General features: G+C 47.5%; 212 protein-coding genes, 10 tRNA genes and 1 riboswitch (2 of these 223 only partly in view). Of the genes, 142 read left to right on the top strand and 80 right to left on the bottom strand.

Annotated elements, in window-relative coordinates; all coding sequences use genetic code 11:
• Positions 1-661 carry the 5' portion of an acetate/propionate family kinase gene (locus ACN084_RS02710; RefSeq protein WP_419105809.1) on the bottom strand. It extends 479 nt beyond the left edge of the window, so 661 of the gene's 1140 nt are visible here — the first part of the coding sequence; the start codon lies at positions 659-661; its stop codon lies beyond the left edge, outside the window.
• Between the two features lie 116 nt (positions 662-777).
• Positions 778-2889, bottom strand: coding sequence for a phosphate acetyltransferase (gene pta / locus ACN084_RS02705; RefSeq protein ID WP_419105808.1), 2112 nt, complete (start codon positions 2887-2889; stop codon positions 778-780).
• 216 nt (positions 2890-3105) lie between these two features.
• Here pta and ACN084_RS02700 point away from each other — a divergent pair, with 216 nt between their 5' ends.
• Together ACN084_RS02700 and ACN084_RS02695 are read left to right on the top strand one after the other, a co-directional pair.
• The gene (locus tag ACN084_RS02700) at positions 3106-3417 is read left to right on the top strand and encodes a thiamine-binding protein (RefSeq protein ID WP_419101174.1); all 312 of its coding nucleotides are present in this window, start codon (positions 3106-3108) and stop codon (positions 3415-3417) included.
• A gap of 336 nt (positions 3418-3753) precedes the next feature.
• Complete coding sequence (locus ACN084_RS02695) at positions 3754-4749, top strand: hypothetical protein (protein WP_419105807.1); 996 nt, start codon at positions 3754-3756, stop codon at positions 4747-4749.
• A 28-nt stretch (positions 4750-4777) separates the two neighbouring features.
• On the opposite strand, the gene ACN084_RS02690 is transcribed toward ACN084_RS02695, so the two are convergent.
• Positions 4778-5371 (bottom strand): GNAT family N-acetyltransferase, encoded by a 594-nt coding sequence (locus ACN084_RS02690; RefSeq protein WP_419105806.1) that lies wholly within the window; start codon positions 5369-5371, stop codon positions 4778-4780.
• Positions 5372-5436: 65 nt separating this feature from the next.
• Between ACN084_RS02690 and ACN084_RS02685 the strand changes: the two genes are divergently transcribed.
• Positions 5437-6318 (top strand): spermidine synthase, encoded by an 882-nt coding sequence (locus tag ACN084_RS02685; RefSeq protein ID WP_419105805.1) that lies wholly within the window; start codon positions 5437-5439, stop codon positions 6316-6318.
• Between the two features lie 87 nt (positions 6319-6405).
• Here the strand turns inward: ACN084_RS02685 and ACN084_RS02680 are convergent, their stop codons facing one another.
• Complete coding sequence (locus ACN084_RS02680) at positions 6406-6660, bottom strand: hypothetical protein (RefSeq protein WP_419105804.1); 255 nt, start codon at positions 6658-6660, stop codon at positions 6406-6408.
• Positions 6661-6807: 147 nt separating this feature from the next.
• Here ACN084_RS02680 and ACN084_RS02675 point away from each other — a divergent pair, with 147 nt between their 5' ends.
• Positions 6808-7995: a polysaccharide pyruvyl transferase family protein gene (locus tag ACN084_RS02675; RefSeq protein ID WP_419105803.1), complete on the top strand. Its 1188-nt coding sequence runs from the start codon at positions 6808-6810 to the stop codon at positions 7993-7995.
• 75 nt (positions 7996-8070) lie between these two features.
• Here the strand turns inward: ACN084_RS02675 and ACN084_RS02670 are convergent, their stop codons facing one another.
• Entirely contained in the window at positions 8071-9543 is a 1473-nt protein-coding gene (locus ACN084_RS02670) for an NCS2 family permease (protein ID WP_419101168.1), read from the bottom strand.
• A gap of 341 nt (positions 9544-9884) precedes the next feature.
• Here ACN084_RS02670 and ACN084_RS02665 point away from each other — a divergent pair, with 341 nt between their 5' ends.
• The 6 genes from ACN084_RS02665 (at position 9885) to ACN084_RS02640 (ending at position 16122) form a co-directional block, all read left to right on the top strand.
• Complete coding sequence (locus ACN084_RS02665) at positions 9885-10223, top strand: DUF2218 domain-containing protein (protein ID WP_419101167.1); 339 nt, start codon at positions 9885-9887, stop codon at positions 10221-10223.
• Positions 10224-10364: 141 nt separating this feature from the next.
• Positions 10365-11756, top strand: a complete 1392-nt coding sequence (uhpT, locus tag ACN084_RS02660) for a hexose-6-phosphate:phosphate antiporter (RefSeq protein ID WP_419101166.1) — start codon at positions 10365-10367, stop codon at positions 11754-11756.
• A gap of 204 nt (positions 11757-11960) precedes the next feature.
• Positions 11961-12335, top strand: a complete 375-nt coding sequence (locus tag ACN084_RS02655) for a hypothetical protein (protein WP_419105802.1) — start codon at positions 11961-11963, stop codon at positions 12333-12335.
• Between the two features lie 20 nt (positions 12336-12355).
• On the top strand, positions 12356-13918 hold the full coding sequence (locus ACN084_RS02650; RefSeq protein ID WP_419105801.1) for a hypothetical protein: 1563 nt from the start codon (positions 12356-12358) through the stop codon (positions 13916-13918).
• Positions 13918-14556, top strand: coding sequence for an ABC transporter ATP-binding protein (locus tag ACN084_RS02645; RefSeq protein WP_419105800.1), 639 nt, complete (start codon positions 13918-13920; stop codon positions 14554-14556). Before ACN084_RS02650 ends, ACN084_RS02645 begins: the two co-directional genes overlap by 1 nt.
• 165 nt (positions 14557-14721) lie before the next feature.
• On the top strand, positions 14722-16122 hold the full coding sequence (locus tag ACN084_RS02640) for an FAD-dependent oxidoreductase (protein WP_419101162.1): 1401 nt from the start codon (positions 14722-14724) through the stop codon (positions 16120-16122).
• A gap of 68 nt (positions 16123-16190) precedes the next feature.
• Here ACN084_RS02640 and ACN084_RS02635 read toward each other — a convergent pair whose 3' ends face one another.
• The gene (locus ACN084_RS02635; RefSeq protein ID WP_419105799.1) at positions 16191-17495 is read right to left on the bottom strand and encodes a D-arabinono-1,4-lactone oxidase; all 1305 of its coding nucleotides are present in this window, start codon (positions 17493-17495) and stop codon (positions 16191-16193) included.
• Positions 17496-17765: 270 nt separating this feature from the next.
• Here ACN084_RS02635 and ACN084_RS02630 point away from each other — a divergent pair, with 270 nt between their 5' ends.
• Positions 17766-18785 carry a universal stress protein gene (locus tag ACN084_RS02630; protein WP_419105798.1) on the top strand — a complete coding sequence of 340 codons (1020 nt, stop codon included), beginning with the start codon at positions 17766-17768 and terminating at the stop codon, positions 18783-18785.
• A gap of 105 nt (positions 18786-18890) precedes the next feature.
• Here the strand turns inward: ACN084_RS02630 and ACN084_RS02625 are convergent, their stop codons facing one another.
• Positions 18891-19409 (bottom strand): DM13 domain-containing protein, encoded by a 519-nt coding sequence (locus ACN084_RS02625; RefSeq protein ID WP_419105797.1) that lies wholly within the window; start codon positions 19407-19409, stop codon positions 18891-18893.
• A gap of 453 nt (positions 19410-19862) precedes the next feature.
• Here ACN084_RS02625 and ACN084_RS02620 point away from each other — a divergent pair.
• The 3 genes from ACN084_RS02620 (at position 19863) to ACN084_RS02610 (ending at position 20189) form a co-directional block, all read left to right on the top strand.
• A tRNA-Glu gene (locus tag ACN084_RS02620) sits at positions 19863-19935 on the top strand.
• A 44-nt stretch (positions 19936-19979) separates the two neighbouring features.
• A tRNA-Asp gene (locus tag ACN084_RS02615) sits at positions 19980-20053 on the top strand.
• Between the two features lie 63 nt (positions 20054-20116).
• Positions 20117-20189: transfer RNA gene (locus tag ACN084_RS02610), tRNA-Phe, on the top strand.
• Positions 20190-20350: 161 nt separating this feature from the next.
• Here ACN084_RS02610 and ACN084_RS02605 read toward each other — a convergent pair.
• The 5 genes from ACN084_RS02605 to ACN084_RS02585 all read right to left on the bottom strand — a co-directional run bounded on the left by ACN084_RS02605 (position 20351) and on the right by ACN084_RS02585 (position 25877).
• Positions 20351-21154 carry an exodeoxyribonuclease III gene (locus tag ACN084_RS02605; RefSeq protein WP_419101158.1) on the bottom strand — a complete coding sequence of 268 codons (804 nt, stop codon included), beginning with the start codon at positions 21152-21154 and terminating at the stop codon, positions 20351-20353.
• A 19-nt stretch (positions 21155-21173) separates the two neighbouring features.
• Positions 21174-22619: a glyceraldehyde-3-phosphate dehydrogenase gene (locus tag ACN084_RS02600; protein ID WP_419105796.1), complete on the bottom strand. Its 1446-nt coding sequence runs from the start codon at positions 22617-22619 to the stop codon at positions 21174-21176.
• Positions 22620-22808: 189 nt separating this feature from the next.
• Positions 22809-23747 carry an aldose 1-epimerase family protein gene (locus tag ACN084_RS02595; RefSeq protein WP_419105795.1) on the bottom strand — a complete coding sequence of 313 codons (939 nt, stop codon included), beginning with the start codon at positions 23745-23747 and terminating at the stop codon, positions 22809-22811.
• Positions 23748-23840: 93 nt separating this feature from the next.
• The gene (locus ACN084_RS02590) at positions 23841-24191 is read right to left on the bottom strand and encodes a hypothetical protein (protein ID WP_419101155.1); all 351 of its coding nucleotides are present in this window, start codon (positions 24189-24191) and stop codon (positions 23841-23843) included.
• A 9-nt stretch (positions 24192-24200) separates the two neighbouring features.
• On the bottom strand, positions 24201-25877 hold the full coding sequence (locus ACN084_RS02585; protein WP_419105794.1) for a sodium:solute symporter family protein: 1677 nt from the start codon (positions 25875-25877) through the stop codon (positions 24201-24203).
• A 270-nt stretch (positions 25878-26147) separates the two neighbouring features.
• Between ACN084_RS02585 and ACN084_RS02580 the strand changes: the two genes are divergently transcribed.
• Genes ACN084_RS02580 through galK form a run of 3 tightly spaced genes read left to right on the top strand, consistent with a single transcriptional unit; the run spans position 26148 to position 29331 of the window.
• Positions 26148-26909, top strand: a complete 762-nt coding sequence (locus ACN084_RS02580; RefSeq protein ID WP_419105793.1) for a DeoR/GlpR family DNA-binding transcription regulator — start codon at positions 26148-26150, stop codon at positions 26907-26909.
• A complete protein-coding gene (gene galT, locus ACN084_RS02575) occupies positions 26906-28048 on the top strand; it encodes a galactose-1-phosphate uridylyltransferase (protein WP_419105792.1) in 1143 nt (380 codons plus the stop codon). The genes ACN084_RS02580 and galT overlap by 4 nt, the downstream gene beginning before the upstream one ends.
• Positions 28045-29331 (top strand): galactokinase, encoded by a 1287-nt coding sequence (gene galK, locus ACN084_RS02570; RefSeq protein ID WP_419105791.1) that lies wholly within the window; start codon positions 28045-28047, stop codon positions 29329-29331. The genes galT and galK overlap by 4 nt, the downstream gene beginning before the upstream one ends.
• Before the next feature lie 151 nt (positions 29332-29482).
• Here the strand turns inward: galK and ACN084_RS02565 are convergent, their stop codons facing one another.
• Genes ACN084_RS02565 through ACN084_RS02550 form a run of 4 tightly spaced genes read right to left on the bottom strand, consistent with a single transcriptional unit; the run spans position 29483 to position 31428 of the window.
• Positions 29483-29827: a DUF427 domain-containing protein gene (locus tag ACN084_RS02565; protein ID WP_419105790.1), complete on the bottom strand. Its 345-nt coding sequence runs from the start codon at positions 29825-29827 to the stop codon at positions 29483-29485.
• A gap of 3 nt (positions 29828-29830) precedes the next feature.
• Positions 29831-30229 carry a hypothetical protein gene (locus ACN084_RS02560; protein ID WP_419105789.1) on the bottom strand — a complete coding sequence of 133 codons (399 nt, stop codon included), beginning with the start codon at positions 30227-30229 and terminating at the stop codon, positions 29831-29833.
• A 5-nt stretch (positions 30230-30234) separates the two neighbouring features.
• A complete protein-coding gene (locus ACN084_RS02555) occupies positions 30235-30936 on the bottom strand; it encodes a Crp/Fnr family transcriptional regulator (RefSeq protein ID WP_419105788.1) in 702 nt (233 codons plus the stop codon).
• Positions 30937-30981: 45 nt separating this feature from the next.
• A complete protein-coding gene (locus ACN084_RS02550) occupies positions 30982-31428 on the bottom strand; it encodes a hypothetical protein (RefSeq protein WP_419105787.1) in 447 nt (148 codons plus the stop codon).
• A 432-nt stretch (positions 31429-31860) separates the two neighbouring features.
• On the opposite strand from ACN084_RS02550, the gene ACN084_RS02545 reads away from it, so the two are divergent.
• On the top strand, positions 31861-32394 hold the full coding sequence (locus ACN084_RS02545; RefSeq protein ID WP_419101146.1) for a YbhB/YbcL family Raf kinase inhibitor-like protein: 534 nt from the start codon (positions 31861-31863) through the stop codon (positions 32392-32394).
• Entirely contained in the window at positions 32391-33212 is an 822-nt protein-coding gene (locus tag ACN084_RS02540; protein ID WP_419101145.1) for an HAD-IIB family hydrolase, read from the top strand. The genes ACN084_RS02545 and ACN084_RS02540 overlap by 4 nt, the downstream gene beginning before the upstream one ends.
• 307 nt (positions 33213-33519) lie before the next feature.
• Here ACN084_RS02540 and ACN084_RS02535 read toward each other — a convergent pair whose 3' ends face one another.
• Positions 33520-34878: a uracil-xanthine permease family protein gene (locus ACN084_RS02535; RefSeq protein WP_419105786.1), complete on the bottom strand. Its 1359-nt coding sequence runs from the start codon at positions 34876-34878 to the stop codon at positions 33520-33522.
• Between the two features lie 279 nt (positions 34879-35157).
• On the bottom strand, positions 35158-36636 hold the full coding sequence (locus ACN084_RS02530; protein ID WP_419105785.1) for a peptide MFS transporter: 1479 nt from the start codon (positions 36634-36636) through the stop codon (positions 35158-35160).
• Between the two features lie 248 nt (positions 36637-36884).
• On the opposite strand from ACN084_RS02530, the gene ACN084_RS02525 reads away from it, so the two are divergent.
• Positions 36885-37214 carry a rhodanese-like domain-containing protein gene (locus ACN084_RS02525; RefSeq protein WP_419105784.1) on the top strand — a complete coding sequence of 110 codons (330 nt, stop codon included), beginning with the start codon at positions 36885-36887 and terminating at the stop codon, positions 37212-37214.
• Positions 37215-37377: 163 nt separating this feature from the next.
• On the top strand, positions 37378-38811 hold the full coding sequence (gene pabB, locus ACN084_RS02520; RefSeq protein WP_419105783.1) for an aminodeoxychorismate synthase component I: 1434 nt from the start codon (positions 37378-37380) through the stop codon (positions 38809-38811).
• Here the strand turns inward: pabB and ACN084_RS02515 are convergent.
• Complete coding sequence (locus ACN084_RS02515) at positions 38723-39190, bottom strand: hypothetical protein (protein ID WP_419105782.1); 468 nt, start codon at positions 39188-39190, stop codon at positions 38723-38725. The two genes, pabB and ACN084_RS02515, sit on opposite strands and share 89 nt — an antisense overlap.
• 313 nt (positions 39191-39503) lie before the next feature.
• On the opposite strand from ACN084_RS02515, the gene ACN084_RS02510 reads away from it, so the two are divergent.
• The 4 genes from ACN084_RS02510 (at position 39504) to ACN084_RS02495 (ending at position 43187) form a co-directional block, all read left to right on the top strand.
• Positions 39504-40805, top strand: a complete 1302-nt coding sequence (locus tag ACN084_RS02510; protein ID WP_419105781.1) for an MATE family efflux transporter — start codon at positions 39504-39506, stop codon at positions 40803-40805.
• A gap of 567 nt (positions 40806-41372) precedes the next feature.
• Positions 41373-41645: a hypothetical protein gene (locus ACN084_RS02505; protein WP_419105780.1), complete on the top strand. Its 273-nt coding sequence runs from the start codon at positions 41373-41375 to the stop codon at positions 41643-41645.
• A gap of 19 nt (positions 41646-41664) precedes the next feature.
• A complete protein-coding gene (locus ACN084_RS02500) occupies positions 41665-42906 on the top strand; it encodes an MFS transporter (RefSeq protein ID WP_419105779.1) in 1242 nt (413 codons plus the stop codon).
• Positions 42903-43187, top strand: coding sequence for a methionine biosynthesis protein MetW (locus ACN084_RS02495; RefSeq protein ID WP_419105778.1), 285 nt, complete (start codon positions 42903-42905; stop codon positions 43185-43187). Before ACN084_RS02500 ends, ACN084_RS02495 begins: the two co-directional genes overlap by 4 nt.
• A 311-nt stretch (positions 43188-43498) precedes the next feature.
• On the opposite strand, the gene ACN084_RS02490 is transcribed toward ACN084_RS02495, so the two are convergent.
• Complete coding sequence (locus ACN084_RS02490) at positions 43499-43738, bottom strand: antitoxin (RefSeq protein ID WP_419101135.1); 240 nt, start codon at positions 43736-43738, stop codon at positions 43499-43501.
• Between the two features lie 1165 nt (positions 43739-44903).
• Here ACN084_RS02490 and ACN084_RS02485 point away from each other — a divergent pair.
• The 5 genes from ACN084_RS02485 to ACN084_RS02465 all read left to right on the top strand — a co-directional run bounded on the left by ACN084_RS02485 (position 44904) and on the right by ACN084_RS02465 (position 47468).
• Positions 44904-45131, top strand: a complete 228-nt coding sequence (locus ACN084_RS02485) for a hypothetical protein (RefSeq protein ID WP_419105777.1) — start codon at positions 44904-44906, stop codon at positions 45129-45131.
• A gap of 7 nt (positions 45132-45138) precedes the next feature.
• Entirely contained in the window at positions 45139-45378 is a 240-nt protein-coding gene (locus ACN084_RS02480) for a hypothetical protein (RefSeq protein WP_419105776.1), read from the top strand.
• A 292-nt stretch (positions 45379-45670) separates the two neighbouring features.
• Entirely contained in the window at positions 45671-45877 is a 207-nt protein-coding gene (locus tag ACN084_RS02475; RefSeq protein ID WP_419105775.1) for a hypothetical protein, read from the top strand.
• A 260-nt stretch (positions 45878-46137) separates the two neighbouring features.
• Complete coding sequence (pyrE, locus tag ACN084_RS02470) at positions 46138-46719, top strand: orotate phosphoribosyltransferase (protein ID WP_419101131.1); 582 nt, start codon at positions 46138-46140, stop codon at positions 46717-46719.
• Between the two features lie 77 nt (positions 46720-46796).
• Positions 46797-47468 carry a TrmH family RNA methyltransferase gene (locus ACN084_RS02465; RefSeq protein ID WP_419105774.1) on the top strand — a complete coding sequence of 224 codons (672 nt, stop codon included), beginning with the start codon at positions 46797-46799 and terminating at the stop codon, positions 47466-47468.
• Between the two features lie 103 nt (positions 47469-47571).
• Here ACN084_RS02465 and ACN084_RS02460 read toward each other — a convergent pair whose 3' ends face one another.
• The gene (locus ACN084_RS02460; protein WP_419105773.1) at positions 47572-49167 is read right to left on the bottom strand and encodes an SLC13 family permease; all 1596 of its coding nucleotides are present in this window, start codon (positions 49165-49167) and stop codon (positions 47572-47574) included.
• A gap of 523 nt (positions 49168-49690) precedes the next feature.
• Here ACN084_RS02460 and fbaA point away from each other — a divergent pair.
• From fbaA to ACN084_RS02445, 3 genes are all read left to right on the top strand, one after another.
• Entirely contained in the window at positions 49691-50713 is a 1023-nt protein-coding gene (fbaA, locus tag ACN084_RS02455; RefSeq protein WP_419105772.1) for a class II fructose-bisphosphate aldolase, read from the top strand.
• A gap of 187 nt (positions 50714-50900) precedes the next feature.
• Positions 50901-51119, top strand: coding sequence for a hypothetical protein (locus ACN084_RS02450; RefSeq protein ID WP_419105771.1), 219 nt, complete (start codon positions 50901-50903; stop codon positions 51117-51119).
• 210 nt (positions 51120-51329) lie between these two features.
• Positions 51330-51755, top strand: a complete 426-nt coding sequence (locus tag ACN084_RS02445) for a DUF3151 domain-containing protein (protein ID WP_419101126.1) — start codon at positions 51330-51332, stop codon at positions 51753-51755.
• A 98-nt stretch (positions 51756-51853) separates the two neighbouring features.
• On the opposite strand, the gene ald is transcribed toward ACN084_RS02445, so the two are convergent.
• Positions 51854-52939, bottom strand: a complete 1086-nt coding sequence (gene ald / locus ACN084_RS02440) for an alanine dehydrogenase (RefSeq protein ID WP_419105770.1) — start codon at positions 52937-52939, stop codon at positions 51854-51856.
• 216 nt (positions 52940-53155) lie between these two features.
• Here ald and pheA point away from each other — a divergent pair, with 216 nt between their 5' ends.
• Positions 53156-54073: a prephenate dehydratase gene (gene pheA, locus ACN084_RS02435; protein WP_419105769.1), complete on the top strand. Its 918-nt coding sequence runs from the start codon at positions 53156-53158 to the stop codon at positions 54071-54073.
• A gap of 74 nt (positions 54074-54147) precedes the next feature.
• On the opposite strand, the gene ACN084_RS02430 is transcribed toward pheA, so the two are convergent.
• A complete protein-coding gene (locus ACN084_RS02430; RefSeq protein WP_419105768.1) occupies positions 54148-55239 on the bottom strand; it encodes a diacylglycerol/lipid kinase family protein in 1092 nt (363 codons plus the stop codon).
• Positions 55240-55310: 71 nt separating this feature from the next.
• Here ACN084_RS02430 and serS point away from each other — a divergent pair, with 71 nt between their 5' ends.
• The 4 genes from serS to ACN084_RS02410 all read left to right on the top strand — a co-directional run bounded on the left by serS (position 55311) and on the right by ACN084_RS02410 (position 59433).
• Positions 55311-56615, top strand: a complete 1305-nt coding sequence (gene serS / locus ACN084_RS02425; protein WP_419105767.1) for a serine--tRNA ligase — start codon at positions 55311-55313, stop codon at positions 56613-56615.
• A gap of 213 nt (positions 56616-56828) precedes the next feature.
• On the top strand, positions 56829-57767 hold the full coding sequence (locus tag ACN084_RS02420; protein ID WP_419105766.1) for a metal ABC transporter substrate-binding protein: 939 nt from the start codon (positions 56829-56831) through the stop codon (positions 57765-57767).
• 8 nt (positions 57768-57775) lie between these two features.
• Positions 57776-58504, top strand: coding sequence for a metal ABC transporter ATP-binding protein (locus ACN084_RS02415; protein ID WP_419101120.1), 729 nt, complete (start codon positions 57776-57778; stop codon positions 58502-58504).
• A gap of 71 nt (positions 58505-58575) precedes the next feature.
• Positions 58576-59433: a metal ABC transporter permease gene (locus ACN084_RS02410; RefSeq protein WP_419105765.1), complete on the top strand. Its 858-nt coding sequence runs from the start codon at positions 58576-58578 to the stop codon at positions 59431-59433.
• Here ACN084_RS02410 and ACN084_RS02405 read toward each other — a convergent pair.
• Complete coding sequence (locus ACN084_RS02405; RefSeq protein WP_419105764.1) at positions 59384-60079, bottom strand: metal-dependent transcriptional regulator; 696 nt, start codon at positions 60077-60079, stop codon at positions 59384-59386. The two genes, ACN084_RS02410 and ACN084_RS02405, sit on opposite strands and share 50 nt — an antisense overlap.
• Before the next feature lie 129 nt (positions 60080-60208).
• On the opposite strand from ACN084_RS02405, the gene ACN084_RS02400 reads away from it, so the two are divergent.
• Positions 60209-61057: an HAD family hydrolase gene (locus ACN084_RS02400; protein WP_419101117.1), complete on the top strand. Its 849-nt coding sequence runs from the start codon at positions 60209-60211 to the stop codon at positions 61055-61057.
• Between the two features lie 10 nt (positions 61058-61067).
• Positions 61068-61427: a thiol-disulfide oxidoreductase DCC family protein gene (locus ACN084_RS02395; RefSeq protein ID WP_419105763.1), complete on the top strand. Its 360-nt coding sequence runs from the start codon at positions 61068-61070 to the stop codon at positions 61425-61427.
• Positions 61428-61432: 5 nt separating this feature from the next.
• On the opposite strand, the gene ACN084_RS02390 is transcribed toward ACN084_RS02395, so the two are convergent.
• Both ACN084_RS02390 and ACN084_RS02385 read right to left on the bottom strand, forming a co-directional pair.
• Positions 61433-62056 carry a recombinase RecJ gene (locus tag ACN084_RS02390; protein ID WP_419105762.1) on the bottom strand — a complete coding sequence of 208 codons (624 nt, stop codon included), beginning with the start codon at positions 62054-62056 and terminating at the stop codon, positions 61433-61435.
• 41 nt (positions 62057-62097) lie between these two features.
• A complete protein-coding gene (locus ACN084_RS02385; RefSeq protein WP_419105761.1) occupies positions 62098-62748 on the bottom strand; it encodes a hypothetical protein in 651 nt (216 codons plus the stop codon).
• Positions 62749-63463: 715 nt separating this feature from the next.
• On the opposite strand from ACN084_RS02385, the gene ACN084_RS02380 reads away from it, so the two are divergent.
• Positions 63464-64609, top strand: coding sequence for a CAP domain-containing protein (locus tag ACN084_RS02380; RefSeq protein WP_419105760.1), 1146 nt, complete (start codon positions 63464-63466; stop codon positions 64607-64609).
• 83 nt (positions 64610-64692) lie between these two features.
• On the opposite strand, the gene dacB is transcribed toward ACN084_RS02380, so the two are convergent.
• A complete protein-coding gene (dacB, locus tag ACN084_RS02375) occupies positions 64693-66099 on the bottom strand; it encodes a D-alanyl-D-alanine carboxypeptidase/D-alanyl-D-alanine-endopeptidase (RefSeq protein WP_419105759.1) in 1407 nt (468 codons plus the stop codon).
• A gap of 164 nt (positions 66100-66263) precedes the next feature.
• Between dacB and ACN084_RS02370 the strand changes: the two genes are divergently transcribed.
• From ACN084_RS02370 to ACN084_RS02285, 18 genes are all read left to right on the top strand, one after another.
• Entirely contained in the window at positions 66264-66740 is a 477-nt protein-coding gene (locus tag ACN084_RS02370; RefSeq protein ID WP_419101111.1) for an inorganic diphosphatase, read from the top strand.
• Positions 66741-67020: 280 nt separating this feature from the next.
• Positions 67021-68139 (top strand): zinc-dependent metalloprotease, encoded by a 1119-nt coding sequence (locus ACN084_RS02365; protein WP_419101110.1) that lies wholly within the window; start codon positions 67021-67023, stop codon positions 68137-68139.
• A gap of 3 nt (positions 68140-68142) precedes the next feature.
• A complete protein-coding gene (gene tilS / locus ACN084_RS02360) occupies positions 68143-69318 on the top strand; it encodes a tRNA lysidine(34) synthetase TilS (RefSeq protein ID WP_419105758.1) in 1176 nt (391 codons plus the stop codon).
• A gap of 130 nt (positions 69319-69448) precedes the next feature.
• Positions 69449-70000, top strand: a complete 552-nt coding sequence (gene hpt, locus ACN084_RS02355; RefSeq protein WP_419103153.1) for a hypoxanthine phosphoribosyltransferase — start codon at positions 69449-69451, stop codon at positions 69998-70000.
• Between the two features lie 218 nt (positions 70001-70218).
• Positions 70219-72351, top strand: a complete 2133-nt coding sequence (ftsH, locus tag ACN084_RS02350; protein ID WP_419105757.1) for an ATP-dependent zinc metalloprotease FtsH — start codon at positions 70219-70221, stop codon at positions 72349-72351.
• Positions 72351-72923, top strand: a complete 573-nt coding sequence (gene folE, locus ACN084_RS02345) for a GTP cyclohydrolase I FolE (protein WP_419101106.1) — start codon at positions 72351-72353, stop codon at positions 72921-72923. The genes ftsH and folE overlap by 1 nt, the downstream gene beginning before the upstream one ends.
• 162 nt (positions 72924-73085) lie before the next feature.
• Entirely contained in the window at positions 73086-73958 is an 873-nt protein-coding gene (folP, locus tag ACN084_RS02340; protein ID WP_419105756.1) for a dihydropteroate synthase, read from the top strand.
• 240 nt (positions 73959-74198) lie between these two features.
• Positions 74199-74612, top strand: a complete 414-nt coding sequence (gene folB / locus ACN084_RS02335) for a dihydroneopterin aldolase (protein ID WP_419101104.1) — start codon at positions 74199-74201, stop codon at positions 74610-74612.
• Positions 74609-75115: a 2-amino-4-hydroxy-6-hydroxymethyldihydropteridine diphosphokinase gene (gene folK / locus ACN084_RS02330; RefSeq protein ID WP_419105755.1), complete on the top strand. Its 507-nt coding sequence runs from the start codon at positions 74609-74611 to the stop codon at positions 75113-75115. The genes folB and folK overlap by 4 nt, the downstream gene beginning before the upstream one ends.
• Positions 75112-75639, top strand: coding sequence for a DUF3180 domain-containing protein (locus tag ACN084_RS02325; protein WP_419105754.1), 528 nt, complete (start codon positions 75112-75114; stop codon positions 75637-75639). Before folK ends, ACN084_RS02325 begins: the two co-directional genes overlap by 4 nt.
• Before the next feature lie 85 nt (positions 75640-75724).
• Positions 75725-76246 (top strand): PH domain-containing protein, encoded by a 522-nt coding sequence (locus ACN084_RS02320; RefSeq protein WP_419105753.1) that lies wholly within the window; start codon positions 75725-75727, stop codon positions 76244-76246.
• Between the two features lie 2 nt (positions 76247-76248).
• Positions 76249-77826: a PH domain-containing protein gene (locus tag ACN084_RS02315; RefSeq protein WP_419105752.1), complete on the top strand. Its 1578-nt coding sequence runs from the start codon at positions 76249-76251 to the stop codon at positions 77824-77826.
• Positions 77827-77876: 50 nt separating this feature from the next.
• Positions 77877-78770, top strand: a complete 894-nt coding sequence (locus tag ACN084_RS02310; protein WP_419101099.1) for a Rossmann-like and DUF2520 domain-containing protein — start codon at positions 77877-77879, stop codon at positions 78768-78770.
• A 36-nt stretch (positions 78771-78806) separates the two neighbouring features.
• Entirely contained in the window at positions 78807-79727 is a 921-nt protein-coding gene (gene panC / locus ACN084_RS02305) for a pantoate--beta-alanine ligase (protein WP_419105751.1), read from the top strand.
• 71 nt (positions 79728-79798) lie between these two features.
• Positions 79799-81286 (top strand): lysine--tRNA ligase, encoded by a 1488-nt coding sequence (lysS, locus tag ACN084_RS02300; protein ID WP_419103220.1) that lies wholly within the window; start codon positions 79799-79801, stop codon positions 81284-81286.
• A 33-nt stretch (positions 81287-81319) separates the two neighbouring features.
• Positions 81320-81598 (top strand): hypothetical protein, encoded by a 279-nt coding sequence (locus ACN084_RS02295; RefSeq protein ID WP_419101097.1) that lies wholly within the window; start codon positions 81320-81322, stop codon positions 81596-81598.
• 174 nt (positions 81599-81772) lie between these two features.
• Positions 81773-82132, top strand: coding sequence for a histone-like nucleoid-structuring protein Lsr2 (locus tag ACN084_RS02290; protein WP_419101096.1), 360 nt, complete (start codon positions 81773-81775; stop codon positions 82130-82132).
• A 457-nt stretch (positions 82133-82589) separates the two neighbouring features.
• Positions 82590-85157 (top strand): ATP-dependent Clp protease ATP-binding subunit, encoded by a 2568-nt coding sequence (locus ACN084_RS02285; protein ID WP_419105750.1) that lies wholly within the window; start codon positions 82590-82592, stop codon positions 85155-85157.
• A gap of 239 nt (positions 85158-85396) precedes the next feature.
• On the opposite strand, the gene ACN084_RS02280 is transcribed toward ACN084_RS02285, so the two are convergent.
• A complete protein-coding gene (locus ACN084_RS02280; protein ID WP_419101094.1) occupies positions 85397-86353 on the bottom strand; it encodes an A/G-specific adenine glycosylase in 957 nt (318 codons plus the stop codon).
• Positions 86354-86431: 78 nt separating this feature from the next.
• Between ACN084_RS02280 and ACN084_RS02275 the strand changes: the two genes are divergently transcribed.
• Complete coding sequence (locus ACN084_RS02275; RefSeq protein ID WP_419105749.1) at positions 86432-87301, top strand: hypothetical protein; 870 nt, start codon at positions 86432-86434, stop codon at positions 87299-87301.
• 96 nt (positions 87302-87397) lie between these two features.
• Here ACN084_RS02275 and disA read toward each other — a convergent pair whose 3' ends face one another.
• The 3 genes from disA to ACN084_RS02260 are packed head-to-tail and all read right to left on the bottom strand — an operon-like array spanning position 87398 to position 91298.
• Positions 87398-88474 (bottom strand): DNA integrity scanning diadenylate cyclase DisA, encoded by a 1077-nt coding sequence (disA, locus tag ACN084_RS02270; RefSeq protein ID WP_419101092.1) that lies wholly within the window; start codon positions 88472-88474, stop codon positions 87398-87400.
• A 37-nt stretch (positions 88475-88511) separates the two neighbouring features.
• A complete protein-coding gene (gene radA, locus ACN084_RS02265; RefSeq protein WP_419105748.1) occupies positions 88512-89924 on the bottom strand; it encodes a DNA repair protein RadA in 1413 nt (470 codons plus the stop codon).
• A gap of 48 nt (positions 89925-89972) precedes the next feature.
• The gene (locus ACN084_RS02260) at positions 89973-91298 is read right to left on the bottom strand and encodes an FUSC family protein (RefSeq protein ID WP_419105747.1); all 1326 of its coding nucleotides are present in this window, start codon (positions 91296-91298) and stop codon (positions 89973-89975) included.
• A gap of 206 nt (positions 91299-91504) precedes the next feature.
• Between ACN084_RS02260 and pstS the strand changes: the two genes are divergently transcribed.
• Genes pstS through pstB form a run of 4 tightly spaced genes read left to right on the top strand, consistent with a single transcriptional unit; the run spans position 91505 to position 95615 of the window.
• Entirely contained in the window at positions 91505-92617 is a 1113-nt protein-coding gene (gene pstS / locus ACN084_RS02255) for a phosphate ABC transporter substrate-binding protein PstS (protein ID WP_419105746.1), read from the top strand.
• A gap of 39 nt (positions 92618-92656) precedes the next feature.
• On the top strand, positions 92657-93688 hold the full coding sequence (pstC, locus tag ACN084_RS02250) for a phosphate ABC transporter permease subunit PstC (RefSeq protein ID WP_419105745.1): 1032 nt from the start codon (positions 92657-92659) through the stop codon (positions 93686-93688).
• Positions 93689-93691: 3 nt separating this feature from the next.
• The gene (pstA, locus tag ACN084_RS02245) at positions 93692-94795 is read left to right on the top strand and encodes a phosphate ABC transporter permease PstA (RefSeq protein ID WP_419105744.1); all 1104 of its coding nucleotides are present in this window, start codon (positions 93692-93694) and stop codon (positions 94793-94795) included.
• Positions 94796-94835: 40 nt separating this feature from the next.
• Complete coding sequence (pstB, locus tag ACN084_RS02240; protein WP_419103132.1) at positions 94836-95615, top strand: phosphate ABC transporter ATP-binding protein PstB; 780 nt, start codon at positions 94836-94838, stop codon at positions 95613-95615.
• 116 nt (positions 95616-95731) lie between these two features.
• Here pstB and ACN084_RS02235 read toward each other — a convergent pair whose 3' ends face one another.
• The 3 genes from ACN084_RS02235 to ACN084_RS02225 form a co-directional block, all read right to left on the bottom strand.
• Positions 95732-96745 carry an inorganic phosphate transporter gene (locus ACN084_RS02235; RefSeq protein WP_419105743.1) on the bottom strand — a complete coding sequence of 338 codons (1014 nt, stop codon included), beginning with the start codon at positions 96743-96745 and terminating at the stop codon, positions 95732-95734.
• Positions 96746-96748: 3 nt separating this feature from the next.
• Positions 96749-97369: a DUF47 family protein gene (locus ACN084_RS02230; RefSeq protein ID WP_419101084.1), complete on the bottom strand. Its 621-nt coding sequence runs from the start codon at positions 97367-97369 to the stop codon at positions 96749-96751.
• 261 nt (positions 97370-97630) lie between these two features.
• On the bottom strand, positions 97631-98350 hold the full coding sequence (locus ACN084_RS02225) for a histone acetyltransferase (RefSeq protein WP_419105742.1): 720 nt from the start codon (positions 98348-98350) through the stop codon (positions 97631-97633).
• A gap of 144 nt (positions 98351-98494) precedes the next feature.
• Between ACN084_RS02225 and ACN084_RS02220 the strand changes: the two genes are divergently transcribed.
• A tRNA-Lys gene (locus ACN084_RS02220) sits at positions 98495-98567 on the top strand.
• Positions 98568-98656: 89 nt separating this feature from the next.
• Positions 98657-99148 carry a GNAT family N-acetyltransferase gene (locus ACN084_RS02215; RefSeq protein ID WP_419105741.1) on the top strand — a complete coding sequence of 164 codons (492 nt, stop codon included), beginning with the start codon at positions 98657-98659 and terminating at the stop codon, positions 99146-99148.
• A gap of 99 nt (positions 99149-99247) precedes the next feature.
• On the opposite strand, the gene ACN084_RS02210 is transcribed toward ACN084_RS02215, so the two are convergent.
• The 6 genes from ACN084_RS02210 to ACN084_RS02185 form a co-directional block, all read right to left on the bottom strand.
• On the bottom strand, positions 99248-101320 hold the full coding sequence (locus ACN084_RS02210; protein WP_419105740.1) for a glucose PTS transporter subunit IIA: 2073 nt from the start codon (positions 101318-101320) through the stop codon (positions 99248-99250).
• A 433-nt stretch (positions 101321-101753) separates the two neighbouring features.
• The gene (locus ACN084_RS02205; protein WP_419105739.1) at positions 101754-104249 is read right to left on the bottom strand and encodes an HAD-IC family P-type ATPase; all 2496 of its coding nucleotides are present in this window, start codon (positions 104247-104249) and stop codon (positions 101754-101756) included.
• A gap of 144 nt (positions 104250-104393) precedes the next feature.
• Complete coding sequence (locus ACN084_RS02200) at positions 104394-105164, bottom strand: heme ABC transporter ATP-binding protein (protein ID WP_419105738.1); 771 nt, start codon at positions 105162-105164, stop codon at positions 104394-104396.
• Position 105165: 1 nt separating this feature from the next.
• Positions 105166-106158, bottom strand: coding sequence for a FecCD family ABC transporter permease (locus ACN084_RS02195; protein ID WP_419101078.1), 993 nt, complete (start codon positions 106156-106158; stop codon positions 105166-105168).
• A 44-nt stretch (positions 106159-106202) separates the two neighbouring features.
• A complete protein-coding gene (locus ACN084_RS02190; protein ID WP_419101077.1) occupies positions 106203-107387 on the bottom strand; it encodes a heme/hemin ABC transporter substrate-binding protein in 1185 nt (394 codons plus the stop codon).
• 104 nt (positions 107388-107491) lie between these two features.
• Complete coding sequence (locus tag ACN084_RS02185; RefSeq protein ID WP_419105737.1) at positions 107492-109729, bottom strand: HtaA domain-containing protein; 2238 nt, start codon at positions 109727-109729, stop codon at positions 107492-107494.
• Positions 109730-109926: 197 nt separating this feature from the next.
• On the opposite strand from ACN084_RS02185, the gene ACN084_RS02180 reads away from it, so the two are divergent.
• The gene (locus ACN084_RS02180) at positions 109927-110586 is read left to right on the top strand and encodes a heme oxygenase (biliverdin-producing) (protein WP_419105736.1); all 660 of its coding nucleotides are present in this window, start codon (positions 109927-109929) and stop codon (positions 110584-110586) included.
• A 71-nt stretch (positions 110587-110657) separates the two neighbouring features.
• Here ACN084_RS02180 and ACN084_RS02175 read toward each other — a convergent pair whose 3' ends face one another.
• Entirely contained in the window at positions 110658-111323 is a 666-nt protein-coding gene (locus ACN084_RS02175) for a VTT domain-containing protein (RefSeq protein ID WP_419101074.1), read from the bottom strand.
• 150 nt (positions 111324-111473) lie between these two features.
• On the opposite strand from ACN084_RS02175, the gene ACN084_RS02170 reads away from it, so the two are divergent.
• The 10 genes from ACN084_RS02170 (at position 111474) to ACN084_RS02125 (ending at position 122589) form a co-directional block, all read left to right on the top strand.
• Positions 111474-113669 (top strand): RecQ family ATP-dependent DNA helicase, encoded by a 2196-nt coding sequence (locus ACN084_RS02170; protein WP_419105735.1) that lies wholly within the window; start codon positions 111474-111476, stop codon positions 113667-113669.
• 26 nt (positions 113670-113695) lie between these two features.
• Positions 113696-114217, top strand: coding sequence for a tRNA adenosine(34) deaminase TadA (gene tadA / locus ACN084_RS02165; RefSeq protein ID WP_419105734.1), 522 nt, complete (start codon positions 113696-113698; stop codon positions 114215-114217).
• Positions 114218-114389: 172 nt separating this feature from the next.
• The gene (locus ACN084_RS02160; RefSeq protein ID WP_419105733.1) at positions 114390-115169 is read left to right on the top strand and encodes a multidrug ABC transporter ATPase; all 780 of its coding nucleotides are present in this window, start codon (positions 114390-114392) and stop codon (positions 115167-115169) included.
• Complete coding sequence (locus ACN084_RS02155; RefSeq protein ID WP_419105732.1) at positions 115170-117938, top strand: YhgE/Pip family protein; 2769 nt, start codon at positions 115170-115172, stop codon at positions 117936-117938.
• Positions 117939-117943: 5 nt separating this feature from the next.
• Positions 117944-118597, top strand: a complete 654-nt coding sequence (locus ACN084_RS02150) for a TetR/AcrR family transcriptional regulator (RefSeq protein ID WP_419101069.1) — start codon at positions 117944-117946, stop codon at positions 118595-118597.
• Between the two features lie 93 nt (positions 118598-118690).
• Positions 118691-118778, top strand: a tRNA-Ser gene (locus tag ACN084_RS02145).
• A gap of 149 nt (positions 118779-118927) precedes the next feature.
• Positions 118928-119566: a uracil phosphoribosyltransferase gene (upp, locus tag ACN084_RS02140; RefSeq protein WP_419101068.1), complete on the top strand. Its 639-nt coding sequence runs from the start codon at positions 118928-118930 to the stop codon at positions 119564-119566.
• A gap of 818 nt (positions 119567-120384) precedes the next feature.
• Positions 120385-121161 carry a winged helix-turn-helix domain-containing protein gene (locus ACN084_RS02135; protein WP_419105731.1) on the top strand — a complete coding sequence of 259 codons (777 nt, stop codon included), beginning with the start codon at positions 120385-120387 and terminating at the stop codon, positions 121159-121161.
• A gap of 87 nt (positions 121162-121248) precedes the next feature.
• A complete protein-coding gene (locus ACN084_RS02130) occupies positions 121249-122037 on the top strand; it encodes an alpha/beta fold hydrolase (protein WP_419105730.1) in 789 nt (262 codons plus the stop codon).
• 21 nt (positions 122038-122058) lie between these two features.
• Positions 122059-122589 (top strand): SixA phosphatase family protein, encoded by a 531-nt coding sequence (locus ACN084_RS02125; RefSeq protein ID WP_419101065.1) that lies wholly within the window; start codon positions 122059-122061, stop codon positions 122587-122589.
• 63 nt (positions 122590-122652) lie between these two features.
• Here ACN084_RS02125 and ACN084_RS02120 read toward each other — a convergent pair.
• Positions 122653-122744: transfer RNA gene (locus ACN084_RS02120), tRNA-Ser, on the bottom strand.
• A gap of 168 nt (positions 122745-122912) precedes the next feature.
• A tRNA-Ser gene (locus ACN084_RS02115) sits at positions 122913-123003 on the bottom strand.
• A 222-nt stretch (positions 123004-123225) separates the two neighbouring features.
• Between ACN084_RS02115 and ACN084_RS02110 the strand changes: the two genes are divergently transcribed.
• From ACN084_RS02110 to ACN084_RS02100, 3 genes are all read left to right on the top strand, one after another.
• Positions 123226-123744, top strand: coding sequence for a dehydrogenase (locus ACN084_RS02110; RefSeq protein ID WP_419105729.1), 519 nt, complete (start codon positions 123226-123228; stop codon positions 123742-123744).
• Positions 123745-123793: 49 nt separating this feature from the next.
• Positions 123794-125032, top strand: coding sequence for a chloride channel protein (locus tag ACN084_RS02105; RefSeq protein WP_419105728.1), 1239 nt, complete (start codon positions 123794-123796; stop codon positions 125030-125032).
• A gap of 110 nt (positions 125033-125142) precedes the next feature.
• The gene (locus ACN084_RS02100; protein WP_419105727.1) at positions 125143-126282 is read left to right on the top strand and encodes an acyltransferase family protein; all 1140 of its coding nucleotides are present in this window, start codon (positions 125143-125145) and stop codon (positions 126280-126282) included.
• Between the two features lie 103 nt (positions 126283-126385).
• Here the strand turns inward: ACN084_RS02100 and ACN084_RS02095 are convergent, their stop codons facing one another.
• The gene (locus ACN084_RS02095) at positions 126386-127924 is read right to left on the bottom strand and encodes an MDR family MFS transporter (protein WP_419105726.1); all 1539 of its coding nucleotides are present in this window, start codon (positions 127922-127924) and stop codon (positions 126386-126388) included.
• 244 nt (positions 127925-128168) lie between these two features.
• On the opposite strand from ACN084_RS02095, the gene ACN084_RS02090 reads away from it, so the two are divergent.
• Positions 128169-129020: an HpcH/HpaI aldolase/citrate lyase family protein gene (locus ACN084_RS02090; protein ID WP_419105725.1), complete on the top strand. Its 852-nt coding sequence runs from the start codon at positions 128169-128171 to the stop codon at positions 129018-129020.
• A gap of 11 nt (positions 129021-129031) precedes the next feature.
• Here the strand turns inward: ACN084_RS02090 and ACN084_RS02085 are convergent, their stop codons facing one another.
• Both ACN084_RS02085 and ACN084_RS02080 read right to left on the bottom strand, forming a co-directional pair.
• Complete coding sequence (locus ACN084_RS02085; protein WP_419101059.1) at positions 129032-129265, bottom strand: hypothetical protein; 234 nt, start codon at positions 129263-129265, stop codon at positions 129032-129034.
• A 236-nt stretch (positions 129266-129501) separates the two neighbouring features.
• Positions 129502-129573 (bottom strand) — tRNA-Thr (locus ACN084_RS02080).
• 161 nt (positions 129574-129734) lie between these two features.
• On the opposite strand from ACN084_RS02080, the gene ACN084_RS02075 reads away from it, so the two are divergent.
• From ACN084_RS02075 to ACN084_RS02060, 4 genes are all read left to right on the top strand, one after another.
• A complete protein-coding gene (locus ACN084_RS02075; protein ID WP_419101058.1) occupies positions 129735-130424 on the top strand; it encodes a DsbA family protein in 690 nt (229 codons plus the stop codon).
• Positions 130425-130450: 26 nt separating this feature from the next.
• Positions 130451-131278 carry a nitrilase-related carbon-nitrogen hydrolase gene (locus tag ACN084_RS02070; RefSeq protein WP_419105724.1) on the top strand — a complete coding sequence of 276 codons (828 nt, stop codon included), beginning with the start codon at positions 130451-130453 and terminating at the stop codon, positions 131276-131278.
• Positions 131279-131368: 90 nt separating this feature from the next.
• Positions 131369-132307: a cation diffusion facilitator family transporter gene (locus ACN084_RS02065; protein ID WP_419105723.1), complete on the top strand. Its 939-nt coding sequence runs from the start codon at positions 131369-131371 to the stop codon at positions 132305-132307.
• A 48-nt stretch (positions 132308-132355) separates the two neighbouring features.
• Positions 132356-133108 (top strand): spermidine synthase, encoded by a 753-nt coding sequence (locus tag ACN084_RS02060; protein ID WP_419105878.1) that lies wholly within the window; start codon positions 132356-132358, stop codon positions 133106-133108.
• On the opposite strand, the gene ACN084_RS02055 is transcribed toward ACN084_RS02060, so the two are convergent.
• Positions 133103-134026: an EamA family transporter gene (locus ACN084_RS02055; protein ID WP_419101055.1), complete on the bottom strand. Its 924-nt coding sequence runs from the start codon at positions 134024-134026 to the stop codon at positions 133103-133105. The genes ACN084_RS02060 and ACN084_RS02055 overlap by 6 nt on opposite strands.
• A 258-nt stretch (positions 134027-134284) precedes the next feature.
• Here ACN084_RS02055 and ACN084_RS02050 point away from each other — a divergent pair, with 258 nt between their 5' ends.
• Positions 134285-135085, top strand: coding sequence for a di- and tripeptidase (locus ACN084_RS02050; RefSeq protein WP_419105722.1), 801 nt, complete (start codon positions 134285-134287; stop codon positions 135083-135085).
• Positions 135086-135178: 93 nt separating this feature from the next.
• Here ACN084_RS02050 and purB read toward each other — a convergent pair whose 3' ends face one another.
• Complete coding sequence (gene purB, locus ACN084_RS02045; RefSeq protein ID WP_419101053.1) at positions 135179-136618, bottom strand: adenylosuccinate lyase; 1440 nt, start codon at positions 136616-136618, stop codon at positions 135179-135181.
• A gap of 249 nt (positions 136619-136867) precedes the next feature.
• Between purB and ACN084_RS02040 the strand changes: the two genes are divergently transcribed.
• The 6 genes from ACN084_RS02040 to ACN084_RS02015 all read left to right on the top strand — a co-directional run bounded on the left by ACN084_RS02040 (position 136868) and on the right by ACN084_RS02015 (position 144274).
• Positions 136868-137398, top strand: coding sequence for a hypothetical protein (locus ACN084_RS02040; protein WP_419105721.1), 531 nt, complete (start codon positions 136868-136870; stop codon positions 137396-137398).
• Positions 137399-137409: 11 nt separating this feature from the next.
• Complete coding sequence (locus tag ACN084_RS02035) at positions 137410-139215, top strand: hypothetical protein (RefSeq protein WP_419105720.1); 1806 nt, start codon at positions 137410-137412, stop codon at positions 139213-139215.
• An 89-nt stretch (positions 139216-139304) separates the two neighbouring features.
• Positions 139305-140465, top strand: coding sequence for a histidinol-phosphate transaminase (locus ACN084_RS02030; protein ID WP_419105719.1), 1161 nt, complete (start codon positions 139305-139307; stop codon positions 140463-140465).
• A 185-nt stretch (positions 140466-140650) separates the two neighbouring features.
• Positions 140651-141772: a thiamine pyrophosphate-dependent enzyme gene (locus tag ACN084_RS02025; protein ID WP_419101299.1), complete on the top strand. Its 1122-nt coding sequence runs from the start codon at positions 140651-140653 to the stop codon at positions 141770-141772.
• Between the two features lie 4 nt (positions 141773-141776).
• Positions 141777-142757 carry an alpha-ketoacid dehydrogenase subunit beta gene (locus ACN084_RS02020; protein WP_419101049.1) on the top strand — a complete coding sequence of 327 codons (981 nt, stop codon included), beginning with the start codon at positions 141777-141779 and terminating at the stop codon, positions 142755-142757.
• Between the two features lie 32 nt (positions 142758-142789).
• Positions 142790-144274 (top strand): dihydrolipoamide acetyltransferase family protein, encoded by a 1485-nt coding sequence (locus ACN084_RS02015; RefSeq protein ID WP_419101048.1) that lies wholly within the window; start codon positions 142790-142792, stop codon positions 144272-144274.
• A 550-nt stretch (positions 144275-144824) separates the two neighbouring features.
• Here ACN084_RS02015 and ACN084_RS02010 read toward each other — a convergent pair.
• The 5 genes from ACN084_RS02010 to ACN084_RS01990 form a co-directional block, all read right to left on the bottom strand.
• Positions 144825-145904 carry a hypothetical protein gene (locus ACN084_RS02010; protein ID WP_419105718.1) on the bottom strand — a complete coding sequence of 360 codons (1080 nt, stop codon included), beginning with the start codon at positions 145902-145904 and terminating at the stop codon, positions 144825-144827.
• Complete coding sequence (locus ACN084_RS02005; RefSeq protein WP_419105717.1) at positions 145891-147219, bottom strand: ATP-binding protein; 1329 nt, start codon at positions 147217-147219, stop codon at positions 145891-145893. The genes ACN084_RS02010 and ACN084_RS02005 overlap by 14 nt, the downstream gene beginning before the upstream one ends.
• A gap of 80 nt (positions 147220-147299) precedes the next feature.
• Positions 147300-148013, bottom strand: coding sequence for a LuxR C-terminal-related transcriptional regulator (locus ACN084_RS02000; protein ID WP_419101045.1), 714 nt, complete (start codon positions 148011-148013; stop codon positions 147300-147302).
• 205 nt (positions 148014-148218) lie between these two features.
• Positions 148219-149163 carry a hypothetical protein gene (locus tag ACN084_RS01995; protein ID WP_419105716.1) on the bottom strand — a complete coding sequence of 315 codons (945 nt, stop codon included), beginning with the start codon at positions 149161-149163 and terminating at the stop codon, positions 148219-148221.
• Positions 149164-149218: 55 nt separating this feature from the next.
• Complete coding sequence (locus tag ACN084_RS01990) at positions 149219-149362, bottom strand: hypothetical protein (RefSeq protein ID WP_419101043.1); 144 nt, start codon at positions 149360-149362, stop codon at positions 149219-149221.
• A gap of 137 nt (positions 149363-149499) precedes the next feature.
• On the opposite strand from ACN084_RS01990, the gene ACN084_RS01985 reads away from it, so the two are divergent.
• The 4 genes from ACN084_RS01985 to ACN084_RS01970 all read left to right on the top strand — a co-directional run bounded on the left by ACN084_RS01985 (position 149500) and on the right by ACN084_RS01970 (position 154201).
• Complete coding sequence (locus tag ACN084_RS01985) at positions 149500-151218, top strand: long-chain-fatty-acid--CoA ligase (protein ID WP_419101042.1); 1719 nt, start codon at positions 149500-149502, stop codon at positions 151216-151218.
• A 221-nt stretch (positions 151219-151439) separates the two neighbouring features.
• Positions 151440-152306: a MetQ/NlpA family ABC transporter substrate-binding protein gene (locus ACN084_RS01980; RefSeq protein ID WP_419105715.1), complete on the top strand. Its 867-nt coding sequence runs from the start codon at positions 151440-151442 to the stop codon at positions 152304-152306.
• 134 nt (positions 152307-152440) lie between these two features.
• Complete coding sequence (locus ACN084_RS01975) at positions 152441-153490, top strand: methionine ABC transporter ATP-binding protein (protein ID WP_419101040.1); 1050 nt, start codon at positions 152441-152443, stop codon at positions 153488-153490.
• A gap of 3 nt (positions 153491-153493) precedes the next feature.
• Positions 153494-154201 (top strand): methionine ABC transporter permease, encoded by a 708-nt coding sequence (locus ACN084_RS01970; protein WP_419101298.1) that lies wholly within the window; start codon positions 153494-153496, stop codon positions 154199-154201.
• A gap of 79 nt (positions 154202-154280) precedes the next feature.
• Here the strand turns inward: ACN084_RS01970 and ACN084_RS01965 are convergent, their stop codons facing one another.
• A complete protein-coding gene (locus ACN084_RS01965) occupies positions 154281-154997 on the bottom strand; it encodes a hypothetical protein (RefSeq protein ID WP_419101039.1) in 717 nt (238 codons plus the stop codon).
• Positions 154975-155700: an HAD family hydrolase gene (locus ACN084_RS01960; protein WP_419101038.1), complete on the bottom strand. Its 726-nt coding sequence runs from the start codon at positions 155698-155700 to the stop codon at positions 154975-154977. Before ACN084_RS01960 ends, ACN084_RS01965 begins: the two co-directional genes overlap by 23 nt.
• A gap of 111 nt (positions 155701-155811) precedes the next feature.
• On the opposite strand from ACN084_RS01960, the gene ACN084_RS01955 reads away from it, so the two are divergent.
• The 9 genes from ACN084_RS01955 to ACN084_RS01915 all read left to right on the top strand — a co-directional run bounded on the left by ACN084_RS01955 (position 155812) and on the right by ACN084_RS01915 (position 165177).
• A complete protein-coding gene (locus ACN084_RS01955; protein ID WP_419105714.1) occupies positions 155812-156402 on the top strand; it encodes a histidine phosphatase family protein in 591 nt (196 codons plus the stop codon).
• A 37-nt stretch (positions 156403-156439) separates the two neighbouring features.
• Positions 156440-157036 (top strand): histidine phosphatase family protein, encoded by a 597-nt coding sequence (locus tag ACN084_RS01950; protein ID WP_419105713.1) that lies wholly within the window; start codon positions 156440-156442, stop codon positions 157034-157036.
• Positions 157037-157058: 22 nt separating this feature from the next.
• Positions 157059-157514 carry a VanZ family protein gene (locus ACN084_RS01945; RefSeq protein WP_419101035.1) on the top strand — a complete coding sequence of 152 codons (456 nt, stop codon included), beginning with the start codon at positions 157059-157061 and terminating at the stop codon, positions 157512-157514.
• Positions 157515-157645: 131 nt separating this feature from the next.
• Complete coding sequence (locus ACN084_RS01940) at positions 157646-158437, top strand: DeoR/GlpR family DNA-binding transcription regulator (protein WP_419101034.1); 792 nt, start codon at positions 157646-157648, stop codon at positions 158435-158437.
• The gene (locus ACN084_RS01935) at positions 158434-159396 is read left to right on the top strand and encodes a 1-phosphofructokinase family hexose kinase (protein WP_419101033.1); all 963 of its coding nucleotides are present in this window, start codon (positions 158434-158436) and stop codon (positions 159394-159396) included. Before ACN084_RS01940 ends, ACN084_RS01935 begins: the two co-directional genes overlap by 4 nt.
• A gap of 216 nt (positions 159397-159612) precedes the next feature.
• Positions 159613-161313 carry a phosphoenolpyruvate--protein phosphotransferase gene (gene ptsP / locus ACN084_RS01930; RefSeq protein WP_419101032.1) on the top strand — a complete coding sequence of 567 codons (1701 nt, stop codon included), beginning with the start codon at positions 159613-159615 and terminating at the stop codon, positions 161311-161313.
• A gap of 105 nt (positions 161314-161418) precedes the next feature.
• Positions 161419-161697: an HPr family phosphocarrier protein gene (locus ACN084_RS01925; protein ID WP_419101031.1), complete on the top strand. Its 279-nt coding sequence runs from the start codon at positions 161419-161421 to the stop codon at positions 161695-161697.
• 219 nt (positions 161698-161916) lie between these two features.
• Positions 161917-163017 (top strand): lipid II:glycine glycyltransferase FemX, encoded by a 1101-nt coding sequence (locus tag ACN084_RS01920; RefSeq protein WP_419101030.1) that lies wholly within the window; start codon positions 161917-161919, stop codon positions 163015-163017.
• A gap of 105 nt (positions 163018-163122) precedes the next feature.
• Positions 163123-165177: a threonine/serine ThrE exporter family protein gene (locus ACN084_RS01915; protein ID WP_419101029.1), complete on the top strand. Its 2055-nt coding sequence runs from the start codon at positions 163123-163125 to the stop codon at positions 165175-165177.
• Positions 165178-165186: 9 nt separating this feature from the next.
• Here ACN084_RS01915 and ACN084_RS01910 read toward each other — a convergent pair whose 3' ends face one another.
• Entirely contained in the window at positions 165187-165885 is a 699-nt protein-coding gene (locus tag ACN084_RS01910; RefSeq protein WP_419101028.1) for a uracil-DNA glycosylase, read from the bottom strand.
• A gap of 122 nt (positions 165886-166007) precedes the next feature.
• On the opposite strand from ACN084_RS01910, the gene ACN084_RS01905 reads away from it, so the two are divergent.
• The 4 genes from ACN084_RS01905 (at position 166008) to ACN084_RS01890 (ending at position 169829) form a co-directional block, all read left to right on the top strand.
• Positions 166008-166274 carry a DUF3263 domain-containing protein gene (locus ACN084_RS01905; protein ID WP_419105712.1) on the top strand — a complete coding sequence of 89 codons (267 nt, stop codon included), beginning with the start codon at positions 166008-166010 and terminating at the stop codon, positions 166272-166274.
• Positions 166275-166391: 117 nt separating this feature from the next.
• Positions 166392-166940 carry a LytR C-terminal domain-containing protein gene (locus ACN084_RS01900; protein WP_419101026.1) on the top strand — a complete coding sequence of 183 codons (549 nt, stop codon included), beginning with the start codon at positions 166392-166394 and terminating at the stop codon, positions 166938-166940.
• Positions 166941-167205: 265 nt separating this feature from the next.
• Positions 167206-168828, top strand: a complete 1623-nt coding sequence (gene groL, locus ACN084_RS01895; protein ID WP_419101025.1) for a chaperonin GroEL — start codon at positions 167206-167208, stop codon at positions 168826-168828.
• Between the two features lie 191 nt (positions 168829-169019).
• Complete coding sequence (locus ACN084_RS01890; protein WP_419105711.1) at positions 169020-169829, top strand: oxidoreductase; 810 nt, start codon at positions 169020-169022, stop codon at positions 169827-169829.
• Here ACN084_RS01890 and ACN084_RS01885 read toward each other — a convergent pair.
• Positions 169778-171160: an MATE family efflux transporter gene (locus ACN084_RS01885; RefSeq protein WP_419105710.1), complete on the bottom strand. Its 1383-nt coding sequence runs from the start codon at positions 171158-171160 to the stop codon at positions 169778-169780. The genes ACN084_RS01890 and ACN084_RS01885 overlap by 52 nt on opposite strands.
• A 248-nt stretch (positions 171161-171408) precedes the next feature.
• Between ACN084_RS01885 and rlmC the strand changes: the two genes are divergently transcribed.
• Positions 171409-172584 (top strand): 23S rRNA (uracil(747)-C(5))-methyltransferase RlmC, encoded by a 1176-nt coding sequence (rlmC, locus tag ACN084_RS01880; RefSeq protein ID WP_419105709.1) that lies wholly within the window; start codon positions 171409-171411, stop codon positions 172582-172584.
• Here the strand turns inward: rlmC and ACN084_RS01875 are convergent.
• Positions 172557-173174 carry a GNAT family N-acetyltransferase gene (locus tag ACN084_RS01875; RefSeq protein ID WP_419105708.1) on the bottom strand — a complete coding sequence of 206 codons (618 nt, stop codon included), beginning with the start codon at positions 173172-173174 and terminating at the stop codon, positions 172557-172559. The genes rlmC and ACN084_RS01875 overlap by 28 nt on opposite strands.
• 148 nt (positions 173175-173322) lie before the next feature.
• On the opposite strand from ACN084_RS01875, the gene ACN084_RS01870 reads away from it, so the two are divergent.
• The 4 genes from ACN084_RS01870 (at position 173323) to ACN084_RS01855 (ending at position 176712) form a co-directional block, all read left to right on the top strand.
• Positions 173323-173919: a TetR/AcrR family transcriptional regulator gene (locus tag ACN084_RS01870; RefSeq protein WP_419105707.1), complete on the top strand. Its 597-nt coding sequence runs from the start codon at positions 173323-173325 to the stop codon at positions 173917-173919.
• Positions 173920-174144: 225 nt separating this feature from the next.
• Entirely contained in the window at positions 174145-174783 is a 639-nt protein-coding gene (locus ACN084_RS01865) for an isochorismatase family protein (protein WP_419105706.1), read from the top strand.
• Positions 174784-174788: 5 nt separating this feature from the next.
• Positions 174789-175565, top strand: a complete 777-nt coding sequence (locus tag ACN084_RS01860; protein WP_419105705.1) for an SDR family oxidoreductase — start codon at positions 174789-174791, stop codon at positions 175563-175565.
• A gap of 67 nt (positions 175566-175632) precedes the next feature.
• Positions 175633-176712, top strand: a complete 1080-nt coding sequence (locus tag ACN084_RS01855; RefSeq protein WP_419105704.1) for an isochorismate synthase — start codon at positions 175633-175635, stop codon at positions 176710-176712.
• A gap of 16 nt (positions 176713-176728) precedes the next feature.
• Here the strand turns inward: ACN084_RS01855 and ACN084_RS01850 are convergent, their stop codons facing one another.
• Positions 176729-177553 carry a 4'-phosphopantetheinyl transferase family protein gene (locus tag ACN084_RS01850; protein ID WP_419101017.1) on the bottom strand — a complete coding sequence of 275 codons (825 nt, stop codon included), beginning with the start codon at positions 177551-177553 and terminating at the stop codon, positions 176729-176731.
• 108 nt (positions 177554-177661) lie between these two features.
• Between ACN084_RS01850 and ACN084_RS01845 the strand changes: the two genes are divergently transcribed.
• Positions 177662-178591 carry an RNase H family protein gene (locus tag ACN084_RS01845; protein WP_419105703.1) on the top strand — a complete coding sequence of 310 codons (930 nt, stop codon included), beginning with the start codon at positions 177662-177664 and terminating at the stop codon, positions 178589-178591.
• Positions 178592-178684: 93 nt separating this feature from the next.
• Here the strand turns inward: ACN084_RS01845 and ACN084_RS01840 are convergent, their stop codons facing one another.
• From ACN084_RS01840 to ACN084_RS01825, 4 genes are all read right to left on the bottom strand, one after another.
• Positions 178685-178975, bottom strand: a complete 291-nt coding sequence (locus ACN084_RS01840; RefSeq protein ID WP_419101015.1) for a WXG100 family type VII secretion target — start codon at positions 178973-178975, stop codon at positions 178685-178687.
• 164 nt (positions 178976-179139) lie between these two features.
• Positions 179140-180615 carry an ATP-binding protein gene (locus tag ACN084_RS01835; RefSeq protein ID WP_419105702.1) on the bottom strand — a complete coding sequence of 492 codons (1476 nt, stop codon included), beginning with the start codon at positions 180613-180615 and terminating at the stop codon, positions 179140-179142.
• Between the two features lie 12 nt (positions 180616-180627).
• Positions 180628-181332 carry a response regulator transcription factor gene (locus tag ACN084_RS01830; protein ID WP_419105701.1) on the bottom strand — a complete coding sequence of 235 codons (705 nt, stop codon included), beginning with the start codon at positions 181330-181332 and terminating at the stop codon, positions 180628-180630.
• Between the two features lie 67 nt (positions 181333-181399).
• Positions 181400-181654 carry a hypothetical protein gene (locus ACN084_RS01825; RefSeq protein WP_419105700.1) on the bottom strand — a complete coding sequence of 85 codons (255 nt, stop codon included), beginning with the start codon at positions 181652-181654 and terminating at the stop codon, positions 181400-181402.
• Positions 181655-181715: 61 nt separating this feature from the next.
• Here ACN084_RS01825 and ACN084_RS01820 point away from each other — a divergent pair, with 61 nt between their 5' ends.
• Complete coding sequence (locus ACN084_RS01820) at positions 181716-182255, top strand: DUF3027 domain-containing protein (RefSeq protein ID WP_419105699.1); 540 nt, start codon at positions 181716-181718, stop codon at positions 182253-182255.
• Between the two features lie 161 nt (positions 182256-182416).
• Positions 182417-183700, top strand: a complete 1284-nt coding sequence (locus ACN084_RS01815; protein WP_419105877.1) for an MFS transporter — start codon at positions 182417-182419, stop codon at positions 183698-183700.
• Between the two features lie 117 nt (positions 183701-183817).
• Here ACN084_RS01815 and serC read toward each other — a convergent pair whose 3' ends face one another.
• Positions 183818-184918 (bottom strand): phosphoserine transaminase, encoded by a 1101-nt coding sequence (serC, locus tag ACN084_RS01810; protein ID WP_419105876.1) that lies wholly within the window; start codon positions 184916-184918, stop codon positions 183818-183820.
• A gap of 343 nt (positions 184919-185261) precedes the next feature.
• On the opposite strand from serC, the gene ACN084_RS01805 reads away from it, so the two are divergent.
• The 10 genes from ACN084_RS01805 (at position 185262) to ACN084_RS01760 (ending at position 196363) form a co-directional block, all read left to right on the top strand.
• On the top strand, positions 185262-185954 hold the full coding sequence (locus tag ACN084_RS01805; RefSeq protein ID WP_419105698.1) for a metal-dependent transcriptional regulator: 693 nt from the start codon (positions 185262-185264) through the stop codon (positions 185952-185954).
• Between the two features lie 570 nt (positions 185955-186524).
• Positions 186525-186682, top strand: a riboswitch (cyclic di-AMP (ydaO/yuaA leader).
• Positions 186683-186685: 3 nt separating this feature from the next.
• On the top strand, positions 186686-187399 hold the full coding sequence (locus ACN084_RS01800; protein WP_419105697.1) for a C40 family peptidase: 714 nt from the start codon (positions 186686-186688) through the stop codon (positions 187397-187399).
• A 207-nt stretch (positions 187400-187606) separates the two neighbouring features.
• A complete protein-coding gene (locus ACN084_RS01795; protein WP_419101009.1) occupies positions 187607-187831 on the top strand; it encodes a hypothetical protein in 225 nt (74 codons plus the stop codon).
• Between the two features lie 60 nt (positions 187832-187891).
• Positions 187892-187964, top strand: a tRNA-Arg gene (locus ACN084_RS01790).
• Between the two features lie 154 nt (positions 187965-188118).
• Positions 188119-190701: a DNA helicase PcrA gene (pcrA, locus tag ACN084_RS01785; RefSeq protein WP_419105696.1), complete on the top strand. Its 2583-nt coding sequence runs from the start codon at positions 188119-188121 to the stop codon at positions 190699-190701.
• Positions 190702-190814: 113 nt separating this feature from the next.
• Positions 190815-191432, top strand: coding sequence for a hypothetical protein (locus tag ACN084_RS01780; RefSeq protein ID WP_419101007.1), 618 nt, complete (start codon positions 190815-190817; stop codon positions 191430-191432).
• A 203-nt stretch (positions 191433-191635) separates the two neighbouring features.
• On the top strand, positions 191636-192820 hold the full coding sequence (gene sucC, locus ACN084_RS01775) for an ADP-forming succinate--CoA ligase subunit beta (RefSeq protein ID WP_419101006.1): 1185 nt from the start codon (positions 191636-191638) through the stop codon (positions 192818-192820).
• Between the two features lie 14 nt (positions 192821-192834).
• Entirely contained in the window at positions 192835-193752 is a 918-nt protein-coding gene (sucD, locus tag ACN084_RS01770; protein WP_419101005.1) for a succinate--CoA ligase subunit alpha, read from the top strand.
• Between the two features lie 291 nt (positions 193753-194043).
• Complete coding sequence (locus tag ACN084_RS01765) at positions 194044-195303, top strand: dicarboxylate/amino acid:cation symporter (RefSeq protein WP_419105695.1); 1260 nt, start codon at positions 194044-194046, stop codon at positions 195301-195303.
• Positions 195304-195430: 127 nt separating this feature from the next.
• Complete coding sequence (locus ACN084_RS01760) at positions 195431-196363, top strand: DUF389 domain-containing protein (RefSeq protein ID WP_419105694.1); 933 nt, start codon at positions 195431-195433, stop codon at positions 196361-196363.
• 27 nt (positions 196364-196390) lie between these two features.
• On the opposite strand, the gene ACN084_RS01755 is transcribed toward ACN084_RS01760, so the two are convergent.
• The 3 genes from ACN084_RS01755 to ACN084_RS01745 all read right to left on the bottom strand — a co-directional run bounded on the left by ACN084_RS01755 (position 196391) and on the right by ACN084_RS01745 (position 198874).
• Positions 196391-197494, bottom strand: a complete 1104-nt coding sequence (locus ACN084_RS01755) for a VIT1/CCC1 transporter family protein (protein WP_419105693.1) — start codon at positions 197492-197494, stop codon at positions 196391-196393.
• A gap of 96 nt (positions 197495-197590) precedes the next feature.
• Positions 197591-198094, bottom strand: a complete 504-nt coding sequence (locus ACN084_RS01750) for a Dps family protein (RefSeq protein WP_419101001.1) — start codon at positions 198092-198094, stop codon at positions 197591-197593.
• Positions 198095-198208: 114 nt separating this feature from the next.
• The gene (locus tag ACN084_RS01745) at positions 198209-198874 is read right to left on the bottom strand and encodes an HAD family hydrolase (protein ID WP_419105692.1); all 666 of its coding nucleotides are present in this window, start codon (positions 198872-198874) and stop codon (positions 198209-198211) included.
• An 85-nt stretch (positions 198875-198959) separates the two neighbouring features.
• Here ACN084_RS01745 and ACN084_RS01740 point away from each other — a divergent pair, with 85 nt between their 5' ends.
• From ACN084_RS01740 to ACN084_RS01725, 4 genes are all read left to right on the top strand, one after another.
• Positions 198960-199526 carry a hypothetical protein gene (locus ACN084_RS01740; protein ID WP_419105691.1) on the top strand — a complete coding sequence of 189 codons (567 nt, stop codon included), beginning with the start codon at positions 198960-198962 and terminating at the stop codon, positions 199524-199526.
• A gap of 153 nt (positions 199527-199679) precedes the next feature.
• On the top strand, positions 199680-202268 hold the full coding sequence (clpB, locus tag ACN084_RS01735; RefSeq protein WP_419105690.1) for an ATP-dependent chaperone ClpB: 2589 nt from the start codon (positions 199680-199682) through the stop codon (positions 202266-202268).
• A 177-nt stretch (positions 202269-202445) separates the two neighbouring features.
• Positions 202446-203381 carry a Sir2 family NAD-dependent protein deacetylase gene (locus ACN084_RS01730; protein WP_419105875.1) on the top strand — a complete coding sequence of 312 codons (936 nt, stop codon included), beginning with the start codon at positions 202446-202448 and terminating at the stop codon, positions 203379-203381.
• 269 nt (positions 203382-203650) lie between these two features.
• On the top strand, positions 203651-203860 hold the full coding sequence (locus ACN084_RS01725; RefSeq protein WP_419100997.1) for a DUF3073 domain-containing protein: 210 nt from the start codon (positions 203651-203653) through the stop codon (positions 203858-203860).
• A gap of 177 nt (positions 203861-204037) precedes the next feature.
• Here ACN084_RS01725 and purM read toward each other — a convergent pair whose 3' ends face one another.
• The 5 genes from purM to ACN084_RS01700 all read right to left on the bottom strand — a co-directional run bounded on the left by purM (position 204038) and on the right by ACN084_RS01700 (position 208870).
• Positions 204038-205180, bottom strand: a complete 1143-nt coding sequence (gene purM, locus ACN084_RS01720; RefSeq protein WP_419105689.1) for a phosphoribosylformylglycinamidine cyclo-ligase — start codon at positions 205178-205180, stop codon at positions 204038-204040.
• Complete coding sequence (purF, locus tag ACN084_RS01715) at positions 205170-206897, bottom strand: amidophosphoribosyltransferase (RefSeq protein WP_419105874.1); 1728 nt, start codon at positions 206895-206897, stop codon at positions 205170-205172. Before purF ends, purM begins: the two co-directional genes overlap by 11 nt.
• Positions 206898-207049: 152 nt before the next feature.
• Positions 207050-207364 carry a hypothetical protein gene (locus tag ACN084_RS01710; RefSeq protein WP_419105688.1) on the bottom strand — a complete coding sequence of 105 codons (315 nt, stop codon included), beginning with the start codon at positions 207362-207364 and terminating at the stop codon, positions 207050-207052.
• A gap of 105 nt (positions 207365-207469) precedes the next feature.
• Positions 207470-207862, bottom strand: a complete 393-nt coding sequence (locus ACN084_RS01705; RefSeq protein ID WP_419105687.1) for a sterol carrier family protein — start codon at positions 207860-207862, stop codon at positions 207470-207472.
• Between the two features lie 9 nt (positions 207863-207871).
• Positions 207872-208870 carry an asparaginase gene (locus tag ACN084_RS01700; RefSeq protein ID WP_419105686.1) on the bottom strand — a complete coding sequence of 333 codons (999 nt, stop codon included), beginning with the start codon at positions 208868-208870 and terminating at the stop codon, positions 207872-207874.
• Between the two features lie 250 nt (positions 208871-209120).
• Here ACN084_RS01700 and purD point away from each other — a divergent pair, with 250 nt between their 5' ends.
• Both purD and ACN084_RS01690 read left to right on the top strand, forming a co-directional pair.
• On the top strand, positions 209121-210404 hold the full coding sequence (gene purD / locus ACN084_RS01695; protein ID WP_419105685.1) for a phosphoribosylamine--glycine ligase: 1284 nt from the start codon (positions 209121-209123) through the stop codon (positions 210402-210404).
• A gap of 84 nt (positions 210405-210488) precedes the next feature.
• Entirely contained in the window at positions 210489-211421 is a 933-nt protein-coding gene (locus tag ACN084_RS01690; protein WP_419105684.1) for a phosphoribosylaminoimidazolesuccinocarboxamide synthase, read from the top strand.
• 91 nt (positions 211422-211512) lie between these two features.
• On the opposite strand, the gene ACN084_RS01685 is transcribed toward ACN084_RS01690, so the two are convergent.
• Positions 211513-212277 (bottom strand): FadR/GntR family transcriptional regulator, encoded by a 765-nt coding sequence (locus ACN084_RS01685; protein WP_419105683.1) that lies wholly within the window; start codon positions 212275-212277, stop codon positions 211513-211515.
• Positions 212278-212391: 114 nt separating this feature from the next.
• Complete coding sequence (locus ACN084_RS01680) at positions 212392-214077, bottom strand: L-lactate permease (protein ID WP_419100989.1); 1686 nt, start codon at positions 214075-214077, stop codon at positions 212392-212394.
• Between the two features lie 490 nt (positions 214078-214567).
• On the opposite strand from ACN084_RS01680, the gene ACN084_RS01675 reads away from it, so the two are divergent.
• The 3 genes from ACN084_RS01675 to ACN084_RS01665 are packed head-to-tail and all read left to right on the top strand — an operon-like array spanning position 214568 to position 217646.
• Positions 214568-215368, top strand: a complete 801-nt coding sequence (locus ACN084_RS01675) for a (Fe-S)-binding protein (RefSeq protein WP_419100988.1) — start codon at positions 214568-214570, stop codon at positions 215366-215368.
• A 2-nt stretch (positions 215369-215370) separates the two neighbouring features.
• Positions 215371-217005, top strand: coding sequence for a LutB/LldF family L-lactate oxidation iron-sulfur protein (locus ACN084_RS01670; RefSeq protein ID WP_419100987.1), 1635 nt, complete (start codon positions 215371-215373; stop codon positions 217003-217005).
• The gene (locus ACN084_RS01665) at positions 217005-217646 is read left to right on the top strand and encodes a LutC/YkgG family protein (RefSeq protein WP_419100986.1); all 642 of its coding nucleotides are present in this window, start codon (positions 217005-217007) and stop codon (positions 217644-217646) included. Before ACN084_RS01670 ends, ACN084_RS01665 begins: the two co-directional genes overlap by 1 nt.
• Before the next feature lie 88 nt (positions 217647-217734).
• On the opposite strand, the gene ACN084_RS01660 is transcribed toward ACN084_RS01665, so the two are convergent.
• The gene (locus ACN084_RS01660; protein WP_419105682.1) at positions 217735-219123 is read right to left on the bottom strand and encodes a cation:proton antiporter; all 1389 of its coding nucleotides are present in this window, start codon (positions 219121-219123) and stop codon (positions 217735-217737) included.
• Positions 219124-219354: 231 nt separating this feature from the next.
• Here ACN084_RS01660 and ACN084_RS01655 point away from each other — a divergent pair, with 231 nt between their 5' ends.
• On the top strand, positions 219355-221502 hold the full coding sequence (locus ACN084_RS01655) for an MMPL family transporter (RefSeq protein WP_419100984.1): 2148 nt from the start codon (positions 219355-219357) through the stop codon (positions 221500-221502).
• A 135-nt stretch (positions 221503-221637) separates the two neighbouring features.
• Here the strand turns inward: ACN084_RS01655 and ACN084_RS01650 are convergent.
• From ACN084_RS01650 to ACN084_RS01640, 3 genes are all read right to left on the bottom strand, one after another.
• Positions 221638-221711: transfer RNA gene (locus tag ACN084_RS01650), tRNA-Pro, on the bottom strand.
• 107 nt (positions 221712-221818) lie between these two features.
• On the bottom strand, positions 221819-222694 hold the full coding sequence (locus ACN084_RS01645; RefSeq protein ID WP_419105873.1) for a metallophosphoesterase: 876 nt from the start codon (positions 222692-222694) through the stop codon (positions 221819-221821).
• A gap of 130 nt (positions 222695-222824) precedes the next feature.
• Positions 222825-224963, bottom strand: a complete 2139-nt coding sequence (locus ACN084_RS01640) for a transglycosylase domain-containing protein (RefSeq protein WP_419100983.1) — start codon at positions 224961-224963, stop codon at positions 222825-222827.
• A 208-nt stretch (positions 224964-225171) separates the two neighbouring features.
• On the opposite strand from ACN084_RS01640, the gene ACN084_RS01635 reads away from it, so the two are divergent.
• The 3 genes from ACN084_RS01635 to ACN084_RS01625 all read left to right on the top strand — a co-directional run bounded on the left by ACN084_RS01635 (position 225172) and on the right by ACN084_RS01625 (position 226921).
• Entirely contained in the window at positions 225172-225375 is a 204-nt protein-coding gene (locus tag ACN084_RS01635; protein ID WP_419100982.1) for a hypothetical protein, read from the top strand.
• Between the two features lie 81 nt (positions 225376-225456).
• Complete coding sequence (locus ACN084_RS01630; RefSeq protein ID WP_419100981.1) at positions 225457-225945, top strand: RidA family protein; 489 nt, start codon at positions 225457-225459, stop codon at positions 225943-225945.
• Positions 225938-226921 (top strand): NUDIX hydrolase, encoded by a 984-nt coding sequence (locus ACN084_RS01625; RefSeq protein WP_419100980.1) that lies wholly within the window; start codon positions 225938-225940, stop codon positions 226919-226921. Before ACN084_RS01630 ends, ACN084_RS01625 begins: the two co-directional genes overlap by 8 nt.
• 111 nt (positions 226922-227032) lie before the next feature.
• Here ACN084_RS01625 and ACN084_RS01620 read toward each other — a convergent pair whose 3' ends face one another.
• A complete protein-coding gene (locus tag ACN084_RS01620) occupies positions 227033-227710 on the bottom strand; it encodes a Crp/Fnr family transcriptional regulator (RefSeq protein ID WP_419100979.1) in 678 nt (225 codons plus the stop codon).
• A 269-nt stretch (positions 227711-227979) separates the two neighbouring features.
• On the opposite strand from ACN084_RS01620, the gene ACN084_RS01615 reads away from it, so the two are divergent.
• Positions 227980-229293 carry a MarP family serine protease gene (locus ACN084_RS01615; RefSeq protein WP_419105681.1) on the top strand — a complete coding sequence of 438 codons (1314 nt, stop codon included), beginning with the start codon at positions 227980-227982 and terminating at the stop codon, positions 229291-229293.
• Between the two features lie 36 nt (positions 229294-229329).
• Here ACN084_RS01615 and aroQ read toward each other — a convergent pair whose 3' ends face one another.
• Positions 229330-229785, bottom strand: coding sequence for a type II 3-dehydroquinate dehydratase (gene aroQ, locus ACN084_RS01610; RefSeq protein WP_419100977.1), 456 nt, complete (start codon positions 229783-229785; stop codon positions 229330-229332).
• Positions 229786-229922: 137 nt separating this feature from the next.
• On the opposite strand from aroQ, the gene nth reads away from it, so the two are divergent.
• On the top strand, positions 229923-230686 hold the 5' portion of the coding sequence (nth, locus tag ACN084_RS01605) for an endonuclease III (protein ID WP_419105680.1). The gene runs 127 nt beyond the window's last position; 764 of the gene's 891 nt are visible here — the first part of the coding sequence; the start codon lies at positions 229923-229925; the stop codon falls past the right edge of the window.

Genomic DNA, 230686 nt, shown 5'->3' with positions numbered 1-230686 from the left:
TACGAGTGCCCATCACCAAGCCAGCAAGAGGGGTATAGCCCATAGAAGTATCTAGGCACTTACCGTTAGCAACAGCAGTAGTGGATGCACCGTTACCGAGGTGAGCAACAACAGCATTAAACTTTTCACGCTCAATACCAAGGAATTCTGCGGCGATACCAGTAACGTAATCGTGGCTGGTGCCGTGGAAACCGTAACGACGAACGCCATATTTTTCGTAGAACTCTTCTGGAACAGCGTAACGATACACATGTTCTGGCATGGTGGAGTGGAACGCATTATCAAAGACTGCCACCTGAGGAACACCAGGGTATGTTTCAGTCGCTGCTTTAATACCCAATACGTGTGCAGGATTGTGCAGAGGCGCTAGCGGGGATAAATCATCAATCTTTTGAAGAACTTCGTCATCGATAAGTACCGGTTCTGTGAAAACATCTCCGCCTTGAACAACACGATGTCCAATTGCTTGGATTTCACGACCGTGGAGAGGTTCCTTGAGATCTTCTGCCATGATGGCAAGAGCCTCTGTATGGCTTGGGATTTTAGTGCCAATGTTTTCGATGAGTCCCTTAGCGAGAACCTGCTCAGCTTCTGGCAAAGAGGTGTCACGTGCTTGATACTTGACGGATGATGAACCGCAGTTCACAACGAGAATAAGCAAAATATTTTCCTTTTCTATAGAGAATCTAAGGGGGTTGTGCAACAGCATATGCTGTTGCACAACCCTAACGCTTTAACGGGAAGCCTGCTATTTTGAGCAGATCCACCGTTGACCTTTTAGAGAGTTTGAGCCTGAATTGCGGTGATAGCAACGGTGTTGATGATGTCATCAACGGTGCAACCACGAGAGAGGTCGTTGACAGGTTTACGTAGCCCCTGAAGTACCGGACCAACAGCAACGGCACCAGAAGTTTGCTGTACAGCCTTGTAGGTGTTGTTACCGGTGTTCAAATCGGGGAATACGAACACTGTTGCTTGGCCAGCAACTTTAGAGTCTGGCATCTTTGAAGAAGCGATAGACATATTAGATGCTGCATCGAACTGGATGGGCCCTTCAACCTCAAAGTCAGGGTTGTTTCCCTTGACGATTTCGGTTGCCTCACGTACGACCTCAACATCTGCACCAGAACCGGATGTTCCGGTGGAGTAAGAGAGCATCGCAACTTTCGGTGTCACGCCGAACTGGCGGGCAGTCTCAGCAGATGCGGTAGCAATATCAGCAAGCTGCTCTGCGTTAGGGTTGGGGTTCACAGCACAGTCACCGAAAACCAAGACGCGGTCTTCCATGAGCATGAGGAATACGGAGGAAACAATTTTTACGCCGGGGCGAGTCTTCACAAACTCTAATGATGGGCGAATAGTGTTTGCGGTGGTGTTAACAGCACCAGAGACCATACCGTCAACAATGCCCTTGTAGACGAGCATGGTGCCGAAGTAGGAAGCATCTTGTTGCATACGTCCGCGAGCTGCTTCAACTGTCATACCTTTATGTGCGCGAAGCTGAGCATATTCTTGTGCAAAATCTTCGGTGTATTCATTATCGTTGAGGTCTATAATGCGGATGCCGTTCTTATCTTCTCCGGCGAGAGGAAGGTTAATGCCCTCAGCCTGACAAATCTCAGAGATTTTTGCGGGATTACCAATCAGAACGAGGTTGCAGAAGTCACGGCGAGCAATAATCTCAGAGGCACGGAGGATACGTACATCATGGCCTTCGGGTAAGACAATAGTGCGACGGCTTTGGCGTGCTTTTTCAATGAGGTTATGCAAGAAGCGTAGCGGAGTCATGGATGCAGGACGCTCTAACTCGAGACGTTCAAGCAACTCATCAGGGTCTACAGAGCGGGACCATTCACCGAGTGCTGCAGCAATTTTACGAGGCTGTCCGTTAGAGAGTGAGCCTTCGACGCGCGATACGGCACGTCCTGATTGGAAGGTGTCCATGGTGGTTTCAAAGACCGGGAATGGTGCATTACTCATCAGGGAGCTAATGACAGTGTCATTCTTAACCTCAGAGAATCCGCCGGTGAGGAGCATACCAGCAGGTGCTGGGAATGTGGGCGAAAGCGCTGAAGCAAGTGATGCGACAACAACATCAGTGCGGTCACCTGGGACAATGACGAAGTCTCCGTCAGTGAACTGGTCAAGGAAGTTTGCGACGGTCATTGCCGCAATTTTGACGTCGTGAATATCGCGGTTGAGGTGCTCTTCGTCGACTCCTTCAGCGGATAGTTCCAGCGCTGCTACCATTTCGGAGATGGAAGGCAGGGCAAGCTCAGGAATTTCTGGAAGAACGTAGACAGGGCGTTTTGAGGGGCCGCGTTTGACGCTCTTGAGAATTTCCTCGCGTAATTCTGGTTTGCAACGGTTGACCATAATGCCCAAAATGTCGACTTTGGCGTTGGTTAGTTCGGTGCGCGCAACATCTACGGCGTTGACGATGTCTTGTACAGAGGATTCTTGTGCACCAACTATTGCGATAACGGGTAGCCCAAGGTCGCGAGCGAACTGCACGTTGAGGTCGAATTCGACGGTGACTGCGTTGTGAGCCATGAGGTCAGTACCATCGACGATGATGACATCACATTCTGAGGCCATTTCTGCGTAGACAGATACTGCAATAGAGGACATTTCTTCGTGGTTGCCTTGAGCGAGAAGCTCACGGCAACGTTCGAGGGACACTCCTCCGCGGGCTTGTAGGCTGGTAAGCCCAAAGTTTTGCCGCATGAGGTTGAGCATTGGGTCTTGGGCTTCGGTTTGTCCATTGAAGACAGGGCGGAAGTAGCCGACTCGATCTGCACGTTTGATGAGGGAGTCTGCTAGACCTAAGCTCACCAAGGACTTGCCAGAAAGCGGGTTCATTGCTGAAAGGTAGATACCGGTTGTCATGTCTCGTTTCTACTATCTCTTGTACGTCCCGATGGTGGGGCGGATGTCACGGCACTCTTTTGTGTCGATAGTTCATTTGAATTTTATGCCTTAATAGGCGGGTGGTGGGGTAGATTAGTTCCCTCTGTGGGGTAACTCATGAGAATGTTCTATTTTTATGACGATGCTTTGACACGTGGTATTGAGTGTGTGTGTGATGTGTCGTAGGGTGAAAATATGTTATTTGCTTTTTCTGTTGCACCCACTGGTGGTGCCTATGAAGATGGTTCTGTCCATACTGCTGTTGCTCAGGCTGTGAAGATTGTGAATGAGTCTGGTTTGCCGAATGAGACGAATGCGATGTTCACCATTATTGAGGGTGAGTGGGATGAATGCATGGATGTTATTAAGCGTGCGACGGAGGCTGTTTCTGCTGTTGCTCCTCGAGTGTCTTTGGTTGTTAAAGCTGATATTCGCCCGGGGCATGATAGCGGTGAAATAACCGGTAAAGTGGAGCGTTTGAATAAGGCGTTGTCTCAGGAGAGTTAACTATTTTGGGTGGCTTTGTTGCCACGTGTGAGCGGTCTATTGTTCTTGACGAACGATAGGCCGCTTTTTTGTGGGTGTGGCATGAGGTGAAAATTTTACTAAAACGACATAAGTGCTTAAATATGCAACATATGTTGTAGATTTTTTATTTTCTATATACAGTAGGAATAGTTTCCCCAAGTTAAACCAATGTTTTTAAATGTTTTTAATTTTATTCTGTATATTTTTTCGCCTATTTGAAGTGTCTTCATAACGCACAAACCGTAGAAGAACACCCCAGGGCCTGCGCCATCTTCCCCCATATGCGCAACCCCACACTAATAGAAGCCCCCTCCTATGAAAAATATTGACTCTTACCTCTCAACACTATTTTCCGAATACCCACCAACCCCAGCGTTTAAACATGCCAAAAAACGACTCCGACTACGCATGAAAAAACGCCTAAAAACACTCATCAAACACGGTAAAACACCCAGCGAAGCACAAAACATCGTCATAGCAGAGCACAGCTCCTTAGAAGCTCTAGCCGATGAACTCAACATCGCAGAAGAAATCATCTCTTATAGAACGGGCAAAAGCTTTTACGGAATTGCTCAACCCATGTACTCCCTCGTCACCCAAGAATGCGCCCAAAAATATTCTCGGGCACTCAAAGAAAGCTCCGCCCAAAGAGCAACAGGAACCATCTTCTTTATCCTCGGATTAGCTTTCTTCCTGCTCTGCGTCTCAATCTGCGGAGAACACCATACCGTATCAATACCCCTTGCAACGTTAGGGCTTATCCTCTGTATCGTAATAGGCCGCTTCTTGCTCCATCGGGTCAAAAAATACATGAGCCCCTTTAGCATGGTCGAAGAATACGGTTTCATGGCAGACCCAACCGTCAAACAATGGGCGCATGAACAAGAACAAGAACAGAAAAAACATACGCGCACCCTCAAAATTGCCGGTGTACTACTTATCGCAACCTCACCCATCGGCGTCATCGCTCCTGCTCTCTTAACGGATAATCATCGAGTATCCGCCGCGGGGCTTGCCCTGTTACTTTGTATGGTTGCTGCGGGCGTATGGATCATCATATTCTGCTCCTGGGCAACAAGAGCCGCCGACACTATCTGCGTACTATCTCAAGATTGGGGAGATGACACAACACGCCCTACGCCCTTACTGCACCTTTTAAGGAAAGCATACTGGGGTATCGTCATCATTATTTTCTTACTCTGGGGATTTGTAGGAAAACGATGGACAGAAGCATGGATTGTTTTTCCCGTGGCAGCAATTTTGTGCTGTGCTTTGGACGATATTGTCTGCTGCGGTAAAAAGAAAAAATAACCTCGCTATTCTAAGGGCTCGAGATGCCTTAAACAGAAGTGTGATTCTCTGTTATGTCTATCCCTCGAAACATACGTCCTACGCGCATACTCTGCCCCTCGGGGTTATGCCAGGACCCCAAACAAGTCAAAGAAAACCCCTCATGGCTAAAACCATTCTTCTCATAGAAGCGTTGTGCCTTCGCGTTACCTTCGACAATGTGCAGATACGCTGGTTCACCCGATATGAGAACAGCATCCAAAAGTGCCTGACCCAGCCCGTGCCCCTGAGCCTGCTCAAGAGTATATAACTGAACTAACTCACGAGAACCAGCAGGAACCTGTGCAAAATCAAGTTCACTCTCCCACGGCAATGGACCCAAACGAGATAACCCAAAACCTACTGGATGTGAAAAATCTGCAGAAGTATCGTACGCAAGAAAAGCGCGCGACTGAGCAGAAGAAACATTGTCCAAAAATTCCTCAACTAGCTCATCACGAGAATCATACTGACGCTGCATAAAGCCGTCATCCCCATAACCAGCATAAGTTTGGGCTAAACACTTTAACTGTAAATCAACATACACATCTGCATCTTCAACAGTGGCAGGAATAAGCCTATACTGACGGTGAATGATTTCCACGAACATCGTCCTTATCTCATGGGTAGATTGCTGATAGATACCCTCAACACTGTACCCTTAAACCTGTGGCTAGACGCAGAAGAAAAACAAAGAACACCGCAACAGACCAAAGCACGCTTGTCGAAGGAAAATACCCCATCTCTACAGGGGTAGCGGAACTCATTGAAGATGACTACACTCCCGGTGGATGGGTCCTTGAAATCAACGGTATGGAATCATCACATATCGTCTTAGACGATCCCAGAGCACTGGACTTTGAATATATGCGATGGATAGCTGCCGCCGTCGAAACCTATGCAGAAAGTACCCTAGACACCGAAAAATTGCGTTTAACACACCTCGGCGGAGGGGCGTGCTCCATGGCACGCTACTTTGTGGACGTTTACCCAAAATCACGCAATACGGTGGTAGAACTTGACGCAAAACTCGCAGAATACGTGCGCCAGTGGTTCTCACTACCGCAAGCACCACAGCTTAAAATACGAGTAGGCGAAGCGCGAGCTGTGACAGAAACATTTACCGCCCAATCGCGTGACATCATCATTCGTGATGTTTTTGCCGGATACATCACCCCCGAACCGCTCACCACACTAGAATTCACGCGCATCGCCTCAGAATCCCTATCTCACAAAGGTCTATACATTATTAACTGTGGTGACTATCCAGAACTCTTAGGAGCAAAAGCAGAAGCTGCCGCTATCGCAGAAGTCTTTGAATATACCTGCATTATCGCTGACCCTGCCATGCTCAAAGGCCGCAGACGAGGCAACATCATTATTGCTGGTGCTCACTCTCCACTGCCATTAGACGGCGAATATCTTGCCACCCAACTGACCAAGAGACTCCTCGGTGGTGCCGTACCAGCACAATATAAAGATGACCGCTGGGTACGAAAATTTGCACAAGGTGCAGCCCCTCGCCACGATAAGCCGGTGACGGAAAACTAGTTTTATACGAGGAAGACAGAGGGTGCTCACCAGTTAGCTGGTGAGCACCCTCTGTCTGATATGTCGCTATAAAACTTTTAGTCAACTTTAAAAAAGCTGATGGGTGTTGTGCCCTTTTGTCCAAGGCATACGAGAATGAAATCTGAAATAGGCAAAAGTGTAAACAACTGCAGAAAAAATACCGCAGACAACAAGAATGAAAAATGTTGTTTTGAGGATAGCGGCCATACTCTGTAACTCCATGCCAGAGTGCCCAGTCACCATAATCGCCACAGCGATTGCAACCATAAAAGAAACAATCGCAAGGTTTCGGGGGAGTCTTTCTACTGTTTTCCGAGACATAAAAACCTCCTTGAGATGTAACTAAACTAACATTACACGAGGCTTTTAGTCAACCTACTTAGTATTTTCTTCTGGTGCCAACATCCACTACCATAAGAAACCTTCCGGCTATTTACCGGCACAAACAAAGACGAGTAAGGTAGTACCGTGAAAAAAATTCTGCAACAAATCCCCGGGTTCTCCACACCAAAAAACACCACCGAAGAACACCGCCACGAAAACACCGCCACCACACACCAACCAGAAGAAGCCCCCATCTACCTCATCTCCATGGCAGGCTACCCCAACTATGGCGACGAACTCATCACCCGCAGATGGCTCGAATTCTTTGCAGAACACAAACCCAACACCGAAATCTGGCTCGACGTTCGCGAACCCGGAACAGCCAGCGCCCTCTTCAAAAACATCCACCCCAAACTCCACATTGTCAACACTGTATTCCGCGCCATCTTCGAATACGAACACAACCTCAACCGCCACCCCAGCGAACTCATCAAAACACTCGGCTCACCACGCTTCGACGCAGGACTACTCCAACTACGCAGAGCCGGAACCATACACCTCCTCGGCGGCGGATTCATCAACAGTGTCTGGCCATCCAACGCCCTCATCATCGAAACCATGCAAGCAACAGCCCAAGAAACCGGAGCGCGACTCATCGCCACCGGACAAGGACTCATGCCACGCATCACCGAAAACTTCACCGGATTCTCACACATCAGCGTACGAGATACCCCCAGCTCCTACGCCCTAGGCATTACCCGCGGACTCGACGACGCCTACCTCATCAACCCCAACACCCTCACCCAAAACACCGCAGAATTCTCACCAGAGAACACGCAGCTCTACCTCTGCGTCCAAAACGACGCCGTAGAAGACGGACAACACCAACGAATGCTCAACTTCGTCCGCGCACAAGTCAAAAAACTCGACATACCCCGCGACAACATCCACTACGTCGAAGCAATCCCCGGCGCCGACTACACCGGATACGAAGCACTACAAGACATTGTTAACCCCCACGGATTCATCTCCTTCCAACAATTCTGGGACGAAGACTTCACTTTCTCACCAGAACAACTCTGGATAACCAGCCGATTCCACCACCACCTCATGGCATCTCTCGCCGGCGCCCGCGGAATCGCACTGAGCGGAAAACCCGACTATTATGACGTCAAACACCAATCCCTCCTAGAACTAGGAAGCCACTGGAAACTTTCTGGCGCAGATTCCCAAGAACTCTACAACTGGAGCGACTTCACTGCGCCCGAAGATATGACTCGACACGTCCACACTAAATATCAACAAGCTTGCACACTATATAGCGTTGGATAACTCATAAAGAACAATGGGGGCTCGATAGCGGTATGCTATCGAGCCCCCATTGTGTATGAAGAGCAGTTCTAATAACTAGTGGAGTACACCTTCAATGACGCCCATGCTGAAGTAGAGGACAAAAGCACCAGCAACTGCATACATAAGCGGGTGAATATCACGAGTGCGTCCCTGAACCAGACGAATGAAGACGTAGCAAATGAATCCGGCACCAATACCATCGGCGATGGAATAGGTGAAAGGCATCATAATAATCGTCAAAAATGCTGGAATACCAAGACCCCAGTCTGCCCAATCAATATGAACAGCTTGGCGGACCATCAAGAAACCAACAACAACCAATGCTGGGGCAACAGCTTCAAAGGGAACAATATTAACTAGTGGAGAAATAAAGATCGCAAGTAAGAACATCGCACCGGTGATGAGGTTGGCAAAACCAGTACGAGCACCGTCGCCGATACCTGTTGCTGATTCAACATAAATCTGGTGAGAGGAGCTCGAAGCACCACCACCTACAACAGAACCCAACGCATCAACGAGAAGAACCTGATTGATTCCTTCAATCTTTCCATCTTTGCTGAGAGTGCCATTCTCAGCAGCAAGACCAACAGAAGTCCCCATTGCATCAAAGAAAACTGCCAGCAAGATAGAGAATACAAGCAAAGATGCCGCAGCACCGCTGAGTGAACGGAACGCACCAAAAAGGTCAGCCGAACCGATGAGAGAAAGATCTGGCAAGCTAAACCAATGAGGTGGAACACTTGGAACCATCAAAGACCAGCCGGTGGGGGAATCAAGAGAAGAGCCGGAAGGCGCAATAGTCTCAAGGAAAATAGATAACGCTGTTGATGCAACTACCGAAATCAGAATTGCTCCACGAACATTGCGAATAAAAAGTGCAATAGTAAGGAACAATCCGAAAAGGAATACGACAGTTGGCCAGCCCATAAGATGACCGCCAACACCGAAAGAGACAGGAACAGTTGTTCCTGCTGCGTCTGGCATACGGCGTACAATACCTGCTTCAACTAATCCGATAAAAGCAATAAATATACCGATACCAACAACAATAGCCGTTTTAAGGCTTTGCGGTACCGCGTTAAAAACAGCAGTCCGGAAACCAGTAAGCACCAGCAAAAGCATGATAATACCCGCCCAAACAACAAGCCCCATAATTTGGGGCCATGTAAGGTTCGGGGTGGTTGCAATAGTAGAGGCAAGGAGTGCATTAACGCCTAATCCTGCTGCCATGGCAAAGGGCTGGCGCGCCCAAATGCCCATGACAATGGTCATGATGCCAGCAATGAGAGACGTAACAGCTGCTACCTTCTCTGGTCCGAGGACATTACCTGCAGAATCTGCTCCAGTGCCAATAATGAGGGGATTAAGTACCACGATGTAGCTCATGGCGAAGAAGGTTGCGAAACCACCTCGAATTTCTGTTCCGAAGGTAGAGCCTCGCTCGGTAATTTTGAAGAAACGGTCTAACCCATTAGTAGGGGTGGGTGCCGATGCGGATGCGTGAGCCGCGGTGTTCTCAGAAGACATTCGTTGAATCCGTAGTTACTCTCGTGTGAATGGGGATTAAAAGCCCCAAAAATGAAGAAAGCGTTAACGATGCGCAAATACGCAATGTCAACGCTGATAATTACCTGATAATAATACGTCTTGAGATGCTATATGTGTGGTAAAACCTGCCGTAATTTTCGAGAAAAACCTTAACAAAAATGCAGTAATATTTTCAAAGGGCGCTTCACCAGAGGATTACTTGGAACAAAGCTATAGAATTCACAGCAAATCCAGGGTTACTTTCGGCGTTGCCAGACTGTTAGTGTAGACGAGAAGAAAAACCGTTAGTTGATTGATGACGTACCCTGAAGGACACCCTCGTGAGTGTATATCCTACTATTGCAGAGATGGCATATTCTGTCCAAGCTGTTGTTGAGACTTCTCGTCCTGCACGATACGCAAAACAGCTGATATCGCATATGTGCCATAAAGTCCCTTGTGAAGAAATAGTTGATGGCCATCGAATCACTTTTAACCGAGAAGGTATTTTTAGTGGTTATGGTGATGTTCTCGTGACAGATATCGCTGGAGAAACGAAACTGGTTCTATGGGCGTATGCAGAAGATGAAGAGCGCTTAGAACGTGTCAAAGGTATTCTTGTACGTCATCTTGAGCGATTTGGAGAACGCGAAGGACTTACTGCTCAATTTAATAACTGAGAATATGTCGTAATGTCTTGTCAGAGATGTGAACAAAAGTTCATTTGACAAGGTGTTTTGACGAAATATCGTATTTAATAAATCCTAAATCATTGAATACCGTTCACTCGAACGATATTTGTATCATTTAGGAGGAACACTATGCTGGATTTCTTCGCAATCCGCAAAGCCCCACCGTCTGGCCTATCTACCAGCGAACAACGCAAACTCTGGCTCCGAGAATTCCTTAAAGCCTTCTTCGTTGTGTTCTTGGTGTACATGTCAATGTACCTGATTCGCAACAACTTTAAAGCCGCTCAACCGCTCCTTAAAGAAGAATATGGGCTAAGCACCCTCGAATTGGGCTATATTGGTCTAGCGTTCTCTATCACCTACGGTTTAGGGAAAACCCTTGTCGGCTATTTTGTAGATGGCAGAAATTCTAAACGTATTGTTTCTGCCCTACTCGTCTCTGCTTCCCTGATGGTTCTGGTCATGGGGTTGTTGCTGAGTGCCTTCGGTTCTGTCATCGGTATCTTTGTGGTGCTATGGGGGCTCAATGGTGTCTTCCAGTCTGCTGGTGGTCCTGCCTCATACTCGACTATTTCACGGTGGACACCGCGTGAAAAACGAGGACGTTACCTTGGTTTCTGGAATGCTTCACATAATATTGGTGGCGCTATTGCTGGTGGTCTTGCCCTATGGGGAGCTAACGTCTTTTTCAACGGTCACGTTGTTGGTATGTTTATTTTTCCTGCGCTGATTGGTCTCGCTATTGGTATCGCAGGTCTTTTCATCGGCAAAGACGACCCCGAAGAGCTTGGTTGGAACCGTTCAGAAGAAATTTTTGATGAACCTATTGAAGAAGAAAATACCCAGTCTGAGTCTTTGACTAAATGGCAGATTTTCACCACCTATGTTCTCAAAAACCCGTGGATTTGGATTCTATGTACTTCAAATATTTTCGTGTACATCGTGCGTATTGGCATTGATAACTGGGCGCCGCTCTACGTCAGTGAAGAATTGCACTTTAGCACTTCAGACGCGGTAAACACGATTTTCTTCTTTGAGATTGGTGCCCTTGTCGCAAGTATGTCGTGGGGCTATATTTCCGACTTACTCAAAGGACGTCGTGCTCTGGTCTCTGTTGGTTGCCTCTTTCTCATTTTCTTCGCCGTCGGACTCTATAAGAATGCGCATAGTGTTACAGAAGTTAACATTGCCCTCTTCTGTTTAGGTGCGCTCATCTTTGGTCCACAGTTACTGATTGGTGTTTCCTTGGTGGGCTTCGTCCCTAAACGTGCAGTGAGCGTAGCAAACGGCATGAGCGGTACTTTCGCATATCTTCTAGGGGACTCGATGGCAAAAGTTGGTCTGGCTGCCATCGCTGATCCTGAACGTTCTGGCCTTACTGTTTTTGGTCATGTGCTACACGGCTGGGACTCTGTGTTCACCGTATTCTATGCTGCATTGGCTATCGGGATTATCCTTCTGGGCATCGTTGCTTATGGTGAAGAACGCAAGATTCGTCGTTTACAAAAAGTTGAGCAATAAACAGGCTTATCTCTGATAAAAAGCGGTGTTGTTGTGATGAAATCTCATCACAACAACACCGCTTTTGCTATCCCGGGAAACCTGCCGAGGATACATTTTATCCTTGCTATTTTTTAGAATGCAGAGCGAGTTGAGCACCCTAACACTAAAAAATAAATATTATGAATACGTAATATGCCGTTGTGTCTCCATAGGAATAAGCCGATGACTAGCCGTGTTCGTGGAATAATTCTCATTGCCCTTGCCGTAATTGTAGGGTTGATCATGCTCTTAAACCCCCTCATTAATGTTCTAGAATCAGCTCAGCTCTTTTGGGCTTTCCTCACCTATACGTGGTTCGCTCTCGCCATACTTCTGAGTATCATCTATGTCTTCACAGAGACACTAAAACTCGGACCAAACATTCCCCTAGCAGTCTCCCTGCTGCTTGGCGGAGCTGTCTCTATGCTTACAACGGCTTTTGCCCGCCGGGCAGAGAACACCATCTCTATGGTGTTCTCAATTCTCTGGTTGCTTGCCTTTTGCCTCATTGGAATTATCGAGTTCAGGCAACGCTCTCGCACTAATCAGTCATTTTAAATAAGCCCAAGAACATTCCTATGAGCAACAACGCTACGCCGAGAACGCAACAACGAGACCGGTGGATTCACCACGTTATACTTCTTATCAAAACTAGCAAACTATTAGATGTACGAGCTGTTGCACCAGAATTTCGTCTCACCCGCAACGCTTACTTCCTCCTTGGCTTAGCTTGCCTGCTCATCAGCATGTTACTGGGGCTATTCCTGACGTTCTTTGTGATCGCTGCCCCCACAATATTTGCCTATATTGGCGAATCGCAGCGCCTCGTCCCATCACTACTTTCTCTCGGTGGAATTTACTGCTTGACTCATCACCTCCTAAAAATATCGGGTCGCACTGCACGCGAAATCAATGCTCCAGCTGACGCCACCATCCTTACGCACGCCGGTTTCACCCGAGGGCAACTATTCACAGCACGGCTCATTCTTCCCCTAACATTCGAAACGCTACTGATGGTCATTGCCTTGTGCTCATACTCCATCATTGCAATCTGTAACTGGGAAATACCAGCACACATCATCCTTAAACCGCTACTGACAGGGGTATTACTTAGCATCTCTGGAGGACTCTTTCGAGGCACTGCACTGTGCCTACTAGCAACAGGCAGAACGTCAATGACCACGCTACGAGTACTTCTTTGGTCTTTTCTCTTGTACGGTGCCGGAAGCATCTTTGCAGGGATTCTACTGCCTATCATGATGGGAGAAAACAGCTTCCGTGAGGCTATACAAAAATGTTTTGCTTTCCTCCTCTCCGAGCAAGGAACAATAACACTCCTCAGCCTGACCCTCATCCTTTTAGGCGTATCAGCAGCAGCGTTAATCCGTCTACGACACAAAATCTTCTGGAATAACGCACCCATAGATTCTGCCCCCACCTACACAACATGGCGCATACCATTGCCTCAAAATGCGTGGAGAAGACTCATTGCCCTGCCACTGACCATCACCCGAGATGCAACAGACGGAGAATCTGGAGAATTTCTCATCTCTGCCCGCATCACATATTTTTCAGCAGCTTTCTGCACCGGCATGCTGGTCAATAACACCGTGATAGAGCCCTTCTTACCTGCTGAAGCCGCATGGGGCATAGCCATGGGAGCACCCCTACTATCTACCGGTGTAGCACACAGAATCTGCTCGGTAAACGCGTATCGCCCACTACTTCCTCACCTAACAGCATCACTGCTCGGGGAACGCGGCGTAGCAAGCGCAATAGTCTGCTCAACCACCTTAGTATGTGCACCATTGAGCCTATTATCTTTACCACTACTCTTGCTCATATCGTCAGTCTCAGCCTCTTCACTCCTGATCGCATGGCTGACTGGAACACTCATCGCGCCGGCTCTCACTCTCTGGGCAGACTGCCTGTTCCCTGGTCGTCTACCCTCACAATCTAACGGGCGTATCCGCCAAAACCCCATCGCCTCCACCCTCATCTCTGTTATAGCCGGCATATTTGCGCTCATCGCCTATGCACTCCTTCACCAAAATACGCCCCTCTACGTTCTACCCCTCATCAGCATCTGCCTCACAACACTATTCACCCTGACCGCCCGAATCCCCAGAAAAACACTCTAATGGCTCTATTAACCACCACTCACCTACATTTTGGGTTTACACCCACCCAACCCATACTCGAAGACATCAACCTCAGCCTCGACACCCATCAGGCAATAACACTCAACGGACCCAACGGCGCCGGAAAAAGCACCCTCCTAAATCTCATAGCCGGAGCACTACAACCCACTGGCGGAGAAATCACCCTAGCAGGACACCCACCCCACAGCATAGAGGGGCGACGTACCCGCTGGCATATGAGCACACAACCAGCACTCTTTAGACTCCTCACCGTCCGCGAACAACTAGAGTTCTACTGTGCCGCCTACGGCACAGACCCTGCCGCAGCACTAGATCTTCTACAAAAACTCGTGCCAGAGGACATTACCGACCAACTATGCGCACAAATCTCAAGCGGACAAGCACAAAAAGTATGGTTCGTAGCCACCATCGCCGTACACCAAGCACCACTGTTATTGCTCGACGAACCATTCTCCACTATCGACATAGACTCCGTGCCCCTCATGATCGATATCCTCGAAACAGAACGCTTAGCAGGACGCTCAATCATTCTCATAACCCATACACACCAACACCTTCTACCCAACACCTGGCTAGAAAAAGATATACGCTCTCTGAACGCAAACCACAGCGCATAAAACCGCAACACCCCTGAAAGAAAAGTTAAGTAAACCTAAGTTTTTAGAGGTTCAGCACACAAGAGAGTCCACACAGAGGCATCTGATAGGTAAACTAATGCCCAAGTGTGTAAATCATCCAGCCAGCCCCACCACATCAGGGAACTGGCACCGAAAGGAAAAACTGTGTCTGAAGCACGCCCCCTGCGCGTTGCCGTCATCGGCTCTGGACCTGCTGGCATCTACGCGGCAGATATCCTTACCAAATCAAAAGAAGTCAAAAACGGTGAACTTGAAGTATCCATCGACATCTTCGACCGCTACCCTGCACCCTTCGGCCTCATCCGCTACGGTGTAGCACCCGACCACCCCCGTATCAAAGGAATCATCACCGCACTACATAAAGTCCTTGACCGCGGTGACATCCGCTTCTTCGGCAACGTAGAATACGGCAAAGACCTCTCCCTCGAAGACCTCCGCGAACACTACGACGCCATCATCTTCGCAACCGGCGCTATCAAAGACGCAAACCTTGACATCCCCGGTGTAGAACTCGACGGCTCCTACGGCGCGTCAGACTTCGTCTCCTGGTACGACGCACACCCCGACTACCCTCGCGAATGGCCACTTAACGCCCGCGAAATCGCAGTACTCGGCAACGGCAACGTAGCGCTAGACGTCGCCCGTGTACTTTCCAAACACGCAGATGATCTACTCGTCACTGAAATTCCTGACCACGTCTACGAAGGACTAAAATCTTCACCAGTTACCGACGTACACGTCTTCGGACGCCGTGGACCAGCACAGATTAAATTCACCCCGCTAGAACTGCGAGAACTAGCACACTCCCGTGACGTAGACATCGTCCTCTACGAAGAAGACTTCCAATTCGACGAAGCATCACAAGAAGCGATGGAAACCAACTCTCAAGTTAAAGTCATGATGAAAACCCTCAACGGCTGGCTTGAGAAACAAAAAGAAGAACCACAAACCGCATCCCGCCGACTACACCTACACTTCTTGCAATCTCCAGCAGAAATCCTTGGTGAGGACGGCAAAGTAACCGCCCTAAAGATGGAACGTAACGAACTCGACGGCAACGGTGGTATCAAAGGCACCGGAGAATTCGTTGAATACCCCATGCAAGCGGTTTACCGTGCTATCGGCTACTTCGGTTCAGAACTTCCTGAGGTTGGCTTCGACCCCGTACGCGGTGTCATCACCAACGTTGAAGGCCGCGTCGTTGATAACGAAGGGACACCTGTTCCCGGGCTATACGCAACAGGGTGGATTAAACGAGGCCCCGTCGGACTGATCGGTTCAACTAAATCAGACGCATTAGAGACCATCACCCACCTACTATCTGACCGTGAGAACCTCTACACTGCTACTGAGCCATGCGCCGAGACCTTCAGCGCATATCTCGACTCTAAAGGCATCGAATACACCACGTGGGAAGGCTGGCATAAGCTAGACGAACACGAACGCGCACTTGGTGCTGCCGCGCAGGACGCCTCCGGTGAGCCACGCGCTCGCGTAAAAGTGACCGACCGTGAAGAGATGATTCGTATTTCACGTTCACTCTAAGACTTCTAAAGTTTGGGCCTACCATGAGAATTCTCATGGTAGGCCCAAACTGTTAAGTTCTTTCAACACTAGGTAAGTAAACGGCGTAGCTGAGCGTTAAGAAATATCCCCTGAGGGTCTAGCTCTTTTCGGAGAGTGCAGAACCACTCAAAACGTGGATAGAGTCCCTGAAGTTCTTCTGCACTATTGGTGTGATAGTGTCCCCAATGCACTCGCCCGCCATACGCTTTGAAAATCGTCTCTAGTGTATTGAACGCTTGCTGTGGTGGTGTTTTCCAGTATTCACGTGCGCAGATGAAGACGGTGTCTTGTTGGTATGCCGGTGATAGTGCAATGTTATCTGCGGCTGCTGTACGAACCAGAAGTGGATAGCTGAGGTGTTCTTTGCTATCACGGTAGGCAGCACGGATGTCTTCCATAATGCTTGCAAGTTGGTGTACTTCGAAAGCGTATTCCATGGTGTGGCGGCGGACTGTGCGCTTTTGTGTGTAGACCTGTGGTGCTAAATCTGCGTAACGTCTGTTGCCTTTGCCCCAGCTTGAGATATTGTTGAGGGCTGCTTTTGTTGCGGGCTGTTTATACCCGAGATAGCTCATAAGGTGGAACGCTCCGTTATTGAGCGTGTTGTCGCCGAGGTGTCGTCGGGCTTTGCTTAATACGGCGGAAGGGTTCATGTACCCATCGGTGAGTAGAGGCAATCGGGTAAGTCGTCGAGTTCTAACTTGTGAAGAGCCTATGAACCATGTTATTTCGTAATGGTCTGCGTTTGATGAACGTTCTGCGAAATGGTGGATGATGTCTTCGTAAGCGCGTTTTCGTTCTGCTGCGTGGAGTCGAAAGAGCGGTTCGATACGGAACGTAAGCGAGAAGATGATACCGAGGGCCCCTAGCCCGAGTTGTGCTGCGGTGAAGATGTCATTGTTCTTATGCGGGGAGCATGTGAGGATGTCTCCTTGAGCTGTGATAAGTGTAAGTTCTTGCAATTGTGTGGCGAAGATGCCGTAGGTGTTACCTGTTCCGTGCATGCCTGTGGAGATTGCTTCGGCGAGCGTTTGTTCCCCCGTCCTTCCCATGTTGGTGAAGGTGAATCCGTGTTCTGCCAGAATTTTTGATGCTTGGCTAAGAGTTGTTCCGGCGAGGAATGTAGCTTGTTGTCGTTGCGGGTTGATAGCGGTGAGACCGCTAAGCTGATTGAGTGAGAGTATGCGGGTTTCAGATTCTGTAATGTTTTTGGAGTCGTATCCTGTATCGAACACGGTGATGGTTTGTTGGTGTTCGCCAGCATTTTTAATGGTTTTTTGTATTTCTTGAATATTTCGGGGCGCCATGATGCGGTGTTCCTGTTTTTGTGTGTTCCAGCGATGTTGACGCATTGTTCCTCCCAAGGTGGATAAAGTATCCCTGTCTATTCTCTCATTGATGTTGCTTCGCTTCGGGGTAGGAACGGGGAAACCTGGTTTTAAACCGTCTTTTATGGAGCGTGATGTTGTGATGGTGTTGAATGAATGTTTTCTCTTCAGGTTGGAATGCCCGAAACCCTGGCACATGTGATGGTCGGCACCTATGATTAAAGTGGGTTCTTGAAAAGCTAATGGTAAGACGCTTAGCTTCGTTCAAGGCTCTTGATGAAAAGGAGAACGATAATGACTGCCCAAGAATCGGCTCAGAAAACTTTTGGACATCAGGCGGTTGAATCCCGCGAAAAGAACCGTGACGTCACACAATTTTCGGGAGAAATTGTTGTTGGTATTGATGGTTCGGAGCAATCCTATGGCGCTTTGCGTTGGGCAGTGAACGAGGCTCGACGTCGGAACACTCCGGTGCGTTTGGTAACGGCATATTCTTTGCCTATTTTTACTGGTACTGGTTTTGAGGCTGGGTATTCGGTCGTTGATGAACAGGCGTTGCGTGAAGGGGTGGCTCAGATACTTGATGAGGCGTACTCCCGTGTTGATACGACTGGTGTTGAGCTGCGTGCCACCGTTGAGACAGGTGATGCTACCGCTATTCTTGTTGAGCTATCAAAGCGTGCTGAACTAGTTGTTGTGGGTTCTCGTTCTCACGGCAGCTTTTTAGGGCGACTTTTAGGGACGGTCTCTGTGTCTCTTCCGGCTCATTCTCATTGCCCGTTGGTTGCGGTGCCTGCTTCTTATAGCGAGAATCTTGAATCTACTAGTTTAGATGCTGACGCGAAGAAGCCTATTGTGGTTGGTTCAGATGGTTCTGCCCAGGCGCGTGTTGCTATGTTGAAAGCCGCCGAAGAGGCTCAGCGTCGTGGGGTAAAGCTGACGTTGGTAAATGCTTTGGCGCCTTATACGGGTGCTCTGAATTGGGTTCCTGCTGCTGTTGATTTTGAAGCGATGTATCGTGAGATTGCGCAATTGCAACGGAAGGCTGCGCAGTGGCTGCGTCGTTATTTCCCGCGTTTAGAGATTGAGTTTAAGTTAGTTGATGGTTCTCCTGTGCAGGTGCTTTTAGAAGCTGGTGAGGACGCTGGAATGGTGGTTGTTGGTACCCGTGGCCGCGGTGGTTTGGTGGGGATGATTCTTGGTTCTACATCTCATGGGGTTTTGCACCATGCTAAGCGTCCGGTGATGATTGTTCCTGAGATGGAAGATGAGCGTTTAGAGACTGCACCTTCGGCGGATATTAGCTGGGGGTAGAGTGAGTGCTCTACGTCAACGGTAGTTGAGTTTGACGGTACGTATATGACAGTGGCGGGTCAAGAGAGTTCTTGACCTGGCACTGTTGTATTGAGCATATAACTGTTAGTTGAGTGTCGCAGCGCCGAATGGGGAGCTGAAACGTTCGCACCAGATGACAACACTCTTAATGGTGTTGATGTCTACGTTGGAGGGAATGGGGTAGTTCTGGTTTCCATTGGTTGCTTTAAGGTCTCCGAGGTTGGTGTAGTCCTCTGCGGTGAGGGTGGTGAAGTCTCCTGTTTGGTCGGTGAGGATGACTTTGAGGTCGGGGCCATCTAGTGTTGAAAGATCTTCGAGGCGTAGTAGGTGTGTTCCATCGTTGAGGGTGATGATTGCTGCGGTTCCTGTTGTGTCGTGGTCGAGGGAGTGGAATGTTCCTTGTGCGGCTGTTTGTGGTGTTGGTGTGCTTTGAGCTGTTGGCTGTTGGGTGTTACTAGTTACTGGTTGTGTTGATTCTGGTAGTGCTTCGTCGATAGTTGAGCTGGTGAAGGCTCGCCAAGGTTGGGTGAGGGATAGGACTATTCCTAATACGACGAGTGCTGCAATGGAGAGGATAAGCAGAATATTTTTCTTGTTCTTCATGTATGTCCTTGTTCTTGTTTGATGTATATGGTGTGGTTTATCTATATAGCATGATGTGGGTGCTTTTTATTCCGAGTCGGGCGTTTTGGGTGAAAGTGTTCTGTTTCTGTGTGAACAGGAGTAATGTTGGTAACAAAGGTGAATATTGTGCGCTGGCGTTTTTGAGGTAATGGCATCGTGGATGAGGTGTTTTTAGGCGTTGGTGGCGGTTTTTTGCGGTCTCTTAAAACTTTTTTGAGAAATTTTTTTACTTGATAAGGAAAGTATATTTTCTGAAACTTCCTTGATTTTTAGCGGTTTTTATGGATTTTATTGTGCTGTTATCTCGCGTATTGGTCGGTTTTTAACAAGAAAAAATGGTTTTTTGTCCATTTTGAGTTTGCATGCGTCCCAAAACTGTCGTAAGCTTATTGAGTCTTGAACGGCGGGGTAAAAACCGCTGGTTCAGTCCAGGCCCCCATCGTCTAGCGGCCTAGGACGCCGCCCTTTCACGGCGGTAACACGGGTTCAAATCCCGTTGGGGGTACTTGTAGATTACATCTACAAAGCCTAGTTGATAATTTCAGCTATGGCCCCGTAGCGCAGTTGGTTAGCGCGCCGGCCTGTCACGCCGGAGGTCGCGGGTTCAAGTCCCGTCGGGGTCGCTCCGACCGCGTATTTCTTTATGATGAAATATCGCGGTTGTGGCATATCTACAGCATATGCCTGGCTCTGTAGCTCAGTTGGTAGAGCGTGCGACTGAAAATCGTAAGGTCACCGGATCGACGCCGGTCGGAGCCACAAAATCCACTTGTACGGGCTTCTAACGTGCAGGTGGATTTTCTATTTAACACACTTCACCAAGAAACATTCCTTATGGGTGTCATTAAAATTAAAAGAGCGCCTAACCAGAACCAAAACAGGCTCTCAGCCAAGCGCTCTCCCGCCACAAGGTTTAGAAGCTAGTCTGCAATCTCTACAACAACAGGCGTATGATCACTAGCGCCCTTCCCTTTACGCTCCTCGCGATCAATATGAGCACTTTTTACACGCTGCGCCAACGCTGGAGAATATAACTGAAAATCAATACGCATACCCTCATTCTTCGGGAAGCGTAGCTTCGTATAATCCCAATACGTGTACTCGCCCTCCGTGAACGGACGAACGACATCAGATAGTCCGCTCTTGTTCATAAAAGCAAAGAACGCGTCGCGCTCTGGCTCACTAACGTGCGTCATCTGATGCTCACGGAAATAGTCAATATCCCACACATCATGGTCGTAAGGAGCAACGTTCCAATCTCCTACCAGCGCAAACTGTGCTTGAGCATCCGCGCTCAGCCAAGAATCAACATTAGAACGTAGCTCTTTGAGCCATTCCAACTTATACGCCATATGAGGGTCTTCAAGTCCGCGCCCATTAGGAATATATAAGCTCCAAATGCGAACGCCGGCGCACGTTGCACCAATAGCACGCGCCTCCTGAACCGGAGTGTCACCAGGTTTAGCGAAACTTGGCTGACCTGCAAAGGTCCGCTCAACATCTTCTAATCCCACGCGTGAAGCAATGGCCACACCATTCCATTGACTTAACCCAAAATGAGCAACTTCATAACCCATAAAATCAAAAATTTCATAAGGGAAATTTTTCTCTTGAGCTTTTGTCTCTTGAATAGCAAGCACGTCAACGTCAGAACGGTCTAGCCATTCTTCAACGCGTTCAGCTCGTGCGCGAATAGAGTTTACGTTCCAGGTAGCAATCTTCATACCCTCTAGGGTACATGCTCTATCGTGCGGGCGGGAATGCTGGAATATGCAGACCTGCCATCTTCTCTACGACTCGGATTACCTGACAAGAATACCCAAACTCATTGTCATACCACAGATACAAAACCGTTGTATCCTCGGTGACCAGCGTGGCTAACCCGTCGACAATGCTCGCCGTGCGTGACCCCACAAAATCAGTAGAAACCACCTCGTGTGAATCGGTGTAATCAATTTGACGGCGTAATGACGAGGTTAAAGATACCTCACGTAAGAGAGCATTAAGTGACTCTTTAGAATCTGGTTGTTTTTCTAAACGCAGATTCAAAATAGCTAGTGATACATCTGGTGTTGGAACACGAATGGCACTACCTGTCAGCTTTCCCTCAAGCTGAGGAAGTGCTTTAGAAACAGCTTTTGCCGCACCTGTCTCAGTAATAACCATGTTCAACGCTGCAGAACGCCCACGCCGGTCACCACGATGGAAGTTATCAATAAGGTTTTGATCATTGGTGAAGGAATGAACCGTTTCAACGTGACCAGAGAGTACCGTAAAGTTTTCGTCCATAACTTTCAGTACTGGAGTGATGGCATTAGTTGTACACGATGCTGCTGAAAGAACGGTGTCTTCGGAAGTAATAACAGAGTCGTTAACACCGCAAACAATATTTTTAATATCTCCTTTGCCAGGGGCTGTGAGCAATATTCGAGAGGCTCCTTTGCTCTTGAGATGTTGGCTGAGCCCTTCGTGATCGCGCCAACGCCCAGTGTTATCAACGATGATAGCGTCACGAATACCGTATTCTGTGTAGTCTATGGTTGCTGGGTCGTTGGAATAGATGAAACGAATTGACGTCCCGTTAGCAATGATGGTGGAATTCTGCTCGTCTACGCGGATAGTTCCTGCGAATGCTCCGTGTACGGAGTCTCGTCGCAAGAGCGAGGCCCTTTTGTAGAGATCGTTCTCTCCATTTTTACGGACGACAACGGCACGTAAATTAAGCCCGGAACCACTTGTTCGCTCAAGTAGTATGCGGGCTAGAAGACGGCCGATGCGACCAAAACCGTAGAGAACAACGTCTTGGTTGGTTGCTGTTTGTGTTCCTGCTTTTTCAACAACGGGGGATAGTTCCTCGCGTAACCATTTTTCGAGCTCTGTTGATCCAGAACGCTCATATTGTCGGTATAGTTCTGCTAATCCGATAGAGCAGGGTGCTAATTGGAGTTGGACGAGTGTTTGTAAAATTTCTAGAGAGCGATTGGGGTCGAGCTCTTCATGGTCGATTTGCCGAGCAAATCGGTGTAATTTCAGAATCTGAATGACGGATTGGTTGACGAGGGAACGTCCATGAATACTGATAACTACACCGTATTCTCGATTGAGTTTTCCAATGAGCGGAATCATCTGTTCTGCCGCTGATTCTGCGTCGTTCCATACGGCGTGTTTTAGGGTGCTAGAGAGCGCCACGGCTTCCTTCTTCCTTGCGGGGATACGTCTTCGTATTCTCCGAGCATATGTGATTGCAAAACGTTAGATGTACGCCTCGTTGCGTCCATCTAACGTTTCACAGCTTACCTGCAGAAATAAGGTAATTCCGTATTTTACAGAGTTTTTCTTTATATACCGATTAGGGAATAGAAGGAGGGTGTGTATTTTCTATGCCTGATCAAAAGCACGAATTCCCCACCGTGAAATATGCTCTTCACCAGGAGAAAGAACCACAAGATGAGTTCCGCTATTAAACGCATTGGCAGGTGCTGTCATCGGTTCGACGGCTAAAGCGCGGCGTTCTGAACCATCGGTGTATACCTGAACCCACCGAATACTTTCATCAAAAGTGAGTTCCACACCAGAAGAACGATGAACATCAGCATAAAGACGAACATGGCCGCGCTTATCAGCGTAAGAGAGCGAACCAAAAGCATGGTCTAGCTCCATCTTGCCTAAGAGTGCACCAGCACGAAAATCTAAGGATGTTCCTTCAACAGAATGTTCTGCTACGGGTAGTAAGCGCTCATCTGTTTCAAGGTAACTTTCTGCAGGAATCTCTAGCACCCACTGATTGAGGGCTGATGTTTGGTCAACATCCCCACCGGCACTCAGATAAGGGTGAGCAGCGTACGCATAGGGTGCGGGCTCGTCTCCCACATTTTGCGCAGAAAACTCTACCTGAAGTCCTTCATCGTTGAGAGTATACGTCACGGTGTATTTCAGAAAGAAAGGGTACCCGGGGCATGGCGGAAGCTCAAGAGCGCCTGATAGCTGAGCCTGATGAGAGTTTATGACGGGCTCTTCAAAAGACCATCGTTGCCACATCACGAGCCCGTGAATAGCATTATGTCGTTCCACTTCAGATATCGGTAGTTGATGCTCGACCTCGGAAAAAGTGTATCGTCCGCCGTCGATACGGTTGGGCCACGGTGCAAGGTGTGAGCCACGTGCTCCAGCGCGTAATTCGTTGGGAGAAGTTGGAAGAATAAGCTGTTTGCCTTGGGGTGATATAAGGGATTCTAGGTTAGCTCCCACCTCGGCAATGGTGGCGCTATACCCACCAGCGTTTAACGTGTAGGTTGTCCCAGAAAATGATGTAGACATAAACTTCTCCGTAGATAGACGGTTGTGTGAGAATCTTGCAAGAAAATAGCACTGTGGCTCAATAGTTCATACTATTGAGCCACAGCATTATTTTTAGTGTTCTTCAGCTAAAGTGCTTGCTTCACCTTCAGCAATTTTTTCTCCAATAGATTCAACATTGGCGAGAATATCCTCCGCGGGGACGGGGGAGAGCCTCGCCCATAAGAAGAAAAGGATACCGCCGACGAACATGCTCAACCCAGTCCATAGGTTGATGGGGATACCGCCGGTCAGTGCCTTGTCTGCTACCGGGTCAAGAATCCCTGTAGCTGTTACAAGAACACCATAAACAACGAAGAGTGCGCCGATAATGTTACGTAGGTCAGTACGACGGGTAGAGCGAACAAGTTGCTCTTTCTCTTCGGAACTAAGCACTACAGCTGTTGGTTGGTTTTTGTTGCTCATAGTGACTCCTTAGATAATGGGAAGATAGAGCAGAACGCAGAGGACAAGAGCAATGGTTCCAAGGAGTGCTGGGGAACGGTACCATGCGGTATCGCTCGCTACAGAATCTCCGGTGAGGTCGATGGTACCAATACCGTAAACCAATCCTGTCAGCTCTTCTTCTGCCTTCGGTGTAGTAACCATCGATACAGCAACGGAAACAACCATCACGGTCACGAAGGAAATAATAGCCATGTAGAGGGTTCCTGCAGTGCCGGTTTCGAAGAGGGTTGGATCGTTCAAGTACCAAATCCATACCAGTGCAGGTGCGATGATACCGCTGACATAACCCCAAAGACCTGCTTGAGGAGTCATCTTCTTCCACAATAGGCCGAGAATAAATACGGCAAATAGTGGTGCATTGAAGAATGAGAATAGGGTCTGCATATAGGTCATGATATTACCGAACTGAGCCGCGAGGAATGCGGTGAAAACTCCGATAAGAACGCCAGCAACGGTAACCCACCGACCTGTAGAGAGGTAGTAGGAATCGCTCATCTTTGGTTTGATGTATTCCTGCCAGATGTCATAAGTAAATACGGTGTTGAAGGATGAAACGTTCGCTGCCATACCAGCCATGAAGGATGCCATCAAACCGGTGACGGCAACACCAAGAACACCAGAAGGTAGATACATCTGGATGAGCTTTGGAATGGCGTCGTTATAAGTGAGAGTGCCGTCTGCAAACTGGTTACCGATGGTTGCTGCGGCAATCATGCCTGGAATAACTACGATAAAGGGAATGAAGAGTTTGGGGAAAGCGCCGATGAGTGGGGTGCGTCGTGCTGCAGACATGTTCTTTGCAGAGAATGCGCGCTGAACTTCGGTGAAATTGGTGGTCCAGTAACCGAAGGAAAGGACGAATCCTAGTCCAAGAACAATTGCCAGCCAGTTTGCACCAATGGGGTTGGTAACATTGCCAATCTCGGTACCTTGCCATGCAGAAAGATGGAGTTTATTGATACCCTCGGTATTCATGAGTGCGGTTTTGAGTCCGCTCCAACCACCTACGCGGTGCATGCCAACAACGGTAAGTGGCACAAGCCCGGCAATGATGACGAAGAACTGCATGACTTCGTTGTAGATTGCTGAAGATAGACCACCGAGGGTGATATATACAAGCACGAAGACCGCGGAGACGATAATTGCAACCCATTGTGGCCATCCGAGCATTGCTTCAATGATGATAGCCATAGCGTAGAGATTGATGCCTGCGATGAGTACGTTGGAGATGGCGAACGCTAAAGAATTGACGAGGTGTGCTGGTCGTCCGAAGCGTCGGAGCATAAATTCGGGGACGCTTCGTACCTTTGAGCCGTAGTAGAACGGCATCATGACGAGGCCTAGGAATACCATCGCGGGGATAGCGCCGATGAAATAGTAGTGCATGGTGGACATGCCGATTTCTGCGCCGTTTGCTGCCATACCGAGAATTTCGGTGGCTCCAAGGTTTGCAGAGACGAAAGCTAGGCCTGTAATCCATGCCGGCATGGACCGTCCAGAGAGGAAGAAGTCCATGGAGGTTTTGACGCTTCGGCGGGCGATAATGCCGATGGCGAGGACGGTAACGAAGTAGATGATGAGCATTAGATAATCTACAAAATGTAGATCGAGTCTCACTCCATCAGCAGATGCTACAAGAGACATAGTGGAGCTCCTGGGTTTTGAAAACACAACAACGACCACGTTGAAATGTTTATTTTTGTTTATATGTGGTGTGAGGCAACATTGCCAATTAATGACAAGTAAACTCCTGTAATGCTTTTAATGCAAGGGTTAACCAACAATATTTCTGAAATTATCTGAATATTTTAGCTCTAGATAAAAAACTTGTGTTCAAAAATGTTTGTTTATGGTTCAATGGGAACTAATATATCCCCACATCCATCAGCCAACGGCACAACACCAGGAGACATTATGCTTGCTTCAGAACGGCACAGCCAAATTCTGCGTGAGATTGAAGCCCGCGGCACTGTTCTCACCGGCGAACTTGTAGACCTACTTAACGTCTCTGCAATGACTATCCGCCGAGACCTCAACGAACTCGCAGACCTAGGGTTACTTGTTAAAGTCCACGGTGGAGCAACTTCATTTAGAGCCAGTAGCGAACCAACCTTCGCTACAAAAATGCTCCTGCATGAGCCAGAGAAACAACGGATTGCTCAGCGCGCCCTACAATATGTACACCCAGGACAAACTATCGGGTTCTCTGCTGGAACAACGTGCACAACCATCGCCAGGAACTGCCTTAAAGTTCCAGAACTGACCGTCATTACAAACTCATTGCGCGTCCATGAGACTTTTCACCAATCCCCATCTGACGCTCAAGTAATCCTCACCGGAGGGCAACGCACCCCCTCAGACGCGCTCGTTGGACCCATCGCCGACCTCGCACTAGGAACCTTGCACATGGACGTGCTCTTCCTCGGTACCTACGCAGCAGACCTCAAACAAGGCCTTATGAGCCCCACACTGATTGAATCCGCAACGAACCGCGCTCTCATATCCTCCGCTTCACAAGTTGTGGCAGTTTTTGACCACAGTAAATGGGATATTCGAGGCTTGAGCCAATTTGCCCCTTGGGAAAAAATTAACACCGTCATTACCGGCGCAGATATCCCTCACGAGGCTCTCACTATTTTGAAAAATACTGTAAACGAGGTAGTTCTAGCATCATGACAACCACACGCACACCGTTGACACCCACCGTCGTCAAAACCTCAGCAACACTCGCTGACGGACGAGAAATTATCTTCTACGATGATTCCGCAGAATATGTTAGCGGAGAAAAAACGCGTACTATTCACGACCCGAGACCGCTAGAAGCCCGAACCTTACCACCACACGACGCCGCATCCATACGCACCGACCCTCTCACCGGATACCCCGTAGCTATTGCAGCGCATCGACAAAACCGCACCTTCCTCCCCCCAGCAGATGAAGACCCATTAGCACCTGCAGGACAAGGAAGCGTCCCCAGCGAAATTCCTGAACCAGAATACGATGTCGTCGTTTTTGAAAACCGCTTCCCTTCACTGCAAGGGCCTTACGAAGTCCTCAATGATAGTACTCTCAACTATGAGACAACTCCTGCTGGGCGCTGCGAAGTTGTCTGCTTCACCTCTAATGCTGTTGGTTCTTTTGCAACATTGAGCCAACAACGAGCACGCACCGTCTTTGAAGCGTGGAAAGACCGCACTAAAGAATTACTCGCTTTAAACTCTGTGCGTGAAGTCTTTATCTTCGAGAATAATGGTGAAGAAATTGGTGTAACGTTGCACCACCCGCACGGGCAAATCTACGGTTACTCGTACCTTACCCCGTATACCACAGCCCTTAAAAGACAGACAGACGCTTATGCGCAAAAGAACCGCAAAGACCTTCTTGCCGATGTGCTATTGAGCGAAGTCCGAGACGGGCGGCGCATCATTCGACGAACTGAAAACTTTACTGCTTACGTCCCGTTTGCGGCTAAATGGCCTGTGGAGTTCATGATTATGCCTCATAAAGCAGTCAAAAACTTTACGGGTTTCACCTCCGAAGAGCTTGATGAGCTAAGTGAACTCTACTTAGACCTACTAGGACGACTTAACCGCTACTTTGACGGTATCGAACTGCCCTATATCTCTGCATGGCATCAAGCTCCATCTGAGGGCGCAGAGCATATCTCCCGCATGTTCTTGCACGTATTCTCCCTCAAACGTGCCCCCGAGAAACTTAAATATCTTGCCGGTTCTGAATCTGCAATGGCAGCGTGGATTAACGACCGGACACCCGAAGAAATTGCTGCTCGTCTGAAAGAAGTTGAACTCCCATGAGCACTCCACAATGGATTACTAATCCCACCCAAGAAGACCAAATTCACACGGTTGTTAACGCATTCATCGCAGAATACGGCTACGAACCAGCTGGCGTATGGGCTGCACCTGGGCGCGTAAATCTGCTTGGTGAACATGTTGATTATGCCGGCGGAACTGTTATGCCCCTAGCGTTGCCACATCGCACTCTCGTTGCAGCATCACCTCGTCAAGACGGCATGCTACGAGCTGTATCAGATCAAGCTGATGGTGTTGAGCAGATAGCTCTCAAAGATATTGCCCCAGGTGCGTTGAGCGGCTGGTTTACTTATGTTGCTGGTGTTCCGTGGGGAATGAAAAAAGTTGCTGATATTGACGTTGTGGGCGCAGACCTCGCCATCACGTCAGCCGTTCCCGTGGGAGGCGGACTGTCCTCTTCTGCAGCGTTGGAATGTTCTGTCGCGCTAGCTCTGGACGAGCTCACCGCTCAAAGGCAAGAAACTGTACCGCTTCATCAAACCGATGAGGGGCGCGCAACCTTGGCACAGATATGTATCGCTGCAGAAAACGATATTGCCGGCGCTCAAACGGGCGGAATGGACCAATCCATTTCCTTACGTGCGCTTGAAGGCTCTGTGCTGACCATCGACTGCCGTGATTTTAGCACTAAACCCCTCACTGTTGATGTGGCTTCTGCCGGATTGGCGCTTCTCGTGATTGACACAAAAGCGCCACACCAACTAGCTGACGGACAATACGCTCGCCGCCGCGCCATTTGTGAGCTTGCAGCAGAGGCATTCAACGTAGACAACGTGCGTAACGCTATGCCAACGCATATGAGCTACGCAGACGCAGAAGCCGTTGTCCAACGGTGGGAAGAAAGCTTAAACGACGTCGAACTTCCTGAAGACACCACCCCAGAACAAGCCATAGCTCGCATACGTCACGTAGTTCATGAGATGGTGCGAGTCCAAGAATGTATTGATATATATTCTGCTTCTGTGACCGATGAGAGCTGGAAACGTCTAGGAGAGCTATTGAGTTGTTCTCATGCTTCACTACGTGATGATTATGAAGTGACTGTCCTTCAACTAGATGTCGCTGTCGAAGCTGCTGAGCATGCCGGTGCTTTAGGCGCTCGCATGGTAGGCGGCGGTTTTGGCGGTTCAGTGCTTGCTTTGGTCCCTCAACAGAAAATTGAGGATATCGCCGAGGCTGTGGTGAATGCTTTTGAACAGCACGGTTTTGGTGCTCCTGCTTTTGTTGAGGCGACGCCCGGTGCTGCAGCAATTCGAGTGAAATGATGAAGTAGCTAGAATCTTTCCAAACGAGGAACATGTCTATTGTTGTCTGTGATTCCTCGTTACATACTAGGGGGTGTGTTTGTGTGGCTTATGCGACTCAAGGGGAACTCTAAAGGCTAGAAAGCCTGTATCCCGTCGAGAGCCACCAAACTCATCCTCTATTTTCTCTGGAGTTGATGTCTGTCTGGGTAGACTCCTGAACGACGTCAATTCCTTGAGTGACATCAAATGCTACGCGTCCTTTAACAAACCATGCCCACGGCAATGGCAATGGATAAACCCATGCACCATGAGAGATGCGTTCACCGTTGACTATCACATGCTGATAACGAGCAATGCCTTTCCATACACACAGTGTGCGCAATCGTGCTGGCTCTAGTGCCTCAGAAATAACGTCGTGAGAGGGAAAATAAAAGTTTCCCTCTATCAACAGCGCATCTGAGGTGCGAGCAATCTCTTGACCAGATGCTACTGCGCGTACCGTATAACGGCGCATCTTTTAGTTCTGCCTTTCAATGTTCATGAGCTTCTGAGAGATAAGGGATACTAGCGCTTCAGCAGACTTATGGCATTGTTCAAGCTCTCCAGAATTAATCAAAATAAAGCCGGTTCCGTCTTGAATATATGCAATAGCAGGAGCCTGTGTATCAGGAATAATCTTTTTTAACAGGTCATCTCGTTCGTTCAAATGTACGGCGCTAAAAGGAACTGACAATGTTGCACAGGCTGTTTTCCATTCTTTTTTACCGAGCGGGTTAAGACCATGTGTAATATCGCAAAGCGCGCAAGAGCGCGTATGACGGAGCTTTCCCCACACATACGAAAGCTCCCCTTTAATTCCTCCATCTGCGGCATAAACACCAATAAGTTGTGCAGAAGAAATTGAATGATCGGTCACTATGTTTATTTCCTTAAATCATCGGTTGAAGGGTGAATAGATGCTTGCGTATATAATGCTGGCATATCCGTAAGAATGACTTTTCCACGTCCTTGCCGCACTATTCCCTGAGTAGCAAAATCTGCCAAGGTTTTACTTGTAATCTCACGGCTCACACCTACAAGATTTGCAATCTGTTCATGAGTTAGACGAACGATAGGTTTTCCTGTGATGAGGGTTTTTTCTAATGTTTTGAGAAGAACCCGTGCAATACGTGCTGGAAGTGGCCTCAACAGATTATCTGAGAGCCGTTCCTCTAGCTCTTGAACGCGTTCAGCCAAAATTTTTGAGACTTGCACCGTAAACTGTGGATCAGTCTTCATGAGCTCTTCGATATGGCTGACCTTTAAAGCGCATACCTGACATTCTTCGAGAGCTTCTGCATAGTTTTCATGCATTGACTGTCCCATGAGTGCCATCTCGCCAAAAACCATTCCGGGGGTCAAAATGGCGATGGTTAACGTTTTACCGCTATCGATAATGCGAAATACACGGATTCTTCCCTTTTTAAGGATAAAGAGCGTTTGCTGCTGGTCTTGTCGAGAGAAAATCAGTTCACCACGGCTAAAAAACTGCGCAGGAGCAAGTGATTCTAAATGACTCATTTGTTCGGGCGAACAATGAGAGAAAAGATCTGATTCGCGAATACAAGCAAAATCGCTATCCATATTTGCTCCAAGCTACTGACAGTCGGTGTGCTGAACCCGAAAATATTATGCGCGTTGGAGAACCACCATAGCAGTGAGTCCCATAACAACACCATAAACGATGTGTCCCATCAAAGAGAGCAAGGTAGCGGATGTAATGGTGAAGACTGGTGCTCCCATCATCAGTGGCATCATTAGAAGAGGTCCAACAATCCAGAACAGTACTCCGATAAGGCTACCTGCAATGAGTGCACCGGAAACGTTAGTAAGTGATTGGTCTTGACCTGAGAAGTGAATAATAGCGCCGGCAAGAGCACCAAATACACCAGAAATCATCATGTGCATTGCAAAGCCTACAAAAGCTGATTCTGAGCCAATCATGCTAGCAAGCATGGGGAGCATCCCCATCATTGCCATCATCATGCCAAAAATAACGCCTCCTGCTAACCCGCCGATAGTAGTGGCTAGAATGGTGGACTTGGTGGTGTTAGAAAACGATTGAGTGTTCATCATATGTTCTTTCTTCTGTGTACAGAATGTATGTCATACTCTATGAAGCATTGAAAAGAAGTTCTGTGAAGGTGTTTACAGAAAGGCAAATACCCTCTGAATTTTTTGAGAACGCATGGTAAAGGACGGCTGGAAAAATACACTTTTCACCTTTATTTAGTGTGTTTTAGCAGGTGAAAGCCTAAAAGTAGAAAATTTTTCTAAGGTAAATCTCATCTTTGGCTTCTATGATGATTCCTATGTTCTTGACGTGTTAGTCCAAGAACGCCCTTACCCTGATTCACTATGAGCAATACTGTTGTTTTTTATGGTTATGTCATGAATAGACAAGCTGTTGTTCTTCAACTTTCTGGCAACATGAGATAAAGGTTTATGCCAGTTCAGAATCAGGGTAATCTAAAGATATAAACTACTCTCATATAGGAGTGCACCCCCATGCTTCAACGCGAACCCTATGCACAGCTACCACAGCTACCCTCTTTCACGCTTACATCTGAGGATCTTCGTGACGGAGAAAAAGCTCCGCAGTGGCTCACATCAGCTCTTTTTGGTGTTGAGGGAGGAACTGACACTTCACCACAGCTATCGTGGGAAGGTTTCCCTGAAGAAGCAAAGTCTTTTGTGGTGACATGTTTTGACCCTGACGCACCAACTCCTTCTGGTTTTTGGCACTGGTGTGTTTCAAATATTCCTGCCCAGGTGACATCTTTAGAGCGCGGTGCTGCACAGAAGCTACCAGAGGGTGCGCTTGCACATCGTAATGACGGTGGCACTGACTCCTTTATTGGCTGTGCTCCTCCTGCCGGACATGGTGCTCACCGCTACATTTTCTGTGTTACCGCATTAGATGTTGAAAAGCTTGAGGTGGATGAGAATACTGCCCCTGCCGTCGTGGAATTTAACATTTTCTTCCACGGTATTGCTCGTGCTTTCTTAACAGTGACTTATGAGGAACATCCCTCTTCATGATGCGGTTAATTGCTAGCGATTTGGACGGCACCGTACTTGGAGAAGACTTTCGCTTTCGCCCCCGTACTATAGCTGCTTTAGAGGCAGCTATATCGGCAGGCGTTGAAGTGGTCTTTGTGACGGGCCGTCCCATTCGTTGGCTTACCCCTTTGCATGAGCAACTTGCTTATGATTCGTATGCGATTTGTTCTAATGGTGCGGTGGTGTATCACCTGGGGCGGGGTGAAATTGTTTCAACCTCTTTGACTCCTATGCGTGATATCGCCACTGCCCATCAGTGTTTAACAGAGTCTTTTCCTGAAGCAACGTTTACTCTTGAGACGCTTGAGAAGATTTATGTTCAGGGTGAGTTTGAAATAACGTCTGTCTTAGAAGGTGCTCCGATTATTTCTGGTGATTTATCAGATGCGTTTATCGAAGAAGATGCTGCAGTGAAGTATCTGATTCATCATCCACACGCGGATCCGTACGAGTTGTTAGAACGTGTACAAGCGGTGATTGGGGAATCTTTAGGAGCGACGCTGGGTGTGAAAGGTCAGGCGCTTGTTGAGATTGCTCGTGCTGATGTTCATAAAGGACATACCTTAGAACGTTTCGCGTATGAACGTGGTATTCCCGCTGCTGATGTTGTTGCTTTTGGTGATATGCCGAATGACGCGCAGATGTTGTTATGGGCAGGGGAGGGGTATGCGATGGCTTCTGGCTCTGCTGCTCTGATTGAGCAGGTAGGGCGTACCTGTCCTGCTTTTAGTGAAGATGGTGTAGCTCAAATTATCGAAGAGTTTTTGAGTGCGTACTGTGATAATTCTGAAAAATAACCCTTTTCTTTATCTTTTGTGCAGTAAATATTTCCTCGCATAATCAGCTTGACTAGGATAAATATTATTTCGATATCGAATCGTTATGAGATGTTCAGGTTTCTCTCACTTTATACCTATTCTTCCCAAAGGTGAACAGTGTTAACTATTGATTAGACGGTTCGATAGAGCCCTTGCTGAGAAGCGAAATGTGTGTGTGATAATGTTATCGACTTTCGAGTTGATGATAAAAGGAAGAAGCCAGGCTGGGGAGCCTGGCTTCTTCCTTTTATCTAAAAGATACTAACCTCGTAGCAAGCAGAACAGCCTAGAGAATTGCAGAGCGTTCTGAATCGTCGGTAGAAGAATCTGAAGACATCGGTTTTAGCGGTTCAGGGGCACTTTCACGGGAACGCGCAATAAACGCCATCGCATGGTACACCACAAGAGTTGCCGCAGTACCTAAAGCAATACCAGCGAACTGAAGATTACCAATATCCCACGTGTAGTCAGCAATGCCAATAATGAGAGCTACAGACGCCGCACTCAAATTCACTTGATTTGAGAAATCTACACGGTTTTCTACCCAAATACGCACACCAAGCATACCAATCATGCCGTAAAGCACAGTCGCTGCGCCACCAAGAACACCAGCAGGAACAGACGCTACAGCCGCACCAAAGACAGGGAATACGGAAAGCGCAATCGCAAAAAGAGCCGCAAACCAGTAAGCAGCAGTCGAATACACCTTAGTCGCTGCCATGACACCAATATTCTCTGCATAAGTGGTAGTACCAGAGCCACCGCCCATACCCGCAATTGTTGTTGCAAGACCGTCAGCCATGATGGCACGCCCCGAATAAGAATCAAGATTTTCACCAGTCATCAGAGCAACAGACTTAACATGTCCAATATTCTCAGCGACCAGAATAAGAATGACTGGAATGAACAAACCTGCTAGGTTCCAATGGAACTCAGGCGCTTGGAAATGAGGAAGGCCAATCAGCCCTTGCTCCTCCCACGTCTTATGAATAACGCTAAAGTCTACTTCTCCACGAATGACAGCAGTCAGGTAGCCAATCATAACGCCCAAGAGGATGGACAAACGTCCTGTCATCCCTCTAAAGATAACGGAAATGAGAAGTATGGAACTAAGAGTGACGAGAGCCGTAACAGGTGCTTTCATGAAGTTATCTTTTGCGCTAGGGGCAAGATTGAAACCGATGAGAGCAACAATAGCGCCCGTAACGAGCGGCGGCATTAACGCTGTGAGCCATGCGGTGCCAGCCACCTGAACGATAAGTCCCACGATAAAAAGTGAGATACCTGCCATGACAATGCCGCCAAGAGCACCAGCTGGTCCTGCCTGATTCATCGCAGCCCCGATAGGCGCAATAAAAGCAAAAGAAGATCCAAGGTAGGAAGGTACTCGTCCTGCGGTAATGATGAGGAAGAGAATTGTTCCTAATCCAGAGAAGAGAAGCGTCGTTGCCGGCGGAAAACCGGTAATCAGAGGCACAAGGAAGGTTGCACCGAACATGGCAACAACGTGTTGAGCGCCAATTCCGATGGTGCGTCCCCATGTGAGTCGTTCGTGCGGAGCAACGACGTTTCCGGGGGAAATATGTTTACCGTTACCGTGAAGTTCCCAACGGAACGGGGAACGAGGTGAGGTATTTGAGCTCATAAGAGGCTCCTGCTGATTGTGAGTATGTAAAAGAACCGCTGATTATTGTACGTCAAAATATGACAGGAAACCCCACCTGAACCCAAGAAAAGCAATAGACAGAGCACACATACAAGGTGAAAACACTCCACCAACATATGCCGAACTCAACGATTAAGAGCCATATAACGACATCTCTTAAACCACAAAACACCACGTAAACAACCGGTGGGTGCACCATGATCATGGTGCACCCACCGGCAAAATAATAATTCTTGAACGCTTATAGGTCTCAGCTCATTAGCGGATACCTTTCATACGCTGAAGAATCCAACCATTGAAGAACCAGAGGATAATGCCGATAATAATGGTGCCAACACCGAGGATGGAGAAATAGGCTACCTCAGTCTCCTCAGAATAGAACTGTGCCAACCAACCAGAAAGCACCGTTCCCATGGACACTGACGTAAAGTAGAACGCCATCATATTGCTTCGATGAGCTTCAGGGGCAAGCTTTGTCGCTAGCGAGAAACCCACCGGAGAAATGGTCAATTCAGCGATGGAGTACACAAAAAGGATAAGAACAATCCAACCAACGTTGACAGAAGGGTTACCTGCCTGTGTAAGGAAAATCAGGAACGCAATACCTACACCAATAATGCCAAGCGCAAACTTGATAGGTGTTGGAGGCTGACGATCACCGAGTTTTGTCCACATGGTGCTAAAAACAGTACCGAAAAGGATGATGAACACAGGGTTAATAGAGTTAATAGTGCTGGGAGGGAATTCAAAACCAAGAATGTTCCAGTCAAGGCGAGTATCAGAGTACACTGCCATGACGGTGAACTGCTGCTGGTAAAGTGCCCAAAATACGGCGTTACCAACCCATAGCGGCAAGAACGCAATAACTCGTGAATGCTCTGTCTCAGTGGTCTGCTGTGAGGTTAGTAGCTGGTACGCCAACGCAGAAGCGCCAAGGAGGATAAGGCCCATGACCCAGCTAGAGAGATTATCCGCAGTCACAACACCCAAGGAAAGAAGAAGCGCAATGATACTGAGCACCGCGATAGCTGCAATGCTGTAACGGCGTTTTTCGTGTCCTTGGAGAGGATCAGAAATGGTGTGAACCTCAGCGGGAAGATTCTTACGTGTCAAAGAATATTGAATGAGACCAAAAGCCATACCAATGGCAGCTAGACCAAAACCAAAGTGGAATCCAAGAGTCTTCCATGCAAAGCCAGTCAATAGAGGACCAAGGAGAGCACCAATATTAACACCGATATAGAAGATGGTGAACCCAGCATCTCGTCGCGGGTCAGTTCGTGAGTAGAGTGATCCGACGAGCACTGACGCGTTAGTTTTAAGGCCACCAGAGCCGATTGCGACAAGGACCATGCCGATGATAACTCCCGCAACACCGGGGAGTAAGGCAAGAGCTATATGCCCTGCCATAATGGCAAGTGCCGAATAGAACAATGTTCGTTCTGGCCCAAATACGCGGTCACCGAAGAACCCTCCGACGATAGCGAAGAGGTAAACCATCGACCCATAAGCGCCGATGATGCCGGTAGCTGAACTTTCTGGAAGACCGAGGCCGCCGTCTGCTACCGAATAATAGAGGTAGTAGACCATGATGCCTTGCATACCGTAGAACGAGAAACGTTCCCACATCTCCACAGAGAAGAGGTTTGCCAGCATACGGGGATGGCCAAAGAATTTTTTGCCGGTAGGGTTATGAGGATCCGATACCGGAGGGCTTCCTGCTGCTGCAGAATTCATATCAACTCACTAAATTTTTTTTGGGGTACTGATACATCTTGAAGGAGATGTTTCTTGTAAAACCTTAGTCCAAAAACTGGTTTATCTGCATATTCTTAGCATATTGCCTTGTAAAACATGCTTTATCGAAAGAAACACATCGTAAATGAGGAGAAACTTTTTAACATTCCTTCAAAAATCCTCTTGTTGGTTCGTTCATCTAATGGAAGAGTTGTATCTAACGTCCGTATTTCTAGGAGTAAAAAATCATGAATGACGAGCTATCGCAAGTAACTGTTGAACAGATTCCTGAAGGCGCTAAAATTCTTGACGTTCGAGAAGACTTCGAATGGGAAGCTGGCCATATTCAAGGCGCTCAACATATCCCACTGGGAGAAATACCTGCACGTTACGGAGAAGTACCTACCGACGTTGACGTGTATGTTATCTGTCGTTCCGGTGGACGTTCTTTGAAAGCAACTGCCTATCTTAACCAGTACGGTTTTGATGCGATTAACGTTCTTGGTGGAATGGGCGCGTGGACAGATGCTCAAAAACCTATGGTTTCTGACAATGGAGACACTCCTCAAGTTCTCTAAAATACTGTACTTTTCCACGCCTCTTATGAGGTCTTAGAGAACATCGAGAACCAGAGGTGCTCTCACTAAGTATTTTAGTGAGAGCACCTCCTGTCTGTATGGCAAAAGAATCTACCGGATAGAAGAAAATTATCAGTCCCGTACATCCGGTAGCATATATTGGGTGAATAAGCCTGTGGAACTAGAGATTTTAGCTCTGAGCTACCCCATCGAACCTGCCCAAGCCTATCCGGTTATTACTGCTGATAGCAGGTATTCTTATTGGCTTGATAGCGCTTTAGCCAGCTCTAGCATGTCTCATTATTCTTATATCGGTGTAGTTCCTGAAGACTCCCAGATATTGCACTATGTTCACGCTGGAACACCAACCCCACAGGTACACCTCTACGACGGAAACGGAATACCCAACGGCACCATTGATGGTGACATCTGGGAAGTTCTCCACCAAAAATTAGAGACAACACCCACCCCCATATCGGGCACCATGTTCTCTCCTGAAGAGCCTCTACTACTGGGCGGATACGTCGGATATTTTGGGTACGAAGCACACCTCGATTTAGACATCGGTGCTAATACCCCACATGCAAAAAATGCTCCCCGTACTACACCAGATGCTTTATGGTTTCCTGCAACGAACTACCTCATCTATGAGCATCGCACAGCAAAGAGCTGGCTAGTTGGAGATAGCACATGGATCCATCACATGGAGCGGCAGCTTCGTAACCTCACGATATACCAGCCAATTCCGGCACCTCAGTTGAACTTTCCAACGCCCTCAAAACAGGACTATTGCCAGCATGTAGAAACATGCCTAGAGCAGATACATGACGGCAACAGTTACGAAGTATGCCTCACCACCGCCACACACATACACACAGAAAAACCGTTGAGCGCAGAAGAAGCCCTAGGGATTTATCTCGCTCAAAGAGAAAAGAACCCTGCCCCTTACGCCGCTTTCTTCAACTGTGCAGGATGGTATGTGCTCAGTTCTTCCCCAGAACGCTACCTTCAGGTGAAAAACACCGGAATCGTGGAAACGAAACCTATCAAAGGCACCATTCCTCGCAGCCACGACCCCGTAGAAGACCAACAACGAGCACAATGGCTCAGGGACGACCCAAAAACACGGGCTGAGAACCTGATGATTGTTGACCTACTGCGAAATGATCTCTCAACAGTAAGCCAACCAGGTACGGTTAATGTTCCGGTGCTGATGGGAGTAGAAAGCTACTCCACGGTACATCAACTTGTGTCCACTATTCGTTCACAGTTACGTGAGGGAATCACTGCTGTTGATGCAGCAGCCGCATGTTTTCCTGGCGGTTCAATGACCGGAGCACCTAAAGCATCTACGATGAGTATCATTGACTCATTGGAAAAACGCGCTCGCGGAGTATATTCGGGTGCTTTAGGATTTTTTAGTGCAGACGGTTCTGCCGAGCTATCCATTGTGATTCGCACACTCATCATCGACGCTGAAGGCACCATATCTGTGAGTGCAGGAGGTGCTATCGTCTACGACTCTCATCCTGAAGCTGAGTATCAGGAGATGCTGACGAAGTTGAACGCTGCCGTGCCACATAGAGGGAAGCCATAATCAGCGGTAGTTGCAATGGTAGGCGACGTAGTCGTTGAGCATCTGTCTCAAATACACCTGGAATATCAATCCCTTCAAGATATTGATAAATATTGGCAGGGAAAACTGCCACAAATAGTGCTGTGGCTGCTAGACCAGAAACTTTTCGTGCTCGTGGTGCGAGTAGGAGTGCTCCTCCGATGGCGAGTTCTGCTACACCAGAAAGGTACACAATATTTTCAGCTGAGCCTGGAACTATGGGTGGAACAATACTCGCAAATTTTTCGACCGTATCTTTTTTGAAGTGCAACGCACCCATGAAACACAGACCGGCGCCAAGAACGTAGCGCGTTATTTTTTGGGATGTTTTTTCGGTTGGGTCAGAAGAAAAAATAATCATATTTTCAGTCTAGTCGGTTCTTGATGTAGTAGAGAGGTGTTAACTAGTTCCGGAAAATGTATCTATAAGATTCAAAACATCGTCACGTATAGTTGAATCATCTAATTGGGTAATAGATGATTCTCGTCGTTGGGGGAGTGAGCGTGAAAAAGAGGTGTAAGACAATCAGCTTGTATGCTGTCAGAAGCATATGTGCTCTCCAAAATATGTTCAAGAAGTCTTGTTAATCGTTGGCTAGAGACTCCTGAGGTTCGCTATATTCTTGTCTGCGTTGTACTATTCAAAGGGTCAGAAAACAATCATGGGTAGCAGCGTGAACACTGAAAAAAATAATTTGCTGAAATATGTTTGGCCTTCTCTTCTCGCATCGCTGGGAAGTATCGTTGTTGGTTTAACAGATTCAGCATTGATTTCTTATTACTCAACTAATGCTCTTGCAGGTGTTTCTTTAGGAGCATCGTTCTACGAACTTCCAGTAAATTGTATTCTTGGCGCGTTAATGGCTTATAGAATTCTCGCACCACGTGTAAACTCTGATACGATCCGCGAGACTGTAGGAATTAAACTATTTTTAAAAACCTTTGTTCCTCTTTCGTTATTTATTTCTTTGGTAGGTATAGTATCCTCGATACTACTTTCTAAGAATAGTTCTGATTCTATCTGGGCCGCCGCGATTTTATACTTTGCTGCTAGAATTCCTAGTATTATTGCAGAGACTATCTCAACACTTATCGTAATACAATTAGTTTCTTGGGGAAAAACAAAAGTTCCAATTATTGTATTCTGTATAACCGCGCCATTCAATATAATTATTGATTTTTTCCTTATCTATGGATTATTTTTTGCTCCTGAGTTAGGGGTTGTTGGAGCAGGCTTAGGAAGTACTTTTGCTTCATTCGTTCCTCTTGTATACCTTTATCTGGTTTTCAATAAAGAGAAGAATAAATTTAATGAAAACTCAGAAAATGTTGAAAGAAACTATAAGGGGTGGGGCAAAATTTCTTTACCTTCACTTGGGTCTGCTTTCGTAGACTATGGGGGTAATATAATCTTTACCGCATTGATTTCTGCTGCAGGAATTGTTGAACTTGCAGGAATGAGGTTTGCTGTTCAACTCCACATCGTTATTTTTATAATAATCTCAAGCTTCTCGAGTGGTATTTTATTTATCTTGGGGAGTAAATATAAAGAAGAAACCCAAGGCGAAGATTTTATCTTTATCAAGAAGTATATAGACAGGGTGTTTGTCAGAGTTTCTGCTTTTACTCTTGTCTTATTTATTATTTTCTGTGTATTCTTTGGACGTTTTATATCTCCAGATGAAGACGTTGTTTATGTGTTTTATAAGCTGGATATATTCCTAACCTTTATTATTCCTTTTGCTTGTGTTGCGTACTCAAATATTACATTACAACGCTTTTATGGGTTTACTATAGATGATTTTAAATCTAACTCTTTAGCAGTCTGGGCAATTCAAATTCCTATTGCATTGTTGTTATTAAATATCTTTTCTGGTATCTGGCCTTTTGCTGGACTGCTTGGGTATTGGATGTTTAGAGCAATATGGAGCAGAAAACAGGTTAGAGCGAGGTTTATAAAGGCTCAGACTAATTAGCGGTTTGATTTTTTGTATGGTAAGCATGGTCTATATGTGCAGGCTTAGTTATTTGCTGGAAATACGTGTTGGGAACAAGGTATGACTGTTAACGGTCATCAGAATAATTTGTTCTTCAAAAATCATGCTTCACTGTAGTGATACTTAACCTAACTTTTCGGCAACTGCTTACCTGTAATACGACTCCTTCAACGCATGTAAACCTAGTTACAGCCTCAAGCTGAACAAAATACCGGAAAGGTGCATCACAAAATCTGGTTGGGTTACCGTTGCGATGTTATGTCTGCAAAAGCGACAATGAGTAGTGTAAAAAAATATGGATTTTTTCTTGTTCCTGCCATGGCGTTGAGGCACGGAGCGCCGGTTACCAAATGAAGATTCTGTCAGAGGGTTGCTGCTTGTGCCATCAATGAAAAACTGAGTAATCTATGGAATAAATATTATTATTTTAAAAATTTTCTTGAGAAAATTTAAGCCTCACTTTAACAAGGTGGTTTAAATGAAATGAGCGATTACCTGTTTTGGTGACATTGTTTATCAATATCCATCAGCTGATAGGAGCCTCAGATGCTTACATGGCTAGGAATCAAAAACAACACGCAGGAACAACCAGCCCGCCAGTTCTTTGGTCGCTCAAAGAAAAAGACAGTTACCCTCACCCTTATAGGAGCGCTATGGCTCCTATGGGGCGTGCCAGTAGTTGTCAAAGCGCTATTACCAGAGGCATGGGGCAATGATCCGGTAGGGGCAGTCATGCCGGGACTCATTGGGATACTGGTAGCAGTACTCATGGTGATGGTTGTAGAGCGACTAGACTGGGACAAACAACCCCCACGATAAAGGGTAAGAGCTGCATTTTATGAGTTACATAGATGATTTCTTTAAAAGGTCTGACACTAAAATTGCCACAGGTATAGCTTGCGTAGCACTATTTCTAGGAAGTTTTGGAGATGAGGCAACGCAAGTTATGTTTGCCTTACGTTTTTCAGAGACAGGTCAAACTGCACCTGCACAAGTATCTGCATTACTTGCTGCTGGGCTTCTTGGAGGTATATCAGCTGGCTTTTTTTCACCTCGTTTGCTTGCATTTTTCGGCGCTCGGCGTGTAATCAATATTGTATTTATCGCTGAAGCAACACTTATTGCTGTTGCATCATTTATGAATACGCTGTTCTGGTGTCTCATAGTTTCCGCAGCACTTGGGTGTCTAGGCTCTATACTCTGGTCTGCGGTGATGGTTGCGCTTCCCGCATTGTTTACTGATGAGGCAGGAATCGATAGAGCAAACCGAGTGATTCAATCGGTACGTAACCTTGGATATGTTGTTGGACCACTCATTGGAAGTATCTTTTTTGCCTTATCACCCGGGCCTCAGGGGTTCTTGTATGTAGCTATTCTCATGCTTATTTCTGTAGCCTGCACTGCTATATCGTTGCCTAAACTATTGAACGTTGGTGTAGGTACGAAAAATAGTTATGGAGATAGTAAAAGCGTAGATATATTGGGGTTACTCCGGACTGAAGGAGTATCTCGTGCAATCACTCCGCTCCTCATTACAGTTTTGGTAACTAGCGCATTAAACGTTCTTCTTCTGGTAAGAATCCGTAATGAACTCGGTATAAACGCCGAGATTTACGGAGTTATCGTTGCAACGCTGAGCACTGGCCTGGTAGCAGGCCCCGTAATTTTTTCTAGCTTTGTAGGAAAGAAAATCGGCGAGGCGTCTGGTGCTTCTATAGCAGCAGCCGTAATTGGTCTCAGCATCGTAATAGTAGGTTCAACACAACTTACTTGGCAGATAGTGGTAGCAGCAGCATTCATTGGCGTTGCTAACGGTGTTCAGAATTCTCTAATGTCAGGGTTTATCATCAAAAGAGTAGATTCGACAAAGCGAGTTCTTCAGATGCCTGCCTATGTTTTACTCCTGCAAACTGCAGTATTTATAGGTTTTATTGGTTCCGCTTTTATACATGTTGATCAAGCTGGTCTTGCTTTAGTTATAGTCGGTTTTATAGCTACGTTCGTAGGATTATTTGGCGCGTTTGTAAATCGGTCTAATAAACAACAACTTTCAAAAAAAGAAAAGAGGATACTGAGATGACTGCTGGAACAAGCAGATTTGAGCATAATCAATTAGCATTAGATGCCATTGATTTGCAACCACCAATAGACAAAATTGTGAGGTCTGGAATAGCAAAACTTCGAGTAAGCCAATACTCTTTCGATGAGCCCTTGTTTGATGAATATGAAGCAACAACTGTCCGAGCGACATGGGACTTTGCCGCCGCTGAGAGCATCGTAAACGACGGAGATGAAGTACTTGACCTTGGATGTGGTGATGGGCGTCTTCTCTTGCACATTGCTGGGCAACGTTTAGGGTGATTCCAAGTGTTCAAGAGCCGTTTTCACGAAGCCAGATTTTCTCTTTGACTGCACGATAGGGAAGGCAAACAGCTCATTAATCTAGGGTGTGACATTTGGGTGGAAGTTAAAAATCCATGTAAGACTATTTAACCTGGTCAATAGCTATTTTGCCCCTATTTTTACCCCACTACAAAAAGCTTCTTTCAAGAAGCTTTTTTCATTAAGCCTCCTACTTAAACGTGCTTCTGAGAAGCTGTGGATAACTCGCCACCTCTCAGAGGTGTTTCATCTGCTTATCAAAGATCTTCATCCATAAAGAATTAGCTACGTTATAGACCTAATTCAGCGCGGACTTCATCAAGGGTATATGTGCGGGCTCTACCTTCACGTACTGCTTGAGCACAAGTCTGCAACTCATAAGCATGTTCAAGTTCTGAGATACTCTGTTCCAATGCCTCTTTGACGTAAAAAGCGACAGGGCGTTCAGTGCGCTGAGCCAATGCATTTAAACGCTTTTTGAGGGTGGTTGGTATGCGTACTGTGAGTACGCTATCTGATGTAGTAGCCATGTAATATACATGGCACATTGTATTGTGTGAGGTCAAGGAGTTTGAATCAAGAATTTTGGGGATATTTTATTTCTCATCCCTTATGTGCGACTCTAAAAAGATTTCCCCGTACACACGGGGTTTGTGTTTTATCAATTTGTGATGTGATAAGTTGACTGATTATTTTTGCCATGATTCGATTAATATTACGCTAACCACCAGAGTAGAGGTGCTCAGATGGAAACAGGAAAAGCTTAAAGAATGTGCTCAAGATGGAAATGGGGTCACTTTCACAGAAATCAACGGAATTGTTACAGGCTGTTCATCTCAATAAAGGTGCTGAATTAAAGTGCTAACAAAAAATAAAATTATCCTGCCTTTGGTATTTTTTGCTATCGGTATATCTCTACTAGTTGCTAGAAGCATGGGCTTTATAAATGACGCTGTCAGTAACTATTCGATGCTAGCTCTGCTAATTATTGCGATAAGCACTGGGATATATGCTGCAATCGTTGCGCAGTCACGCCATTCATAAGGAACCGATAGAGAATCTAGAACGGACTTAGAGCAGTTTTAGATAAAAAAGAACCGGAAGGGTTATCGCTCTTCCGGTTCATAAATTCCGTCTCGCGTCTTACCGCGAAAGGAATTCAAGCTTGTGTCTACGCGTCTAGCAGTACCCAGCAGAGCCGCAACAAAAGAAGCCCGGTTCGCCGTACACGTCACAGACACCCAGAGGGTCTTTCTCTGTTGGAAACCAAGAGCGCTCCGCTGACCAAAACCCTACGGGTAGACCTATACAAGTACGCATTTTACCAGACCAGCCCCTCTTTCTATCGTGTGTTGGTTATCGACATTGACCACGTTTTCGCGTAGTTGATGTTGGCTCTGGTGGCAACTGTTGGTGTTGGAAGCTAAGGGGTGGTTCTTGTCGCCGTGTGGTGGTTTGTAAGAGTAACTAACTGGACTTGTACTATCTAGTTGCGTCCAGCGCTCACTCTTTGCCGAACAGAGCAGGGGGGGATACCCCAAGTAACTAGAAAATACTTGTTTTGATATTTAAAAATACCTGTTTTGACGTTTACTTCTCTCAAAAAGCTCTCTACAGTGAGATACAAGTCATGCATAACATATGTTTTGCATAATAAGAGCGGGAGGGTTTCATGATTTTTAAGAAACTGCTTCTGTGCTTAACGCCTTCAGGTGTGAAGTTGACTGGAACTATGGTTGCCCAGCTCCTACAGCTGGATTTTTGCCGGTCAGCGACTATCTTCTAGCAACTCAGAATTGGTATGAAGTAGCTTGGGCGTTAGCTTGGCTAGTTGATGTCAATGTGCTTGAAGGCGGACTCGTAGGTATCGTGACATATCTGGTAGCTGCAGGTGTCTGGTGTGCAACCCCATGGGTGATTTAGGAGAAAAATGTTTGGAAATGAAAAGGTAAAAACTCTGTTACGTATGTTTCAGACGAAAGGTGTCTACGAGTATTTTGCAACACCAGAGCTACAGGCGTTCTGTGGTTATGTTGTAGCAGGTCAACGTAGACAAGCAATTGCAGAGTATGCGCGGGTATTTCCAAATGCCTCAATTGTTGAGAGATATGTGGCATTTGAGGCAGCGAAATCTTTGGGGAATGCTACTTTAACTAGTTTCCAAAAGTAGTATTCTCACCAAATATATAACCCGTTCCAATTTCACTGGTTTTGGCACGGGAACAACGAGCAACCAGTACACCCGAAAAACCCATATCGAAAACCTGCACCGAAAAGGCTCCTCGGCAAACACATCAGGGAGTAATTCAAAGTGTTCAAGAGTCGTTTTTACGAAGCCAGCTTTTCTCTTTGGCCGCACGATAGGGAATGCTTCAATAAGTGAATTGTGCGGGGTGAAAGTTGCGGCTGGTGGGAAATGTCAGCCTTTTGACTGTGTCTATACATACTGTAAGAAATACTGTGTGTCTATCATTGAAAATATGAAATGGCTTCCAGCTTACTATCTCGGTGTCGTTGCTATTGTCACCGTCATGTTGTTCGTTCCGATGGTGCTAAATCTAAGTGTGGCCACTTCTGTTGCGCTTGCTGTTCTTGGTGTTTTTATGTGCGCCGTGATGACATTTTTATTTGTCAAAGCAGCACGCAAAAATAGTCATTCTATAAGGTAAAACGAGCATGCTCGAGTACTCCCTAACTGGGGTGCACACTTAACTATTCAGGGTCAAAAAGTTCCCGCTTGTGAAAAGTAGCAGGCCCAACGCAGAACCAGTTGCTTCGCAAACAGAATAACTGTGTACTACCGAATCAAATGTTCACCGCTGGCAACCAAACTGGCCATGATGCCGAAGCGTAGATGCCTACGAGTTTTTCATCATCTTAGCGATGCTTTATCTCGTGTGAACTGAAGAAGATGACTAGACTAGAGAGCATGACTAAGCTCTCCGAAAAAATGCCCATTGAACAAGCTCGCCAACGCCTACAAGAACTTATCCGAGAACTTGCCGTTGTTCGCGGAAAAGTAACTCTCGCTTCTGGTCAGGAAGCAGACTACTATGTGGACTTGCGTCGAGTAACTTTACACCATGAGGCTTCACGTCTTGTCGGTCAGGTCATGTTAGACCTGATTGACTCTGCCGGTATTGAATTTGATGCCGCTGGTGGGCTCACCATGGGCGCTGATCCTGTCGGGCATGCCATCATGCGCGCTGCCGGCGACGAAGACCGCGCTATTGACACTTTTGTGGTTCGTAAAGCGCAGAAATCGTACGGTATGGGACGTCAGGTAGAAGGCCCTAATGTGCAAGGCCGCCGTGTTGTCGCTGTTGAAGATACCTCAACCACCGGTGGGTCTGCTTTGACCGCGGTTGAAGCTTTACGCGCTGCCGGCGCTCAGGTAGTTGCTGTAGCTGTGATTGTAGACCGTGCTACGGGCGCAAAAGAACATATTGAAGAGGTTGCAGGAGTCCCTTGCCTCTACGCATACTCAAAAACTGATTTAGGTCTCGACTAAAAAACTTTTCTGGTGGTAGCAGCTGCACCTTTTCTGGTGTCGCTGCTACCACTCTTTTCTTGGCAGATGGAGATAAGGTGAGTGAAGAATACGCTAGCTCAAAAGATGAAAAAACCTCCGCGGAGCTATCTCACACCATTGGTGTTGGCCCGTGGGAAGGAGAGCTTCCAGAAGGTGACTGGTGGGATGATCAGCTCCTACGAGAAGGCGACCGCCGTAACGTTGTTGATAAATACCGTTACTGGAAAATGGAAGCAATTATTGCTGATCTCGACACCAAACGTCACAACTTCCATGTTGCTATTGAAAACTGGCAACACGATTTGAATATTGGAACTGTTGTACGTACAGCTAATGCGTTCCTTGCGCGAGAAGTACATATTATCGGTAAACGGCGTTGGAATAGACGCGGCGCAATGGTAACTGACAGGTATCAGCATGTGCGTCACCACCCCACGATTGAAGAGTTCTTAGAGTGGGCGCGTAGTGAAGATATCGCTGTTATTGGTATCGATATTTTTCCAGATTCACAGCAGTTAGAAACTTACGATCTACCTGAAAAATGTGTTCTTGTTTTTGGGCAAGAAGGCCCCGGTCTTTCACCAGAGATTCACCATGCAGCAGAAGCTACTTTATCTATCGAACAGTTTGGTTCTACCCGTTCGATGAACGCGGCAAGTGCTGCAGCAGTGGCCATGCACGCATGGGTGCGTCGCCATGTCTTTGGGCAAAAAGTGCATTCGTCCTAGGATTTTATAACTATTAAAACGATGCTGGTGGGGCGGTTAAGAACATTCTTAACCGCCCCACCAGCAATGTATCTCTTAGTTTTGGGTCGTTATATTTCTGTTGTTAGAGAGAAAAGACCCAGGTGGCTAGAGTCATGGTGGTTGCGGTAATGAGGAAGATGCCGATGACGTTGAGCCAGAAACCGCCTTTAATCATTTGCGAGATGGAGACATAACCAGAGCCGTAGGCAATAGCGTTGGGTGGGGTAGCTACCGGAAGCATGAAAGCGCAGGTTGCTGAAAGTGCCACAGGAATAGCTAGTAGCATTGGGTTGAATCCCATTCCCATGGCGATACCACCGGCAACAGGTAAGAAAGTTGCTGCTGTTGCAGTGTTTGAGGTTAACTCTGTGAGGAAGATGACTCCTGCTGTTACTAAGAAAATCATGAGCACTAGAGGTAGCGCGTCGAGGTGACCTACTGCTTTGCCAATCCATTCGGTAAGACCGGATTTTGTGAATTGGCTAGAGAGTGCAAGGCCTCCACCAAAAAGCATGAGGACGCCCCACGGTAGTTGCATAGCGGTATCCCAGTCGATGAGTCGAACACCTTTTTTGCCGGCTTTACCAGCGGGGAGCATGAAGAGAATACATCCGACGAGGATGGCAATTCCAGCATCGGTAATAGGTGCTTGCTTGCCCCAAATGACGGGGACGAAAATCCATGCAAGTGCTGCACCAATAAAGATGATAAGCACTTGAAGCTCTCCTGAGCTCATGGGCCCAAGCTTCTTATATTCGTTATTGATGAGTTCTTTACCGCCTGGAATCTCTTTAATTTCGGGTCGGAATACTACTTGGGTGAGCATAAACCAGCAAATGAATAACATGATGACGGCTAGAGGAACGCCGACAAGCATCCATTGTCCAAAACCAATGACGATGTTGTGCGTATCAGCAAGGTAACCGGAAAGTAGGGTGTTTGGTGGGGTTCCAATGAGCGTTCCTAGCGAACCAATAGATGCAGAGTATGCGATGCCGAGCATGAGTGCCGTACCAAAATTTGATGTGACGAGTTCTGCTGTCGCATCTTTGGTGCTTGTTCCTGGGTCTTTATGCTGAATTTGAGCGATGAGGGTTAGAACTGAAACGCCGATGGGGAGCATCATGACAGCTGTTGCAGTGTTGGAAACCCACATGGAGAGGAAGCCTGTAGCTATCATGAAGCCGGCAACCATGGCTGAGGGCCGGGAGCCCATAACTCTTAGGGTGAGAAGGGCGATACGCCGGTGCAGGTTCCAGCGTTGCATGGCAAGGGCTAGGAGGAATCCTCCCATGAAGAGGAAGATGATGCTGTTGCCGTAGGAGGCTCCTACGTCGTTGATTTTTACTTCTGGGTTGAAGACCGGAAAAATCACTAATGGTAGCAGTGCTGTTGCGGGTATGGGGAGAGCTTCTGTCATCCACCAGCCACCCATGAGGACGGCCGTAGCTGCGGTGAGTCGTGCTGCGTGAGGCATATCTGCTGGCAGGATGCAATACATCAGAAGTGCTGCGAATAGACCTCCGAATAGGCCGATGAGTCGCTTGGTGCGTTCGCCTGATTCTATTTCTTCTGCTCGTGAGCCTCGTGAAAGTTGTACCTGATCGATAGTTTGTGTGGGGACTGGCTCATAGTTTTTGAGGTGATCCCCTGTGACGTGTGGGTGCGGATTACTCATAGTGGTAGTTCCTTTATTGCTGTGTGGAGGGCGCGTCGTTGAACCCTCACAAAATGTGATGCATATTCGGCGATTCTAGCCACAAGGTTGGTGGTAAAGCTATCTTAGGCGCGCCGATAGTGCAGAAAAAGACATCTTTTATTCCAAAAGATGAGAATTGTTCTAGGTGTGTTGTGTAGGGGTGTGATGTGCCATTGTGTGAGATTTAGTTAGTTTTCTTGGTGGTGGTATTTAATGGCGTGGAAAAGCGTGGGTTTTGCTGTGACATTTGAGTTTAGTAGGCTTTTCCTTCCCCTTGGAAAGGGTGTTAAAGCTGGTAATAGTTGTTTGTAAGGTGGCGAAATAGCGTGTTATTAAGTGGGTTTATGTCCGAAACATTGCGAAAAATTCCGTAGCTATTAGCCTGTAAGTTGCTAGAATAAGAAGTACGAATGTGCGCTTATGCCACATAGCTGAACAAGCGTACCGTGAACACGCAGTCATCAATACCGGTGGCTATCTAACAAAACTCCAAGGAGTCCGCATGCCTATTGCAACCCCGGAAAAATACGCAGAAATGCTCGAAAACGCAAAGACTAAAGGTTTTGCGTACCCTGCAATCAACGTTACTTCCTCTCAGACACTCAACGCTGCTATCGCAGGTTTTGCAGAAGCAGGGTCTGACGGTATTATCCAGGCATCAACCGGTGGCGCAGCTTACTGGTCTGGATCTAGCAAAAAAGACATGGTCGTTGGTGCACTCGCATTTGCCGCATACGCCAAAGTTGTCGCAGCGCAATACGATGTAAACATTGCACTACACACCGACCACTGCCCCAAAGACAAGCTAGACTCCTATGTTCTTCCCCTTCTCGAAGAATCTGAAAAAGCTGTAGCTCGTGGCGAAGACCCCATCTTCAACTCTCACATGTGGGACGGTTCTGCTATCTCACTAGAAGAGAACCTCGAAATCGCTCAGCAGATGATTGCACGTACCGCAAAGAACCACCAGGTTCTTGAGGTTGAAATTGGTGCAGTCGGCGGCGAAGAAGACGGTGTAGAAGGCGCTATCGACGACTCTCTCTACACCACTGTTGAAGACGCTATCAAAACTGTAGAAGCTATTGGACTTGGCGAAAAAGGCACCTACATGGCAGCTCTTACCTTCGGCAACGTCCATGGCGTTTACAAGCCCGGTAACGTGCACCTCCGCCCTGAACTTCTCAAAGAAATTCAGGAAGAAGTCGGCGCGAAGTACGGTAAAGAGAAGCCCTTCTACCTTGTATTCCACGGTGGTTCTGGTTCTACTGAGCAAGAAATTGCCGATGCTGTATCTTACGGTGTTGTCAAGATGAACATTGACACTGACACCCAGTACGCATATACCCGCCCTGTTGCTGGACACATGTTCTCCAACTACGATGGTGTTCTTAAAGTTGACGGCGAAGTCGGAAACAAGAAGACCTATGACCCTCGTGTATGGGGCGCTGCAGCAGAAGCTGGCATGAGCGCTCGCGTTGTTGAGGCTGCCCAGCAGCTTGGCTCTGTGGGAACATCTATCAAGTAGTTCTTGCAAGAATAACGTTTTATCGTTGTTACGGTGCGACAGGTTCACAATGTGAGCTTGTCGCACCGTATTTTTTATTGATTTTCTAAAGATTTTGTTGACTTTCTAAGAATATGAAGAGTAATATTGCTCACAAGGGTGAAATGTTTTACCCAAAATGCATCGGCAATCTTAAGGAGAATCTGCGATGTCTGTAGAAACAACAACGGTGTTTGTTCTCGTATATCTTTTAGTGGCGCTTGCTGTTGGAGCGTTGGTTGTCGCAGTGCTAATTACTCAGCTTAAAAAGAACCTTCTTGCTATCAAATGGTACAAAACTCAGAACCTTGAGCAGGTAGAGCACCCTGAAACATCAAAAAGAGATAGCGTTCTAGGCGTCAACGGTGTGACCTCTTTTGCCGAATAACGTAACTAAGTATTTTCTCTTAGAGGTAGCTAACTTTTATTAGGTGATTGAAAAGCTGCTCGTCATCAACTTGTTGTGGCGGGCAGCTTTTCTTGTGTGCCGTAAATGAACTAAGGTCAGGGTAATCCTCGGTAGGATGACTGCGTATACTCCTTGCATAATAGGTGAGGGATAAAAAATTGTAATTACACAAAAAGAGGGAAAAATATCATGTCTTTAGCCGGAAAAAATCTTCTAGACGGGCCTGCCCCCACCTATTTGCCAGAAGAAACGGAATTGCTTGCCCGCATTGAACAAGGGGAATCGCCTGAAGCGTTAGCGCAATCCTTTCCTAAATCGTCACTGGCTTGGGCGCTTCTTGCGGAAAAAACGCTGGAGGAAGGTAATCTGATTCAAGGTTATGCTTATGCTCGTGTGGGATACCACCGCGGGCTAGATTCTCTCCGTGCTAATGGCTGGCGTGGGCACGGTCCCATACCCTATACTCACTTGCCAAACCGAGGTTTTCTAAAAGCCTTATTCTTGCTCGGAGAAGCAGCTGATGCAATAGGAGAATCAGATGAATCTGCACGCATTGAAAAATTCCTCAATGATTCTGACCCTGAAGCAGCGCAACGACTAAAACAAACTTCCTAAAATATCTTTACCTGATACAAGCACAGTGCGTCATAGGGGTGGTGTTCAAGAATTTTGTTCTTGAACACCACCCCTATGACATATGAACAAGCGGGAACTTACTTCACTAAATCAGGAAATGCGTCTGCAACGGCAGGGAACATAATTTTTCCGCTATCGGTGTTGAGCCCTGCTTGCAAGGAAGAATCTTCTGCTAATGCTTGATCAACGCCCTGTGCAAGCTTGAGGATATAAGGCAAGGTGGCATCGGTCAGTGCCACCGTAGAGGTACGTGGAACAGCCCCCGGCATATTTGCGACACAATAATGACGGATGCCATCGACCTCATAGATAGGGTCTTGATAGGTGGTTGGTCGGGAAGTCTCAAAACAACCACCCTGATCAATTGCTACGTCGATGAGCAATGCACCAGTTTTCATAGAAGACAGGTGCTCTCGGCGTACTAGCTTGGGAGCTTTTGCCCCGGGGACAAGCACTGACCCAACGACAACGTCTGCCTCGGAAATCTCACGCGCAATATTGCGTGGTGTTGAGTTCAGAATACGAGCTGTAGAACCAAAAATAGTATTCAATTCGCGTACTCGAGGGCCGTATCCTTCAAGAATGGTGACTTCGGCGCCAAGTCCTACACACATCTGTGCCGCATGGGTACCAACATTGCCGCCGCCAAGGACAACGACTCGTGCTGGTGCAACACCTGGAACGCCACCAAGAAGGATGCCGGGGCCACCTTGGGAGCCGAGTAGATATTGTGCTGCTGCAGAGCCGGCAAGACGACCTGCAACCTCACTCATGGGTAGCAGTAACGGTAGGGTTCGCCCAACACGTACTGTTTCATAAGCAATAGCACGTGTCTTTGCTGTTATGAGAGCTTGTGTGAGTGGTTTGTCTGCTGCAAGGTGAAGATACGTAAATAGGGTTAAATCTTCGCGTAGATACTGGTATTCGGATTCGATGGGTTCCTTGACCTTAACAAGAAGTTCTGCGCTGTTCCATGCCTCATCTGCGCTGACAAGGCGTGCACCAGCTTCTTGGTATTCTTTGTTGCTAAAGCCTGCACCGACGCCGGCGTCGGTTTCTACAAGAACTTCATGTCCCGCTTCGACGAGAGCGTGAACACCGTCTGGGGTCATGCCAACTCGTTGTTCTTGTGGTTTTATCTCGCGGGGTACGCTAATGCGCATGAGATCCTCCATTGGACTGAAATATACAAATAGGCCTTGTGTGACCTAAATATCATTCTCTAGCGGTTGCGCAAAGATAACAATTATGTGTGATATACTTCACCTTTGGGTGGTTGTTTAATATGTAAAACACCGTCATGATGCCTAACCTAAGCATCTTTTATACACCTGTCGCTACGTCAAAACACCTCCTAAGAAACAGATACACTAGAACGCATGCGCTACACCTTCCTCGGACCATCTGGAACCTTCACCGAATCGGCACTTCTGAGCATCCCCGAAACTCATACCAGTGAACGCTTCCCCTCACCCACCGTTCCTGCCGCCTTTAGAGCACTTCTCTTAGATCAAGCAGACGCGGCTATGGTCCCTATCGAAAATTCTGTAGAAGGAGGAGTCAGTGCAACGCTTGACTCTATCGCTCGTGAAAAAAGCTTGCGAATTATCCGCGAAGTGCTCGTACCCATCGAATTCTCCCTCGTAGCACGCAAAAATATCAACCTTGACGATATTCAACGTGTATCAACACATTCCCATGCATGGGCACAAATACGACAGTGGGCAGAACAGCACATTCCACAAGCAGACTATGTTCCAGAGCAATCAACAGCGGCTGCCGCCATGGGATTACTTGAAAATCACCCGACCTATGATGCTGCCGTCTGTGCACCAGCTGTCGCTCAAAACAACCCTGAGCTAACTGTCCTTGCAGAAAACATTGGTGACAACAAACAAGCTGTTACACGGTTTATTTTGGTTGCAAAAAACCCCGTTATCCCCGAACCTACTGGTGCAGATAAAACAACGCTGGTAGTTCCATTGCCTCAAGATGAACCTGGAGCATTACTTAACCTCCTAGAACAATTCTCGACTCGTGGTATTAACCTTTCGCGTATCGAATCGCGTCCAACAGGACAGTTCTTGGGGTCATACTTTTTCTCAATTGACGCTGACGGTCACCTCTTTGAATCACGGATGCAAGATGCGCTACGTGGACTCCATAGAATCAGCCCGCAACTCACCTTTTTAGGGTCATATCCTCGTGCACTCTACGAAAAAAATACTGTAGACCCTGTGCATGCTGATAAGGCATTCTCTCAAGCTGAGCAGTGGGTAAAATCCCTACTGCAATAACTTATCCCTTAGATGACTATAAAATCACGGGGTGTATATTCCATCTTCAGAATATACACCCCACCATTTAGCTCTTATTCTGATTCTTGAGGATAAAGCGAAATCTTCACCGCGCCTGGTAAGACCTCCGCCTGTAAACGAATCGCATGAGGAAGAGTGTCCCCGTCAATCTCTACCGGCTGTTCTTCTCGAAAGAACTTAATATTTGCACTCTTGCCCACTACATGTTCAAGAACTCGTCGGCGCTTATTGAATATTTGAGGACCTAGAACAAACTGCACTCCTACAATAATCCACTCACTCAAATTGCGAGGAGCCAGAATAATAACTTCTAGCTGACCATCTTGAGCATTTGTCGTAGACGTAAGATTTACCCCGCCTTGCACCTGACCACAGTTAGCAATAAGAACTGAACGGATTTTACGTCGTATAGGAGGCCGATCATCTACTGTAATTTTGACAGACTTACGTGGTTTGAGAAGATTTTTTAAACCTGCCTGCAAATACGCAACCCACCCAAATCTAGTTTTTAACTTTTCATCAGTGTCATGCATAATTTGGGCATCAAAACCTGCCCCACCCATGATGATGTAGCGCCGTTCAGTGATGCTCTGATCTCGATGAGTCATTTTCATCTGAATCATGTCAACCCGTTCGGGAGTCCCATACAAGGCAGTATTAACTGACTCTGCAACATCTCCATAGGCTAAGTTAAGATTGCGTGCGAGAAGATTACCTGTACCCATCGGCACAATACCTAACGTGGCCTCGCTGCCGGCTAGAGCTGAAGCAACTTCACGAACTGTGCCATCACCACCAATAGCTATAACGCGCTGTGCCCCATGCTCTAAAGCCTTTTGCGCAACTTGATAGCCGGGGTCTTCAACCGTTGTTTCATAAAATAATGCCTCTGGCCATTGCGCCTGAGCCAACTGTTCCTTGATGGTCTGGCAACTTAACTCTGCCTGAGGTTTCGTTGGATTAAAAATAACCGCAACCTTCTGAGGCTCTCCCGGTGACAGCATCACATGTGATGGCTGGTATATAGGGAAAACGTCTCGCCCTCCGTGTCTGCTGAGCATATTAAACGCCCACGTAGCGACGCTACATCCTGCACCTAAAGCGAGAGTGCTATAAATGACTATTTTCCGTGTGCTGATGTTCATGATAGTTAGCGTATCAACTATGGGGTGTGTGAATTTGAGCGAACCCGCAGTAATTGCGGTAAATTTATACCGTGATTGATATTAACCTTCTTCGTGAAAACCCAGACCTATTCCGTGAATCGCAGCGTAAACGTGGCGCTGATGAGTCTTTGGTAGACCAGATTCTTGAAGCTGATGCAACCCGCCGTTCTAGCATCACTGAATTTGAGAATCTGCGTGCTGAACAGAAAACATTCGGCAAGAAGGTCGCTCAGGCTCAAGGAGAACAAAAGCAGGCATTGCTTGCTGAAGTCAAAGAACTTTCTGAACGTGTAGCTCAAGCGAAAATTGCTTCTGAAAAGGCGCAAGCTCAGCAAGAAGAACTCCTGACTCGCATGGAAAACCTTGTTATTGATGGTGTCCCCGTCGGCGGAGAAGATGACTATGTTGTTCTCAAGACCGTTGGTGAACCTCGAAACTTTGAGGCAGAAGGTTTCTCCCCTCGTGACCATCTTGAGATTGGTGAACTAGTAGACGGTATTGACATGGTGCGTGGGGCTAAAGTCTCTGGCTCTCGTTTTTACTTCCTCAAAGGCCATGTTGCTCGTTTAGAACAAGCGTTGTTGTTCATGGCGTTAGATCAAGCTGCTTCTGACGGTTTCACCATGATGACAACACCTACTCTGGTACGCCCAGAAACAATGAACGGTACCGGTTTTAACGTCAAACACGACGATGAGATTTACCGTTTAGAACGTGACGACCTGTATCTTGTCGGCACTTCTGAGGTTGCTTTAGCTGGTTACCATGCAGACGAGATTATTGACTTCTCTCAGGGTGCAAAGAAATACCTTGGTTGGTCTTCTTGCTACCGTCGCGAAGCTGGTTCTGCCGGAAAAGACACTCGTGGAATTATTCGTGTGCACCAGTTCAATAAAGCTGAAATGTTTGTGTACTGCCCCGTAGGAGAGGCTGAAGATATGCATGCTCAGCTTCTGAGCTGGGAGGAACAGATGCTTCAAAAATGCGAGTTGTCTTATCGTGTTATTGATACAGCAGCTGGAGACCTTGGATCTTCTGCTGCCCGTAAATTTGACTGCGAAGCGTGGGTTCCTACTCAAGGTACCTACCGTGAGCTGACTTCAACCTCAAACTGCACAACTTTCCAAGCTCGTCGCTTGAACATTCGTGAACGTCTTGCCGATACCGTTGATTCTTCAGGGAAGACGAAGAAGGGTGGTACTCGTGCAGTGGCTACATTGAACGGTACTTTAGCAACGACCCGTTGGCTTGTTGCCATTCTAGAAACACACCAGCAGGCTGATGGCTCTGTTCGTATCCCTGAAGCGTTGCGTCCATATATGGGCGGGTTAGAGGTTATTCCTGTGGCTCAATAATACTTTTGCTGTTTTAGCCGCTAAAAAAGAGGCGATCCTTGGGCGTTCAAGGGTTGCCTCTTTTGTCGTATTTGGAGTGTTAACGGGACACTCTAAAAAAATGTTCGTCTAGACGAACATTTAAGCTATACTCGTCAATACACGCAGACTTCTAATCCTCACCTAATGCAAGGTATAGCCTTATCAAACATCATGATGTGAAAGGTATTCATCGTGAAAAAATCACCTAAATTCCTAGCCCTGTGCACCTCAGCAGTCTTGCTCCTGAGCGCTTGCGGAGGCGCTGGCTCCCCATCAGCAAAGAGTAACGCAGAAGCATCAGCCTCAACCGGCAAACCACATGTCCTCACCACCTTCACTGTTCTTCAAGACATTGCACAAAATGTTGCTGGTGACCATCTCGACGTTCAGTCGATTACAAAGCCTGGTGCTGAAATTCACCATTATGAACCAACTCCTGGTGATATTGAAAAGGCAACTCACGCAGACCTCATTCTCGATAATGGACTCAACCTTGAGACCTGGTTCAAGAAATTTGTTCAGAACACCCATGCACCTCACGTAAAAGTTAGTGAAGGCGTTACACCAATTAGCATCACCGAAGATGCGTATGCGGGAAAACCTAATCCTCATGCTTGGATGAGCCCACTCGTAGTCAAAAAATACGTAGATAACATTGCTGACGCATTCGTTAAACTTGACCCTGCTCATGAGTCAGACTATCGAGCAAATGCTAAGGCCTATCAAGAGAAACTTCAGAAAGTTCATGATGACTTGGTATCAAGTATCTCCACTATCCCCAAAGAACAACGGGCCCTTGTGACTTGCGAAGGTGCGTTTTCCTACCTCACTAAAGATGCTGGACTTCAGGAAAAATATATCTGGGCTGTCAACTCTGATGCCCAAGCAACACCTTCACAAATTGAGTCAGTCGTTAAATTTGTTAAAGACAAAAAAGTTCCAGCAGTATTCTGCGAATCTACTGTATCTGATCATCCGATGCAACAAGTTGTCACCGAAACAGGAACACCTTTTGGTGGAACTCTTTATGTGGACTCCCTCTCTGAAAAAGGCGGACCTGTTCCGACCTATTTAGACCTCATCACCTACGATGCAAAGACCATTTCCAAAGCTCTAACTCAGGAAAAGTAAAATATATTATGAGCGCCATTAAAGTTACTGGGGTTTCTGCCCATTATGGTTCCGTCCATGCCCTTGATGACGTTAACTTTAGCGTCGAATCAGGGCGTATCTGTGGTTTGATTGGGATGAACGGATCAGGAAAATCAACCCTTTTCAAAACCATGATGGGAGTACATCGTGACTGTACAGGTACTGTTACCCTTGATGGTCACAGCCCACAACAGGCGCGTTCGACTGGAGTCGTCAGTTATGTCCCCCAAAGCGAAGAAATAGATTTCACCTTTCCGGTGTCTGTTCGTGATGTGGTTTCAATGGGGACATACTGGCGGCTCGGCACAACTCGTCGTCTCGATGCTCAAGCAAAACAGGCGGTTGCACGGGCATTAGAACGCGTAGAACTCACAGACCTTGCAGAACGCCAAATCGGCGAACTCTCTGGCGGTCAACGGAAACGAGCTTTTGTTGCGCGTGCGATGGCGCAAGGAGCGAACATTTTCTTACTTGACGAACCCTTTGCAGGGGTTGATAAACGTTCTGAAAAGATGATTGTTAGCCTCCTCAATGAGTTAGCACGAGATGGGGCAACTATTCTCGTGTCCACCCACGACTTAAGCTCTTTGAGTCAGCTCGCAACCGAAGCAATTCTATTGCGACGCACAGTACTTGCTCATGCTGACGTCGAAACAGTTCTTCGTCCCGAAAATCTTATGAAGGTTTTTGGTACGGATGTTCTATCTTCCCAGTAACTTTTCTTTTCCCCTTCAAAACCAGCCCGCATTAACCACACCAACAATGCGGACAGAAAGCGAACCTTGCCATGCTTGAATTTCTTCTTTCCCCGCTTAGCCTAGGGCTGATGCAACGAGCTTTTGCCGTAACTATTGTCGCGGCACTAGTCTGTTCAGTGCTCTCTTGTTGGTTGGTTCTTGTGGGCTGGTCTTTGATGGGGGATGCTATCTCTCACGCTGTGCTACCTGGAGTAGTCTTTGCCTATATCCTTCAGATTCCTTTTGCTATTGGTGCACTTGTCACTGCTCTAGTCGCAGTGATGCTCATCGGGGTTGTTGGCTCACACCGAAAGATTCGACAAGACTCTGCCATGGGTATCGTCTTTACAACTCTTTTTGCTTTAGGCATTGTGATGGTTTCTATAACGCCGTCACATATTGACCTCAACGAAATCATCTATGGTAACGTTCTTGGCGTCAGTACCGCTGCTCTTACTCAGGTATGTGTACTAGCTGCCCTCGTAACAGGTGTTTTGCTTTACAAACGTAAAGACCTTACCCTCTACGCTTTTGACTCCTCGTATGCTGCAGCTATTGGATTATCTACCCGTGTGCTATCAGGCATCCTGCTATTTTCACTGGCGTTAACATCTGTTGTTGCACTGCAAGTTGTTGGTGTTATTTTGGTTGTTGCAATGTTGATTATCCCCGGTTCTACCGCACGTCTTTTGACAAATAAATTCACAACAATGCTGTGCTACTCAGTGACTTTTGCATTAGTCGGGTCTATTAGCGGACTATACATTAGTTACTATGTTGATATTTCTCCTGGTGGGGCAGTGGTGCTTACTCAAGGAGTCATGTTTGCGGTAGTCTTCATTTCAGAGCGTATCTACACTAAGATTCGTACTCAATCACAAAAATCTTCTGCCCCTGTTCAGAGCTAAGTTCAATACTTTCTGACGACCCTTCATGACGAACTTGTATATCTTCTAGGTTCCTGCTGCCACGTACAAGAATAGTCTTTCCTGGGACGAGTTGGTGTTGAATAAAGAAGCTGAGAATTTTGGCATCTTTATCACTAACACGTTCTATTCTTAGGCGCTGTGGATCTTGGCAGCAATGTTCTAGAAGATAGTCTGTGAGAGTGCTCTGTTCTGGGTTATCTACTGTGCCGTCTTCGGCAGGAATTGGGTCACCATGAGGGTCACGGGTGGGATGCCCTAATAACGCATCAATACGTTCAATCATGATGTCGGAAACAGCATGTTCTAAAACCTCTGCCTCATCGTGAACCTTGTCAATAGGGTAGTTGAGAACTTGCACAAGAAAAGTCTCTAAAAGGCGGTGTCGACGAACCATCGACACCGCATATTTTTTCCCTAGTTCTGTTAGCTCAATCGGAGCATATGGGCGATACGAAATCAGATCAGCATTCGCTAACCTTCTGAGCGCATCAGAAACACTTGAAGGCCTATTGCCAGTTTTTTGTGCCAGTAATGTTGTGGTCGGTACTTGCTGAGACCACTCCGATATTCCCCAGATTTCTTTAAGATAGTTTTGGGTGCTTTCAGATAAATCAGAAAGAGACATAGGAATATACTAACAGGAGAGAATACTCGCTAATACTCCAGTATGATGGGTAGCTTATTGAGCGGGTAGAGTCTTTGAACGACCGCTATTTTTACCCTGAACCCACCACAAGAAAAGACACCTGAAACTATGATGGAAAAACTACGAGTCCACCCGCCTGTCTCAAGTCATTGGGTTCTTGAACCAGATACCCGTTACCTTATTGCCATAGATATTGACGGTACTCTAGTACATCACGACGGAACACTAAGTGAGGCTGTCAAAAAGTCTGTTCAAGATGTTATCTCAGCCGGACACGCCGTGATTATCGCGACGGGGCGTTCTCGTCAAGCGGCACTTCCCATAGCGCAACAGCTCGGCATGAGCGAAGGCTATATGGTGACTTCAAATGGTGCGGTTACCCTCAAGCTATCAGCTAATGATGGTTACCACGTTATTGATAGTGTTGCGTTTAACCCGCAGCGCGCATTGAGCTTATTGCAGGAGAAAATCCCGTACGCTCAGATGGCGTTAGAGACCGTCGCCGGTGATATTTACGCAACAGATGATTTTGAAGACGGATCTTTTGGTGCACAATCGATACCCGTCACAAAATCTGAACTCCTTGAACACCGTGAAGCTACTCGTGTTGTCGTTTTTGCTGAGGACGTTGATCCTCAAACCTTCAAAAAAGCTATTTATGCTGCAGGTCTTCATGGAGTAAACTATGCCGTCGGCTGGACCGCATGGTTAGATATCGCTGCACACGGTGTGTCAAAAGCCTCATCTCTAGAGCAACTACGGCGCACCCTCGGCATAGACCCCGCGCATACGATTGCTATTGGGGACGGACACAACGATAAAGAGATGTTACATTGGGCAGCTCGTGGAGTTGCCATGGGACAAGCACCTGAGGAAGTGATTGCTGTTGCTGATGAGGTCACTACTAGTGTCTATGACGATGGCGTAGCACGTACCTTAGCGACTCTTCTTCCTTAGGCGATACTGCATGAAACTCTATTATGACCCTGACTGTGGTATTTGCACTCAAGCAGGACGTTGGCTTGCTCAGCAAGAGGTGCGTGCTGACATTCTTCCGGCCTGGAGCGATGAGGAGTTTTCTTCGAAGGTTGACCTTCAACGTTTTTCTCGAGCTATTCCACTTGTGACAGATGACGGACATGCCGTTTATGGTGTGGTTGCGGTAGGTCTTGTTCTGAAGACGAGTCAGCACCGTTCTTTGCGAGTTTTAGGGCGTTGCTTGTTGTCTTCTATCGGGCGTTTGCCTGCTGAAAAAGTGTATGCTCTGATTGCGCAGAATCGTTGGCGGCTTCCGGGTTCTACTTGTTCTTTGCCACGACGTTCGTAAGAGTTCTAATGCTTTGGCGTCAGCCGATGGATAGAGCTGAGGAGCTCTTGAAGCACCGGTAACGCCGCTTCTTGTTCATGCCATTGCGCTCTAACTAGTGTTTTGCTGACTGCTTGCGAACTGATACCGAGGGCTTGTGCTACTGCTTTTTGCTGTCCTCGAACACCTGGGATCAGTAAGGATATAACACGGTTTTCAGCTTCTGAACGTTCTGCACAGACTCGATAGAGCAATCGTGCAATACCTGTGGCGTGCTGTGAGAGCTTTTGGTCATGACCGAGTACCACAACGCATTTTGAGGGTGCTCCGGTGGGGGCTTGTTCTACGGCAAGACGTGAATAGCTAATGGCTTCTCCAGAGCATTCTGGTATTCCCACAGCTCCTAAAGCCATCGCAAAGCGTGGGGCTCGTAGTCCTCCCACTCCGATACCAATCCAGTACCCGTTATAGAGGGCTCCGAGGAGGAATGCTCGTATGGCAAGTTCTGGGTGATTAAATGCGCCTTGTAGTTCGTCAGGGTAGGTTCTGGTGAACGGGATGAACGGCTCTAGGGTGTTGAGCTTGTCGCAGAGCTCTTCTAAGGGGAGAGATTTTGCGCCCTTGCGACGAATAAAGGTCAAAACATACACGAGTTAAGTATGCCAGTCTTCGCGCTTAAAAGAGGCGTAGCTTACTCCCAGAAAAAAGAATCGTAGTGTTTTCCTTGCAGTGTGAGCTCATCTTCAAGGGTGTTTCTGCATGTCATAGGTAGTGCTAGGCACTGGTACTGTGCATCATCACCAAGGTAGCCTGTGGCGTATTCGAAGTGCTCTCTTATGGGCGCGATGTCTTTGCATAGGTGAAGTATCTGTTGGAGTGTTTCTGGTGAGCTAAAAATCCAGAATGAGTTTTCGTCTGTGAGCTGGAAGAGGGCGATTTGGTGGTTTGGTAGTACATGTCCTTTGACGTGTATCCATCCTCCGAGAGCTCCAAGCCCGTCAGGTGGGCAGATGGGGTCATATTCCCATGACGGTGCGTTGTTGAGCCAGAGGGGTGTGGTGGGGTAGTAGAGGGTTCCCTCTGGATGTGTGGGCCAATGGGTTTGCAGAAGGAGCCCCTCTGTGATTGTCTCCCAGAAATTTTGGCTGGTCAGGGGTGTGGCGATGGAGCTTATGAGTTCTTCTGATGCGTGTTGCCCCCAGTATGTTGTCGTGGTGGGTGTTTGGGTGGAGTGTATGAGTTCTTTGATGGTTGCTAGCTGTGCTGATTTTCCAAGGATTATGGTCAGGTTTTCTTGGTGAAATAGGTATGGGGTGTGTTCTTCGAACTCTTCTGAACTCATGGTGTCTTTCGTGCTATGAGGGTGCCTGTTCGTGGACGAGCTTGTGGTCTTGTTGTACTGATTTTAGCGGTGGTGGTTTGCGTTGTGGGGGTAGTGGTAAAACCTGTGCATTCTTGAGTGGGTGCAGAGGATTATGTCGTTGTATGGCAAAAAATGTTGTGGTTTTAAAGGCGGGTAAATAGATGGTAAATGTTCCGCTAACAGCGTCTAATGGGAATAAGTTTGTCAGGTTAAAGTCAAATTTTTGCGTGAGATATTAATAAAATACATATTTTTCATTTAATTACTTTTATGTCGATTAAGAATATAGTGGTACGGATGAATATATCTAGTGTTCGAATAAATAATCGAATATATCTCATATTCTGAATTGATTTTCGAAAAGCTGTGAATAGTGGTGAACGAAACGCCAAGAAAACTCAGCTAATTATCGAACAAAACCTGTGAATTTATCTCAAATGCGCCCCTCGTTAGCCATAACAGCAAACTAAGCTGTCTGTGTATTTGTGCAAGAAAACGCACAGATAACATCAATTTGTAATTGAAATATAGAGACACTAAGCAGTGTTCGAATTCTGTGAATTATCGAAGATATGGATGCAAAAATCACAAAAAACCATAAAATATCCATAGAATTTGATAACGATTCTATAAAGTTGTGTACGCACATTGTCCGTTATTACAGCATTCCAAAAGATCGCCATCGGAGAAAGACATGTCAAATACAGAACTCAGTTCACTCAAGAGTCTTCTTCCTAACCGACGCCAGGTAGGAAAAATTGCTCTTGCGGGACTCGGAGCAACAGCGCTAGGTAGCACCGCTGCCCAAGCCGCCTATAGCGATATTCGACGAGTAAGCACCGCATACAGAAATGCAGATGCACAGCGCCTACTCAACCTCATCAACCAATACCGCGCACAATACGGTCTCCAACCCCTGCAACATTCAGCAACCGTTGCAACCGTAATGGACGGAGAAGCTCGTCGCCAATTCATTCAGGGCTACTTCTCACATGGCACCCAATTTATGTACAACCCTAAGGTTCGTGGATACAATTTCGTACGCGAAGTTATCGCACTGTCCTACAACGGGGATATCAGCCAACTTCTAGCATTCTGGAAGAGCTCACCACCGCACCGCGCCGCAATTCTTGCTCCACAAGCAAACACCTGCGGAATCGGACTATGCTACGGCAACGGACGAGGACTCCCTTGGCGAGTCCTCGGAAACGTCGGAATCTACCGCTATGAACGTGGACGTGGACCATCAGACATCCAGCCCACCATCGCTGGCGGAAGCCGTGTCGCAACACAATCCACACAGCCAACCTACGCCATCAAAGGCGGAATCGGCGCAAGCTACCGTAACGGCGGCGGCGAAGCTCGATTCGGCGTCCCCATCATGAACGAAAAAGGTGGACTCGTCGAAGGCGGTATCTACCAAAACTACAGCAAAAACGGCAACATCTCCCAATTCCTTTGGACCGCAGACACCGGCGCGTACCCAGTGCACTTTGAAGGTGATATTGGTCGGTACTGGGCACGACACGGTGAAGAAAACGTCCTAGGATACCCCCTCATGTACGAAACAGGCGGGCTCATCGGCGGCGGCGCATACCAGCGATTCAAACGAGGAAATCGCGTCACCAAAATTATGTGGCACCCACGCTACGGCGCGCACCCCATCCTCGAATACGGTGCAATCTCCGCAGAATGGAGCCGCAACGACTACGAACGCGGATACGGATACCCCATCACCGGCGAATATCGCCACGGTATTGAAGTGCACCAGCGTTTCAGCAAAGGCTACACCATCGCCTGGCATTCACGCACAGGACGTGTACGCGTCTTCAAAAGCTAAGACACAGTACAAAACTTCATCCATATAAAGCTTTGGGTGTGAACCAATATTGGTTCACACCCAAAGCTTTATATTTACCGCACCTAGCGTTGCACCAGAGCAGTAACTGCACGATCCAACGTTTCCTTAGCCCCGTCAATACGAGTAATGTCATTTGTGATAAACGAATACACCAAAATTTTACCAGAGGCAGAATACCCATAACCCGATAGAGAAATAACAGAATATAGTGTCCCCGTTTTTGCGCGCGCATACCCCTGAGCTTGTCGAGTATCAGCAGAGTTGAAACGTAACGCTAAAGTACCTGAACCACCAGCAACTGGAAAACCGTCTAAGGCCAATGTTGTGTGGGCAGACGAATCAGCAATGGCTTCAAGCACTTGAACAATCATTCTATTCGTCACCTTATTCTCACCTGAAAGGCCACAAATATCTACCGGATGAAATCCTGCAGTATCGATACCGTTCTGCTCTAACGTTTCTTGAATAGAAGCACGTGCCTGCTCAAAAGACCCTTCACGCCCTAAAGAAACTGCAAGATTGCGCCCTAAAGTCTCTGCCAACATGTTATCTGAATGTTGCATCATATACGCTGCCTGTTCAGCAACCGTTGCAGAACTAACCTGCGCAATACGTTCTGAGTTCTCGGTGGCAGGTTCCTCTTCCCCAAGAGAAAAGCTCAGGTTCTTCTGCGCACCTAACTCGTTCAGCAAAGACACAAAATAACGGTGTACTTCCTGCCCTGCTTCTGCCGGTCGAGAATGAGACGCATTCCCCTGATCGTCTGGAGAATAATGCGAATAAAACGCTATAGGACTCACCGCAGTGACCTCGCCAGCATCAATATCTCCTTGCGCCCACGCCGGATTAACTGAAGGCCCACGATAGATAGACGTATCAAGATTGACACGATAATGTGAAGGTCCCTGCGATAAGCCCTGAACTACCTCTTGTGCAAGTGTTCGTAGCCCAGCATGCCCTACAACATCATCAGGGCGCGATAAACCAGTTCCTAGAAGTGTGTCCCCGCCTGCTACGAGCGTTAAAACGTCGTTTTGACGACGAACACTTGTTTCATAACGTTCTGTCGGATCGACTCGTTCAAGAAGAGCATAATCAACAAGAATCTTCAGGTTAGATGCGGGAACTCTCTGCTGTTCAGAGCCACGCTGATAAAGAACCTCTCCAGAATCTTTATCCACGACCAGTCCCGTCACATTACCGTCAGGTAAAGAGTCTAAAATCTGGTCAAGAGTTTGCGTAAGAGTCGCTGTTTGAGAGCTTACTGAAGAATGAACAGCAGAAGGAATCTGAACAGGCTGAGGGCTAACATACGAAGACGCTGCACCATCAGCTAAAGTATGGGCTGACTGCACGTGAGGAATTGCCCACGCCCCAACACTTAGCGTTGCAACACCTAAAACGCTAGGTAATATCCATTGACGTTTCTTTGATGTCTCTGACGAAGACATAGATTCCTCACCACTCATATATTCTCCCAACACTATTCACCAGCAAAAGTCACGAACGCTAGACTATAAGAGAATAGCCGTAAAACCTCAGGTATATCTCATGTCTAGGTTAGACTGTACACCGATATGCTAAACGTACCTGCAACAGGTACGCCCCAACTCACAACATATAAGGAGACATCATGGAACTTGACGTCACCCTCGAAATCAATCGCGGTTCACGCGTAAAGTACGAAATCGATCACGAAACCGGACGTCTCCGTCTTGACCGTGTTCTTTTCACCTCAATGCAGTACCCCACCGCATACGGATACTTCGATAACACCCTTGGCGAAGACGGCGACCCCCTCGACGCAATGGTCATCCTCGACGTTGACGTTATCCCCGGCGTAGTGGTTGAAGCTCGTCCCATTGCAGTTTTCAATATGACTGATGAAGCTGGCGGAGACGCAAAAGTACTATGTGTCCCTGCCGATAAGCGCTATGACCACATCCAAGAACTTGAAGATGTCTCTGAACAGCTCAAAGCAGAGATTCAGCACTTCTTCGAACGTTATAAAGACCTCGAATCCGGAAAATGGGTTAAAGGCGAAGGCTGGGAAGGCCGTGAAGCTGCAGAAAAAATGGTTCAAGAAGCTATCGACCGCCACAACGCATAATTCGCAGGTTTAAGGTTTAACAACTTTTATCAAGACCTATAGACGTCATGGGCAAGAACATATATGTTCTTGCCCATGACGTCTATTTTTTTATAGAGGATATACGACGCATAAAACCTTCCAATACGCCTATGTTGTCAGACTCGCAACCGCCTTCCGCAGAAAGAACTAACACAAGTAAATGTCTCGATGATAAACATTTTTGAAGCACAAAACTTGTGCTCAGCGAAGAACTGCAGGATAAGAAAGATGAGAAAACTGTGGTATAGAGTAAAGAACAATGACTCAAAAAAATACTCTTTCTCACCTCGTAGCTTGGGATACAGCAGCCCAGGTTGCCGCTCAGCTCGTACCTGCTGGACCTCAAAAAACAGTTCAAGAGATGACTCGTGCCGTAGAAAGTATCCGTTATGCGGCTTTAGCGTCCGTTGAACATGTATACCGTATTACTCAACTTGAGGTAGCCCACCAACTCACAGATTCACAGGTTCTCGTCATAGACCGCCCCACATGGTCTCAAGCAAATACGCAAGCATTCTCAACAATGCTCAACACCGAACCTTCTTCACGTCTTGTGCAGAAGATGAAGAAACTAACAAAAACCCAAAAAACCTTAGTCAACTATGCAACAGCAGTTGAAGTCGGTGCCGTGCTCGCTTATCTTTCTACACGAGTACTAGGACAATACGAACCATATGCTGCCCGCGCCGGGTACGGGGCCTCCGGTGGGCGGCTCATGCTCGTAGCACCTAACATCCTTGCCTTAGAAGAAGAACTTCACCTCGACCCCGAAGATTTTAGACTATGGGTCTGCTTACACGAACAAACACACCGCGTACAGTTTGCTGCTGCACCATGGCTTGATGAGTATATCCTTCAGCTAGTACACCGCCTATCTTCAGATCTAGGGTCGAACACTGAAGAACTTTTTGGGCGCGTAATCTATACGGCCAAAAGTTCTTTAGGAGACTCTCGCTCTACTGATTCAGACCCGACCTCTTTTACGATGAACGATTCTGCCCATAAGACGCTTTCTAAAGTTACTGCCGTCATGAGTCTTCTTGAAGGTCACGCTAACGTTGTCATGGACTCTATTGACGCATCAGTAGTTCCTAGTATCAAAACTATTCGCCAACGGTTTAACCGTCGCAGCCAAACACACACCTTCTTCCACAAAATAGTGCAAAAACTCTTTGGCATGGAACGAAAACTTCAACAATATAAAGACGGACAAAAATTCGTTCAATACATTGTGGATGCTCAGGGCATGGACCGTTTCAACATGATTTGGGAACGCCCTGAGAATCTTCCTACTGAGCAAGAAATACATCACCCTCAGCAGTGGATTGATAGGGTGTTAGCGTCAACGGAGCACGTCATCCCTTGGGCAGGAGAATAACTGATGCAAAACGGACGACGAGGACGTTTGCATCCGGCAGTAGGACGCGCTCGCACCCTTCTTGAACAAAACATCAATCATTTTTTGGGACAAACACTTATTCACGCTTCAGGTAAAGCGCGTCCACAAGAGAATCCTCCACTTTTTTTGGTGGGTTGTTCTGGTGGCCCTGATTCTTTAGCGTTAGCGTCATTGAGCGCTCATTTCGTACGTCGTGGTGAGATACGTATCGGTGCAATAATTGTTGATCATCAGCTTCAAGCAGGCTCTGACGAAGTCGCTGCACAGGCTGCACAAACATGCCGTGATATGGGATTATCTCCGGTGCTTGTACGTTCTGTTACTGTTGACGCTGCCCATGAGGGACCTGAAATGGCGGCACGTATTGCACGATATGCGGCGTTTGAAGATGCCGTTAAAGAAACTGGTGCACAAGGAATTATGCTCGCACATACGTTAGACGATCAGGCAGAGACAGTGCTTCTTGGTTTAGCGCGAGGGTCGGGCACAAAATCTTTAGGCGGGATGAGTCCGGTGCGTGTTCACCATGGTGTGAATTATCTCCGTCCTCTGCTGAATTTACGTCGGTATGAAGTCGAACAAATTTGTGTTGCTGAGGGTTTAGACCCGTGGCATGACCCTACGAACCTCGACCAGAAACTTATGAGAGCGAAGGTCCGTCATAGCATTCTTCCTTTTTTGGAAGAACATCTAGGCGGTTCTGTTGCGCTCTCATTGGCTCGTACTGCTGCTATTAGCGGACCTGACGCACAGTATCTTGAAGAAGAAGCCGAAAGAGCGTTTACGAGGGTACAACTTGAACTTTCAGCGGTAGGTGGAGTTGAATCTTTAAACCTTCCTACTGAGACTAATATGCAGGGTGTCGTAGTGATTAACCGTTATGCGTTGAGTCAAGAACATCCAGCTTTACAGCATCGAGTATTATCTTTGGCGGTTCGTTCTTTGGGCGGAGAAAATCCAAGTTTTGAACGTTTACAAGCATTAGGAGAACTCTTGTGCGGTCACACTATTGCTGGCCCTATACAGTTGGCGGGTAAGGTGAGTGCTTACCGTCGCCGTCCACCTGCGAAAGTTACAGTGGAACTTCGTTCATCTGCAGAGAAAAAAGAGATTCTTTTGAAAGAAACTGGGGTTATTGTTTTACTCACCACCGTGTAAGCTCCATACTTAAAGAACGAATACCGAGAAAAACATGTTTAGGTGCCGGTTTGCTTTAGCGCAGCTATCTGCTAGACGGTACACTAATTTTCTACAGCCCCCATATTAATCACAAAGGATTAGAGGAATCGTGAAGGCAGAAGACGTACAGGACGATATCAAACACGTTCTTTTCACCAAAGAAGATATTGACGCAAAGATTAAAGAACTCGCTGCACAGATTGATAAAGATTACGCAGGTAAAGAAGTTCTGCTGGTAGGTGTTCTCAAGGGTGCAATTATGGTGGTTGCAGACCTCTCACGAGCATTGAGTACCCATTACACCATGGACTGGATGGCTGTTTCTTCTTATGGTTCTGGAACAAAGTCTTCTGGTGTTGTTCGTATTCTCAAAGACCTTGACACCGACTTGACTGGACGTGATGTTCTGATTGTCGAAGACATTATTGATTCTGGGCTTACTCTTGCGTGGCTTCAACAGAACCTCATTTCTCGTGGTGCAAACTCTGTTGAAATCTGTGCTCTTCTGCGTAAACCAACATGCGTTAAAACTGATGTTCAGTGCAAATATGTTGGTTGGGATATCGACCCTGAATTTGTGATTGGTTACGGTTTAGACTTTGCAGAACGCTACCGTAACTTGGACTGCATTGCGACTTTAGCTCCGCACGTCTATTCCTAAATACACCTAAGATTCTCCTCTTATACGGTGCGAACGAGGTAAAAATAGTACGCTCGCTCGCACCGTAAAATTTTAGCCTTGAGGGGAACGCACCTGACTGAACGGGAACTTAACAGGTTTCACCTGTACATTAATGTGCAGAATAACCTCTGCCCCTATAGTGGTTGCCTCGTGCTTCTACTAGACGGGTAGTCACCCATATTTGGAGGATTACCGCATTGGCGCAAAAAACCAATAAGAACCCAGAAGAAGATAAAGGGTTCTTCAGCAAGTTCATCTCAGGACCATGGTTCTGGGTGGTGCTCGCTTTAGCCATCTTCGCGACTTTTTCGATTACCTCGATGTTTAACGGTTCAAACCGTGTCGATACGAATGTCGGCTTAGAGTTATTGAAGAACGATAAAGCTGTGAGCGCGAAAATCTATGATGGCGATCAGCGCGTAGATTTAGAGCTTAAAGACGACTATTCCACTCCTAAGGGGCAGAATCTCGGAAAGAATGTCACATTCTATTTCGTAAATGCTCGCGCTGGTGATGTGGTTCAGGCCGTGGATAATGGAAAACTGAAGAGCTACACCGATCAGCCTGTACAGAGTAACTGGTTTACTTCGTTACTGACGTTCTTTGCACCTTTTGTTCTGATTGCTTTATTGTTCTGGTTCTTGATGTCTCGAGTCAGTTCTGGCGGCTCTCAGATTATGAACTTCTCGAAGTCTCGTGCAAAGAAATTCAATAAAGACAACCCGACCGTACGGTTCTCTGATGTTGCCGGTGTTGATGAAGCTCTCGCGGAGCTTGAAGAAGTGCGTGAGTTCCTTGCTGAACCAGAGAAATTTACTCGTCTTGGCGCAAAAATTCCTAAGGGCGTTCTCTTGTATGGCCCTCCCGGTACCGGTAAGACTCTTCTTGCGAAAGCTGTTGCTGGAGAAGCTGGAGTCCCGTTCTACTCTATTTCTGGTTCTGACTTTGTGGAGATGTTCGTGGGCGTGGGTGCTTCTCGTGTGCGAGACCTCTTCAAAGAGGCTAAGAACCATAAATCTGCCATCATTTTCGTTGACGAAATTGACGCTGTAGGCCGCCAACGCGGTGTCGGCATGGGTGGCGGTAACGATGAGCGTGAGCAGACTCTAAACCAGCTTCTTGTTGAGATGGATGGTTTTGACGGAACCTCAAATATCATTGTGATTGCTGCAACGAACCGACCTGATGTGTTAGACCCTGCTTTGTTGCGTCCGGGTCGTTTTGACCGTCAAGTTGGAGTGGATGCTCCTGATTTGAAGGGGCGTCAACGCATTCTTGAAGTGCATGCTGCAGGTAAACCTATTGATCGTCGTGTGGAACTGTCTTCTGTGGCGAAACGAACTCCTGGGTTTACCGGCGCTGACCTCGCAAATGTCATGAATGAGGCTGCGCTATTGACAGCTCGTGATGGTGGAAACGTGATTGATGAGCGTGCTATCGATGAGGCTATTGATCGTGTGATGGCTGGGCCTCAGCGTTCTTCTCGCATTATGAAAGAACATGAACGAAAAGTTACCGCTTATCATGAAGGCGGACACGCCTTGGTTGCGGCTGCTTTGCGTAATTCTTCTCCGGTAACAAAGATTACGATTCTTCCTCGTGGGCGTGCGTTGGGCTACACCATGGTGATGCCTGAGGACGATAAATATTCGACAACTCGTCATGAGCTACTTGATCAGATGGCTTACGCCATGGGCGGACGTGCAGCAGAAGAAGTGGTCTTCCATGATCCTTCTACCGGTGCTTCGAATGATATTCAAAAAGCTACTGAAACAGCTCGTAAGATGGTTACTGAGTACGGCATGAGCTCACGTATCGGCTCTGTTCGTCTTGCTTCTCGTGAGTCTGATCCGTTCCTTGGCGGTGGCGCTGGTGGAGGCAATAATTTCTCGGATGAACTTGCTTATGTGGTAGACCAAGAAGTTGCTGCTTTGCTTGAGAACGCCCATGATGAGGCCTTTGAGATTCTGACTGAGAACCGTGATGTTTTGGATCGTCTTGCCTATGCTCTTCTTGAGAAAGAAACTCTTCTTGAGAAAGAGATTGCAGAGATTTTCAAGGATGTTCGTAAACGTCCTGAGCGTTCACATTGGTACTCTAAAACAACTCGTGAACCTTCTTCTTTACCCCCAGTAAAGGCTCCTAGTGAGGTGGATGGTTCTTCAGAAGATTCGCAAGAGAATGAGCCTATTGTTCAACAGCCTGTGATTGATACGGATTCTTCTCCGGTTGAGAAACCAGCGACAGATGTTCATCCTTCTCCTGGACTGGGCGGAAATGATAGTGATGCGCGCGGTTCAGATGGGAGTCCTTGGGGTGGTGCACGCTAATGGCCGTGGATCAGCCTCGTATTGAAGCAGCTGTTCGCGAGATTCTATTAGCGATTGGGGAAGACCCTGATCGTGAGGGTCTTGTCGATACCCCTGCTCGAGTGGGGCGCGCTTATGCAGAGATGTTCTCTGGTTTGCATGATGAACCCGGCCATATTCTGGGGACGACTTTTGATATTGATCATAAAGAACTAGTGCTTGTGAAGGATATCCCGTTTTACTCTACGTGTGAGCATCATCTTGTACCGTTTTTTGGTCATGCGCATGTGGGGTATATTCCGGGGGATTCTGGGCAAGTGACGGGTCTTTCAAAGTTGGCTCGTACGGTGGACTTATTCGCTAAACGTCCGCAGGTGCAAGAGCGTATGACGACGGAGATTGTGGATGCTATTGAGCGGTATCTTCGTCCAGCTGGTGCAATTGTTGTTGTAGAAGCTGAGCATATGTGTATGGCAATGCGCGGGGTTCGTAAGCCGGGCGCTAAGACCGTAACGAGTGCTGTGCGCGGTCAATTACGTGCTGAGGCAACTCGTGCTGAGGCGATGAGCTTGATTAATAGTTCTTGCTCGTAGTTCCGGAAGTTTGTGAAGAATCTTCTGCCGATGCAAGGGTGAGGGCACCTACGAAAATATCGTAGGTGCCCTCACCCTTATGCAGTGTGTACTTGTGCGTATTCTTGTGGTGTCTGTATGTTTTAGTTGCTATCGATAAATTTTTAGAAAGTGGGCGTTGTGGTGTCTTCTGTGTTTTCTTCTTCTAGTACTCATGTGATGGGCATTCTGAATGTCACTCCTGATTCTTTTTCGGATGGTGGTGAACACTATACGTTGCAAGAAGCAGTAGACCATGCACACCGTATGGTTGAAGATGGCGCCACGATTATTGATATTGGTGGTGAATCAACTCGACCTGGTTCTACCCGTATTTCAAGTGTTGAGGAACAGCGCCGTATTTTGCCTGTCCTTGAGAAATTACGTGATATTCCTGCTTTTTTGAGTGTCGATACGCTTAACCCCGATACGGCTCGTGTTGCGGTTGAAGCTGGTGCAGACATTATTAATGATGTTTCGGGAATGAACCTTTCGGAGCAGATGATTGATACGGTTGCGTCACTGGATGTTCCTTATATTTTGACTCATGCTCGTGGTACTTCTGAGACGATGAATGATTGCGCCAGCTATGAGGATGTTGTTGATGAAGTGTTTTTTGAGCTTCGTTCTTTGCGTGATCGTCTTCTTTCTGGGGGAGTGGCGTCGAAGAATATCATTCTTGATCCTGGTTTAGGTTTCGCAAAAGTTGGTATGCAAGATTGGCAGTTATGTGCGTCGATGACACGTTTTCAAGAGCTGGGGCACCCGCTATTGATTGCTGGATCTCGTAAGCGCTTTTTAGGGCGTTTATTGGAGGCTGAAGATCGTCAACGTGCTGAATGCCTGGGTGTTGAGCCTCGGGGTCGTACTGTTGATGAGCGTGATGCGGCGACGGCAGCGCTGAGTGTTATTGCGGCGTTAAATGGTGCGTGGGGTGTGCGGGTTCATGATGTTCGCTCTAGTGCTGACGCTCTTGCGGTTGTTCAACAAGTGAGAGCTTATTCTTCGGAAATGTGATGTTTTTCTATTGATGAAGCGACATGAGGTGTTTTTGACCTAAAAACATGTGTGAGCTTAACCTCTATTCCAAGCGCATTTAGTTCGGTTTTTAACTCTAAAACCTTGCAATGGTGCGGAAGAGGGTCTTCGTTGAAATATTGATGGTATTCAATGTGGCGACAAACAACACTAAGCATGCTCAGGAACAGTGGATAATAGGAGACGGTAATACCCCATACTGCCGAACAAAGGAACATTGTGACGGAGTACCGCACTATTACAGAACAAGCTGTGCCCTCTGCGTATCGTACCGCAGACCGTATCACCCTCAATGGTGTTGGGTGCGTCGGGTATCACGGCGTTCTTGATAGTGAGCGGCAAACTGGGCAGCCATTCTTTGTTGATATTACGATGTTCACAGATTTCTCGCGAGCTGTTGCAGACGATGACGTTGCATATACAGCAAATTATGCTGAAGTTGCTGAAACTATCCGTGATGTGGTGATGGGTGAACCTGTCGATTTAATTGAGACGTTGGCAGAAAAAATTGCGCAAGAAGTGTTAGACCATTTCCCTCTTCTTGCCGTTGAAATAACCGTACATAAGCCGAAAGCTCCTATTGAGGTGACTTTCTCGGATGTCTCGGTGACAATTTTCAGGGAGAAAAAATGAGCGTAACTGCTATCTTGGCTCTTGGTTCAAACATGGGGGATAGAGAAGAGACCCTCATTAGAGGTATCGCAGATTTGTGTAGTCATCCTCAGATTTCTGTACAGAATATCTCTCCGGTTGCGGTAACTGCTGCAGTGGGCGGGCCTGAAGGGCAACCTGATTTTTTGAATCTGGTCATTCAAATTGAGACTGATTTACGTCCTTTTGAGTTGCTTGAGTACACGCAGAGCGTGGAGTCTAAACATCACCGTACACGCGAGGTTCACTGGGGGCCTCGTACCTTAGACATTGACATCATTGAATACGGCAATATGCAGATGAGTCAGACCGACTTGACGATTCCTCACCCTCGCGCCGCTGAACGCGCTTTTGTGCTTGAACCGTGGGTGCGGATGGATCCTTCTGCCGAGCTACAAGGTGTGCCGGTTGCTGAGTTAGCGAAAAAAGCTGAAGACCGTGATGGTATCCGCGAAATTCGTGAAGCACCGGTGGTTTGTGCATGACGTCTTTACGTCTGAGAGTATTACTCAGTGTTTTTCTTGGTGCTTTTATGGTTGGCGCCTTAGCTAATGCGCTGAGTGTGCGTTGGGGTGGCGCAGAGCTGATGCTTTCACCTTCGAGTCTTCTCGTTTCAGTGATAATTTGTGCCCCCTTGATGTGGTTGGGTGTTCAGGTATCACGTTTTCGTCAGCAAGACCGGCGGGTTGATGCTGGGCGAATGAACCCTCTTTTGGCAGCTCGTACTGTTGTGCTGGCTCAATCTAGCGCCTATACGGGTGTGATGATTGCTGGCTGGCATAGCGCATTGCTTTCGTACCAGTTGTATATGTTCACTCTTCGTGCCGCATGGCCTCCGCTGGTAACGTCGATTGTTGATGTTCTTGCCGGTGCGCTTTTATGTGGTGTCGGTGTTTGGGTAGAGCATCTGTGTAAAATACCACCTTCTGATTCTGACGATTATGCCCCTAAAGACGAGCACATTCTTGAGCGTGATAGTCGTGGATATGCACGTCAGGATGATATTTAATAACTATTTTGAAGGTTGAGATGCAGGTTACTTTTCGATAGTGTGTAGTTAAAGTTATGGCCACTAGAAAATGAGGTACCTTCTCATGACTCAACAGAACTCAACAATAGAAGATATTGAGCAGCGGCCGTGGATACGAGTATCACCCTCCTATGTGAAGATTGTCCTTATCAATAGGGCCATCTTCCTGCTGGTAATTATGATTGTCGCAGGCCTTGTCTGGATGTTTCGTGAAGACGAGTTCTTCTCCTCTGGCCTCAAACTTCCTATTATTCTGGGAGTCTTAGGCGTTCTCTTCCTCGGACAACTGACATACCTTCTGCTGGCGCCTCGCTACGTCAAATCTATTGGGTATCACCTTGATGAACGCCATCTTGTTATCACCCGAGGAATCTTGATGCGAAAAGTCATCTCTGTTCCTTATGGACGTTTGCAATACGTAGACGTCACCTCTGGCCTCGTGTCAGGAATCTTTAAACTCGCTTCTCTAGAGCTTCATACAGCTTCTGTTGGAACAGAGGCAAAAATCCCGGGGCTTCCTCAACCTGAAGCTGAAAAAATACGAGAGATTCTGACTCAAGACGGCGTAGAACAGATGGTGAAGTAACGATGAGCGAAACACCACAAGAACATAATTTTTCTCTTGGACACGATGATGCCAAGAACAACACACATGACGAACCTCAAAATAGCGAACAAGTACCAGATGAAGAACTTCATTGGAAACGTGCCCACCCGCTGAGTCCTCTTGCCTCAAGCTGGTTTATTCTTGCGTGGATCGTATGGATTACCGGTAAAGAACTCTTCGAATCGGGGTTTTTAGAGTCAGATACTTCTTTGCTCGAGTCTCTACGAGACTTTTTAACTTTCATTACTTCAACCCCTAAATTTTTTGTTCCGGCACTGTTATCTGTGGTGATTTATTATGGGGTAACGTATCTTGGCTGGTTCTTTACATTCTTTGCTGTTGGAGAAAAATTCTTCCACCTTAAAACGGGGGTTCTCGTTAAAAAGAACCGTAAAGCAAATATCAACAAAATTCAGTCCATCGATATTACGTCCCCATTCCTCGCTCGTCTTTTTGGCCTATCAGAAATGACAGTTGACGTAGCGGACGGAGACGGTAGTGCTCTTTCGATTAAATTCCTCAAACACCAACATGCTCAACAATTACGTTCGACTTTGCTCCAAAGAATAACGGACGTTAAGCAGTCTCAGCATGCTGCGCCCACACGAGAAGAATCAGAAGACTCACCTACCGTAGTGCTCTCGGAAGAAGAGAAACTGCAACAATTTTTACAGCAGGAGAATCTCCCAACGCCTACGGCAGTTGAGGATTCTTCAGAACAAGAGCTTTTGAGAGTTCCGCCCAAGCGTCTTGTCGCGTCATTATTGTTGGACGTGAAAGTGCTGTTCCAGCTTTTGCTTTTTCTCATTTTCATAGTGGTTACTTTGCGAGACGTGGGTGTAGGCTTCTTCTCAAGTATTACGTCCATCATCATTTTGTTTGGTTTTGCGAGCTCTCTATTTAACACTTTTGCCCGCCGCTATAATTTCCGTATTGCAGATACTCCTGAAGGTCTTAAAATTCGTTATGGATTATTCGATACCGTGACCCAGAGCGTACCCGTATCAAGAATCCAAGGGCTACAGATTAATCAGAGCGTTCTCTGGCGATCTTTGAACTGGTACAAAGTCGTAATCAACGTCGCCGGCTACGGCATCAAAGACATGATGAACGATAAAAAAATTACGGAAGAATTAGTTGTTCTTGCAACAGGTGAAGAACTCGAAAAAATCTTAGACATGGTTCTTCCCGTCCATGAAGAACGGGTAACAGGCCGATGGCTTCTCTACGCTCATGGAGCTCGAGGCACTGAGGCTGGTTTTCGTCCTCGTGTAGCAAAACTCCGGTGGCTACGTCCACTATCGTACCGCCGTGCAGGGTTTACCCTCACCGATAAATACTTCATCCTTCGTGACGGTGTCTTGTACTACAAGCTTTCCATCATCCCCTACCAGTTTATCCAATCTGTTGATGTGCGCTCTTCACCTTTAGAACGACATTACGGGGCACGCACCGTTAACATTTGGACTATTGTGGGCCCTATTTCCGCCACAAATAAGAACATTCATGCCGAAGATGCCCAAAGAATTGTGCAAACTCATCGTGACGTCTACCGATAAGTGTGCATAAGGGCAGAATCTAAGGAAACAACTAGGGTAAGCTGTTACCCGTGAGTTTTACACAACCAGCCCGCATGAAAATTGGTGTGATATCTGCCGGTAAGGTAGGTGCCGTCCTCGGCGCCGCCCTACGGGCCGCTCAACATACCATCGTCGGGGTACACGCCATCTCAGAGGCTTCTCGCGAACGTGCTGAGATGCTACTACCTGGCGTTCCTCTTCGCAGCATCCCCGATATTGTGCAAGAAGCTGAAGTCGTATTACTTGCTGTACCTGATGATGCTATTACTTCCGTTGTTGAAGGAATAGCGCATACTGTCGGTTGGAAAAACGGACAAATCGTTTTTCATACCTCCGGTATGCACGGCATTTCGGTTCTTGAACCAGCTGCCGCACAAGGTGCAATTTGTTTAGCAATTCATCCGGCCATGACCTTCACTGGGCTATCTCTGGACCTAGCGCGTTTACAAGATACTTGTTGCGCAGTAACAGGGCCGGCACCATTTCTACCTATTGCTCAGGCACTAAGCGTTGAGATGGGTGCTGAACCGGTAACTATTGCAGAAACAGACCGTGGACTGTACCACGCGGCATTGGCACATGTGGCAAACCACCTTGTGACCATTACTGGACAATCACTACAAATTCTCGAATCTATTGGGGTTCCCCAACCTGCACACTATTTACGTCCGCTCCTTCAAGCAGCGTTAGATAACGTGTTATCTTCTGGCGAAAATACGCTTACAGGACCAGTAGCTCGAGCCGATGTCCAGACGGTACACACACACGCACAAGAACTTAGCCAGTATGCACAAGAAGAGAACTCTGAAGATATCTCAATAGCGTACGTAGCGTTAGCTCAAGCCACCGCGCAGAGAGCTCACGCGCGAGGCGCATTGAGTGATGAACAGCTTGAACGCGTCCTAGACGCCTTACAACGCTAACGTTTTAGTGCACATGATGAAAGGATCTTTCACCCCGTGACGAGTAGTCCAATAATTATTCGTTCTGTTGATGAACTTCGCCAAAGCGTCAGTTCAGCACTTGAACGAGCCCAAGAACAAGCTCACCAGCAGGCAACAGAAGAACAACCCGCAGCACCCGTAACATTGGGTTATGTGGCAACCATGGGCGCATTACATGAAGGACACGCCACGCTCATCCGTCGCGCTCGCGAACAAAATGATGTTGTTGTGGTCTCAGTCTTTGTCAATCCTTTACAGTTTGGCCCTGGCGAAGACTACGAGAAATATCCACGCACCCTTGAATCAGATGTTCAGGTTGCTCAAGAAGCTGGTGCCGATATTGTTTTTGCCCCAGATAACGACCAAATGTATCCTTCTGGCACCCCTTTGATTACGGTGTCTTCAGGGAAGCTCGGAAATCTTTTTGAAGGTAAAACACGTCCTGGGCATTTTGATGGTGCTTTGACGGTTGTCAATAAGTTCTTTAACATTCTTAAATCTGGTGCTCGTCATCATGTTGTCAACGCATATTTTGGTCGTAAAGACGCACAACAGGTGTCGTTGATTCAGCGTATGGTTCAGGATTTTAACCACGATATTGTGATTAAGCCGGTGCCTATTGTGCGTGCTGATGACGGTTTAGCTCTTTCTTCTCGCAATCAATATTTGAGTGCTGAAGATCGTGAGCGTGCGCTGGTGTTATCGCGTACATTAGCGATGCTTCGAGAACAGCAGATTACTCGTGGGCTCACTGAAGATGATATTAGCGCTGCTCGCGAACGCATTGACGCTGTTGAAGGTGTGCGCTTAGATTATCTTGACGTGATTGATTCAGAAACCTTTGAGCCTCCGGCAGCTGATTCATCAAAGGTCTTGGCTCTCGTGGCAGCCTATGTGGGGCAGACTCGTCTCATTGACAACATGGAATTAAACTAATTTTTCCGCTATATATTCAAAGACGTTAGGTTTTTTACGTGACTAATCATCAGAAGGGCGTTTCTTCAGAAATGCCAGTTATTGCAGATATGTCTGAACAGATGCAGATTCGTTTGGGCAAACGTGCAGATATCCTTGCTTCAGGACGTGAAGCATACCCCGTGGGTGTGCCTGTAACGACCACTATTGAGGCTATCCGCGAAAAATACGACGGTGTGCTTAATGCTGAGGATACTACCGGCGATATTGTGGGTATCGCTGGGCGTGTCGTGTTTGTGCGTAATACCGGTAAGCTGTGCTTTGCAAGTTTACAGCAGGGTAACGGTACTCGTATTCAGGCGATGATTTCTCTTGCCGGTGTAGGCGAAGAAGCCCTTGCTGATTGGAAAGCTTTAGTTGATCTTGGCGACCACGTTTTTGTTCATGGTGAAGTGATTTCTTCTCGTCGCGGTGAACTTTCTGTGATGGCTGATTCTTGGCAGATGGCTTCTAAGGCGTTACGCCCTATGCCAACGTTGCATAAGGAACTGAACGACGAGACTCGTGTCCGTCAGCGTTACCTCGATTTGATGGTTCGTGATGAGGCTCGTGAGCTTGTAATTAAGCGTGCAAAAATTACTCAAACTATTCGTGATGTTCTAAACGGGCACGGCTATATTGAGGTTGAGACTCCTATCTTGCAGCTGATTCATGGTGGCGCTGCGGCGCGTCCGTTTGGTACACACCTGAACGCGTTTGACCAAGATATGACGTTGCGTATCGCTACCGAGCTTTTCTTAAAACGTGCGCAGGTTGGCGGTATTGAGCGCGTATATGAGATCGGGCGCGTTTTCCGTAATGAGGGTGTCGATTCTACTCACAGCCCAGAGTTCACAACGTTAGAATGCTACGAAGCGTATGCTGATCAGTTTGTGATGGCTGAGCGTATGCGTGAGATTATTTTGGCTTGTGCTGAGGCTGTAGGCATTTACCAGATTGAAACTGATAAAGGCACTATTGACTTGAGCGGTGAATGGAAGTGGGTTGCAGTCTATCCTGGTCTGTCTGAGGCTGTTGGGGTAGAGATTACTCCGGAGACTCCCGCTCAGGTACTTCGCGATATTGCTCAGAAGCACGATATTTCTGTAGACCCTCAGTGGGATGCTGAAAAACTTGTGGTGGAGCTCTTTGGTGAAATTGTTGAACCGACGTTGCTTAATCCTACTTTTGTGTATGATTATCCGCCGTCGGCTCAGCCGTTGGCTCGTCCTCACCGTGATAAGCCGGGGCTGATTGAGGCTTGGGACTTGATTATTGGTGGCATGGAACGTGGCACTGCTTTCTCGGAGCTTATTGATCCGGTAATTCAGCGTGAGCGTTTGACGGAGCAATCTCTTCTTGCTGCTGGTGGAGATGATGAAGCGATGCAGTTGGATGAAGATTTCTTGCGTGCTCTTGAGTATGGTGCTCCTCCAATGGGCGGTATTGGTCTTGGTGTGGATCGTCTGATTATGCTCTTTACGAATGTTGGTATTCGAGACACTATTCTGTTCCCGTTGATGAAGCCAGAAGCTGATTAAACTTGTGTGAAAGCGTTGCCTGCAGGAGTTCCTGTGGGCAACGTTTTGTATAAGCACGATATTCTAGAGAAAAGTTTTCATGAGGAAATGAGTTCGGTGATGGATTATCTTATTGCGATTATGCCTTCTTTAGGGGCAGGTATTGTTCTCTTTTTCATTTTGCGTTGGATTACTCGTGCTGATAGGACGGAACGAGCTACTGCACGTGGGATTGAAGAAGACGCAAAGCAATGGTATGAGAATGTGAAGAGTTCAAAGGGTACTCGTGATCCTTTTGGAGGGGGAGAGTCAAAAGATACTGAGGTTAAATAAAAATAGTGTTTTTTCACTATTTATTTTTCACCTTATTCGTATTTATTGCTATTCTTCTAAGGGATATATAGTATATAAATGTATGGATTCTGTTTCTTAGAATGAGAAGAATAATTCTTTCTTTGTTCTAAGTGGTGTCCTTTGCTACGGTTTAGATAACTCAGGAGAAACGTAATGGCTCAAAAGGTAAAGATTATTCTTGAAGATGACCTCGACGGCGGTCCCGCAGAGGAGACTGTGCGTTTTGGTCTTGATGGTGGCCAGTACGAGATTGACTTGTCTAGCGCAAATGCAGCTCGCTTGCGTGATGCTGTGCGTCCTTTCGCAGCGAAGGCACGTCGTGTGCAGGGTGCGCGAACTCCTGGCCGTCCTGCTGGTTCACGTTCGGTTTCTGCGCCTAAGCGTAATCCCGAGACTGCTGCTATTCGTAAATGGGCTAAAGACAACGGTTATGACGTTTCTGACCGCGGTCGTATCCACCAGGATATTCAGGATAAATACTACGCTCAGCAGAAGACTAAGGGCGATTTCTAAGAACCTGCTATCTTTTACCTGATTTTTAAAGATTTTGGGGCCTCCTGTTTGGGAGGCCCCAAAATCTTTAAGGTCTTTATGTATTTTCTTGAGAAAATATATAAAGTTCTTCTTTTATGTTTTTCTAGTCCACACTTTAGGGGATATATATGTATTGATATATCCTCGGTATTCCTACTGAAACTATTTTATAAGCTTTCTTAGCTTAATAGTTTTTAGAGAAACTAAATGCTTATGAATGTTACCAATAGTATTCATTTTCTTTTTTAACAAACTGATAAGCACCTAACAGATAGGTCAGAACTACCAAACTTTAACACTTCACATAGACCCTCAACGCCTCCGGCAGAGGGAACCTAACGAATCCTCATCTTTTCACCGCATGCGAACAGCCCCCAGAAAGAACAAAAATACGCGTAATGTTTTGCATAACGTAATATTTTGTGAGGAGTGTTCAATGTTTGAACGATTTACCGACCGTGCTCGGCGCGTAGTGGTTCTAGCGCAAGAAGAAGCGCGCATGCTAAACCACAACTACATCGGTACCGAACACATCCTATTGGGACTTATCCACGAAGGCGAAGGTATCGCTGCGCGTGCACTAGAATCCCTAGGAGTGAGTCTCTCGAGTGTTCGAGAGCAAGTTCAAGACATCATCGGCCCTGGTGCTCAAGCGCCATCCGGGCATATTCCTTTTACCCCGCGAGCAAAGAAAGTTCTAGAACTTTCGATGCGTGAAGCTATTCAGCTCAACCACGGATACATTGGCACCGAACACATCCTCTTGGGGCTTGTGCGCGCCGATGAAGGTGTCGCAAATCAGGTTCTTACCAAACTCGGCGTAGACGGCGCTAAAATACGTCAAACTGTTACCGACCTCATCGCAGGATACTCCGGAAACAACGAAGGCAAAGAAACTGCCGGCGTTGGTGCTGGAAACTCCAAAGAAGGTGCGCCTGCCGGTTCTGCCATCCTCGACCAATTCGGACGTAACCTCACCGCAGCTGCCCGCGAAGGCAAAATGGATCCGGTCATCGGTAGGCACCGCGAGATGGAACGCGTCATGCAGATTCTTTCACGCCGCACTAAGAATAACCCCGTACTTATCGGTGAGCCCGGTGTCGGTAAAACTGCTGTGGTTGAAGGGCTTGCTCAAGCAATCGTGCACGGAGACGTTCCCGAAACGCTCAAAGACAAGCACCTCTACTCACTCGACCTCGGCTCTCTCGTAGCTGGTTCACGCTATCGCGGAGATTTTGAAGAACGACTCAAAAAAGTTCTCAAAGAAATTCGCACCCGTGGCGACATCATCCTCTTCATCGACGAAATCCACACTCTCGTTGGTGCTGGTGCAGCAGAAGGCGCCATCGACGCAGCCTCAATCCTCAAGCCCATGCTTGCTCGCGGCGAATTGCAAACTATCGGCGCAACCACCTTGGATGAGTACCGCAAACACATCGAAAAAGATGCTGCCTTAGAACGTCGTTTCCAACCTATTCAGGTAGATGAACCTTCGCCAGCTTTGGCTATTGAAATTCTCAAAGGCGTACGCGACAAGTATGAAGCGTACCACCGCGTGACCATCTCAGATGAAGCCATCGAATCAGCGGTAAACCTTTCTGCACGGTATATCTCTGACCGTTTCCTCCCCGATAAGGCAGTAGACCTCATCGACGAAGCGGGTGCACGTCTACGTATCAAACGTATGACTGCACCACCAGAGATTAAAAACCTCGAAGAACGTATCGCACAGCTCAAAGCAGAAAAAGAAGCTGCTATCGCCGCTTCTGAATTCGAAGAAGCAGCAGAGATTCGTGACCGCGAACAACAACTCATCGAGAAAAAAGATGAGGCAGAAAAGAAATGGCGCGAAGGCGGAGACGAATTCGGTGAAGTGACTCCCGACGTGATTTCTGAAGTTCTTGCCTACGCAACGGGCGTTCCTGTCTACAAGATTACTGAAGAAGAGACCAGCCGCCTACTCACCATGGAAGATGAACTCCACAAACGAGTTGTCGGACAAAAGAACGCTATTAAAGCTCTTTCTCGTTCTATTCGTCGAACCCGTGCTGGACTCAAAGACCCCAACCGTCCCGGAGGCTCTTTCATCTTTGCTGGTCCTACCGGTGTTGGTAAAACCGAGCTTGCTAAAGCTCTAGCAGAGTTCCTCTTTGGTGATGAATCAGCACTCATTACCTTGGATATGTCAGAGTACCAAGAGAAACATACCGTTTCTCGTCTCTTCGGTGCACCTCCCGGATATGTGGGCTTTGAAGAAGGCGGACAGCTCACCGAGAAAGTACGTCGTAAGCCGTTCTCTGTTGTTCTATTTGATGAGGTTGAAAAAGCACATGCCGACCTTTTCAACTCGCTTCTACAGATTCTTGAAGACGGTCGCCTCACAGATTCGCAAGGACGTGTCGTCGACTTCAAGAACACTGTTATCATCATGACCACTAACCTTGGTTCTCGTGATATGGCACGTAAAGTGCCTGTCGGTTTCCAAAGCGTTGGAGATGTTGAAGGTGACTATGAGCGGATGCAAGCACGCGTGATGGAAAGCCTCAAAGAGCATTTCCGTCCAGAATTCTTGAACCGTGTTGATGACATCGTCGTCTTCCCGCAGCTTTCTGAGACTGAAATCTTGCAGATTGTGGACCTGTTCACTGGTCGTTTAGCTCAGCGTCTTGCGGAGCAGGACATGAGCATTGAACTGACGAACTCTGCGAAGATTCTGATGGCAACAAAGGGATACGATCCTGCAATGGGTGCACGCCCACTCCGTCGTGAGATGCAACGGAACATTGAAGATGTTCTCTCTGAAAAGATTCTCTTTGGAGAAATCAAACCGGGAGAAAAAATCACGGTCGACACGGTGGGCGAAGGAGATCTCGCAAAATTTGTGTTCTCTTCCGTCACGATGAGCGAGCTATCTGAGGACTCAGTAGACTTCTCCGCCCACGAGGCAGAAGAAGAAGCTGAAGAAATCGTTGAGCACGCTCAAAGCTCCGAAACAGAAGAGTAAAGGCATTCCTGGGAGCACCTCAGCTCTCAAGAAACCATGGATGCAGTCAATGACTAGTAAACCTCCCTCCCCTGCACAGGGGGAGGGAGGTTTGGTTTCCTGTATCTGCCTAGCCATATGTGAGAGTAGAACACTCCAAAGAAGCTGGAGCAGGCAACCGAGGTTTTAGCTGGTTTAAGATTCCTGTGTTATGTATCGCGTGAACGTGTAATGCAAGGCAGGGAAAACACCTCACTCTTTTAAAGACTTAGACCCGAGGATGTTCTTTGAGCTAACCCGTCATGAACTAGCGTAGATAGACACCGCTCTTTCTGCTCAAAAGGACTATTGAGCTGATGTAAATGCGTTAGCTCCTCAGAAATATCTGGGCGATGATTTACCGTATGAGCATCAAAGAACATTTCTGGTGGCACAGGTGTGAGTGCCTGACGCAAAACCGCCATAATAGCACCTCGTAGCTGACGGTCTGTACCGTGCCAAGTCTGCCCCTTGGGGGTGTAATCTGCTGGAGGTTTTCCTGCGCGAACCCACGCACAATGCTCCTGTACCGGACATACCTGACATTGCGGGGTACGTGCAGTGCAGATAAGAGCACCAAGCTCCATTGTTGCCGCATTCCACTGAACAGAGTCCTCTAAAGATTCTGGCATGAGTGACTGCGCTAATCGAGTTTGCGCTGCTGTAAGAGATTTACCCGGTAAGGCTTTCGCCAAAACAAGTCTGCTATGAACTCGTCGAATATTAGTGTCGATAACTGTTGCTCTGCCACCAAAGGCAAAAACACTAATAGCAGCAGCCGTATATGAGCCAACACCGGGTAGCGCCACTAACTCTTCGTAACTTTTAGGGACGACACCAGAATGCTTTTCAACAATCGTCTTTGCGGCTTCATGAAGACGAAGAGCACGCCGAGGATACCCAAGCCGTCCCCATGCCCTAAGAATAGTTGCAGAATCTTCTGCCGCAAGAGCAGCCGGTGTACTCCACCGTTCAAGCCAATATTCCCAAACCGGTAACACACGTTTGACGGGGGTTTGTTGGAGCATGAACTCACTGACCATCACCTCCCAGCCCGTGCGTGTCGGGGCACGCCACGGAAGGTCTCTTTGGTTCTTCTCGAACCACGAAATAATGTTTTGGTGGATGACGGCGAGTTCTTGTGCCGATGGTGATGAATGAAAATGCTCAGAAGCCACAAGAACACCATAAAGGATTTAACATATCCATAGCCAATAGGGGCAGAAAACTGGCACGATACACGCTATTCTAGATATATGTCTCAAAATGGTTTCGAAGATCCACACGGCGACGAGCCTACACAGCAGGTGTACATCCGACGTCGTATTTTTGCACTCTTAGCACTTCTTCTCGTGCTGATCCTTCTTATCTGGGGTTTCGTGTCTATTGTTAGAGCGCTCAGCGGCTCATCCAAGAACACAGACGCTTCTGCTTCACAAACAGCAGCATCCAGTTCTTCAGCTGCTCCTTTTAGCGACTTTACAGACCGAGCTTCAGCGTCTGCCCACGCCGACAATAAAGACGGCGACAAAGATAAAGACGAAGCAGATAATTCTGCTTCTGCGCAGGCTTCAGATAATGCTCAAGAGCAGAAAAAAGAAGAGGACGCACAAGCTAGTGCATCTGTAGAAGCCGCAGAGACTCCTGCAGCTGAACCAACTCAGGAACAGCGCACTGAAGATGCAGCTGCATCCGAGACTGCTACCGCTGAACCTACCGAAGAGCAAAGCCCTGCCGTAGTATCAGCTTGCTCCGCAGCAGATATGGCTGTTTCTTTGACTGTCGATAAGAACTCCTACGGCGCCGGACAGTTCCCCGCTATGGCAGTAACCTACACCAACACAGCTGGAACTCCTTGCACCGTTGGCGGTAACGCCGGAGCTGTTGACGTCAACATCATCTCTGGACCTGCTCAGGTATACAACTATGCACAGTGCAACGCTGCTGCCATCGACCCGACAGAAATTGCTGCCGGCGCAACCGACACTAAAGTGATTACTTGGGACCGTTCTTTGAACGTCCTCGGTTGTGGCACCAAGCGCACCATCCAACCTGGACACTACTGGGCTACTGCAAGCGTAAACGGTGTACACTCTAAGCCTGTTCGTATCATCGTTACCGGCTAGCACCTCAAACCTTAACGTTTAACGTGTTGAGCGCCGACAATGTGAAAACATTGTCGGCGCTCAACCTTTAACGCTGAAAAATAATACGCCGTATTTTTATCTGAACTGTTCAAGCAAAGATGCCTCTGCCATCCGTGAAAGAGATTCACGAATTACACGAGCACGTTGCTCACCAATACCATCAACGGCACGCAAATCATCGAGACTAGCTGACATCAGCCCCTGCAAACCATCAAATTGTTCAACAATACGAGAAGCAACTGCCCCTGGCATAGACTTAATCCCCGATAACAGACGATACCCACGCGGATACAGCGAAACATCCAAATTTTGCCCATCCAAACCGATAGCATCTGCAATCATCGAAAAATCAACAAGTTCTCTATCATCAAGAGAATATAAACGCGTAAGTGCCTGCTCAACCTGATCAGTGTCAGGGGTTCCTTCTGCCGGCAAATAATCACGAAGAATCACTCGAGCATCGGGAGTATCCGGACGAGTCAGCTCCTCCAATTGCAACGCAATGAGACGACCACTAACTCCCAGTTCCAACACATAAAACCCAACTTCAGTGCAAATACGACGCACCATCTCCATACGCTGCAAAGTAGCCGCAACATCACGAACCGTAACACTCGACTCAATCTCAAAAGAAGACAACGACTGAAGAACCTGCTCTAAACGCTTCGTATAAGACTCCAACGTCTGAATCGCTTGATTAGCTCGGCTCATCAACACCTGAGAATCTTCCACCGTGTAACGGATACCATCCACATACACCGAAATAAGAGACATGGACGCGCTCACTGAAATCACCGGAAAACCCGTCTGGACCGCAACACGTTCAGCAGTACGATGACGCGTACCAGACTCCTGCGTCGGAATACTAGGGTCAGGTAAAAGCTGAACACCAGCATGGATGAGCTGTGTCGCCTCACGATCACAAATAATAGCGCCATCCATCTTTGCAAGCTCTCGAATCCGAGTTGCAGAGAACTCTGTATGAATCGCAAAACCGCCAGAAGATATTTGAGATACCGTCTTATCATTGCCGAGCACAATGAGAGCGCCGGTTCGACCACGAAGGATTCTCTCTAACCCCTCACGCAACTCGGTGCCAGGAGCAATACGGGCAATAGTTTTAAGAAGACGTTCACTGTAGACAGACTGCACAAAACCATCTTATGCCAGTAACAACATAAACCTTAAATTAGGAGGTTTTAGAGGACTTCTCAGCAGGGAACAACAACGCTAAAGCTTCGTTCAGAGAAATAACCTCCCGAACGCTCACACCAGCAGGAACCTCACCCACGCCCGTAGGAGAAGCCGGCACAATGACATGAGTAAAACCTAGGCGCGCAACTTCAGCAATACGCTGACGAATACCAGGAACAGGACGCACCTCACCAGCAAGCCCAACCTCCCCAAAAACAGCAAGCTTACGCGGCAGAGGCTGATCTTGCGCAGCCGACGCTAAAGCCATCACCGCCGCTAAATCAGATGCTGGCTCAGCAATTTTTGCGCCACCAACGGTCGAAATATAACAATCTAAAGAACCCACATGAAACCCTGCACGCTTCTGAAGTACAGCCAAAAGCATCGCGATACGAGAATGATCAAGCCCAGACGTCGTCCTTCTGGGCTGAGCAGTAGAAGACTGATCCAACAACGCCTGAATCTCTGCCAATAGTGGGCGACGCCCCTCCATCGTTACCGTAACGCACGTACCAGATACAGGGTGCGCCGTCCTCGACACAAAAAGCCCCGACGGATCAGTAACAGGCGCAATCCCGTCCTCATGCATATCAAAACACCCGACCTCATCGGTTGGGCCAAAACGATTTTTAACAGCACGCAAAAGACGAATCTGCGAATGTTTATCACCTTCACACTGGCACACGACATCAACTAAATGCTCTAAAAGACGTGGGCCAGCTATCGTGCCCTCTTTCGTCACATGACCCACAAGAAGAGTGCACATATTCCGTGACTTTGCTGCAGCAATCAACGAAGCAGCAACCTCACGCACCTGAGTCACACCACCGGCACTTCCCTCCACCTGAGTAGAAGCAAGAGTCTGCACCGAATCAACAATCAAGAGTGCCGGATTCACCTGCTCAACATGAGCTAAAGCCACACTCAAATCCGTCTCAGCCGTCAAAAACAGCGTATCTGCCACCGCACCAATACGATCAGCGCGCAATTTCACCTGAGCCGCTGACTCCTCACCGGTAATATACAACACCCGATGCGACGAATCAGAGCCCGTACCACGCGCAAAACGAGCCGCAATATCAAGTAACAACGTGGACTTACCGACACCTGGCTCACCAGCCATCAAAATCACCGCACCAGGAACAAGACCACCACCAAGCACCCGATCAAACTCAGGATTACTCGTCGGCATATACTGAGCAACCGTAGAATCAACCGACCCAATAGGACGAGCCGGCTGAGCTACCGCAGAAGCAGGAGCAGTCTTAGCAACAGCAGCACCATGAATTTCTTCTACCGTTCCCCACTGCTGACACTGACCACAACGCCCCACCCACTTCGCAGTTGTCCAACCACACTCAGCACAACGATACGTATTCGCAGAACGAGAAGACTTACGAGCACTCATCAACGACCCTCCACACTAAAACTCAACATACAGCCTACCAACATGGCACTACTGATCCCCTCTGAGCTGAGAGCGCAACACAATATTCAACGCACGAGTATCATCAGGACACAAACCTCGTCCACTAGTAGAAGAATCTTCAGACTGTTCAAGAGCCTGCTCTAAAAGTTCACGCTGTTTCTGAGGATCTTGAGGAATCACCGGAATCTGCTGAGTGCGTGGCGCATGCTTTGTCATCGAAACTGTCAACGGCACCAAACACTGAACCGCCTCATCATGAGACTTACCCGTAGCCTCCAACAAATCAACCACAAGAGGACGAACCATCAACACCAAAGACTCTGCCTCTAATGTCTGAACACCCATTAATACCGGATCAAGCTGTTGAGCAATACGCACTAAATGACGTTCCGCCTGACTTTTAAGATCCAAACGGATATGCTCCTCACGGTGAGAAACCGCCTCACCTAACAAGGTCACCGCAACACTCAACTTAGAAAGCACCGTCGTTAAAGAAATAATGGCGCTTTCAGAAAGTTGCACATGATCCAATGTTGAAGCCATCCGTCGATTCAACACCCGCGTATTACGAATCGCCAAATCAACAGCATTCAACGTAGAAGATAACTCCAATAACTCACGTCGATGACTGCGACCTAACCACGATAACTGAGCCATACCCTTAGCCGTTACCACTTCACCATCTGCTGTTGCATACAACGGCTGTAAACTACGAGCACTGGCCAACGCCATCCACGCAGCCTTAGAATCATATGTTTCTATCGCTGCAGCAGACTCCTTGAGCACATCACTATAAGCTGCCAATAACTTTTGAGAATTCCAACGAGGTGAAACACGAGGATCCTTCGGGAAAAGAAACATCATCAAGAAAGCAAAAGCGCCACCAACAATCGCGTCAAGACTCCTCAAAAAAGGCCCCTCAACCGTGGGCGTCATCAAAACCACCAGACAGGATTGCAAACCCATCTGAATCGTAAAAATAATGCCATCATCAAGGAAACGTGCCACCAGAATAGAAATCAGAAGAATCACAGCCGCCTGCCAAATGCCACGGCCCAGAAGCAACATCAACGCATCACCAATAATGACACCCAACGTCACACCGATAGTTACTTCTAACATCCTCCGCGCATGAGTAGCACCACGTACATACCCTAAAGAAACAATCGCTGCCGTTGCCGCAAAAATTGGTTCACTATGCCCAAGCACATGCTGAGCAAAAATATAAGCGCCGATACCAGAAGCAACAATCTGAAGAGACTGAAAAAATCCCTCACGAACCCTTCTCATACCGGACATAAACCAGCCACAAAAACTCTGTACAAGACGCGACCACGCGTGTGAAACTCCCATGCTCTCTAGTGTAGGCGCTCAACATAAAGAACAAGAAAATCGCACAGAGTTAAGGAACCGTTTACGTAAGTGTTCATTATGAGAAACTTTCCACTCCTAGAGTTACACCTGTATGAGACAGCTACCGACACTTGTTCAACTGTCTACCCATACAGCTGAGATAGAGAATATCTCAGATTTTCTTCACATACGGAAAAGGACAATTCGTGAAAGCAAAAGCTCTTGCAAGCACCGGCTCCCTAGCCCTTATCGGACTACTCGCTCTTTCTGCTTGCGGATCTGATAACGCCGTCAAAACAACCACCAACGATTCCTCATCCAACGCTCAAAGCAACGTCAGTGGAACGCTCACCGGTATTGGCGCATCCTCACAACAAGCAGCAATTACCGCATGGGAAAGTGGCTTCGCTGCAGAACACAGTGGCGCAAACGTACAATACTCTCCTGACGGCTCCGGCGCAGGACGTAAAGCATTCCTTGCAGGAGCAGCAAACTTCGCCGGCTCTGACGCCCACCTGTCCAAAGAAGAATACGAAGCATCTAAAGCCGTCTGTGGTGCAGAAGGCGGCATCGACATCCCCGTATATATCTCACCCATCGCAATTGCCTTCAACGTACCGGGAATCAAAGAACTCAAACTCGACGGTGAAACCATCGCAAAAATCTTCAAAGGCGACATCACCAAATGGAACGACACCGCAATCACTTCCCAAAATGAAGGCGTAGAACTTCCTGACACCACCATCACCGTCGTTCACCGCTCTGACGACTCAGGCACCACCAAAAACTTCACCGAATACCTCGAAGCCGCCTCAAACGGAGCATGGGGTAAAGAAGCTGACGGTAACTGGCCTTCTGAATACGCCGGTGAAGCAAATAAAGGCACCTCCGGTGTCGTCTCCACCACCGTAGCAACTGAAGGCGCAATCACCTACGCCGACGCATCAGCTATCGGAACCCTCGGAACAGTATCCGTCAAAACCGGTGAGGACTACGTCAAACTCTCCCCAGAATCTGCCGCTAAAACTGTAGAAATTTCTGAACGAGTTGGCTCCATGAACGAACACGATATGTCCATCGACATCAACCGTACCCCCAACGAAAATGGGGCGTACCCCATCGTGCTCGTCTCATACCACATCGTATGCTCCACCTATAAAGACCAGAACACCGTAGACCTCGTCAAAGCCTACGAAAGCTACGTCGTATCCGAAAAAGGACAGCAAGACGCTGCTAACGCCGCATCTTCAGCACCGCTCACACCAGCACTACGCGACGAAGCACAAAAAGCCGTCGAATCCATCACCGTCGCGAAATAAATATCAGCAACGAACGCAGAACCGAGATAGAGCGCATCCATGACTACCCAAATACGGTCTACACTTCCAGGAACAACAGAAACACACTATTCTGAAACTCCAGGACACGGGACAAACCTACCCCAAGGTTCACGCCCCTCCCACAGTGCAACACCCAACCCGTTCGCACAGGCAACGCATGCAGGTAGCCCCGCCACCGACAAGATTTTCTCCGGAATATCACTCAGCGCAGGAATCCTCATTCTCGCTGTTCTTGCGTCCGTTGCGATATTTCTTATCATCCAAGCAGCACCAGTTTTCTCCGCCCCAGCAGCAGAACTCACCGAAGGTAGCTTCTGGTCTTATATCTACCCGCTAGCAGTTGGAACGCTTATCGCCTCCGCCATAGCGCTACTTCTCGCAACACCCATGGGCATCGGTATTGCCCTCTACATCTCCCACTACGCGCCAAAGAAAATTGCGAAACCGGTCAGCTACCTCATCGACCTGCTCACCGCAATCCCGTCCGTCATCTTTGGTGCATGGGGAGCAATGGTGCTCGCACCACACGTTGTACCTATCTACGACTGGCTCGGAACACACATGGGATGGATGCCCATCTTCTCTGGGGCTACCTCACAAACAGGTAAAACTATCCTCACCGCAGGAGTCGTCCTTGGCATCATGATTCTGCCCATCATCACCTCTATGTGCCGTGAACTTTTCATCCAAACCCCCAAATTGCAACAAGAAGCAGCACTAGGATTAGGGGCAACACGCTGGGAAATGATTCGTATGACGGTCCTTCCCTTTGCACGAAACGGAATTATCTCCTCCGTCATGCTGGCACTAGGACGCGCACTCGGCGAAACCATGGCCGTCACCCTCGTACTCTCTGGAGGTCCACTCACCGCCTCCATCATCTCCTCCGGAAACCAAACCTTCGCATCAGACATTGCGTTGAACTTCCCTGAAGCTTATGGCTTACGCATGTCAGAACTCATCGCAGCCGGTTTGGTGCTCTTCGTCATCACCCTCATCGTCAACATTGCAGCACGACTTATTGTCAGCCGCTACCGCAAGAAGGCATAACTCATGAGTATCGCATTATCATCATCTGATTATTTTGGAGTCCACCGAGCACCACGCTGGATGCCTCTAGCAGTAGCCACCTCATCGGTACTACTAGGAGCGGCGCTCGCTTCTGTTCTTGGATTTTCGTGGATTAGCTGGGGTATCTTCTCCGCGATAACTTTCATCATTGCTGCTCCGATAGTGACGGGAATGGTTGAAGGGCGACGCCGTGGAGTGGATTCTTTAGCACGGTTCCTAGTTCTTGGAGCTTTTATCGGTGCTCTTATCCCATTGACCTCGGTGATTTGGGTTGTCCTTTCTAAAGGTCTGCCTCACCTATCGGTTGATTTGTTGAGCACCTCGATGAAGGGTGTAACAGGTGTTCACGATAACGCTGCATTAAGCGGTGAAGGCGTCGTACTTGGAGGTATTTACCACGCGATAGTAGGAACATTAGAGATTACTCTTCTCGCAACAGTGATGTCGGTTCCTGTCGGTTTGCTCACGGCTATCTACCTTGTGGAATACGCCAAAGGTGGTGTTCTCGCAAAAGTAATTACTTTCTTCGTCGATGTGATGACAGGTATCCCGTCAATTGTGGCTGGTCTTTTTGCGGCATCATTCTTCGCGTTCGCAACAGCTAACCCCTCTGAAAGAACAGGTTTTGTTGCGGCTGTAGCCTTATCAGTTCTGATGATTCCTACCGTGGTCCGTAACGCAGAAGAGATGCTTCGTATTGTTCCTAACGAATTACGTGAAGCTGCATATGCGCTAGGCGTTCGTAAATGGCGCACCATCATGAAAGTTGTTATTCCTACCGCAATTTCTGGTATTGCCTCTGGTGTGACTCTTGCAATTGCGCGCGTCATTGGTGAGACTGCCCCAATTCTTGTTACTGCAGGGTTTGTCACCTCCATCAACTGGAATGCGTTTGGCGGTTGGATGGCAACATTGCCAACATACATCTACTACCAGTTGATGACACCAACTAGCCCAACCGCTGCTGCCGTTTCTGAAGGTCGAGCGTGGTCAGCTGCTCTTGTACTTATCGTCATTGTCATGGTGTTGAACCTAGCTGCTCGATTGGTGGCAAAGGTTTTTGCCCCGAAGACAAGCCGCTCATAATACTTTTTCTCTCCCACTCGCAATAGTTAAGGAAACTCTTTTGTCTCAGCGAATCGATGTTGAAAACCTCAACGTATACTACGGTGATTTTCTTGCTGTAGAAGATGTCAATATGACGATTGAACCGCGCTCGGTCACTGCTTTTATTGGGCCTTCTGGTTGCGGTAAGTCAACGTTCTTACGTACGTTGAACCGTATGCACGAAGTTATTGCCGGTGCTCGCGTTACCGGAAGTATTCGCCTTGACGGGCATGATCTGTATGGTAAGGGAGTTGATCCTGTAGCAGTTCGTGCGAAGATTGGTATGGTTTTCCAGCGTCCTAATCCGTTCCCGACGATGTCTATCCGCGAGAACGTTCTTGCTGGGGTGAAGCTCAATAATCGTAAGATTTCTAAGAGTGATGCGGATGAGCTAGTAGAGACTTCTTTGAAAGGCGCAAACCTGTGGAATGAGGTCAAAGATCGTCTTGATAAGCCGGGCGGTGATCTTTCTGGCGGACAGCAGCAACGTCTATGCATTGCTCGTTCTATCGCCGTCAAACCTGAAGTTATTTTGATGGACGAACCGTGTTCTGCGTTAGACCCTATCTCTACTTTGGCGGTAGAAGATTTGATTAATGAACTGAAAGAAGACTATACCGTGGTGATCGTGACCCACAATATGCACCAAGCATCACGTATTTCAGATAAGACCGCATTCTTCAATATTGCTGGAACTGGTAAGCCTGGAAAACTGATTGAGTACGGTGATACTCGAGAGATCTTTAGCCGACCGAAAGAGCAGGCAACTGAAGATTATATTCTTGGTCGTTTCGGATAAGACCGAAGTTCTGCGGGTAGAAGATGAGGGGTGTAACGCGTGTATGCGTTACACCCCTCATCGTATATGTGATGTAGTACGAGTGTGCATGAATAATTCATGCAAAGATTCTGAGGCTATTTGAGAGCTGGGGAGAGTAGCAGGAAGAATAATGAGGCGATACAGAACGCCGCTGGTACTGTTGCCACCCACGTCAAAATAACCTTGAGTGCGATAGGAAGACGTACAGAAGAGAATCTTTGATTGATGCCTGCGCCGAGCACGGAGGCGGACGCAAAATGAGATGAAGATACGGGCGTGTGTAGAAAAGCTTGAGATAAGAAGAGAGCTATTGCTGTTGTTCCCTGTGCAACTGCACCACGGAATGGGTCGATTTGAACCATTTTATGTGCAAAGGTGTGTCCGATACGCCATCCGCCCACGAGGGTTCCTGCTGCGAGGGTTAGCGCAAAGAAGAGGATGGCCACGATAACCCATAACGGGGTGAGCGATATATCTGCGCATAGACACATTAATAAGAAGAACAATAATGCTCGTTGTCCTACTTGAATCCCGTGTATGAGAGAAATAGCTGAGTTTGATATCGACATTGCGTGGCGTGAGACCTTATGCACTGCACGCGGATATGCCTTAGACGTCAGGCGAGATAGAGGAAAAACTGTTGCCCACGAGAGGAAAAATACTAGGGCCGGGAGCACCAGAAACGGAACAAGAATGAAGCTTTTAAAAGACTCTGTGAGCGGGTTAACGGTCGCAATATTTGATTCGTTTGCCGCCCAGACTGCGCCAATGAGTCCGCCAAAAAGAGCGTGGGTGGATGAGGATGGCATCCTAAGCCAAAAGGTGATGAGTCCCCATACTATTTGAGCGAAGAAGGCTGTGAGGAGGATGGCTAAACCTACATTGTTAAGCGGTACCTTCACCCATTGTGAGTGATGGCTTGTGAGGATGGCTGTACCAGCGAGGACTCCTAAGAAGTTAAGGCAGGCGCCGACAAGTAACGCTATTCTTGGTGTGAGTGCGCGGGTTCGTACGGGGACGGCGGCGGCATTGGGTGCATCATGGAATCCCGTGACGAAAAGATAGCCGGTGAGTCCTAAAAATGCGAGGATAAACAGGATGATGCTCACTATTTATGATTCCTGTACCACGATGCGACCAATTTGCGCGGAGACTGCTCTCATGGAATCAGATACAGCTTTGAGCTCTGTAATGAATTGGAAGTGCTTCATATAATGTTGGCTGTTATTTTGGTCTACAAGTTCGGCACTGTAGATTTCTGCTGTGCGTGTTGCTTGGCGTGAGATGCGTAGCATGTCAATCCAGTATTCGTCGAGTCCTTTGAGGTCTTCGAGTTTTGGGATAACAGCTGTTGTTAGGACGGCTTCTCGTTGGATGAGGTCGAGCATCGTGGTCAGATGTGAGGGGAACCTGTCGATACGGTGTAGTGAAAGCACATGTGCGGCACTGGTGAGGCGTTCTACCGCTGTCATCAGGTGGTTTGCTAGCGTGTAGAGGTCTTCTCGAGGTAGGGGAGCAGCGAAGGAGCTGCGTACGAGTGTCATGGTGGTAAAGAAGAGGTCTTGTGCTTGTGCTTCTTGTGTGAACATCTCATCGAGGATGTTGGAGGTGTCTGCTTGTTCTATGGAGCCCACGAGTTCTGAGAGCATGTCTGCTGAGTTGATAACTTTTCGTGAAAGTTCTGCTAGAGACTTGAGGGAGGAGTTCTCAGAGAGGAATAAATAGTCAAACACGGCTTTCCTTCGGGTGGTTCCCCGCAAACTTATGATGTGCGTAGTGGTGATGCAGGCAGATGAGCCGTTCTGGGGAAGTGTTTTAGGCGATGTCAGGCTGGGAGCGCCTCTCGGCGGAAGGCCGCTCGTAGCGGCTATATTTTTGGAGCCCGGGGCTACCTATTAGCAGCCTGACATCTATATCTAGTTTCTTCTCTTTTGCTAAGGATGTCAAACGTTCGATACCGATGATGCTGCATGTGTAGATAGCGTTGTTGGTGTCTATTCGAGGGTGCCTGCTCGCCATAATTGTGCTGCTTGTTCGAGATCTTGGGAGATTGTGAGGAGTTGTTGAGTTTTGGCGTGTAGTTGTTCTGCTCTTCTGCGTGCTTCTGTCTGTACTTCTGCGCTGGGGCGTAGTTGATATTGCAGTGTTGTCTGTTGTGGGGGAGTTGGGGAGTTCTTTCCCGAGACGATGGTGTGCGCGGTAGCTCGTTGTCCTGTTGCGATAACAGCGCAGAATGCGGCGAAACGTTCTAACGCTATGTCGAAATCTCCGGTGTAGGCTCCGGTGAGAATGGTGTTGGTGGTTTCTGCGACTTCTTGTTCGGTGGGTGGGTCTGCTACACCTGCGATGAGGGAGGAACGCCAGTTTTGTTCCATTCCGCGAGCATAGTAGTGCGCGATTTGTGTTGTATGTGTGTGGACGGTGTCTCTAATGAGGTAGATTCTCCAGAGTGCGCCAGGTAAAGAGAGAGCAGGCGCTTGTGACCACATTTCTGCGAGTGTTTCTAGTCCGAAGGTGTCGGTGAAGTGGACAAGTTTTTGGGTAATGTTTGGGTCGGTATTTTTTCTTCCTTGTTGTAATAGTGCATGCGCTGAATAGTGTGCTGCCTGTGCGGTTGTTTGGGGGTCTGAACCACCAGGGTAACGGTCGAATACCTCAGTGGAGAATGTGACGGGGCGGTGGTGTGTTCTGTTGGGCTGAGGGTTTTGGGGCATAGGGATATTCTAGGTTTTTTAGTGTTGAGGGTGAGAGGGTTTAAATGTGCTCCTTATCGCGTTAAAAATATTCTCTGTGGAGTTTTTACTTTTTCGATAATTGCTGTATAGTAGTACCTGCTGAGTTCGTTTGAGCTTGGTGGAGCGCCTTTAGCTCAGTTGGTAGAGCATCGGACTTTTAATCCGTGGGTCGTGGGTTCGAGCCCCACAGGGCGCACCGCAAAAACCCCGTTCTGGTATATATTCCAGAGCGGGGTTTTCGTTTATGGTCACTTATTCACAATGACAGATTCTAAGGTGGTTACGATGGCTAAAGACCAAGAACCAGACTTTACGGTCAAATCTTTTGATGAGCTAACCCTTCGCGAACTGCACGGAATCTATTGCACCAGAGCCGAAGTTTTTACCCGCGGGCAAAAAATTACTGAACCAGACCCTGACGAAACAGATATTAACTGTATACACATGTTTCATCAGGCCGATGACGGAACAATCTTGGCGTATATCCGGATGTTCGACTGTGGCAAATACGTCGATGAATCACATGAACTGATGCCTGGGGCTTGGACGATTGGAAGGGTCGCAGTGCACGAGAAAGCTCGAGGAACTGGACTTGGACGCACCATTCTAGAAACAGGTATTCGCTGGATTAAAGAAAATACTTTAGCTGATCGTATTGAACTAACAGCTCAGTCTTATCTCAAAGATACGCTCTACCGAGAGTTTGAAGAATACGGTGAAGAATTTATGGAAGCTGGTATTCCACACGTGCATAAAGTTTTACCTCTGCACCCATAAAAATATTCCTTCAATAGATAAAGGCTGGGTGTCTTACCAAAAATCTTTGGCAAGACACCCAGCCTTTTATATCAGCACTTTGAGAAAAGGAAGAATCCCTTATTTAGCGGTGATAGAGAGCAACTTGCTTGAGGTGTTTACATCGCCAGTTACGCCTGCAACGTCTTCGTACTTGACGGTGTTAGTGACAAGAACGGGGGTGACGAGGGAGTAGCCAGCTTTTTCAATGACGGAGCGGTCAAAGGTAAGAAGTTCTTGACCAGCTTCGACGCGGTCACCCTTAGCAACGAGAACGTTGAAGCCTTCGCCATTGAGGTTGACGGTGTCGATACCGACGTGAATGAGAAGTTCTACACCGTTATCGAGTTTGAGTCCGATAGCGTGGCGAGAAGCGGGGATGGCAGCAACTTTGCCTGCAGCAGGAGCAACAACAGAGTTTCCGCTAGGAACAACTGCTGCACCCTTACCGAGCTGACCAGCTGCGAAGATGGGGTCTGGAACCTCAGACAATGCGATAGCTTCGCCTTCAAGAGGGGAAGAAATCTCCACTGCTTCACCAGAAGCCCAAGGAAGGTTTTCCTGAACCGCAGAGGTAGCAGCCTGAGCCTTATCTGCAACAGCACCAGCAGCGGCACCGGCAGCGCCTGCAGCAGCACCAGCGGTAGCAGCTACTTTCTCAGCTACTTTGCCGGCAGCAGGAGTCTTGGACTCGTAGCCGAAGACAAGAACGCCAGCCATTGCGCCGAAGAACGCGATAGCAAGACCGATGACGTAGTAGCCAGCAGGCTGCATTGCAGGGATAGATAGCAAGGAGGTAAACGCGAAGGCGTAAGACTTAACACCCAAAGCGGAGATGGTTGCGCCACCGATAACAGCGGGAACCAAGATGATGGGGATCACGCGCTTGTAGCGAAGCACAACACCGTAGAGGGAAGGCTCAGAAATACCGCCGAGCAAACCGGAAGCGGCTGCACCAACAGCAGTCTGACGAAGCTCTTTATTCTGCTTAGCACGGATAGCAACACCGGTAACAAGACCGAATACTGCGAAGTTGTATGCGCCCATAGGGGACTGAATGAAGTCAGTACCAACGGTCTGAAGGTTGTTAATCATCACAGCGTTCAAAGGCCAGTGTAGACCAAGTGGAACCATGAAGAGGTAGAGACCTGCAATGAGGCCGCCAACAAGCCAAGGAGCAACTTCGTTAACTCCGCCGATGACGTCAGAAATAGCCAATGCGAACTTGATACCGAAAGGACCAACAAGGAACGCAGTAACAGGAACCAAAACCATGACAGAAATCATGGGCACGAATACCATGTGGAGCATGGTAGGAATAATGCGCTTGAGGAATCGCTCAAGTGGAGCAAGAAGTGCGGCAGCGAAGAGCGGTGGGAAGATCTGTCCGGTGTAGTTCATAACGTATAGCGGAAGGTCTAAGCCAAGGAATGGAACATTTACAACGCCATCAACTGCAATATTGTTGAAGCCCTGGAATACACCGGTCATGAGTGCTGCAGGGATAGCTGCACCAACCCACATGTTTGCGCCAAGGCGCTTAGCTGCGGTAGCGCCAATCATAATGGGCATGAACTGCAAAACAGAAAGTGATGCAGCGAGCATGAGGAACCAGAAGGGGTAAGCGAGACGCCACTCATCGAGCATCTTTGCAGCAACTTCTGGATCTGCTAGACGAGGTCCGTTAACGATGTCGATGTTTACGGTTTCGCCGGTGAGGTCAACGTACTGACCGAAGTAGCCGATCTGCTGCATGAATACGATGAGGGTTAGAATCATCGAGGTGCCAAGCAGCGCCCAAAGAACTGGGCGGAATGAATCGGAGAGAACGTCGAATACGCGGGTTAGTACGCTTGCTTTTTTCTCGCCTTCAGCGGAGGACTGGTTGGAGCCTTCTCCAATAGCACTCATGCCGGGGAGTTTGAGCATGTCGTTGTAAACAGCTTCGACTTTGTCGCCAAGAACAACTTGAGTCTGTCCGGACTGTTCGATGATGGAAAGAACACCGGGGACCTTTTCGATCATTTCGGTGTTGATTGCTGAGCGTGATTTAGGGGTCACGCGCAGACGGGTTGCACAGTGAGTGAAGTGCGAGATATTTTCTGGGCCGCCAAGACCTTCGAGGATTTTGGCACCCATCTCGGAGTTGTTCACTGGTACTCCTTCTGGATTGGTGTGTGCGGAAAGTCCTGAGAAAACATAAAAGACCCGAGCTACACCTCACCGAGTTTTCAAAGTAATACTTTGGAAAGTAGTTCTCTGCTGTGAGAGCTACTGTAATATAACCGGTGGTTCAACAAATAGTGCATCTAAAAATGATGATGTTGAACAATGTAACTCAGGTCTTGCCTGCTATCTCAGTAACAATCCTGTGATGGTATGAGTAAACGCTTGAAGAAGCGCTTTCGGCAGTAATTTTACACCCTCTGAGTGTTTTCTTGCAATACCCGCAGAAAATAACAGCTATCTACATAAAACGTAATTGACAAGTATATATTTCGTTTGAGGAATATCTCCAAGGGAAATATCTTAAAAAACTTGTCTAAAACGACCATCCTTCTTACACCAAAACTGATTTTTGGAAACGTTATGAGAGACGAGCCGCACGTTCTGCTTCAACAGCTTGAGGGTGATAACGACGCAACCAACGCTGATGGACACGTAGGTTCACTTCCACAAGAACAATGCCAAGAACACCAAGAACAACAGACCACAGATGTAGCTCTGCCGGAGGCATCATAAACTGATGATATTCATGTAAGAGAGGAACATGAATTGCTGCAACCATACCAAGATAGAGCAACCCAACCATCGCTAAACGATATGAGCGCAACGGACGTATAACGGTTGTCACGTTATAAATACCGATCATGGTCAACGTGATAAAAGTAGCCGTCTGAATCTGTTCTTCAACAACAGCGCTACCCAAAGAACGACCTAAGAAATTAACGCTAACAAGCATCGTCGTAATAATCACCGCGGTAGGAATCGCATAATGCAATGCACGATTCAAGAATCCCGAAACATATTTACGAGTATTAGGGAACATCGTAATAAAGAACGCTGGGCCACCAACAATCAACAAATCAGCTGTTGAATACTGACGTGGTAAGAAGGGGAACTTCCAACACAAAATACCCAAAGTAATACCCAATAAAATTGCAAACGCTGTCTTTGAAAGGAATAGATTCGTCACACGCTCAATATTGGCGATAATCTTTCGGCCCTCATCCAACACCGACGGTAACCGGTCAAAACGTCCATCCAAAAGAACCAAACGAGAAACAGCCTTCGTCGCTGGAGCAGCATTTCCCATGGCGATACCTAAATCAGCATGCTTGAGAGCTAACGCATCATTAATACCGTCACCAGTCATTGCAACAGTCTTACCATGCTCTTGCAATGCAAGAACCATATTCTTCTTCTGCTGAGGATTCACACGACCAAAAACAGCATGGTTCAACACGGCTTCAGTAAGTTCAGGGCCTTCATCAGGTAATAAGGACGTATCGATAGCACCAGCAGAAACATCCATACCAGCAGTCTTTGCTGCTGCCGCAACAGTCTGCGGATTATCACCAGAAAGAACTTTCAAATCAATTCCCTGTGACCGGAAATACGCCAACGTCTCAGGTGCTTCTTTACGAACTTGCTCACGGAACGTTACAAAACAAAGTGGCTTCAACATAGCAGGAATACGAGGTAACACATCACCCTTTGCGTCACGCTCCAAAGATGAAGCATGGGCAAGCACCATTGTACGCAATCCACTGGAAGCAAGCTGCTGAGCATGCTCTCGTTCTGCAGAGCCACCCTCTAAGAGAGCTTCAGGGGCACCTAATACCCATGCTCCAGTGTCAAATTCCACTGCGGAAAACCGTAATGCAGATGAAAATGCAATAACACCGCGTACGGGGCTTGACGGAACAACACGGAAACCGTCAGCTAAAGCTGCTGCCGTAGGATTAGCGTTTTCATCAGCACCAAACCACGCAAGAGCCTGTTGCCCTGCATCAGATAGAACAGAAGAAGACTCATTCTGTGATGCTTGTACAGATAACGGCAATAGCTCATTAAAACGTACGCCGCCTTCAGTGAGAGTTCCTGTCTTATCAAAGCACACCACATCAACACGAGCGAGTACCTCAACGGCAGGCTGCTCTTGAATCAGAACGTCGTCTTGAGCAAGCTTGACCGCAGCAGTCGCAAAAGAAATCGTTGTCATGAGGGCCAAGCCCTGAGGAATCATAGAAGCAATAGAAGACACCGCAACGATAATGGCGTCTTGCCAGACATTATGCTCAAAAGCATAGCGCCAGCCACCAGCAGCTACTATCTGCCCGTTAAGAACAATTGCAATAATTGGTACTAACGCATAGGTAATCCACCGAACCACACGCTCCATACCTGCACGAAGTTCAGAATTAATAACGCTAAACTTTCGAGCCTCTTGAGCCAGCTTCGATGCATGAGATGATGTACCTGCCGCATAAATACGGACACGACCAGTTCCACCCACAACAGAAGAAGCTGATAAAACCTTGTCATTAGGACGTTTAGCAACTGGATCGTTCTCTCCAGTAAGCATCGACTCATCAACGTCCAGTCCGTCAGAACTTAACACTAACGCGTCAGCAGGGACCTGATCACCGCGTTTGAGCAATACAACATCATCGACAACAAGTTGTTCCATAGGAAGCTGAACAACAGAGCCCGAACGAATGACACTCACCGGATCACGACGCAATAATGCAATCTGATCAAGTTTACGTTTGGCAGAGAACTCTTGAATAAAACCAACAACAACGTTGGCAATCGCTGCTAAAAGAAATAAGGTGTCAAGCCAACGTCCCAAAGCAATAACAACTACACCGCATAGACCCAAAACAAGGTTAAAAAGGGTAAATAAGTGAGTGCGAACAATCGTCAAAGTGCTACGAGAAGAAGACTGATCTTGATGATTCGTCATACCAGCATGAACACGCTGCTCAACCTGAACCTCATTTAGCCCATTCTTCACAAGCTCCTCAGACGAGGGCGTACTTAACGTGGAATCAGTTGATACCGAACCAGTATTTTTCACGAAATAAACCCCATTATGATGATGAATAAAATATACGACCTATACAGCCTAAGACGACTCTATATCAGAGTAACCACAGAAGCGTCAGAATACCTCATCCCTAGGAGGTATATATCCTAAGAAAAGTTGTGGAAGAACCTTTATCTAGGACTCATGCCGTTCTGGAAGAACCAGAAGCCTACCATTTGAAGGATGACGCAACACTTCAATAGGGTGACCATAAACCTCGCTGAGCCTTTGAGAGGTACACACCTGCTCAGGAGACCCTTGAGCAATAACTTTGCCACGATTTAACAGCACAATAGAATCAGCGTACGCTCCAGCAACATCTAAATCATGCAACACCACCACAACAGTAGCGCCTTGCTGAGCAAAAGCACGAGCATTTTTAAGAGTCTGCTCTTGATGCAAAATATCCAATGCTGCTGTCGGCTCATCGAGCAAAATGAGCTCCGTACTCTGAGCAAAAATACGTGCTAGATGAGCACGACCCGACTCACCACCGGAGAGCGTCATAATATCCCGTAACGCCATATGCTCAACTTCAGTAATGCGCATACACCGTTGGATAATATCTTCATCTTCTTGAGCAGCAGATGTGCCCTTCCACGGTGTGCGCCCCATCGCAACGACCTCTTCTACTGAATACGGAAAAGAAACTTCCGTTTTTTGGAGAAGAACAGCACGCTTTTGAGCAAGTTCACGAGCCGATAACGACGATAAGGAAATACCGTTAAATTCTACCTGCCCAGAACTGAGCGAAACATCGGCACAAATTGCTGAAAGAAGCGTCGATTTACCAGCCCCATTAGGCCCAATAAGAGCAACCACCTCACCGGCATGAGCCTTAAAAGAAACCTCTGAAAGGATGTCTTTCGCCCCGATAGAAACCGAAACATTATGAACACTGAGCACGCTATACACGTCCTTTTTTGATGGTTCTCCGTAACAGGAGGAAGAACGTTGGGGCACCAACAAGTGCTGTAAAAATACCAATAGGTAAATCTGCAAAAGCAACAAGAGTACGTGCTGCTAAATCTGAAGAAGCAATCAGCAACGCCCCGCCTAAAGCAGATGCTGGAAGAAGCAAAGTATTTGAAGGACCTAAAAGTAGACGTAACACATGGGGGACAATCAGCCCGACAAAAGCAATAATCCCCGCATAAGCTACCGCAACACCCGTTAGAAGGGCTGTTGCAATAACAGCAATGATACGAAGCCTTTCAACATGGACTCCTGCGTGTTGAGCAGCTCTTTCTCCTAAAGCTAATAGGTTGAGCTCAGCAGCAATATATGCACAAATGACAAGACCTATCACAATAATAGGAAAAGCTGTATAGACTGCTTTCCATGTTGCTCCGTTGAGTGAGCCCATCTGCCAAAAAACAATCTGGTCACGAGAAGCGTCATCTGCGATAAAAATCATTAAAGCAATCAGAGCATTTGCAACTGCCGTAATTGCGACACCGGCAAGAATCATCGAAAGAGCTTCAGCTTTACCGTGTGAGCGAGAAAAGATATATACCAAAGCTGTGGTGAGTAAAGCCGCGCAAAACGCAAAAACTGGAACAGTAAAAATTCCAAGGAACGTCCACCCAAAGACGATAGCTGTGCATGCTCCAACGGCTGCTCCTGCAGAAATTCCAATAACGCCTGGTTCTGCTAACGGATTACCAAAAATTGATTGCATGACAGCACCAGAAACACCGAGAGCAGCACCCACAAGCACTCCAAGAAGGATGCGGGGAAAACGAATATTCCATAGCGTGGCATCTGAGAGCTGTAAGGTGTCTAAGCCCCCAAAGAATCGTCGATAGATGGAAGAAAATACTTCAGTAACAGGTACCTGAAACTGGCCAAGAGCGGCAGAAGTTAGCACGACAACAATCAAGAGCGCCGACATTGTCATGAACGTTAGGGTAACTTTTCTTTGCTGAATCCAACTGGTGAACACTAGGAGGTTTTCGCTTCCTGTGCAGGAATATAAATTGCTTGAGCTAAGGAAAGTAATACGGCTGGAGTATTAGGCCCAAAGGAGAGAACCTGACCGTCGTTCATATCAATAATGCGATGGTTTTTACCAGCAGTTGTTTCACTGACACCAGGACGAGCTAAAAATCCTTCATATCCTCCGGTTGATTCTAATCCGCCAGTCATGGTGAGAATCAAATCGGGGTTGAGTTTAACGAGGGCTTCAGATGTTGCAGGAGTTGTTCCTTGTGCGCCTCCTTCAGAGGCCGCATCAATACCGGAAACTGAGGTAATTAGATCGTCAGCTCCAGAACCTTGACCGAGAACAAAGAAGACTCCTGCTGTACCACGTACGTATAGGAACGCCATGGATACTTTTTGTGAGTCTTCCTTGGGTGCTACACGCGCAATAGATTCTTGGACGAGAGATAGCTCAGCACTGACTCGCTTGTTGAGACGTTCTCCAGATTCAGGAACACCTAATGCGTGCGCAACGGCAGTAATTTGTTCACTGATGGTATGTAAAGAACGTTTAGGGTCAAAATGTACGACGGTCAGTCCAGCACTACGTAGCTGTTCTGTAATTTCTAGAGGGCCGTTTGTGGTGTCCATCAGAATTACGTCAGGATGTAAAGCAATAATAGCTTCGGCGTTGAGGTCATGGCCGTTCTGCGTAACAACTGGAAGTTGTGCCAACGACGGTTCTGTTGTTGAGGTAACGCGGCCGACTAGATGGTCAGCTAAGCCTAGTCCTTGCACTGTCTCGGCAAGGGTTCCGTACAGGTCAAGGGCTAGAATTCTGTCAGCTTTTTCTACGGTGACTTCTGTGCCTTGATGGTCGGTGACTGTTACAGGTAGCTGGGGTTGTTGTGGGTTTTCAAGAGGAAGCACCGCTCCAACGCTTTGTGCTGTTGCAGTACCAGTTAGTTCCTTGGGGTTTTTTGATGCGTGTTCTTCGAGGTATTTTGTTCCTTGTTCTAGCTCCGATAGATGTTCAGATTCTGCCTGAGCTGACGAGTTAGATGATGGTGATGATGAACTTTGTTGAGAGTTATTGAGTGTTCCTACTCCACAACCAGTGAGAAGGAATAGGAGAGGAAGCAAACAAAGTACGATAACAGCGCGGAATGGGTTAGAGAGGGAAGCAGAGGATATGGTTGGGCGCATGGAAACTCCAAAATTGTGGTTTTAAAAAAGCTGTTCGGGTAGACAACGGATGGGTAATCTACCCGAACAGCTTGATTGAAGCTATCGACGATAGCGTTGTGAGGTTATGCTGTGCGTCGGCGACGAGCTGTGATAAGAAGCATTGCACCGAGGGTGAGCATTCCGCCACCAGCAATGAGGAATGGAACAGTTTGGGAAGTTCCGGTGTATGCGAGTTGTTCAGCTGTGCATCCTGCTCCACGGTATGCAGTTCGGGTGACTGTTGTGGGCTGACCTGTGACGCTCTTTGTTTCGGGTGTAAGAGTTCCAGAGAAAGAGATGGGGTCAAGTGTTTCGCCGGCGTTATAGTAGCCTGCGAAGGATTTTGCTCCAGCTGCGGTGAGTACTGCTGGAGCAGAAACAACAGAAATCTTCTGCTCGTTCATTGACATCTTTGAAAGGTCAAGATCAGCAAAAGCGACGATTCCGTAGTCAACGTTTTTGCCTTCCATGGAGTTTGCGTTGACGTGTGCGTAGAGAGTTCCGCGTTTTCCGTTGATTTCTACACGAAGGTTAGAAAGCGTTGTGTTGAGAACTCCGTCATGTCCGTGGAAGTTAATGGAGCCGTTGAAGGATATGGTGCCTTTTGCTCCTTCAATATTTCCTGTTCCGTTGGACCAAGTAAATGCACCAGAATTGTAGGTAACTCCGTCAAGGTTCCATCCGCCGTGAGCAATTCCTCCGGCAACGTAATTGCGGAATGATGTGCGAAGTCCCCAGTCAAGAACACCTGCTGAGATGATGTTCTTTCCTGTACTTTCCTGAGTGGTTTTACCAGGTACTGTTTCGGTGATTTGCACTGGAACACAGGTTGCTACTGAAGCAGAAGAAGGGTTACGTGATACGTGTGTATGAGAGTTGCCCTTGGGTGTGGTGGTTTCAGGAGTAGCTGTATTCCCTTGTTGGGTTGGATGTTCAGAAGAGTCTTGAGAATGTGAACTTTGTTTTTCTTCTTCGGTATCCTGCTTAGTTGGGTGATTTTCTGCACGGTCGTAGGAGAGCGTGTTGTCTGTGGTCTCACCTAATTGAGCTTGAAGGTTTAGCGGTGCCATCTCTGTGCCAGCTTGGTAGAATCCGCCAAAGGCTTGTGCTCCTGCTGTGCTGAGTGAGATTGGCGCGTTGGTGAGTGAGACGATATTTTTCTCTATTTTTAGAGAGCTGATATCGATGTTTCCAAGGTGCACGGCAGGTGCAGATGTGGTTGATCCGTCCATTGACTTGGTGCTCATGTCTGCAACAAGGTATCCGGATCCTTCGCGTATCTGAATTTGTAGGTTGGAGATAGTGATATCGAGTTTTCCGTGGTGTCCTGTGAATCGTAGGACTCCGTCAAATGCGAATACGCCGGTTTTTTCTTGGGGGTTGAATCCAGATTTTGATTCGTTAACTTTGGTGAAGGCGAAAACATTTTGGTTGTTTTCAACGTCGGTGAGGGATATTTCTCCCTGTGCGATACCTTCGGTGATGTAGTGGATAAAGGATTCTTTAACGCCCCATGTGGCTTGAGCTGATTCGACACTTTGTAGGGAATCGTGAGTTGGTTCAGCAGGCTGAGTAGGTTCAGCAGGCTTGGTCGGTTCAGCAGGCTTGGTCGGTTCAGCAGGCTTGGTCGGTTCAGCAGGCTTGGTCGGTTCAGCAGGCTCGGTCGGCTCAGCAGGCTCTGGCGCAATCTGTGCGCTGATAGTCAGAGGGTCAAGTTCTGTACCAGCCTTATAGAAATTCGCAAAGAGTTTCGCTCCATCTTCGGTGAGCGTTGCATTAGCGTTTGTGAAGGTGAGGGTGTTGTCTTTGAAAGATGGTTGTGTCAAGACAACGTTTGCAAAGTCGACGTTTTCTAGGTCTGTGATGTTTCCAGTCATGTCTTTAGATGTTCCTGAAACTTTGATAGTTCCGGTTCCATCAGCGTTAAAGATGAGCTGGAAGTCTTTGAGTGAGATGTCAAGTACACCGTGGTGTCCAGTGTAATGAAGAGCACCTCCAAAATTTATGTGTCCAGTTTTTGCGCTTAAGGAGTATTCTCCTTGGCCCTGTTCCCACGTGATAATTTGTTGGTCGTTTAGGGAAGCTCCATCGCTTGCTTCGATGTTTCCTGCGGCAATAGGTCCGGTGACATATTTATGGAAAGATTCTTTGACACCCCACGTCATTGTGGAGTTTTCAAGAGTCTTTCGGGCTTGTATATGCTCGCTTGCTGCAGGTGGTGTTTCGACTGCTTGGGTTGCGGGGAGTGTGCTGAAACTGGAAAGGCCAATTGCTGCGGTCGCCAAGAAAGCGTAGGAGCGCTTTGTGCGTTGTGTCGGCATGATATTCCTCTGAAAGGTATGGCTATTTAGGGATGATGCTATTAGGCTACAACAATGTACGCTAATTGCATACATGTTTAGTTACCCTAACCTTATCATCTGTTGTGAAGCGCGTGCTTGCATAAAACGAATTTTAATGACATTATGTCAGTAAGTTATTTAGTGACACCGTGTCACTAAAATGTCAGGAGTACACCATGAACGCCACTGCAACAACAGAAATCCCCGCCGAAAAATTTTCAGCACGACTCAAACGCGAAAGCGAAGAACTGCACTCAACAGCAGAACACTCGGGATTCATGACAAAACTCATGAAGGGCGAACTATCTGAAAAAAGCTACCTGCGTTTACTCAACCAATATGTGTACCTGTACGAAGCCCTCGAAAAAGTTGCCCAAGGCTACCGAGAAGCCGGCAACAAAATACTTGAACCCTTCAACCAGCCAGAACTAGCGCGTACCGAGCGAATCCGGGCCGATATCAAAGCACTCGGTCAAGAAACTATCGACCCAGCTCTGCCTGCAACGACCAAGTACGCTCAGCGCATCCTTGAAAGTGCCCAAGCGCCAGAACGTTTCCTCTCGCACCACTACCTACGCTACTTAGGTGACCTCTCCGGCGGGCAGGCAGTAGCCGTGCTGATGGGACGTCACTACGGAATTAGCTCAGAAGCCTTGAGTATGTATCGCTTCGACGAGCTACCCAAGCCTAAAATCTTCAAAGATTCATACCGCACTCTCCTTGATAACGCACCTCTGAGCGAAGAAGAACGTCAAAACGTCGTTGACGAAACACTCCGTGGCTTCCAATACAACGCAGAACTTTTCAGCGAACTGATGGAACAAGAATCTCACTAATCTCGCCTCATACAGTAAAAGGTGGATATCTCCAACACCGGAGATATCCACCTTTTACTGTATGACCACTGTTATTTGAAAGAGCGACGAGCCTTACGACGTTCCCGAAGATATTCCACACCGACAGGAAGAACAGAGGCAACCACAATCACAATAACGATAGCCTCAACATTGTCTCGGATAAAAGGAATACCGCCTAAAAGTACACCAGCAAAGACAAGAGTAAAGACCCACGTAATCGCACCGGTAATATTCCACTTCGCAAAATCACGATAACGATATTTCGCAATACCTGCAGCTAACGGAACAAAAGTACGCACAATAGGAACAAAACGTGCAAGAACCAGTGCTTTGCCACCATACTTTTCAAAAAAACTTTCTGCCGCATGAAGATTCTTAGTGTTCAACACCTTCGCATCGGCGCTAAAGAATCTACGACCAAAACGATGCCCCAAATAATAACCGATTTGGTCACCAGCAACAGCAGCAATACACAAGCACAAGAGCATAACCCAAAGGTTCAAGCCCAACTGAACGTGAATAAGACCGAGAGTAAAGAGGAGAGAATCACCCGGAAGGAACGGGAACAGCACACCAGATTCAATGAATACAATCAACGTGACCACAGCCAAAGCCCATGGGCCAGCTTGCTCAAGAATCTTCTCGATATCTATACCTAATAACGCGATAGGCATCTGCACCATGTCAAGAACACCTGCCAAAAGAAGATGGCTCATAAAAAACTTTCCTATTGATAACGGTCTAATGAAAGTAAACTCCTGCCGATTCTACTAGGTAAAAGCTCCGTATAGGCTGAGAACATAAGATTACCTACATCTCTTCTCAAAGGCTTCAGCATCCATAGAAGCTTCCGTAGACTACAAGATATGTCGAATTACTCGCAGACGCATCAGCCTGAGCTACATACAGAAGCAATAAAACTTCTCAGAAAACTCACAGGAAAAAATGACGTAGCCTTCCACCCCGGACAGTACGAAGCTATCGAAGCTCTTGTGCAACATCGTCGTAGAGCCCTCGTCATCGAACGTACTGGATGGGGAAAATCTGCAGTATATTTCATCGCCTCATTACTGATGAGATCATATGGGGCAGGTCCTGCTCTCATCATTTCTCCACTACTAGCTCTGATGCGTGACCAAGTACAAGCAGCCGCTCGTGCTGGAGTCAAAGCTGCCACCATCAATTCATCAAACGTCACTGACTGGGATGAAATACAACAACAACTACGTGATAACACTCTAGACGTGCTCCTCATCGGGCCAGAACGTCTCAACAATCCAGACTTCTGCGAACGCTGGTTACCAGAAATCGTCGAATCCCTTGGGCTGCTCGTTATTGACGAAGCACATTGCATCTCTGACTGGGGGCATGACTTTCGCCCAGATTACCGACGTATTCGGAATATCATTGCAGAGCTAAAGCCCACTACTCCTATACTGGCAACAACAGCCACTGCAAACCAACGAGTGATAGAAGACATTGCAGAACAGCTTAACTACTCTCACAAGACACTAAAAAACTCTTCTCCACAAAGCTCCGATATCTTCATTCTGCGTGGTCCTCTCTCTCGTGACTCCCTCCGGCTAGGGGTTCTTCAGATGAAAGATCCGACAGAGCGCATCGCTTGGCTTGTTGAGCACCTTAAGACATTCACCGGCTCCGGAATTATCTACACTCTCACCGTGTCTGCTGCAGAAGATATTGCGCGGATTCTTAAAACTGCCGGATACGCTGTGCAACCATATAGCGGGAAGATGTCGGTTGAAGAACGTATCGAAGCAGAAGAATCACTGCGAGCTAATAAGGTTAAAGCTCTCGTTGCCACAAGTGCGTTAGGTATGGGCTTCGATAAGCCAGATATGGGTTTTGTGATTCACTGTGGCGCTCCATCGAGTCTCATTGCTTACTATCAGCAAGTCGGTCGTGCCGGACGCGGCACTCAACAAGCAGACGTCTTATTGTTACCAGGATTAGAAGACCAAGATATTTGGGAATACTTTGCAACTGCTTCTATGCCCACTGAAGAAAATTGTTCTGCCGTTCTTTCTGCCTTAGAAGTAGCTCGGCAACAGAATCAACCCATGACTATTAGTGCGTTAGAAACTATGGTTGATATTCGTCGCAGCAACCTCGAACTTCTTTTAAAGGTACTTTCTGTAGAAGGCGCCGTATATCGAGTTTCTCAACGTTGGGTGGCAACTGGAACACCATGGAAATACGATCATGAGCGATATGCAAAGGTGGCGCAAACGCGTCAGCATGAGCAAGAAGCAATGGTTTCGTACATTAACACTTCCTCATGTCGTATGGTCTACATGGCACAAGAGTTAGATGACGCTACTGCCAAGAAATGTGGGCGTTGTGATAACTGTGCAGGAACTTGGTATCCACAACAGGTTAGCTCCACTTCTCGTCATATTGCTGAACAAAGTTTTGGCGAAGTTGGTGTTCATATTGAGCCTCGTCGCATGTGGCCAAATGGACTTAAAAAACTTCTTGAACAAAGTATCTTTGCTGAAGATGACGTAGATATACCGCAGGGCTCAAAAATTCCCGATGAAGAGCGCGCCTGTGAAGGTCGAGCACTGGCACGATTGAGCGATATTGGGTGGGGTAATGTCCTACGAGAGATATTTAAAGAAAATGCTGAAGATGGTGAAATATCTACTGAATTAGGTAGAGCTTGCGTGAAAGTGCTTGCTCAATGGGACTGGCAGGATCGTCCTCAGGTTGTGATTGGGATTCCATCTGAACGTCGTCCGCGTTTAGCGTCTTCTCTTGCTCGTGGTCTTGCTCAAACAGGGCGCCTTAAAGATTTAGGAGATGTGCAGCTGGTGCACCCAACCTCGCATGAGCAAGGCAATTCTGTTTTTCGTTGTTTAGGGGTGTGGAACTCTTATGTGGTTCCTGACTCGATGAAAGATTTTTTGCAGGCGCATCATCCGAGGGTGCTTCTTGTCTCTGATTGTGTGAACTCTAGATGGAGTATGACGGTTATTGCTCGTCAGCTGCGTCGGGCTGGAGCACATAGTATTTATCCTTTTTCTTTAGCTGTTTCCTAGATAAAAATAGTATTTGAGTAGTTTATATGTGTAACACAGAATATATTCATGCGCGTGGTGTTAAACGGCAAGACCATCATAAATGGATGCAAGAGGCTTTAGTTTTAGCGGAGCACGCTTTAGAAAGCTCAGATGTGCCTATCGGCGCTCTGGTTGTTACTTCAGATGGAAGTGTTATTGGTCGTGGATACAACCAGCGTGAAAAAAACCAAGACCCTACCGCTCATGCTGAAATCATTGCTCTACGTGAAGCTGCCGAACAACGTGGACAGTGGCGTTTAGAGGACTGCACGTTAGTTGTGACGATTGAACCGTGCATTATGTGTGCTGGCGCAATTTTGTTGAGCAGAATATCAACTGTTGTTCTTGGTGCATGGGAAGAAAAAACAGGGGCGGCAGGGAGCTTATATGACGTTCTGCGTGATAGAAGATACCCACATTCTGTCGAGGTGTATTCTGGTGTTTTAGAAGAAGAATGCGCATCTCTTATGAAAACTTTTTTTGAAAAGAAACGCTCAGAAAGTCACGGTCCATCTGGTCACTTTTGAGGTTCTTCACGACTGGTGTTCATGAAAGTTACCCCTAGTGCTGAGTGCTCGGTGTGATATTTCTGCCAGTAGTTGGTTGAAAATCTCACACCAAAACACCGAAACTGACCGACGAGTTCAAGTTATGATTTTCTCACAGAGAAGAATACGTGGCTCATAGGGGGAGAAGAATATGCTCATCGTCGATAACATCTGGGCCAAAGGGCGGCATAATGCGCTCTTTGGCCGTATAAGCTTCACCCTCAACCGCGGAGAAGTCATCCTCATCCAAGCAGATAGCCAGCTCGAAAGAACCGCGCTGTCGCTAACACTCACAGGGCGAATGAAACCTTCTGGCGGAACTATTCTTTGGACAGACCCTCAAAAGCCTTCCCGAGAAGAATCCAGTATGAAAAAGCTTCGTCGTCGTTCAGAACTGATCGACTCTCCGAACATCAACGAACCAGAAAACCATATGAGAGTTCGTGATTACGTATCAGAAATGCTGAGCTACACCATGGGGCCATTTACCAGACCACGCTCTGGGAAATGGCTTAAAGAACACGGATTGGAAGACCTCGATAACCTCTGGAATGAACAAGTAACCGGAGAACAAAATATTCGCCTTATGACCACTCTTGCCGCCAATTATCAGCACGCAGACTTACTCGTTTTTGATACCCCCTCACGGCACCTCAACCACACACGCATGTGGCTACCATACCTTCTACAACTAGCTGAAAACGAAGAGCGCCCCCGTGCCGTCGTCGCTGTTGTCCCTCATATTTCCTCCACGTGGGACGGAAAACAGGCCGTGGTAGGAAGCGCACACGATGAACTCCTCAACGAAGAAAACGTGAAAACACCTGAAGAACAAGATTCACATCCAGAAACAAACTTCTCGAACGAAGAAAAAGAACACGAACTTCCCCAAGATAAACCTGATACAGCAAAGGAGAGTGAACAACAATAAATGAGCATCCTCAGAGTTACTCTCGCTGAACTCAAACGCCTCACCGCAGGAATGCTGCCAAAACTTGTTCTCATGGCGATGGCTTGTATTCCCTTGCTGTATGGCGGAATATATCTATACGCAAACTGGGACCCCTATGATTCTGTAGATGACGTTCCTGGTGCGTTAGTCATGCTCGACTCCGGTGGAACCACCCAAGACGGCGAAACCATAAACATCGGAGAAGACGTCGAAAAAACTCTCCTTGATAAAGCGAATTTTTCGTGGCATAAAGTATCAACTCGAGAACAAGCTGTTGAAGATGTCACTCGAGGAGTCTACGACTTTGCGCTAATTATTCCTCAAGATTTTTCTCAGAAACTGCAATCTGCTGGGTCTTTTGTACCCGACGAAAACGGCAAAACTCCTGATATTGACCCCCAAGTTGCGGGGATTGAAGTAGTTACTAACGATGCAAACAACTATATTCTGACAAATATCGTGGCAAAAGCTGGAACAGCTGTTCGTGACTCTGTGGCATCGGAAGTCGGCGATAAAACAGCGAATGCCTTACTCGCAAGTTTCACTACCATTCACTCAAACCTGCACGAAGCTAGCGATGGAGCCAACCAACTAGACCAAGGAACTATCACTCTCAGCGATGCTGTTGGGCAACTCAAAAATGGAACTAGCACGCTCAACAACGGAACAATACAACTGAGCGACGGAACAATACAGCTCAAAGACGGTTCTACTAAGCTTCTTACTGGACAAGAAAAACTAGCGGACGGATCTGCCAAACTTGCTCAGGGCGCACATCGACTCTCAGACGGTACGCAAGACGCTCAGAACGGGGCTTCTCGTCTAGCCGATGGCGCAAACACGCTTAACACTCACCTCGAATCAGCGGCTGAAGGTGCACAAAAACTTGCAACAGGTGCCTTAAAACTCGATGGTGGAGCCCAACAACTGGCTCAGGGCACTCAAACGCTCTCAGATGGTGCTCAACAGCTAGACCAAGGCACTATACGACTCAACGATGGTGCACAAAAATTAGCAAACGGTACTGAAGCGCTCTCTACGGGGGCGCAAAAACTTGCAGACGGTATAACAGCTATCGACGAAGGTGCCGCCCGTTTAGCTGAGGGAAACACAACCTTAGACAAAACTCTGGCAGATTCCCCACTACCTGAACTAGCTTCGGGGCTTAACGCCATGTGTCAGGCTCCTACCTCAGAAGAGCAAGTAGCTCACTATGCTCACCAGCTGACAGATGACGTGACAGCACAACTTCACCAGAACATTGAACGGCGTTTGCAAGCTCTTGTTCAAGAGGGAACTCTGACTCCAGAACAAGCACAGCAGATGCTTGAACTTTTAGGGTCAGAAGAAAATAAGGCGGTTTTGACAGACCTTAACACTGCCGTCTTACAAGGTATATCTGCTCAAATGACAGAATTTTCTTCTCTATGTGAGAATGGAACGTCAACGGTTGGCGAACATATCAACAGATTACTTTCTTCTACTCATGAGTTGTCTCAAGGCGCTCAAAAGCTTGCAGGCGCTACAACACAAGCTAAGACTGGTGCTGTTTCACTAGCTGACGGTGCAAAAAAGAGTTTCCAAGGTGCTCAACAGGTAGCTGATGGTACTCAAAAAGTTTCTGAGAATATGCACCAATTATCTTTGGGCGCTCAGAAACTTCATCATGGTGCTCAAGACCTTGTCGCAGGTACTTCTCAATTGAGTCAAGGAACTGTGACACTCGCTGATGGTACACACCAGCTTTCTGACGGTTCACAAAAATTATCTGATGGTGCTGAGCAGCTTGCTCATGGAACGCATCGCCTATCTTCGGGGGCGGGGGAGCTTGCTCAGGGTGCTGAACAGCTTGCTGACGGTGAGCAACAAGCACTTTCTGGGCAGTATTCTCTCAACGATGGAATTGACCGTGTTCATTCTGGTGCTCAGAAACTTCACAACGGGGCCTCAAAACTGGATCAGGGTGCTGGAGAGATTCATTCGGGAACTCAAAAGCTTCAAGATGGTGCCGGAGAACTCTCTGAAGGACTAGAGGAGGGAACGAACAAAGTCCCTTCACTGAATGAGGAAGAGCAACGTCGTATTGCGAACGTGATGTCTCATCCTGTCAAGCTTAAGGAGACGTCGTTAGCTTCTGGAAGCACTTACGGTGAAGGCATGGGGCCGTTCTTTATTGTGTTGGCATTATGGATTGGCGCTTTGATGCTGGTTCAGACGCTACGACCGGAGAATACGCGAGCTTTGGCGTCTTCTGCTCCGACCTTACGTATTGCTATTGGTAGCTGGGGGCCTTTTGCTGTTCTTGGCGTATTACAAACTCTTTTGTTGTTCTTGGCGGTACATTTTGGTCTTGGTTTCAAGATGGAACATCCGTGGCTTTTGTTGCTGTTCTTAACGTTTGTTTCTTGCGTTTATACCGCTGTGATTTATGGTTTTGTAGCTTTGTTATCTGCTCCTGGTAAGCTTTTAGCGCTTGTGGTGCTTATTGTACAGTTGGTAACTGCTGGCGGTATGATGCCCTATGAAACGTTACCTATGTCTATTCGTTGGTTACATTCGTTCCTTCCGATGGGGTATGCTCTCAGCGGTACACGCCGTCTGGCCTATGGAATTGATTATGGTGCGATTACAGGTGATGTACTTGTTCTCGCCGCATGGGGTGTTTTCGGTTTATTCTTAGGGTTTATTGGAACCTATAAGAATCGCACATGGAATTTGAAGAAACTTAATCCGGAGATTGCAGTTTAATGTCGGTGTCTCATACTCAAGATGAATCTGTCTCAGATTTTCAGTATCCTACCCCTGCGGTTGCTGCGGTAACGCGCCGTCCGGGGCGTACTAACCGTACGCAATTCAAGCTTTTTCAGGCTGCCTTGGAGATTATGAGCCAGAAGGGCGCTGAGGCGACGACGGTGGAAGAAGTAGCGCTTAAAGCTGGAGTTTCTAAAGGAACTGTTTATTATAATTTTGGTTCTAAAAAGACGATGATTGAGCAGCTTCTTCAATATGGTGCGCAGCTTTTGAAGACTCGGGTGCAACAGGGGTCTCAAAAGTCTGATCCGCGTGAGGCGATGAGGGCTGGTATTAAGGAAGCTTTTGAATATTTGGCTGAGCATCCTGGTTTTGCGCGTTTGTGGATTACTGAGATTTGGCGCAGTAAAGAACCTTGGTCTGAGGCGATTGTGAAGACTCGTCAGGATTTGGTGAGCGAACTAGAAAATATGGTCAAAGCGATTGGGACTCGCTACCCTGTGGACCATGCTCAAGATCCAGAGGCCGTATCTATTTCTATTTTTGGGTCTATTTTTATGCTTGCAATGGACCGTGAAATTCATGCTGCTGAGCGTACCTCTGAGGACGCTACTCGTGCTGTGATGTTGACGGTTGATTCTTATATTGCGCACTAGGACGTGTATTTTGCGTTGAGGAACTGCGTGAGACGAATTTTTCTGCTCAAAAGTTGAGAATGTTTGGTATTAACGGGTAAACTTGCCACAGTTGGTGACGTGTCCGAGCGGCCGAAGGTGCAACACTCGAAATGTTGTGTACGGTAACCCCGTACCGAGGGTTCAAATCCCTCCGTCACCGCGATGATGAGCCTCTCTATACTGCAAGTCAGTGTGGAGAGGCTCTTTTTATGCTGACCTTGTGGTGCGGTGGTGATTATCTTTTTCACAGCCTGTGTTTTTCGTCGAGACAGCGGTACAGTTTTGGGCTGAAAATGGTAGCTTGAGAGTATGCGTTTAACCATCCTTGACCATCCGTTGGTCTCACATAAAATTTCTGTTCTTCGTGATAAGAACACACCGTCTCCAATTTTCCGTCAGCTTGTTGAAGAGATTGTGACACTTTTGGCATATGAGGCGACTCGTACTATTCGTACTGAAGAGCGTGAGATTGTCACTCCTGTTACGTCTACAACTGGTAAGGTACTGACGAAGCCACGTCCGTTGGTTGTTCCTATTTTGCGTGCTGGCTTGGGAATGTTAGAGGGTATGACTCGTTTGATTCCTACTGCTGAGGTTGGTTTCTTAGGAATGGCTCGTAACGAGCAGACTCTAGATATCGTGACCTATGCTGAGCGTTTGCCTGAAGATTTGTCGGGGCGTCAGGTGTATGTTCTTGATCCGATGCTTGCAACGGGTGGAACGTTGATCGAATCTATTAAGTTCTTGCGTGCTCGTGGTGCGGAGCAGATTACTTGCTTGTGTATTATCGGCGCTCCTGAGGGTATTGCTGCTTTACGTGAGGGCATTGATGGGTTCGAGAACGTTGATTTGTTCTTGGCTGCTGAAGATGAGTGTCTCAACGATAAGGCGTATATTGTTCCTGGTCTTGGCGACGCTGGTGACCGTCTATATGGTCTTGCTCAGTAGCCAGATATTGGACCGTCTGGCGTTTCGTCATTAAAAAATTTTTGACCTTATTAAATGGGGGTATAAGAGTTCACGCTCTTATACCCCCATTTGCATACAAAATGTATAAACCGTGTTGTTTAATATTTTGCGTAGTGTTTGAGTGTAATTTTTTGTGAGATTATTTTGGGTTGCTGGGGTGGTGTTTAGAGGCTCTTTTCTACACTCTTGGGATAAATGTGGGAAAGTGTTGGCATGAAGGAGTGCTCCTCACTTTATGGATGAGTTTTGGTGTTGTTATGTTGGGGTCGCTCGGTGTTGGTGGTGGCTTAGTGTACCTATTTAGTACGTATGCTTTGTTGTGAATCTTGGAAGAATGCGATGGTGGTGGGAGCTTTTTGTGAGGTGTGTGGTCTTGTGTGGTTTAGGCTGGGTGAGTTTGGGACTGGTTATTGATCTTGGTGTTAGTAGGGACGAAAAAGGAGAAAAGTTGAGGTTAGTCTTGACAAATCGCTAGTGCTACACGGTGTTGTTGGTTGGTGTATATCAAACAAAAGTGTACGCCCCGAAAATACAGGTTGTTTGTGTATAAAAAATAATATTTGCGAATTTTTATGTATCAAAATATGAGAAAAAGCAAGCCTGTATAGACATCATTTCTTGAGATTTTTCCCTCAAACGTCCAAAAAACAGAGGAATGTTACTTGATTTATCGACGAAATCATACAACGATAAAACGGTAAAGCGATCAAGAGCCTCATACGTGAAAAAGCAGAAGATCCTGCACCAACCACCTAGATGCGCGCTCTTATCCCACCACAAGAAGACAGGTAAAAAGAATGTCCGGAGCACCTGGATACGTCCATATCTCCCAGCGGAACAGAGTATCAACTCAACGCACTGCGACCAACCTAACTCAGGGACGTCACATGCCCAAACACCCCGCAAGCCTGCGTCCTATGACAACACCTCACATTGACAACCCACCAGCAAAACTCAACCACCCCGAGAGCGAAGCACGCGGTTTTGTCATCTATGTCGGGCTCTCTGAAGAAACAGCAGCATCAAACGGAACCTCGCTCGTACGCATCGTACAAGAACTACGCGACTACACCCGAGGTATCGTGCCAGAAGCTGACTCCTACGCAGCCGTTGCGCTGGCACCATCCGGCGCAGAAGGCACAGACCTTGAAGTTGTACGCAACGCACTAGGCGACCCAACCGCCGTGCACCACCAGCCTGAGCCATTCTCCTCGACACAATACTCATCCCAAGAGCACAAACCCGCTCACTCCGTTGGTGTTCTTATTGACCTATCCCGTCGAGAAGTATTCCTAGATGGGGAAGTCCTCAACCTCACCTACAAAGAATTTGAACTCTTGAACTACCTCGTTGAAAACGGTGCACGCACCGTTGGGCGAGAAGAACTACTCGCAAGCCTCTGGCGAGATGCTGAAGAAACACCCAATGAACGAACTATCGACGTTCATATTCGCCGACTCCGTTCAAAATTGGGGCGTCTTGCTAACACGGTACGTACTGTACGAGGACAAGGCTACCGATTCTATGAGCACCCCGAAGTTGTTGTTTGGGCCGCTCCCGAATACTCTATCTAAACTAACGTATAGCATAAAAACCCCTGTAGGCGTCTAGAAAATAGGCGCCTATACGGGTTTAAAGAGAAACACGAAAAAACAAAAACTATGGCTGACACACCAACTCTTTCAATAACGTCTCTAGGAACAGGCCCAAAAACTATTGTCTTTCTGCATGGACTCATGGGACGTGGCAAAAATTTCACCGCAATTGCAAAGAACCTCGAACAAGACTTTACAATTCTGCTCATCGACCTTCCCAACCACGGAAACTCTCCATGGACAGAATCCTTCGACTATAACAACATGGCAGATAGCGTCGCACAAGCTATCTGCGCATACCACGGCGAACCCGCCCCCGTTGTTGATGTCGTTGGACATTCCATGGGAGGAAAGGTCGCAATGCTCTTAGCGTTAAGACATCCAGAACTCGTGCGAAAGCTCGTAGTCTTAGATATTGCACCCTCAGCTTCTAACGGAAACTTTACCCATCTGCTTGGCTCTCTTCTGAAACTTCCTATCGAGGAATTCTCGACGAGGGCCGAAGCCCATAGAATGCTAACACCAGCCGTGCCAGACTCTAGCGTGCGAGGATTCTTACTTCAAAACCTCATTCGCACAGAAGAAGGATTCTCTTGGCAACCCAACTTACAAATGCTCTTTGAAAACCTGCCGAAAATTATGGGATGGCAAAACCCCAACCTTTCCTTCAACCGACCGGTGCTATGGATTGCAGGAGGGCGCTCGCCATATATCACATCAAAAGATACCCCTGTTATGAGGAGCCTCTTCCCACGTGTGCAAAAAGTTGTGTTTAAAAATGCTGGACACTGGGTGCACGCAGACCAGCCGGAAGAGACCGTGTACGCCCTCAAAAAGTTTCTAGCTCAAAGCTAGAGACCGGCTAAGATGGTGCTTATGGCTGAAGAACTTTCACAAAGACCAGATGACACGCGAACGCTGATTATGATGCGTCACGCTGAAGCTGACTGGGGTATGGACGATTTCAACCGCCCCCTCACTTCTCGCGGGCACCTTCAAGCCCGAGCCGCGGGCGAATGGCTGCACCATACAGGAACTCTTCCCGAAATGATCGTTTCTTCTGCTGCATTGCGCACTCGGCAGACAACAACATGGGTATGCGAAGCTCTCGGAGAAAAAGCCCCAACTGCCTCCCTCGACGAGAGGCTCTATAACGCTCCAGCTCGTATGCTGCGTCAGTGTATTGAGAATACCCCCGATTCTGTTCGCTCAATGATGTTAGTGGCTCACTTGCCGGGCGTACAAGATGCAGCAATGGATTTAATGAGTTCAACATCTGACTACGAATCACTCATGGATATCTCTTATGGTTTTCCGCCCTCTTCGATTGCGGTCTTTGAGGTGGAGACTTCTTGGTCTGAACTATTAGATCACGATGCGCGACTAGTTTCTTTTAGAACTTTCTAAGTTTTGAGGAGAACATAAAAATCCCTGGGTGCTTTCATATGAAAGCACCCAGGGATTTTTATGTGGCGGAGACGGGGGGATTTGAACCCCCGGTCGAGTTTAACCCCGACCCTTCATTAGCAGTGAAGTCCATTCGGCCGCTCTGGCACGTCTCCAACACCGTATCGTGTTTAGCCCGTCAACATCTGACTCAACCGCAATACAGCATTCACCATACTAGCTGTTTTGTGGGGTGTGGTCAAATAATTCTGTTGTCAGAGCCAGCCGTTCTTTAACCTAAAAGAAAAACCGTGTCTCCCACTCATGAGAAACACGGTTTTACGTGGCGGATGGTAAGGGATTTGAACCCTTGAGACGGGGTTACCGCCTACTGGTTTTCAAGACCAGCTCCTTCGGCCGCTCGGACAACCATCCGTAGAAGAATCTATCAGAGAATCAAAAGGAATACAAAATCTGACGGTGACATTGTGTCAGAAAACATAAAATATTAGATGAATCGTGAAGGTGCACGAGTCAAAAACGGCCCCTCTCTAGGTGATTTTTCAATCTTCTTAACGTAGTGTTGCGTTTGACATAGTGTCAGCAAATTAATTTAGGGTAACCTAAGAAAAAGGAAGTAGATGAAAGGGGGAGAACGTGAGCCTCAAAGACTTCTTACAAGGACGCCGTAACGACGCAGAACTCGGCCAAGGAATCTGGAGACGCGCACACGACCGCTTCAACCGTGGAATCGACAGATTCCACCAAATCCTCGAAAAACTACCAGACGACGGAACCCTTGAACTCGTCGTTCCAGAAGCAAACGCCCTAGCCGATCTACTACCACGCGTACGAACAATCGCAGCCCGCGCCCAACAACTAGCGCCCAGCAACAGCACCGACATCCCCGCATCACCCAGCGGCGTCTACTCAGAACTTCATCGGTGTCTATCTCGTGCCGGAAACTCCGTCGCACTATGCGCAGAGGCCCTTGCCATGGTACGTTGCGCCGGAAGCTGCGAATTCCAATGCAACCGACAAGAAATCGTCATGCGACGTGTCGAAACAGTGCGAGAACACATTGAACGTGCAGAAGAACTCCTGCAACAAGCACACTACGAAACAACACAACGACACAACGAATACGCACAACAAAAAATTAGTGCATCCGCCTAAACACTGCCAGTACTCATCAAAGACCCCAAAACGTCTAAACTAAAACACGATGAGCAACACCACACAACACCCCACCAACCCACGGCGCAAATACATACTCCTCACCCTCGCCGCCCTCACCGTTGCTCTTAGCGCCGGAATCATCGGCGTGCTCCTGACCGAATTCCTCCACCTCATCAGCAAAACTCAACAGGTGCCCCACCTAACACCTATTATGATGGCAACCGCCGGCGCCATCAGCGGAATCTGCTGGTGGAAACTACGCCAAAAAAACCTACCTAGCACCCAAGACATCATCACCACACGCGCGCAACACTACCCCTTCACCAGAACAACCATTGACGCCTTCACACAAGTATTCCTCGTCGGCGCAGGAGCTTCCATCGGCAGAGAAGCCGCCCCTCGACAACTTGCAGCAACCATCGCCCACCGTCTCTACCACCCACAACACTTCACCCCAGAAGAACGCAACTTTCTTACCGCCGCCGCCTGCGGTGCAGCACTCGGGGCAGTCTACAACACCCCATATGCTGGAGCCGCTTACACCATCAGCATCGTTTCCCCCACCAAAAAATGGAGCAAAATTCTCGCCGCTCTAACGATCAGTTATCTTGCAGTCCTCATCCCTAGAGCCATCTACGGCGCCGCACCCTACTACCAACTACCAATATACAAACTCGAATATTCCAGCTGGATATGGGTGATTGGAGCCATCCTTATCGGCGCAATACTTGGCACAACCTTTCGTATCATTAGTCAAAATATCATCCAAAAAATACGCAAAGAACACCCCCGCCACTGGTGGAAACTACCTGCACAACTATGCTCACTCATGCTCCTCACCGCAGTCATCGCCACCTACCAGCCAAATATTCTAGGAAACGGTGTCCTCATCATTGAACAAGGACTCCACCACAAAATTACCCTCAGCAGTTTCCTCATCCTCGCCATCACCAAACCGCTACTCACACTTCTGAGCCTACGAGCTGGTGCCGCCGGCGGAACCCTCACACCCGCGTTAGCTACTGGCGCAAGCATCGGTGCCTATATCGCGCTCGCATCCGGAACACCCGAACAACTACCGGTCTTCATGCTCCTTGGTGCGACATCATTATTATCTGCTAGCGAATCATCAGCACTTTTTGGGGCACTATTTACCATAGAACTCACCCACGCGCCGATGGAGTTATGGGCGCCGCTCCTCATGTGCTCTATCGGCGCTGAATACCTCGGAAAAATACTCAACCGGCACATACAACACAACACGTGGCTCAACCCGCCACATTAGTAGCCATTAATGTGGCTACAGAGTAGAGAAGAAAAACCTCTGAGCTATGGTTTCATGGATACGGTACGACAAATAACACCGCTGACATCAACCCAAATTCAAAGGAAACAATGAACCGCTACGCCCACATCGACGCTATGAGAGCTTTTGCCGTCCTACTCGTCGTATTTTCCCATGCAGGTCTTAGCTTTGTCCCTGGCGGTTCTGGCGTTACCATTTTCTTCGTTATCTCCGGCTTCATCATCACATTCTTACTTCTGAGAGAGCGAGAACAAACCGGAGGATTTGACGTCAGCGGATTCTACATGCGACGTCTCATCAAAATCTTCCCACCTATGCTCCTAGCGTTAATTATCCCCACGCTGATTTATATGAGCCTTGGCGGAAAAATCGATATCATCGACTTCCTCGGACAAATATTCTTCTTCTTCAACTGGCGTTACCTAGACTCACAGGTAGCAGTTCTACCCGGTTCTGTTGTGACCTGGAGCCTGTCTATTGAAGAACAGTTCTACCTTGTCTTTGCACTCATCTGGCTCTTCGCCGTGAAAAGCAAACACTATAAAAAAATTGTGGCAGGCATTGCCTCAACCGCTATCATCTATTCAATCTGCTCTCGCATATATTTAAGCCTTCACCACGCCACCGGAGACCGTATCTACTTTGGTACAGGAACTCGTGTTGAAGCTATTGCGCTAGGGACGCTAGTTGCACTATGGTTCTTTACCTACCGCAATACTCCAGCAGTTCAAGGTCGCCGTGTCGTTGGTACTCGGTTCCGAAATACGCGAAGAATCCGTGACGGTAGAACTGTTCCTCTCATGGGGCGTAACACAATCGTGATTCTTGCCGTGCTTCTATATCTTGTGTCTCTGCTCATTCGCGATGAGTTCTTCCGCCAAACAATTCGCTACACCATTCAAGCTATTGCCGCAGCCATGATGATTCTATGGGGGCAAGTTGCGATTCGTGAAAAACTTGGTGAGCAGCTGATGAATATTTTACGGTGGAAAGGCCTACAGCTCTTAGGACTAGCAAGCTACAGCATCTATATCTCTCACGATGTTCTTTACCATTTTCTTGAGCCACACCTTGAAATGCTTCCTCGCCCAGCCTTAGTGCTAACACTCGTAGCAAGCGGTCTAACTCTTGGCATCCTGATGTATAGGTGCATTGAAGTTCCCGCGTTACGGTATAAAGATCGGCATTTTGCGTCCGTACATACAAAAGCTCAGCAAAAAAGCGCATAAGAAAAAGCCCGTAAACTTTAGAAAATATAGCGGACTATCCATCGAGAAAAATGGGCAGAACCTTCCCTTGCGAAGATTCTGCCCATTGAACATCTCTCAACCCCTATTTTTGTAGAGGTACCTGTCGGATGAAAAAGCTGAGAACAAAGCTCAACAATACCGCTGGTATAGAGAACAAGAAAATAGGAGGCATCGCCGTAGAAAATGCTTCAGCAATTAGCTGTTGAGCAGTCTCCGGCAAAGACGCCAAAACCTGTGGAGTAAGCGAACTGAGTTGTTGAGCGTTGAGAGAGTGCGCTGTCATCTGAGCAGAATGTTGTTGTGTAAAAGCCGTGAGATTACCAATAAATAAAGACCCTGAAACAGCAATTCCTAGAGAAGCCCCTAATTGTCGGATAAATGTTGTTGTAGAAGTTCCTGCCCCAATATCACGTGGAGGAACACTATTTTGAACAACCAGTAGAGTATTCTGCAACGTAAAACCGATACCAACACAAATCACGACCATCAACACCGATAACCATAGGTACGATGTGTGCTGGTCGATAAGGCTAAACCCAAAAAGCCCCAGAATAATCAAAGCCGGCCCAGCAACAAGATACAACTTATAGTTTCCTGTAGCAGAAATTAGACGACCTGAAATGATTGTGGCGGCAACTTGAGCAAAAGTCATAGGAAGAATCATCAGACCAGCAACAGTTGCAGAAACACCCCACACCATTTGGAAAAATGTCGGAAGGTACGCGCCCACGCTCATCATCGCAGCAGAGACACCGACTCCCATGAAAACGCAAACCCACACATTAGGGTCTTTGAGAATACCTAAAGGAATCAACGGTTCTTTAACGCGTAACTCCACCGCAATAAAGAGCGCAACACTGACTACCGCTAAGGCGATGAGAGCCATGATTTGTGGAGAACCCCAAGGATACACGGTTCCGCCCCAGCTCGACACCAGAATAAGCGATGATGAACCAATAACCATCAGAATAATACCGAGATAGTCGATACGTGGCGGCGTAGCGTGTTTTGGTGTACCAAGATGCAAAAACTTGAGGATAAAGAACAACGCAAGAGCACCTAATGGAAGATTCACGTAGAAGACCCAACGCCAGCTCAGTGCATCAGTTAGGAAACCACCTAATAAAGGACCGGCAACAGACGCAATACCAAAAGCTGCCCCAATAAGGCCCATATAGCGTCCACGGTCGCGTGGCGCTAACACATCGGCAAGAATAGCTGTTGCACCTGTAAAAATTCCACCTCCACCGATGCCTTGAACTGCTCGGAAAAGAATAAGCTGCCACATAGACCCTGCCACACCACAGAGCACTGAACCGACAAGAAAAACTACCGCCGAAAATAGAAAGAGAGTTTTTCGTCCGTAAAGGTCACCTAACTTACCGTAAATGGGTAAGGTAATGGTCGAAGAAATCATATATGCCGTGATAACCCACGAAATATGCTCTAATCCGTTTAAATCACCAACAATAGTGGGCAATGCGGTAGCAACAATGGTCTGATCTAGCGCAGCTAAAAGAACCGTTAACAACAGTCCAATAAGAATCATGCGTAGCTCACGAGAACCGGGAACAAGCCACGAAGAACTACCGTGTATATCAGGTGATGCAGGTGAAGGCACTAAAACTCCTAAATATTCAGAGGCCGAGGCTACGACCTATTCACTCTACTCCGAGGTTCTATAAAACACCTTATGATGTAAGGAATCTTAAATGTGATGTTTTAACTATTTTTAGAGGATATGACAAGGGCTATTGATTTTCGATAAAGCTGCTCTCAGACCGTCATAGTTCTAGGAGTCTTGAGGACTCTATCTATACACTGGAGATGAACAATATCATCGGCTCATTAGGAGTACAGCTCTCATGCCACATTTTCACCGCAATGAACGTGCCGCATCGTTGCCTGCCCGCCTATCTCGCAGCTGGTTACTTGTCTCAGCCGCTTCTTCTGAAGAAGATATCGCAAATGCTTTAGAGTCAGAATCAGATTCCATCCTCATCGATCTTGAAGATGGGACACCTGAAGATTTTAAAGACGAATCGCGTGAAAAAATTGTTGAACTGCTCAATGGGGAAGTCAGTACTTGGGCCAGAATCAACGGCATGAGAACAGAACACTGGAAGAAAGACGTTCAAGCACTCAGCAACGTTAAAGGACTACGCGGAGTCATGTTGGCAGAAACTGAGCACCCCGATGAAGTGACTCGAACTGCGATGATGATGCCAGCTGGTACACCGGTTATTGCATTAGTGGAATCTGCCTTAGGTATGGTGAACGTGGTAGATATTGCGCGTGCACCGGGGACGTTCCGTCTAGCCTTCGGAGTGGGTGATTTTCGTCGAGATACAGGCGTCTCGGATGACCCTATCGCCTTATCCTACGCGCGTTCTCAACTTGTGTTAGCGTCACGTGTTGGCGGCTTGCCTGGTCCTATTGACGGCCCTTCGCTAGGTAAACACGGTGGCTCTTTGATGAGTGACTGCGCTGTGACCTCAAGCCACGGTATGACCGGAAAATTACTTCTTGACCCTCAGCAAGCAGAAACTATTAATATTGCGCTTGCTCCTAGTGAAGAAGAAATTCAATGGGCACGCGAAATGTTAGCCGAATCAACAAATGGTGCAGTTCCCAAAGACGGTTCATACCTTCCACGTTTGGCGCGTGCACGTAAAGTTTCTGAACTTGCGAAAACTTACGGATTGTGGCGTAATTAGCGCCTTAACTGTTAACCTGCAGTGTGCCGGTCATCTGCATACCCGATGAGGTACGCCCAAGATAATGCTGTAACAATAGTGAGGATTACTGTGCCTACAAGAGACGAATCTATAGGAAAAAGGGAACGGTAAAAGAACCAGATACCTGCTGAGGGTAGGAGTGCGACTAAAAAGAGCAGGATAAAACCGCGCGAATAACGGAGTCCTGTTCGATGCTTATCGAATGTGAAATGCTCCCGTTGCATGAGAGAGTTTCCTCCAAAATGAGAAAATTTTAAAAGCGAGTGTACTAATACAATAACGCTTTATAGTTACTGTATCTAGAGGCACACAAAGCAAACATATATTTTCTTGGGAAAGCATTAAAAAGAGTTCAAAGAGACCTAATAACGACACCTCGACGAATAGTTCAACGAAAAAAGAAAGCCCGTTAACTGAAACAGCGCTTTTACCATGACCATGGTAAAAGCGCTGAATATTGAGCCCCCAGTCGGATTTGAACCGACGACCTTTTCTTTACGAGGGAAATGCTCTACCCCTGAGCTATGGAGGCCTAATCCACCCTAAAGTGAACGAAAAACACTGTACCAGAACACCCGTTCTTACGCCAGTTCACAGCAAATATTTTGTGTCTCATGACGGTGCGTGCTCAAGAAACACCAATACACTATGGTTTTCTAGTAATAGCACCATCATAGGAACGGAGAACCAACCATGAACACAAATACCCCTTACACCCGACGTACTCTCTTTGGCGTCAGCGCTTTCACCGCTACAACACTCCTACTCACCGCCTGCGGAACAACAGATAGCACCGCCTCATCTCACGGCAACACCAAAGCCGTAGACACCGGTGTACGAGACGACAACGGATACCACCTCAATACCGTTCTCAACGACAAACCAACCGTCACACTCTTTACCGATTACCAGTGCCCCTACTGCAAAAAAGCTGACCCCGCCTACCTCGAAGCAGCCGGAAAACTCGACGGTATCCTCAACGTCACCGTTCAAAACTTTCCACTACCTATGCACCGTTTCTCTATCTCTGCAGCACGCGCAATGATTTGTGCACAAAACCAGAAGAAATACATCCCTTTCTCCGAAAAGGTCTTCTCTGAACAAAAGATGTGGGGCGAATCTGAAAATGAAGAAGCCGCCTACCAAAAATTCGCTGACTATGCTAAAGAACTCGACCTTAACATAGACCAATTCAAAACGGACTATTCTGCCAGCAAAACAGAAGAAATCATCAAAGCATCCTTTGAACAAGGTAAAAAAATTGGAGTACGAGGAACTCCAAGCTTCGTGCTAGATGGAAAAGTCCTTGAAAATGTCAATTCCTCAACCGACGCAGCCGATATGGTCAAAGAATTTAAAAAGGCTGCTGGAATCACCGAATAACACAGAAGCTAATCAGAGAACGCACCATGAAAATAGCTTTAGCGCAGATACACTCAACACCGAACATTTTTGAAAATCTCACAACGGTTCAAGACTACGCTGAACAAGCTCAACAACAAGGTGCTCAGCTGGTGGTCTTCCCCGAAGCAACGATGTTGCCTTTTGGGGAAGACCTCCGCGCTCAAACTCGTTGCCACTACTACTATTGGGAACAAACTCTCGCTGCGCTCGCGCAAGAACTTGGTCTTCACATCATTGCTGGCGGATTCGCCCCTGAACCCTTAGACGCCCACCGAGTTTATAACCAACTCAGTTGCGCGTTTCCCCTAGATAATACGAAAAATTCGGATAATCAGCAAAGATTTCAATATTATCGCAAAATACACGTATACGATGCCCTAGGATACCGCGAATCTGAACATATCATCGCCGGTAAAGAACCAACTCTCGTTACCGTCGAAGGAGTCCGTATCGGGCTCAGTACTTGCTACGATGTACGTTTCCCCGAGCTCTACCAGCATTTGGCAGCGGCCGGCGCACAATGTATGGTCGTCTCTGCATCTTGGGCAGATGGCCCTCATAAACGCGAACAATGGCAGACGCTGACCAGCGCTCGTGCTCTTGATACCGGCTCATATGTTATTGCTGTAGACCAAGCACTATCACCGACACCGAGCTCCGGCATGCCCACCGGTATCGGCTATTCTCGTGCCATAGCACCTCATGGAGAAATTCTCTGTGAATTGGGCGAAACCTCTGCTCTAGCTGTCGTCAATATTGACCTGACGCAGGTGAACCGCACCCGAGAGAACCTCCCTCTGCTTCAACAACGCCAGCTCAAAACCAATCTCTAAAACGGTGTGATTTCAGACTTTTCCTCTCCTCACTTCGTACCCTAAGTGATAGCATATTTTCCCTAAGACTATCGGGAGAGAACTACATTTATGGGCGAACACTCACACCATTCTCATCAGGGACATCATCACTCTCATTCCTCGACAAATCCCCGTAAGCTTTTAGCCGTTGCAGCTATTGCATGGGGGCTTTGTGCCGCGCAACTTTTTGGTTCTTTTCTCACCGGTTCCTTAGCTCTTCTTTTGGATACCGTGCACGTACTAACCGATGCACTAGGTGTGACAGTTGCTCTGATTGCTTCACGGCTTGCACTACGGCCTTCCACACACCGTCGCACATGGGGCTGGAAACGTGTCGAAATTATCTCTGCAATGTTCCAAGCCTCGATTCTATTGGGGGTTGGGGCACTCGTCATTGTTGAAGCAGTACGCCGCTTTTTCTCCCCAGAACCTATCGCAAGCGCTGAAGTACTGATTTTTGGTGTTGTTGGTCTTATCGGCAACCTTATGATGATTGCTATTTTGGTCGGTGGTGATCACCAGAACTTTAATATGAGGGCTGCTTTCTTAGAAGTTGTTAATGATGCTCTGGGGTCTGTTGCTGTTATTGTGTCTGCGGTGGTGATGAGCACAACGGGGTGGTACGGTGCAGATGCTGTTGTTGCTTTGTGTATTGGGGTGCTGATTGTTCCTCGGACGTTGTTGCTTCTTCGCGATACATTTGAGGTTCTTTTGGAATCGACTCCTCGTAATCTTGACCTTCAAGAATTGCAAAAACATTTGGAATCTCAAGAACACGTCGTTGCGGTACATGATTTGCATGTTTCTCAGATTTCTTCGGATTTACCGGTGTTGACAGCGCATATTCTTTTAGAAGAAGAATGTTTTACCTCGGGTCATAGTGCTGAGATTTTGCGTCATTTACAAGCCTGTGTAGCAGAACATTTTGATGTTAGTATCGAACATTCTACTTTTCAGTTAGAACCAGAATCGTTTGGTTCTGAGCAACATTATCGAAATCTTCCTTAAGGATTCTCGGTGGCTTATCCTTCTCTTCGCCTATCAACATCGGGGCTTATGGCCCGTATTATTCCTGATGAGATGAATCAAGGGTCGTATATTCTTTGTCTTGGTGCTGCAGAGCAGTCTCATGTTAACTTGTTGTCTCCGGAGACTATTTTTTATGAGTATCTTCGTCGTATTGGCAATGTGATTGATGTGCTTGCTGATGCTGGGGAGCCATTGCGTATTGCCCATTTAGGTGCTGGTGCGTTAACTCTTGTGCGTTATGTTCAAGCAACACGTCCTGGCTCTGTCCAGGTAGCTGTCGATATTGAACGAGAACTCGTTGAATTTGTGACTGCTCATCTTCCGTTGCCGCCGGGTACGCAATGTGAGTCTGTTATTGCTGATGCTCGTGAGGTGTTAGATCAGATACCGCAACTATTAGATAGTCCAGTTGGCGCAGACGCTATAGTGCTCGATATTTTTTCAGGGTGGGACGCTCCTGAACATCTACGGCAACGAGGATTCTATGAATCAGTGCAACGTGTTTTGAGCGATGATGGTGTTCTTTTAGTGAATGTTGGTGATGATCCCGGTTTGAGTTTCTTTGCTTCTCAAGCTCAACACATGTTAGAGGTATTTGAGCATGTGTGGTGTTTATGCGAACGTTCAATGCTGACGGCGAAACAGGCTGGCAACTTGATTCTGGTGGGTAGTCGTCATGTGTTAGATGAGTCGAGTAGAGCCTTTTTAGAGGCTGCAGGGCCACATCCTGGTGCAGTTTTAGATACATGGCAGGTTGCTGATTTTGTGAAGAGCCTATGAGGTTTTTCTTTTTCTGCGAAGGGTGACGTTTGCCCCGACAACTTTTGAACGGGAGCTGACGGTGATTCCGATACTTGCTATAACGAGGAGGATAATTGCAATCCACCGGTAGAGACCCGTATGTTGCGCAAGCAGTATCCAACCGGCAAGTGCCGCAATAGCTGGTTCTAAGCTGAGGAGGATGCTGAAAGTATTTTGGGGTATTCTGCGCAGTGCCGCGAATTCGCAGGTTGCTGGAACTAGTGATGAGAATAGTGCGGTGGCTAAGGCAAAGAGTAGTAGTTTGATGTCGTTTAAGACGATGCTGGCGCCGGCTGCTCCTACGGGTAATAATGTGAGTGCCGCAATGAAGAGTCCTACGGCGAGTCCTGAACTGCCTTGGATGACCGCTCCTAAACGGGTGCTAGTGATAACGTATGCCGCCCAGAAACCGCCGGCAATTAGAGCGTAGAGAACGCCTAGCAGGTCAACATGTGAAGAGTCGTTCAGGGCGTCTACTCCGAGAATGATAAGTCCTGTGGCGGCAAGGAGCGCCCAAAGAAAGTCGATGAGTCGTCGAGAGAGGACGATGGCTAAGACGAGTGGGCCCACGAACTCGATAGCGACCGCTAATCCGAGAGGGATGCGGGCGATTGCTTGATAGAAGAACCCGTTCATGAGACCTAATGAGATGCCGAAGAGGATGGTAGCTTTCCATTGTTGGGTGTTCCATACTCTAACATTAGGCCGGATGAATGCTAAGACGATGAGTGAAGCGAAGCCTAGGCGTAAGAGGCTCACACCCCATGCGCCAATGTGAGGAAAGAGGTGGACGGCGAAGGCTGAGCCAAATTGTAGTGAGAAGCAAGAACCTAAGACGAGCCATACTCCGGCGGTGTGTGCAGAAGGTCGTATCGTACGTAGCGGTAATGTAGACAAATTTACTTTCTTTTCGGCAGATGGTAGTGGGGGAGGTCGTGGTTGCGGTTATGGGGTGTAACAGCAGAATAGTTATTTTAGCGTTAAGTTTTCGGTTCAGAAGAACCTTGTAATTACAAGAAATATGTAGGTTTATGGGGTGCGTGGTGATGTTCTGAGGAAACAAAACTTTTATGGACACTCTTGTTCAGGTGACTGCTAGCGCCGAATAGGCGTTTTTGAGCTGAAAAATAGTAGCTAAGGTGGTTTACTAAAAGCATGTTTGATTCTATGAAGAACCCTTTTGATACTGACGGTAAACCAAAACCGGCGTTGACGAAAAGCCTTGATACCATTTTGAGGATTCAGCGTCCTTTGGTGGTGTCGATGGTGATGCGAGTTCGCGAACGCCATCCTGAAGAGTCACCGGCACAAATTGCAAAACGTTTGGAGACTATTTATCTACGTGATATCACCATCGGTGGTGGTGCTGTAGGTGCTTCAGCTTTTATTCCCGGTGTGGGAACTGCAACCTCCGTTGGCTTATCAGCCCTAGCGGTAGGAGGCTATCTTGAACGTACCGCCTTATACGTACAAGCGTTAGCGGAGCTTCACGGCGTACACGTTGATAACCCTGAAGCTGCACGCGCCATGGTCATGGGCATCATGTTAGGTGATGATGGTGCTGTTCTGATGAGTACTTTGATGTCTCAGACTGGTAAGGCCGCCGGTATCTCCAATAAGTGGGGGCTGATGATGGGCAAAGATTCTCAGAAGTTCTTTAGCGTAGAACGCACTATCCGCAATATGTTTGTGAAACGGTTCTTAACACGCCAATCGGGCGCTCTTTTGGGCCGTGCTTTACCTTTTGGTATTGGTGCTGTGGTCGGCGGTGGAGCTAACTTGGCGTTAGGACGCAAAGTTGTTGAAGCAGCTCATGAAGCGTTTGGCGAGGCTCCACCGATGTTCCCTGCTTCGCTTTCTTTTGCAGAGCGAGCACCACGTTTTGAAGATTCTGTTCAGGCTCAACAACAGGCGCAGAAAGATTCTTCAATTATTCAGGGAGAAATTGCAGAATAATTCTCGGGTAGGTCGTATCGCTTCATAGATATAGCTGAGGGTTGCACACCTCATAACGAGGTGTGCAACCCTCAGCCGTTGATACCACTATTTTTAGTTGCTACGGTTCATAAACTGTACGAGGTCGGGTGCGATACCGGTGTACAGTGCGGGGGTGAGCTGGGATAGGCGCTGCTGGGCCTGCGCACTTAACCCTAACGAGGCAACAAATTCTTGGAGGCGTTGAGCGTCAACACGTTGTCCGCGGGTGAGCTCTTTGAGGCGTTCATACGGGTTTTCCATTCCTTCAACACCCGCGATCGCTTCGGCACGCATGACCATTTGGATGGCCTCAGCAAGTACCTCCCAGTTCTGGTCAAGGTCTTGAGCCATCACATCATCGGCAACATCTAGACGCTTGAGTCCTTTGACGACGTTAGACATTGCTAGAACAGAATGGCCAAAGGCAATACCGATATTACGTTGTGAGGATGAGTCAGTGAGGTCTCGTTGCCAGCGTGATTGAATCAATGTGGCGCTGAGCGTGCCAAGAAGAGCATTCGCAATTTCAAGGTTCGCTTCAGCATTTTCAAAGCGAATGGGATTGACCTTATGCGGCATAGTTGAAGAACCTGTTGCTCCGGCAACAGGAATCTGACGGAAGAAACCGATAGAGATATAGTTCCAGATATCGGTGCAGAGGTTGTGTAGCACCTGATTGAACCGTGACATGGCATGGTATAGCTCTGCTTGCCAATCATGGTTTTCAATTTGGGTTGTGAGCGGGTTCCAGCTTAGCCCTAATGAAGTGACAAACTCTTCGGAGATTTTAAGCCACGAAGCGTTAGGTGCAGCAACGACATGTGCAGAGAAAGTACCTGTTGCACCGTTGATTTTGCCGAGAAACTGCACTTCTTTGACGGCGTTAAGATGGCGATTAAGACGGTAGGCGAAGACTGCTAATTCTTTACCTACGGTACTTGGTGTTGCTGGCTGTCCATGGGTTCGGCTCAACATGGGAGTATGAGCGGAATCTTCTGCCATGGTGCGAAGTTGTGTGATGAGTTCTTCAGCTTGTGGAATCCATACGTGGTGTACGGCGTCTTTAATACCTAGAGCGTAGGAAAGGTTATTGATGTCTTCTGAGGTACACCCAAAATGTACGAGCGGAGTTAGATGTTCTAACCCGATAGCTGCTAAGCGGCGACCAATAAAATATTCCACTGCTTTGACGTCGTGGACGGTCGTTGCTTCAATTTCCGCTAGTTCGTTAATATCCTCAGGAGAGAATTCGGTGACAATGCTACGCAATGCGAGCTCTTGTTCGTCGGTGAGGGGTGAAAGCCCCGGAAGCACACTATTTTTGCAGAGGTAGATGAACCACTCTATTTCGACGTGGATACGGTCACGGTTAAGAGCCGCTTCTGAGAGGTAATCGACGAGAGGCTCTGTTACCGTTTTATAACGGCCATCCAGTGGGCCTAACGCGATAGCTGAGCCAGTGAGGCTACGTCGTCCATTGGGTAGGGTCATGCAAAGATCAGGTTGAGACATATTTCTATTCTGTCATGGGATATGCCAGTTGCGGTTGAGATAACTCAGAAAAGGTCAAAAGCGCAGTTACTGTTGCGTCATACTCAAGAAACCTTGTCTTTCAATCTTGTGGAAAATACGACTTAGAACATCATTTGCCTCGATATTATCCACAATTTTTCTTCTCTTTCCCCTTCACTCCTGCTGTTCATTTAGCGTATCTCTAGAACACCTACACCAGAGAAATGCACCTTTGAGGAGACCATACATATGGATATGGAAGAACGACACCTTTTTCTTCTTGCACAACAGCATGGCTTAGGAACTTCTCGAAGTGCTCCTGCTGCTGAAGGACTTTTTCACCTTGGACATCACATCCGCGAACAAACACAACAACTTGCCCAACGCCTCGACCAACAACAAGAAAATCAACGACAGATTCAACGCACCCTTCAGCTGAAAACACAGGTGGAATGGGACTCTCTCGCATCTAAAAACTTTTACCGGCTCATCGAAGAGGAAGAACACTCACAACAGTATCTAGAACATCAACTTCAAGAAAAATCTCATGACCTCATCCATGCTGGCGAAGAACTAGCACAACAGGCAGAAAGACTTAGCGCTCTTATCGCTGCTGCTGGTGTTGCGGTAGATCACGCCATCATAGAAGCACACCGATACAGCGACGCTGCAATAACCGGTGTCGAAATCCTCCACACACAGAGCGTTAGAAATACTCAAATAGCTCTAGAGTCTCTCCTTCACCACCCATTGATGAACTTCCTGCCTACCTACTCGTAGAAAGCCCCATCATGACCTCTTCTCTTATAAGGTTGAAAGAATCTCACGCTACAGTGATGAGAAATATCCGAGAAGGGCACACCACCCTTCTGCGAGTAGACACGACAAGCCTTAAAGAATACTCAACACACCTACACCGCACGCACGAAATAAATCAACAGGTTGCGCAAGAACTGAGCATCATATCTGCTGATGTGATGAAGCTACTTGCCCTACACCCTCAAGGTCTTTCTCTGGGCACAGAAATCCTAGAACTATCTCAGTGCAGCACACAGCGCGCCAGTGAACAACTAGACCTTGCCGTTCGTCTCGAACAAACAAGTATCGCCTACGAACAAGCTGATTACATTGCTACGGAGCTTTTACGCACCTGCCAAACCCAACTACCGGCAGCCATGTATTGGATGGGCTCACTCTTTAGTTCAGGCGGTCCACTTGCTGACGCAACAACGCTGATGCCCGTTGCTGGTCCAATCACGAGTTTCTTAGGACAACGAATTTTCTTCGGTATGGGGTATTGGGGAGACTACCTATATAACGGTGAAGAATACGCAAACCGTCGTCGAGCAGAAAAAATGAAGCTTTACGGTATCAGCTCCCTCAGCAGAACTGCCACAGAATATGTTGAAGATAAACTCCACCGTGGAGGATACCTCAGAACATTAAACCTATCAGGAGTGCAAACATACGATGCCTCTGACAATGCAACCTTTGAACACATAGAACAGCAACTTGTTATTCCTCAAAGCCCCGCTGATTACGCACATAACTTGGATATCATATCCTCTGGCGTCAACACTATTGATGAGTTACAACACCAAGAAGGAATCAACGTCGAATACGACGGCGTCTTTTTACAACACATCCAAGACGAATCAGGACACCTCCACGGTGTAGTTGCTTACGTCCCAGGAACCGATACAGACGGTATCACCTTACATGGTGGTCCTCTTGGCATCGCCAGCAACCTCAGCTCCGTCACAGACTCACCAGAAACACCGATGGAAGAAAGCTCTGCTGGACTGCAACTATTAGATACTGCCTTAGAACAGGCAAACCTGCCATCAGATACACCCATCTACTTAGCCGGATTTAGCCAAGGCGGAGCAATAGCTGCAGTTGCATCAACACATCAACAATTCCGTAAAAAACACAATGTACAAGGAATATATCTTCAAGGCGCACCCATCGGTTCTTTGCCCCTAGCGACAGACATTCCCATACAAGTCCTTGCCGACCAAGATGACGGCGTTACCCGTATCCAAGGAACATCGCTCAACAGCACACGTACCCCAAACGTCTCAATGTTAGAGACACACTACAGAGAAACTCCTACCGGCGCTCAAGAAACTCAAGAACGTGCCCAAAAAATTCGAGAAACAACACAAATTTTTGGACATTACCCCATATGGCAAGGAAGTACATCATATTTTGCCGGATTAGTGAGCCGTCATGCCCCGACCGAACACGGATACCGCCAATACCGTATCAGCACCGAAAACTATCCACGAGCGCACCAGCCTCTACCTATGATGAAAAAGTTCTCGAAAAAACAGCATAAAACCAAGCTGTCGGTTATTGCTGGATCCACATTGCCCAGAAACCTCAGCAAACCCGAAATACTTGCTCACGACCTAAGAACAGGCACACATGTTGGGGCACATTTTGCTTCATCTATTGCCCAGAACCTTCCTGGAGAAGCCGGAAAAATCGCGAGCACCCACCAAAAAATAGAAGACATCAGCAACGACTACCTAACGCCAGAAGAAAACCCCTTCAACGAATACTGGTATGACTACCATCCTGCAAAAAGATAAGACAAAACGTCAACACTTCAACAACACCCCAACATAGATGAACAAGACGGAGGTGTAAAAGAAAAACAGAAAGAACTACACTCGAAACTATGAACAATCCTTCTTGCGATAACAACACTCAACTGCCCTCTCCACGGGCAGTATTCTCCCAATTACCTCAATATTCTGCTGGTAAAGCACCACAACCAGTACCTGGACTTGAACAATATAAACTTTCTTCTAATGAGAACCCTCTCGGGCCAGTACCAGAAGTGGCGCATATTCTTGAGAACTTCACTCAAGCTCACCGATACCCCGACCCCCTGTGTAGCTCACTACGTTACGCGCTCGCCGAGGAACACGGAGTACCTGCTGACGATATCGTAACCGGTGCTGGTAGCCTCGGTGCACTCAATCAGATTCTTGCGACCTTCGCTGGAACATCTGCTGAGGGTGGTGCAGATGAGGTGATTTATGCTTGGCGCTCTTTTGAGGCATATCCTATTTGTGTGGGGTTAGCTGGGGCGAAGAGTGTTCAGGTCCCTCTCACTGCTGAGGGCGCACACGATTTAGACGCGATGGTCGAAGCTATCACTGAGAAAACTCGTGTCATTCTTGTTTGCACACCGAACAACCCTACTGGGCCATCTGTTACAGAACACCAGCTCCGTTCCTTCTTAGATCGGGTCCCTTCACATATTGTGGTGGTCATCGACGAAGCCTACTTTGAGTTCTGTGAGGCCTCGCCGGTTATGGCGGGAGAAGAACCTCCGGTCAACGGGCTATCGGTTTATCCTGATTATCCAAACGTTATTATTTTGCGGACATTCTCAAAAGCTCAAGGACTTGCCGGTTTACGCGTCGGATACTCCATTTCTCATCCTCAGCTAACACAATATCTGAGAGTTGCAGCAACACCTTTTGCGGTGAGCAGTATCGCTGAACAAGCCGCAATTGCATCCATTAAACACCGTGACGTGGTGATGGAACGCGTGAGACATCTCGTTGCTGAACGTGAGCGTGTGGTACATGCTTTGCAGGATTTAGGGTGGTGGATTCCTACGACTCGAGCCAATTTTGTGTGGCTTAATCTTGGTGAAAATACTGCAGATTTTACGCAAAGAGCTGAATCATGTGCCTTATCTGTGCGTGCTTTTGCTCACGAGGGGGTTCGTGTTTCTATTGGAGAAGATGAAGCTAACGACCGTTTGATTGCGCTCTGCGAATCGGTTGAATATGCACCTCAGCGCCCAGAAGGAACACATTTTTAGCTCCCTTTAAGGAGGGTGAAGAAGCGTTGTGTGGGAGTGCTCTGATGACCCCATAAAATGCTTATTTGTACTGGTGAGACCGCTTTAATAAGGACACGCAGAACATCAAGTATTCAGAGTATTCCCACCAAAGAGGAATAGTGTATAAGGAGGTAACACCCACTAATCTGTACGAAGGCGGAACGATGGTAGAACGTCACCACAGTACGAGCAATATTCCACCGTTGATCCAATTGATGGATGCTTCAGCTCAACTAACCTCACACGAAGTGTTCAGTGAATACGTCAAAGACATTGGGGTAGAAGAACTTCAAGAGTTCTATCGTCAAATGGTGATTGTTCGTCGCTTCGACGATGAAGCAACCGCGTTACAACGCCAAGGCCAACTATCACTATGGGTTCCTAGCCGAGGACAAGAAGCAGCTCAAGTTGCCTCAGGGTTTGCTCTATCATCCGAAGATTATGTGGTTCCTTCATATCGAGAGCATGCGTTAGCTTTCTCTCGAGGTATTCCTCTCGAACATTTAATGCCGTTTTTTCGTGGTTCTGGAACCTGCGGGTGGGATATCAAAAAGCACCGTTTTCACCCCTATACTGTTGTGCTTGCAGCTCAAGTACCTCAAGCTGTTGGCTACGCAATGGGCCTGAAACGTCTGTCTTCACTGCAGAGCGATTCTTCCCAACCGGCAGTTGCCGTCTATTTCGGGGATGGTTCCTCTACCGAAGGTGACGTTCATGAATCAATGGTTTTCGCAGCCTCTTACGACGCTCCCGTATTATTCTTCGTGCAAAATAACCGTTGGGCTATTTCTGTTCCTTTTACAACACAGTCGCGTGTGCCCATCGCAACGAGAGCACAAGGGTACGGTTTCGAAGGGCTACGAGTAGACGGCAACGATGTTTTAGCTGTCGTCGCAGCAACCCGCTATGCTCTCGAAAAAATTCGGGCAGGAGAAGGCCCCGTCTTGATTGAGGCAGAGACCTACCGTTTAGGTGCGCATACAACAGCTGATGACCCTACGAAATATCGTGAAGAACAAGAACTCCAAGAATATTTAGCTCTAGACCCTCTCATCCGTTTAGAAAAGCATTTACGAAACTACTATGCGGTAGCAGATTCCTTTTTTGAACAGGTACAGCAGGAAGCGTCGACGATAGCTCAACGAGTACGAGACTATACACTCAATTCTGAGCCAGAAGATTTTGAGAAAAACTTCGATAACGTCTATGCACAACCGCATGCACAAACAGAAGCAGATAGAGCATTCTACCGTGAATATGTCGAAGGTTTTGAGGACGAGGACTAAACACATGACTTACGAAAATTTAGCGTTATCTAAAGCGATTACTCGTGCCTTATCTGATGAGATGTCAGCTTGTGAAGAGGTGATTGTTTTAGGTGAAGATGTGGGAAAGCTCGGGGGAGTATTCCGTGTAACGGATGGTCTTTACCAAGATTTTGGGCCACAACGGGTATTAGATACACCCTTGGGAGAATCTGGAATTATCGGTACTTCTATTGGTATGGCCATGAGCGGGTTACGCCCTGTGCCAGAGATTCAATTCGATGGTTTTGTTTTTCCTGCGTTTAACCAGATAACAACTCAGCTTGCTAAGATCCGTACTCGCTCTACTGGTCAGTTGAGTGCTCCTGTAACCATTCGTTTGCCTTATGGTGGGGCAGTGGGCGCTATTGAACATCATTCAGAGTCGCCAGAAGCTTATTTTGCTCATACGCCGGGGTTGCGTGTTGTGGCTCCGTCATCTTCACATGATGCGTATTGGATGCTTCGAAAGAGTATCCAACACCCCGACCCCGTAATCTTTATGGAGCCTAAACGTCGTTACTGGCTCAAGGGGGATGTCGACTTTTCTGCAGATGATTATGACCCGTTCCATGCAGCGATACTTCGAGAAGGTACAGACCTGACTTTGGTCACGTACGGTGCTCTTGTTCCGGTTGCTTTAGCTGCAGCTGAAGCGGCTTTAGACGATGGACACGATATTGAAGTGATTGACCTGCGTTCTATCTCTCCGCTGGATGTTGATACGGTTGCAGGTTCTGTGAACAAGACGGGGCGTGCTGTGATTGTTCAAGAAGCGAGTACCTTTGTGTCATTATCTTCAGAGCTAAGTGCTGCTGTAACAGAACAGTGCTTCTACTCTCTAGAAGCTCCTGTATTACGTGTAGGTGGTTTTCATATGCCTTATCCGGTACCAAGAGCTGAAGAAGAATTTTTACCCGGTATTGACCGCATTCTTGATGCTATTGACCGTTCGTTCTTGTATTAGAACCATCTCCCTCAGACGAAAGGATACAAACGATGTCTCAGGTATTTAGACTTCCCGATGTGGGAGAGGGCCTCACTGAAGCAGAGATTCTTCTGTGGAAGGTTTCCTGCGGTGATACTGTTGCGATTAATGATGTGCTGGTTGAAGTAGAGACTGCTAAATCGGTGGTGGAACTTTCATCCCCTTATGCGGGTGTGGTTCAGGAGTTGCACGCTCAGGAGGGGCAAACTCTTGAGGTTGGTGCTGCGTTGGCTACTATCTCGTCTTCCGAAAAGGATTCTGAGTCTACGGGGCAGAACTCTCACGAAGCTGCTGAAGACAATAACGCTCAGGGCAGTTCAGTCCAGGGTACTTTGGTTGGTTCGGGGCCTAAAGCTGACCCTATCAAGCGTCGTGCCCGTAAACGCCGTGTAGCAGATGGGGTGAAACATCAGCCTGCGTTATCTGCTCAGCCTCAAGTATCTGATGATTCGGTTCAGGAAGATTCTCACGAACGACGTTTTTCGAGGGCGTCGTTGAGCGCCTTGACAGAAAAAGCGAGTGCTTTGTGGGAAGAAGGGCTTAAACGTCTTCCTGTTGTAGAGAAGGAACCGGTTGCTAACCAGCCGGTGGGTTCTATTCCTCGTCCGCAGATGTTGGCGAAACCTCCGGTGCGTAAAGCTGCACAGGATATGGGGGTTAACCTTGCGGATGTTGTTCCTACTGGAAATCATGGTCAGGTGACTAAGAGTGATTTATTAAATTATGTGGCTCATCTGCGTGAAAAAGATTCGACAACGGAGCAAGTTTTCCCTGAGTCTTTTTGGATACCGCAGGGCTCTGGTGGCGACCGTATTGAACGGATTAAAGTACGTGGTGTTCGTAAAGCTACTGCTAAGGCTATGGTGAAGTCTGCCTTTACGTCTCCGCATGTTTCTATTTTTGTGGATGTGGATGCTACTCGCACCATGGAGTTTGTGAAACGTCTTAAAACTTCAGAGCAGTTTGCGGGGGTTAAGGTGACGCCTTTGTTGATTTTGGCAAAGGCTGTTATTTGGGCAGCTGCTCGAAATCCTCAGGTGAATGCGACATGGACTGATCAAGAGATCCTTATTAAGCATTTTATGAATTTGGGTATTGCTGCAGCGACTCCGCGGGGTTTGATGGTTCCTAATATTAAGGATGCTCAAGAGCTTTCGTTGAAGGAACTTGCTGTAGCACTCCATGAGTTAACGGTTCGTGCCCGTGAAGGTAAAACACAGCCGAGTGAGATGGCTCAGGGGACGATGACCATTACGAATATTGGTGCTTTGGGTATTGATACGGGAACTCCAATTATTAATCCGGGAGAAGTTGCCATTATTGCTTTTGGCACGATTAAGCAAAAGCCGTGGGTGGTTGATGGTGAGGTGATTCCTCGTTGGGTGACGACTCTTGGCGGGTCTTTTGATCATCGTGTGGTTGATGGTGACTTATCTGCTCGTTTTATGGCGGATGTTGCTGCCATCTTGGAAGAGCCAGCTTTGCTCTTGGAATAGTCAGAGGCTGATATTTTTAATATTTAGGGAGAGTTTCTTCTCAACGTAAGGCCCGCAGGTACTCGTACCTGCGGGCCTTACGTCAAGGCGGTGTATTACCAGCCTTATATTCTGGATTCTCTGCGGTACTCATGATGAGTGCGAACTACCCAGAATGACAAGTGTTCTTATATGAGTTGTTGAGATGTTCTCCCCCAAGAACTTTCTCAACGGTCAAAAAGATTCTTCAATCTCCGTTGATAAGAACCTGGTGTTACACCTTGTATGTTGAATATTTTCTGGGTCCGTCCCCCAACATTCCCAGAGAATTTTTAGATGTTGGTACCTCCCGATGAGGTTGCCACTTCTCTCAACATAAAAATAATTATTCCAAAAAGTATTGAAAATGTATGTCCCTAAACTTGTTTACTTTATAGTGCAAATAAGCCTACAAAGTATTGTTTTCGCGCCGTTTACTCCACGTTACGAGAAGATATCGTATGTTATTCGTCATATGGGCGATGGTGGTTTCGGAAATATGCTATTTGGGAAGAGGAGAGAAACAGCCTTGTTAGAACTGTATAACTTCTCCAGTTCCTTGCATAATCTCGATAGCTGAAGGGCTCTCGTCATCTTCGTCATTGCCATCATGAACGACCATGACAGCAACTTTGTCGCTGGCTGGAAAAGCGCGAATCGTGATAGTTCCGCCTGTTGCGCGGCCTAATAAATCAAGTGCGCATTCAGTCAGAGAGCTTTCAACAGCTTCTGGGAGTGAGCAACCGCGCTCGTCAAGAATATCCACTTTGACGCCTCTGCGTCGAGCTTTAAGGGCAGCGTCGAGAATGGAACGATTCGCAATATATCGACCACGAATAGTGTCTCTCAGCTGTGCCTCGGTAAAACGAAAGTCATCAATTTCTTCAGCTGTAATCGGAGCATCGTTATACGCGATGCGGTGTAACATGCCTTCGGTCAAAGCTCGTACTTCTTGAACTCGTTGAGCGGCAATATTACTAATATCTTGTTCTTGTGCGTTATTAGATTGCAAACGCTTAATGAGTCGTATTGTTTGGCGGAGGACGCTATCAATAGAAGTGATTTGTTGTCGGAAAATATATGCCGCTCTAATCAAAAATGCAGGAATGATGAACTCTGCCAAAATGGTGAGCGTTGAGGTAAAAAGATTTTGATGCCATTTAGCGACTAATAAAGCCGAAATAATATAGATGGCAACAGCAGTATAGGTGCGCTCCCGGAGCACCAGAATAATGCAAGTAATCAGGGTGACAGAAACGGGCCAGAGTAGCCAGAAAGGCCGTAGGTTATGTGGTAAGTCGCTCAGTGCTAACTGCGTAATAAGCATCGAAACGAACATGATGATTGGTAAAAGAATGAGCGGGAGTTTTATGCTTTTTTGTGTGGGGAACAATAATAAAATCATGTTCAACACAATGCATGCAATGAGGGTTACATCATTGCCGAGCGGGATAGCGGCTAATGATATATGCCATGTAAGGTATCCCAGAGAGAGAAGCACAAAAATTGCTAGTGAGCTGATACGGAAGGCCGGCGCATTATAATACTTTTTAACGTTTGTAATATTGTGGTATTTTTTATTGAACATTTGACGAGTATTATGCATGGTCATCACTCGGCCATTGAATGGTGACGGTCGTGCCCCTATGATGTGCTGACTCAATAGTTGCACTCCCTCCAGCCTCTTCCATAGAACGAATCATTGATACGCGCACACCAAGGCGACGAATATCAAGATTCTTAAGGTCAAAGCCCTGCCCCTTATCGCTAACGGTGCAGTAAATATAAGATTTCTCTTCATCGACACGTTTCGTGGAATTTTTCGGTCTACGCAGTTCTGTACGAATACTAATGAAGGTCGTTCGAGTCCCAGAATGTCGCGCACTATTAGAGACGGCCTCCGTGACGGCATGAGTAAAAGCGCGTGCAGTGTCGTTTGGTATGGTGCTGTTAGGATTAGCGCGTGGGAAGGTTTGTCGTTTTTCCGGTACGAAACGTAAACGAGTATTCCAAGGATATACACCTGTGGCAATTTGTTCGGTGAGCTCTTGGAAGGTGATAAAACTCTTTGGTTCAGCTTTATAGGCTTCTTCTTCAAGAACACTAATGGCTCGTTGAGCAAGCGTACGTGTTCTATCTGCTACCGGTCCAGCCATACGGCTGGCATCGAGGAGAGCTGCCATCACATTATCGTGGACGAGCTTATCGAATTCTTGAAGGTCTTTTGACTGGTCTTTTGAACGGTTAAGCTGAAGTTTTGATGAGAGTGCATCAGAATATACGGAGTCCGTTCGTCGTGCAAAATCTTTGATATATGCGAACATCGTACCGAGGATAAGCGCCGCTATCGTAAACGTTACTGTTCGTCCAAGAGCCTCATCTAATTGAATTTCTGATGTCGCTCGATAAGACGCAAAAATCAGTCCGCCAAAAAGAGCTGCTGAAAGTCCTATAACGTTATAAATAACGGTTCGGAAATTTCCTAGACAGATGGGTGTGATGAGACCGTAAAGACCAAGAAAACGGCACCACGGCATGAGAGCAGTGCTCGTTTCAGGGGTTACTGCTAGCGGCCAGGTCAGATATGCGGCGTAGGCAATGAACAACGGGGGTAAGAGAGCCACCTTCGGCGAATCATCTTTGCGCATTCCCAGATAAATCAGACTGGCAGAATGCAGTAATACACATAAGGCGAAAATAATATGCCAGAGGGCAAAATCAATGACATGGTGACTAGGTATTGCAAGACCTTGTACTAGTAGAGCTACTGCTAGGGGCGCAAAAAATACCTCAAAAGTATAGGTCGTCGCCAGGTCATTGGTGGTGCGGTGCTGCCGGGATTCCCCAGAGAATAAGGTCCGGAGCGAAAAACCCTGTTGCAAGGAGCGTGACAGGTCTTTTGTAGCTCCAGTTCTGAGTCTATTCAACCTATTTCCTATAGTGGGGGCTACGATCTCTACTAATGCAGAGAACAGTATAGCAGTTATGTTTTGCGGTGCTTACCTGATTAGAAGTAACGTTCTGCGCTGCTAATATCTTCCATAGTGTCGACCAGTCCATCTTCAATAGCACGAATTCTGAGGTCAATCTTCGTGGGGGCAGGACGGCCTACACGCGCGTATTTTTCACGAATGCGATCGATATTAGTTTTAACCGCAGACTGTTTGATACCCATACGGCGTGCTACCTGTACTTGCGCGAACCCTGAAGCGTATAGACGCAAAGTTTCTTGCTCTCGAGGAGAAAGATTTGCTCGTGAGAACTCGTGGTCTCCGTCGATAGCTGCGGCGAGTTCTTTAGTGACAACAGCTTTACCATCAGCAATATTTTTTGCCTCAGCTAGTGCATGTTCTAAAGGCTCAGATTTACGGACAAGGCCAAGTGCGCCAGACTTCAACGCTTCACGAATCAGTGCGGGGTTCTCACCGATGGAGAAAATGAGGACTTTGACTCCGGCTTGACGTAATAATTCTACGTTTTCGCTAGGACGGGAACGGTCTTGGAGCGACAGGTCTAAAAGTACAACATCGCAGTCTCGTTTAATTTTTCCAAGGTCTGCAGTGCTGGGGTTACGGGGGTTGCGCCCTAAAGCTACTAGTAAGTCATTGACGGTAGGGGAAGCTGCTACAAGCTCAACTGCTTCTGCTTTTTCTGCTACTGCACGCATACCTTCGCGCACGACTTCATGGTCATCGACAATTGCTACTCGTGTAAGAGTCATTTTTTCCCCGTTAGATACTCTGGTTTCCTGCCAACTCACGCGCTGCGTGGGATATGGGTTCAGTTCACCTCAATGATCATTAAAATATATGAATTATTTTATGCTCTTGTGAACCAAAACTAGGTTCAGCTAGATGTAGTAACATCTTACAACTTTAGTTAATAAGACGTGCTAAATTTTATACTTCGCAAGCCTAATAAAAATTTTAATCTCTTATGTTACGTTCTTGCTCCTGAACGACCTGCTTGCCGTACCTTAGCCCAAAGAAAGAGCCCAACAACGAACCCGTAAAAATGCAGATAGCCGACCCCGCAAATAGCAAGAACCCATACGGGAAATTCTCTGCAAATAATAGCGTGAGCGAGGGGATATGGAACGGCTGAGCGATCACAGGAATAAAAGAGAAAATAACCGTGATGACGACGAAAAGACCGTGCCAAAGCATAATGCCCAAAGACTGTTTAAACGGGCTAACTCGTGTCAGACGAGTTGCCGTATAACCGGCAAAAGAAAAAGCAATACCATAGAGCAATGCGGTGCTTACCACCCATAACTGTATGTTGCTCATAGTGCTTTCAGGCGCTGTTAACATTGCCTGAATTGCGCTTGTATGTTCTGAACCGTAAGAGGATGTTAAACCGAAACGATCCCCTAATAACGATATTGCAAGGTCATAGAAGTTTAGAAGAAAACCAAAAAGGGTGTAGCCAACAATCCAACCCAAGAAACACGGTAATAACTGCATCTGCATCAGGCGCACCGGCATACCAGTCTTCGGGTGAATAGCATGACTTGTTTGAGGCTGAGAACCTGAAGGTCTCGAAGAGTTCCTATACGGAGGAGCCGAAGCCGAATACTGATTGAACGGAACCGTTGGAGGTTCCTCCATATAGTGTCCGTGTCCTTGTTGATGGTAGTTCGATGCTCCGCCTATCACCTGAGTGGGGGCGTCAAAATCATAGGAGGAACCCTTCTGCGTGCTACGAGTATTAAAAGGGCGCGTTGGCGCATCCTCATGAGAGAGTACCTCTGTAGGGGTATCGTCGTAGAACCCAGCATCATAGGAGGGAATGATACGAGTGGCGTCATCATCAGCCGGATAAGGGTCTTGACCGGCAGGACGATTCCGCGAACTATGATTTCTATTCATCTTCAGCGCCTTGGACTTTGTGGACAACGGGTGTGCTATTCAAACCTAAGATGTATCAGCTGTTAAAGAATGCGGTTATTGCAATGATGGCAACCCCAATCAGAATCGCAATAGCCCCACCAATCAACATTCTTTTTGTGATATGACGAATCAGCTCACTGAACTCTTCTTCGGTAATAGGTGGAAGTTTTTTAGCCATATAGCTAAGTATGTCAGTGAATAGCCATAAATGGTATAAAGACTGTCCCAGGAGAGAAAGATGAAGTATCTCTCTTCAAGGATGTTCCCCTGAGAGAGTTATGCCCGCATAGTGGTTTTCGTGGCACAATCATAGGTATGCAAAAAGCTAATAACACTGCTCAGAATGATTTTCCGTTAGCTCATCGTCCCTGGTACAAGAACTATTGTGCTGGTGTTTCTTATGACTTGGACCTTCCTGATACTTCGCTAAGTCATCTAATGGAAAAAGCAGTGCGTGAAGTCCCTCAAAAGGTTGCTTTACAATTTTTTGGAGCCACAACAACGTATGCAGAACTAGGTGAACAAATTCGTTGTGTAGCTGAGGGGCTTCGTCTGGCGGGCGTGAATCAGGGGGATAGAGTTGCTCTCATTCTTCCGAACTGTCCTCAGCATATTGTTGCTTTCTATGCGGTGATGCGTTTGGGTGCTGTGGTAGTAGAACATAACCCGTTATATACCTCTGCTGAACTCCGTCATATGTTCGAAGACCATCGAGCAAAAGTCGCAATTGTGTGGGATAAAGCAGCAACAAACGTGACTAATTTGCCAGCTGACGTACGCCCCCAACGTATCTATTCAGTGAACATGTTAGAGGCCATGCCTTTGCATATGCGTGCGGCTCTTAAACTTCCGCTCAAGACTGCTCGTTCCTCGCGCGCAAAACTTACAGCACCTGCTCGCGGAACAACGCCGTGGAAAACGCTCCTTAAAAATTCGCCGATTGACCCTTCACATCATCGACCAACCGCTCATGACTTAGCGCTGTTGCTCTACACCTCAGGCACTACTGGACAGCCCAAAGGCGTAATGCTTACGCACCGTAACTGCGAAGCAAATGCGCGTATGGGAGAAGAGTGGATTCAGCCAGGGGATGATGAAGTCATCTATTCGGTACTTCCCCTATTCCACGCCTACGGGATGACACTTGGACTGACGATTGCAGTGGTCTGTCAAGCTCGTCTCGTGATTTTTCCAACAGTCGATATCGACTTGATTCTCAAAGCAATGAAGAAAGTTATGCCAACGATTCTTCCTGCTGTTCCTCCGGTTTATCGTCGTTTACTAGACCGTGCAAAGGAACAAAATTTCTCCCTCAAGGGAATTCGGTATGCCGTCTCTGGTGCGATGAACTTACCGAAAGAACTTGTTGCTGAATGGGAAGAACAATCTGGCGGGTACCTTATTGAAGGGTACGGGCTCACTGAGTGTGCTCCTCTGGTGACCTGTAACGCCCTCAACGATACTCGGCGAGCCGGATCTATTGGTGTGCCGTTTCCTGGGGTAGATATTCGGGTAGTGAATCCTGAAACCTTGGAAGATGTTGCCCTTGGGGACGAAGGCGAACTATGGGTTAGAGGCCCACAACGTTTTCGCGGGTATTGGAAGCGTGAAGAAGCAACGATGAAAGCAATTACTCCGGATGGGTGGTTACGCACCGGAGATATCGTGACTTTTGATGAAGACTATTACCTATACGTGGTAGACCGCATTAAAGAAGTCATCATTACCGGAGGTTTCAACGTTTCACCCACTGAAGTTGAGGTCGCTTTACGTCAACATGATTCGGTTCAAGATGCTGCTGTGGTGGGTCTGCCTCAGCCTGGTGGCGGCGAGATGGTTGTCGCCGCAGTAGTGCCGGTAGAGGGCTGCGCGATAGATGAAAATGAGCTGCGTGAACATTGCTACGGTCTTGTTACTCGGTATAAAGTGCCCCGCAAAATCTTTGAGGTTGATGATTTACCGCGTTCCATGTTGGGTAAGACTCTGCGTCGTGAAGTGCGGAAGAAATTAGAAGAGAAATACGGAGAACAGTAATATTACGTTTTGTGACATTATTGCGCTTCTTTTCGTTAAAACTATGAAAAACGACCTCGTAACGTAACGAGTTCGCACTCATCGCTCCATCATGTTTGAATGATAACTACCTCCTTACCAAACACAGGAGGACACCACTTGATTAGCGGTAGAGCTACCAGAAGGTTCTGCTCAAAAAGTGGTTGCACAACAAGCACACAACAACAGAAAGATTCATAGCCGTGAAGAAATTTGTTGCCACTTTGGCTCTCCTACCGCTAGCTTTCGGGCTCTCTGCATGCGGTTCCACTCAAACCCCAGCAGAAGACAACAAAATCACCATCGGAGTTGTCGGGGCAGACCCCGTCAACGAAAAACTCAAAGAAGTAGCTGCCGATAAAGGCATCGACATCGAATACAAAGAGTTCACCGACTACACTCAGCCCAACCCCGCACTACATAACGGCGATATCGACCTCAACTGGTTCCAACACATCGCATACCTCTCAAACTACAACGTCGAAGCAAACGACAACCTCCAAATTGTCGGTCCCACCGTTATTTACCCCATGGCACTGTTCTCCAAGAAACACACTTCTGTAGCCGACATCCCTCAGGGCGCAGAAATCGCCATCCCCAATGACACCGTCAACGAAGCGCGAGCGCTACTTCTTCTCAAGAAAAATAACCTCGTCACCTTCACCTCCGATGACGTAAAAAGCCCATCTGTTGACGACATCGACACCGCACAGTCAAAGGTTAAAATTACTCCTGTTGACGCTGCACAAACAGTACTTTCTCTAGAATCTGTTGACGCATCAGTAATCAACAATGACTTCATCCGCGACGCAAAGCTCAACCCCAAAGACGCTTTAGCTCAAGACGACCCAGCCGATGACTCCGCGAAGCCTTACGTCAACCTATTTGTTGCCAAAGCCGATAACGCTGACAACGAAAAATATAAGGAAATCGTCAAGCTTTTCCACACCCCAGAAGTTCAGGCAGTCGTCCAAGAAGACACTGAAGGAACCGCTGTAGAAGTAAACACCGACGTCAAAGACCTTCGTGAAACACTCAAGAAAGCAGAAGACGAGAAACGTCAAAGCTAATCTTCCTCACATAAGTAAAGCGGTAACTGATTTTTATGGCAGTCTTAAGGACCTACCAAAGATTGCAATATCAGTTACCGCTTTGCCTTGTATAGAGCATAGCTAGAGACGAACAACATCCCGAAAGCATCAGTATGAGTACCGCAGCACAGCAGGAGAACCCCACACCCATGGTTGTTCTCGACGGCGTCACCAAACAATTTACCGTCGGAAAGAACATCGTCACCGCCGTCAACAACGTTTCACTAGAGATTATGCGTGGAGAAATCTTCGCCATCATCGGATACTCTGGCGCCGGAAAATCAACTCTCGTCCGACTAATCAACGGATTAGAAACCGTCACTTCTGGAAGCCTCAGCGTTGACGGATTCACCATCTCTGGAAAAAAAGAATCTGAGATTCGTGTTGCTCGACATAACATCGGCATGATTTTCCAACAATTTAATTTGATGAACTCCCGAACAGTTGCAGCAAACGTCGAATTTCCCCTCAAAATTGCTGGATGGGATAAAGCAAAACGCCGTGAACGAGTCGAACAAATGCTGGAATTTGTGGGACTCAGCGACAAAGCGAAAAACTACCCTGACCAGCTTTCCGGAGGACAAAAACAGCGTGTAGGTATTGCGCGTGCGCTCGCAACATCGCCCTCTCTCTTATTAGCAGACGAATCAACATCTGCACTAGATCCAGAGACCACTCACGAAGTACTTGCTCTCCTCAAAAAAGTTAATGAAGAACTCGGAATTACCGTCGTTGTCATCACACATGAGATGGACGTTGTTTCGACCATCGCCGACCGTGTTGCTGTCATGGAAAAAGGTGCAGTGGTAGAACTCGGTAACGTCTATGACGTTTTCTCAAACCCTCGCACAGAAGTTGCTCGACGCTTTGTCGCCACCACCGTTAAACAAACTCCACGTGGCAATTACGCTAAGAAACTGTGCCGACAACACCGTGGATACCTCATTAACATCGAGGTGACAGAAGGAAACTACGGTATCGGTAAAATTCTTTCTAACCTTAGCGCACGTGGGGTGCAATTTAACTTTGTACAAGGTGGTATGGAAACCCTACAAGGTAAAAGCTACGGAAACCTAACCCTCGAACTCGTCGGGGACGTTACAAGTATTGATGCGGTTGTTGCTGAACTTGCCACCGTTACCGCCGTAAGAGAGGTTCGCTAAATGATGAGCGCTTTGACAACTGCTAATGGCACTCTTCTTGCCGCTAATGACGTGGACTGGGATAAATTCTTACCCCAAAAACTCTTTCCCGCCTTATTCGACACCATCTATATGGTCTCGATTACGATGATTATTGCTGGTTTCGTGGGGTTAGTAATTGGCGCTTTGCTGTACACCACACGACAAGGGAATATTCTGGCAAATCGACCCATCAACATCTTGTTGAACGTCATTGTTAATATTGTTCGCCCTATCCCTTTTATCGTCCTTCTGGCAGCTTTAGGGCCGTTGACCTCAATTGTTGTGGGCACTCGCCTTGGTGTGAATGCTGCTATTTTCTCGATGTGCTTTGCAGCTTCTTTCGCTATTGCCCGTATCGTTGAACAAAACATGGTTTCTATCGATCCTGGTGTGATTGAAGCAGCTCGTGCTATGGGAGCATCCAAGATGCGTATTCTTTTCACCGTCATGGTGCCAGAAGCACTTGGCCCTCTCATCCTTGGATACACCTTCTTAGTCATCGGTGTGGTTGATATGTCTGCAATGGCCGGTTACATCGGTGGTGGCGGTCTTGGTAAAGTCGCTTTGGTCGACGGTTACCAGCGTTTCAACGATGCGATTACATGGGCTGTTGTCGCTATTATTATCATTTTGGTTCAGCTCATTCAGCTTGTCGGTAACACGTTAGCTCGTAAAGTGATGCGCCGATAAGGTTTGTTAAAGAGAAGGGGTGGGGTGAAACTCTCTAAGAGTTTCACCCCACCCCTTCTAGTGTGTTCAGTGCTTTTTGTTATCGTCCACTAATCCATGATGAATCGTAGAAATCTTCATCGTCATGGCGTTTTTTATCTTTTGCAAGATCTTGAGCTAGACGTTGTTGCGCATAATCGGTAGGGCGAATGATGCTTTCATCATCGTCGACAGGGGTATAAACCGATAAGAAGTTAATACCGTAGATAAGTGCTGCAACCAGAAGAAAGAGCAATGAAAGCTCATTCCATAGGACAACGTGGCTTCGGGTAAGAGCAATCTCTTCATGCTCAAAAATCTTCGGAATAATACTCATACTTGCTATGGCGCACAGCACCCCAAGAACTGCTAGAACATGGGCGATACGAAACCACCGTTTATGGCGCCGATGAATGTGCAATGTTCGATAGCTTGTGCCAAGAAGCCTCGTATAACGGCGCCTTGCCATCATTAAAATCGTGGCCCCGACGATGACAATGACAATTCCTGCGACTATTGCAACAAGATAGGAACTCAGGAACCCCAATGTGGTGCTTAACAACCCAATGAGAATGACCGTGAAGCTCAGCCCCGAAACCATTCGCATTTTTGCGTTGATAAGTCTTTGCTCAGACACAACGGTGTTGGTATCTTCGGGTGTTTGCGGTATCTCCCAGAACTCGCGGTAATACTCGAGTTCTTCTTCGTCCATTTGGTCGAAGCGAAGACCGTACTTCCCGTTGTGTTGGGGTGATTTAGGAGTTGGGGTGGTGCTCACGGTATAGCTCTATCCATCGCTTAATTTGGGTGAGGAACTTTTCGTCACGGAAGCTATCGAAATGCCCCTGAGCTGCTGGAGCATGCTCAATATCTTGGGTGTACACCATGGTGACGGTTCCAGCTGTTTGAGCCGCACGTGTTCCCGTTGCGGAATCTTCAAAGGTGAGGGTGTCTGCAGGGTTTCCGCCGAGGCGACGGATAGCTTCTAAATACATATCGGGCGCTGGTTTAGGTTGAGCAACCGCATCTGAACCAACCCATGTTTGAAGGTACTGGCTATATTGGTGGTGATTGACTTTGTATGTCAATAATTCTTGACTGCTATTGGAAGCTACCGCAACCGGCATGACTTCAGCTAGTAATGCCATGACTTCTCGAGCTCCTGGTATGAGCTGAACTCCATCACGAATCACATCGTGTTCTACACTCATCAAATGATGCAGAATTTTCTGGTAGTGTTCTTCTGCTGCTGTCTCGGTGGCGTCGTTGGGTAGTGTCTTATCTGCGAGGGTGCGGGCGACCGCGGGAGCTGCCGCCCCGACTAATTGCCGTTCAATATCGGGAGTTAGCTCTGTTCCGTACTCTTTGAAAATTTGTTTTTGGACGGCATTCCAGCTGCGTTCAGAATCGATGAGTATTCCATCACAATCGAAGACGGCACACGTAGGAAACCATGCGGGGTCAACAGAATGAGTAAACATAGCTTCATTGTTTCATATTCATGAAGTCGGTGGAAGATACACCAAGAACTGTGCCTTATCTCTATACTTCAAACTCTTCGCTTCTTCTAAGAGTTTGAGATAATAAGAGGCATGGGTTCTTTATCTTCTGATTTTTCTGCTCGCATGGTATTGATTCGTCACGGGCAAACAGCGTGGAATGTTGAGCGTCGTTTTCAAGGCCGTAGCGATATTCCGTTGAATGATGCAGGCCGAGGGCAAGCACAAGTAGCCGCTCAAAATCTCACTGACTACCAGCAACAGATACGTGAACACACTCCTGAGTTTGCTTGGGAACTAATCGTCACTTCTCCGCTTTCGCGCGCTTATGAGACAGGAAAAATCATTGGTGAGCATCTAAACCTAGATATTTCTGGTACACATGAAGGACTTCAAGAACGCTCCTTCGGTGCTGCGGAAGGGCTCGTCGCAACTGAATATCACTGGCGTGATATTCAAGAGCAATTCCCCGACGTTGAACCTCTCTCTGAGATGATTCAGCGCGGTATTAACGCTCTTAAAGAGATCGTTGCCAAGCATCCTAACCGCCATATTATTGTGGTGGCCCATGGTCTATGGATTGCTCAAATCATGACGGCGTTGACTGGTGAAGAACACAGTATCCCCGAGAATGCTTCGGTGACTGAACTGCCACTTCACACCCTTGAGTCTTATCAAGGATAGAACTTTTATACTCCTACTAACGCGCGAAGGAAAAAATATGCATGATGTAGAGCCTCTTCTGACGGGATCTTTGCTAATGATTCGTCATGGGCAAACAGACTGGAACAGAAAAAGTCTCATGCAAGGCTCTAGCAATATTGAACTGAACGAAGTTGGTCGTGAACAAGCCCTCGACACCGCTCAGAAACTAACTCAGGAGGGCATTCGTTGTGATGTGATAGTGTCTTCTCCGCTATCGAGAGCCTTAGAAACCGCTCAAATTGTTGGCAACTATTTGGGTGTGGAGGTTTCGAGAACGTATGAGGGCCTTGTTGAACGTCATTATGGGGAGGCTGAAGGGCAAGATATTTCTTCTGAAGCTCGCCGTGAACCAGACGCCTTTTATCAAGGAGTCGAATCAGAACGTTCAGTGTACGTTCGCGGTATCAAAACTTTACGTCAGATTGTCTCAGACTATCCTGGACAACATATTATTGCGGTCTCTCACGGTTCACTGATTCGTCGTGTGCTAAGTGCTTCTCGAGGAGAAGAATGGAAAGAAACCGTACCTAATGCTCAGGCTCTGGAGATTCCTCTTGATGGCTTGTTCCGTTGGGCAGAAGAGAACGAACCTCTTCTGGTGGGTAAACCATAGGGTATTTGAGTACGAGGTCTTGATGTTTGTTCCATCTGCACAACGGCTGTTATACCGTGCAGCTCAGCTAAGTTTTGGGCTATATCTTCTGGCATTGGGTTTTATCGTCCTTTGGCCAAGACATATTGATGATAATAGCGGCGGTTTATGGCTGGCTGAGTTCTTAGCACACTCGCACGAAGCGGGATGGTTGCCGTCTTGGTTTACGTATTCGACTGTGGAATGGTTGAGTAACGTTATTTTATTTGTGCCAGGAGGTTTTCTGGGTACTTTACTCGTTCGGCGACGATACCGTTCTTACGTGCCGCTTGTGGGTTTTTTGGTAACGTGTACGATTGAGTGTATTCAGTTGTTTTTACCACAGCGTACAAGTTCTTTCTTAGATATTCTTGCTAATACTTTAGGAGCTTCCCTCGGTTGGGTCTTTGCGGTGGTAACGTTGAAGTATTCCTCGTATCGGTTGCGTCGTAGGGCTTAACTCGGGTGAGAGAATAACAACACATAATATTGCGTGGGTTTGTCTCTTATTACATTGACGAAACAACATAAACCCACATAAAATCAAATTCACAAGACTTATTTATTTCCACAATACAAGGTGATTTTCTTATGTTCGCTGAAGAACGCCGCGCTGAAATCGCGAAGCTCGTTGCCACCGCGCGTCGAGTCAACGGCGCAGAGCTAGCGCGCCGTTATGAAGTCACAATGGAAACAGTTCGCCGAGACTTAGCAGCCCTCGAAGCTGAGGGACGCCTACGACGAGTCCACGGCGGCGCTGTAACCGTAGAGCAATCTACCTCCGTAGAATCTTCTATCGCATCTCGCCAGCGAGAAAACAATCCAGAAAAAAATCGTATTGCGCGCAAAGCATACGAACTCCTTCAAGAATCCGATGCCGGAGCTATCGTTCTTGACGCTGGAACAACGATACAGATTCTCGCTGATTGTATCGCAGCAGAAGACTTCAGCCTCAAATCTGGGGCAGACCGTCTCATCATCACTCATGCGTTACACATCGCCGTTAAACTAGCTGAAGCTGACGGCATCGTTCTAGACCTCATCGGTGGCCAAGTCCGAAAAATGACGTGGGCCGCCATCGGCTCACGCACTGCAGAACACTTTGCCTCCATCCGCCCCGATATCGCTTTTATCGGCGTCAACGGGCTAGACGCAGACTTCGGACTCAGCACCCCCGGAATTAACGAAGGAACCGTCAAAACCGCGATTGTAAAATCTGCGCGTCGAGTGGTACTCCTCTGCGACTCAGCAAAGTTCGGACGAGAATCACTAGTACGTTTTGCGGGGCTAGAAGACATCGACGTCCTTATCACCGATAAAGCTCCAGACGGTGATTTAGCTGCCGCACTTGAAGAATCCAATGTAGAGGTACTGATCGCATGATCATCACATTAACTGCTAACCCAAGCATGGACCGTACCGTAGAACTGCCCGGAGTCCTCCAACGAGGGGCAGTCATACGAGCTGAACACGCTGTAGACGACCCCGGCGGAAAAGGCGTCAACATCGCCCGCGCCCTCAAAGTATCTGGCTTCGACACCGTCGCGATACTTCCCGGCGACGACGAAGACGCTGTCCTAGGATGCCTACGCGAAGAAGGCGTCAACTTCACCAACATGCCCATCGGTGCACCCATACGCTCAAATATCACCATCGTCGAACCAGACGGAACCACCACCAAAATCAATGCTCCCGGTGAACCTCTCAACGACGTGGCACAACAACAACTCACACGCCTCCTAATTAAAGAGACTCACGACGCCTCATGGCTAGTTCTTGCAGGCTCCCTACCCTCGGGTGTTCCCAGCGACTACTACGCAGTAGTCGGTCGCGCTATTCGCGAAGCTCAAGGAGAAAAAGCCCCACTCATCGCGGTCGATACATCCGGTACCGCCCTACGTGACGCAGTCACCGGACAAGACGGAATGCCAAACCTCATCAAACCTAACGCCCAAGAGCTCGCTGAACTCGTCGGCACACCAGAAGCCTGGGAATCCCTCGAAAAAGACGCAGAACTCACCGCACGTACAGCTAAAGAGCTAGTCGACCGTGGCATCGACACCGTCCTCGCCACCCTCGGCAGCAATGGCGCTGTTCTCGTCACACGAGAAGGCGCATGGCACGCCATACACGAACCTGTAAAAGTCCGCAGCACCGTCGGAGCAGGGGATTGCGCCCTTGCCGGCTATCTAATCGCCCACGAACTCGGCAAAACCCCCGTGGAATGTTTAGTACAAGCCGTAGCTCAAGGCTCAGCTGCTGCAGCACTACCAGGTACTCAAGTTTCGACCGTAGCAGAAACTCGCACCGACGCCGTGAGCGTTCGAGAGATAACCCTCTAGTTTCTCTATGGCCTGAAGTAGTGACTTCTTGAAACCATAAAACCACGTTTCAAGAAGCCAATATCATTTCTGATAAGGGAGGAGCGCTCGCCTGCTCTAGATGATGTCTACACAACTATAAACAAAAAGGGAATCTTGTCTAAGGCGTAAGCATTGCTCAACGTACACACAAGATATAGCGATATTTTCGATACATAAGGAATAGAGGAACTCTACATGACTACTACCTATAAAGGCGTTGGCGTTTACGCCGGTCGCGTTATTGGTCCGGTACTTCAGATGCCAGACCCCATCAAAGAACCTAAAGCAGGCTTGCCGCTAGCTGAAGGCGAAACTGCAGAACAAGCCGCTGAGCGTATTCAGCAAGCAGCTCAGGCGGTCAAAGCCGATCTTCTAGAGCGTGCCGAAAGCGCAGGACGAGACGGAAAAGCCGTCCTTAAATCAACATCGCAGATGGCAACTGACCGCGCACTCCTTAAAGGCGCTATTAAAAAGGTAGAGGCACAAGGCCTAGCCCCCGAACGTGCTATCTGGGAAGCTGCTAGTGACTTTGCTCGGCAGATGGAATCACTCGGTGGTTACATGGCAGAACGCGTTACCGACATTCATGACGTGCGTGCTCGTATCGTGGCAGAACTCACCGGACAGCAAGCACCAGGCGTACCTAAATCAAATGAGCCTTTCATCTTGGCTGCTGTAGATCTTGCTCCTGCCGACACTGCAACTCTTGACCCCTCTCAAGTTATCGCCTTGATTACTTCTGACGGTGGACCTCAAGCACACACCGCAATTTTGGCGCGTGGACTTGGCCTTCCTGCTGTTGTTGCTGCTAAGGGAGTTACCGAAATTCCTAACGGAACCAAGGTATATATCGATTCCAACGAAGGCATTATCGAGACTAGCCCTACTGCTGAACACGAAGAAGCAGCTGCTAAATATGCAAATCGTAAGCCTCTACCTGACTTCACCGGCAAGGGTGAACTAGCCGACGGAACCCACGTTCCCCTCTACGCTAACGTTGGTGACGGAAAATCTGCAGAGAAGGCTGCTAGCAAACAGGCTGAAGGCGTTGGACTACTCCGCACCGAATTTGGCTTCCTCGGTAACGACACCGAACCAAGTGAAGAGACTCAGGCAGAGACCTACAAATCAGTCTTCGATGCTTTCCCTGGTCAACACATTGTTGTTCGTACCCTCGACGCAGGTGCAGATAAGCCCCTTCCCTTCTTGAACGTTACAGAAGAAGAAAACCCTGCCTTGGGTGTACGCGGATTCCGCACCGATAACGCTGTTCCCGGTGTTCTAGAGCGCCAGCTTAAAGCTATTAAGCGTGCCTCTGACGCGACCGAAGCTGACATCTGGGTGATGGCGCCGATGATTTCAACGACCTCTGAAGCTCGTAAGTTCAAGAATATGTTGGACAAAGCCGGCATTAAAACTAAAGGTGTCATGGTAGAGACCCCAGCTGCAGCCGTAAACGCTGAAGCTATTTTGGGTGAAGTTGATTTCATCTCCATCGGAACCAACGACCTCACCCAATACACCATGGCAGCAGACCGTCTTTTGGGCGACCTTGCTCACCTGAACAACCCATGGCAGCCTGCAGTCTTGAAAATGATTAAGCTCACCGTTGAAGGTGCACGTAAAGCATCAGAAACCCACGGCGTCAAAAAATATGTTTCGGTGTGTGGTGAAGCAGCATCAGATCCTGCCTTAGCTGTTGTTCTCGTCGGACTTGGCGTAGACACCTTGTCTATGAATGCTGGTGCTATGGCAGCTGTTGCAGCAGTTCTTCGCTCCGTTACTAAAGAACAAGCGGCAGAAATTGCGGCTGACGCTTTGGCACAGATCTCTTCTGCAGAAGCTAAAAACGCAGCACGTAAGAAACTCCCTGTTCTTGAAGAACTCGGTCTCTAAAAACAAACCGACATAGGCTGGTTTGGTAGTGCAAAACCTATCCAATCTGTCCTAGACTCGATAGTGGGATAACTTTTCCCGCACTCTTATCTCAAGGAGAAAATCATGGCAGAACGTATCGCCACCATCGCAAGCCGTGTTGGCCTGCACGCACGCCCAGCAGCTATCTTCGCAGAAGCAGCTGGCGACCTTCCCGTAGAGGTAACCATCGCCGCTGAAGGTGAGCCAGCAGATGAGGCTATGGACGCAGCTTCCATCTTGTCTTTGATGTCTCTTGGCGCAAAGCACGGCGACCGCGTTGTTCTTCGCGCAGAAGGCGAAGGCGCCGAGGAAGCTCTCGAATCTCTTGTAAAGATTCTTGAGACCGACCACGACGCTGAGTAGTCTTTAAACAATTTGTCGATGCCCCGTCTTGTATGCAATGTATGAGGCGGGGCATCGTCATGACATTACGTTCTACGCTAAGCACCTATTTCTCAGAAAATGCTTCCTGTCACATCAAGTCAGGCTGTATTCCGGTGGCGTAGGTCGTTACACTTAGAGTTTGATACAAACAAGAACAAGTGCAAGAAAAACCTTGCACCGATGTGGAAGTTGAGGCCCTTGCGAGAATTTACAGCGCGTTTTGCCACTGCAGAAGAAATAGCGACCTGGGATGAGCACGTTATTGCTAACCCCAATGGCGGAAACCTCTTGCAGTCAGCATCATTTGCATCAGTAAAAGCTAAGCACGGCTGGAAACCTCTATACCTCGTATATGAAGGTACAACAGAGGTCGAAGGTGCGGAAACTTCACTGACCAGCTATAACCTTATTCTTGAAAAAAGTGTGCCCGCACTTGGAAAAGTCTGGTACATGATTAAAGGCCCAGACGTCTACAGCGTAGAAGATGTACCTGCCATTCTTGAAGCAAGTAAGCGTTTCGTAGAAGAGAATAAACTTGGCGTATTCCTGATTAAAATTGAGCCAGATATTCTCGCTGATGAACAGACCAACGCCGTCCTGTCAAAAGCTGGTCTGGTTAAGTCATGGAATATTCAGCCTAACGACTCTACTGCCATCCTTGATACTGACAAGAGCGAAGAAGATGTTCTTAAATCTCTTCACTCTCGAGGGCGTAACGCCGTTCGTCGTTCTGCTCGTGAAGGTTGCGAAGTGGAACGTGTCGAACTTACTGATGAGAATATGCGCACCATGTATGCGCTCATGGACACTGTCGGACAAGGCTCAGCAAATGTCCACCTCCGGTCATACGAGTATTACCGTGACTTCTGGACAACTTTTGAAAAAGCTGGTCAAGGACGCCTCTACTTCACCTATGAAGACGGCGAACCCTCTGTCGGTGCTTACGTTATTCGTTATGGCGATAAAGGAACCTATAAAGATGGTGGTTCTAAGCCTCGTCGTAAACAATATGGCGACTCACATCAAGTACAGTGGACTGCTTTGACGGACCTCATGAAGGAATACCACATTAAGAGCTATGACTTCTGCGGTACTCCGCCTAAAGATCAGCTCAAAAATAAAGAACACCATCACTATGGTTTAGGTCTTTTTAAGACATCCTTTACAAAAACCGTCATTGACTATGTTGGTGTCTGGGATTATGTTCTTTCTCCGGCAAAATACACCATATGGAATCGTCTTGCTGAGAAGGTTATGCGTGGTCTCTGGGTTCGCAAAACAGGGCAACCTTTCTACTAAACCGTAGGATAAGCCCAGCTACGTATTGTATTTTGTGTAACGAGAACACATCAGCACAATAAGACGTGATGGCAAATCTTTTGACGCAACTCGGCGGAGGTGGCAATGTCTCTTAGCACTCATTCGGATGAGCAGCTACAGCAAAAGGCATACCCCTCCGCCGCTGCCTTTGACCAAGCAACGCCAGAACAACCGACCTCGCAAGCGTTCGGTGCAACAGTCTCACTTCCTCGAGCTGGAACATCGCGACCTGAAACGAAAACCCCTACCAAAATGCCGGGCAATATGCCTGCTATTTCTTTGGACCGGGTACAAGATACTGCTCTTCGTCAGGCATTAGAGAATAAACAAGTTGAGCAGACGCCTTTTAGTCCGAACATATCGGCTGTTGCTTCTGCTCCGGTTGAGAATCTTGCCCCCAACAGCCCCTTTGGGGATGCCTCTACGGGAATTCAACCTGACCAGCATGCGGTGTCTTCTGCTTCTAGCCCCTTTGAACCGTTACGCACACCAGAACAAGAACCTATTGCCCCGCTAACTAGTGGTATTCCTCTTGTATCCACGCAACAATCAGCGATTTCTGCTACAGGGATGCAACAAGGTAGTTACCCTTCTGTATCCCCTGCAACAACGTCTATCCCTAAAGTCGAACCTAAAAACACTAGGGGAGGTTGGGTTTCTTCTTCTTTACGTTCTTTTGTTCGAGCAGACCCTTCTTTGACCGCACCCATTCGTGGTTTAGGTCGCATTGCTCAACGCCAGTTTTCATTATCGACCCGACGTGATCGTGAGAAGCTTGTACAAGAGAAAGAACAAGCACGAGACGTACTGAACTTTACATTACGCCTTGCTGAAACGATGTTTCACTATGGTGCTGACGCCATGGATGTGGATTCTGCTATTGTCGCTGTTTGCTCCGCGTATGGGCTTGAAGACGTTGAAGTGGATATCACTAATCAATCAGTGATTATCAACTATGTTTCTGACGTTGACGGTCATGTAGAAATCCTTGATTCAAGACGTCGTACTCTCAAAGAAGAACGTTTCAGCCATACTGTGGTGCGCGTGGTACGTTCCACCTCTGATAATTATGCTTCTTTGGCTGATATATACCGTCTGATTCATAAAATTACCCACCGCGGTATTGACCGTGAAGAAGCTGAAAAAACATTAAATGCGATTAACGCTCAAAAGAAACCATACTCACCGATGGTGGTGTGGTTAGCAAATATTATTGCTGCTGGAACACTCACCATGGGTATTGGTGGTAGCGGTTATGCTGCGGCGTTATCTGCAATGGTATGGGTCATCGTTCATTTTATTACTCGAATCATGAACAAAATGGGAATGCCTAGCTTCTTCAATATGGCTGCTTGTGCTGCAGTGATTACCTTCGTCGCGATTTACGCTACAGATGACGGCTCAATCTTGCATAGTATCGGGTTGAACGTCTCTGGTCCTCACATTGTTGCTGCCGGACTCATCATGCTTTTACCGACCTTTAGGTTAGTGTCGGCGGTGCAAGACGCGATTAACGGTTTTCCGGTAACTGCTGCGGGTCGTTTTGTGTCTACAGGTATGTCTTTTTTGGGGCTTGTTGTGGGACTCGCTAGCGGTGTAACCGTCTTATCGATTACAACGGCAACCACTATTGACGTATCGCAGTCGGTTTTTGCGAAACCAACTATCGTCGATAACATCTTCTGGATGACAGTCGCTACCCTTGCTATTGCTATTACAACTCATGCACGGTTGAAAACATTGTGGTGGATTGCGCTAGTAACTTTAAGCGGGCTGAGCACTTACCACGTGTACACCTTTTTCTTGGGAGAAGGTGCAGGGCGCGGTAATACGGCGGTAGCAGCTTTCGTTATTGGTATGGTCAGCACATATTTGGCATACCGTCTGCACGCCCCACAAGCCATATTTGCGATTCCGTCTCTAACATTCCTCCTACCTGGTTTGTCATTATTCCGAGGTATGTACTCTTTTACGGTAGAGACCGACACCCTCAACTCAATGCCCGGCGTTATCACCGCTGCCGCAATTATTGTTGCGATGGCTTCAGGTGTTGCGTTGGGGCATTACCTCATGCAGTGGCTGATTCAACGTTTCGGGCGTGAACGAGAAGATCTTTCCACAACCGTCTTTGACCGTTAGCCTAACGTTTTAGGGCGCTATAGGTGTTGACGACGGAAGTCGCCAATCAATAGGCTCTGCTCCTTGTTGAACTAGCAATTCGTTTGCTTTTGAGAAGGGTCGTGATCCAAAGAATCCGCGTGATGCCGATAAAGGTGATGGGTGTGCTGATTCGATACAGGGGTAGGGTGAGATAAGAGTTTTCGTATTTCGTGCATCTCGTCCCCACAGTATGGCGACAAGCGGCTGTTTTCGTTGGACGAGAGCTTCAATTGCGCAGCTGGTGATATTTTCCCACCCTCTATTTCTATGAGATCCGGCTTCTCCTGCACCAACAGAAAGTACACGGTTGAGAAGAAGTACTCCTTGCTGCGTCCACGCGCTGAGGTCACCATGTTCTGGCGGGGTAATGTTCATATCGGAGGATAGTTCGCGGTAAATATTTTGAAGTGAACGTGGGATAGGGCGCACTTGCGGGTGTACAGAGAAAGAAAGTCCCATGGCGTGCCCTATGGTGGGGTACGGGTCTTGTCCGATGATGAGGACTTTAACTTGTGCTAGCGGTTCTTGGAAGGCTCGGAAGATTTGTTGTGACGGCGGTAGTGTGCGTCGTCCAGCTTGGTGTTCTTGACGTAAAAAGTCGCCCATGGCACGGATATTGTGTTCTACTGGGGCTAGGGCTTCAGCCCAGTCTGGAGACATAATTTCTTTAAGGGGTAAAGCGGGCATGAGATTCCGTTCTCACCGTTTGAATGGTTGCTATGCGTCATGATATGTGTGCTATTTGGCAGAACACATAAGATACAATGGGATTTTTTATCATACCGGGTTAGGAAAGATGGGGGAGTGATATGTGCGAAGATACTTCTGAGTTGTACGCTTCTCAGCATACTCCTGATACAGGGCTAACAGAACAAGAAGAAAAGATGATTGCTTTAGAGAAGCAGCGTTGGCGTTATCCTGGGACGAAAGAACGAGTGATTCGAGAACGTTTAGGATTAAATCCAACAGCGTATTATCAGATTCTTAACGAACTGATAGATTCTCCACGTGTCATTGCTCAGGAACCAGCGTTGATCCGTCGGTTAAGGGAACAACGCGACAATTCTAAGCCCTGAATTTTCGGTGTCTTGAGCTCTTTATGATGATAGTCCACGGAAAATAAAAGGGTTTTTAGGTTGTAGCCTGTGTACTCTAGATGGAAGAACTATTGCTTGTAGCTATCGGAGATTAATGTGAACTCGTATCCTCATGATGAATTCGACGACGTACCTGAAAATTCAAAACGTCGTGGTGCTTATCGTGGTGAGCCTCTAGGTAATGCTCATGCTACGAGGCAGACTCTTCTGATTGTTGTTGCTGGTGCGCTTGCGCTTCTGGTGGGTGCAGTAATGTTTGTGGTTCAGCCACGCACTCTTTCTCCGGTGGCTTCTGAAACAGGCTCTGCGAGCGCTACTGCTTCAGAAAGCGCTGTGACTCCAACTTATGCTCCTACTGACCCTGCTGATATTAAGGTTGAGGTTTATAACTCTTCGGCCTATACGGGTGCTGCTGCAGAACTGACTCAGCGTGTGGAGGCTTTAGGATACCCTGTGCCCGTGACAGAGAATTGGAAGGGTACGCCTGTATATGTTTCGACAGTGTTTTATTCTGCCGGTTATGAGCAACAGGCTAATACTTTGGCTGATGCGTTAGGTATTGGTTATATTCAAGAGCGTTCTTCTGGTTCTTCCCCGTTGTATGTTGTTCTTGCCTCTGATTATCTTCCTGCCGTTGCCCCGTAATCTGTGCGCTATGGGCGATTAAGTGTGTTTGTTCTTTCAAGAGGTTTGCGCTCTGTGCTTTGAGGTGTCAAAATTGTTGTTAGCACTCAAAGTCTCCGACTGCTAAATCCTAGTGCTAGATTCGCGGTAGGTAGCTTTGAGAATATCTACTTTCATCTTGTGAGATGTCTTTATAAGTTGTGAAGAGCATGGCTTATAGAACATCGTCCGTCGCGGGCACAACTGAGAGAAAAATACTTTCTTAGTCCAGGAGGGATTAAGCATAATGGCAAAGCTCATTGCTTTTGAAGAAGAGGCACGTCGTGGCCTTGAAAAGGGTCTGAATACCCTAGCAGATGCTGTGAAGGTTACTCTCGGACCTCGTGGTCGTAACGTTGTTTTGGAAAAGTCTTGGGGCGCTCCCACGATTACCAATGATGGCGTTTCTATCGCTAAAGAAATCGAACTCGAAGATCCATACGAAAAGATCGGCGCAGAGCTGGTCAAAGAAGTTGCTAAAAAGACCGATGACGTTGCTGGTGACGGTACCACTACTGCAACTGTTCTTGCTCAGGCACTTGTTCGTGAAGGCCTCCGCAACGTTGCTGCTGGTGCAGATCCTCTCAGCCTCAAGCGCGGTATTGAGAAAGCTGTTGAAGCAGTTACCGCTGAACTTCTTTCTTCTGCTAAAGAAGTTGAGACTGAAGAAGAAATCGCTGCAACCGCATCTATCTCTGCTGGCGACACCGAAATTGGTAAGCTCATTGCAGAAGCCATGGAAAAGGTCGGCAAAGAAGGCGTCATCACTGTTGAAGAGTCCAATACTTTTGGTCTAGAGCTTGAGCTCACCGAAGGTATGCGCTTTGATAAAGGATTCCTCTCCGGATACTTCGTCACTGACCCAGACCGTCAAGAAGCAGTCCTTGAGGATCCTTATATTCTCATTGTGAACTCCAAGATCTCTAATGTGAAAGATCTTGTCCCTGTTCTTGAGAAGGTTATGCAGGCTGGTAAGCCACTTCTTATCATCGCAGAAGATGTTGAGGGCGAAGCTCTTGCACTACTGGTTTTGAACAAGATGCGTGGTTCTATCAAGTCTGTTGCTGTCAAAGCTCCTGGCTTTGGCGACCGTCGTAAAGCTCAGATGGCAGATATCGCTATCTTGACTGGTGGACAGGTTATTACCGAAGAAGTCGGTTTGTCTTTGGACCAAGCAACTATTGACCTTCTTGGCTCTGCACGTAAGGTTGTTGTTACTAAGGACGAGACCACCATCATTGAAGGTGCTGGCGACGCAGCTGCTATTGAAGGTCGCGTAGCTCAGATTCGTGGCGAGATTGCTAACTCCGATTCTGATTATGACCGCGAGAAGCTTCAGGAGCGCTTGGCTAAACTTGCCGGTGGCGTTGCTGTTCTCAAGGCTGGCGCTGCAACTGAGGTTGAACTCAAAGAACGTAAGCACCGCATTGAAGATGCTGTTCGTAACGCAAAGGCAGCTGTTGAAGAAGGCATTGTCGCCGGTGGTGGCGTTGCTTTGATTCAGGCTGGCACTAAAGCCTTCGAGAAGCTTGAACTCACCGGTGATGAGGCAACTGGCGCAAATATCGTCAAGGTTGCTATCGACGCACCGTTGAAGCAGATTGCGACCAACGCTGGTCTAGAACCCGGTGTTGTTGTTGATAAGGTTCGCGGTTTGCCTGCTGGTACCGGTTTGAACGCTGCAACCGGTGAGTACGAAGACCTGATGGCTGCTGGCATCAACGACCCTGTTAAGGTGACTCGTTCTGCGTTGCAGAACGCTGCTTCTATCGCTGGTCTCTTCTTGACCACTGAGGCTGTTGTTGCTAACAAGCCTGAACCTGCTGGTGCTGCACCTGCTATGGATCCTGGTATGGGCGGCATGATGTAATTTTTTCAACGATATGTTGAAAATTCTTTGTAGGGCGGTGCTCCGATACTTTACTGGTATCGGGGCACCGTCTTTTAGCATGGGAAAGGGAAAACCCTCAGACCTTGTGGCTGGTTTCTTCCTCTTAGAGAAGGAAAAAGCGGGAATTAAAGAGTACTCTGAACGTACGATGGATTGATGAAGGAAGAACAATGAGTGCAGTCATCATTATTACAGGTGCTTCTAGCGGAATCGGATATGACGCGGCAGTGAGCTTAGCTCAGCAAGGGCATCGCGTGTACGCTGTGGCTCGGCGGGTTCAGCTGATGGAGCCGCTGAAACAATACGGTGTGACGCCACTATATGCTGATGTGACGGATGAAGAAACTATCAATAAAGTGGTGGATTTCGTCCTAGCTGAAGCGGGCCGTATTGACGTGCTCATCAATAATGCCGGCTATGGGATGTACGGTGCGATTGAAGATGTCTCCTTAGCCGAGGCTCGACACCAATTTGATGTTAATGTTTTTGGGTTAGCTGCCTTTACTCGTGCTGTTCTTCCTGCGATGCGTGAAGCAAAGCGCGGAAGAATTATTAATGTGTCTTCTATTGCTGGACGTTTAACCACTTCATTTGGTGGTTGGTATCACGCTACAAAATATGCTTTAGAAGGGCTCAGTGATAGCTTGCGTATGGAGCTTGGACCCTTGGGTATTGAGGTGGTGCTCATTGAGCCTGGTGCTATTGCTAGTCAGTGGAGTGATGTGGCAATAGAGAATTTGGAGAGGGTTGCTGAGGGTGGAGCCTATGAGAATTCTGCTCGGGCGACTGCAGAGCGGATGCGTCAGCTTTATGCTCGGTGGGCTTCTGATCCTCAGGTGATTACTCGTGCGTTGGTACAAGCTGTCTCAGCTTCTCGTCCGAGGACTCGTTATGTTGCTGGTTTTGGGGCGCGTCCTCTTCTTTTGGCTCATTCTGTGTTGCCTAGCCGGTTGTGGGATAAACTCGCTCGCGGGAAATAATTTTCCTCAAATTCACAAAGTTGTAGCGATTTATGAAATATTAAGGCAAGAACCAACGACGAGATTCCTTCAGCCAATATGACGAATACTGGTGATTCTAGCCAAAAAGTTCCTATTGTTGCTAGAGGGATGGCAATTAAATAGGTACTAAAAGATGAGCCAACAGCAAGTACCCTACCACGGCCTTTAACTGTTAACATCTCGCCATAATTTTTTTCAATAAGGTATACCGGTACTGTTATGAGGAAGGCTAGAAGTAGATAACGAGTTAAATCTTTATTTAAGCTATCTGAAGCGAAAATTGATATAAACAAGGGCGAATAAAAAGCAAGTATCAATGCTCCAAGATACGTTGGTATCATAGCGTATCGCAATAAGCGTTGAGCGGTTTCGCGTAGGTCTGCTTTTCCTGAATATTTTTCTGAACGTCTTATTGCGTAAGCGTAAAAGACAAAAGTTCCAGATACACAAGCTTGGGGAATTCGACAGTATAAGCTCCATATTTTTGTAGCAACAGTAACTGCAGCTAAAGTTTCTACTCCAAATGTTCCTAAAAGAAAAATGACAGCAATAGTTCCTATATAGTCATTAAAATGGCGTATCCCAATTCCTGGAGCGGACTTACCGATTGTAGCGGATTCATCATAAATTTCTGTCCAGCTAGGTTTTCTAAATTCGGTTTTGCGTTGTTTTAAAGACTTGTAGAGAATCCAACCTGCAAGAATAGTATTACATATTTGTACTATAGTTGTTGTTGTTGATATTGCTGCTAGTGGTGAAGGAAATATTGTTTCTAGAGGTGTGTATAGTACTAACCCATTGAGAGCGGCATTAGCACCAAACCCAACTATTAGTAGTAGAAGACTCCAACTTTTTAGACCGCAGATTTTAAGTGATTCAGCAAAAAGCATAAAGACAATTGCAATAGGAAGGCTGATAAGCCTAATCCACGTATAATGAGAAGTAAGTGTAACGATGTCATCATCTTGGACAAATAACTGAAGAATAGGTTCTAGGGTAGACGCTATTAACAATCCCAATATCGTTGCTGGGATGAGAAGAACTACCATAGCTCCTAAAAAAATATTAATTTTGTTTTCTAAGTTATTACAGCCTTCTTCTGAAGCAATATGGGCTGATAAGCTGTCAACTATTCCAAGTCCTAGAAGTGCAAATAATGCGCCCGCAATAATTTCTCCTAGTCCAACTGCTGCTATCGCGGGTGCCCCTTTGTATGCAACCATCACAAGATCAACGGCACCATATCCTACACTAATAAGACCAGTTAAAAATATCGTTATGGTGTATGAACACCAAGTACGGGGTGTCAAGTCTGTGTGCCTCATCCATGTATCCTCTCGGGGTATCTTGTGCTCTTGCTTGAGTGTAGGGACGTCCTGCTGAACTGCATTTATTAATTTTCTAGAGCCGGAGATATGAACATTCATAGACACTGCTATTTATAACATTCACATGTGTTTTGAGAATTGACAAAACGGTTATACTCCCGTTTTATTTAAGAGTCTTATTTCCTTTGAATCTATGTTGGATATTCGGACTCCGGTAGGATAGTTGAGCTATGCAATGCCACTATTTTGATACTCACCAATGCTTTTCGTGCACTGAACTGGATATTCCTTACCCAAAACAACTTTCCGCTAAAGAACGTCATATGCGTGAACTAGCGGCAGGATACCCACAGATTAAGTGGCTCGAGGCTGTTCCCAGTCAACAGAAAAATTTCCGAAACAAAGCAAAAATAGTGGTATCTGGAACGACGTATCACCCAGTGCTCGGTATTGTTGATGGCGGTTCTGGGCAAGGTACTGACCTGAGCCAATGTCCTCTTTACGAACCTGCGTTGTTAAAAGCCATGCCGGTTCTTAAAGAATTTATTACTCGGGCTCAGCTAACTCCCTATCACATTAAAACGCGTAAAGGGGAGCTTAAAAATATTCTTATGACAGCGTCTTCTTCGGGGGAGCTGATGGTGCGTTGCGTTCTGCGTTCTAAAAAGTTGATTGTTCCCATCAAACGTTCTTTGCCGTGGCTTCAAGAACGTTTACCACAGCTTCGGGTTTTTTCTGTCAATCTTTTACGCGAACCGATTGCACGAGTTGAAGGTGAGGAAGAAATTATTCTTAGCTCTGCCCAGACTCTTGCGATGAGGGCCAACGATATCACCTTGCATTTACGTCCACAGAGTTTCTTCCAAACTAATTCTTCTGTTGCTTCAACCTTGTATCGTCAAGGACAAGAATGGGTTTCTGAGCGTAACCCAGCAAGTCTATGGGATCTTTATTGTGGCGTGGGTGGGTTTGCTATACACGCAGCACAAGTAATGTCGTCAGAGGCCCGTGTGACCGGTATCGAGATTAGTGCTGAGGCTATTGAGAGCGCTCATCGTACGGTGGCAGATATGGGTCTTAACAATACTCATTTTGAGGCAATGGACGCTACAGCCTTTGCCCTTGAGAGCCAAAAACGCGGGTTCTCCTTACCTGAGATGTTGGTGGTGAACCCTCCTCGTCGCGGTATCGGGGCGGTTCTTTGCCAGTGGATAGAACAATCTGGTATTGATACGGTGCTGTACTCTAGCTGTAATGCAAAGACGTTAATAAAAGATTTGCAGAAGATGCCCTCTTATCAGCCAGTGCAAGGCAGGGTGCTAGATATGTTTGCTCATACTCAGCATTATGAGGTGATGGTTCTGCTACGTCGTCAAGATTATTCTTCTGAATCGTCGAGTGGATAGCGTAGCTGAAAAGTTTTTGTAGGTGCGGTGGGGAGTATGAGCCGGTGAAAGAACTGGGTGAGTCGCCGATAACTGAGTGTTGTGAACCCTACCTTGTTGAAGAAGGTGTGGGCTTCGATATCGTCCTCTGGTACTTCTAAGGTGAGTGAGGTTTTTCCTTCTTCTTGTGCGAATTCTTGAATCTTTTCCAGAAGTTCAGTAGCCACGCCTTGGCGTTGGTAGTCGCGGTGTACAAGGAATACTTCTATTCGTGCGCTGTATTCGTCAATTTCTATTTTGCGTGAACGATATATTCTTAGAGCAAGCCAGAAGAGAATACTTTTAAAATAGGAAAATTCTCTGCGGATTGAAGCATAAGGAATAGCTAGCGCGTGAGGGTATTCTGAGGTCTCAACAACAGCGAATCCAACGATTTTGTCGTCTCGGCGAACACTAAATGATTGTTCGGGGTTAAATCTTCGGATGATAAGGCGTATAGCTCTTTGTTGCTCTTCTGGTGTGCTGGATGGGCGACGCACAAAATGATGGTATTTGTCGCTGATGAGCTGAGCAATAGCTTGTCTATCTGCTTTGTTGGGCGATTCAATCATATGTTCTTACCGTTTCGACATGGTGAGCCTACGTACAAACCCTACGTGGGGTGTGAGAAAATCCGCAATGACCAAAGAGGTCTTATTATGTAGGATAGTAGACAATACGCCGTATAGTGTTTACCAAATAGATTTTGGAGATATTAAAATGAAAAAAGTTCAGCGATCTGACCGTCGAGTACGTAAAACTCAATCAGCGTTATACCTTGCCCTAGCCGATTTATTACAGCATAAGAAGCTCAGCTCTATTACTGTTAGTGAACTAGCGGAGAAAGCTGATATTCATCGTGCAACTTTTTACTCGCACTATTCTGACATTTCAGAACTGTACTCACAAATTCAAGAGACTGCGTTACTAGAACTTAGTAGCATCCTTGACCCAGACCCTGTCAACGGTAAAAACATGAATAGCCGTGAAGTATTTGGTGCGTTTATGCAGTTTATTCAGGGTAATAAAGAAGTCTGCCGGATGCTCTTGACTCAACGTGGGGCTGGAAGCTTCTTTGAAGTGCTGAGCAATAGGTTAGAGCGTGAATATATTGATATATTCTGGAGCTCTCTCAAAGACGTCGTACCAGCTCAACAACTCTCTCTTTTTGCTAATTACCATCTGCAAGGTTGCTTAGCTGTATTTACGATGTGGGCTCAACAAGGATATGAGACTCCAGCTGAGATTATTACGTCGACTCTTGCCACTATTGATACGCATTACGATAAGTTGCTCAACGAGTTATCTCAACCATAAGAGCTTTCTTCTGGTACGTGAGGTTCTTGTCTCTTTCCTCTATGGTGAGTGTCAATACTGATGAGGCCGTGATTGTCTTCCTGTGAGCCTGTTTATATGGTGGTGAAGCATGTAAAGAACCATGATTTAGGTTTACTGTATTGAAAACATAGGTAAACCTAAATAGCATGTAGAGGGGTTTTCTCAGCCCTTCACACTCTTGGCAGGAAAAGGACGATAAACATCATGGCTCTCAAAACAATACCAACCTATACGTATAGTTATAGGCCTTATGAAAAACGCGCCACGTGGGAACTTAACCCGCATCAGGCTGCGTTACTCGTCCACGATATGCAAAACTATTTTGTTTCCATCTTTGAAGACGAAACAGCAGGGCAAATTCAACAGGCCATCAATAACACTTCTGCACTTATCAAATCAGCACGAGATAACGGAATCCCCGTTTACTACACTGCGCAACCGCCGCGTCAAGATCCTAAAGACCGCGCGCTCCTTACCGATATCTGGGGACAAGGGCTACAACAAGACGCTGATGCAGAGATTATCTCTGCCTTAGCACCGGCCGAACAGGACACCGTCCTCACTAAATGGCGCTACTCAGCTTTCGCTAAAAGCACCTTTGAAGAAGACCTCAAACTGAGTGGACGAAACCAACTGATTATTACCGGAGTCTACGCACACATTGGTTGTATGACGACAGCACTCGACGCATTCATGCGGGATATACAAGTATTCTTTGTTGCTGACGCTCTCGCTGATTTCAGCCAAAAAGAGCACGAACTTGCCTGTAACTATGTTGCCCAACGATGTGGCATCGTCACCTCAACCCAAGACATCCTGAGAACATTATCTGGTCAGGACTAGGCGATATGAACCCAACAACATCCCTCGTTATTGTTACTGGCGCATGTGGAGGAATCGGCGCAGCTGTTACGGAGCGTCTTCTGACCGAAGGATACGCCGTACTTGCCTGCGACACCCAAGAGCAAATACAGGAAAAGGCACAATACCAAAACGAGCATTGTGAATACTATCCTTTAGACGTCACTGATGAAGCCTGTGTACAGCGTATGGGAAATTACCTTCGTCAAAAACAAAAACCAGTACAAGGACTCATCAACTGTGCCGGCGTTGTTCATGCTGCACCTCTTCTCGATACAACCTTAGAACAGTGGCGTACTGTTCATGCAGTTAACGCTGATGGCGTATTCTTGGTTACTCGAGAAGTAGCCCGATACATGGTAGAGCAACAACCGCAAGACCCAACAAATAGTCGAGGTATTGTCACTATCAGTTCGAACGCTGCGAACGTACCACGAGCTGAATTTGGAGCTTATGGCGCATCAAAAGCTGCTGCAACACGAGTAACAACAAGTTTTGGGTTGCAACTTGCCCCACACGGAATCCGCGCAAACGTTCTATGCCCTGGAACAACACGAACCCCCATGGTCACAGACACCTGGAACGGAGAAGACCGTAGCGAAGCGCCCATCAAAGGATCACTAGAAAATTACCGTTTGGGGATACCGCTAGGTCGTATTGCAGAACCAGAAGATATTGCAGAAGTCGCAATATTCCTTCTAAGCCCACACGCTAAACACATGACGATGCAGAGCCTTACCGCCGACGGCGGAGCAACCTTCTAACCTTCATCGGGGAATGAACAAACCCGCGCTCACTATCCCCGTCTCGATAGAAAGAACACCATAGCCTATGCCCACGAACGAGTACCCTGCCTTCCAATTTACCTATGGAAACACCTGCCTCAGAGCACTCGGGGAGTTAGAACCAGTTAACGAAAAAGACGCACTCAAACGCGCCCAAGAACGCGGAACTGGTGTTATCGGAGTCATCCCATTCGACCCTCAAGAACCTGCACTTCTATACGTTCCTGAAAGCATCGAGCGAACACCTGCTCCCATTGTGCAAGAACAAAAGTGCCCTGCACCAACTCGTATTGAAGGTATCGATAACCCCGAATACCGCCAGAGCGTTGGACGTGCTGTCGAAAAAATGAATAACGGAGAACTCGATAAAGTTGTGCTTTCTCGTCTCCTTCACGTCTACTATGAAGAAGAACGCCCAACGTTAGAGAACATCTACCATAATCTATGGGCACAACAACCACGCGCCTATGTTTTTTCGATGAAACTATCAGATGATAGCTATCTGATGGGTGCCTCACCAGAACTTGTCTTCGGAGTTGAAGACGGTGTTTTCACGACTTTCCCCTTAGCCGGAAGCTCCCCACGCACAGCACCTATTGGCAGTACTGAAGACGCGCAAATCGGTGAAGAACTAATGCGCTCACCTAAAGACCGTGCCGAGCATGCTACGGTCGTTGACGATATTAAAAGATGTCTGTCTTCGCTCACACAAGAACTTCACCTTCCTGCGACGCCACAGCTTATTAACACTCCACAACTATGGCATCTGGCGACAAGAATTACGGGGCGTCTTAAAGATGGTATGAGCTCTTTAGACGGCGCTCGCGCTATCCACCCCACTCCCGCAATTTGTGGGTATCCAACAAGTACAGCACTCGAAGTAATTCGCGAGTTAGAAAGCTTCGAGAGAGGTTTCTTTGGGGGACTTGTTGGTTGGATGGACCCCTCCGGAGACGGACAATGGGCGCTCGTTTTGCGTTGTGCTCAGGTTGAGGCTGAGCACATCACCTTATTTGCTGGGGCTGGACTCGTCAAAGCCTCAACACCAGATAGTGAACACCGTGAGACAGGAACTAAACTCGGCTCTTTTGGTCAAGCGCTAAATATTAACACGGTATCTTCGTAGATTAATGTGTCTGAGGCTATACCGTTTTGAGACGTTGCGTAGATAGTGGGATGCTCTGCTTGATGTCATAAGGCTTGGTAACGGGGTGGGCTTTGATGGTGCGGTTTTGGTTTGTTGCTACTGCTATCACAAACTCACCTTGTACAAACCACTGTACGTAAAACTGTTGTTGATACCCTTCAATGTTGAGGGTTCCGCTTGCACGGTATCCAGAAATCTCGACGAGGTTTTGTGGCGGGTTAAGAAGTTGCATATGCACTTTTTGGGGGCCTGCTACAAGTCCGTGTCCGGTGGCTTTGAGTACGGCTTCTTTAGCTGTCCACAGTAGCAACCTTAGTAGTGCTTTATTTTCTTCTGGACATTCTGAGATAACCGTTTTTTCTTCTTCTGTAAGGGTGACTTTATCGTATCCGTCGAGAAGGTTTCCGCGCATTCTTTCAACATCGACGCCGAGTAGTTGGGCTTGTGGGTCTTGGCTATCTTCTGCAAAATATGCGCCAACGACCATTCCGTGGCTTCGTGACATATTGAAGTTAATACCAGAAATCCGCGGTTTTCCGTGTGTCGCTTTTTGGTCGCATAGCTGGCACGTTCTGTCGACGGTAATTTGTGAGGCATGAGTGGGGCGAATACCTAATGCACATGCTGCAATACATCGCATGAGGGTTTGTTGTGCTGCGTAGTTGAGTGCGTCTTCAGGGTTGCGGTATTGTGCTGCTTTAGTTTGTTCTGCGATACCAACATAGGATAACCATGTGATGCCGTGTCCTGAGCGAAGAATCGCTGAGGGCAACATGTATAGGTGAACAGATTGTCGGTCTGTTTGTGGGTATGCGCTCATACAGGCTATTCTAAATGTTTTTATGCTTTAAAGTGGTAGCACTAGAAACACATAAGAGCGGATAAGCTAGGGTGTGGAGAATCTACGTCCTTGAGGAAGGTCTTGTACATGGCACAAGAGATTATTGCTGCAACAGATGGATCAGCATTAATGAACCCTGGACCTGCTGGGTGGGCGTGGTACATTGACCACGATAACTGGTCAGCGGGCGGCTGGGAACACGCAACAAATAATCAGGGTGAGCTACGTGCTGTGCTAGAACTTTTTGAAGCGACTGCTCATCTTCCTGAACATAAACTCAAGGTTCTTTGTGACTCTCAGTACACCATTAACGCGGTGACTAAATGGTTGCCAGGGTGGAAGAAAAAAGGCTGGAAGAAAGCGGACGGTAAGCCCGTTCAAAATCAAGAGCTGATTCAGGCGCTCGACGAGGCAATGCAAGGACGAAATTACGAGTTCGTATGGGTTAAAGGGCACTCTGGGCAAGATATGAATGAAGCTGCAGACACCCGCGCTAGAGATGCTGCTTTATCCTTCCAACAAGGAACACCGACTCCTAGCGGGCCGGGATTTAACCTTGAGGTATCGCCGGAGACGGACACAAAACATGTGCCACAAGAAACAAAGAATTCTTCTGTTGAAGACCACACGAAAAATCCCTCTACTGCAATGAACGTTGATGATGTTCTTGAACTAGTTAAGGGCTATGAACGTACTCTTTACCAGCCTGAACATTATGAGCAGGAACAATATTTAGAAAAAGTATTGGGGGAAGATTTTTGGTGGGTGACATATCAGGGGATACGCACACAACGTTCACTCGCCGTGGAATATCGTACACGTGCTTTTTATGCGCATGATGAACCAATCTTTATCAGCTGTGAGATGCTGGGGGATTCTGTGATTCGTCTTTTGTCTCGTGTAAAGACTCGCCATATGTCGGTTATGCGCACGAGCCTATGGGTTCAAGACACTACAGGTGATTTGGGGTGGATTCTATCTTCACGACAAGATACTGCCTGCCCGCAAGAATCCTAAAAATTCTGGACGAGTCTATTCATACTCATTGAGGTGACAGAGAAGGCAGGAACACTAGCAGCTCTAAGTGGTAGTGTTCCTGCCTTTTGTGCTTTAGCCAAGGAACATTGCAGCGTTTGCTGATTCTGTATCAGCATAATTAATGCCTGCACGTGAAAGGGCTTCATTAATCTGTGCAATAGATTGTTCTACTTGTTGCTGTGTTGCACGCCATTGGGCGAGGACGCCTTGGAAGTTGAGTGAAGCAGCGCCAGTCCACGATCCTTCTAAATCTTGTAAGGAACTGGTTAACCCATTAACTTCTGCAATGATTGAATCAATTTGTGCGCGTGCAGTAGCGCTTTTCTGACTAATCATCTCTGAATCAACGACAAATTGTGCCATGACATCTCCTAAAAATGTTCTATACATGAGGTAGAAGAACGATTCTTCTACCCTTTACATTAGGGAGAGATCCATGAGTTAAGTAGATTTTTTAAAAAAACTGTGGATAGCCAGAGGTTACTAACGCAACGATAGCTAATTATCCACAGAAGAAGATGGAAAGTTTATGTTTCACGCGAAACGTCGTCTCCGATATAACTGGGAAAACGTAATCTGAAAGTTGCCCCTCCACCACGAGTTTCTAGTACCTCAACATTTCCTTCATGCTGAGCAACAATACCGGCAACAATAGCTAACCCGAGCCCAGTGCCCCCCGTTTCACGAGTACGTGAAGTATCGGCACGATAGAACCGTTCAAAAACTCTTTGACGATCTTCGCCATGAATACCAGGGCCATGATCTCGAACCTCAATCTGAGAGAACTGCTGAGCATCATCAGACTGGACCGTTCCCACGGCTATCTCAAGAGGGGAGCCTTTGGGCGTATATCGAATAGCGTTAGTCATCAAATTTGCAATGACCTGTCGCAACCGAGAGTCATCCCCATATACATAAGCGCTTTCAGGAGCAGCATGTTCTGTAAGACCAACAACTTGAACTGTTCTATCCGGAGAGGTCGCAAAAGCATCATGGGAGGCATCTTGGGCTAAATCAAGAAGATCAATAATGCGGTTTTCTAGCTCTCGACGCTCATCAATACGAGCCAAAGTGAGCAAATCTTCAATTAACTGCCCCATTCGTTTTGACTCTGCTTCGATACGGCTCATCGCATTAGCTACAGCTTCTTCACTTTGGAGAGCACCTTGACGATACAGCTCAGAATATCCACGAATAGAAACAAGAGGCGTTCGCAACTCGTGAGAAGCATCCCCCACAAAACGACGCATCTTGACTTCAGAATTTTTCTGCACCTCAAAGGCTTTTTCAATATGGCTCAACATGGTGTTGAGAGACGCCGAAAGATGACCAATCTCGGTATACGGATTATATTTTTCCATACGCTGCGAAAGATCACCGGCAGCGATACGTGCAGCTGTTTTTTCAACTCGTGCTAACGGCTCAAATGCTCTTGTAACCATGACCCAGCTCATTGCAACAGACGCAAAAAGAGTTGCTACACCAAAAGTCAACGTAAGAACAGCTACGAGTGCCACCACAGCATGAGTCTGCCGTAAAGGAGTCGCAATAATGACAGAATAATCAAGATCCCCATAATCAATGGGGAGAATTCTCCATTCAGCTTTACCATTAACAGATTTAACGGTGATTCCTTTATGAGAGAATCGGTTGACCTTCTCGTGCGTCCATCCAGACAAATCTGGTGTTGAGCTTTGAATAGACGAAGCACCCACCAAAGAGGAGAGAACCGTTCCCTGATTATCTAAAAGATACGCTTGATACCGAAGAAGAGAACTCGTGCTCGGTTGATGAGGGCCTTCTGTGAGATAACTTGTGAGAGTCTGAGCATTTGAACTCATCTCTTCATCAAGCTGCTCAATCATTTGTCCTCGCAGAGCAGATATCGCGACCAACGACGTTACTGAAATTGCTAGGGCTAAGAGCAAACTGGTTAAAAGAACCAACTGGGTGCGCAAAGAGAGCGCGCCCAGTTGTCCGATTTTTTGACGAATCCTAGTCACAATAACTCACGTCTATTTTGCGGTGCGTAACAGGTATCCAACACCGCGTTTAGTATGAATCATTGGTGCTTGATCTGGAACATTATCAATCTTCCGGCGTAGGTAAGAAATATAAGATTCTACGATAGAAGCGTCCCCATTGAAGTCATACTCCCAAACGTGGTCAAGAATCTGAGCCTTGGATAGTACACGGTTAGGGTTGAGCATCAGATAACGCAATAGCTTGAACTCAGTAGGGGAGAGGTCAATCTCTCGGTCTCCTCTGAATACTTCGTGTGCATCATCATCAAGGATGAGATCTCCGACGCGTAGACGGGAGTCGTCTGCTTCTCCCTGATGTGTTCGACGTAAGACAGCACGGATGCGTGCAACGACTTCATCAAGGCTAAAGGGTTTGGTGACGTAGTCATCTCCGCCCACTGTTAGACCAGCGACTTTATCCTCAGTGGAATCTTTCGCGGTGAGGAAGAGAACAGGGAATAGTCTTCCAGCTGCACGGAGTTTACGGGTGACGGTGAATCCATCAAGGTCGGGCATCATTACATCAAGTACTGCTAAATCTGGGTTTTCGCTTTCTGCTTTTTCAAGCGCTTCACGACCATTAGACGCAGTAACAACCTCAAAGCCGGCGAACCGTAACGAGGTTGCGAGTAATTCAAGGATATTTGGTTCATCGTCTACGACGAGTAATTTTGCTTCAGGTTGATTTGTATTCACGATACTTATTCTCACTCTTGAAGCTGGGAGTCTGCTGGAAGACAGATATATATAAGCTGACTCTTTACTATGATTTTGAGTCTGCTCTTTGCCTCCTCCTCCGCACCATCGCTACCACAAGAGAACACACCAAACTCAAAAACCCCACCGGCAATAACACCATCGCACCCCACGTCAAAAAATGAGGCGCATGGCCGTAAAACCACATCAACAACAACATCGCCACCCCACTGACCACTCCAAGAACAGTGCATAAAGCGCCACAAAAACTCAAGAAAGAAACAGCTAACGAAGCCGGTAGTGAAGAAGAACTCTCAGTCATATACATACCGTATCAATCAAACACCCAGCAAAGTTTCTCATTTCACGCTTTAATAGAAGGTATGTCCCAACAGATAAAGAATGATATAGCCCCCACGGAGACCTCAATATCAGAGGACCGTAGCTTTGCCCTATCTGAACACCCTCACGATAATAGGAATGCACAAACTCCTACAGCTGCCCAGAACGCAGAACCAACATTAGGTGCACCTACCAAACGGCGTCGAACTAGCAAAGTCGATACTGTTCTTGCTCAAGCAAAAGATATTGCCCTCGCTGGAATCCAAGAGATTACCTCTGCAGAAAATATCGGGATTGTTCATCATCTACGCGGAGAGGAAGAACGACTTACCACACACCTCTTTGAATGTACGATGTCCGGATACAGAGGTTGGTTCTGGTTTGCGACGCTTTCTCGAACACCACGCTCTAAAATTGCTACCGTCTGCGAAGTAGGACTTATCCCTGGAGATGATGCACTCCTCGCTCCAGCATGGGTACCGTGGTCTGAACGTATGAACACCATCGAAGAAGAAAACGCAGAAACAACCGACACCGAAGAGACAACCTCCCACTCCGAAGATACAAGCGACGACGAATAACTACGTATACCTAAGGACTGATTTCTACGAGTAAGAGAATTCCACACGCCGAAACCCTCCCGCAGGAGAAGACCTCCTCACCCCCTGCAACAACGCTCACAACTGAACGCAACGGGCCTGAACCGGTACACGGCAAATCTCCTACTTTTCGTTCCTTATGGATTTTTAACTACCGATTATGGTTTATTGGAGCATTCCTTTCCAACATCGGAACATGGATGCAACATACTGCCCAAGACTGGCTGATTTTTAACGAACTCTCTCATAACGATTCCACTCGACTCGGAATCGTTATGTCTTTACAATTTGGCCCTCAACTCTTCTTAGCACCTTATGCCGGAGTCCTTGCAGATAGGCTAGACCGCCGAAAACTGCTCTATATGACACAAAGCGCAATGGGCGTTCTCTCTCTAATACTAGGATTCTTAGTGATGAGCGGGCACATCCAAATTTGGCATGTCTACGCATTAGCCCTCGTCGCTGGAATCATCGTCTCTCTCGAAGTTCCTGCCCGCCAAACCTTTGTCTCTGAGCTCGTTCACGATAACGACTTGCCTAACGCTGTAGCACTAAACTCCACATCCTTTAATTCTGCACGTCTTATCGGTCCAGCATGTGCAGGTATTCTTGTTGTTCTTTTGGGCACTGGGCCAGTCTTTTTCATCAACGCTGCAACATTCCTCATCATGCTTGCTGCAATCTTCTTGATTCGTACTCGAGAACTTCGCCCCACTCCTCGTGCGGATCGTTCAACCGGGCGTATCCGCGACGGCGTCGCATACGTCAGAAAACGCCCCGATATTTTGGCCGTGATGGTAGCTGTTTTTCTGGTGGGAACCTTCGGTCTTAACTCCGCAATGAACATCGCGGCAATGGCAACAACAGAGTTTGATAAAGGTGCTGGAGAATTTGGCTTTCTTAACTCAACTATGGCTGTTGGTTCTGTCATTGGAACTCTTCTTGCTGCACGGCGAGAACGTCCTCGCCTGCGCTTCATTTTTGGGGCTTCAGCAGCCTTTGGGCTGTCTGCCTTATGCGCGGCTCTTTCCCCTAACCTGCTGTTCTTTTCCATAACACTCATACCCATGGGCCTTTGCGCCTTGACGATTATTACTTCAGCGAATGCCTATGTTCAGGTCACTACTGAACCGCAGATGCGCGGACGAGTCATGAGTTTATATATCGCAGTTTTCTTAGGCGGCACACCTATCGGTGCACCTCTTGTTGGGCTAGTCAACGACCACTGGGGTGCACGTTGGGGCCTTGGCATTGCTGCGTTATCAGGTGTTCTGGCCGGTTGTATCGGGCTGTTATGGTACTACCGTTCTGAAAAACTTAAACTCGTTTTTGACCGTTCTCGAAAAACGAAGTTTGTTTTCAAACGCGCGGTTGAAGAGCCCCTTGACCCCGTGACAACAGCCCTAGAAATCCAACAGCCACGATAATTATCGATGCTTTCCCCTTTAAATTCTTGGGGCGCTGTCTGAACATCAGACAGCGCCCCAAGAACACCTATATCAAGGTTCAAAATACCTCTTTAAGAACTCCTACATCATGAACGGTTATGCACTCTTTTGAGCAACAATATAATCAATGCATTCTAAGAGCGCTGAAACATCCTCTGGTTCAATTGCCGCGAAGGTCGCAATACGTAGCTGGTTTCGCCCAAGTTTGCGGTATGGTTCGGTATCAACAATCCCATTGCTACGAAGAGCCTGAGCAACATATGAAGCATCAACTTGCTCTGAAAAATCGATAGTGCAAATCACTTGAGAGCGTTCTGCGGGGTTCTGCACAAAAGGTTCTGCAAAGGAAGACTCTTCCGCCCACTGGTAGACCCTCTGGGCAGAATCAGCGGTTCGTTCACTTGCAAAGGACAAGCCACCGTTGTCATTAATCCAGCGAATCTGCTCAGCTAACATCACCAAAGTCGTTAATGCAGGGGTGTTATAGGTCTGGTTTTTTCGAGAGTTCTCAATTGCGGTCACAAGATTCAAAGAATCCGGTATCCAACGTCCAGACTTGGCGATAGTATATGCGCGCTCAATAGCTGCAGGGGAGAAAAAAGCTACCCATAAACCACCATCGGAGGCAAAGTTTTTTTGTGGAGAAAAGTAATAAACATCTGTTTGCGACAAGTCCACATCGATACCACCAGCAGCACTTGTTGCGTCAATAACGACTAAGGCATCTGTATCAATGCCTTCAGGGCGAAGAACAGGGGCTACGACTCCAGTAGACGTTTCGTTATGAGGCCATGCGTAAACATCAACGCCTTGTTCCGCTTGAGCAGATGGACAACTACCAGCAGGCACCTCAATAATGGAGGACTCTTCTAGAAAAGGAGCTTTTTGCGTCGCCTGAGCAAATTTAGAGCCAAATTCTCCAAAGCTTAGATGCTGAGCCTTATTCTTCACCAACCCAAAAGTTGCTGCATCCCAAAAAGCCGTTGCTCCACCGTTGCCAAGTACGACTTCGTAACCTTCTGGGGCGTTGAACATGTGAGATAGTCCTTGTTGAATCTTTTCAACAAGATGTTTAACTGGTGCTTGCCGGTGTGATGTTCCTAGAAGAGGAAGATCAGCTGCACGGGTGAGAGCAGAAATCTGTTCGCGACGTACTTTTGACGGGCCTGCCCCGAAACGTCCGTCTTGAGGAAGCATGTTAACTGGGATAGAAGGAAACTGTGTCACTGATTCTCCAAATCATGGTGAACTCACCGTATAAGTGCTAATACCGGTTTTAACGTCCGGTTATGTTCTATTGTGCCTTGCTTGAAGAAAAGAGAGTGTTTCATTCTCTGAAAAGGAATAATATTTCCTGAGGTATTGAGTGTTACTTTCTATGGCAGATTTACTTTCTGTTGAATTTCGTAAAATCTTATAGATTTGTCATATTTATCAAGGGTTATATCCCCTGTTCGCCCTACAATGGTAAGTGCATATATACTCAAGTTAAAGGGTTATTTGCTCACTGGTTTGGCGCCAGAGAAGGGAGTTAGGACGTATGACTGACCTAATCGATACAACCGAGATGTATCTACGGACTATTCTGGAATTAGAAGAAGAGGGCATCGTCCCTATGCGTGCTCGTATTGCAGAGCGTCTAGAACATTCTGGCCCAACCGTTTCTCAGACAGTTGCCCGTATTGAGAAGCATGGTCTTGTTGAGGTTTCTTCCGACCGTTCTTTGAAGTTAACGGAGCAAGGCCGTAAAAAAGCTGTAGAGGTGATGCGTAAGCATCGTCTTGCAGAGCGTCTGTTAGCCGATATTATCGGCTTAGATATTGCGTATATCCATGAGGAAGCTTGCCGTTGGGAGCACGTCATGAGTGAGCGTGTTGAACGTCGCTTAGTTGAGCTCCTCAATAATCCAAAGTTCTCTCCGTATGGAAATGCTATTCCCGGCCTTGAAGAGCTGGGGGCAAAGAGCGAAAATAACGATGAGCGCACTGTCTCTATGAGTATTGCTGCTAAGGATTCTCGTGTAGAGGATCGTTTTACTATTTCTCGTTTTCCAGAGTTTATTCAAACTGACGTTGAATTGATGAGTCGTCTAGGGGATGCAGGCATTATTTATGGTGCTACCGTTTCTATTGCATCTGCGCCACAAGGGGCTGTTATTGTCCGTGCTGATGGTGAGGAACAGGAAGTGACACTTTCTGCGGATGTTGCTGAAGCGATTATCGTCAAGCGTTAGATAGTCTTCTCACAAGAGGGGTTGACTGTTTTTCCTGATAGGTAGATATCAGGCCTTGGTCGCAAGACTAATAGAGAGATTCTTAGTTTATTGAGGTGGCGTACCTGTATTTAGGGGTACGTCACCTCATTTTTTTGGTGGGTTGTTGTGATCTTGCTGTTGGTTGATGGGCTGTTGAGTCTTTATTTTATAGGCGATGGTATTGCATTGAGAGTGACCTGTTGAGCTGAAAAGTCACGAAAAGGACACGGGTGTGAGACATACCTCGTATATTTTTTTAATCATTTCGTGACCTTCTTTATATTGGCTTTCGTGTGTTTTGAGCATTAAAGACCCCTGTATTTTTGCAAGAAATAAGGGTTTTAAAGGTTATCAGTAAAAAATACAACATGGTCAATAGTGGTTTTAATGCGTTTCTGAGGGGTCACTGTGTGAGACAAAAACACGTTTTCGTAACCAAAACGTGACATTTGAGTTGAAGGTGTAGTAGTGTTTTCAACGTGCCAATCACTGGTCGGAGAGGCACCCTCAGAACAGATCGCCTAGTTCTGCCACTGTTCACACTGAGGTAACGAAAACATCATGACATGCTTGGCAGAAGCGGGGGACCCATCCTTTTGGGTTCTTAGATGAAGAGCCCTAGGGGTGAAGTTACTGGAATACCAGTAACCGAGTGAACCTTCTACTCGAACCCGACAGCTTACCTCGTGAGGCAATGGAGGAAAATAAACATGGCTAACACTGCACGCCACATGGCACCAAAGAAATCTAACATCGCACGCAACGCAGGTATCGCTGTTGTTGCTGGTGCCGCTCTTGCAGGCTCTATTGCACCTGCTAACGCATTCGGTGTAGCAAACACCGTTGCTCCTGTTGACTACTCAGCAACCCTTACTACTTACACCACTCCTGAAGTTTCTTACGAGAACATCACCACTTGGGGCGCTACCGTTGAAAGCACCCCTGCACCAGCTGTAGAAGCTGCACCTGCACCAGCTCCTGTTGCGGCACCTGCCCCAGCACCAGCTCCTGCGCCTGCACCAGCTCCTGCGCCTCGTCTCGCTGTTCAGTCTTCTACCACTAACGTTGCAGGCGTACGCGCTCAGGTTCTTGCTTCTGCATACGATGGAATCGGTGGCGCATACATCTGGGGTGGACGCTCCTACAAAGCTTGGGACTGCTCCGGCTTCGTATCTAACGTTTACGCACGCGCAGGCATCAACTTGACTCCTTACACCTACGCAATGGTTGGTCAGCTTGTTCCTACCGCTTACCCACAGCCAGGTGACATCGTCTTCACTAACGGATTCGCACACGTCGGTATCTACGTCGGTAACGGTCAGATGATTTCCGCTCTCAACCCATCTCAGGGTACTCAGCTTACCGCTGTTGACGGTGGCGGACTCATGCCTGTATCCGGTTACTACACCTACGCAGGTCTCTAAAAACTTACAACCCATGCTAGTGAGGGGAACATCCATAATGTTCCCCTCACTAGATGGATAATATGAGTTCACCTCTGGTCATCTACTGGGTGAACGATTCATAACTTTTCCTGATCTAGGAAATCTCACCGAATATTTTATTCGGGTGATGCGACCCTCGTACGACCAGCAGGGGTCGCATTTCTATATCCACGCTAAGATAGGACTATGTCTACTCAGTTTGAAAGCCCCAGCAACGGTTCTGACCAAGAATTTACCTACATGGCAGTCGGTATGATCTCCGGAGGAGTACCCGGCGTCCTCATCGGTCTACTCATGGCGCTGAGCCTCGGTAACGCCGCAATGTGGGTTTCTATTACAGGTGGTATTGGTATTATCATCGGATTGGTCGTTGCTCAGATGATTTTTCGTAAGAAGAAAAAGAACCTGTAGTTCACCTAAGAATTTATTGGTATAGTGTGTCCCTTAGCAGGAATAATTAAATAAAGTTTGGCCCTCGTAGCTCAGGGGATAGAGCACCGCTCTCCTAAAGCGGGTGTCGATGGTTCGAATCCATTCGAGGGCACAAAAAACTTCTCTACGGATGAAGTATTGACACACCATGTGCGTGAATGAGCTCAGCTCAAGGTGATTTATTGAACCTTTAACGGATATTCGCAACATCATAAGAATCCACCTATTTTCATCGAACACGTGTACGAGATAGACTTGTTCACACGATGGAATACTTATTTGATGATGAGAGCCTAACTCCTGGCACGAAGAAACACACCAAAAAACATGCTGCCCCAGCTCCACACCTAGAGGAGCCTGCCATCTTTACATACGAAGAACCCATCTTCGAAGAACCACTATGGGAACCGACTGAAGAACCTACTCCTAACCTTGAAGTACCTCAAGATATTGCAGAGTTAGATTTCCTACCACCGTCCTACCAAAGTGGTGGATACGGGGTCGAGACCTCCCACCGTGCCCCAGCCTCAGAACATCACCAAGCCGGTGACCTACTAGAAGGGCTGAACGATCAACAGCATCAAGCCGTTATCCATCAAGGGAAACCGCTGCTGATCGTTGCCGGTGCTGGCTCAGGAAAAACTCGTGTCTTGACTCATCGCATTGCCTACTTGCTGGCAACGGGCCGAGCCTATGAAAGCGAAATTCTTGCGATCACCTTCACCAACAAAGCCGCCGCCGAAATGCGTGAGAGAATTATCGAACTCGTCGGAGAATCTGCACGCCGTATGTGGATTTCTACATTCCACAGCTTCTGTGTGCGAGTCTTACGTAAAGAAGCATCCCACCTAGATATGAAGACGACGTTCTCTATCTATGATTCTGCAGACTCTCTAAGACTCATCACCACTTTAGCTAAAAACTATGCAATAGATACTCAAAAAATAGCGCCTAAAGCGATTGCCTCACGGATTAGTCAGCTAAAAAATGAGCTCATCACAGCATACGATTTTCAAGCCACCATGAATCCAGCAAATCCCTTTGACCGTGCAGTTTCACAAGTCTATAACGGGTACACACAGCGACTCCAAGCAGCTCACGCCCTAGACTTCGACGACCTCATCGCAAAGACCGTGCATCTTCTACGAAAAGTTCCAGAGGTCGCTCAATACTATCGAACACGTTTCAAACATATTTTGGTGGACGAGTACCAAGACACAAACCACGCACAATACGCCCTCGTGAGAGAACTCGTCGGCAAAAACGAAGCAGAACTCACGGTCGTCGGTGACTCTGATCAGTCTATCTACGCGTTTCGTGGAGCAGATATTCGCAATATTATCGATTTCGAACAAGACTATCCCTCCGCTCGAACCATCATGCTTGAACAGAACTACCGTTCAACACAGAATATTCTCTCGGCAGCTAACGCGGTCATCGAAAAAAACAAAGACCGACGCCCCAAAAAACTTTGGACAGCCTCTGGAGAAGGCGAAAAAATTGTTGGATATGTTGCCGAAAATGAGCATGGTGAAGGGCGATATATTGCAGCTGAGATTGATCGTCTTTACGCATCACACGGGATACGCCCCGGAGATATCGCAATTTTCTACCGAACCAATGCGCAATCTCGTATCTTAGAAGAAGCCCTGATGAGGGAAGGCCTGCCCTATCGAGTTGTCGGCGGTACACGCTTCTACGAACGCAAAGAAATTAAAGACGTTCTAAGCTACCTAAGAATTATGGTCAACGCTGATGACGATGTGAATACTCGCCGTATTATCAACGTGCCTAAACGTGGTATCGGCGCAAAGAGTGAAGGGCTTGTGGCTGACTACGCACTCCGTCAAAATTGCTCCTTCATGCAAGCTCTCACCCAATGCTCAGAAATATCAGGACTCGGTGTAGCTGCACAGAAAAAAATTGCCTCTTTTGTACAACTCATCCAAGACCTCTCAACGCTTGTTCAATCCTCCTCTCCAGCAAACTGCTTAGAAGCTGTACTAGAACAAAGCGGATACTTACAATCACTACGAGAATCCCAAGACATCCAAGACGAGTCTCGTATAGAGAACCTTTCCGCGTTAGTTGAAGCAGTCCAAGACTTTGAACATGACCACCCCGAAGCGTCTTTGGCTGACTTCCTCGAACACGTTGCACTCGTAGCAGACGCCGACCAGATACCGGCTGCCCCAGAAAACACAGACGAACAGACGGTAAGCGCTCAGAAAATTGCTGAAGAAGTGGCACAAGCACGAGCGCAAGGGGTTATTACGTTGATGACCTTGCATACGGCTAAAGGCCTAGAATTCCCAGTGGTGTTCCTGACTGGAATGGAATACGGAATCTTTCCACACCAGCGAGCAATGACCGATGAAGGAGAAATGAGCGAAGAACGCCGACTTGCCTATGTTGGTCTGACAAGAGCTCGCAAAAAACTCTATATTACGCGGGCTCAGAGCCGTTCACTCTGGGGCCAAAGCCAGATGAACCCTCCCTCTCCATTTATTGAAGAGATTCCTGAAGACCTTATTGAATGGGCTCGAAAAGGCTTCAACGCCGTGTCTACCACCTCCTCTCACCCTCGCACGGAAGCTCTTGGAACAGGGCTTCACAAGAGCTCGGGTGCGGGGCTTCGTGAAGCGGCTCGTCGCGTCAACGTCTCTCGTGTTCAACCAAATAAAGAGATTCTTCAACTAACAGTTGGAGAAGAGGTTTTGCACCAAAGCTTTGGACCAGGAAAAGTTATAGCGCTAGAAGGAAGCGGAGATAAAACCGTTGCAAAAGTGCGTTTTGGTTCAGAAGAAAAACGTCTCCTCTTGCGCTATGCACCGTTAAAGAAACTTTAGGTAATTATTAGCTGTGTGCATAATCTTCGGTGCGATTGTTGGTTTGACGATACGCCGTGAAGAATACCGATAAAATAGGGGTGAGTTTTCACCGTCATTGTGGAGGATTACTGATGCCTGAACGAGATACTGTGCCTTCTGTTGCTTCTGAATTCACCGAAGCAATGAATGCTGTAAGTGATACGAGCGTGCAGGTTCGAGAAATTTCGTCGTTGACATTGGTACGTATTCAAGTTGCACCAGACTCTGTCGCTGCGGCACGCATGTCTCAGGTGCTTGGCATTGACTTTCCTCGTCATCGCGGTGAAGTTACGGGGGATTCTCAAGCACGAGAGATTCTGTATGGTACGCGTCAAATTGTGGCGGCTCTGTGGGTTCATGAGGATACCTTCCTCATCGCTACTCACGTAGACCCCATAAAATTGGGGCGTGCTCTAGATCGTGCCCTCGGCTCAGAACCGGGGCTTGTTCTTGATGTCTCTGCAAATAGGACTGTTATCGAGCTATCTGGTGAAGAAGCTCCTGAAGTGCTTGCCCGCTGTGTCACTTTTGAAGATGACGCTACACCAGAACTATTTGATATTGGTATGGGGTGGCGTTGTAACGTGGGCGAAGCTGAACTCATGTTGTGGCGTATCGACCGTTTTGAATATCTGATGGTTCCACGTTCTTCTACAACAGCACCATTCTTAGTGACGTTACTTGACACTATTGAAAAAGTTAAGAATTGATTATCTACTAGTCAAAGCCAAGGTTTTAAGAAGAAAATAGGGGCTCTTATCGCATAGACCTGCATCTATTCCTCCTTTGAGCTAAAGTGTCTTGAAGAAGATATTGTGCTCTACCTCTCTTTAGCGGGGTAGAAACAATATCCAAGAAGAAAGAACGCTGGCATGCATCACTGCCAGCACTACTTCAACGAAGAAGGAATCTAGTGGATCTGTTTGAATACCAGGCACGCGACATGTTTGAAAAGCACGGAGTGCCCGTGCTTGAAGGCATCGTCGCGACAACACCTGAAGAAGCAAAAGCAGCAGCCGAAAAAATTGGCGGAGTAACCGTCGTCAAAGCACAGGTAAAAGTTGGCGGGCGCGGCAAAGCCGGTGGCGTCAAAGTTGCAAAAACCCCAGAAGAAGCATACACCCACGCCCAAAACATCCTCGGGATGGATATTAAAGGTCACCGCGTTGAACGCGTCATGATTGCGCAAGGGGCACAAATCGCAGAAGAATACTATTTCTCTCTTCTCCTTGACCGAGCTAATAGAACATACCTCGCGATGTGCTCCGTTGAAGGCGGTATGGAAATTGAGCAGCTAGCAAAAGAACGCCCCGAGGCGCTTGCTAAAGTTGAGGTCAACCCCACAACTGGTCTCGACCTAGACACCGCACACAATATTGTTAAAACTGCTGGATTCTCCCAAGAGCTACAAACCCCTGTCGCAGAAGTGTTGACTCAACTTGGCGCTGTCTTTGAAAAAGAAGATGCAACTCTCGTTGAAGTAAACCCGCTGGTAAGAACCGAAGACGGAAAGATTCTAGCTCTCGACGGAAAAGTTTCTCTCGACGATAACGCAGAGTTCCGCCAGCCAGAACACCAAGGGTTAGCCGACAAAACCGCAGAAAATCCCCTTGAAGCAGAAGCTAAAAAACACGACCTCAACTACGTTAAACTCGACGGCGAAGTCGGCGTTATCGGTAATGGTGCTGGTCTTGTGATGTCGACTTTAGACGTAGTGGCATATGCTGGCGAACAATACGGAAATGTCAAACCTGCAAACTTCTTAGACATCGGTGGCGGTGCATCAGCTGAAGTAATGGCAGCCGGACTAGATATCATTCTCGGTGATGAACAAGTTTCATCCGTCTTCGTCAACGTCTTTGGCGGTATCACCTCCTGTGACGCTGTGGCTGAGGGCATTGTACGTGCTTTGGAGATTCTTGGCGATTCTGCGACTAAGCCTTTAGTAGTACGCCTTGATGGAAATAACGTTGAAGCAGGACGACGTATCCTCGCAGAAGCTAATCACCCTCTTGTGCATCAAGAAGAAACAATGGACTCCGGCGCAGCTCGTGCCGCAGAACTTGCCTACGCATCATCTCAAACACAGAATTCTTAGAAGGTACATAAGACATGTCTATCTTTTTGAACAAAGACTCAAAAGTCATCGTTCAGGGTATCACCGGCGCTGAAGGGTCGAAACATACCGCTCGTATGCTTGCTGCTGGTACTCATATTGTCGGTGGCGTTAACGCCCGCAAAGCAGGAAGCACCGTTTCGCATCAGAATGCACAGGGCGAAAATATTGAACTAACAGTATTCGGCACTGTTGCTGAAGCTATGGAAAAAACGGGCGCAGACGTATCCGTAATTTTTGTTCCTCCAGCTTTTTCTAAAGACGCAGTCATTGAAGCTATTGACGCAAAAATGCCGTTAGTCGTGGTCATTACTGAAGGTATTCCGGTGCAGGATGCCGCAGAATTCTGGGCACATGCGAAGAACTCTGTTGATGAAAACGGCAAGATGGTGACTCGAATTATTGGGCCAAACTGCCCCGGTATTATCACCCCTGAAGAATCTTTGGTGGGTATTACTCCCGCGAATATCACCGGAAAAGGAAAAATCGGTCTTGTATCAAAGTCCGGTACTTTGACATACCAGATGATGTTTGAGCTACGTGATATCGGGTTCACAACCTGTATCGGTATTGGCGGTGACCCTATCATCGGTACAACACATATCGATGCGTTAGAAGCCTTTGAAGCTGACCCTGAGACTGAAGCAATCGTGATGATTGGTGAAATTGGTGGTGACGCTGAAGAACGCGCTGCAGAGTTCATCAAAGAACACGTCACAAAACCTGTCGTAGGTTATGTTGCAGGTTTCACCGCTCCAGAAGGTAAAACAATGGGCCATGCTGGGGCTATTGTCTCTGGTTCTTCTGGAACGGCGCAAGCTAAGAAAGAAGCTCTTGAGGCCGCGGGCGTCAAAGTGGGTAAAACCCCGTCTGAGGCTGCTCAGCTGATGCGTGAGATTTTTGCTCAGTCATAAAAATGGTAAGAGTCTTAGGGGAAGTAGAAATATCCCTATAGAATTTCACTTCCCGTCTTGAACCAAAACCCCTAGCGTATATTCATCGATAAGGTGTGTGTGCTCTAGGGGTTTTGTGATGTGGAGGGATCGTGGGGAGGGATGAAGATGACGGAGATTTTACGCGGTGTACCCCATAATCTTCGTTAGTTGAACCACAGAACTGGTGAATATGCAGTGTGTTGTCTGGAAGCTGTACGAACTAGTGGGAAGATTTTGGAGACAATACTCGTCTTAAACTGAATGAAGCTTATGTCTCTGCTCAAAAAATATGGAATCTTACCTTGGGTTATTCTTGCAATAGTCTTTGGTCTGATTTTTGGCCAATTACTTCCTGAAGAAATCTCTCGGATTTTTTATACGTATAACGATATTTTTTCTCAATTCTTATCGTTCTCTATTCCTCTGATTATTATTGGACTTGTTGTTCCTGCTATCGGTGATTTGGGTCGAGGCGCAGGAAAATGGCTAGGTTTAACCGCTGCCTTGGCATACTCTTCTACTTTGTTTGCCGGTTTCTTGACGGTTGTTGTTGCTTTGCTGGCGTACCCCAAACTTATCGACACCTCCACCTTTAACAACGTTACTGCTACTGAAGAAACGCTATCTGCGGCCTCCGGTTACTTCACTATTCAGATGGCCCCACCGTTTGGCGTCATGACGGCTCTCATCCTTGCGTTTGTTATTGGTATCGGGCTTTCTATTGTTCCTCGTGGAGTGTTGCGCCGTGGTTTTCTAGAATTTAGAGAAATTATTAACGCTCTGATTATGCGCGTTATTATTCCACTTTTGCCATTACATATTTTTGGTATTTTCTTGAATTTGAGTGCTTCTGGGGAAGCTGCTCAAGTCATCTCAACCTTGGCCGTTGTTGTTGTGCTGGTACTTCTTCTTGAAGTTGTTATTTTAGGTACCCAATATGGTATTGCCGGAGCTATCTCTGGTAAAAACCCCTTAACCGCTGTGTGGACAATGAAAGACGCGTATTTGACAGCACTAGGTACGTCTTCTTCTGCGGCGACGATTCCGGTTACGCTTCGTCAGACGCTTAAAAACGGTGTTCGTCATCCTATTGCAAACTTCGTTATTCCGTTGTGCGCCACAATTCACCTCGCTGGTTCTACTTCAAAGATTACAGCTTTTGCTATTGCTATCGCTTTCACTCAGCATATTGATGTGACTACGGGCCAGTGGATTGGTTTTGTGTGCATGCTCGGTATTGTGATGGTTGCAGCACCGGGTGTACCCGGTGGCGCTATTATGGCAGCTGTTGGCATTTTGCAGTCTATGCTTGGTTTCAACGATCAACAGGTTGCTTTGATGATTGCAACGTATATTGCTCTTGATTCTTTTGGAACAGCAACTAACGTGACTGGTGATGGCGCTATTGCGCTGATCATGAACCGTATTCTTGGTTCAAAGCTTGATGAGCGTGAATCCCGTGTTGCCCCTAACCAAGAATATGTTCCGTTTGATCCAGACGCATATATTGAGGAAGTCAAACACGACTAGTTCTTTTGTGAACATTATTGTGCGATAGCGTGAAACGCCCTTGTGCTTACCATATATTTTATATAGTGGGCACAGGGGCGTTGCGCTATCCGCAGAGAGATGCCTTCACGAAAAGTAGGTGGAATATATGGGAATCATGCAATTACGTGTTGATGTTTCTCCCCGTATGAGTACAGAAGTCTTTCGGCGGCTTCATGCGATTGCTGAGGTATCTCAGTTGAGGGTTCGTTCTGGAGCGGTTCAAGATGATGCTCAAGATGTGATTGAATGGTGTATTTCAGAAGAGGCTTTGGAGAACTGTTTAGAATTGCTTTCTGAATATTCGGATGTGAGTATTCAAGAGATTCGCCCTGTTGGCGTTCAGGACTCTTCGATGCTGAGTCGGCGTGAACGTAATACTTTAATGTGGGCTAATCAGCTCGCACAAGCCCAGAATTCAAGTTTTTTCAGCCTCACCTATGGGGTATTTATTGTTGTTGCTGTGATTCTTGCTGCGATTGCTGTTTTGACAGATTCCGCTATTTTGGTGGTGGGTGCGATGGTTGTTGGCCCTGACTTTGCTCCGGTAGCTGCTTTGTGTACAGGGGTCGCTTTTAAAGAACGTTCTTTGATAGTGCGTAGTTTGTGCACTTTATGGGGTGGATATTTATTAGCAACTGTAGTGGTGACGTTGTTAGCGTGTATTGCTCTTTATCTGGGGCTTTTTACACCATTGGATGTGTTAGGGGCACGGCCTCAGACCGGTTTTATTTGGCGTCCTAATATTTGGTCTTTTTTGGTTGCGGTTCTTGCTGGTGCAGTGGGTGTTTGGGCTTTAGACACCCACCAATCTAGTGCGCTTATTGGTGTCTTTATTTCGGTGACGACGATTCCTGCGGTGGGGAATCTTGCCCTAGGAATTGCTATTGGTTCTTCCAAAGAGGTGGTGGGTTCTGCTGCTCAACTGGTAATTAACGTTTTGGGAATGTGTGTTGCTGGAATTGTGATGCTTTTGATTCAGCGAGCATTATGGAGAGCTAATGTGCAGTCGCTCAAAGACTCTGGAGCGCTTAGCTCATAAGGTGGGTATCGTTTTGGTGGGGGGTGATTAGGCGACTCCGGTGCCAAATAGTAGGCCTAATATGTAGGTGATGGTTGCAGCAGATAGTCCGATGGCGATTTGTCGTAGTCCTCTTTTGAGGGGGGAAGCGCCTGAGAGTAGTCCGACAATTCCTCCCGTAATACCTAAGGCTGTGGATACGAGAAGTAACGATAGGAAGACTGCGAATGTTCCGGATGCTCCGAAGACGTAGGGGAGTATGGGGATGAGCGCGCCAGAGGCGAAGAATGAGAAGGATGCTGCTGCCGCTCCAATATCTGTACCGAGAGCTGTGGTGTGCGATTCTGTTGATGGGGTATTGCTGTTTTCTTGGTAGGACAATGATGGGTCACAGTCGCAAGAGAATTGTCCGAAGCGTTCTTGTGCTCGGTGCGTTGCGGCTTCTTCGCTCATTCCTCGTGCTTTATAGATGAGTTTGAGTTCATTTTGGTTGATATCGAGTTGGTCTGCGACGCTGAGGGTGATTTGGGTGGGGTTTGAGGCGTCGAGTAATTCTCGTTGAGATCTGACGGAGACGAATTCTCCTGCTGCCATGGATAGGGCTCCGGCTAGTAGTCCTGCAATGCCGGAGAGTAGAATAAATTCTGAGCTGGCTCCACTGGCTCCAATTCCCATGATGAGGGCGACGTTAGAGACGAGTCCGTCGTTAGCTCCAAAGACAGCTGCACGAAAATTACCTGATAGTTTTTCACGTCCGGCGGTAGATAATGCTCGGACTATTTCTTCATGTACAGCTTCATCTGCTGCCATGGCTTCGGTTGCGTGGGGGTCGTGGGCGTAGGGGGAGCGTTGTTCTGCACGTTGAGCTAGTGCGAGGACGAAGACGGTTCCGCAGTGTTTTGCTAAGAACTCGAGAATATACGCACTAATAGAGGGGCGTGGTGTGGGTTCTGCATGTGCTCCTAGGAGCTGTCTCCAATGGTTTTGGTGACGTTGTTCTGCGGTGGCGACTTCGTGGAGGATTTCAGCTTCGGCGCCTTGTGATCGTTGTGCTAAAGACGCGTAAATTTTTGCTTCAGATATTTCTTCAGCGAGGTATCGTCTCCAGCGTTTGATCTCTTGGGGTGTTGGTTCGTGCTGTTCTTGCTCCATGGTTTTTACCTTATAACGAGAGACCGGCTGTACACCATAAGTTTTTATGGTGTACAGCCGGTTGTTAGGTTTCTCTCTAGAGAGGTGCTTTAGACCTTAGACGAGGTTGCCTTCGCCGTCTTCGAGGTGTGCTCGTACGAACCACTGGAATTTTTCGAGTTCTGCGGTCTGAGAGATGAGCAAATCTTCGGTGACGGGGTCGATGTCTGCGACCTTTGCGATGGCTACGCGGTGGTCTTCAATGATGCGGGTGTATACCTCGTTGAGTGCGCGGAGGTGATCAAGCGCCTTAGCGCGGCCGAGGGGGTATTCTTCCCAGGTGCGCTGTTCGGTGAGGTCTCCGGCTAGTCCGTTAGGTGCTACTCCGAGAGTTGCCATGCGTTCTGCAATGTCATCTGCGTAGGTGCGTACGAGGGATACCTGTGGGTCAATCATTTCGTGAACGCCGATGAAAGATGGTCCGACAACGTTCCAGTGAGCGTGCTTGAGTACGAGTTGGAGGTCGTTCATTGCGTGGAGGCGCATCTGGAGGAGTTCTCCGACCTGATGTCCTGAGTTCTCGGTGATTCCTGGTACGGTAAATGATGCAGTGTTTGCCATTGTTGTTGCCTTCCTGTGTATTTGTGATGTTCTGTGAAGTGTTGGGTAAATGTGGGATTTCCAACGCTTCGTTATTACGAATATATCAAGAATAGAAGGCCCTTGCAAGCTTTATTATGAATTACTCAAAATAAGGATGTCCTTAAGAGATAGGTTAGCATGGCTAACCTTAGTCGTCCCTTTGGTTTTAATAACATCTATCTCACCTGGGACAATAACAACTTTCATGCCTGCAGATAGTGCACTTTGAACACCTGAAGGAGAGTCTTCCACCGCCACGCAACGCTGAGGATTAACGCCGAGTTGCTTTGCGGCCTGCAGATAAGGCTCAGGGTGTGGCTTTGGGTTGGTAACTTGTTGATCACCAATAATTACTGAAAAAGTTTCGGGGGATAAGCTGGCAGTATGCTCTGCTACTTTAGTGATGGCATTGGTGACAATGCCGACGGGAATGTTCGCCTTGCGAAGTTCTTGAAGAACCTCTGGTATTCCAGGAATTAAAGAAATGGTATGAGTCTCTAAAATTGTTTCAGCCTGCTTCTGAAGCTCTGCTTTCATTTCTTGAAGCTCTAGAGGTACGCCGTTTTCTTGTAATCGAATCAAAGAAGCGTCAATAGATTTTCCTAAGCAATCGGCGGTATCTTGTGCCGTCCAAAAAGCGTGATGTTCTTGTGCTATTGCTTGCTTGGCTTGTTCCCAGATGGGTTCGGTGTCTACAAGTGTCCCATCGTGGTCAAAGAAAACAGCTTCGGGTGGTGTTAGATATTGTGTATCGCTCATACGTTTACTCTATCGGAGGTTGCCTTGAAGTGTGTTGCACCATGAGTTGTTCGTCTTTGAGGGCTGTGTGTTTTAAGATGGAATAGTGACTGCAACACTCTCCAATGAGAATACTTTGATAAGGTGTCAGAGCGTTTTTGGGCGTCTCGTATATAGGCTGTCTGTGCCTGGTGCTTTCTTGAGCGCCTTATGGGTTAGTTTTGGGAGAATCCTTTTTGACGCACAAGGCGAACTGACGTGGATTTTTGCTATAAGTATCACCCCTAGTCTTTTGGTTATTCTGCTGTGCGGGTGTTATTGGGGTTATCGTGACGCTTGTAGGTATTCAAATGGGCGTTCCTTGCCTGTGTTTTTAGCTTATATGCATTGCCTTACGTGGTTTTGGGCTTTTACTTTTGGGGTGTTGTGTCCTGATCGGCGTGATGGGAAAACAATCTCTGCGCTCTCTCAAATATTTGGCGAACACTACGTTGGGTTGGCTGCTGGTTTTGGTAACACTGCTGGAATCCTGACTTTTGTGAGTGCCTTCGCAGTCTTTTTTCTTGCGCTGAATTATTGCCGGCATTCTGCGAAACTGAGTGCGGGTATTACCGAAGAAGATGAAGAGCGGATAGCTCGCGAGTCTAGCGACTATGAGTTTCTTGAATCATAGTCTTTTGTATCTGTAAATATTTTTAAAACGTTTTTTCTGGGAAGTATTGCATAAACTAAGTTGAGCGTTGTAGACTCAAGTTAGTTGAACCGGGTATCGTTAATGGAGTGCTCGGACATCATAAAACAGCACACGACACAGAAAGGACACTATATGAACATGCAATTAACAAGCGCATCAGAAGAACTGCTCAACCAAGCAAATAGCTACGCTCAAACTCTCAAAAACCCATCAATAGAGCCAGAACATCTACTAAAAGCGATGCTAGATACTCGCCAGAGCCTCGCCGCAGCAACACTTAAAGTTGCAGGGGTAAACCTCGACGAACTATCTGAAAAAGTCTCCGCACAGATTAAAACTCTTCCTGCAACTTCTGGAGCAACAGTTGCAAAACCCCAAATAAGCCAAGACGTTCTCCACGCACTAGAAAATGCCCAAACGCAAGCGCAAAAACTTGGAGATAGCTATATCTCTACAGAAATCATCTTGCTAGGAATCGCTCAGGGACAAAACGCCGCAGCCACACTCCTAAAAAATAACGGAGCTACAGCACAAACCATTGAAGGAATCATCCCCAACATACGAGGAGGTAAAAAAGTGGATACTCCAAACCCCGAAGGAACTTTTCAAGCCCTGGAAAAGTACGGAACAGACCTCACAGCCATAGCACGAAGCGGAAAACTCGACCCCGTCATCGGACGCGACAGCGAAATACGACGAGTGGTACAAGTACTCTCACGACGCACTAAAAATAACCCCGTACTCATTGGCGAACCTGGCGTCGGAAAAACCGCAGTCGTTGAAGGACTTGCACAACGCATGGTCTCAGGAGACGTCCCCGAATCTTTACGCGGAAAGACACTGATCTCCCTCGACCTAGGATCCATGGTCGCAGGAGCAAAATATCGTGGAGAATTTGAAGAACGACTCAAAGCAGTTCTTGACGAAATCAAAAACTCCCAAGGCCAAATCATCACTTTCATCGACGAAATACATACTGTCGTCGGCGCCGGAGCATCTGAAGGGTCCATGGACGCCGGAAACATGCTCAAACCTATGCTTGCTCGCGGAGAACTTCGACTCATCGGTGCAACCACCCTAGACGAGTACCGCCAGAACATCGAAAAAGACGCTGCCTTAGAACGCCGATTCCAGCAAGTATACGTAGGCGAACCCAGCGTCGAAGACACCATCGGTATCTTGCGTGGACTCAAAGAACGCTACGAAGCACACCACAAAGTAGCCATCGCAGACTCCGCACTCGTTGCCGCCGCAAACCTCTCGCAACGCTATATCCCATCACGCCAATTACCAGATAAGGCCATCGACCTCATCGACGAAGCCGCATCACGGTTACGTATGGAAATTGACTCAGCTCCAGAAGAGATTGACGCTTTACGCAGAGCCGTAGACCGTATGACCATGGAAGAACTTGCCCTCGCCAAAGAAAAAGACGAGGCCTCCAAAGAACGCCTCGAAGCGCTACGGGCTGATATGGCAGATAAGCAAGAAGAACTCCGCGAACTCAATATGCGCTGGGAAGCAGAGAAAGCCGGTCTGAACCGCGTCGGAGACATCAAAAATAGCATCGATGAGCTACGCTCCCGTGCCGAAGTCGCCCAACGTGAAGGAAACTTGGCCGAAGCATCACGCCTTCTTTATGGGGAAATTCCTTCCCTCGAAAAAGAACTAACTGATGCTCAACAAGCAGAAGACCGAGTCCGCGAAGAATCTATGATTTCAGAAGAAGTCACAGCAGAAGACATCGCCGAAGTCATCAGCGCATGGACAGGTATCCCCGCAGGGAAAATGCTCCAAGGCGAAAGCGAAAAACTACTCAACATGGAAAGCGAACTCGGCAAGCGCCTCATCGGACAACACCAAGCTGTTCAAGCTGTTGCTGACGCGGTACGCCGTTCACGTGCTGGTATTAGCGACCCTGACCGCCCCATCGGTTCGTTCCTTTTCTTAGGCCCAACCGGTGTAGGTAAAACAGAGCTCGCCAAATCACTTGCACAATTCCAATTTGACGACGAACGCGCGCTGATTCGCATCGACATGTCTGAATACGCTGAAAAGCATGCTGTATCACGACTAGTCGGAGCTCCTCCCGGATACGTCGGATACGAAGAAGGCGGACAACTCACCGAAGCAGTACGCCGTCGCCCGTACTCTGTTGTACTCCTCGACGAGGTAGAGAAAGCCCATCCAGAAGTGTTCGACATCCTCCTTCAAGTTCTTGACGATGGACGTCTAACAGACGGACAAGGCCGCACCGTGGACTTCCGAAACGTTATCCTCATCTTGACCTCAAACTTGGGATCTCAATTCTTAATTGACTCAACGCAAAGTCAAGAAGACCGAAGCAAAGCTGTCATGAACGTCGTCAACGCTTCTTTCAAACCTGAGTTCCTCAACCGGTTGGATAACATCATCATGTTCGACCCACTGAGTGAAGAAGACCTCGGAAAAATTGTGCTACTACAAATACAATCGATGGCACACCGCCTAGAAGACAAGCGTATCAGCCTCGACGTGAGCGAAAACGCCATCCAATGGTTAGGCACCAACGGATACGACCCCGCCTACGGAGCCCGACCACTTCGCCGCCTCGTTCAAACAGAGCTCGGAAACCGCTTAGCTCAGGGCATACTTGCCGGCGATATCCACGAAGGAGACACCGTCCATGTGGATGTTACCGACCAAGAGCCAAAGACTCTGCACCTAGAATCCATCCGATAAAAACCTCTCAGGTGCCCCCCCTTCGATGATGTTGCCACCCCGCACGGGGTGGCAACACGCCGTTAAAACCCCACAACAAGAAGAACGAGAACACTCTCACGGCAACGAATACTACCCTGTACCAGAGCCATCCTCGATAATAAGAGAGTGAACTTTGAATCCTCCTCCCGCTCTTCGATGTACAGTTCCAGCATTGAGCTCACCAACCACCCCGAAATTGCTCGCGCACATCAATCAGCACTACGCTCCATCGCACGTATCGTTGAAAACGAAATTCCCGCCCACGACACTCAATACGCCCGTGAAGGAATTGAGCATCTATTATACGAAGGACAAGTCCTCGTTCTCACCGGAGCCGGTGTTTCCACAGCCTCAGGAATCCCCGACTACCGCGGAGAAAGCGGTTCTTTGAAAAACCACCGCCCGATGACATACCAAGAATTCCGCTACGACGACGAAGCACGCCAACGATACTGGGCCCGCTCCTACGTAGGCTGGCGCAGAATGCGAAGAGCCGAACCTAACGCAGCACACTACCTACTCACCAAACTTGAAGAGCGCTCGCAACTGGCAGGTATTATCACTCAAAACGTTGATGGATTACACCGGCGTGCAGGATCACGGAACGTTCTCACCCTTCACGGCGACTTAGAGTACGTCGTATGCCTTATCTGCCAAAACCGTGAACACCGTGCCGAACTAGACCTCAGAATTGAAGAGAAAAACCCCGGATACCTAGAACGGTTAGAGGACCAAAATCTTCAAGTAAACCCCGATGGAGATGTGTCGCTTAGCGATGCGTTAATTTCTGACTTTCAGATGGTTGGTTGCACGAACTGCCAACAGACTTTCCTCAAACCTGATGTTGTATATTTTGGCGAGAACGTGCCTGCCCAGCGAAAAACACGAGCCTGGCAGATGTACCGTGATTGCCGTTCTGTACTTGTTGTGGGCAGTTCCCTAGCGGTGATGAGCGGATATAAATTTGCTCTTGAAGCCCATAAAGACCAGAAGCCTTTAGGAATTATTAATGGTGGGCCAACACGCGCAGATCGCAAAGCAACGTATATGTGGCGTAGTGACGTGGCGGCTGCTCTCGCTCAACTAATGTAGTCGTGCAGACGCTTCATGAGGCTGAGAAGAATCGTAACGATATGTAATCTGAAAAACATTTTTTGAGATTCTATGGAGGGAAATACGGCCCTTTCACGGTTTTAAGAGTAAATATCGTCACTAATTTCCTCTCAAAGGGATACGAATTAAGCACAGCTAATAAAAAACATGTACCCTTAAGCAGGAAAGACTGTAAGAGGATTCCGGGGCTACCTGTGTGCTCACACACTTGGCCCACCGGACACGATGGATAAAGAGGGGGTCACGCCATGGGGCGCGGCCGTCAAAAGGCTAAAGCAACACGGCAGGCTCGGGAGATGAAATACTACAGCCCCGAGACCGATTACTCTGCGCTCGAACGCGAGCTCAGTGGTGCCAAAAATAACTCATCCAGAAAGTCATCCGGTCATCAATATGATGAGGACGACTACTCAGAATACCTCGACAAGTATTCTGACGATTATGTTGATGAAGACTAATCTTCTCGATTAGTCATTTTGAGACAATAAAAAAGTAGTGTGCCCCGAGGGGTACACTACTTTTTTATACGCAAACGCACCTAAAACATCTTGGTGAACGGTACTACTCAGCTACACAATAAAGCTCTTCTCCTCTCATGAGACGAGAAGAAGAGCTTTACTCTTCACCTTGTTGAGCTAAAGATACGTCTTAGACAAAAGAGCAGCGCCACCATCGACGCCCTTAGCTCCTTGAACATAATCCTCGCATGATGAGTAAGAGCCGTCATCCTTACGAACCTCACCTAAAATCCAAGAACTTATGCCTTGTTCTGAGGCAGAAGAAACAACCTCATCAGCAACCTGAGATGAAACAACCGCAGCCATGCCCACACCCATATTGAGGGTTCTTTCCATATCTGCCAGAGGGACCGAACCAAGACGTTCAACCAAACGGAAAATTGCGGGAACCTCCCATGTTGAACGATCGACTACACCAATCAGACCCTGCGGCAAAACTCGTGCTAGATTAGCAGCCAAACCGCCACCTGTTACATGAGAGAAAGCACGGATACCAGAACCGGTATGTCCGTCTTCACCATTGACAGGGAACTTCTCTAAGAGCTCTAAACATGCTGCGGTGTAGATACGCGTCGGTTCGAGCAATTCTTCACCGAGAGTCCGCCCCAACTCTGGAATATGGCTCTCTAGAGTGAACTCAGAATGCTCTACCACTTTACGTACTAAAGAATAACCATTCGAATGAATCCCCGAAGACGCCATGGCGACGAGAACATCTCCATCCTGAACACGGTCTGGGCCAAGTAATTCATCTGACTCAACAATGCCTGTAGCGGCTCCTGCCACATCGTATTCATGTTCGCCTAACAGGCCAGGATGCTCAGCTGTTTCACCACCTACAAGAGCAGTTTGAGCAAGTGCACACCCCTCAGCAATGCCGCGAACAATATCTGCAATACGCTCAGGAACAACCTTTCCTGTCGCAATATAATCAGTCATGAACAGAGGTTTAGCTCCGGTGACAACAATATCGTCGACCACCATACCTACAAGATCGTGTCCAATTGTATGGTGAATATCTAAAGCTTGAGCAATAGCAACTTTCGTGCCAACACCATCTGTTGATGTTGCAAGATACGGTGTGCGATAGTCTTTCAACACGCTGAGGTCGAAAAGACCCGCAAAACCACCGACACCCCCTACCACCGCAGAACTATGAGTAGCTTTAACCGCGTCTTTCATTAGTTCAACAGCGCGGTCGCCAGCTTCAACATCTACACCAGCAGAAGCATACGTTATCTGTGAAGAATCAGTGGTCATGGGGGTCTTCCTTTGTCGTTTGTGGATAAATCGTATCTTCGGGCAAGATAAGAGACTCTAATTCCGAATCTGGACCAGGCTCACAGCGTGACGCACACCCACCCACCACGGGGCCTGCTGCTGTAGACGATGAGCCTTGGCGAGTATGAATAGAATATGCCTGAGCATGTTCTGGCTTTTGGGGTACCGGACGTTCTGCGGTCACCTCAGCAATAGAACTAGATAACGGTCCACTAGCACCTGCAACGGTGTCTTGGGCGTCAAAGAGATTCTTTCCAATACGTTCTGGAATCTCAATAGGGTACTTACCCGTAAAACAAGCGGTACATAAGTTTTTACGTTGCTGTTGAGTCGCCGCAATCATGCCATCTTCTGAGATATACCCCAAAGAATCAGCACCTAAAGATTCTCCAATTTCCTCAACACTCATCGTATTAGCAACGAGCTCAGCACGAGAGGCAAAGTCAATACCGTAGAAACACGGCCATTTGACGGGAGGAGAAGAAATTCTCACATGAACCTCTGCCGCACCAGCTTCTTTGAGCATCCGCACTAATGCACGCTGAGTGTTACCTCGCACAATAGAATCGTCAACAACGATGAGTCGTTTACCCTCAACCACCGAACGCAGCGGATTGAGTTTAAGCCTAATACCTAATTGACGAATAGTCTGCGACGGCTGAATAAAGGTACGCCCAACATAAGCATTTTTGACAAGACCATTACCAAAAGGAATACCGGATTCTTCAGCATACCCAATTGCGGCTGGAACCCCTGACTCGGGGGTAGGCATAACCAAATCCGCCTCAACACGATGCTCTCGTGCTAACTGTCTGCCCATCTCTACCCGTGACTCATATACTGAACGAGCATTAATCGTGGTATCTGGCCTCGCTAGATAGACATACTCAAAAACACAACCAGCAGGCTCTGCAGGGGCAAATTGTTCTGATTGAACGCCGTCTTCGGTGATGGTGAGAAACTCTCCAGGAGAAACTTCGCGAACAAAAGCTGCACCGACAATGTCTAGTGCAGCTGTTTCTGAAGCGACAACCCAACCATCATGATGAAGCTTTCCCAAGACAAGGGGACGCACACCTTGTGGATCACGAGCCACATAAAGGGTGTTTTCGTCCATAAAAACAAGGCAGAAAGCTCCCTTGAGGGTAGGTAAGAGTTCCAAAGCGGCCTCTTTGAGGGAGGGGTGCTGATGTTTAGCAAGAAGAGCTGTCACGAGAGCTGTATCTGTGGTGTTTCCTTGTGCTAATTCGCCACGTTCGGGTGTCTCACCACTATTTTTTTCTAAAACTCTGTCGTAGAGTTCGGCAGAGTTTGTAATATTTCCGTTATGCGCTAAAGCTAACGTCCCGTGGGGGGTAGCTCCAAGAGTAGGCTGCGCATTAGCCCAATGTGAGGCTCCAGTGGTGGAATAACGACAATGACCAATTGCCATATGCCCTCGCATAGAGTTGAGGGTGTGCTCATCAAAGACTTGGGATACCAGCCCCATATCTTTATAGACGTTAATTCGTTTTCCATCGCTAGTAGCAATACCAGCAGATTCTTGGCCTCTATGCTGTAGTGCGTATAAGCCGTAGTAGGTGAGTTTTGCTACGTCTTCTCCTGGAGCCCAGACGCCAAAGACTCCGCATTCATCTTTAGGGCCGTGGTCAATAGGGTCGAGATCATGGGTCAGTTTACCGTCGGGACGAACCAATGTTGCCATCTTTTCGAAGGTCGGGGCCGAACAAAAAATAGTGACCTAACCATCTAAGGTGTGTGACGTGTACCAAAGAAGCTAAGACGGTACTAGTTTAGCCTATGGACATCCACTTTCTAGAAAAAATTGAGTATATGTTCGTTTAAGAACTACTCTTCATCTGTTTCAATAGCACGAACCACCTCAGCGTGACGAGCCGTAAACTTATCGATGATAAGAGCAACCGTCAAAGAAATAGCAGTGCAAACGCTCATCGAGCACACGGCAAGGACACCAAAAACGGAAGACCTTGTGTATTCATCACTGCTACCAACAAAAAACGTTAATACGGCGGCAACCAGCAAACCAACAAGAACACCGGTGACTCCAAAAGCAATCAAAGAAGGTGCTCGACGCACCTGAACAAGACGCTCCTGAGGGCATTGAGAAGAAGAATCTTGAGAATGTGGGGTAGAAGTACTCATCACGTACCATTCTATTCTGGCGCGATACAAAAATAGAAAAATATGACCCTATTACTCTACAAGAAAAACTTAAAACAACCTTGTCAAAGCTTGAGAACCAAACCCCTAAACGCTCTGATATAAAGGCAAAATATCGCGCAAATTAGCACGCACACCAGAAGCGCTTATGTGAGTTTCTTTCTCTTGCCAATCCACTACTCCACAGGCTAAAGCGCACCAAAGATAAGGCGTCATTTCTATAACGTTGGCAGGCGTTCCACGAGTATGACGAGGACCAGCAATACATTGCGTCACGCCGAAAGGGGGAACTCTCACCTCAACAGAATTGCCTGGAGCTCGATACGCTAACTCCTCCAATAAAAAACGCACCGCACCAGCTTGAACACTGCGCGGTAACTGTTCAAAAGATTTCTCCGGTTCTGGCGACTCAAAAACTTGAAAAATCTCAGAAATATACGCTATTCCCTGTTCTAAAGAAATCTTACGACGGGTGCTCATCTGCTAAGACTAAACCTCCTGCTGTAACGCTGCACCCGGTTCAACAGCTCCAACAACAGTACCAGCGCCCATAATAGGCGAAGTGCACTGCTCTATACCCTGCGCTCGCTGCTGAGCAGTAATGAGTCCAGCTTGTTCTAAAATACTCAACGCAATAACAACTAAGGCGCGGTGTGAACCGTCAAGAACCTTAATACATAGAGACGAGCCATCGCGTAAACCGATTGCTAAAACACCCTCTGCTCCACCTTTGACAACACCGTCTAACAGAACAGACAAACGAGTATAGGGGGTGTCCACTCCCTGAAGATACTCAGGGTAATCGACCATGGCGGTAGCCACCGTAGCAACGCGAGCGTCAGCATGAATATTCTCGATGCCTGCACCGAGCAAAGAGTATCCTCGAGCAAGAGCGCGTAACGATAGCGCCGCCAACGGAGCACCGCACCCGTCAACACCTACGATGGAGACATCTTCTTGAACGCAATGACTAATAGTTTCTAAAACTCGCTGTTGTAAGGGGTGCTTGGGGTCAAGGTAATAATCAATGTTCCACCCATTTTTGATACACGCCCATAAGAAAGCACTATGTTTTCCCGAACAATTAAAGGCCAGACGTTGAGCTCCCTTACCAGCCCGAAAGAGAGCCTGTAAACTAGGCTGGTCTGAGGGAAGCGCGTGAGGACACTGCAACGCACTATCATCAAGTCCAGCCTCAGCAAGGATAGACTGCGCAACCTTCATATGCTCAAAAGAACCAGTATGGGACCCCGAAGCAAGAGCAATCTGAGCTCCTTGCAACTCAGCACCAGCATTCATTGAAGCAATTGTCTGAAACGGTTTGAGCGCAGAGCGCGGAAAAATTGGGGTATCAATATCACCATAAGAAATACGGGGAGAGCCATCTGCGTTGAGCAAAATAGCAGAACCTATGTGACGGGATTCAACGAACCCGCTACGGCGAACGACTGCAAGTTCTACGGCATCTTGAGCATGAAAAGTCTGCATACCCTCCAGTATTGCATAATTCTTAGACCCGATGATTAGCCTGCGGTACAGGCTAGAGGACCACTATCCCTAAAAATAGGAGGGACATCTGCGCTATAGGGGAGACCAAAAGATTCATTATATGCTGAGTGAAGGCTGAGAAAAAGTTTCCTGTTTTAATGTCAAGACATAAAACCTCAATACGCCGTAATTCCAGAAAAATAGAGAGATTCTGAGACTAAACTATGAACTTTTCGCGTAGCCTTAGAGAATGAAGGTTTTGGTACTTGGCCCCGGCGGGCGTGAACATGCAATCATCCGCGCACTTCAAAAAGACCCACAAGTAACCCAGGTGTACAGTGCCCCTGGAAACGCTGGAATTGCGCAACAAATCCCCACTTACCCTATCAATGCGCAGAACCCTGCAGAGGTCATTGCGTTAGCACAACAACTCGATATCGACCTCGTCGTCATCGGGCCAGAAGCACCGCTAGTTGCTGGTGTTGCAGACGCTCTACGTCAAGAGAACATCCCCGTATTTGGGCCAGACCAAGAAGCCGCTGCACTCGAAGGCTCAAAAGCCTTCGCAAAAGAAATAATGGCAGAAGCGCAAGTGCCGACAGCACTCGCAAAAATTGCTCACACCATGGAAGAAGCCACCGAAGCAATCGATTCCTTTGGCCCACCTTACGTCGTCAAAGACGACGGTCTTGCCGCTGGAAAAGGCGTGGTCGTCACTCACCATCGCGAAGAAGCCCTAGCCCATGCCCAAGCCTGTTTCGACGCTGGCTCACACATCGTTGTTGAAGAATACCTTGATGGCCCAGAAGTTTCGCTCTTCGTCATTTCTGATGGTGAACGATGCATCCCCTTAGCCCCAGCACAAGATTTTAAACGCATCTTTGACCAAGACCGCGGTGCAAACACCGGAGGTATGGGCGCTTATAGTCCTCTACCGTGGCTTCCTGAAAATTTTGTTCAGACCGTGATGGAACGCGTTGCACAACCAACCATCACCCATATGAAACATCGTGGAACCCCGTTCATTGGCGTGCTCTATTGCGGTTTAATTATCACCTCTCGTGGCATTCGCGTCATTGAATTCAACGCCCGTTTTGGCGACCCAGAAACACAAGCTGTCCTTGCTCGGTTGAAAACACCGCTAGGGCAGCTTCTTTATTCGGCAGCATGTTCACGTCTAGACGAAAACACCACACTATCTTGGGATTCACGGTACGCGGTCGATGTCGTCATGGCAGCAGAAAACTATCCTGACACACCTCGTACAGGTGACGTTATTAACGGATTAGACGATTTTGCTGATGAAGAAGATCTCTACGTTGTTCATGCTGGCACAACCCAACAGGATCAGGACGTTTTGACCTCTGGCGGCAGAGTTCTTGCCGTCGTTGGACTAGGAGAAGACCTTGCTCAAGCACGAGACCGAGCTTATGAAGGCGTCCAACGTATTTCTTGGCAAGGTGCCCAATACCGTCAAGATATTGCTTTAGCTGCTGTACAACAGCAGATTGCGGTGCCACAACAATACTCGTAGCTATAGATTTGCTCCTCACAACGATGAGCACACACATTTTTATCCCCCCTTTAACTTTGACTCGTTACAACCTATAGGAGCATCATGAACTGGAAAGAGGAGCCTCTTGAGATTCCAGGATGGAGACACGTATATGCCGGAAAAGTTCGAGACTTATATATTCCAGCTGAAGGGCACGATGAAGTCTTTGGGCTGTCTATAAAAGATGATGCCGAACAGCGTGCTGGCTCTGTTCTTGTTGTCGCCTCAGACCGTGTGAGCGCTTTTGACCAAGTGATTCCCACCCTTATCCCTGATAAAGGAAAGATTCTCACTCAGCTTTCATTATGGTGGTTTAGTGAACTTGAGGAAGTCCCTCATCACGTTCTGTCTACCGACGTTCCTGAGATTGTTGCTGGGCGAGCCATGATTTGTAAATCTTTGAATATGTTCCCTGTAGAGTGTATTGCTCGAGGATACCTCACTGGTTCTGGACTCAAAACATATCAGGAGACCGGTACCATCGGCGATACCGTGCTACCTGAGGGACTAGTAGATGGATCTCCCCTAACTCCTGCTGTTTTTACTCCCACCGGCAAAGCCGAAATTGGCGAACATGACGAACTAATTACGCGTCAAGAATTGCATGAAGAAATTGGTGAGCCTATGGCCGATAGGCTCGAAGAACTGACCTTATCGATATATTCTCACGCCGAAAAAATTGCTCGTGAACGCGGTATTATCATTGCCGATACGAAACTTGAATTTGGATTAGATTCTTATCGTGGAGCTGTCACTCTTGGAGACGAGGTGCTTACGCCTGATTCTTCTCGTTTCTGGGATGCTGAAAAATATCAGCCAGGACAGAAACAGCCTAGTTTTGATAAACAATTTATTCGCGATTGGCTCATCTCTGATGCATCAGGCTGGAACGGACAGGGTGCTGTGCCAGCGTTACCTGACGAGATTGTTGAAAAAACTCGGGAACGTTATATCGAAGCGTACGAGCGTCTAACGCAAACGAAATTTACCGCATAGCGCTTGGGGCTATGCCGCCAACATCAAAAGATTGAGATAGACGCTGGGTATGACCGTCATCGGTCATACCCAGCGTCTATGCGTTGTTATTCTACGAACTTGTCGGGGTTACCCCGTCACGAATTTTCTCGTGGTATTCGCGATGTTTTTGAGCTTCATCCGAAAGCGCGTAGAACCATGTAATATGTTCCGCTACACTTTGCTGGGCTGTATCTGGATCTTGGGCAAGGATAGAGTCATAGATTTTTCGATGCTGTTTTTGCAGCTCTTTTTTGACGTTTTCCCAGTCCTGTAAGTAGGGTACAGCTTCTTCGACATAACCTACCGTTGCTAAATGAAGTGAGTCAATAACAGTTTCTAGAGCAAGATTCTCACTGAGTGTGGAGATTTCGTAATGGAAACGCGTATCACAAAAATGAAAACGTTCATTACTAATGTTTTCAAAGTCCATCTCATCAAGATAGCTTTTGGCTCGTTGTAAGGCTTGGGAACGTTTAACAGTCTCTTCACCATTTGCTGCAATACGTGCGGCATGGCCTTCTAAAAGAATACGTGTTGTCACAACGTCGGATACGGGAAGCGTCTTGGTAGCAATATGCATCCGAATAGCCCAGCTTAACGCATCCGAAGGCTCTGACACTACGATAGCTCCAGATTTTGGACCTGAACCGGTCTGTGAGCGGATGAGACCTACAGCACCAAGAACTTGTAGTCCTTCGCGTACGGAGGCACGAGAAATACCATATTGTTCGGCGAGAGCTCGTTCTCCGGGTAGTCTATCTCCCACGCGTAATTGTCCACGGCGAAGTTTTGTTTCTATAGAGTCGATGAGAACGCTAAAGGTTCTTTCTTTCACAGTTCCTCTTTGATATGGCGGAATGATAGAAAACGGTGGCGGCACCTCAGCCGAAGTTGAGATACCGCCACCGTAAGTAACACACTTTTAGGTGAGACAACCTTAGGGCGTATCTTAGTGGTGAATTTCGATTAGGAAGTGCAAAATATTGGTTTGCAAGAAGACTAAGGTACAGACGGTAACCAACATGGCAACAGACCATGGAAGAACTGACTTGAAGATCTCGGACTCTTTGCCTTCCATATCCACAGAAGTTGCTGCAATAGCCAAAGACTGTGGGGAAATCATCTTGCCAACAACACCACCGCTGGTGTTAGCCGCAAGCAATAGTTCAGGTGTCACACCGGTGATACCTTGATGGGCGAGATTATTTGCTGCCGCAACCTGTAGCTTGGAGAAGAGCGCGTTTGCCGAAGTGTCAGAACCAGTAACAGCAGTTCCAATCCAGCCGAGGGAAGGAGCGAGGAACGCGTAGATTGGTCCGAGTCCTGCAACGAATGCACCCATTGCAACGGTCTGACCGGAGAAGTTCATAACGTATGCTAGCGCCAGAACAGTAACGATGGTCAATGCGGAGAAACGCATACGATATGCGGTAACACCAATTTCTTTGACAACATCACCGAAGCTGAGAGCATAGCGGTTATTTTCGTTGAAGACCATGTACAAGACAGCAACGATGAGACCCGCAAAGAGTAGGAAGCTACCAGGGTTATTCAACCATGCGAAAGAGTATGCGGACTTGACGTGTTCGCCAGCTGAATTAACAAGGCGGTCTTCAAGTAGTGGCATCTTAACAACGAGGTTGGTGCTCTTGAGCCATGTAACAACGGGGGTTGCCAAGTTTGCAATGCCGAAGACGAGAACAACAACTGCGTAAGGCATAAGCGCCATCCAAACACGCATTCCAGTAAGTTCGGATTTTGCGTTTTCTTCTAGCGGAGGTAGTCCGTAACGTTCACGAACGCCTGCGATACCTCGAGGCTTCCATACGCGCAAGAAGGCAACTGCTACACCGAGCGAAACGATACATGCAACAACGTCGGTGAGCTGGTAGACGAAGTAGGTTGCGGTGAGCCACTGTGCAACACCGAAAGAGAAGCCGATAACAACTGCAGGAACCCAAGCATCTTTAACGCCCTTGACGCCGTCAAGGATGAAAAGAAGGATGAGCGGAACGAAGAATGCGAGGAAAGGTGCTTGGTGACCAACGATTGCACCAATAACGGTTGCGTCTTTGCCACCAACTTCACCTGCGGTGGTGATGGGGATAGCTACCGCACCGAATGCTACAGGAGCGGTATTTGCAATGAGTACGGTGACAGCTGCTTTGAGTGGTTTAACACCCAATGCAAGAATCATTGTTGCGGTGATAGCAACAGGAGCGCCGAAGCCTGCAAGTGCTTCGAGTAGGCCGCCGAAGCAGAACGCGATGAGGATGGCCTGGATACGTAGGTCGCCTCCACCAATAGCGTCGAAGGTGCGACGGAGGTCTTCAAAACGACCAGAGAGAACAGTAATTTGGTAGAACCAAATTGCCATGAGGATAACCCAGACGATGGGGAATGCGCCGTAGAGTCCACCACGAAGTGCTGACATGAAGGCGAGGTCGGCAGGCATGCCGAATCCGATAACTGCGACGATGATAGCGACACCGAGGGATGTAAGGCCGGCAATATGTGCGCGGGCTTTGACACCGAGAAGCATGATGAAGAACGCGAGAAGCGGTAGGCATGCTACGAGTGCTGAGAGTCCCAGGCTGCCACCGACTGCGTCGGTTTGTGCAAACCAAGTATTCATAGCTCTCCTTTATAGAACTAAGAAAACCGCTGGTAAGCGGTTTGACGTGTGATGTAAAAATATGTGGTCTGACCACTAGAATGTTATAACCCTACATGAGGCGTATCACCATTGCAAAACTATTGTGAATTCAACCCCATTTCGTGTTTTTGAGGGATTATGTGTATTTGTGTGGGAAGTGCCTGTGTCTTGCAAAAATAACGAGATTCCGTGCAAGAAAAAAGAGGAGAGTTCAAGAAAAATATCCTCAAACACCTCAAAAATGTGTTCTGTATTGCCGTGAAACATTGTTGATGTAATTTGAAAAATCCTCACAAAAGAGGTATTTAGTCATAAAAAAATGCGCTAATCAAAATGGTTCGATGTACTAAAACTCGTGTTAAATGAAAAATAAGAATATACACGCGCTATCTCTATTCAAACTCAAGGGTTCTATTTTTTGGGTGCGAACCACGAATGAGTCTGTAGCGCACCATCTAAGGAGAAAGCTATGCGAATTGCACTATTCTCAACATGCCTTGTTGACGGCATGTACCCACGCACAGCGCAGGCTACCGTGGAAATCTTAGAACGCTTAGGGCACGAGGTCGTCTACCCTCAAGGCCAGACCTGCTGCTCCCAAATGCACGTTAACTCTGGATATTTCGACGACGCATATCCAGTAGTTAAAGCGCACGTCAACGCATTCGACTCCTGGGACTTCGACGTTGCCGTTGCACCCTCTGGATCATGCGTTGCATCTCTAGGACACCAACAACCCATGATCGCTCGTAAAGCAGGAGACGAAGAACTCGCTCGACGCGCAGAAACTATTGCCGCTCGCACCTTCGAACTATCCTCACTGCTCATCGACGTTCTCGGTATTACCAACGCTGCAGAACAACTTAACTCATACTTCCCAGAACACGTCACCTACCACAACTCCTGCCACGGCATGCGCCTACTCAAACTCGGCACCCGCCAAGCCGACCTCTTACGCACCGTCGGCGGAATTGAATACACCGAAATCGAAGGCCTCGACCAGTGCTGCGGCTTTGGAGGAACCTTCTCCTTCAAAAATGCAGATACCTCAGGTGCTATGGTCTCCGACAAAGCAGACAACATCGAAAAAACCGGCGCAAACATCTGCACCGGCGGAGACGTATCGTGCCTGATGAATATTGGTGGTGCACTCAGCCGAAAAGGCTCACACGTCAAAACCGTACACTTCGCCGAAATTCTTGCATCCACTAAAGAAAACCCGCTGAAAGTCTCTGGCCCCGTAGAACTAGCAGCCGCAGGAGGTAAATAATTATGACAGCAGTATCACTAGGCATGCCTCGTGTGTATCACGGTGAAGGAAACATCTTCGAGTTCGAAGAATTCCCAAAATACGCGGCAAAAGAACTTACCAACGAACAACTTCGCGCAAACCTCGGATTTGCAACCCACAAAATCCGTAATAAGCGTGCCGACGTTATTAACGAATTACCAGACTGGCAAGACCTCCGCACCGCCGGATCAATGATTAAACAACGTGTTCTTGCGAACCTGCCAGAATACCTAGAAATGTTCGAAAAGAACTTCACTGCAGCCGGCGGACACGTCCACTGGGCACGTAACGCCAGCGAAGCAAACCAAATTGCCTATGACCTCATCAAAGCCGAAGGCGTAGACGAAATCATCAAGATTAAATCTATGGCAACTGCAGAGATGGGCCTCAACGAATTTCTTGAAGAAAAAGGCATCAACGCCATCGAAACTGACCTGGCAGAAGAAATCGTGCAGCTGGCAGAAGACCGTCCCTCACATATTCTTGTTCCAGCAATTCACTTCAACCGAACCCAAATTCGTGACATCTTCAAACGAAAAATTGAAGGCGTCAAAGTAGACCTCTCTGATAACCCCGCAGAACTAGCAGAAGCCTCCCGCATTCGCCTTCGTGATAAATTCTTGAACACTAAGGTGGCAGTATCCGGCGCAAACTTCGGTATTGCCGACACCGGCACCTTAACCATCGTCGAATCTGAAGGTAACGGACGTATGTGCCTGACCCTTCCCGATACTCTCATCACCTTCATGGGTATCGAAAAGATTCTTCCAACCTTCAGCGACTACGAAGTGTTCTTACAGCTCTTGCCACGTTCCTCAACCGGTGAGCGCATGAACCCCTACACCTCCATGTGGACCGGTGTAACACCCGGTGACGGACCCCAAAACATGCACGTCATCCTTATCGATAACGGACGAACAGCAGTCCTCAACGATGAAGTTGGCCGTCAAGCACTACACTGCATCCGTTGTTCAGCATGTATGAACGTTTGCCCCGTCTACGAACGTGCCGGCGGACACGCATACGGCTCAACCTACCCCGGACCCATCGGTGCAATTCTTTCACCACAGCTCGGCGGTATCGAAAATGAGTACAACTCCTCACTACCGTTTGCATCCTCCCTCTGCGGAGCATGCTACGAAGCCTGCCCCGTCAAGATTAATATTCCTGACGTGCTCGTTCACCTACGAGGTAAAGCCGTCGACTTCGAAAAAGCACAAGGCGACTTCAAAGGTGGCAAGAAGCATCCTCACCCACAGATGGACGCTATGATGTTTGGCGCTAAAGTACTCTTTAGCTCCGGCAAATTGATGTCTTTGGCTGAAAAGGGTCTGCCCATGTCCCGTATTATCACCGGACGAGACCACAAGATTTCTAAACTTCCCGGTCTTGTCGGCGGATGGACAAAATACCGTGACATTCCAGAACCTCCCAAACAGTCCTTCCGCAACTGGTGGAAGAAAGAACGCGGCGCTGCTGCTGAACGTGTGGGCGGAGAACGCGTAGACATTCAAGCGCTCATAGAGGCTAACCGTGGCAAGGTCGAAGAAGTAAAAGCTAATGCGCGAGCAGCAGGAGAAGCTCAGGCTGCGCGCCACGCAAAGGAGAGCGAATAATGAGCACCGCTAAAGAAGATATCCTCGCCCGTATTCGTGCCTCACTTTCTGATAACCCTCAGCCAGCTGAGCCAATCCGCAACTATCGTCGAGTCAGTGAACTGAGCAAAGAAGACACCATCGAAATGCTCGTTGACCGTCTCATCGACTATAAAGCGAATGTTTACCACGAAACAGAAGAGAGCATCGTTGACCGTATCGACCAGCTTCTAGAAAAAGCTTCCCGTTACGTGGTGCCTACCGGTATCAACACGAACTGGCTTCCCGAAGATACCGCTACTCGCTCTCGCGTTTTCGACGCCGGTAACATTCAAAAAGCGGGGACGCTCTCGCTTAAAGAGCTTGACCGTATCGACGCAGTGGTGACTAACTCTACTGTTTCATGTGCGGAAACAGGAACAATCTTCTTGAACACGAATCCTGATGAAGGAAGACGAGCTATTACGCTTGTTCCCGACCACCATATTTGTGTTGTTAAAGAGGACACCATCGTAGAACTCATTCCAGAAGCTATCGCACGAGTCTCCTATAAACGTCCTATTACGATGATTTCTGGACCTTCAGCGACCTCAGATATTGAGTTGATTCGTGTTGAAGGTGTGCACGGGCCACGAACCCTGGACGTTATTATCCTCAAATAATTGAGGTGAAATACCAACTCATTAAACATATTGGGCGGTTTCCCACGAGTCCGTGGGAAACCGCCCAATGCTTTTAAACCTAAAAGATTTAGGACTCTACAGGTTTCTTCGTTGGATCGATACCGCGACCGTCAGGACCTTGAGAAATTACCGGCAACGAACTGGTTGATAATTGTGAGGACTGATGACGTTGACGCTTCTTCTCGGTAATCTTATCTTTTGTGGTTTTCTCTTCGATAACAGCGTCTTTATTGCGGAAAATTGCGTCTAAACCAGAAGCTAAGAGTGGGAAAATCAAAATTGTTAAAGCTCCACCGCCGACTAATAGTGAAGCTGCTGATTCTGTGATGAGCTCATGAGAAAGTGCCACTTCAGTTACCGCAACAATCATCGGTAAACCAGCTGCAGCGTACAAACCAAGCTGAACCTTCTCATTGAGCGTTTGTAGCCCAGAACCGGTGTCGAAGAATCGTTCAGCAAGGAACACCGGTAGTCCACGAAGAATAAGTAACGCCAGTACAAAGAGGATTAGAGCTACCGGAGATTTCGCGATGCTCTTAAGATCAATTCCCATGCCAGAGCAAATGAAGAAGAGCGGAATTAAGAAGCTAAAGCCGAGAACATCGAGACGTTCAGAAAAGGGCTCAAACGCATATTCGGGAGTGAGCGAGCGCAAAATAATACCGGCAGCGAAGGCGCCTAAGACAACGTCAAGGTTAAAGACCGCTGCAAACATCATGAGAGTTGAAAGAATCAACATTGCAAGACGTAGCATTGTCTGGGTTGTTTGGTTTGCTCCGGCAGCCATGGTGCGCCCTAGCCCAGGGATATGGGCAAAAGCGCGGCGAGGTAGAATCGCTGTAATAAGAGCAATGAGTAAGAACCCAAGAAGAATGAGGACAGCGAAACCTTTAGAATGAGTCGATAACAAAATTGACATCGCAAAAACTGGCATGACTTCACCTAATGCGCCGTGCACCATAATAGCGTCGCCGAGTTTTGTACCAGTTTTCCCGTTGGCTCGGACCATGGGCAAAATCGTGCCAAGAGCGGTAGAACTCATGGCAATTGCAAACACCGCAATATGGTCGAGCCCGTTGCGGAACTCAGAGAAAAAGTTTGCAGATGCTAAGAGCGCAAGAGCAAAACACACCGCCCAAGTGCCTAAAGCAAAGCCTCCTTGACGAGAGTGCATCGCTTTTGTATTGACTTCATAACCTGCGATGAGGAATAGGATTCCGAGCCCAAGTTCTTTGATGAGTTCAACACCGTTATCGGTGTCTGCCAGATGCAAAACGTTAGGTCCGATGATTGCTCCGAGCAAAAGGAGAATCACGACGTCAGGAATTTTCTTCTTGGTTAGAGCAGAAAGAAGAGGAGACAGCATTGCCACAAGTGCAATCCAAAAAATGGAGATGTATGCATTTGCCGTTTCACTGCTGGCATTGGCAATAATCAGGTGTTCGACAGAACCCATACGCGCTATTCCTTAGCATATAAAATGTGTACATGACTTTTCTTTATAAGTCTGACATAGTGGGAATCTAAAGATAGTAACAATACTTGATGAAAGGTGCTTTGTAAGGAATCCCACGGAGAATACTAAGACGTACATAACGTGTTAGATACTCCCTATTTTCACTTTTTCACAGACAAATCTATTAAAATTTTACAGATGTATTGATGTCCCTTATTTAAGATTGAGTGTATGTCCCCTAAACATTTTTCTTCTTCTCAAGCAACAACTCCATGGTGGCGACTAGCTCTCATGGCGGTGCTTATCGTCTTTTGGGCAGCCTTAACCGTTATTGGAGGTTCACTCTTTGGAAGAATCTCTGACCTTGCAATCAACGCACCTCAACCGATACTTGCTTCATCAGTTGAGTCCTCACATGTTGCTCAAGAGAGAGGAGAGTTCTATGTCAAGGACTATACTCCTGCGATCATTGTCTTTTCCTCAGGAAAACCTTTTCAAGACATTGACTACGCTTATTTAGAAGGAATACCTCAATACCTTCGTGACCAAGGGCTAGACATTAAAAATCTGCACTCTTTGGAATACTCAAAGGACCAAGAAGTCGCAAAGATAACAATTCCAATTGCTAAAGACCAAGACCTTCGCCGAAGTATCCATAAAATTCAAGGAGCTATTGCCAATCCGCCTGGAAATATCCAAGGGTATGTGACTGGTCCAGCAGCTTTTACCGTAGACCTCTCAGACTCACTAGAGTCTATGAACATCACCTTCATGATGTACGCGGTTGCCGTCGTGCTCATCTTACTAGCAATAATTTTTCGCTCACTTCTTGTGTCTTTAACGGTGATGATTAGCACCGTAGCTGCTCTTTGTGCTTCTCTGTTGACGCTATGGGTTCTTGCAGACCACGGAGTCATCTACATCCAAGCTCCTACTCAAGGTACTCTGCTCGTTCTTGTTTTTACCGCGTCAATGACCTATTCACTGCTATATTTGTGGCGTTACTGTGAAGAACGTAAACGTCACCGTTCTCTTGCAAGAGCTGCCCAACAGGCTTTCTCTCGTACCTGGCGTCCTATCCTTATCGCTGGTGGCACATCAACTATTGCCTTGTTATGCCTATCCTTCTCTCAAACACAAGCAACAAAAGCTCTCGGTATCACCGGCAGCATTGGTATGCTCTTTGCAACACTTGCCTCATTAAGCTTTCTTCAGGCAATGCTTGCCCTACTTACACGGTTCTCTTTTCTTCCCCCAAAGACACCACAACGGCCAACGCTCATGGGAAAGCCCCAACGCTTACGAGAAAAACTCATCCAACAGATACACCATGCGCCCCGTAAAATGTGGTTAGCGGTTGCACTGCCGATTCTCATTCTTTCTACCCTAGCAATTAGCTTTCCCTCGATGGGTACTGCCGAAAACCAGAAAGTAACAGGAACTTCTCAAGCTCGTATTGGGCAAGAAATTTACCAGAACCATTTTGAGATGCCCATGACACCGCTAGCTCAAGTGATCGTCTCAGAAAAGGACCTCAAGAAAACGGTAGAAACTCTCACCAGCGTTCAAGGAGTAGAGAGCATTACCTCCCCTTCCCGTACGTCAACAACAGGGCAAGTTCTCTTATCAGAAAACGGGAAAATTAAAGAACACATCTCATCTGAGCCGGCACCTTACGTTTCTCATAAAAAAGTTTTTCTGAACGTATACTTACACTATTTCGCAGACACCCCAGAGGCCTTAGCTAGCGTCAAAGAAATACGTCAAAAACTTCGCAATAATATCGATACCACCGCAGTAGTCGGTGGTGAAATCGCAAAAGAACTCGACGTAAAAATAAGTGCGCAGCAGGATAAACAAATGATTATTCCGCTTATGCTGGCTGTGATGTTTCTGGTGCTCTTTATTACCTTAAGAGCAGTCGTTCCTGCCCTTTTAATGGTTGTTATCACTGCTATTTCTTATGCTGCTAGCCTCGGACTATCTTCACCACTGTGCCAGCTCCTGTGGTCAGGTGCTGGAGCAGACCCCAACGTCAGCCTTTACGGATTCATCGTCTTGATGGTTCTTTCCCTCAGCTACAACGTCTTTTTCTTTATGCGTGTTCGAGAAGAAACCATTCGCCACGGTTGGGACGAAGGGAACCGAAATGCGCTAAGAATGATGATTCCAGTCTTGCTCTCAAGCGGCGTAATACTTCTTTCGGTATTCATCTATCTGCTTGCAATTTCACTAACATTCCTAGCACAACTAGCATGTATCCTTAGCTGTGCAGTGGCTATCCAAGCTCTCTTAATCCATATGATCTTGATACCAGCTAGTTATGTTGAACTAGGAGAGAAGCTCTGGTGGCCAGCAAAAACCCCAGAACTGGAGTAATGAGCTGATACTTTCTCACCCAATATCAAAATAGGGTACGCAAAAGGCTCTCAGAACTTTCTGAGAGCCTTTTATCTACCCGCTGCATCTAAAATACAGCTAAATATTATTTTTTTATCTTCATTATCAGTAGAGTCGGGATGACAGGATTTGAACCTGCGACCTCGTCGTCCCGAACGACGCGCGCTACCAAGCTGCGCCACATCCCGCTAGCTTTAAGAGATAACCTCTCAAGCAACTGTTCAATGATAGCTGATAGAAGATACCAGAGCAACCAGAAACAAACACACCACCTTGGTCTCCACGGTTATACGAGCTATGAACCTGCCGTGAGCGTTACAAGAACCGCCTCCGGTGGGCAAAAAAGTCGCACTGGCGCGAAACGAGAAGTCCCAAGACCGGCAGAGACATGAACAGGAACATCATCTTCCAAACTCACACCCTTAGCGCGAGATGGTGGTAAATCACAGTTCGAGACAAGAGCACGCCCACCTGGAAGGCAAACCTGCCCACCATGAGTATGTCCCGCAAAAATTGCTTGAGCCCCATCCTCAACAAAACGTCTAAGCGTCCGTAAATACGGTGCATGACACACACCCAAACGCACTGATGGAGTATCATCCGTAGAAAAAGCGTTGGGGGAGAACCCTGGGTGCTCATCATAACCAATATGTGGGTCGTCTACGCCCGAAAACTCTAGACGTAGCTTCTCAAAGTTCATCACATCAAAACGATTGATGAGACCAACCCAGCCACGCTCCTCAAAAGTCTCATGCATCTGCTCTGTCGGAAGTTTAACGCGAGCATCATCAATGCCTTCATCTGCGGTGCTTTGCTTCCACAAATAGCGTGCAGGGTTTTTCATTATCGGCGCATAATAACAATTAGAGCCGGGTACAAACACACCTGGAATATCCAGCAAAGGATCAAGCGCCTCTAAAAGACTTGGCAGCCCCTGAAGATGAGACAGATTATCCCCAGTATTAATCACCAAATCAGGTTCTAGCTCAGCCAAAGAATGCATGAAACGAATCTTCTTCTGCTGCCCCGGAATCATATGCATATCCGAAATATGCAGAATACTAAAGTCCTGAGCACCTTCAGGTAATACCGGAAGTTTCTCACTGCGAACCGTGAAATGGTTGAGCTCATAAAAATGGGCATAAGCCACAGTGGCGGCTCCTGCCACCATTCCGGCAGCCGTTACTCGTGCAAGAGAACGGGCTACAGAACGGGAAGAAACCGCCACAGTGTTGGTAGTTACCATCAAACAGGAAACTCCTTAAACGTCTTATTGAGAAGAAGTAGAAAACATCATCATTCTACTGCTGAGTTCCTAGCATCTCATTGGGAGGAAGCGGGAACTTGTCAGTGTTATAGTTCTTAGCTTGCTCCTTCATAAAGGTCTGCCACTGAGCACCAGCATAGGTTGCACCATCAACGTAGTTTAAACGCTTGCCGTTAATCGATAGGCCGTTCAGAGAACGAGAACCACTCTTCAAAGAGCCGACCCATGAGGCTGTGGAAAGACCACGAGTGTAACCAATCATCCACGTCTGTCGGGAATAGTCGGTTGTACCAGTTTTTGCTGCAGAAGCATCCGGCAAACCAATGCCACGCTGATAACCAGAGCCACTAACAAGAACTTGTTTAAGCACATAGCTCACACCGTTAGCAATCTCTTTACTAATAGCTTGATGGCATTTTTTATCGTAGGTCTTAATTTTTTTACCAGAACGATCTTCGACAGTCTTAATTGCTTGAGGAGTGCAGTAGACACCATCATTAGCAAAAGTTGCATATGCAGAAGCCATCGTCAACGGTGAAACCTGAGAAGAGCCACCAATTAATGACGCTAAGAACCGAGGGTTAAACGCTACGTCACCCCCGCTCTTGCCTACTTTAGGAGTGAGCATGTTGAGAGCTTTTGCCATGTCTTGAATACCGCAGAGATCTTCCTTAGAGGCCATGCTATACAAGAACGAGTTGATGGAGTTTTTGATACCGAACGCAACGGTGCCCCACCGTTGGAATCCTTCTTCTGCGTTAGCGAAGCTAAAACCGTTAGGAGTATCTGAATAATGGAATACACCACCGTCAAGACAAGAAGCACGCCAAGGAAAAGAATTCGGATAATTCAGAGAAGTACCGTCAATTGTTGCGTTAACGCCTTTTCCTTCTTTGAGCCATTCAGCAAGAACAACCGGCTTAAACGTTGAGCCAGGCTGGAAACCAGGAGTACCGCCATCTTGGTAATCCACGTTGTAGTTATACAGCGAGGCTGAGAAATCATCAGTCGTTCCATAATCAGAGTTCTGCGCCATAGCAACAACATTGCCGTTAGATGGCTCTACGGATACCAAAGAAGCATTAATATCATCGACGTTACTTGTCGAAGGTTGAGTCTGCTCAACGGCTGCTTTAGCGTCCTTCTGGGCGCTGACACTCATCGTTGAAACAATGGTGTAACCAGCACGATAAAGATTCTTCTGGCGGTCTTCAGGAGTTGCGCCATATGCCTCATCCTGATAAATCTTCGCGGTGACATAGTCACAGAAGAATGCTGCATCTCCCGCGGTAACGCAACCAGTCTTAGAGGTGTGAATGTCGAGATCGAGACCGGAACTCACCGCAAGGTTAAACTGATCTTCAGTGATTTTTTTATCACGCAGCATCGTACCTAAAACAGTATTACGACGCTCTTTAGCGAGTTCAGGGTTCACATCGGGGCGGTAAATGTTTGGAGACTGCACCATTCCAGCTAAAAGTGCTGATTGCTGCAAGTTAAGATCTTTAGCTTTGATACCCCAATAGTAGTAAGATGCCGCTTCAACACCGTAGTTTGTGCCACCAAGGTTCACAATGTTCAGATAGCCGTCAAGAATTTCATCCTTAGACTTATTCTGTTCCATAGAGATAGCAAGCTTAATCTCTTTGATCTTATCGATATAGCCCTTGTTCGAACCTAAGGTGCTTGCCTCTTCTCCACGGTACTCCGCCTGCTCGATGAGAAGGTTATTGACATACTGCTGAGTGAGGGTTGAAGCGCCCTGACGGTTATTAGGGCGAATCAAGTTATTGATAAAAGCACGAGCCATGCCTAGAGGAGAAACCGCACCGTGCTCATAGAAATCACGATCTTCAACAGAAACAATCGCGTCTTTCATATACTTTGAAATCTGATCGAGGGGGACATCGCGACGACGCTGAGATTCAAAGCTGGCAAGTTTCGTCTTACCATCAGAAGCATACAGAGTTGACGCCTTAAAACGAGAACCCTCCGAGAGGTCATCAGGAAGACCTTTAAACCAAGAAATAGAAGATGTTGCAGCAATACCCATACCAACAGTAGGGGGAATGAGGATACCTGCTGCGACAAAACCAGCGATAACACTCAGTGCAATAAACTGAATAAAATCACTCGGAGTACGTTTTTTCCGAACATTCTTCGATGAAGCCATTCCCACAGTCTACAAGTAGAACCTGAAAAATAGGTGTCTAGATGGGCACATAACGGTAAAGATTTTAGGTTTGCTGGCATTATATTTCACACATTTAGGACCTCAAACCTCACCATAACACCAAGAAAAACACGGTTATTTACAGTAATTTGTGCTTCTCTGAGCATAAAACTTTTCAATTAGGCTCATAACTATTAGGCTGGGGGCTATGGATAAATGGGAATACGCTACAGTGCCCCTGATGATTCACGCCACCAAGCAGATCCTCGATAGCTGGGGACAAGACGGCTGGGAACTGGTAACAGTCCTTCCTTCAACCGCACCTGCTGGGGCTGCACCTCAGGGAAATATGGTTGCTCCAACGGTGGGCAACCCCATCGCATACTTCAAACGTAAAGTTGCGTCATCATAAAGATAGTTAACATAGACCGGATTCATAACCCTCGGGTGTGAAGCCGGTCTTTGTTCAGCTAAAAACAGAGAAAGACGCCTGATGAGCGAAAAAACTTCTATCGAATCTCGTATTGAACAGCTAGGCTACACTCTACCTAGCACACCACAGCCCGTTGCCGCCTACGTGCCAGCTGTGGTCAGCGGAAATTATGTTTACACCTCCGGACAACTACCCTTTGTCAACGGTGAACTTCTGCACCGCGGGAAACTCTCATCCCAGAACACCGGAGAGCAACACCTTACCCTAGAACAAGCCCAAGAATGTGCACGCATCGCTGCACTTAACGCTTTATCTGCTGTTCAATCTGTTCTAGGAGACCTCAACCGCATCAAACGCGTTGTTAAAGTTGTAGGTTTCGTTTCTTCCGCACCAGATTTCACCCAGCAACCCCAAGTGATCAATGGAGCTTCTGAACTACTTCACGACATTTTAGGAGAACAAGGAGTACACGCGCGCTCTGCGGTAGGCGTTGCCGTACTGCCTCTTGATGCCCCCGTGGAAGTGGAACTCATCGTAGAATATGTCTAATCAAACACTATATACAGGGGCGTTGAAAGTCGTTCGAGAACGTACTGAAGAAACCCCCACCATCTCTATCTCTACTGAGAGACTATTCAAGCTCCCCGACGAATATGCTTCAGCCGCTCAAGCTTGGTTAGAAGACCACCAACACACACCCTGTCAGCCTAAAACTGCCGCATCTGTGGTCTTTGTTCGAGACGGAAAAGAAGGTCTCGAAACAATCCTGACGCTCCGTTCAGAACATTCACCACTAGGCGATTTAGCTTTTCCTGGAGGGCTATGCATCCCCAGCGATCAAGACCCTCTCGCGTGGATTGGTCCAGATATTAAAACTTGGGCAGCAGCATTCAAACAAGAAGACCCCGTTGCTACTCAAGCTGCAGTTGTTGGTGCCCTTCGAGAATCATTTGAAGAAACAGGAATGCTCCTTGCCGGACGAGATGAGTTAAGCACCGTTGAAACGTCTTCGGAAGCTCTCGACCTGATGTCCGCACGCGAAGCGATTTCTCACTGCGACCAACGTTTTGCTGATTACCTCGCTAAAAGAGGACTGACCTTGCGCACAGACCTCTTACGTCCCATCGCACGCTGGCAATCTCCAGATTTTCGTCATAAACGCTATGACACGCATTATTTTGCTAGTGTGGCGCCCGTTGGGCAAAGCCCCAAACTTCTTTCCTCCAAAGGGCTATGGGGTGACTGGGTGAACGTACGTGAACTTCTCGAACAGCAAGAAACAACAGAACTAGGTGACGCTATTGGACATGAACGCACTCGAGGAAAAACCCTGCAACAGCTCATCGTCCCCGCGACACTATGTATCCTCGAAGACCTCGCAGCCGTAAATACTTCGGTAGCGTACCTCGCAAAAAAACGAGAAGTACTCCCTAAAAAAGCTGAGGTGGTAGAACACGACGGAGAATATTTCCTCAAATACACTCTGCCTCAAAAGCCAAAGAATCGGCAGAAATGCTCCCTATAGTCAGGTGAATTTTCAGCCGTCTAATTCAACGATAAAAATATGGGGGCGGTAGAGAAATATGTTTCTCTACCGCCCCCATAAACGTATCCTCAAAAAATATTTAGAATCTTTTTAGCGGGAACGATTACGCAAACGCTGAAGATCCAAAATCACAACAGCGCGAGCTTCAAGACGAATCCAACCGCGAGATACAAACTCTGCAAGAGCTTTGTTGACGGTTTCACGAGAAGCACCAACAAGCTGAGCCAATTCTTCTTGGGTCAGTTCGTGAGCAACGAGAATACCATCGGTTGCAGGGCGACCGAAACGGTCAGCCAAATCAAGTAGAGCCTTCGCTACGCGACCTGGAACATCAGAGAACACAAGATCAGCAAGGTTTTCATTGGTGCGGCGCAAACGACGAGCTAACGCCTGAAGAACCTGCACAGAAATCTGAGGTGACTTCTCCATAGCCTTACGTAAAGATTCGTGCTTAACTCCGGCAAGGCGTGTTTCAGAAACAGCAGTTGCACTGGTAGAACGTGGTGAAGGATCAAAGAGCGCCATCTCACCGAAAATTTCACCAGGACCCATGATGGCTACAAGGTTTTCACGACCATCAGTAGCGGTACGTCCAAGCTTAATTTTTCCGGAAATGATGAAATATAGTTGGTCGCCCTGATCACCCTCATAAAACAGAGTAGCGCCGCGGGAAAGATCAACTTCAGTGATGTCTTCAGTGAGTGCTGCAAAAGCTTGGTCGTCGAGTGAGGCAAATAAAGGTGCCCGACGTAGAACCTCGATATCCATTTTTCTCCTCAAGAATTGAGATAATTTTTTTTACAAGCCACCCATTCTTAGGGTTTGCCGACTGACAAGTATAACGCTCGAACCACTCAGTGCCATAAAATGGTGTGACATAATCAATAATGAGACTACCGCAAAAACTCTCAATGTACAGCTCAAACCCACCAAGAGATTTCTTAATAGATACTAAAAGATGCTCAATAAAACGGTAAAAATAGAGTAAAGCACACCCGTTTTATGAGATATCCACTACCGTTAAAACCTCAACAACAATGAGTGAATATTTTGGGGGGAACACCTCAAAAATCACATCTGACAAGGTGCGTTATATTATGGACTTGACGATTCTAGATATTGGTCTGCTAGGACTACTGCTATTGAGCATAATCTCAGGTGCACGGCGTGGATTCATCGGCATACTCATCAACCTCATCGCAACATTTATTGCATTACTTTGTGCATTTACCTTCGGATTTGTCTGGGTACGTCAAAATCTGCCCCAACAACTACACGAATTTGGGTACCTTATCGCGCTCATACTCTTCCTCCTCGCCGGAAAACTCGTCGGCTCTATACTCATGGGCCTCCTACGAGCCCTCTTTGGACTGAGCGTTCTTCGACCCATCAACCGAATCTTCGGAGCAATAGGCAACGCCATCGTCTACCTATTCCTTCTACTTACCGTCGTCCTCATGATGCTACCGCTCGGTATTCCCAGCATCACACAGCATATAAATAACTCAAAAGTCATTACATATATGCTGGAACACACTCCCGAACCCGTCAAAGAAAGCATCTATACCTTACAAGACCGCTTTACTCGCATCTTCTACCAAACCATCGGCATAGAATACTCTGAAACAGCACAAGGCGTTACCTCGAATATGCCAGAAATTCTAGGTCAGGTCCTTCCCGAACTCGTCCCAACTTCCATTCCAACAGACATACCCACCACCGAACAACTGAGCGACACCATCCAATACGCAGGAACCTCCGTTGTAAAAATTCACGGATACGCACCTCGCTGCGGATACACCTCAGAAGGCAGTGGATTCGTCTCCTCAAACAACTACGTCTTAACTAACGCCCACGTCATACAAGGAGCAGGACAAATTCTGCTCGAAAAACGAGACGGATACAGCGTCACTGGAACTCCCGTTTACTACAATCACGAAGAAGACATCGCTGTTCTCTACGCACCAGCGCTCAATCTTACTGCAATCCCCCTAGGCGAAGACGCCGCACCCGGAACCGCTCTTGCTGTTTTAGGGTACCCAGCAGGCGGCCCCTACACGATAACTCCAGCAAGCGTGAGAGGACTCGGAAACATCCAAAATATTGAAGCCGAAACTCAAGAGCTATCTCGCATCAGGTACCTTTACCAAATCAACGCAGATATCGTCCAAGGTAACTCCGGTGGACCTCTGGTAACAGAGAACGGAGACGCCGTAGGCATGGTCTTTGCCCGTTCTGTCGCTGGAGATAAAATTGGCTACGCAATTCCAGCAACAACTATTAAAGAAGCCCTAGCGAGTATTCCCGAAACACCTCAAGCGGTACTAACAGGTACCTGCCGAGAACACTAATTAATGCTCACACGTTTAGGCCCAGAGCCTAGTATCCTACGATGTGCTTTCTTCGCCCAAAAGATGTGCAAGAAAATCTAAAGCAAGAAGATACCCATAAGCACCAGCACCAGCAAAAATAGCTGTTGCCTGAAGCGATACAAAAGACTGATGACGAAATTGCTCACGGCGATGAATATTCGATAAATGAACTTCAACAATGGGAACATCAACAGCCTCAAGCGCATCATGTAAAGCTATCGAGGTATGAGTGTACGCCGCCGGATTAATAATAATCCCCGCCGCTTCAGAACGTGCCCGCTGAACCTGATCTACCAAAACGCCTTCATGATTCGTCTGTAAAAACTCAAGTGCAAAACCATATTCTTGTGCACGGTGCTGGAGTGAACTCTCAATATCTTTCAACGTGCTAGTCCCATAGACCTCCGGTTTACGATGTCCTAAGAGATTGAGATTAGGGCCGTTGAGAACAAAAATACGTTGTTGAGTCATAGCACTATTCTACGAGAGCACTCAACGAATCAGAACAACACCTCACAAACTATGCGGTGAGGTGATTTACCTCGTAAAAAGACCGAACACCACAGCTCATAAAAGGCTTCACTGAATAGAACAGGTAGGCTAGAAAGGTGAAAGAGCAGGCAGATAGCACCCCCTTAACAGAGCAAGAACAAGAACTTCTGCATATTCGTTCAGTGTCCATTCTTGAAGCAGAAAAAGCGGCACGTCGTCGCTCGCGCACCCAAGAAAGTGAGCTGGGGAAAAAGCGCCGTGTACGAAAAATTAAACGTATCCTCGACGACACTTACCCCTACGCGGTGGCAGAACTAGATTTCACCAACCCCTTCGAATTGCTTATTGCCACTGTCCTTTCAGCACAAACCACAGATGTGAGAGTCAACAGTGTAACACCCACACTTTTTGCCTCATATCCTGATGCATTAGCTTTAGCACAAGCCTCTTTGCCGGATGTGGAGAGCATCGTACAGCCTTTGGGATTTTACCGTTCAAAGGCCTCCTCTATCGTGCGGCTGGCTCAAGGATTGCTCGAACGCTACGACGGAGAAGTACCTCGCACCGTTGAAGAGCTCATTACCCTACCCGGAGTTGGCCGCAAAACGGCTTTTGTTGTTATGGGTAATGCTTTTGGTATGCCTGGGCTGACAGTAGATACACATTTTGGGCGTCTAGCACGTCGTTTTGGAATGACCGAAGCAACAGAACCTGAGCGTGTAGAAAAAGATGTTGCCGCCCTCTTCGAACCAAAAGACTGGACGATGCTTTCTCACCGTATGATTTATCACGGACGAAGAATCTGCCATTCACGTAAACCAGCTTGTGGGGTATGCCCCGTAGCAGACCTTTGCCCTAGCTACGGTGAAGGTGAAACTGA

Source organism: Rothia sp. P7208, assembly GCF_048512915.1.
Taxonomy (GTDB): domain Bacteria; phylum Actinomycetota; class Actinomycetes; order Actinomycetales; family Micrococcaceae; genus Rothia.
The sequence above is the reverse complement of the archived record's forward strand: the minus strand, read 5'-3'. Positions and strand labels throughout refer to the sequence as shown.

Bases quoted from the DNA above. Each gene is read 5' to 3' on its own strand.
- pta (WP_419105808.1), bottom strand. From the start codon at position 2,889: ATGACAACCGGTATCTACCTTTCAGCAATGAACCCGCTTTCTGGCAAG.
- ACN084_RS02700 (WP_419101174.1), top strand. From the start codon at position 3,106: ATGTTATTTGCTTTTTCTGTTGCACCCACTGGTGGTGCCTATGAAGAT.
- ACN084_RS02695 (WP_419105807.1), top strand. From the start codon at position 3,754: ATGAAAAATATTGACTCTTACCTCTCAACACTATTTTCCGAATACCCA.
- ACN084_RS02680 (WP_419105804.1), bottom strand. From the start codon at position 6,660: ATGTCTCGGAAAACAGTAGAAAGACTCCCCCGAAACCTTGCGATTGTT.
- ACN084_RS02670 (WP_419101168.1), bottom strand. From the start codon at position 9,543: ATGTCTTCTGAGAACACCGCGGCTCACGCATCCGCATCGGCACCCACC.
- uhpT (WP_419101166.1), top strand. From the start codon at position 10,365: ATGCTGGATTTCTTCGCAATCCGCAAAGCCCCACCGTCTGGCCTATCT.
- ACN084_RS02655 (WP_419105802.1), top strand. From the start codon at position 11,961: ATGACTAGCCGTGTTCGTGGAATAATTCTCATTGCCCTTGCCGTAATT.
- ACN084_RS02650 (WP_419105801.1), top strand. From the start codon at position 12,356: ATGAGCAACAACGCTACGCCGAGAACGCAACAACGAGACCGGTGGATT.
- ACN084_RS02645 (WP_419105800.1), top strand. From the start codon at position 13,918: ATGGCTCTATTAACCACCACTCACCTACATTTTGGGTTTACACCCACC.
- ACN084_RS02635 (WP_419105799.1), bottom strand. From the start codon at position 17,495: ATGCGTCAACATCGCTGGAACACACAAAAACAGGAACACCGCATCATG.
- ACN084_RS02630 (WP_419105798.1), top strand. From the start codon at position 17,766: ATGACTGCCCAAGAATCGGCTCAGAAAACTTTTGGACATCAGGCGGTT.
- ACN084_RS02625 (WP_419105797.1), bottom strand. From the start codon at position 19,409: ATGAAGAACAAGAAAAATATTCTGCTTATCCTCTCCATTGCAGCACTC.
- ACN084_RS02605 (WP_419101158.1), bottom strand. From the start codon at position 21,154: ATGAAGATTGCTACCTGGAACGTAAACTCTATTCGCGCACGAGCTGAA.
- ACN084_RS02595 (WP_419105795.1), bottom strand. From the start codon at position 23,747: ATGTCTACATCATTTTCTGGGACAACCTACACGTTAAACGCTGGTGGG.
- ACN084_RS02590 (WP_419101155.1), bottom strand. From the start codon at position 24,191: ATGAGCAACAAAAACCAACCAACAGCTGTAGTGCTTAGTTCCGAAGAG.
- ACN084_RS02585 (WP_419105794.1), bottom strand. From the start codon at position 25,877: ATGTCTCTTGTAGCATCTGCTGATGGAGTGAGACTCGATCTACATTTT.
- ACN084_RS02580 (WP_419105793.1), top strand. From the start codon at position 26,148: ATGCTTGCTTCAGAACGGCACAGCCAAATTCTGCGTGAGATTGAAGCC.
- galT (WP_419105792.1), top strand. From the start codon at position 26,906: ATGACAACCACACGCACACCGTTGACACCCACCGTCGTCAAAACCTCA.
- galK (WP_419105791.1), top strand. From the start codon at position 28,045: ATGAGCACTCCACAATGGATTACTAATCCCACCCAAGAAGACCAAATT.
- ACN084_RS02565 (WP_419105790.1), bottom strand. From the start codon at position 29,827: ATGCGCCGTTATACGGTACGCGCAGTAGCATCTGGTCAAGAGATTGCT.
- ACN084_RS02555 (WP_419105788.1), bottom strand. From the start codon at position 30,936: ATGGATAGCGATTTTGCTTGTATTCGCGAATCAGATCTTTTCTCTCAT.
- ACN084_RS02550 (WP_419105787.1), bottom strand. From the start codon at position 31,428: ATGATGAACACTCAATCGTTTTCTAACACCACCAAGTCCACCATTCTA.
- ACN084_RS02545 (WP_419101146.1), top strand. From the start codon at position 31,861: ATGCTTCAACGCGAACCCTATGCACAGCTACCACAGCTACCCTCTTTC.
- ACN084_RS02540 (WP_419101145.1), top strand. From the start codon at position 32,391: ATGATGCGGTTAATTGCTAGCGATTTGGACGGCACCGTACTTGGAGAA.
- ACN084_RS02535 (WP_419105786.1), bottom strand. From the start codon at position 34,878: ATGAGCTCAAATACCTCACCTCGTTCCCCGTTCCGTTGGGAACTTCAC.
- ACN084_RS02530 (WP_419105785.1), bottom strand. From the start codon at position 36,636: ATGAATTCTGCAGCAGCAGGAAGCCCTCCGGTATCGGATCCTCATAAC.
- ACN084_RS02525 (WP_419105784.1), top strand. From the start codon at position 36,885: ATGAATGACGAGCTATCGCAAGTAACTGTTGAACAGATTCCTGAAGGC.
- ACN084_RS02515 (WP_419105782.1), bottom strand. From the start codon at position 39,190: ATGATTATTTTTTCTTCTGACCCAACCGAAAAAACATCCCAAAAAATA.
- ACN084_RS02505 (WP_419105780.1), top strand. From the start codon at position 41,373: ATGCTTACATGGCTAGGAATCAAAAACAACACGCAGGAACAACCAGCC.
- ACN084_RS02500 (WP_419105779.1), top strand. From the start codon at position 41,665: ATGAGTTACATAGATGATTTCTTTAAAAGGTCTGACACTAAAATTGCC.
- ACN084_RS02495 (WP_419105778.1), top strand. From the start codon at position 42,903: ATGACTGCTGGAACAAGCAGATTTGAGCATAATCAATTAGCATTAGAT.
- ACN084_RS02490 (WP_419101135.1), bottom strand. From the start codon at position 43,738: ATGGCTACTACATCAGATAGCGTACTCACAGTACGCATACCAACCACC.
- ACN084_RS02480 (WP_419105776.1), top strand. From the start codon at position 45,139: ATGTTTGGAAATGAAAAGGTAAAAACTCTGTTACGTATGTTTCAGACG.
- pyrE (WP_419101131.1), top strand. From the start codon at position 46,138: ATGACTAAGCTCTCCGAAAAAATGCCCATTGAACAAGCTCGCCAACGC.
- ACN084_RS02460 (WP_419105773.1), bottom strand. From the start codon at position 49,167: ATGAGTAATCCGCACCCACACGTCACAGGGGATCACCTCAAAAACTAT.
- fbaA (WP_419105772.1), top strand. From the start codon at position 49,691: ATGCCTATTGCAACCCCGGAAAAATACGCAGAAATGCTCGAAAACGCA.
- ACN084_RS02450 (WP_419105771.1), top strand. From the start codon at position 50,901: ATGTCTGTAGAAACAACAACGGTGTTTGTTCTCGTATATCTTTTAGTG.
- ACN084_RS02445 (WP_419101126.1), top strand. From the start codon at position 51,330: ATGTCTTTAGCCGGAAAAAATCTTCTAGACGGGCCTGCCCCCACCTAT.
- ald (WP_419105770.1), bottom strand. From the start codon at position 52,939: ATGCGCATTAGCGTACCCCGCGAGATAAAACCACAAGAACAACGAGTT.
- pheA (WP_419105769.1), top strand. From the start codon at position 53,156: ATGCGCTACACCTTCCTCGGACCATCTGGAACCTTCACCGAATCGGCA.
- ACN084_RS02430 (WP_419105768.1), bottom strand. From the start codon at position 55,239: ATGAACATCAGCACACGGAAAATAGTCATTTATAGCACTCTCGCTTTA.
- ACN084_RS02415 (WP_419101120.1), top strand. From the start codon at position 57,776: ATGAGCGCCATTAAAGTTACTGGGGTTTCTGCCCATTATGGTTCCGTC.
- ACN084_RS02410 (WP_419105765.1), top strand. From the start codon at position 58,576: ATGCTTGAATTTCTTCTTTCCCCGCTTAGCCTAGGGCTGATGCAACGA.
- ACN084_RS02405 (WP_419105764.1), bottom strand. From the start codon at position 60,079: ATGTCTCTTTCTGATTTATCTGAAAGCACCCAAAACTATCTTAAAGAA.
- ACN084_RS02400 (WP_419101117.1), top strand. From the start codon at position 60,209: ATGATGGAAAAACTACGAGTCCACCCGCCTGTCTCAAGTCATTGGGTT.
- ACN084_RS02395 (WP_419105763.1), top strand. From the start codon at position 61,068: ATGAAACTCTATTATGACCCTGACTGTGGTATTTGCACTCAAGCAGGA.
- ACN084_RS02385 (WP_419105761.1), bottom strand. From the start codon at position 62,748: ATGAGTTCAGAAGAGTTCGAAGAACACACCCCATACCTATTTCACCAA.
- ACN084_RS02380 (WP_419105760.1), top strand. From the start codon at position 63,464: ATGTCAAATACAGAACTCAGTTCACTCAAGAGTCTTCTTCCTAACCGA.
- dacB (WP_419105759.1), bottom strand. From the start codon at position 66,099: ATGAGTGGTGAGGAATCTATGTCTTCGTCAGAGACATCAAAGAAACGT.
- ACN084_RS02370 (WP_419101111.1), top strand. From the start codon at position 66,264: ATGGAACTTGACGTCACCCTCGAAATCAATCGCGGTTCACGCGTAAAG.
- ACN084_RS02365 (WP_419101110.1), top strand. From the start codon at position 67,021: ATGACTCAAAAAAATACTCTTTCTCACCTCGTAGCTTGGGATACAGCA.
- tilS (WP_419105758.1), top strand. From the start codon at position 68,143: ATGCAAAACGGACGACGAGGACGTTTGCATCCGGCAGTAGGACGCGCT.
- folE (WP_419101106.1), top strand. From the start codon at position 72,351: ATGGCCGTGGATCAGCCTCGTATTGAAGCAGCTGTTCGCGAGATTCTA.
- folK (WP_419105755.1), top strand. From the start codon at position 74,609: ATGAGCGTAACTGCTATCTTGGCTCTTGGTTCAAACATGGGGGATAGA.
- ACN084_RS02325 (WP_419105754.1), top strand. From the start codon at position 75,112: ATGACGTCTTTACGTCTGAGAGTATTACTCAGTGTTTTTCTTGGTGCT.
- ACN084_RS02320 (WP_419105753.1), top strand. From the start codon at position 75,725: ATGACTCAACAGAACTCAACAATAGAAGATATTGAGCAGCGGCCGTGG.
- ACN084_RS02315 (WP_419105752.1), top strand. From the start codon at position 76,249: ATGAGCGAAACACCACAAGAACATAATTTTTCTCTTGGACACGATGAT.
- lysS (WP_419103220.1), top strand. From the start codon at position 79,799: ATGCCAGTTATTGCAGATATGTCTGAACAGATGCAGATTCGTTTGGGC.
- ACN084_RS02290 (WP_419101096.1), top strand. From the start codon at position 81,773: ATGGCTCAAAAGGTAAAGATTATTCTTGAAGATGACCTCGACGGCGGT.
- ACN084_RS02285 (WP_419105750.1), top strand. From the start codon at position 82,590: ATGTTTGAACGATTTACCGACCGTGCTCGGCGCGTAGTGGTTCTAGCG.
- ACN084_RS02275 (WP_419105749.1), top strand. From the start codon at position 86,432: ATGTCTCAAAATGGTTTCGAAGATCCACACGGCGACGAGCCTACACAG.
- radA (WP_419105748.1), bottom strand. From the start codon at position 89,924: ATGAGTGCTCGTAAGTCTTCTCGTTCTGCGAATACGTATCGTTGTGCT.
- ACN084_RS02260 (WP_419105747.1), bottom strand. From the start codon at position 91,298: ATGGGAGTTTCACACGCGTGGTCGCGTCTTGTACAGAGTTTTTGTGGC.
- pstC (WP_419105745.1), top strand. From the start codon at position 92,657: ATGACTACCCAAATACGGTCTACACTTCCAGGAACAACAGAAACACAC.
- pstA (WP_419105744.1), top strand. From the start codon at position 93,692: ATGAGTATCGCATTATCATCATCTGATTATTTTGGAGTCCACCGAGCA.
- ACN084_RS02225 (WP_419105742.1), bottom strand. From the start codon at position 98,350: ATGCCCCAAAACCCTCAGCCCAACAGAACACACCACCGCCCCGTCACA.
- ACN084_RS02215 (WP_419105741.1), top strand. From the start codon at position 98,657: ATGGCTAAAGACCAAGAACCAGACTTTACGGTCAAATCTTTTGATGAG.
- ACN084_RS02195 (WP_419101078.1), bottom strand. From the start codon at position 106,158: ATGACAATGTCGGCGCTCTTGATTGTTGTCGTGCTAACTTCTGCCGCT.
- ACN084_RS02190 (WP_419101077.1), bottom strand. From the start codon at position 107,387: ATGCGCCCAACCATATCCTCTGCTTCCCTCTCTAACCCATTCCGCGCT.
- ACN084_RS02185 (WP_419105737.1), bottom strand. From the start codon at position 109,729: ATGCCGACACAACGCACAAAGCGCTCCTACGCTTTCTTGGCGACCGCA.
- ACN084_RS02180 (WP_419105736.1), top strand. From the start codon at position 109,927: ATGAACGCCACTGCAACAACAGAAATCCCCGCCGAAAAATTTTCAGCA.
- ACN084_RS02175 (WP_419101074.1), bottom strand. From the start codon at position 111,323: ATGAGCCATCTTCTTTTGGCAGGTGTTCTTGACATGGTGCAGATGCCT.
- ACN084_RS02170 (WP_419105735.1), top strand. From the start codon at position 111,474: ATGTCGAATTACTCGCAGACGCATCAGCCTGAGCTACATACAGAAGCA.
- tadA (WP_419105734.1), top strand. From the start codon at position 113,696: ATGTGTAACACAGAATATATTCATGCGCGTGGTGTTAAACGGCAAGAC.
- ACN084_RS02160 (WP_419105733.1), top strand. From the start codon at position 114,390: ATGCTCATCGTCGATAACATCTGGGCCAAAGGGCGGCATAATGCGCTC.
- ACN084_RS02155 (WP_419105732.1), top strand. From the start codon at position 115,170: ATGAGCATCCTCAGAGTTACTCTCGCTGAACTCAAACGCCTCACCGCA.
- upp (WP_419101068.1), top strand. From the start codon at position 118,928: ATGCGTTTAACCATCCTTGACCATCCGTTGGTCTCACATAAAATTTCT.
- ACN084_RS02135 (WP_419105731.1), top strand. From the start codon at position 120,385: ATGTCCGGAGCACCTGGATACGTCCATATCTCCCAGCGGAACAGAGTA.
- ACN084_RS02130 (WP_419105730.1), top strand. From the start codon at position 121,249: ATGGCTGACACACCAACTCTTTCAATAACGTCTCTAGGAACAGGCCCA.
- ACN084_RS02125 (WP_419101065.1), top strand. From the start codon at position 122,059: ATGGCTGAAGAACTTTCACAAAGACCAGATGACACGCGAACGCTGATT.
- ACN084_RS02105 (WP_419105728.1), top strand. From the start codon at position 123,794: ATGAGCAACACCACACAACACCCCACCAACCCACGGCGCAAATACATA.
- ACN084_RS02100 (WP_419105727.1), top strand. From the start codon at position 125,143: ATGAACCGCTACGCCCACATCGACGCTATGAGAGCTTTTGCCGTCCTA.
- ACN084_RS02090 (WP_419105725.1), top strand. From the start codon at position 128,169: ATGCCACATTTTCACCGCAATGAACGTGCCGCATCGTTGCCTGCCCGC.
- ACN084_RS02085 (WP_419101059.1), bottom strand. From the start codon at position 129,265: ATGCAACGGGAGCATTTCACATTCGATAAGCATCGAACAGGACTCCGT.
- ACN084_RS02075 (WP_419101058.1), top strand. From the start codon at position 129,735: ATGAACACAAATACCCCTTACACCCGACGTACTCTCTTTGGCGTCAGC.
- ACN084_RS02070 (WP_419105724.1), top strand. From the start codon at position 130,451: ATGAAAATAGCTTTAGCGCAGATACACTCAACACCGAACATTTTTGAA.
- ACN084_RS02065 (WP_419105723.1), top strand. From the start codon at position 131,369: ATGGGCGAACACTCACACCATTCTCATCAGGGACATCATCACTCTCAT.
- ACN084_RS02060 (WP_419105878.1), top strand. From the start codon at position 132,356: ATGGCCCGTATTATTCCTGATGAGATGAATCAAGGGTCGTATATTCTT.
- ACN084_RS02050 (WP_419105722.1), top strand. From the start codon at position 134,285: ATGTTTGATTCTATGAAGAACCCTTTTGATACTGACGGTAAACCAAAA.
- purB (WP_419101053.1), bottom strand. From the start codon at position 136,618: ATGTCTCAACCTGATCTTTGCATGACCCTACCCAATGGACGACGTAGC.
- ACN084_RS02040 (WP_419105721.1), top strand. From the start codon at position 136,868: ATGGATATGGAAGAACGACACCTTTTTCTTCTTGCACAACAGCATGGC.
- ACN084_RS02035 (WP_419105720.1), top strand. From the start codon at position 137,410: ATGACCTCTTCTCTTATAAGGTTGAAAGAATCTCACGCTACAGTGATG.
- ACN084_RS02030 (WP_419105719.1), top strand. From the start codon at position 139,305: ATGAACAATCCTTCTTGCGATAACAACACTCAACTGCCCTCTCCACGG.
- ACN084_RS02025 (WP_419101299.1), top strand. From the start codon at position 140,651: ATGGTAGAACGTCACCACAGTACGAGCAATATTCCACCGTTGATCCAA.
- ACN084_RS02020 (WP_419101049.1), top strand. From the start codon at position 141,777: ATGACTTACGAAAATTTAGCGTTATCTAAAGCGATTACTCGTGCCTTA.
- ACN084_RS02015 (WP_419101048.1), top strand. From the start codon at position 142,790: ATGTCTCAGGTATTTAGACTTCCCGATGTGGGAGAGGGCCTCACTGAA.
- ACN084_RS02010 (WP_419105718.1), bottom strand. From the start codon at position 145,904: ATGACCATGCATAATACTCGTCAAATGTTCAATAAAAAATACCACAAT.
- ACN084_RS02000 (WP_419101045.1), bottom strand. From the start codon at position 148,013: ATGACTCTTACACGAGTAGCAATTGTCGATGACCATGAAGTCGTGCGC.
- ACN084_RS01995 (WP_419105716.1), bottom strand. From the start codon at position 149,163: ATGAATAGAAATCATAGTTCGCGGAATCGTCCTGCCGGTCAAGACCCT.
- ACN084_RS01990 (WP_419101043.1), bottom strand. From the start codon at position 149,362: ATGGCTAAAAAACTTCCACCTATTACCGAAGAAGAGTTCAGTGAGCTG.
- ACN084_RS01985 (WP_419101042.1), top strand. From the start codon at position 149,500: ATGCAAAAAGCTAATAACACTGCTCAGAATGATTTTCCGTTAGCTCAT.
- ACN084_RS01975 (WP_419101040.1), top strand. From the start codon at position 152,441: ATGAGTACCGCAGCACAGCAGGAGAACCCCACACCCATGGTTGTTCTC.
- ACN084_RS01970 (WP_419101298.1), top strand. From the start codon at position 153,494: ATGAGCGCTTTGACAACTGCTAATGGCACTCTTCTTGCCGCTAATGAC.
- ACN084_RS01960 (WP_419101038.1), bottom strand. From the start codon at position 155,700: ATGTTTACTCATTCTGTTGACCCCGCATGGTTTCCTACGTGTGCCGTC.
- ACN084_RS01955 (WP_419105714.1), top strand. From the start codon at position 155,812: ATGGGTTCTTTATCTTCTGATTTTTCTGCTCGCATGGTATTGATTCGT.
- ACN084_RS01950 (WP_419105713.1), top strand. From the start codon at position 156,440: ATGCATGATGTAGAGCCTCTTCTGACGGGATCTTTGCTAATGATTCGT.
- ACN084_RS01945 (WP_419101035.1), top strand. From the start codon at position 157,059: ATGTTTGTTCCATCTGCACAACGGCTGTTATACCGTGCAGCTCAGCTA.
- ACN084_RS01940 (WP_419101034.1), top strand. From the start codon at position 157,646: ATGTTCGCTGAAGAACGCCGCGCTGAAATCGCGAAGCTCGTTGCCACC.
- ACN084_RS01935 (WP_419101033.1), top strand. From the start codon at position 158,434: ATGATCATCACATTAACTGCTAACCCAAGCATGGACCGTACCGTAGAA.
- ptsP (WP_419101032.1), top strand. From the start codon at position 159,613: ATGACTACTACCTATAAAGGCGTTGGCGTTTACGCCGGTCGCGTTATT.
- ACN084_RS01925 (WP_419101031.1), top strand. From the start codon at position 161,419: ATGGCAGAACGTATCGCCACCATCGCAAGCCGTGTTGGCCTGCACGCA.
- ACN084_RS01915 (WP_419101029.1), top strand. From the start codon at position 163,123: ATGTCTCTTAGCACTCATTCGGATGAGCAGCTACAGCAAAAGGCATAC.
- ACN084_RS01910 (WP_419101028.1), bottom strand. From the start codon at position 165,885: ATGCCCGCTTTACCCCTTAAAGAAATTATGTCTCCAGACTGGGCTGAA.
- ACN084_RS01905 (WP_419105712.1), top strand. From the start codon at position 166,008: ATGTGCGAAGATACTTCTGAGTTGTACGCTTCTCAGCATACTCCTGAT.
- groL (WP_419101025.1), top strand. From the start codon at position 167,206: ATGGCAAAGCTCATTGCTTTTGAAGAAGAGGCACGTCGTGGCCTTGAA.
- ACN084_RS01890 (WP_419105711.1), top strand. From the start codon at position 169,020: ATGAGTGCAGTCATCATTATTACAGGTGCTTCTAGCGGAATCGGATAT.
- rlmC (WP_419105709.1), top strand. From the start codon at position 171,409: ATGCAATGCCACTATTTTGATACTCACCAATGCTTTTCGTGCACTGAA.
- ACN084_RS01875 (WP_419105708.1), bottom strand. From the start codon at position 173,174: ATGATTGAATCGCCCAACAAAGCAGATAGACAAGCTATTGCTCAGCTC.
- ACN084_RS01870 (WP_419105707.1), top strand. From the start codon at position 173,323: ATGAAAAAAGTTCAGCGATCTGACCGTCGAGTACGTAAAACTCAATCA.
- ACN084_RS01865 (WP_419105706.1), top strand. From the start codon at position 174,145: ATGGCTCTCAAAACAATACCAACCTATACGTATAGTTATAGGCCTTAT.
- ACN084_RS01860 (WP_419105705.1), top strand. From the start codon at position 174,789: ATGAACCCAACAACATCCCTCGTTATTGTTACTGGCGCATGTGGAGGA.
- ACN084_RS01855 (WP_419105704.1), top strand. From the start codon at position 175,633: ATGCCCACGAACGAGTACCCTGCCTTCCAATTTACCTATGGAAACACC.
- ACN084_RS01850 (WP_419101017.1), bottom strand. From the start codon at position 177,553: ATGAGCGCATACCCACAAACAGACCGACAATCTGTTCACCTATACATG.
- ACN084_RS01845 (WP_419105703.1), top strand. From the start codon at position 177,662: ATGGCACAAGAGATTATTGCTGCAACAGATGGATCAGCATTAATGAAC.
- ACN084_RS01840 (WP_419101015.1), bottom strand. From the start codon at position 178,975: ATGGCACAATTTGTCGTTGATTCAGAGATGATTAGTCAGAAAAGCGCT.
- ACN084_RS01825 (WP_419105700.1), bottom strand. From the start codon at position 181,654: ATGACTGAGAGTTCTTCTTCACTACCGGCTTCGTTAGCTGTTTCTTTC.
- ACN084_RS01820 (WP_419105699.1), top strand. From the start codon at position 181,716: ATGTCCCAACAGATAAAGAATGATATAGCCCCCACGGAGACCTCAATA.
- serC (WP_419105876.1), bottom strand. From the start codon at position 184,918: ATGCTTCCTCAAGACGGACGTTTCGGGGCAGGCCCGTCAAAAGTACGT.
- ACN084_RS01805 (WP_419105698.1), top strand. From the start codon at position 185,262: ATGACTGACCTAATCGATACAACCGAGATGTATCTACGGACTATTCTG.
- ACN084_RS01800 (WP_419105697.1), top strand. From the start codon at position 186,686: ATGGCTAACACTGCACGCCACATGGCACCAAAGAAATCTAACATCGCA.
- ACN084_RS01795 (WP_419101009.1), top strand. From the start codon at position 187,607: ATGTCTACTCAGTTTGAAAGCCCCAGCAACGGTTCTGACCAAGAATTT.
- pcrA (WP_419105696.1), top strand. From the start codon at position 188,119: ATGGAATACTTATTTGATGATGAGAGCCTAACTCCTGGCACGAAGAAA.
- ACN084_RS01780 (WP_419101007.1), top strand. From the start codon at position 190,815: ATGCCTGAACGAGATACTGTGCCTTCTGTTGCTTCTGAATTCACCGAA.
- sucD (WP_419101005.1), top strand. From the start codon at position 192,835: ATGTCTATCTTTTTGAACAAAGACTCAAAAGTCATCGTTCAGGGTATC.
- ACN084_RS01765 (WP_419105695.1), top strand. From the start codon at position 194,044: ATGTCTCTGCTCAAAAAATATGGAATCTTACCTTGGGTTATTCTTGCA.
- ACN084_RS01760 (WP_419105694.1), top strand. From the start codon at position 195,431: ATGGGAATCATGCAATTACGTGTTGATGTTTCTCCCCGTATGAGTACA.
- ACN084_RS01755 (WP_419105693.1), bottom strand. From the start codon at position 197,494: ATGGAGCAAGAACAGCACGAACCAACACCCCAAGAGATCAAACGCTGG.
- ACN084_RS01750 (WP_419101001.1), bottom strand. From the start codon at position 198,094: ATGGCAAACACTGCATCATTTACCGTACCAGGAATCACCGAGAACTCA.
- ACN084_RS01745 (WP_419105692.1), bottom strand. From the start codon at position 198,874: ATGAGCGATACACAATATCTAACACCACCCGAAGCTGTTTTCTTTGAC.
- clpB (WP_419105690.1), top strand. From the start codon at position 199,680: ATGAACATGCAATTAACAAGCGCATCAGAAGAACTGCTCAACCAAGCA.
- ACN084_RS01730 (WP_419105875.1), top strand. From the start codon at position 202,446: ATGTACAGTTCCAGCATTGAGCTCACCAACCACCCCGAAATTGCTCGC.
- ACN084_RS01725 (WP_419100997.1), top strand. From the start codon at position 203,651: ATGGGGCGCGGCCGTCAAAAGGCTAAAGCAACACGGCAGGCTCGGGAG.
- purM (WP_419105689.1), bottom strand. From the start codon at position 205,180: ATGACCACTGATTCTTCACAGATAACGTATGCTTCTGCTGGTGTAGAT.
- ACN084_RS01710 (WP_419105688.1), bottom strand. From the start codon at position 207,364: ATGAGTACTTCTACCCCACATTCTCAAGATTCTTCTTCTCAATGCCCT.
- ACN084_RS01705 (WP_419105687.1), bottom strand. From the start codon at position 207,862: ATGAGCACCCGTCGTAAGATTTCTTTAGAACAGGGAATAGCGTATATT.
- ACN084_RS01700 (WP_419105686.1), bottom strand. From the start codon at position 208,870: ATGCAGACTTTTCATGCTCAAGATGCCGTAGAACTTGCAGTCGTTCGC.
- purD (WP_419105685.1), top strand. From the start codon at position 209,121: ATGAAGGTTTTGGTACTTGGCCCCGGCGGGCGTGAACATGCAATCATC.
- ACN084_RS01690 (WP_419105684.1), top strand. From the start codon at position 210,489: ATGAACTGGAAAGAGGAGCCTCTTGAGATTCCAGGATGGAGACACGTA.
- ACN084_RS01680 (WP_419100989.1), bottom strand. From the start codon at position 214,077: ATGAATACTTGGTTTGCACAAACCGACGCAGTCGGTGGCAGCCTGGGA.
- ACN084_RS01675 (WP_419100988.1), top strand. From the start codon at position 214,568: ATGCGAATTGCACTATTCTCAACATGCCTTGTTGACGGCATGTACCCA.
- ACN084_RS01670 (WP_419100987.1), top strand. From the start codon at position 215,371: ATGACAGCAGTATCACTAGGCATGCCTCGTGTGTATCACGGTGAAGGA.
- ACN084_RS01665 (WP_419100986.1), top strand. From the start codon at position 217,005: ATGAGCACCGCTAAAGAAGATATCCTCGCCCGTATTCGTGCCTCACTT.
- ACN084_RS01660 (WP_419105682.1), bottom strand. From the start codon at position 219,123: ATGGGTTCTGTCGAACACCTGATTATTGCCAATGCCAGCAGTGAAACG.
- ACN084_RS01655 (WP_419100984.1), top strand. From the start codon at position 219,355: ATGTCCCCTAAACATTTTTCTTCTTCTCAAGCAACAACTCCATGGTGG.
- ACN084_RS01645 (WP_419105873.1), bottom strand. From the start codon at position 222,694: ATGGTGGCAGGAGCCGCCACTGTGGCTTATGCCCATTTTTATGAGCTC.
- ACN084_RS01640 (WP_419100983.1), bottom strand. From the start codon at position 224,963: ATGGCTTCATCGAAGAATGTTCGGAAAAAACGTACTCCGAGTGATTTT.
- ACN084_RS01635 (WP_419100982.1), top strand. From the start codon at position 225,172: ATGGATAAATGGGAATACGCTACAGTGCCCCTGATGATTCACGCCACC.
- ACN084_RS01630 (WP_419100981.1), top strand. From the start codon at position 225,457: ATGAGCGAAAAAACTTCTATCGAATCTCGTATTGAACAGCTAGGCTAC.
- ACN084_RS01625 (WP_419100980.1), top strand. From the start codon at position 225,938: ATGTCTAATCAAACACTATATACAGGGGCGTTGAAAGTCGTTCGAGAA.
- ACN084_RS01620 (WP_419100979.1), bottom strand. From the start codon at position 227,710: ATGGATATCGAGGTTCTACGTCGGGCACCTTTATTTGCCTCACTCGAC.
- ACN084_RS01615 (WP_419105681.1), top strand. From the start codon at position 227,980: ATGAGTGAATATTTTGGGGGGAACACCTCAAAAATCACATCTGACAAG.
- aroQ (WP_419100977.1), bottom strand. From the start codon at position 229,785: ATGACTCAACAACGTATTTTTGTTCTCAACGGCCCTAATCTCAATCTC.